Below are 184,949 nucleotides of genomic sequence, written 5' to 3' on the forward strand. Positions count from 1 at the left end.
GTCCGTGGTGCGCAGCAGCCGCGCGAATGCCGACCCCTTGACCGGCTCTCGGACCGGCCAGGGCCGGGTCACGACCGGCTTGGGTGCGACGGTGGTCACGAATGGCCTCCGGTTCTCGGTTGTCCCGCTCGGCACGCGCTTCCAGCTGCGAGCCGTCATCCGCAAGGAGGATAGTCCCCGGGAGGTGGCACCGCCGACGGGGGTGGTCGGGCAGGCTGGGCGGGGGCTCGTGTCCCGTCAGAGCGGGCCCACCAGGAGTCGGTAGTGCTCCCGGAAGATCCGCCCGCCGCGCCCGCGCAGCAGCGGATCGCGCAGCGCCGGCGGCACGTCCCGGGTCCGGTTGCGGTCCCGGGTCCGGTCCCGCACCCATCGGGTGCGCGGCCGCCGGCGACTCTCGTACGCGACCAGCGCCGCCTCCACGCTGCCGGCCGCGCGCAGCGACTCGGCGAGCACCACGGCGTCCTCCACGGCCATCGCGGCGCCCTGGGACAGCGTCGGCGCGGTGGCGTGGGCCGCGTCCCCGACCAGCAGCACCCGGCCGTGGTGCCAGCGCCCCAGCTCCACCTCCTCGGTGAGGCCGACCTGCACGTCGCCGAGCGCCTCCAGCACCGCCGGCACCGGCCCGCCGTACCCGCCGAAGAGCTCCCGCAGCCGGGCCACCGGGTCGGCCGGGGCGACCGTGCCGGCCTCGTCGGCGTAGCAGTACAGCCGGCCGGCGCCGGTCGGCACCACCAGGAAGCCGGCGCGCTGCCCGAGCAGCGCCGTCCAGTCGGTGACCTCCGGCCCGTCCCGGACCACCCCGCGGTAGGTCACCTGACCGGCGGGGCGGGGCGGACCGCCGAGCGCGCCGAGCGCCCGTACCGCGGATCGCGGCCCGTCCGCGCCGACCACCAGGTCGTACTCGCCCCCGGTGCCGTCGGCGAAGGTGACGCCGACACGGCCCGGCAGCAGCTCCAGCGCGCAGACCTCGGCGCCGTGCCGGACGGCGCCGCCGGCGGCGCTGAGCAGCACCTGGTGCAGGTCACGGCGGGGCAGCGCCCGGCACTCGCCGACCCCGGCCCAGAGCGCGTCGAGGTCGACCTCGCAGAGCGGCTCGCCGGCGGCGTCCAGGAAGCGTTGCCGGTGCACTACCTGCCCGAGCCGGCGGACCGGGTCGGCCAGGTCCAGCCGGCGCAGCGCGCGGTCGGCGTTGCCCGGAAGGTACAGGCCGGTGTCGGCGAGCTGGTTCGGCGGGAGCTTCTCGGTGACGTCCGGCCGGAACCCCGCCATCCGCAGCGCCCGCGCCACCGCCAGGCCGGCGATGCCCGCGCCGACGACGAGGACGCGCAGGGGGATGCCACCCATGGTGGTGTACGCCTCCGGAGGGGTTCGGCACGCGTTGGAGGCAAGACACTACTCGCCGCAGCGGCCCCCTCGACAGGGCCGACAGGCCCGTACGCCGGACCGCGGGGCCGCCCAACGCCCCCGCCAACGGGCTCGTTTCCGCTGGTCGGAGGAGGACCCCTCGGCCGTGTCGCCGGGCCGTCGATGGCCGCCCGGTCGGCCGTCGTACGCGAGCCGGCGAAGATTCACTTAACCGGTTCTGTTGCATTGTCGTTGCAGGCATGTAAATGTGTCGACAGAACCTGGGAGCGCTCCCGAACGTACCACCACCCGTCCGGCGCCCCCCACGCCGAAGTTCAAGGAGCATGATGAAGCGTTCACTCCGCGCCATCGCCGCGGCCGGCCTGCTGGCCGCCGGGTCGCTGGTTGCCGTAGCCCTCGGCGGCACCGCCTCCGCCGACACCCAGATCTGCGACCAGTTCGGCTCGACCGTCGTCGGCGGCAGGTACGTGGTGCAGAACAACCGCTGGGGCACCACCGCCACCCAGTGCATCAACGCCACCGACACCGGGTTCAGCATCACCACCCAGCAGGGCTCGTCACCCACCAACGGCGCTCCGGTGTCGTACCCGTCGATCTTCGCGGGCTGCCACTACACCAACTGCTCCCCCGGCACCAACCTGCCGCTGCAGGTGAAGTCGATCAGCAGCGCGCCGGGCAGCATCAACTACACGTACGTCAGCGGCGCGACCTACGACGCCGCGTACGACATCTGGCTGGACCCGACTCCGAAGAAGGACGGGGTCAACCAGATGGAGATCATGATCTGGCTCAACCGGCAGGGCCCGATCCAGCCGATCGGCGCCCCGGTGGGCAACACCACCCTCGCCGGGCGCAGCTGGGAGGTCTGGCGCGGCAGCAACGGCCAGAACAACGTGATCTCGTACGTGGCGCCGTCGCCGATCGCCAGCCTGAGCTTCGACGCGATGGAGTTCATCAACGACACCAAGAACCGGGGCGCGATCACCGCGGACTGGTACCTGACCAGCATCCAGGCCGGCTTCGAGCCGTGGCAGGGCGGCGCCGGCCTCGCGGTCAGCGGCTTCTCGCAGAGCGTCAACACCGGCGGCGGCACCACCCCGCCGCCGCCCAGCCCGACCCCGACGCCGACCGGCAGCACGCCCCCGCCGCCGGCGGGCGGCAGCTGCACGGTGAAGTACACCCCGACCAGCACCTGGAACAACGGCTTCACCGCCGAGCTGGTGATCACCAACACCGGCTCCAGCGCGGTCAACGGCTGGACGCTGGCCTACAACCTGCCGACCGGGCAGCAGATCACCAACTCGTGGAACGCCACGGTGAGCCAGAGCGGCAGCGCGGTCACCGCGAAGAACGTCAGCTACAACGGCTCGATCGCGCCGGGTGGCACCGCCAACTTCGGCTACCAGGCGTCGATGAGCGGCTCGTTCACCGCGCCGAGCAGCTTCACCCTCAACGGCCAGACCTGCGCCAAGGTCTGATCCACGACGCGGGGGCGGGCGCGGTCGCGACGACCACGCCCGCCCCTCGCCGTCGCGGTCAGCCGCCCAGCGCGTCGATGTCGCGCATCTCCTCGGCGGTCAGCGAGAAGCGGAAGACGTCGAAGTTGGCCCGGATCCGGTCCGGGGTCACCGACTTGGGGATCACCACGATCTCGTGGTCGATGTGCCAGCGCAGCACCACCTGCGCGGGCGACACGCCGTGCGCCGCGGCGATCCGGCTCAGCACCGGGTCGGCCAGGTCGCTGGTCTTGAACGGGCTGTACCCCTCCAGCACCACGCCGCGGTCCCGGTGCTCGGCGTGCCGCTGCCGGTCGTACAGCGACGGGCTCCACCGGATCTGGTTGACCGCCGGGTTCTCCTCGGTGGCCTGGATCAGCTCGTCGATCTGCGCGGTGCTGTAGTTGCTCACCCCGACCGCCCGGGTCAGCCCCGCCTCGCGCGCCGCGAGCAGCTCCCGCCACATCGGGATGCTGTCGGCCGGCGACGACGGCGGCCAGTGGATCAGCCACAGGTCGACGTGGTCGGTGCCCAGGGCGGCCAGGCTCGCCTCCAGCGTCTCCCGCTCCCGGCCCACCCGGTCCGGCGGCAGCTTGGTGGTGACGAAGACGTCCTCCCGGCGCAGCCCGCTCTCGGCGATCGCCCGACCCACCTCGTCCTCGTTGCGGTACATGGTGGCGGTGTCCAGGTGCCGGTAGCCGGCGTCCAACGCGGCCAGCACGGCGTCGTAGCCGGCCTGGCCGGTGGCCTGCCAGGTGCCGAAGCCGAGCAGTGGCATCCGCACGTCGCCGGCGAGCAGCACGGTGGGCTGATCATTGTCCATGCCGACCGTTCTACCCGTGATCGCCCGGGACATGCCGGGGCATCCGGCGAACCGCAGCGGTCTGCCGGAGAATACGGTGTGGCGGACCGGTTGGAGGAGTACCGACGCAGGCGGGACGCGGCACGCACCCCGGAGCAGGTCCCCGGGCCGGGCCAGCCGGCGCTGGCTGAGCATCGACGCGGCCTGACGGCGAGGAGCATCGTGTACCTGACCCACCTGGAGTGCCCGCGCTGCGGGCGGGAGCACGACGCCGGCAGGCCGGCCAACCTCTGCGGCTGCGGCTCCCCGCTGCTGGCCCGCTACGACCTCGCCGCGGTGGCGAAGGCGGTCGCGCCGGAGCGGTTCGGGCTGCGCCCGGCCGACCTGTGGCGCTACCGGGAGCTGCTGCCGGTGGCCGACGAGCGGCACGTCACCACGTTGGGCGAGGGCTGGACGCCGCTGTGGCGCGCGCCGGCGTACGGCCACGAGATCGGCCTCCCGGACCTGCTGGTCAAGGACGAGGGGCTCACCCCGACCGGCTCGTTCAAGGCGCGCGGCGCGGCGGTCGGCGTGTCCCGGGCCCGCGAGCTGGGCATCGAGCGGATCGCCATGCCCACCAACGGCAACGCGGGGGCGGCCTGGGCGACGTACGCGGCCCGGGCCGGGATGGGCGCGACGATCGCCATGCCGCTGTCCGCGCCGACCATCTGCCGCCGCGAGTGCGTGGCAGCCGGGGCCGACCTGCGGCTGGTCGACGGGCTGATCTCGGACGCCGGCCGGTGGGTGGCGGAGCTGGTCGCCGGCTCGGACGGCGCGGTCTTCGACGCCGGCACGCTGCGCGAGCCCTACCGGCTGGAGGGCAAGAAGACGATGGGGTACGAGCTCGTCGAGCAGCTCGGCTGGCAGGTGCCCGACGTGATCATCTATCCGACCGGGGGCGGGGTCGGGTTGATCGGCATCCACAAGGCGATGCACGAGCTGATCGAGCTGGGCTGGGCGGAGCACCGGCTGCCCCGGCTGGTGGCCGTGCAGTCCACCGGCTGCGCCCCGATCGTCCGGGCGTTCGCCGCCGGGCAGGACCGCGCCGAGCCGTGGGCGGACGCGCACACCGTCGCGTTCGGGATCACCGTCCCCGCGCCGCTGGGCGACGAGCTGATCCTGGCCGCGCTGCGCGAGTCCAGCGGCACCGCGATCGCGGTGGACGACGCGGAGATCCTGGCCGACCTGCGGGACTTCGCCGCCCGGGAGGGGCTGCTGCTCTGCCCGGAGGGTGCGGCCTGCCTGACCGCCGCCCGGCACCTGCGGGCCGGTGGCTGGATCCGCCCGGGCGAGCGGGTGGTGGTGCTGAACACCGGCGCCGGGCTGAAGTATCCGGAGACGGTGGACGTCACCGGCGTACCGGTGCTCTGAGGCGCCCTCGCTCCGCGCCCGGCGCGGAACAGCTCAAGCCGTGCCCGGGTCGGTCATTCGCCAGGCGGCGTTGATCAGGCCGATGTGGGACAGCGCCTGCGGCGTGTTGCCCAACTGCGCGCCGGTGGCCAGGTCGATCTGTTCGGCGAAGAGGCCGACGTCGTTGGCGTGCCCGAGCACCTTGTCGAACAGCCGGCGGGCCCGCTCCGGCTCGCCGGCCAGCACCAGGCACTCCACCAGCCAGAACGAGCAGAGCACGAAGCCGGCCGGGTCGGTGCCCCAGCGCCGGACCAGCCCCTGGTCGGTGCCGAGCTCGCGCTCCACCACGTCGATGGTGGAGCGCATCCGCGGGTCGGTGGCCGGCAGGAAGCCCACCACCGGCAGGAACAGCGCCGAGGCGTCCAGCTCCGCGGAGCCGAACGCCCCGGTGTACGCCCCGATCCGCTCGTTCCAGCCCTCCCGCAGCACGGTCGCCCGGATCTCGTCCCGGATCGCCGCCCAGCGCCGCGGGTCGGCCCGCTCCCCCAGCCGGGGCGCCAGCGCCACCGCCCGGTCCAGCGCCGTCCAGCAGAGCACCTTGGACGACAGGTAGTGCCGCTCGGCGTCCCGGGTCTCCCACATCCCCCGGTCGGGCTGTCGCCAGGTCGCCGCCACCTGCTCGGCCAGCCCGACGACCATCTCCCGCAGCTCCACGTCGAACGTCTCGCCCAGGTAGTCGTGCAGCCGCCAGACCGCCGAGATCACCTCACCGGGGACGTCCAGCTGGCGCTGCCGCCAGGCGTCGTTGCCGATCCGCACCGGCCGGCTGTCGGCGTACCCCCGCAGGTGGCCGCACTCGTGCTCGGAGAGGTCACGCTCGCCCTCCAGCCCGAACAGCACCGGCACCGGCTGGCCGCCCAGCCGGCCGATCGAGCGGGCCGCCCAGTTGAACAGCCGGTCGGCCTCGTCCGGGCAGGCCGCCACCCAGAGCGCCCGCATGGTCATCGAGAAGTCGCGCAGCCAGGAGTAGCGGTAGTCGTAGTTGCGGTCGCCGCCGATCCGCTCCGGCAACGAGGTGGTGAGCGCCGCGGCGACCGCGCCGCTGCGGGCGTACGTCAGTCCGGTGAGCACGGTCGCGCTGTGCCGGACCTGGGTGGGGTACTCGCCGTCGTACCGGTGGCTCTCCCGGTACGCCTCCCAGGCCCGGGTGGTGTCGACGACGGCGACCAGCGGGTCGAGCCGGGCCGGCGGGGCGCCATAGGCCGGGGCGTACGCCAGGTCGAAGCCGACCCGCTGCCCGGCGGCCACCTCGAACTCGTGCCGCACCCGGTCCCGGTCGGCCCGCAGGGTCTGCCCGGTGCCGCGCAGGGTCAGCGTGGCCGGACCGGCCGCGGCCAGCACCCCGCCGTCCGGCTGGTCGTGCAGGTACGGGGTGAGCAGCCCGTACTCCGGGCGGGGCGCGAGGTCCAGGCCCATCCGGACCCGGCCGCTGAGTCCCTCCACCACCCGCAGCAGCACGGCCGGCGAGTTCATCCCGAGCTGGTGGCCGCGCGCGCCCGGCTCGGCGGCGAGCGCGTCGGTGACCGCGACGCTGCCCTCGGGTGTGTGGTGCACGGTGCGCAGCACCAGCGTGTCCGGGTGGTACGCCCGTTCCACCCGGCTCGGGGCCAGCGGCGCGAGCCGCCAGTACCCGGCGTCCGGGTCGAGCAGCCGACCGAACACCGAGGGCGCGTCGAAGCGCTCGGGACACCACCAGTCGATCGCGCCGTCCCGGCCGACCAGCGCGCCGGAGCGGCAGTCGGACAGGAACGCGTAGTCGGAGATGGGCGGCTGCTGCACCCGGGCCGGGTACCCGCGCCGGGCCGGATCAGGCGGCCGGCGGCTCGTCCTCGCCGGCGGCCTCCGCGGCGTCGGCCTCCTCCTTGGTGTGGTGCACCACCTGGTCGGCGTGCTCGGGCGGCCCGTAGACGGTGTAGAGGACCAGCGGGTTCGGCCCGGTGTTGACGAAGTTGTGCTTCGTTCCCGCCGGCACGACCACCAGGTCGCCCTGGGCGACCGCCTTCGTCTCGCCGCCGACCCGGGCCTCGCCGGTGCCGCTGACGAAGGTGAGGATCTGGTCGATCCCGTCGTGCACCTCCTCGCCGATCTCGCCGCCGGACGGAATCGTCATGATCACCAGCTGGGTGCGCCGGCCGGTCCACAGCACCCGGCGGAAATCGGGGCTCTGCTGGGCGACGGTCGCGATCGTGAAATGTTCCATGCGCGGGCCTTACCCGGTGCGGGGCCGGATCACGCCGGGACTCGCAGATGGTGGAATTCCGGGGCCGGGGGAGGTTTGTTCACCGGCACAGCGGGCATCGAGCACCGGACCGGCGCGCAGACGGCGCCGGTTGAGCCAGGTCCCCGCCGGCGTACCGCCGGATGGCTGCGGTGGTGGGAGACGGCCGGAGCGCGGCGACGTGACGACCATGGTCGTGCGGCGCCGTGCGCCCGTCTCCGGGTCCGCCCGCCTGCGCTTCGCCCCGGCGGGTCGGCCCCGAGCCGGCGAACGTCAGTCGCGGCGTTGCGGCGTCGGCGGCGAGCCGGCGCAGCGCAGCTTCAGCTCCGCCTCGCCGCCCGGGCCCAGGAAGCGCACCTCGACGTGGTCGTCCGGGCCGCGTTCCACCTCGGCGGCCCGCCATCCCGGCGCCGGCGCCCAGGACACCAACCGCACCCCACCCGGTACGCACTCGGCGACCGCGCTGCCGCCGCCGGTGGCGAACGCCCGGCGGGAGCTGGCGGCGGTGCCGACGGCAGCCGGGCTCGTCGTGCCACCCACCGGCGAGCCGGTCACCGCCCCGGCCGACGCGGTGGGCGCGGGAGCGGGCGTGGCCGGGGCCGGCTCGGCGAGCGCCCGGGCCACCTCCCGCTGGCTGCGCACCCCGCCCGGGGTGCCGGTGATGCTCTCCCCCACCAGGCGGATCGCGCCGAGACCGGCGAGCAGGGCGGCGAGCGCCGTGACCAGCCAGCCGGCGGCGGCGAGGATCGGTCGACCGGACATTCCCCGAGTCTGCCCCAGCCCGGGTTGTGCCGCGCCCAGCGGAGGGTTAAGGGAAGGTTGTGCCGGACGACCGTACCGTCCAGCGCCGACTAGCCTGCGGCAATGGCCCGGCTGCTGCTCATCGAGGACGACCTGACCATCCGCACCCCGCTGATCCGGGCGTTGCGCGAGCGCGGGCACGCGGTGGCGGCCGCCTCGACCGCGATGACCGGGCTGCGGGACGTCCTGGAGGACCGGCCCGACCTGGTCGTGCTCGACCTCGGTCTGCCCGATCTGGACGGTGCCGAGCTGCTGCGGATGCTGCGCGCGGTGAGCAGGGTGCCGGTCATCGTGGCGACCGCCCGGGACGACGACACGGAGATCGTCCGGATCCTCGACGCGGGCGCCGACGACTACCTGGTCAAGCCGTTCACCGCCGCCCAACTCGACGCCCGGGCCCGGGCGGTGCTGCGGCGCGGCCCGGCCGGTGGGCCGCCGGCCGATCCCGCCCTGGTGGTGGGCGGGCTGTGGATCGACCCGCGGTCCCGCCAGGTCAGCCTGGACGGCGAGTCGGTGGAGCTCACCCCGCGCGAGTTCGACCTGCTGCGCCACCTCGCCGAGCGGCCCGGTCAGGTGGTGACCAAGCGGGAGCTGCTCACCGAGGTGTGGCGGATCCCGTACGGCGGGGCGGACAAGACCGTCGACGTGCACCTGTCCTGGCTGCGGCGCAAGCTCGGCGAGAGCGCCCAGCACCCGCGCTACCTGCACACCGTACGAGGGGTCGGGGTGCGACTGGAGGCGCCCCGGTGAGGCGGCGCCTGACGCTGCTCGCCGCGGCGGTCAGCGTGCTCACCCTGGTCGCCTTCCTGGTGCCGCTGGCCCTGCTGGTGCGGACCGTCGCGGCGGACCGGGCGACCGTCCGGGCGACCGCCGACGCGCAGAGCCTGGTGCCGGTGGTCGGCACCGCGGACACCACCACCATCCGGCTCACCGTGGAGCAGCTCGTCGCCGAGTCGGGGCGTCCGGTCAGCGTCTTCCTGCCCGACGGCGCAGTGCTCGGGGCGGCCGCGCCACGCACCCCGGCGGTGCGGCTGGCGGCACGCGGGCAGAGCCTCACCGCGGCGGACGCCGGTGGGCGGGAGGTGGTGATCGCGGTCCAGGGCCGGCCGGACGGCACCGGGGTGATCCGTACCGTGGTCGGCCGGGCCGAGCTGGAGAACGGCGTGGCCCGCGCCTGGGCGGTGCTCGCGCTGCTCGGCGGGCTGCTGGTGCTGGTCGGGCTGGCCGTCGCGGACCGGTTGGCCCGCAGCTTGGTCCGGCCGATCGGCGAGCTGTCGGCGGTCTCCCACCGGCTGGCCAACGCCGAGCTGGATGCCCGGGCCACCCCGGCCGGCCCGCCGGAGCTGCGCGAGGTGGCGGGCGCGCTCAACCACCTGGCGGGCCGGATCCAGGTGCTGCTGCGGGAGGAGCGCGAGCAGGTGGCGGACCTGTCGCACCGGCTGCGTACCCCGCTGACCGCGCTGCGGCTGGAGGCGGAGGCGCTGCGCGACCCACAGGACGCGGCCCGGCTGGCCGCCGCGGTCGACGGGCTGGAACGCGCCGTCACCGGGGTGATCCAGCGGGCCCGCCGGCGCAGCGACCCGGCCGCCGCGCCGGCCGGCTGCGACGCCGTCGCGGTGGTCGCCGACCGGTTGGCCTTCTGGTCGGTGCTGGCCGAGGACACCGGCCGGACGGTGGCCGTGCGGCTGGCCCCCGGCCCGCTGCCGGTTGGGCTGCCCGCCGACGAGCTGGCGGCGGCCACGGACGCCCTGCTGGGCAACGTGTTCGCGCACACGCCCGACGGCACGCCGTTCGCCGTGCGGCTGGCCCCCGAAGCGGACGCGGTCACCCTCACCGTCGCCGACGAGGGCCCCGGCCTGCCCGCCGACGCGGCCCGCCGGGGCGCCAGCGGCGCCGGGTCGACCGGGCTGGGTCTGGACATCGCCCGGCGGGCCGCCGACGCCACCGGGGGTCGGCTGGAGCTGGCCGGCGGGCCCGGGGAGGGCGCGGTGATCCGGCTGCGGCTGGGCCGACCGCCGGGATAACCGCGGCTTAGCCCTCGGGCAGCGCGCCGCTATCCGCCGTGGACCGATCCTCGATCACAACGACGAGGAAGGGTGGGACACCATGCGACGTACCTCTCTGATCATGGGCGCGGCGGGGGGCCTGGCCGCGCTGGCGCTGACCGGCGCGGCACTCGGGGCCGCGGCGGCCGACCGGAGCGCGGACGCCGACCGGGGCGCGCCGCGGGCGGTGGCCGACACCTCGCCGGCCGCAGGGCGGGCCGGTGGCCTCGGCGCGGGTGCGCCGAGCACCGGGCCGATGGTGGGCGAGCGGGTCGGCCGGGACCGGGCCGCGGCGATCGCCCGGACCGCGGTCGCCGGTGACCGGGTGAAGGGCGTAGAGGCCGAGCGGGAGGCCGGCCGTCCGGTGTGGCGAGTCACGGTGCTGGCCGGTACGACTGTCTGGGACGTCCGGGTCGACCTGGCCACCGGCGTGGTGACCCGCACCGACCGCCGACCGACCGCCGACCGGCCCGCGGGTCGGCCACCCGCGCCGGCCGCCTCGCCCACCGACGACCGGCACGGGCGCGGCACGGACGACCCGGCCGACGACCACCACGATGACTGACCGAGATGATGTGTGTGAGCCCGCCGCCACCAGCGGCGGGCTCAACAAGATCGTCTACGGCTGAGCGACTCGACACGCCGATGTCACGCACGCTGAGGCGTATTCGATCATGAGAGACGTCGACTGCGGGGCGCCGCCGCCTGCCGATGACGGCGGCGCCCCGGGTCCGGGGCGGGCGCGCGACCGGACCGCTCACGACGAGCGGCCGCCCGCGCCCACCCCGGGCGCGCCGGTTCAGCGCGTGGTGCAGGCCAGCGCCGACGGGGACCCGGCGGCGCCGGTCGCGACCAGGCCCCAGCTGGTGCTGGCACCCGGGGCCAGCGCGCCGTTCCACGCGGCGTTGCCGGCGGTGACCTGGGTGCCGGACTGGCTGACCGTCGCGTTCCAGCCGGAGGAGACCTGCTGGCCGCCGGCGAAGGTGAGGGCGGTGCTCCAGCCGGTGCTGGCGACCGTGCCGGTGTTGCGCACGGTCACCTCGGCCTGGAATCCGCCCGACCAGGTCCCGGTGACCCGGTAGCTGGCCGCGCACCCGGCCGGCGCCGGCGTCGTCGGGCTCGGGCTGGTCGTCGGGCTCGGTGAGGTGGTCGGGCTCGGCGAGGTGGTGGGGCTCGGCGAGGCCGTCGGGTCGGTGCCACCCGCGGTGGTGTAGTCCACCCGGGTGTATGCCGCGGAGCACGTCCCGCCGCAGGAGGCCGGCAGCGCGAACTTGTAGACCCGGCCGCCGTTGATCAGCGCGCCGGTGACGTCCCGGACCCGGATCTGGAAGTCGGTCCCGCCGCTGGTGGTGGCGCCCAGCAGGTACGACTGACCCATGTCGCTGTTCATGGTGGCCGCCTTCCACACCCCGTCGGCCAGGTACTCCACGCCGTGGATGCCGTTGGCCAGGTGCGAGACGGCGATGGCCGGCCAGTACCGCTGGGCGCCCTGCATGAAGCCGATCCGGATGTCACCGGAGTAGTTCGGGGCCGGCACGAACGACCAGGACACGTGCCGGTTGCCCCAGTGGTTCGGGTACATGTCGCCGACCGGGGCGCCGCCCTTGGCGAAGCGGTTCAGCGAGGCGGTGGCGAGGTCCAGGTGGTACGGGTCGTCCCGGCACCAGGCGTTGCCGTCGCCGCAGCTGTCGGCCACCAGCATGGTCAGGGTCGCCCCGTTGTACGCGTCGGCCGTCCACGCGCCGCCGCGGCAGAACGGCTGGCCGGGCGCGCCGTCGTTGATCCCGGTGCAGTAGTCGCCGATGCTCACCTGCACGTACCGGCCGCAGTTCAGGCCGTTGTTCCACAGCCCGATCTTCGCCGCCTGGTCCGGCGGGATCGGCCGGACCGGGTACGACGTGTAGTCGCCGGGCAGGTCGTAGACGTTCAGCGCGACGTAGTTGGGCGAGTCCAGCTCGGACTCGGGCAACCCGCACCCCCCGTACGGCGAGCCGAGCCCGTCGAAGTGGGTGGCGTTGCCGGTGACCGGGCTGGTGGGCGGGGGGACGGTCAGCGCCTGGGCCGGCAGCTGGGCGGCGAGGAGCAGCGCGGCGGCAGCGGCCAGCGCCGCGAGCAGACCGGCGCGGGGACGCGAGGATCTCATGGAGGAATTGCCTTCCGGGCAGGATGAAGCGACGACGTGGTCCTGGGTGCCCTGTCCACGCCCGGCGTGCCCGCCCGACCATGCCATCATCCGCGTCGACCCGTGTCAATTCCTCCGGTACGCCCTCCGGGTCGCCGCGGGCTGGCTCACTCCTTCTCGGTGAACCCGAACTGCACCACACCCTCGTCATCGACGACCGCGTCCACGGAGGTGTCGTTGAGCAGCTCGGCGGCGTCGGCGTCGAGGAAGATCCGGGCACCCTCGGTGTCGACCACCTGGTCGCCCTGCTCGGGCTGCGGCACCAGCTCGATGGTGAGCGAGCCCGCCTCGGTGTCGGCCGCGATGCGCAGCCCGCCGTCCTGGGCGACATCCTGCTGGCTGGCCAGGTCACGGATCACGAGCACGGCGTTGTCGGTCATGGTGAGCATGCGGAACTCCTCGTGGATGTCTGGGGATGGCGAGGCGCGCGGCAGTCGGACGCGCGAGCGGGCGGCGAGACATCGCCCGGCGGAGAAGGGCGTCTCGTGCGCCCTCGTCTCCCACCGTGCCCGCCGCCGGGGCGGGCGTCAAATAGAGCGGGGTCTGTCGGCGACGCGCCGAACCACTTTCGCGTTTTCCCATCTCGCGGCCGTGATCGCTCCATACGCTGGGCGCATGGACAACGCCAGACGGTACGCCGCCGAGTTCGGTGGCACCCTGTTGCTGGTCTTCTTCGGCGTGGGTGCCGCGGTCTTCGCCCGCGTCCAGGGTGGGGTGATCGTGGTGGCCCTCGCCTTCGGTCTCACGCTGCTCGCGCTGGTCTACGCCATCGGGCCGCTCTCCGGCAGCCACGTCAACCCGGCGGTGACGCTCGGGGTGCTGCTGTCCAAGAAGATCTCCCTGGTCGGGGCGGTGGCCTACTGGATCGCGCAGCTGGCCGGCGCCACCGTGGCCGCCTTCTTCATCTGGGCGCTGGTGCGCTGGGGCGACGTGGTGGACCAGACCGGTGCGTTGGGCGCCAACGGGTACGGCGCGCACATCAACCGTGGCGGCGCGGCGGTGCTGGAGACCGCGTTGACCTTCCTGCTGGTGCTGGTGGTGCTGGTGGTGACCAGCCGGACCGAGCACGCCGGGATCGCCGGGGTGCCGATCGGTCTGGCACTGGCCGCGACCCAGTTGGTCGGCATCACCCTCACCGGAGCGTCGGTCAACCCGGCCCGGTCCTTCGGCCCGGCGCTGTTCGAGGGCGGGACCGCGCTGCGCCAGCTCTGGGTGTTCATCGTCTTCCCGCTGCTGGGCGGCGCGCTGGCGGCGCTGGTGGCGCCACTGATCGTCAACTGGAACTCGCTCTACCGCGGCTCGCCGGAGCAGCCCCACGCGGCGCAGCCCGGGCCGCACCGGCACGCCCCGGACACCCCACACCCGCCGACCCCGCCGTCGGCTCCGCCGCACGCGCCGCCGGCCTGACGGCCGACCCTCGGCGAGAACCTTTCGCGCCCAGGTATTGCCCGGCGGAAATATGCGTGACAGCGTCAGCGCATGCATGGTCGTCTCTTCCGCCGGGCGGTGACGCTGGTGGCGCTGGCCGCTACGGCGGCCACCGCCGCCGCGCTGCCCGCCACCGCAGAGTCGCCGACCCCCGCCGAGACCCGGCTGCACGCCACCATCGACGCGATCCTCGCCGACGCCCGCCTCGACGGCGCGCAGGCCGGCGTCGTCGTCCGGGACACCGCCAGCGGCGCCCTGCTCTACGACCGCAACGGCGACCGGCGGCTGGTCCCCGCCTCGAACACCAAGCTGCTCACCTCGACCGCCGCGCTGGAGCTGCTCGGGCCCGGCCACCGGTTCACCACCGACGTGCGGGCCGCCGGCACCCGCCGCAACGGCTGGCTCTCCGGCGACCTCTACCTGCGCGGCGGCGGAGACCCCACGATGCTGGCCGCCGACTACGACGCGCTCGCCGCGCAGGTCGCCGCCAGCGGCGTACGGGTGGTGACCGGCAAATTGGTCGCCGACGACAGCCGGTACGACCGGGCCCGGCTCGGCCCCGACTGGACCTGGGACGACGAGTCGTACTACTACGCGCCGCAGGTGTCCGCGCTGACCGTCGCACCGGACACCGACTACGACGCCGGCAACGTGATCGTGCACGCCGCCCCGGCCGCCGCGGGCGCACCGCCGGTGGTCACGATGACCCCACCCAACGGGTACCTGCGGATCGACAACCGGGCCGAGACGGTGGCCACCGGCCAGACCAGCATCTCCTTCGAGCGGCGGCACGGCACCAACACCATCGTGGTCACCGGCCGGATCGCGGTGGGCGCCGAGCCGACGAGCGACTGGATGACCGTCTGGGAGCCGGCGGGTTACGCCGCCGACGTCTTCCGCCGCGCCCTGCAGCGGCACGGGGTCCGGGTGGCCGGCCGGCCTACGGTGCTGGGCGGGGTCACTCCCGCCACCGCGCCCGTGGTCGCCCGGCACGACTCGATGACCCTGGCCCAGCTGATGGTGCCGTTCCTGAAGCTGTCCAACAACGGGCACGCCGAGGTGCTCACCAAGGAGCTGGGCCGGGTACGCGCGGGCCAGGGCAGCTGGACCGCCGGGCTCGCCGAGATCGGCCGGTACGTCGCGAGCACCGGCGTGGACACCGGCACACTGCGCCAGCGGGACGGCTCCGGGCTGTCCCGGCTGAACCAGATCCCGCCCGGCCAGTTCACCACGCTGCTCAGCGCGGTCCGTGCCGAGCCCTGGTTCGCCACCTGGTACGCGGCGCTCCCGATCGCCGGCAACGCCGACCGCTTCGTCGGCGGGACGCTGCGCAGCCGGATGCGGGGCACCCCGGCGGCGAACAACGTGCACGCCAAGACCGGCAGCCTGACCGGGGCGTCCGGGCTCTCCGGCTACGTCACCGACGCCGACGGCCGGGTGCTGGCCTTCTCGATCGTGCTGAACAACTACCTGGCCTCGTCGGTGAAGGGACTGGAGGACCAGATCGCGATCGCGCTGGCGTCGTACTCCGGCAGGAGCGGCACGACGGCGCGGGTGGCGCCCCCGGTGGCACCGGAGGCGCCGACCGCGCCGGCGGGTCTGGAGTGCTCCTGGGTGAAGCCGAACGCCTGCTGAGCGCTGGTGCGACGATCAGCCGGCGGCCGCCGCCTCGCGTAGCCGGGCGGCGGTCCGGCCGGCGTCGTAGTCCGGGCCGACGCCCGGCACGATGATCGCGGACCCTTCGATGTTCCGGGTGCGCAGCGGCAGGATCTCCTGGTACGCGGGGGACGCGTACCAGGCGCGGGCCCGGTCGACGTCCGGGAACTCGATGATCACCACGGTCCCCGGCCACTCGCCCTCGAGCACCTCGACCTCCGCCCCGTGCACCCGGAACCGGCCCTGGTACGGGTCGAGGGTGGACTGGATCCGGTCGAGGTACTCCAGGACGTCCTCGTTGAGCTGTGGTGTGCGCAGGTGCGCCAGCGCGAAGGCGGGCATCGTCCCTCCCCGTGGTCGTGGGGCCCGCCGGCGCGGGCCCTCAGGGGATCATTCTGGCCGAGCCGCGCACCGGCGTCGATGCCGTTCCGCCTCAGACCCGCTCCAGCACCACCACCGGGATCTCCCGGTCGGTCTTGGTCTGGTACTCGTCGTACGCCGGCCAGGTGGCGGTCATGGTGCGCCACATCCGCGGCTTCTCCTCGGCGGTGGCGGTGCGGGCCCGGGCGGTGAACCGGTCGGCGCCGACCTGCACCTCAACCTCGGGGTCGGCGAGCAGGTTCAGATACCACGCGGGGTGCCGCGGGTCGCCGCCCTGCGAGGCGACCACCAGGTAGTCGTCGCCGTCGCGGCCGTAGATGAGCGCGGTGCGGCGCAGCTTGCCGCTCTTGCGCCCGCGGGTGGTCAGCAGCAGCGTGAAGACGCCGGGACGCCACTCGTGCCCGTCGGCGCCGGCGGTCTCCACGTACCGCTGGATGTGCTCGGCGACCCAGCCCTCGGGGCTGTCCACCACCTGCTCGTTCGTCGCCATCGGCCGCCTCCTGTGGAGTGTGGACATCCAGCCCAAGCTACTCCGGCGGTCGGGCCCGCGCAGGCCGAACGCCGCACCGCGGGCCGAACGCCTCACCGCAGGGCGACCGCCTGCAGGTCAACGTTGCCGCACCCGTTGAAGGTCTGCTCGGTGGTCCAGTCCAGCAGCAGCCGCTCTCCCGGCGCGACCCGGAACCGCACCACGAAGTCGGCGGTGTGGGTGGTGTGCGGGTCCTCGATCCGCAGGGTGCGGGTCGGGCCGCCGGTGGAGAGCCGGGCGTCCAGCCGGCCCCGGGCCATCCACAGGCCGGCGAAGAGGTGGACCGTGCGGTCCTGCCCGCTGCCGGCGACGGTCAGCGCGAAGCCGTTGCCCACCCCGCAGGCGTACACGCCGGTGGGGGTGGCCGGCTCGGCCGCGACGGGGTCGCCGTCGCGCCAGCCGAAGAACTCGGGGTTGGTGTCGTAGCCGCCCCGGGCGCCCCGGCCGCCGGCGTCCCGGATCTCGCCGGAGCCGCCGCGCTTGCGGACCACCGAGCTCGGACCGCGCAGTCCCCAGTGCACCCAGTCCCGGGCGCCCAGGCTGGTCAGGTCCACGGTGGCCGGCACGTCGGCCTGGGTCACCTCCAGCAGCGGGCCGCCCGGCCGACCGGTGGCCGGGCCGCTCGGCGGGGCGGCGGTCGGCGAGGGTGGCCGCTCGCGGGGCCGCAACCCCGGGGAGGCCGGGGCCGCCTCGCCGGACGCGCCGAGGCCGACCGCGGCCGCCGGGGGCGCGGCCACGGTGGGCGCGCCGGCCGGCAGCACCCCGTCCGGCGCGGGCGGCGCATCGCCCGGTCCGGAGCCGAGGTACGCCACCAGCGCGGCGACGCAGGCCACGGCGGCCAACGACTCCGCCACCAGCCAGCGGCGGCGTCGCCGGCCGCGGGCCGTCCGGCGGTCGGCACTGCGCGTGCGCGTGGGTAGCGGCCCGGGCCGGGCCGTCACTTCGTCCGTCACGTGTCCACTCCCCCGCCCGACGCCGGCGCCCGCGTGGGGAGTCGCGGTGCGGCGTGAGCCGTCTCACGTTTTCATCACGCGGCGGAGTGCGCCATATCCGGACGGGTGGGCGTTTCCAGTTCGTTACCAAGCGGTAGTAACGGCAGGTTTCCTGCCAGTACCGCGCGACGGATCAGGTGCGCAGCACGTTGGCGAAGATCAGCCAGGCCAGCGCGGACTTCGCCGCCAGGCTGAGCAGGATGTAGCCCACCTCGCCGAAGCGGTAGTCGCGCCAGCGACCCACCTCGGCGTACTGCAGGGCCATGTTGATCGCGAAGCCGGCGAAGAGGATGAACTGCACGACGGTGATCGCGTACACGAAGGTGGGCACCTCGGGCGGGTGCGCGATGTAGACCACGATCGCCACCCACGGCGCCACCCCGATCACCGAGCCGAACCAGAAGGCGCTCCAGTCGGCCCGGCCGGGTCGCTGCTGGCGCTCCATCAGCAGCCCGAACAGGATCATCGCGCTGTTCGCCGCGAAGATGCCGATCACCGCGGCCAGGTCCCGGATGCCGACGAAGAGACCGATCAGCACGATCATCAGCGAGGCGCTGACCGAGTACTCGATCCACCGGGCGTAGTTGGCCCGGCGGTCGAGCCGCCGCTCGTACCAGCGGTGCACCCGGGGCGCGGCCACCGTGAAGTGGTCCACGGCGGCGAGCAGCAGGAAGATCGCCACGGCCGGGCCGATCGGCACCCGCCAGACGGTCTCCGGCAGGGTGCCGTCGCGCAGGGTCACCGGGTCGGCGGTCAGGTAGGAGGCGGTGATCGGCAGCTTCAGGTCGTTGCTGGCCGCCCACATCAGCCCACCCTCGGCCGCCAGCAGCACGCCGACCAGCACGTTGAACCAGCGCAGCCGCCCGTACCGGCGCTCGGAGGCATGGGTCATGTCCGCACGATACGGGCATATCGCGCAGGCCGGTGGCAGCTCGCGACCGACCCGCCGGGGTCAGCGGATCTCGAAGCCGAGGGTCTGGGCCAGCACCATCGCCTGCTGCACGTCGATCAGCGCGCCGGCCCGCTGCACCACCGTCGGATCGAGCGCGGTGAGGTCGCTGCCGCGCAGGTCGGCCCGGGTCAGCCGGGCTGCGTGCAGCTGCGCCCCGGACAGGTCCACCCGGGTCACCGTGGCGCCGGTCAGATCGGCCCCGGTCAGGTCGGCCTCCCGCATCCGTACGTCGGTCAGGGTGACCCCGCGCAGGTCGGCCCCGGCCAGCGCGACGAACGACCAGTCACCCCCGTCGACCCGCAGCGGGCGCAGGTCGCACTCGTCGAAGCCGCTGCCGACCAGCTTGCAGCCGGTGAACTCGGCCTCGAACAGGTTGCACCGCCGGAACACGCAGCGGGTGAACGCCGAGTCGACGTGCCGGGAGGCGTTGAACCGCACCGCCCCGAACGTGCACTCGGTGAACGACGCACCCCGGCTGGTCGCCTCGGTCAGGTCGACGTCGTGGAACGCGCACCGGACGAAGTGCCGGTCGACGAGCTCCTCGGCGTACCAGTCGTCGTGGCGGAACGTGGTGTCCTCGATGGTCTCCGGCACCGGCCCACCCTATGCCGGCCCACCGGCGCCGCCGGCCGACCCTTCCGCGGTGGCGTACCGGCGAGTAGGTTCGGCGGGATGAGCGTGGCGCGCGACACCGACCCGGATCTGCTCGGCTTCGACCCCGACCGGCTGGCGCGGATCGACGCGCACTTCGGCCGGTACGTCGACGACGGCAGGCTGGCCGGCTGGCAGGTGGTGGTGACCCGGCGCGGCGAGGTCGCGCACTCCTCGACGTACGGGATGCGCGACGTCGAGGCGGGCGCGCCGGTGGAGCGGGACACCCTCTGGCGGATCTACTCGATGACCAAGCCGGTCACCTCGGTCGCCGCGATGATGCTCTGGGAGGAGGGCCGGTTCGAGCTCACCGACCCGATCAGCCGCTGGCTGCCCGAGTTCGCCGACGTACGGGTCTTCGACAAGGGCTCGGCCGTCAAGCCGTACACGGTGCCGGCGGTCGAGCCGATCCGCGTCTGGCACCTGCTCACCCACACCTCCGGGCTGACCTACGGCTTCGCCCAGACCTCCGTGGTCGACTCGCTCTACCGGGCCGCCGGTTACGACCTCGGCGTGCCGCCGGGGCTGGACCTGGCCGGCGCCACGGCCGGGCTGGCCAGGCTGCCGCTGCTGTTCCAGCCGGGCACCGGGTGGAACTACGGCGTCTCCACCGACGTGCTGGGACGGCTGGTCGAGGTGGTCTCCGGGCAGTCCCTCGACGCGTTCTTCGCCGAGCGGATCTTCGCCCCGCTGGGCATGACCGACACCCGGTGGTGGGTCGACGAGCCGGACGCCAAGCGGCTCGCCGCCCTCTACACCCCGCACCCGGCGACCGGCCAGGCGGTCCGCGCCGACCGGATCGGCGCCGCCGCGCTGGCCCGGCCCGGCTGGTTCTCCGGCGGCGGCGGGCTGGTCTCCACCGCCGCCGACTACCACCGGTTCACCCAGCTGCTGCTGCGCGGCGGGGAGCTGGACGGCGTACGCCTGCTGTCGCCCCGCACGGTGCGCTTCATGACCCGTAACCACCTGCCCGGCGGCGGTGACCTGGCGTCCTTCGCGCCGACCGGGTTCGCCGAGACCGTGCTCGACGGCATCGGCTTCGGCCTGGGCTTCGCCGTGGTCCAGGATCCGGTGCCCGCGCGGGTGCCCAGCAGCGTCGGCGAGTACTACTGGGGCGGCCTGGCCAGCACCGCGTTCTGGGTGGACCCGGTGGAGGAGGTCACCGCGCTGCTGTTCACCCAGCTGATGCCGTCGAGCACCTACCCACTGCGCTCCCAGCTGCGGCAGCTGGTCTACTCCGCGCTGATCGACTGACCGGTTCCACCGACGGCCACCCGGGCGGGTCCATAGCCTGGAGGGCATGAGCAATCTCGTGGTGTACGGGGCGGGCGGCACCGCGGGCTCGCGGATCGTGGTCGAGGCGGCCGATCGGGGGCACCGGGTCACCGCGGCGGTCCGCCGCCCGGAGGCGGTCACCTGGCTGCCCGTCGGGGTGAATGTGGTGACCGGCGACGCGACCTCGGCGCAGAGCGTACGACAGCTCGCGCCGGAGGCGGACGTGATCGTGGTGGCGATCGGCGGCGGCGACCGGGCGCTCTGGCGGGACGCCGCGGAGAACCTGGTCACCGTGCTGCGGGACATGCCGAACCCGCCCCGGGTGCTGCACGTCGGGGGCGGCGCCACCCTGCTGACCCCGAACGGCACCCCGTTCCTCGACGAGCCGGACTTCCCCGAGGAGTACCGCGACGCGGCGCTGGGCCAGGCCGACGCGCTGGCCCTCTACCGTTCCTCGGCCGACGGGGTCACCTGGACGTACGCGTCGCCGCCGCCGGTGGAGTTCCACCCGGGCGAGCGCACCGGGCGCTACCGCACCGGCACCGAGCAGCCCGTCGTCGACGGGTCGGGCCGCTCGGTGCTGACCTACGAGGACCTGGCGGTGGCGGTGGTGGACGAGATCGAGGAGCCCCGGTTCGAGAACATGCGCTTCACCGCCGCGTACTGAGGATCAGTCGGCGAGCCGGGCCGGGAACCCGCCGGTGGCGATCGGCCCCCAGCTGTCCACGGTCACCCGGATCAGGGACTTGCCCTGGGCCGCCATGGCCCGCCGGTACTCGTCCCAGTCGGGGTGCTCGCCGGAGATGCTTCGGAAGTACTCCACCAGCGGCTCCAGCGCGTCCGGCAGGTCGAGCACCTCGGCGACGCCGTCGACCTGCACCCAGGGGCCGTTCCAGTCGTCGGAGAGCACGCAGGCGGAGACCCGCGGGTCGCGCCGGATGTTGGCGACCTTCGCCCGCTCGGGGTACGTGGAGATGACCAGCCGGCCCGCGGCGTCCACCCCGCAGGAGACCGGCGAGGACTGCGGGCGCCCGTCGGCGCGGGTGGTCATCAGCAGCACCTTGTGCCGCGGTCGGATGAACTCGGTCAGGGCGTCCCGGTCGACCCGGGTGTTGCTCGCGATGCTGCGTGCCATCCCCCGGTTCTACCAGCCGCGGCCTCCGCCGGCGCGGCCAGCGGGGTCGGTCGAGATCAGCGGGGCCGGCCGGCGACGCCGCCGCGGTCCGGCTGGGCCGGCACCCGGGGGCGCGCGCCGGGCCGCCAGGCCCGGCCGTTGGCGTAGATCACCCGGAAACCGAGGTACGCCGCCAGCGGCGCCCAGTGCGCCGACCCCATCCGCAGCTCGGCGGCGTTGTGCCGCTGCCCGTTGGCCAGCACGTCGAGCAGCACCGTCTCGAAGGCGGCCGACTCGACCCAGTCGACCTCGCGGGTGAAGCCGCAGATCAGCGCCGCCCCGGTCACCTGGAGGAAGTCGCGCAGCGCGGCGTCCGAGGCGCGCAGCACCGAGCAGCTGCCGAAGTAGAGCCGGCGGCCGACGCAGCGGCCGGCCATCCGGTCGGCCACGTCGGCCAGCTCGACCGAGTCCCAGTCGGTGAGGCAGAGCCGGCTGGGCTCGCCGTGCATGGCGAAGAACCCGACCCGGTAGTCCGCGTACTGCTTGAGCAGCCAGCGGTCGAGGAAGTAGAACAGCTCGTCGCGGGTGGCGGCGTCCTTGTGGATGAACCGGATCCGGCCCAGCCGTTCGAGCAGTTCCAGGGTGGGCAGCACGGAGCCGCGCTCGTTCAAATCGCGGTGCCACTGCCCCTCGATGCAGAAGACGCCACCGCGCGCCACGTCCACCTCCCCCGTCCCAGCCGACCGGGCTCGACGTTACCGGTCGCGGGTGCGGGCGCGACATCCCCCGGAACGGGCCCGGCGTGCCCCTTCGCGCCGATCAGCGGGTTTGTCGAAAGTCGTTCCGGCAGGGCCCGGGTGGCACGGAATGGGGCTTTCGCAATTGGGGGCAATTCACAGGGAATGCCCAGCCACGGGCAATCCTGAGGACAATTCTCATTAATCACCACCAACCCGCTTCGAAAGTGTCAGGGTGGAAGCCGAGGGACGTCCCGGTCGATGTCCCGATCGCCACCCCAATCACTCTCCTATCGGGAGGACTTCTGTGCGCGTACACACCTTGAAACGGGCCGTCGTCGCGCTTGCCCTGGCGCTGCCAGGAGCCGCGATCGCCACGGTGGTCGCCGCGCCGGCGGCGCACGCCGACGGCTGCTACACCTGGAAGCGCGAGCTCTCCCAGGGGAAGACCGGGGACGACGTCCGGCAGCTGCAGATCCGGGTCGCCGGCTGGTCCGGCAGCGGGGGGATCGTCCGGATCGACGGGATCTACGGGCCGGAGACGGCCGCCGCGGTCCGCCGGTTCCAGGCCGCGTACGGGCTCAGCGGGGACGGCGTGGCCGGCCCGCAGACGTTCAACAAGCTCTACCAGTTGCAGGACAACGACTGCACGCCGGCGCACTTCAGCTACAGCGAGCTGGACGGCGGCTGCGGCCAGGGCGGCTGGAGCGGGGGCCCGCTGCCGGCCAACCAGACAAAGTCCAACGCGTTGCGCACCATGTGGAAGCTGGAGGCGCTGCGCCGCGGCCTCGGCGACAAGCCGCTCACCGTGAACAGCGGCTTCCGCAGCACCAGCTGCAACCGGCGGGTCGGTGGCGCGTCGGACAGCCAGCACCTCTACGGCGACGCCGCCGACATCACCTCACGCTCGACCTCGCTCTGCCAGATCGCCCGGGCCGCCCGCAGCCACGGCTTCAGCGGCATCTACGGCCCCGGGTACCCGGGGCACAGCACCCACGTGCACGTCGACTCGCGGCGGGAGAACACCAGCGACCGGTCGTCGAACACGACCAGCTGGTCCGCCCCGAACTGCGGCGTGAGCAGCCGCTGACGGATCGACGCCGGCCCGGCCGCGGGGAGGGGAACCCCGCCGGTCGGGCCGGCGTCGTGGCGCCCGGTCGAGCGTGGCGGTCGTACCCCCGCTCAGCTCGCCCGGGGCCAGCGCGGCGCGGTGGCGGGGGGTGCCACCACGCCGCGCTGGCCGGGGCCGCCGGGCCGGACGACCGGCCGGGCCGGCGGCGCGGGAACCCGACCGGCCTGGCTGCGGGTCGGGTACGCGGTGGGTCGAGCCGCGGTGGGCGACGGATAGGTGAACGGGAACGGCACGTGCACGAAGGGGTTGCCGTGTCGGATCAGGGCGTCGATCTGCCGCTCGTTGAGGCCGTGCGTCTCCAGCACCCGGCGGCCCCACCGGTGCAGCCGGCACGGGTACGTCGCGCCGTCGTTGCGGCACAGCGGCCCGTTCGGCCACTCCTCGGCCGCGTGCACCACCACCGCCCGGACCGCGAGCCGGACGTCCTCGGGTGTCAGCGGCGACGGCAGCGGCACCTCGCCCAGAATCTGATCGATGGGATCCCTCGACTGCTCACCAACGCTCACGGCAGGCCTCCCGCAGCTCGGCAGCGTGGCGGCTGAATCGCCGCCGCGCATCCTCGGCCAGTGGTACGGACGGTGACCGGCGACGGTTCAATGCCGCCAGGCGGTGAGCAGGTCCTCCGGCGACAGCACCCGCACGCCGTCCACCGTCCCGCCCGAGCGGGACACCGCGACGAGCGCGGTGCCCTCGTCGGCGCCGGGCAGCCCCTCGCTCAGACCAGGCCGGCGTCGTGCACCAGCAGCGCCACCTGCACCCGGTTGTTCAGCCCCAGCTTGGTCAGCAGCCGCGACACGTACGCCTTGACGGTGGCCACGCTCATGAACAGCTGCGCCGAGATCTCCGCGTTGGTGTGCCCCTGCCCGAGCGCGACCGCCACCTCCCGCTCCCGCTCCGTGAGGTCGGTCAGCTGCCGCAGCGCCCGCTCCCGGCGCGGGTCGACCCCCAGGGTGACCGAGCCGCTGGTGACGTGGCTGATCAGGGTCCGGGTGACCGTGGGTGACAGGGTGGCCTCCCCCGCCGCCACCCGGCGCACCGCCTGGACGATCTCCGCGGGCGGGGTGTCCTTGAGCAGGAAACCACCCGCCCCGACGCGCAGCGCCCGCAGCACCTGCTCGTCGGCGTCGAAGGTGGTCAGCACCAGCACCTCGGGCGGGTCGGGCAGCGACCGCAGCGCCTCGGTGGCGGCCAGCCCGTCGACCCGGGGCATCCGGATGTCCATCAGCACCACGTCCGGGGCGTACGCGGCGACGGCGGCGGGCACCTCGGCGCCGTCCGCGGCCTCGCCGACCACGGTCAGGTCCGGCACTCCGCCGAGGATCATCGACAGCCCGGCCCGGACCAGCGCGTCGTCGTCGACGATCAGCACCCGGGTGGGTGCCACCTCGCCGGTCACGCCGACCACGGCAGCCACGCGGCCAGCCGGAAGTGCCCGGCGGCGTCCCGGCCGTGCTCCAGCCGCCCGCCGGCCAGACTGACCCGCTCGGCGATGCCGATCAGGCCGGTGCCGGCCCCGGGCAGCCGCGCCCCGGTCTCCGCGCCGACCGGCCATGGGTTGCGGATCTCCACGGTCAGCCCGTCACCGGGGCGCCCGGCCAGCCGGACGTCGACCACCGCGCCGGGGGCGTGCTTGCGGGCGTTGGTCAGCCCCTCCTGCACGATCCGGTACGCGCTGCGGCCGACCCCCGCCGGCAGCTCGGCGGCCGCGTCCACCTGATCGTCCAGCCCGACCCGGACGCCGGCCGCGCGGGACTCCCCGACCAGCGCCGGCACGTCGGCCAGGGTGGGCTGCGGACGCTCCGGCGCGTCGGTCCCGTCCGTCCCCGGGTCGGCGCGCAGCACCCCGATCACCTCGCGCAGGTCCTGCAGCGCGGTGTGCGCGCTGGCCCGGATCACCCCCGCCGCCTTGGCGATCTCGACCGGCGGCGCGTCCGGGCGGAACTCCAGCGCCCCGGCGTGCAGGCTGAGCAGCGAGATCCGGTGGGCCAGCACGTCGTGCATCTCCCGGGCGATCCGGGTGCGTTCCAGCTGCCGGGCGCGGTCGACCCGCAGCTGCTGCTCGGCCTCGGCCCGGTCGGCCCGCTCGCGCAGCGACACCACCAGCTGCCGGCGAGCCCGGACGAACATCCCCCAGGCCAGCACCCCGCCGACGAACACGGCAACCCAGATCAGGTTGAGCCAGAGCGGCATGGCCGGTTCCGGACGCAGCCGGACGTAGACCGGCACGGTCAGCAGGTTCAGCCCGATCACCGTCGCCGCGACCGGCAGCGGTCGGTGCACGGTCACCGTGAACTGGATGATCAGCAGGGCCACCGCCGCGCTGACCGAGAAGAACGCCAGCGGCAGGCTGGCCACGGCGAGGCCGACCGGCCAGCGCCGGCGGAACCACAGCGCCGCGCAGAGCACCAGGCCGAGCGCGAAATCGACCTCGTTCAGCCAGGCCGGGCCGGTGTTCAGGGCGAACTCCGGCTCCAGCTGCACCGAGTCGCCCCAGGCGAGCACCGCCCAGCCCGCGGCCAACAGGAAGCAGAGGCTGTCGACGAACCAGTCCCGCGGCGTCCGCCGGGCCACGGCCGCGGTGCGGGTCAGGGCGCCCGGCAACAGCCAGGGATGGTCGGGTACGGCGGCACTGGTCACCCACCCATGGTAGGAACCCGCCGGCCCGGCTCCACAGCTACCAAAGTCGACGCGGGGGGCGTACCAAGGTCGACCAGGCTCTCGACCGCCGGCCGCTGCGGGTGGCCGGCTGGCGCGGGCAGGCTGGTTCCCATGATCGCAGTCGACAACCTGACCAAGCGGTACGGCCCGCATGCCGTCGTCGAGGACGTGTCCTTCCGGTGCGAGCCCGGCACCGTCACCGGCTTCCTCGGCCCGAACGGCGCCGGCAAGTCCACCACCATGCGCATGATCACCGGCCTGACCCCGCCCACCTCGGGCACCGCCACGGTCGCCGGCCGGCCCTTCCGCCAGCTGCCCAACCCGGGCCGGGAGATCGGCGTGCTGCTGGACGCCTCGGCGCAGCACGCCGGCCGGACCGGGCGGGAGACGCTGACCCTGGCCGCCCGCACCCAGGGCGTCGACTCCGACCGGGTGGCCACGGTGCTCGACCTGGTCGGGCTGAACGCGGTGGCCGCGAAGCGGCGGGTCGGGAAGTACTCGTTGGGCATGCGGCAGCGGCTCGGCCTGGCGCTGGCGCTGCTGGGCGACCCCCGGGTGCTGATCCTGGACGAGCCGGCCAACGGCCTGGACCCGGAGGGCATCTACTGGATGCGCGGCCTGCTGCGCGACTTCGCCGACCGGGGCGGCACGGTGCTGCTCTCCTCGCACCTGCTGCGCGAGGTCGAGGCGGTCGCCGACCGGCTGGTGGTGATCGGCGGTGGCCGGATCGTCGCCCAGGGCGGCAAGGACGAGCTGCTCGCCGGCACCGGCACCATGGTCCGGGCGCGGGACCCGCACGCGCTGCGGCTGACCCTGGACCGGGCCGGCCTGGACGCCACCGCCGGCACCGACGGCGGCTTCGTGGTCCGCGCCGAGGCCGGCGAGGTCGGCCAGGCCGCCGCGGACGCCGGCCTGGTCCTCACCGAGCTGCGACCCGCCGGCAGCGGCGGCCTCGAGCAGCTCTTCCTCACCCTCACCGCCGGCGCGTCGACCAAGGAGGCCGTCCGATGACCACCGCCACCGCCACCCCTGCCGACACCACCCCACCCACCGACGCCCGCCACCGGGTGGCGGTGCCGTCCCTGGCCCGGCTGACCGGGGTGGAGCTGCGCAAGCTCGTGGACACCCGGGCCGGCCGCTGGCTGCTGATCACCATCGGCCTGATCGCGGTGGCCATCGCCGTGGTGCAGCTGTTCGTGCTGGACGACGACCAGCAGACGTTCCAGAGCTTCTTCGACCCCTCACTGCTGCCGATCTCGCTGCTGCTGCCGGTGCTCGGCATCCTGTCGATCACCGCGGAGTGGTCGCAGCGCACCGCGTTGACCACCTTCACGCTGACCCCCCGGCGGGGACGGGTGATCCTGGCCAAGCTCGGCGCGGTGCTGCTGGCCGCGCTGGCCTCGGTGCTGGTCAGCCTGGCGGTGGCTGCCGTCTTCACGCTCCTCGCCCGCGCCACCGGTGGGGCTGGCGGCTGGGACCTCGAATGGGCGAGCGTGCTGCACGCGGCGGTGTTCCAGATCGCCAGCGTGCTGATGGGCGCCGGGTTCGGCCTGCTGCTGCTCAACACGCCGCTGGCGATCGTGACCTACCTGCTGCTGCCGACGGTGTGGACCATCCTGGGCGGCCTGATCAAGGCACTGCGCGAGCCGGCGCGCTGGCTGGACACCTCGTCCACCATGCAGCCGCTGATGACCAGCGAGGTGACCGCCGAGCAGTGGGGTCGACTGGCGGTGTCACTGCTGGTCTGGGTGGCCGTGCCGCTGGCCGCTGGCCTGTGGCGCACGCTGCGGCGTGAGGTCTCCTGACATGCACGGCGGGCAACCCGGCGTCGCCGCCACCACGGTGGGCGGCGGCGCCGGGGAGCTGGCCGTCATGTGGGCCGGCTTCCCGGTGCTCGGCGCCGGGGCGGGCTGGGCGCTGGTGGCCGCCGCGGACTGGATCAACGGGTTGCGCTGGGTGCCCTGGCGGGGCCTGTTCGAGCTGATCGCCCGGCAGCCGGAGCGCGAAGCCACCGCCGTCGCGCTGGCGCTCGGCGTGCTGGCCGGGCTGGCCCTCGCGTACGTGGGCACCCGGGAGCGGTTGATCGTCACGGTGGACCGGGTCGGGCTGCGGCTGCGCCGCGAGGGCACCGACCGGAGCCTGACCCGCCGGGAGGTGACGGCGGTCTTCGTCGACCAGCGACACCTGACCGTGCTCGGCGCCGACGGCCGGGAGCTGATCCGGGAGAAGTCCGACCTCAGGCGGAAGGAGCTGGCGGCCGCCTTCACCGGGCAGGGCTGGCCGTGGACGGCGGACGACCCGCACCGGGACGCGTACCGGCTCTGGGTCGAGGGGCTGCCGGGGCTGCCCGCCGGCGCGGACGCGTTGTTGCGGGCCCGGCAGCGCGCGGTCGAGCGGGACCGGCACGGCGACGCCCGGGAGCTGCGCGGCGAGCTGGCCCGGCTGGGCGTGCTGGTCCGCGACGACGGGCGTCGGCAGTACTGGCGGATCGTCCCGCTTCGACGCGAGGAATCCGCCGGCGGGCGGTAGCGTGAGGGTCCGAGGTAGACCGGACCGCCGGGAGCGCGCCGATGACCGAGCAGCAGCCGTACCGCGTGGTGGCCCGCCACCCCGGGTTCGAGCTGCGCCGATACCCGGCCTATCTGGTCGCCGAGCTGCGGATGACCGGTGACCTGGTCGGCGCCGGCAACGAGGCGTTCCGCCCGCTCGCGTCGTACATCTCCGGGGCGAACCGGTCCCGCCGGCGGGTGGCGATGACCGCGCCGGTGGTCCAGGAGCCGGCCGGGCCGGAGACCATCGCGATGACCGCCCCGGTGGTGCAGGAGGAGGGCGACCGGCCCGGCAGCTGGCTGGTCCGCTTCGTGCTGCCGGCGGCGCTCACCGCGGCCACCGCGCCGGAGCCCACCGACCCGCGGATCACCGTGCGGGAGTGCCCGGGGGAGCTGGCCGCCGCGATGCGGTTCTCCGGCCGGTGGTCGGAGAAGGCGTTCGGCGAGCGGGCCACCGCGCTGGGCCGGGCGGTCACCGACGCCGGGCTGCAACCCGCGGGCGCGATCCGGTACGCCCGCTTCGACCCGCCCTGGAAGCCGTGGTTCCTGCGACGCAACGAGGTCGTGCTGCCGGTCGTCGAGTGAGCCACACCGCATCGGAAGGGGAGCGCCGATGACCCAGCAGGGAATCTTCCGCCGCAAGCCGGTCGAGCAGATCGCCGACGAGACCGAGGAGGGGCTGTCCCGCTCGTTGGGGCTGTGGCAGCTCACCGCGATCGGGGTGGGCGGCATCATCGGCGCCGGCATCTTCGCCCTGGCCGGGGCGGTGGCCAGCGAGACGGCCGGCCCGGCCGTACTGGTGTCGTTCCTGATCGCCGGCCTGGCCAGCGCGGCGGCCGCGCTGTCGTACGCGGAGTTCGCCGGCATGATCCCGAAGGCCGGCTCGGCCTACACCTACGGGTACGCGGTGCTGGGCGAGGCGGTCGGCTGGTTCATCGGCTGGGACCTGCTGCTGGAGTACACCGCGATCGTCGCCGTGGTGGCGATCGGCATCTCCGGCTACTTCGGCTTCCTGGTCAACGAGCTGGGCGCGGACGTCCCGGCCTGGATGCTCGGCGCGCCCGGCACCGGTGACGGCCACGTGGTGGACCTCTTCGCGGTGGTGCTCTGCCTGCTCATCGCGTTCCTGCTGACCCTGGGGATCAAGACCGCGGCCCGGTTCGAGACGTTCGTGGTCGGCCTGAAGGTGGCCGTGGTGCTGCTGGTCATCGTGGTCGGTTTCTTCCACGTGAAGACGGCGAACTACTCGCCGTTCTTCCCGTTCGGGATCGGCGGGGCGTTCACCGGCGCGGCCACCGTCTTCTTCGCCGTCTTCGGGTACGACGCGATGAGCACCGCCGCGGAGGAGTCGAAGGACGCCCGCAAGCACATGCCGAAGGCGATCATCTGGTCGCTGGTCATCTCGATGGTGCTGTACGTGCTGGCCACCCTGGTGCTGACCGGCATGCAGAACTACCGGGACATCGACCCGGAGAGCGGCTTCTCCTCGGCGTTCGCCTCGGTGGGGCTCTCCGGGCTGGCCAGCGTGATCGCGGTCGGCGCGATCATCGGGATCCTGACGGTGATGTTCACCTTCATGCTCGGGGTGACCCGGGTGTGGTTCTCGATGAGCCGGGACGGCCTGCTACCGGCCTGGTTCGCCAAGGTCCACCCGGTGCGCCGGGTGCCGACCCGGGTCACCTGGATCGTCGGGGCGGGCTCGGCGCTGATCGCCGGCTTCCTGCCGATCAAGGAGGCGGCGGAGCTGACCAACATCGGCATCCTGCTGGCCTTCGTGGTGGTCTGCGTGTCCGTCATCGTGCTGCGCTACCGCCGCCCCGACGCGCCGCGCACGTTCCGGCTGCCGGGGATGCCGGTGGTGCCGGCGCTCGGCGCGGTCTTCTCGGTCTGGCTGATCACCTTCCTGAACCACGTGACCTGGCTGCGGTTCGCGGTCTGGTTCGTGATCGGCGCGGTCGTCTACAGCCTGTACGGCTACCGGCGCTCGGCGCTGGCCGGGCGCGGCGCGTCCACCGGCGAGCCGCCGACCGGTCCCGGTGCCGGTTCCGGTGGGCCGCCGACCGGTCGCTGACCGAGCGGGCCCGGGCGGGCCAGCAGCAGCGCCGTGCCCAGGCCGGCGACCAGACCGGTGAGGGACCACAGGACGTCCTCGTCGGCGACGTTGATGGGGCTGTTGCCGGCCAGTTCGGTGAGCGGCGCACCGACCTTGAGCAGCATGCTGACCACGTTCGTGACCAGCAGCAGCGCGGTGGGCACGACCAGCGCGACCACCGCGGCCAGGGCGTGTCGCCGCCAGGCCGGCCGACCGCCGGGCCACTCCCAGGCCAGCAGCGTGACCCCGGTCAGCAGCACGGCACCGAGCAGCGCCAGGGGGAAGAGCCGGTGGCCCGGCGCCACCGCCCGTACCGCGACGAGACCTGCCACCCCGAGGACGGTGAGCCCGGCCGCCAGCCGACGCCGGGCGGCCGTGCGCTCGGGCGCGGCGGCCAGCGCGCAGCCGACGGTGAGCGCGAGGAACAGCAGGCCGGTGCCGACGGCCGCCGGGTCGAGTTCCGCCTCCCGGTCCGACGGTGACTCGATGAGGCCGGCCACCAGCAGCAGCACCGCGGCGACGCAGGCCGCCGCGCAGAGCACCCGCCGATCGCGGCCGTCACCGGCGGACGACCTCCGATCGCGGCCGTCACTGGCGGACACCCGCCGCCGGCTCGGTCCGCCGACCGACGGCGCGCGCAGACCCGGCAGGGCCGCGGCGGCGACGGCCAGGCAGCCGGCGAGGGCGAGCACCACCGTGGCCGGGACGCCGGTCAGGTCGGCCCGGTCCAGCGCCACGTCGGCCACCACCCAGGCCCCGCCGAGCAGCACCGCCCCCAGCAGACCGCCGCGCCGGCCACCGGCGGCCAGCACCAGCCCGATCACCGCCGCGAGGATGGCCAGAAAGCGCAGGTCGCGCGCCCAGTAGGTGTTGTTGCCGGCTAGGCGCTCCGACCACGGGCCGAGCGGCTCGGTCAGCGGTTGCAGCACCGTCATGCCGACCGCCCAGAGCAGCGCGGCGAGACCGGCGAGGGTGAGACCCGCGAGGCGCATCCATCTCATCCCCAAACGGTAGTCGCCTTTGCACTCCACCGCCTCGGTCCACCGCAGGGCGAGGCCGGGCCCGGCCCCGGTGTGGAGCGGCCGCGGTGATCCCCGGATCGGTAGGTGCCGTCCCGACCCGGCAGGCCTAGGCTGGGCGGTGCCGGACGTCGACGGGCGAGGGAGGCCATCGTGGCCGACGTGCAGATCCCGACCGCGCGGGGGACGCTGCCCGCGTACCTCGTGGCACCGGACGGTGACCGGCCGCGGCCCGGCGTGGTGGTGGTGCACGACGTGTTCGGGTTGACGCCGGACGCCCGGCGGCGGGCCGACTGGCTGGCCGAGGCCGGATTCCTGACCGTGGTGCCGGACCTGTTCGCCTGGGACCGGCGGGGGCGGTGCGTGCGAGCCACGTTCCGGGCGCTGCTGAGCGGTCAGGGCCGCGCGTTCGAGGAGCTGGACGCCGCCCGGGCCTGGCTGGCCGAGCGGGCCGACTGCACCGGGCGGGTCGGGGTGATCGGGTTCTGCCTGGGCGGCGGCTTCGCCTTGCAGCTCGCCCCGGGGCACGGGTTCGCCGCGTCCAGCGTCAACTACGGCCAGGTGCCGAGGGACGCCGAGCGGCTGCTGGCCGGCGCCTGCCCGGTGATCGGCAGCTACGGCGACCGGGACCGGGGGTTGAAGGGCGCGCCGGCGAAGCTGGAGTCGGCGCTGGCCGCCAACGACGTGCCGCACGAGGTCACCGTCTATCCGGGAGCGGCGCACGGCTTCCTCAACGACCACCGACCGGGCGAGCTGACCCGGCTGCAGCAGGTGATCGCCCGGGTGGCCGGCGGGCCGCACGAGCCGTCGGCGACCGAGGCCCGGCGGCGGATCGTCGCCTTCTTCGACCGGCACCTGGCCGGGGAGGCGGCGTGAGCCGGTACGTGGCGCTGCTGCGCGGGATCAACGTCGGCGCCACCAACCGGATCGCCATGCCCGACCTGCGCCGGCTGGTCGAGGGGCTCGGGCACGGGGACGTGACGACCTACCTGCAGTCCGGGAACGTGGTCTTCACCAGCGTGAAGCGGGACGCGGCGAAGCTGGCCGCCGGCATCGAGCGGGCGATCGCCGACGAGCTGGGACTCACCGTCCCGGTGCTGGTCCGCGACGGGGCCGAGCTGTCCGCGCCGGGCAACGAGAACGTGGAGTTCACCGTGGCCGGCCGGGAGGTGCACCTGCACTTCCCCGACGGCGGGTACGGCCGGACGAGGTTCACCAACGCGTACCTGGAGAAGCGGTTGGGCGTGGTGGCGACCACCCGCAACTGGAAGTCGGTGCGCGCGCTGCGCGACCTGGCCGCCGGCTGACCGCACGTCCGCGCAGGTCGGACCGTTTTCGATCTTGCCGGGTGCCGGCGCGTACCGATACGCTCCCGCGGCTGTGTCCACTGAGAAAGGATCGTCGTGACCGCTCCCGTCACCGCCCAGAAGTCCTGGGTCGTCACCCTGCTGCTCTGCATCTTCCTCGGCACGCTCGGCGTGCACCGGTTCTACACCGGGAAGGTCGGCACCGGCATCCTGCAGCTGATCACCCTCGGCGGCCTGGGCGTCTGGACGCTGGTCGACTTCATCCTGATCCTGGTCGGCTCCTTCAAGGACAAGCAGGGTCAGCCGCTCGTCAAGTGACGGCGTGACGGCGGGGCCCGGTATTCCGGCCCCGCCGTCGTCCGGTCCGCCGCGAGGCGACGCCACCGCGGGGACCGGTGTCGGACGACGGAAGTTCACTCGGCCGGTCTCGCCCCGCCGCCGACCCCGCCGTAGCATCGGCGACCATGAATAACTGGAGCATCCGTCGGTCGCGACCCGGCCGACTGGGCACGGCGTTCGCGGTCGCCGTCACGCTGATCGCCTCGGTGGCGGTCGCCGCGACCTCCGCGTCGGCGGCCACCACGCTGACCGTTGCGCAGGCCCTCGCCACCCAGGACGGCCGGGCCGCCACGGTCACCGGGTACGTGATCGGTCAGCCGACCGCCACCAGCACCGTGATCACGTCGGGCTTCACCGCCGACACCGCGATCGCCATCGCCGACACCGCCACCGAGACCAGCACCGGCCGGATGCTCTACGTCCAGGTCACCACCGCGTACCGGAGCACCTTCGGGCTGCTCACCAACCCGTCGCTGCGCGGCCGGCAGATCACCGCCACCGGGTCGCTGACCGCGTACTTCAGCCACGGCGGGCTGAAGAACCCGACCGCGATGAGCCTCGGCGGCAGCACTCCGACGCCCTCGCCGACCCCCACCCCGACGCCCTCGCCGACCGGCACCGCGGGAACCGGCCCGTACGACTCGACGTACTACGCCGGCGCGGTCGGCAAGACCGGCACCGCCCTGCGCGCCTCGCTGCACGCGATCATCCGGAACCAGACGAAGCTCAGCTACGACCAGGTCTGGGAGGCGCTCAAGGACACCGATCAGGACCCGGCCAACGCCAACAACGTGGTGCTGGTCTACTCCGGACGCTCGCAGAGCAAGGCCAGCAACGGCGGCGGCGTGGACGACTGGAACCGCGAGCACGTCTGGGCCAAGTCGCACGGTGATTTCGGCACCGCCACCGGCCCCGGCACCGACGTGCACCACCTGCGGCCCGAGGACGTGACCGTCAACTCGACCCGCGGCAACAAGGACTTCGACGCCGGCGGCAGCGCGGTCGCCGAGGCGCCCGGCAGCTACACCGACGCCGACTCGTTCGAGCCGCGCAACGCGGTCAAGGGCGACGTCGCCCGCATGATCATGTACATGGCGGTCCGGTACGAGGGTGACGACGGCTGGCCGGACCTGGAGGTGGACGACACCGTCAACAACGGCACCGCGCCGTACCTCGGTCGACTGTCGGTGCTGCTGGCCTGGAACCGGCTCGACCCGCCGGACGCCTTCGAACAGCGCCGCAACCAGCGCATCTACGAGCGCTGGCAGGGCAACCGCAACCCCTTCGTCGACCACCCCGAGTGGGCCACCGCCATCTGGAACTGACCCCCTCCCCCCACCCCTGCCCCGCCGATCTAGGGCCAAGCGCTGTGAGTTGATCTCCAATCACGACACTTCGCCCTAGATCGGCGCGGTGTGGGGGCGCGGGGTCAGCGTTGGGCGGGGGCTACGGCGGGGGCCTGGTCGAGGATCGAGGCGGGGAGCTGGGGGCCGGCCGGGAGGGCCAGCGGGGCCTTGGCCCGGGTGACCAGCTCGACCACGGTACGGCTGAGCCGCTCCGACGACTCCGACATGGACCGGTTGGCGGTGACGATCGCGCCGACCACCTCGGCCCGGGCCTGCTGGCCGTAGCGGACCGCGTCCTCGATGCCCCGGGCCTGCGCGTCGATCGACTCGGCGACCTCCAGGATGGTCTCCGGCCGGACGGTCGGGGTCTGGATCACCCGGGCGATCTGCGGCACCGCCGTCTTCGACGCCGACGCGTACGCCGACAGCACGTCGTTGGCGCCGTCGGCGACCGCCTTCTGCATGTCGGCGGCCTGGTTGGCCTGCAACAGCAGCGCCCACTGGGCGATGGTCAGCTTCATCGTCGGGATGGTCAGGTTGATCAGCAGGGCCAGCCGCTGGCCGAGCCCGTAGTTCAGGGTGCGGATGTTGCGCACCTGCGGCGAGGTGGACCAGGCGACGAAGAGCCGCTGCTGGAACTCGTTGATCCGCACCTCGAGCGCCTGGATGAACTCGGTGACCACGGACAGCCGCTCCCGGCGGTCCCGCTCGTCCGGCGCGCCCGGGGTGATCTCGATGGACTTCGCCTCGGCCAGCGCCTCGTCGCGGACCAGCTCCATCACCGCGATCGCCCCGACCAGCTGGCCGATGGCCGCCTCGTTGGCCTTGTAGAGCTCGTCGCAGAGCACCACGTTGCGGCGCAGCTCGCGCTGCTTGTCGCTGAGCTGCCCGGCGACCCGGTCGAGCTGCTGCTCGACGCTGCGCGCCTCCTCGAAGAGCATCTCCAGCAGGTCCCGCCCCTTGCGGAACAGGCCGCGGACGGCGTCGGAGAACTTGGTGAAGGTCTCCCGCACCTTGGGGTCGCTCGGGTCGTACTTACGGCGGAACCCGCGCATCCGGTCGTTGATCTCGTGCATGATGCTGGTCAGCTCCGGGATGTCGACCCGGCCGACCTCCCGGAAGATCCGGCTGACCTGGGCGTTGACCTGGTCCAGCGCCTGGTTGCCGAAGCTCGCCAGCGCCTCGGTGTTGGTCAGCATCGTCGGGTAGAGCTGCCGGGCGGCCTGCCGCGCCTGCTCCAGCTGCGCCGGGGTGAGCAGGTCCCGGCAGGCGAAGGTGGCCGGCTCGGCGCCGGTGGCCAGCGCGGTGGTGATGGCGGAGTCGGCCGCGCCGGCGGGCGGGTCGGCCTGCCCGCCGACGATGGTGCCGAAGTCGATCTGCAGTCCCTCACTCATGGTCGGTCCCCTTCATCGGCAGGTGTTGGCGTCTTTCATGCAGCTGAGCAGGGCTAGTGTCACGTCGGCGGCGGGCGCCGGGGCGGCCCGGATCTGGTCGGCCAGGCCGATGCCGGGGAAGTCGCCGACGTCGTTGGCGCCGACCTGCACGGCGGACCGGAAGCCGTACTTCTTCCAGGCGATCTGCTGGATCTTCGGGTCCTTCAGCGCGTCGGCGAACCGGCCGGCGTCCGGGTCGAGCGCCAGCACCGGGTGGTCGCTGTAGATGGTCGGGTCGGGGTAGAGCACCCGCACGTTCTTCAGCAGGCCGGCGCTGGCGTCGCCGCTCTGCACCACCTGCTGGATGATCTGGTTCTCGTAGCCGGCGTAGAGCGGCGCCTTGAACTCGCCACCCTGGGTGAGCCACTCCCGGAAGCCGGAGTCGGAGCTGCGCGACTGCAGCCCCTGGGCGTCGTGCAGGGCGCGCATGGTGGGCAGCGCCTTGCGGGCCTGGGCCAGGCTCGGCGCGGAGAAGCCGTCGTCGGTGGCGATGATGCCCAGCTGGAGCTGGGACATGGTGAAGCCGCTGTTGGACTTGGCCGGGTCGGTGCTGGAGACGGTGATCGGGCCGCGCAGGTCGGCCGCGCCGAGCGCCTCCCAGGTGCCCCGCTTGACCACCTGGTTGAGCAGCAGCCCCTTCATGTCCACCACGAAGTAGCGGTCGCCGCGGCGCTGCACGATGCCCTTCTTCAGCAGCGCGTCGGTGCCGCGCGGGCCGGCGTAGATCACCTCCGGCGACTGCAGCACGTTCTCCGCCCGGTAGCCGGCGAACGCCCCGGCGTGCTGGGCCTCGAAGACGCCCTGGGCGCTGGCGCTGGACGGCCACAGGCAGTCCAGCTTGCGCGCCTTGATCTCGTCGGTGCTCAACTGCACCTGGTCGTACGAGCCCAGCGGGGTGAAGGCGACCTCGACCCGGTAGTCGTCGCGGAGGATGCGCTTGACCTCCGGGTCGGCCATCAGCTCCGACTTCTCCGAGCCGCCGACGCAGGTGACGGTGGTGGGTGGGGCGGCCGTCGCGGGCGCGTCGGCCGACCGCTTCCACAGCACCGCCGCGACGACGCAGACGGCGATCACCGTGACCAGTCCGATCAGGAACCGGGTGCTCGGCAATCTCAACGTGACTCCTTCATCGGCCCAGGTCGGGCAGGCTCGGTGGGGCGACGGTGTCCAGGTTGGCGGTGTACTGCGCGATCTCGCCCTGGTTGACCAGCCGGACGCTCTCCAGGGCGAAGTCGGCGAACCGGCGGAACGCCTGCTCGCCGTCGCGCTGCAGCCGCTCCGGGTCGTGGTAGAGCACCGGCTGGCGCTGGATGTCCAGGTACTGCCGGACCACCCCGTCGAGGCTGCGCAGGTGCCCGCCGACCTGGGCTGCGGTGGAGTAGAGGCTGTCCGGCGAGCGGTCCTTCACCCGGTCGAACAGCTCCGGGACGTACCGGCAGGCGTCGGTGAGCGCGGTGCGCGCCTCGGGGCTGCGGACGTCCCGGGCGAGCCGTTCGATGCCCCGCACCACCCGCAGCGCCTCCTCGACCCGGCCGCGGGCGTCGTCGGCGTAGCTGTCGCTGTCCACCCGGGCCGGACTGCGGTCGTCGACCATCAGGTAGAGCCCGACGGCGGCGGCGAGGGCGAGCAGCGGCGCCCAGATCAGGCTGTCGGTGACCAGGAAGACCACCGCGAAGACGGCCACCGCGGCGACCAGCGCCACGGGGGCGGCGAGCCGGTGCCTCACTTGTACCCCGCCGCCTGCCGCAGGGCGGCCACCAGGTCGTCCTGCCGGACGAAGGTGCCGTTGGTGGCCTGCGCGACCTCCTCCAGCTGGCGCGGGTCGGCGTCCCGCCCGAAGGCGATCGCGACCACCGGCACGCCGGCGGACTTCAGCGCGGCGAGCGCGTCGTCCCGCTGTTTCGAGCTGGACTGCCCGTCGGTCATCAGCACCACCAGCCGCTTGCGGTCACCGTTCTGCGGGCCGGTCAGCTCCTGGGTGGCGCGCAGCAGGCAGGCGTACATGTTGGTGCCGCCCTCGGGTTCGTAGTCGGCCACCTTGCGGGCCAGGTCGCGCAGGGCGTTGCCGTCGTTGCCGCGGACCTGCCAGGGGCTGCCGCCGGTGACCCCGCCGTTGAAGATGGCGACGGTGGTGGCGTCCTGCGGGTGGGTCTGCAGGAAGTTCTGCGCGGCCTGGTCCGGGTCGAAGACCTGCCCGGCGGCGGCCTTGATGCCGGTCCACCCGTCGTTCTCCCCCATCGAGCCGCTGCCGTCGAGGCAGTAGTACGCGGCGACCGGGCGCCGGTAGCGGGTCTGGTAACGGTCCAGCGCGGCCTGGATGACCGCCGCCGACGGGTACTGGATGCCCTGCTCGTTGATGGTGCCCTGGATGCCCCACGCCGGGTTGAACACCGTCGGGTCGGGCTTGTCCAGGGTGAGCCCGACGCTGGCGGCCGGCCGGCGGCCCAGCTTGAGCAGCGCGGCCTGCGCGTCGGCGTCCTTGAGCAGGTGGTCCTGCAGCTCGGTGAAGATCCGCCGGGCGTCGTCGTTGCCGGGTTGGGGAAGGAAGCCCAGCGGCGCGTCGCTGACCGCCAGCGACCCCCGGGGGTACGCGACCAGCAGCGGCTCCCGGCCCGCCTTGACCAGCTCGGCGTTCTTCTCGATGACCAGGTCCTCGTAGGTGAACATGGCCCGGCACTGGTCGGCGTGCGCGACGCACTCGGTCATCAGCGTGCCGGTCGACGGCGGGGTCTGGTCCATCGCCTTGATGAACCGGGTGACGCCCTGCTCGACGGCGGGCGAGTCGAGCTGCTGCTGGGTCAGCGGGGTGCCGGGGCCGTTGCCGGCGAAGTGGTTCATGAAGCCGAACAGCACGGTGGCGCCGGAGTTCGACTGGGTGGGGTTGGTGATCCAGACCTTGGTCTTGCCGGACTCGACGGCGGTCAGGATGTCGGCGATCGGCACGTCGGTGCGGCCGGCGAAGCCGAGCTTGGTCATCTCGGAGCGCCAGGCGGCGAAGACCACTGGGGTGAGGAACATCGGCTTGACGTCCTGCAGCGCGCTGGACCGGTCGCCGAGCTGGAGGAAGACGCTGGAGGCGAACCAGTACGCGTCGTAGGCGCGGCTGCCGCCGGAGAGGATCCGGGCCTGGTCGACCGAGCCCTTGAGGGTCACCTCGCAGGTGTACTTCTTGCTGGCGCACCAGGGCTTGACGATGGTGTCGACCACGCTCTGCTGCTCGCTGCCGGCGACGATCCGCAGCGTGCCGGCCTTCGGCGTGTCGTGGTGCGCCGGCTCGCCCTTGTCGTTCGTGCAGCCGGTGACCAGCACCAGCACCATGGCGGCAAGCGCCGTGAACCTCGTGGCCCGCACGTGCACCCCGTCTCCCGTTCGGTCGAACACCACATTCGGGTGGATCGAGGTCGTTGGTAGCACCGGTGAACCAACGGGACGACCAACAATGGGTGAACAGCGGGTGTCACGGGTCGTTGTCGCAGATCACTCGCCGTCCGCCGTGACGACCGGGCGCGACGGGGTACGACAAAGGGGTGACAGGAGCTCGCGCCGGCCGTGGAGACGATGCCGGCCCAGGGGCGCGGGCCCCGCAGACGATGGGAGAGACGGCCGCATGGCGAACACGATTCCCGACATCAGCCTGAACGACGGCAACACCATCCCGCAGCTGGGCTTCGGGGTGTTCCAGATCGAGCCGAAGGACACCGCCGAGGCGGTCCGCCGGGCGCTGGAGATCGGCTACCGGCACATCGACACCGCCGAGATGTACGGCAACGAGGCCGAGGTCGGCGAGGGCATCCGCACCTCCGGCATCGACCGCGACCAGGTGTTCGTGACCAGCAAGCTCAACAACGGCTTCCACAAGCCGGACGACGCCCGCAAGGCGTTCGACTCGACGCTGGCCGCGCTGAAGATGGACCAGATCGACCTGTTCCTGATCCACTGGCCGCTGCCGACGCTCTACGACGGTGACTTCGTCTCCACCTGGAAGGTGCTGGAGGAGTTCCAGAAGGACGGCCGGGCCAGGTCGATCGGCGTGTCGAACTTCCAGGTCGCGCATCTGGAGCGGCTGGCCGCCGAGGCGGACGTGGTGCCCGCGGTGAACCAGATCGAGGTGCACCCGTACTTCGGCAACGAGGAGGTGCGCGCCTACGGGCGGGCGCACAACATCCCGACCGAGGCGTGGTCCCCGATCGCTCAGGGCAAGGTGCTCGACGACCCGACGATCGTGGACATCGCCCAGCAGGTGGGCCGCACCCCGGCGCAGGTGACGCTGCGCTGGCACGTGCAGCGCGGCGACATCGTCTTCCCGAAGTCGACCACGCCGAAGCGGATCGAGGAGAACTTCCACATCTTCGACTTCAGCCTGGGCGACGCCCAGATGGAGCGGATCACCGGCCTGAACAAGGGCGAGGCCGGCCGCCAGGGCCCGAACCCCGACGCGTTCGACTACGTCCCCAGCTGATCGACGCCGACGCCCGCCTCGCCGACCCGACGGAACGCCTCGTGGGTCGGCGAGCCGGGCGTCGCCACGTAGACGACCAGCCGCTGGTCGGTCTCCGGCACCAGCAGCACCCGGCACTCGAACTCCAGCGGGCCCAGGCCCGGGTGGGCCACCCGCTTGACCACCGGCCGTCGCTCGGCGACGTCCTGCTCGGCCCAGAGCGCGGCGAACCGGGGTGAGACGCCGAGCAGCTCGGTGACCAGCTCGGCCAGCCCCCGGTCGCCGGGATACCGGCCGTACGCGGCGCGCAGGTCGGCGACCGAGTCGCGGGCGAAGCGCAGCGTCTCCGGGTCCGACCAGTGCGGGTGTGAGACGCGCCGGCGTGGAACATCCAGCGGATCATGTTGCGGTCGGACTCCGGCACGCCGGACAGGTCGCCGACGAAGTACCCGGCCAACCGGTTCCAGGCCAGGATGTCGTACTTGGCGTCCACCAGGTAGGCGGGGTTGCCGGTCATCCCGTCGATCAGCAGGCGCAGCCCGGGGGCGACCTCGCGACTGGGCCCGGCCACCGGCTCCGGGACCTCCCCCGCGATCCGGAACAGGTACGCCCGCTCGTCCCGAGTGAGCAGCAACGCCCGGGCCAGCGCGGCGAGCACCTGCCGGGACGGATGCGGGCCACGACCCTGTTCGAGCCGGACGTAGTAGTCGACGGACACCCCGGCGAGCTGGGCGACCTCCTGGCGACGCAGGCCCGGCGTGCGGCGGCGTACCCCGTCGGGGAGGCCGACCTCGGCGGGGCGCAGGCGGGCGCGGCGGCTGCGCAGGAAGGCGGCCAGCTCGTCGCGGCGCAACCCGGTCATGCGTACAGCCTGCCCCAGCCGGCGTCGCGGTGGGTGGTACCGCCGGTCCCAGCCAAGGCCGGTCTCTCCCGCCGCCGCCGTCGCGGCGGCACGCTCGCGGCATGACCACGACGCAGATCGCCCTGATCACCGGGGGCAACAAGGGAATTGGGTACGCGACCGCGCGGCAGCTCGCCGCGCGCGGCATGACGGTGCTGGTGGGCGCGCGGGACGCCGACCGGGGTGCGGAGGCGGTACGCACGCTGCGCGACGGCGGCGCGGACGCCCACCCGGTGCCGCTGGAGGTGACCGACCCGGCGTCGGTGGCCGCCGCGGCCGAGCTGGTGGAGCGGGAGCACGGCCGGCTCGACGTGCTGGTGAACAATGCCGGGATCGTCCGGGCCGACGGCACGGCGCTGCCCAGCGAGACCACCCTCGCCACCATCCGGGAGGTGTACGAGACGAACGTGTTCGCCGTGGTGACGGTGACCAACGCGTTCCTGCCGCTGCTGCGCCGCTCCCCGGCCGGGCGGATCGTCAACGTCTCCAGCGAGGTCGGCTCGATCGCCGCGATGACCGACCCGACCAGCTTCCTGTGGCCGCTGACCTCGGCTCCGTACCCGTCGTCGAAGACCGCGCTGAACATGGTCACCGCGATGTACGCCAAGGAGCTGCGGGACACCCCGATCAAGGTGAACGCGGCGAACCCCGGCTACTGCGCCACCGACTTCAACCAGCATTCCGGGTACCGCAGCGCCGAGCAGGGCGCCGAGGTGAGCGTGCAGCTGGCCACCCTGCCGGCGGACGGGCCGTCCGGCCAGCTCTGGGGTCACCGGGCCGCCGACGACTCGTACGGGCCGCTGCCCTGGTGAGCGCGGGTCAGGCGGTGAGGTCGAGGCGCCAGTCGTTGGAGCGCATCAGCTCACCCGGCGGGTACTCGAAGTCGGTCTCGCCGATCAGCGTGAAGCCGGCCTTGCGGCAGACGGCGTTGGAGGCCGGGTTGTCCACCGACGGAAAGGCGTGCGCCCAGCGCAGGTGACGTTGGGCGCGCGCCTGCGCGACCACCTCCCGCACGGCCGCGGTTGCCAGGCCCCGCCGCTGGTGCTCGGGCAGGATCGCCCAGCCCATCTCGTAGACCGGCCGGTCGTGCCAGACCCGCTCCCAGTAGCCGACGCTGCCGACCTTCGCCTCGTCGGGCAGCAGCACCGAGAACATGGTGCCCGAACCGGGGCCTGGGCCGCGCAGGTAGCGCTCGTGCCGTTCGCGCACCTGCGCCGCGCTCTCCGGGCCACCGGTGTGCCGGCGCACCTCCGGGGCGTTGAGCCGTTGCAGCAGCGCCAGGTCTTCCTCGTCCCACGGCGCGATCCGCACCTCTGTCACGTCTCCCCCGTCCGGTCGGCGGCGCACAGTCGTCCAACGCCCACCGGCACCGAGCCGATACTCGACCGCCCGCGCAATGATCGTCCAGGCAGGGAGCGGCACACCTCACGGCGGGTCGAACCGGTGAGGCGCCGACGATCGAGGGGCCGGCGTGGCGGGTGGCCGGCTGCTCGCGTCCGGATCCGGGGTGCTGGGGTGCTGGGGTGCTGGGCGGACGCTATGGACCTGATGACGTAGACGAATCACCCCGCCAGGTCGGCTGAGCCCACCAGTCTCGTGCGCCCGACCGAGCCGCGCCGGCCGAGCCAGCCGGGCCGAGCCGAGCGGCGCCGAGCCGAGCGGGGCCGGCCTGGCCACGGCGGCCGGCCCAGCCACAGAGGCCGGGTCCGACTGTCGCCTGCCGGTTCCCCGAGGTGATTCGTTTACGTCATCAGGTCCATAGCGTGTGAGGAAGGCACCCCCGCCGCACGGCGCGGCGCTCGCCCCGCGCAGCAGGCGGGCACAGTTCAGGCGCGGCGCTCGGCGCGGCGGCGGACGTCCCGCAGTAGGCGCCGCACGAGGACGGCGTGCGCGCCGGACCCGATCACCATCAACCGGTACGCCGCACCCAGCGGCCCGGGAAAGGCCGCATCGGTGCGGGCGCTCAGCGTGGTTCCGCCCGCTGCCGGCGTCAGGCTCAGCGTCAGGGCGTACCGGGAGAACCGGTGCCGGCCGGCGAGCCGCAGCCGGCGGCCCGGGTCGGCCTCCGCGACGGCGAAGCCGGGCAGGGTCGCGCCCTCGGTGAGGACGTCCCCGGCGGCCCGGGACGGCACGGCGCCCACCAGGCGGGCGAAGTTCTCGGCGGCGGCGAACCGCGGCACCTGCACGGCCAACGCCCGCCAGACCACGTCGGCGGGGGCGGCCACCAGGGTGCGGTGCTCGTCCACGAAGGGCAGGGACGGCTCGGACATCGCCTCAGGCCCGCGGTTGCGGCAGGCGGGGGTGGAAGCGGGGCCCCAGCGCCGCCACGAGGGCCGCCGCGTCCGCCTCGGGGTCGCTGCTCTCCCGCCAGCGCACGATGCACCGGGCCAGCCAGCTGGCGATGTCGGCGGCGGTGGCCGGCGGCCCGGCATCGTCGAGCAGTTGGCCGACCCGGCCGTGCAGCACCGAGGCGGCACGGCTGCCGGTGAGGTGCTCGCGCAGCCGGTCGCGCAGGCTCGCCGCACGCTCGACGTGGACGACCGTGTCGCCGGCCGACACCAGCAGCACCCCGGGCGCGCGGGGCGCGTCCGCGACGACATCCATCGTGTACGGGCGGGACACCGTGAACCCCGCCAGCAGGTCAGCCTGCGTCGTGTCGGCCATCCCCGGACGTTACCGGGGCGGGGGTGGGCACGTCATTCCCCTGATCGTCCGCCGCGCCGGCTTCAGGACTCGAAGGCGCGCGCGTCGATCGCCGCACCCCGGACCGCGCGCGACCCCGACCGCACCGGGTGGACGTACTGCCCGGTGGGGGTGAGCCCGGCCGGGGGCGTACGGCCGGCGTCGACGCAGGCCGAGCCGGGGCGCAGGTGGTAGTCGTACCCGGAGCGGTTGACGAACGTCGGGTCGGCGCAGGTGGCGACGAGCGTCGCGCCGGCCTGGGTGACCAGGGTGGGGCTGCCGCAGACGTCACCGTCGTACGTGCCGTTGCCCCTGGCGTCGATCTGGACGGTGTCGCCTGCCGACGCGGCGGCGATCGCCGCGCACGGCGTGCGGTACGGGTGCCCGGGACCGACCAGCCGCACGGTGCCGCCGGCGTTGCGCGGCACGGCGGCGGTGCGCGGGGCGGCCGACCGGCTCGGGCTCCTGCTGCCCAGGCCCACCGTGGCGGCGGGCGCGGCGGACGCGCCGGCGGCCGCGCGGGGCGTCGGCGGGGCGGTGGTGGCGGCGGGGATGTCGGTCGCCACCGGCACCGGGTCGCCGGCGGGCGTGGCGGCACCGCCGCAGGCGCCGAGCAGGGCAAGCAGGGGCGCGGCGGAGAGGGCGGCCAGGGCGCGGCGGGTCGACGAGGTCACCGCTGCACGGTAGGCGATCCGCGGGCCCGGCACGGCGTCGAACCGACAGCCCTAAAGAACACTTAAGCCCGCGCCGGGCCGGCCGGTCAGCTGCCGCCCAGGTGGGCGAGCATCGTCTGGTGGGCCACCCAGCCGTCCGGGAACTTCACCGGCACGTCCAGGTGCACCGGGTCGGTGGAGGGGTGGGCGTCGAGCAGCTCGCCGATGCCCGCCCGGGCCACCACGACGCAGGCGTGCCGGTGCCGGGAGGCGAGCACGCACAGCCGCCCCGACTCCAGGTGGAACGCGGTGGCGTCCCGCCGGCCCGACAGCGGGTGCAGCACGATCGTCACGTCGTACTCGCGGCCCTGGAGGCGGTTGGCGGTGTCGACGGTGACGCCCGCGCCGGCCGGGCCGAGGTGGGCGCGGATGGCGGCGACCTGGTCGCGGTGCGCGGCCCCGACGGCGATCCGGTCGGCGGTGACCGGCGCGCCGGCCGGCGCGTGCTCGGAGACGGCGACCGCTTTCCGCTCGAGCACCCGCCGGGCCAGCGCCGCGCACGCCGCGGCGGCCTCCGCATCGGTACGCGGGGTGTGCCGGGCGGGCAGCTCGTGCAGCGCCCAGCCGGTGCCGGCGGCCCGCTCGACGGCGGCGTCCAGCGCGTCACCCGGGCCCGGCGCGGTGAGCGACAGCACCCGGTCGGTGGGGCCGGTGCCGGCGCGGAAGCCGGTGAACGGGTAGAACGCGGCGGCCACCACCGGCGCGGCGGAGGCGGGCAGCCGCCAGGACACCGGCAACCGGTGCACCGGCAGGTCGGGGTTGTGCCGCAGCAGCACGGCCACCGCGGCCTGGGTCGGATCCCAGGTGAGGCCCGTCCAGCGCAGGGTCTCGACGGTGGAGAACGGGTCGAGCTGCCCCGGGTCGCCGACGAACAGCGCCCGCGCGAACCGGCCGGCCACGCGCAGCAGGGCGTCCGAGCGCATCTGGTACGCCTCGTCGACGATCGCCCACGGCCAGCTGCCCTCGGTGACGGTGGCCCACTTCGCGGCCGTACCGATGGTGACGGCGGGACCGCCGAGGTCGGCGACCTTGGCGGCGACCCGCACCGACCCGTGGCCCTCGACCCGGGGCGAGGGCCGGTAGTCGGCGGCGGAGAGCCGGCCGATGCGCAGCTCGGGGGCCTTCCGGGCGAGCCGGTCGATCAGGTCGTCGACCTGCTCGTTGGTCTGCGCGACGATCATCAGCGGCTCACCGGCGGCGGCCAGCTCGACGGCGGCCCGGACGACGAGGGTGGACTTGCCGGCGCCGGGCGGCGAGTCGACGACCACGCCGCGGTGGTCACCGGAGCGCAGGTCGGCCAGGACGGCGTCGACCACCCGCTCGGCCTCGACCGCCGGGGGCAGTTGCAGCCCGAGCATCGACCTCACCTCCCTCGTGCCGGGCACCCTACCGGCCGGGTACGACGCCGCCGCCCGCCGCGTGCGCGGCATGGCCGGCGGCGGAGCGGGTACCCGCGCCGGGCGGCAACCGGCCGCGGTGCGTACGCCCGCCGCAGCGGCGCGGCGGGTCCGCTGCCGGCCGTGCGGAGAGGTGGTGGCGAGGTGGCCAAGTTTCTGATCAGGGCGAGCTACACGGCGGAGGGGCTCAAGGGGCTGCAGGCCCAGGGCGGGGTGCAGCGCGCCGAGGTGGCCCGGGCGATGGTCGAGAACTCCGGCGGCCAGATGGTCGCGGTGTACTTCGCGTTCGACCAGCCCGACGCGTATCTCTTCGTCGACCTGCCGGACTTCATGACGGTGGCGAGCATCGCGGTGGCGATCCGCGCGGCGGGCGGCACCACGGACGTCCGGATCACCCCCGTGCTGACCGCGGAGGAGGTCGACCAGCTGGCCCGGCTGCCGGTCGTCTACCAACCCCCGGGCCACTGACCCGGGGCGTTCAGCGGTGTCCCTCCGGGGTGGTCGTGGCGGCCAGCCACACCCCGGCGGCGGCCGTGCCGGCGGCCAGCAGGAGCCCGATGATCCGGACCGGTTCGGCGGTGAGGGCCTCCCGGAAGACGACGACACCGAGAACGGTCGCCACGACGGGTTCGGCCAGGGTGAGCGCGGTCAGCGGCGCGGCCAGCCGCCCGTGCTGGAAGGCCGCCTGGTTGAGCAGCAACCCGACGCCGCCGACGATCACCAGCGCCGGGACCGGCCAGCTGATCAGGGTCTGCCACGGATCACCGTGGTAGCCGCCGGTCACCTCCTTCACCAGGGCCGCGGCGAAGCCGTAGCAGACCCCGCCCGCCCCGCCGAGGAGCGCGCCGCGGACGGCCCCGACCCGGCGGTGCGCGGCCAGCACGCAGACCAGGACGATCAGCGTCCCGACGGCGGCCGGGCCGGTCCAGGCGGCCGGGGCGGGGCGGGACACCCCGGCCCGCACGTCGGCGAGGACGATGAACCCGGTCAGCCCGCCCACCCCCGTCGAGACGGCGAGCAGGTCCCGACGTACCGGCCGGCGCCGTCGGGCCGCGGCCTCCAGCAGGACCGCCATGAACAGCCCGCTGGTCATGGCGGGTTGGACGACGGCCAGCGGCCCGAGGCGCAGGGCGACGACCTGCAGCACCACCGCCGCGGTGTCGGGCAGCCAGCCGGACAGCCACAGTCGGCTGCGCAGCAGCCCGAGCAGCAGCCGGGGATCCAGCGCGCGGCCCGGTGGCTGCCGTTTGGCCGCCCGTTGGTGCAGCGTGGCGGAGAGCGCGAAGCAGAGCGCCGAGGCGAGCGCGGCGAGGATCACGGCGCGGTGCTCATCGCCCGCCGGGGTGGACGCCCCGCCGGACGGCCTCGGTGACCACGAGGGCCATGTCGGTCGCGGTGGCCACGGGGGTGCGGGTGTCACCTGCGGTGGCCAGTACGCCGAGCGTCGGCTTCAGGTGCGCCGGGGCGGTGACGTAGGTGGTCAGCCCCTCCTCCGCCAGCAGCTCGGCGTTCGCCCGGCCGTGCCCGGGGATCGGCCGGTACGTGACGGTGGGCAGCCCGAGCGCCAGCGACTGCTGACAGGTCAGCCCGCCGGCGTTCTCGATCACCACGTCGACCGCCCGCATCAGGGTGGGCATGTCGTCCACCCAGCCCAGCACGTGCCCGCCGAAGCCACGCAGCTCGCGGCGCAGCTCCTCGTTGCGCCCGCAGACGACGACCGGCGTGGCACAGCCGGTGGCGAGCACCTCCGCGGCGGTGCGGGCGACGTCGCCGGTGCCCCAGGAGCCGGCGACGATCAGCGCCAACCGGTCCGCCTCGGGCAGGCCGAACCGGGCCCGGGCGGCGGGCCTGCCGTCGGCGCAGGCGGGGGTGAAGCGGGTCGACACCAGCGGGCCGACCACCCGCACGTCGGGCGCCCCGCGCCCGGCGGCCTGCCGCCGGGCGGCCTCGTGGATGACGCAGTACGTGTCGACGCCCGGCGACAGCCAGGTCGGGTGGACCACGAAGTCGGTGACGTACGCGATGACCGGCACGTCGAGCCGACCGGCGCGGCGCAGCGGGCCGAGGAGTTGGTTGGCGAACGGGAAGGTGGTGACGACCGCGTGGGTGCCCGGCGGCAGCCGGGACAGCATCCGCCGGGCGGCCGGTCGCAGGGCGGCCCGCAGGGCCGTGACGATCAGCGGCGAGCGGTCGGAGAGGGTGAACAGGACGTGGTAGCTCCACGGCAACCAGCGCAGCATCCCCCGGTAGATCTCCCGGACGACGCGGTGCAGGGGGCGCGGCAGCGCGGCGAAGAAGTTGAGGTGGTCCACCTGGATGCCGTCGGCGCTCAGCCGGTCGGCCAGCTCGGCGGCGGCCGCGTCGTGCCCCGCCCCGATGTCGGCGGACACGACGAGGATCCGGGCGGCGTCCGGCCGGGCACGGGTCACCCCGGTCACGGCCGCCCCGGCAGCGTGGGCCCGCCCTCACCCCGTCGCTTCACCGGCGGCGCTTACCCGCCGACCGCACCACCATGCCCGGCCGCCGGGTCGGCCGGCCCGCGGCGGCGGCCTGGTGGGCACCGAGCGTGCCGATGCTCAGGCCCCGCCCGGCGGCCCAGTCGACCAGGCGGGGCAGCACCGCCAGGGCGCCCCGCCAGGCGCCGGGGGTGGACGCTCGGTCGGAGTCGTGCAGCAGCACGGTGCCGCCGCCGTCGAGGTCCCGGGCGAGGGTCCGCCAGATCGACTCCGGCGTCCGGTCGGCCTCCCAGTCGCGCCCCCACACCGTCCACAGCCGCGGCGTCAGGCCCAGCCGCCGGCAGGCCAGCAGCGCGGCGGTGGTGAGCACGCCGTACGGCGGCCGGTACCAGACCGGCGCGGCGCCGGACGCCGCGGTGATCCGGTCCCGGGCCCGGGCGATGTCGGCGTACGTGGCGGCGGGGGAACGGCCCAGCAGGTTGCGGTGCTCCCACCCGTGCACCGCGACCTCGTGCCCGGCGGCGGCCAGCTCCCGGGCCAGCCCCGGGTCCGCGTCGACCAGGTCGCCGAGCAGGAAGAAGGTGGCCCGCACCCGGGCCCGCTCCAGCTCGCGCAGGAAGAGCGGGGTGGAGGCGCGGTCCGGCCCGTCGTCGAAGGTCAGTGCGATCCGGTCCGCGGGGCCGAGACCCGACAGCGCGGGCCAGAGCCGGCGTCGTACCGCCGGATGGGCGGTCACCGCGGGAAGTGACTGCGCGACCGCGCCCACGGCGGTGGCCGTGGCGACTGTCGTCAGCGCTGCCCGCAGGACCGGCTCCTTCCTGCCGTCGAGGAGCCGTCGAGTACCCGCCCGGGCCCGGTTCAGGCGCCTGACCCCGGCCGCAAAGGGCGGCGGCTCGGCCCCTTGGCGACGGCTCCGCCCCTTGGCGACGGAGAGCCGGATCTCCCCGCTCGCGACCCCGCCCCCGACTACGTTCGGTAGCGGCGGCCGGGCTGAACACCGGATGGAGCGGTATGACTCAGAGGCATAATTATGCCTCTGAGTCATACCGCTCCTTGGCGAACAGCTTTCCCCGGGTGGTCACCTTTCGGCTCCGCCTGACTGTCGGGGCGGCATCGACATCACGGCCGGGCCACCGGCGACACCCGACCGCTGACCCGAGGCGACCCGAGGCCGCCGACCACGCCCGGCCGCCAACGAGCCGAGGCCACCGACCAAGCGGGGCCACCGACGACACGGCGGCACCGGGCCACGTTCAGTGCACGAGGACGGGCGACGCCTGCTGCTTCCCCGGCCCACCGGGCTGGTCGTCGATCAACGACCGGTAACGGAACTCATCGGCCCGGCTGCGGTGAGTTTCTCCTCGCTCGCCGGTCCGACCGGCGTGACGACCTTCGCGGTGAGCGGGACGGTGACCCGGGCCGACATCCCGGCCCTCTGCGCCGGCCTGACCGAGCTGTTGCGGGGCCACCCCCCGGCCCTGGTGGTCTGCGACGCGTCCGGCGTGACCCGGCCGGACGTGGTGACCGTCGAGGCGCTGGCCCGACTGCGGCTGACCGCACGGCAGCTCGGCTGGCGGCTGGTGGTCGCCGGGGCGGGCGCCGAGCTATGCCGGCTGGTCGACCTGCTCGGCCTCACCGACGGGCTGATCCAGCCGCAGCGGCAGGCCGAAGAGCGGGAACAGGCGCGCGGTGTCGAGGAAGTTGTCGATCGCCACGATCCGCCCGGCTGACACCTCGATCACGATCAGCGCCCACGCCTCGTGCCCCGACCCGTCGGCGAGCGGACGGTACTGCCCGAACGCCGGCCGGCCGTTCGCCGTCACCGGCACCAGGCGGGAGCCGCGGCAGCCGTGACCGGTGCCGAGCATCCAGGCGGTGATGTGGTCGGGACCGCGCAGCCACAGCGGGAACGGCGGCATCGACAGGGTCGCGTCCTCGTGCAGCAGCGCGGTGAGCGCGGTCAGGTCGTACGCCTCGAAGGCCTGGACGTAGCGGGCGAGCAGCGCCCGCTGCTCGTCGTCGAGCGGCTGCTCGCCGGCGGCCGCGGTGTCGGTGGCGGCGAGCGTGGCCCGGGCCCGTTGCAGGGCGCTGTTGACGCTCGGCACCGAGGTGTCGAGCAGGTCGGCGACCTCCTGGGCGGACCAGGCCAGCACCTCGCGCAGGATCAGCACGGAGCGCTGCTTCGGCGGCAGGTGCTGGAGCGCGGCGACGAACGCCAGCCGGATCGACTCGCGGGCGGCGACCACCTCGGCCGGGTCGGCGCGCTCGGGCAGGACCCGGTCGTCGGGCGCCGGGCCGACCCAGATCTCCTCGGGGCGCGGCTCGCCGGGGTGGCTGGCCTCGCCGGAGCCGGCGGGCCCGAGATCCATCGGCCGAATCCGCCGCTGGGCGCTGCCGAGCATGGTCAGGCAGACGTTGGTGGCGATCCGGTAGAGCCAGGTGCGCAAGCTGGAGCGCCCCTCGAACTTCTCGACGCTGCGCCAGGCCCGGACGAAGGTGTCCTGCACGGCGTCCTCGGCGTCGAAGGCCGAGCCGAGCATGCGGTAGCAGTAGCCGGTCAGCTCCGACCGGAACGGCTCGAGCTGCGCCTCGATGGGGGTGCTGGTCGCCACGTCGCTCACATCGACCAACCTAGCCCGCACCCCCGACAATCCGAACGCCAGCGGAAATCGTGTCGCCGGCGCCGATGAGTGCCCGACGCCCGGCTGGTCTTCAGGGCACAACCACCTGATGCGAGGGAGCACCCGATGACCGACACGCAGCTCAGCACCGACGCCACCACCGCCGAGACCGCCACCGGGCAGTACGCCGAGGTCAACGGCATCAAGCTCTACCACGAGACGCACGGCGAGGGCCGGCCGATGATCCTGCTGCACGGCGGGCTCGGCTCCGGCGAGATGTTCGGGGCGATCCTGCCCGCGCTGACCGAGCGGCACCGGGTGACCCTGGTCGACCTGCAGGGCCACGGCCGCACCGCCGACATCGACCGCCCGCTGGACGTGACGCTGATGGCCGACGACGTCGCCGCCCTGATCGACCACCTCGGGCTGGACAAGCCGGACGTGGTCGGCTTCTCCCTCGGCGGCGGCGTCGCGCTGCACACCGGCATCCGCCACCCGGAGAAGGTCGGCCGGGTGGTCAGCGCGTCCGCGCACATCCGCAGCGACGCGGTCTACCCGGAGATGCGGGCCCAGCAGACCCAGATGGGCGCGGCCGCCGCCGAGTTCCTCAAGGACACCCCGATGTACGAGCTCTACCAGCGGGTCGCGCCGCACCCGGAGGCCTTCCCCCAGCTGCTCGACAAGATCGGCGAGGCGCTGAAGACGGAGTTCGACTACACGGAGCAGGTGAAGGGGCTGCGGGTGCCGACGCTGGTGGTCGCCGGCGACGCCGACATGGCGCCGCCGAGCCACTTTGTGGAGGTGTTCAAGCTGCTCGACGGCGGGCTGCGCGACGGCGGCTGGACCGACGAGGGCCGGCCCGCGGGCGGGCACGCGCTGGCCATCCTTCCCGGGCTGACCCACTACAACCTGGTCGACTCGCCGCTGTTCGCCGCGGTCACCCTCGACTTCCTCGGCAAGGGTCGCTGATCGCGATCCCCCGCCGCCTCGCCGGTCACGAGGTTCGCTCGGTCTCACCCTCCACGACCTCTGCCGCCCGTGGAGGGGGGACCCGGCGTGACAGAAGGCGCACACGACGAGACCGGGCCATCTCCACCAGACGATTCGCCCATGCGGCGAGCAGCAGGATCAGCATCGCCGCCCCCACGGCCCAGGCCAGCCAGCCGAGCGCGCCTCGGACGGCGTACAGACTGATGCCGAGGGCAAGCGCCGACACACCAGGGAAGATGAGACCCATCGCCATGGCCTGGGTCAGATGCCCGTTGTGCTTGCGCGCCCAGTAGAACGCTTCCCATCCGAACAGACTCTTGTCTCCGGTGTACCGGGCGACCGCAGGTCGCAGCACCTGCTCGAGGTAGTCACCCGCGATGCGGATGTCTCGATACTGGGACGCGACGTTCAGCCCCAGCGCAGCGCTGACGAGCGGCACAAGGAGGAGCAGGCGCAGGTCGGCCTTGTCGGAGAGAACGAAGCCGGCGACCGCGGCAACGATCGTGAGGTGCACACCGATGACGTTCTGGTTGTGGTTCGCCTTGCGCTCGATGGTGCTGCGGATCGCCGCAGCGTCGGCCAGGGTCGCCGACAACGCTCGGTTCTCCATCTCCCCCACCCGTGACGTCCCTTCCGGCACTCGTCCGACACCGCCCACAGGTTCAGTTAATCTGATCTATGCAAGTCGCGGTCCGCGGCCGTCCCCGCCGCAGGGTCCGTCGTGGTCGGCGCGCCGCCGGCAGCGGCCGGCGCCGACCACCGGGGCGTCACACCAGATCCGGGTACGCACACACTGCCGGTCCTCCTCGCTGACGGTGGTCTCGCCGAAGTCGACGGCGGTGTCCGGGCCCAGCGACTCGCGCAACGCCACGGCCAGCGCGGCCACCTCGTCGAGGGTGGTCAGGGTGGTGGGCAGGTGGATGATCCAGCGGCTCATCCCGCCTCCCGCCCGGCGTGGTGGCAGCGGGCGTGCTCGGACTGCCACTGCCGCAGCGCCCGCCGGATCCGCACGCCCTCCGCGTCGGCCACGTCCAGTGCGCGGTGCAGCCGGTCCAGCTCGTCGGCGACCCGGCTCAGGTAGGCGTACACCTGGGTTGGGTCGAGGCCGCGCCACCGGCGGCCGAAGGTGGCCGCGCGGACCTGGCGGGGGTGCAGCCGGCGGCCGGTCAGGTGGATCACGGCGCCGGCGGGCCGGCGGCGCGCAGCACCCCGGCCAGGTAGTCGACCGCCCGCCGGTGCTGCGCCTCCGACCAGCCCAACCGCGGCGGCTCGCCGGCGCCGGCGGCGACCGACCGCGCGACGTGCGCCTTCAACCGGTCCCAGTCCACACCGATCAGGTACGCGGACAGCTCCGCGTCCGCCGCGACCAGGCTCAGCCAGCGGGCCACCGCCTCGCGTACCTCCGGCTCGGTCATCGGCCCCGCCCCTCGGCCTCGACCTGCGCGACGGCCGCCAGCTGCTCCGCGTTCAGGCCGGCCGCGTGGATGGTGGCGTGGCCCCAGCGGGCCAGCCGGCACGGGTACGGGACGCGTTCGCTGCGGCACAGCGGGCCCTGCGGCCAGCTCTCCGGCGCGTGCACCCGGACGGCCCGGGCGGCGATGGTCAGGTCCTCGTCGGTGACCGGGGTGAGGACGGGGAAGTCTTCGGTGCGGGTCGGCATGGGCGTCCCTGGGGTTCGGGGTCTGGTGGGTCGGGTCTGGTTGAGCGGCACCGGGGCGGGCGGGGTCGGCCGTCACGCCGTTCGGGTCGACGCGGGGCCGGAGCCCGGCACCCGCCCCGGGCCATGCGTCGACTCTGGCCGCTGAGCAGGGGCGGGTTGATGCCCTGGTGATCATCGGAGTGATGCGCGCTGCGTATACGACCGACTACGCAGATGTGCCGGCGGTTCGTGGGCGACACTGCTGGCATGACTGATCGACAGGTGCTGCATCTGGTCGCGTGCGCCGCCCCGCCCGTGCAGCGGCTCGGCGAGCTCGTCGAGCTGCTGATGGCGGACGGCTGGACGGTGTGCGTGATCGTCACCCCGATCGCGGCGACCTGGCTGGACCGGGCGGCGCTCCAGGACCAGACCGGCTACCCGGTACGCGCCGAGTGGCGGATGCCGGGCGACCCGGAGCCGCACCCGCCGGCCGACGCGGTGCTGGCCGTGCCGGTCACCTTCAACACGGTGAACAAGTGGGCGACCGGGGTGAGCGACACGTTGGCGCTGGGCGTCCTCAATGAGGCGCTCGGCGCGGGGCTGCCGGTGCACGCCTTCCCGCGGGTGAAGCCGGCGCTCGCCGCCCATCCCGCGTACGGGCCGAGCGTGCGGATGCTGGAGCAGGCGGGGGTGGTGTTCCACGGCGGCGACTTCCTGCGGGCCGGCGAGGAGATGGCGGCGGACCGGTGGGCGGTGGTGGTCGACGCGCTGCGCCGCGCCCGACCGGTCTCAGGCTGAGGCCGGCTGTCGGCTGAGCCGGTGCCCGTGCCAGCGCCGGGCGGCGGCGAGCAGCGGCGTGTGGTGCGGGGCGGACGACGAGCGCTGCATCCGTTCCCAGAGCCGGACCAGCGCGCCGGCGAACGCGGCGACGGCGTCGTCGGGCGCCCGGGCGAAGGCCGGCACCAGGGCGGCCCACCGCTCGGCCTCGGACGGCTGGTGGCCGGCGCGGATCAGGCGCGGGACGAGCAGCGCGGTGTCGATCCAGGCGGCTCCCCGGGCGGGCGCGGACCAGTCGACCAGGCGCGACCGCTCGCCGAGCAGGAAGTTCCGCGGGGTCATGTCGGTGTGCAGCAGGGTGTCCCCGTCGACCAGCTCCGGGGCGATCAGGCCGTGCCAGCGGGTGGCGAAGGGCCGCACGGCGACCGGTGGGCCGGGCGTCAGCTCCCCGCCGAGTCGGGTGAGCAGCGCGGCGAGCGGGGCCAGGTCGGGTGAGCCGGGCACCAGGTCGGGGTGACGGCCGGCGACATGCTCGAAGCCGAGCAGCAGCCAGCCGGATTCCTCGACCGTCCAGCGCAGCCGGGGTGCGGCCACCGGCAGCCACGGGTTGACCCGGGCCTCGTTGCGGTAGAGCCAGGCCGTGGGCGCGTCGACCGGGCCGCCCTTGCAAAACACCGGGCCGGTCGCGGTGTCGAGGGTGAGCGCCAGGTCGCTGGAGGCACCCGCCGCGATCGGGTACGCGGACCGGATCAGGCCGGTGTGGGCGGCGACCGCCTGCCGTACCCGTTGGGGAAGCTCGTCCGAGCGGCGGCGGTGCGGCATGACGCGGCCCTCCCGGCGGTGCGGTCCCGGGCAGTCTATGCCCGGGACCGCGAGCCGAGGGGCTGGTCAGCGGGTCGGCGAGTTGTGGCAGCCGGCGTGGCACTGGCTGCACTTCTTGTCGCAGTCTGCGGCGCTACCCGCCCAGAGCGGGTGGTCGAGGGCGAAGCCGCCGGCGGTGATCGCGGCGACCGTCCGGGCGATCGGCGCACCGATCGGCTCAGGAGCGGCCGGGCGCGGCTCGTCGGAGTCCGGCTCAGGCTCGTGGTGGATGAACCGCCCGGCGACCCGCTGGCAGAAGTCGGCGTACTCGCGGGTGTGCAGGAGGAACGCGTGCCAGCCCAGGTCGACCAGCTCGGTCGGGCCGATCCGTTCGGTGGTGGTGGCGCAGGCGCCGAGGAAGGCGAGCGCCTGGTCCACGATCCTGGCCGGCACGTCCGCGGCCAGCTCCGGATGCTCGCGGGCGATCCGACGGGTCAGCCGGTCGAACAGCTCGTCGGAGACGAGCGACCGGCCGGTGCGCTTCTCGACGGTCAGCAGCATGGTGCTCCCTTCCTGATGTGCCAACGGATGCACCCAGGCTGGCCGCCGCCTCGGGCCGGAGCCATGACGGCGTGAGCATCCTCGATATGCGCGCTACGTATACCGACCCTCGACAGAACGGATTCAATGGATAGGCTCGACTTCGGACACAGCCACCCGCGAATGGCGAGGTTGCCGGTGACACACGCGAACTGCCCACGCTGCGGCGGGCGGCTGGCCCGCGACAACGACAGCGGACGCTGCGCGCCGTGCCAGGCCGCCGAGCGCGACCGGCTGAGCGCGCCACCGGCGGTGCCGGCGTCGTTCTGGGAGCACGAACCGGTACGACAGGCGCTCGCGTCCCGGCACCTCGGGCGGGTGATCCGGGCGTACCGAAGCCATCCGTACCACGGGCGGGTCGGGCTGCCGCAGGTTGTGGTGGCGGGGTGGCTGGGGATCACCCAGGCGCAGCTGAGCCGGGTGGAGAACGGACCACCGGTCGTGCACCTCGACCGACTCATCCACTGGGCTCAGGTCCTCGCTGTCCCAGGTGAACACCTTTGGTTCGCCCTTCCAGGTGCCGGAAAGCGCACGTCGACCGCTCGTATCCGAGCGAAGCGGTCAGCTCAACACTCCAACGCAGCGAAAAACGCCGGTGGAACGGCGACAGACGGGAGCCCCAGCGTGACCGCAGAAGCCGAGCCGGCGGCCCTCGTCCTGGCCCGGTTGGAAGTGCTCAGACAAGGTCTAACCGAGTCGGTGTCCGGAGGTGGCTCGACGGCGAGCGCCTACCTGGATGACTGGGAGCAAGTCGTCCTGGACCATGGCCGGGCAACTCGACATCGACCGGCACAGGAGCACTTCCGAGAGCTGGCCACCGACTTCACCGACATCCAACGGCTGTTCAGCGAGCGCCTGCCCTCGAACTCATTACGTCGGCTCACCCGGGCAACGGCTCAGATGGCTGGGCTGATGTTCCTGACGCTGATCAAGATGGGCGAGCCTGGCTATGCCGGGCACTGGATCCGCACCGCACGGATCGCCGCCGACGAGGCGGCGGATCCCGCTACCCAATGCTGGGTACGGGGCCAGGAAGCCTACGTCCACTACTACCGCGGCCAGTTGACGACCGCCCTTGTCGTGGCTGAGGAAGCGCAGGCCGTCGGTCGATTCGTCTCGTGTGCCGGCGAGCCGTTGGCGGCAGCGTTGCAGGCTCGCGCCGAGGCGCGCATGGGCCACACCGAGGCGGCACGCTCAGCGCTTGGTCGCGCCGAGGTGGCTCTGAGCGCGTTGGACGCGGACCATACAGTCGCCTCGGCATTCGGGTACGACGAGGCGCAGCTCCGCTTTCACGAGGGCAACGCCTACACCCACCTTGGGCACTGGTCAGCCGCGCGATCAGCGCAGGAAAGAGCGCTGGCGCTGTATCCGGCGCGCGACTTTCTCGACCGCGCGCTGATCCGCCTCGACCAGGCCATGAGCCTGGCACGTGAGGGTGACGTCAACACCGCCGCCGTGACCAGCTGCGACACGCTCCTCAGCCTCAGCCCAACCCAGCGCACCGGCCTGCTCAGGACTCGGGCCTGGGAGGTGTACCAGTCGTTCCCGGCACCGGGGCGCGGCCTCGGCGCCGCCCGGGAGATGTATGAGATCCTCGCCGACACATCCGCCGGAGCAAGGGGCTGACTTCTGTGCCTTCCGTAGCACCCGCCGAACCCGCCGACGCAGCCGGCCTCGCCATCCTCCTCGAGGAGATGGACCGGTTTTACGGAGCGACAGAGTTCGCTGCCATCGAGGATCGGGTGGCCGAGATCAAGGCGAACGTCTTCGACAGCGACGCCGGCATCTGCGTCCTCCTAGCGAGGGACGACGACGGCGAGCTCGTCGGTTTCGCCTCCTACTCCTACCTGTGGCCGGCGGTCGGGCTAACGCGCTCGCTCTTTCTCAAGGAGCTGTACGTCAGCGCGTCGCACCGGGGCAAGGGGATCGGTCGACAGCTCGTGGACGCCCTGAGGATGGTCGCAGTGGAGAGCGGATGCAGTCGGGTCGAGTGGACGACGGACCGGGGGAACATCAACGCTCAGCGCTTCTACGCACGCCTTGGCGTTCAGCAACTTCCCGCGAAGGTCTTCTATCGAATGGCAGTTGGCCCCTACCAGTGATGAGCACTCAGGCGAGGAGCGACCCGACGATGCAGGATCTGCGGCTGCGCCACTACTCTGCCGACCAGGCTGCACCGCTGGTTGATGGGCTTGTCGCTCTCTATCTTCGCGTGTACGCCGACGGCGGCGAGTTCCACAGCGAGGACCGCTACCGCCGCCAGCTCGCCGCACACATGGCACGGGACAGCTGGACCTTGGTCACCACAACAGCCGGCGAGGATCTGGTCGGCTACATTTACGGCTTCCCCCTGCCTGCCGGCACAAGCTGGTGGACGGGTATCCAGAAGCCCATCTCGGCCGGGTTCACTGACGAGGACGGAAAGCGCACCTTCGCCATCAGCGAGCTCATGGTGGCTGATGGTTGGCGGCGCCGTGGCATCGCCAGGATGTTGCACGATGAGCTGCTCAGCGCCCGGGTCGAATCTCGGGCGACCCTGCTGGCCGACCCGGACAACTCTCCCGCCCAAGCTGCCTACCGCTCTTGGGGCTGGAAGACGGTCACCAAGCTCCGGCCGAACTGGGAGGATGCCCCGACCTTCGACGTCCTGATCAGACCCACCCAGCTTCCCTGACACGGCAGCCCGAGGGCACTCAACCATCGAGCCACGCCACGGATCAGTGCGTTCAGCATCTAACCGAGATCAACCATGGTCGGCCGGAAGTCGACCTGAGTAGCGAGGTTGCCGGTGACACACGCGAACTGCCCACGCTGCGGCGGGCGGCTGGCCCGCGACAACGACAGCGGACGCTGCGCGCCGTGCCAGGCCGCCGAGCGCGACCGGCTGAGCGCACCACCGGCGGTGCCGGCGTCGTTCTGGGACCACGAACCGGTACGACAGGCGCTCGCGTCCCGCCACCTCGGGCGGGTGATCCGGGCGTACCGAAGCCATCCCTACCACGGGCGAGCGGCGCTGCCGCAGGTCGTGGTGGCGGGGTGGCTGGGGATCACCCAGGCACAGCTGAGCCGGGTGGAGAACGGGCCCCCGCTGAAGCACCTGGACCGCTTGGCGCACTGGGCGCAACTGCTCGGCATCCCCGGTAGGCACCTTTGGTTCGCCACGCCGGGCGGGGGGCCCATGGTGGTCGGCAGCCCGTCCAGGGAGCCGGACCGTAGCCGACCGGACGAGGGCCGGCGTGCACTGCTGGCCGGAATCGCCGCCGTCGCGGCCGGTGCCGGGCTGCTCAACACCTCCGAGACCGTGCAGCCGCGCCGCATCGGCGTTTCGGACGTCACCCGGCTGAACGCCGTGCTTGAGCTGTACCGCTCGGTGGACTACGAATGCGGCGGCGGTGTGCTGTACCGGGAGGTGGCCCGCTTCGCTGAATCGGTGTACCGGATGCTCGACTGGTCGCATCCGATCGGCCTGACGCCACGCCTGGTAGCGGCGGTGGCGGCCGCCCGGCAACTGGCCGGCTGGACGGCACTCGACGCGGGACGGCACGCCGACGCCCAACGGCACTTCGTCGCGGGCGAACGAGCCGCGCTCACCGCCGGAGATGTGCCGCTGGCCGCGATGATTCGCTACTCGCAGGCCAAGCAGCTCCAACACCAGCGACACAACCGGGACGCCCTGGCAACCCTGCAACTCGCCCACGCTCAACTCGGCTCGCAGGCCACGCCGGCGGTCAAGGCCCTGCTCTGGGGTGCCGAAGCCGCCTCGACCGCCGCACTCGGCGACCACAAGACCGCGATCACCACCCTAGGCAGGGCAAGCGACCAGTTCGAGCAGATCGTGCCCGATCGCGAGCCGGACTGGATGGGCTTCTACGACAGAGGCGAACTCCTCGCTCAGTACGGCCGCGTGTACCGCGACCACGCCCGACACGACGGCAAACACGCGTCCGAGGCGGTCCAATCCGTGGAGGACGCGATAGTCGCATTCGGCCCGGCGAACGTGCGCAGCATGGTGCTGAACGAGATCGGCCTGTGCAGCGCGCTGTTCCTCGCGGACGAGCCCGAGCAGGCTCTCAAGGTGGGTGCCCGGGTGGTGGCGCAGGCCAGAGCGTTGAGTTCGAAACGGGTGCTCGATCGGGTGGTGAATCTGCGTCGCGACCTCGCCCGACACCGGCACCTGCCGGAGGTGGCCGAGTTCGAACGCGCCCTCCCGGCTCGGGCTGCGGCCGCGTTATGAGCGGAAGGTTCTCCGAAGAGGCGATGACCGCGGCGATGCGGGAGGTCGTCGCCATCCTGGGTCTCTCACCCGAGAATGCTCAGCTGCTACGCCTGACCAACAACGCCGTCTTCGCCCTTCCCGATGCGGGCGTCGTCATCCGGATCGCCCGCACGCATCGACTGCGCGGGCGTGTGACGAAAGTGGTTCAACTCGGTAGCTGGTTCGCCGAGACCGACGCTCCGACGATCCGCCTGGCGCCGGTCTCGCGACAGCCGGTCGAAGTTGGCGACCTGGCCGCCTCGGTCTGGACGTACCTTCCTCCCCGAGAGCCGGCCCCAACAGTCGACGACCTCGGCCTGGTGCTGCAAGAGTTTCACGCGCTCGGAACTCCCCCGTTCCGGCTGCCCGCCTGGGATCCCATCGACGACGCGCGCCGCCGCCTGGCCGACGCGGACGGGCTGGACAGGACCGACCATGACTTCCTGGCGGCCTGGTGCGACCGTCTGGAGCCGCAGATCCAGGCTCTCAACCAGCGTGCGGAGCCGACGCTCATCCATGGCGACGCCCACGTCGGCAACCTGCTCCACGATCCGTCGGGCCGGGTTGTGATGTGCGACTTCGACGCCACCTGCGTCGGCCCCTGGCAGGTCGATCTGGTGGCGGTCGCCGTCGGCGAGGCGCGGTTCGGGGGTACGGGTCTGCACCGCGGCTTGGCGCGGGCCTACGGGGCCGAGGTCACCTCCGACCCGGCGTGGCCACTCCTTCGTGAGGCCCGCGAGCTGAAGATGATCGTCGCCGCCGTGCCGCTCCTGGCGAATTCGGAGAAGGTCGCCGCCGAGTTCGCCACCCGTCTCCGATCTGCCCGGGAGCACGACCGCGACGCGCGTTGGACGCCATTCGCCGATCTCGCTACGTAACGGCAAAGCGCTCGCATCGCACAGCGCGACACGGCCGCTGTCAGCTGAGCAGCCTCGACATGGGCCTAAGCACTGCGACGGCTGGCCTTCCTCGCTACCGCAAGGAAGGCCAGCGCGTAGGCAATCGATTGGGATAGCGAACGCGATGGCGTCGAACCTGGCGAGAAACGGTACCGTCACGCCGTTCTTGTCTCCCAGCTCTTCGACCTGCGGCGCGTCCGGCCCGGCGCAGACTAGAAGCCAGAGAATCCCGCATCCTCCGCGAGAGCGAGAATCTCGGTACCAGCTACCATGAGACTCGGTGTTGGCTCACCCCCGCGCCGCTGCATGTCCCGTACACGGACAGCCACCTTGCGCTGAGCAGCGTCCAGATTTCTCGACCGCGAACCCCACTGAAGCAGAGCGTCCCAACCGGCCGCGTTGACAGACATCACCTTGATAGCGGCTGCTTTCGCCTCAGGTGTCCATTTTTCCTCAAAGTCCAGCTTGGACCCCTGCCTCTTGCTGGCTATAAGGCCTTCGCTTGACTCCCAGGAAATCGATTGAACAGCCTGCCAGGCCGCCTCCTTCTTAGCCCATTCAGCAATGTTTGCCGACCCGGCCGTCACCACAAGCGTGCGGTGAACATCTCGCGAGACATACTGTACAGCGGCTTCCAATTCTTCAGACAGCGCCTGCTGCCTCCAAATTCTTCCTAGATCCAACTGCTGACTGGTTTTACGCGAAAGGAGAGCCAGTGTGTAGGTCACTGTCTGCGAACGGTAACCGCCAAGGCCGAGCCCACCGATGATCTTCTCAGCAGATCGAAACAAGATGGCCTTCGCGACCAGCTGTTCGAAGTAGCTCGAGTCGGGTTTGAATTCCGGCTTGTCACCAAGCTTTAAGGTAAACTCACGGAAGCATCGTTCGGCGCCGAGTGCCACCAAGTAAGGGCGCTGACTCCAAGTCATCTCGTACTTGGCAAGGTCCGTCTTCGTGAACTTCTGATCCACCGGATGCAGTTCCTTGAACGCCCTCTGACGCGCAGGGGTCCGTTCGACGGAAAGAGCATCAGCGTACTGGCCACGCGCCCGCTCATAGAACCAGCGCGTCGACCTCTGCGAGCCGTCTTTAGCCGGAGCCCAGATGGTTCTCGACAACTTCTCCAGTTCTACATGAAATGGGTCGTTTGCGCTAAAGTCAGCAGTCTTGACAGTGTTCTGACTGTTTGCAAACTCGGAAATGCGTGGTACCAGATCCTTCAACCTGCCTTCGGGAACGACGGACAGCTTTGCTTGAACAAAGATGCCGTCCAAGGGGTTCGCATCACGGCGGGCGCGGGCTTTTGCGTGATACAGGGAAGCTGTAGTCTGCCCACCATTTACAATCTGGAGATCATGGATGCGGCAAATGCCGGTCTCGCCCGTGGGCAGCGGCTTGAGATCGACTGACGCCGCCGTCATTGAAATACCATTGTTGTAGGCAAGGAAGCGGTGCGGCTCATCCTTGATCGTCTGCTGGATGCCTCGATTTACTTTGCCCCTGGCCTGCAAGAAGGACCTGACGTTCAGCTCAAGTAGCCGAGCGCCGTATTCCTCGTAGATATCCGCCAAAACAGAGCCCGGAATCAATAGGAGAAACGCTTTATAGTCATCGACGACACCTCTGGGTCCCAAAGCAGGAAGAGGTTCTCCCGCGATTCGATCAAGGTCGACCACGATTGGTTCGCGTTCTCGCCCAGAAGTCTCAAGGCGGTACAAGCGGTCCACATCCCAGACATGGAAGGTAAGATCCGGCCAGTCGGATTGCGAGGGCGCCGGCGCTCCGGATTTGACGCGAGCGTTGGTGAGAAGCGTGAGACGAACTTTCTCAGCACTGGGAAGTGCCCGACCGAGCCTTGAGGCCATGTCCCATGCCGGCATTGACTCCTCAAGCCCGCTGGCCAACCCTTCTTGGCAATTCACAGCGAAACGCTTCAGCTTCCGAAACAGCGACGCGACATCCGTCTTTCCAAGACTTCTGATAGACGGAGAAGGCTGGTAGTCCGTAACAAATATGTCTACAGATACCCTGTCATCGGAGATACAGAAGCCTGACGCGAGCATAGCGTCCCGGCCGTCCTTCGAGTAGAGCGCCGTCTCGCCATCTTCGATCTCGCCCGCGCCGGCCAGGACGCCGCGCATGTAGTCAGTAAAGGCGGCAGGCAACGGCAGCTCCTCGCGCTCAGCGTCAAGAAGGACACGCTGCTGCAATTCCTGCGCAAAATCTTGGGTCGCTACATCACTCATGCGGCATCACCTGCAACGGCAGCCCAGAAGTCTAGTGGATTCATGCGATACTGCTCGCAGGCAGACAAGGCTAGGCCATAAGAGACGGACCCCACCCCTTCAGGCAGCAGATCCTCAGTGATGCGAGGAAAGCCGTTCCGAACCTCAAAGATATCCATGTCCCTGACCATAAAGAGTCTTGCATTGTATCGTGAAGCATGGGAGTCGACGTAGCCGTACGCGAGCAGCGCATCGTCGAACGAAAGACCAAGATCCAAGGTTCGTCCCGCCAATTCGCGCACGGACTCGACGAGTCGAGGTAGCGAATCCCCTGCACCGTTGGCCTTCGCATCGATTGCCAGATGGACCAGATACAGCCGACCCAGGTACTTGGTATCAAGCTGCCGCTCGGAAGATACCCGAATCGTGGTTGGCTTGGCCTGCCGCGAAGCCTTCACCTCAACCGAAAAGCGGTCGAACTGAAAGTCTTGAGGTGCCCCCATGGGGCCGGTCCATGCGGCAACGGCATCTCGAACCGGCACTCCCTCCTCCACCAGACGCAGGATGACCTTAAGCTCGGCGAACAAACCGACCTGACTCTCCTCGCTAAGCCCATCGGGTCCCGCCTTGAGAAAGTTCTGCCAACGCAGAATCCTGCCCGCCACGAAATCGGGCGGAGCGGGGCGCTCAACCGCGGGGATCTTCACCACTCTGCGGAGGCCAGAGACGAGATCAATCACGAGGGCGTCAAAGACAGACTTGTAGCGGGCGTCACGTTCGGTCAGCTTGAACACGGTTGACCCGACCGACCATGACACCTCAACCTCAAGGCCCCGAGACGATCGGATCTGCTGCGCGAATGGCCCTGCCGCTTCGGCAAATACAGCGATGAAGCTGCGGAGCCTGCTTGGACGCTCCTGTTCGAGGAATAGATCAAATGGAAGATCGGGCTCAATTCGCCGTCTGACCACCCCAGACGGAGTGGATTGCTTGTCGATGTCATGCCATGTGGCGTCAAACGTCATAACGCGCTCCACTCATCATCCTCGAAGTCCTCTTCCTCGACCTCGTGCGGCTGATGGAGTTTAAGCCATGCATCTTTCGTAACCTGATATTCCATCGGCTTTGCCTTAGTGCTGCCAGGAAAGGACACCGCGAACCCTACGAACGGATCGCCTTTTTCCAAAGCGTACGGGGCTCCCTGGAGATTCAACGGATAAAGGATCAGGAGCCCTCGCGAAGGTGGCCTCACTCTACGGCATGCAATACCAGCTGGCTGAGAGGGCTCCTTGTCCCGCAAGTTCTTCCTGGGGCTGCTCGCCCACATTTCTCTCGTGTTCTGGAGTGCTTCGTCATACTGAGGAGTACCTGGAACGATGTCTACACGCTCATGGGAGGGACTCACCAAGCGGCGAATCGGGAAACGACCGGGCGCAGGGGACGATTCGATCTGGCCGGAATGCCAACCTCGCTTCGTCAAACCCACCCTCAGGGTCCCTACTTTCTCCTGGCCAGCAGTGGACGACGAGCTGTTGGCCAAAAGGATCCACCAATCGGTGAGTTCAGGTGGATCGTCCTGCGTCCTGCTCAGAATGTAATCTCTTATCGCCCGTGGCTGCACCTTGTAGGCATCCTCATGCGTCGTGTAGCTCGCAAAGAACTCGGCAACTAGGCCGGCAGGAACGTTTCGCCACACGTAATTCCCGCCTGACCCTTCCTCTTCCGTGACCTCAAGTGACCTGTCGGGCGAGGGTAGCTTCTCTACAAGGGTTCTGAGCGCTGTCCAATTTCGCTTTCGAGATGCTCCGCTTGTTTGAAACAACACGGTTTCACTCAGATTGCCAGCGAAGCTCATCGTGATCAGACGCGCTGTCCTCATCCGATTCGGTGAGGTAACCATCAAGCCGTCAGGATGCTGCTGCACACGAAGCCCGAACTCGCGCGGAGTGCTGCCCAACGCCACCATGTAGTCAAACTCGTGGTACAGCTCTTCGCTTGCTTCGGTGATGAGCGCATACCAATGCGCTAGCTCATCAGTAGTGTAGAGCCGGCAGAGATCCAGGTATCCGGACCGGTAGCCGAACCAACGACCCATCTGCATCAGAGTGTCGTACATACGGGAGCCGCGCAGGTAGTAGCTGATACTCAGTCCTTCAAGAGTCAGCCCCCTAGACAACTTCGCGCCGCCAACTGCGATCACATGGATGCCGTCCGGATGGTCAACGTAATCTAGCGCGTCTGCGGCGCTGCCGTTGATCAGCTTGACAGCGATGGAGCTGGCGGCCAGTGGTAGGTGCGGCTGCAGGTCTGACCAAGAGGGTGTTTTTCCTGTCTGGTCGCTGAGGTCATCGAAGGCACCGAAGGAATCAGTGGTCCGGACGAAGTCGCGCCCGTAAAGCTCGCCGGCCTCATGCCACACTAGGTCGCTGCTGATTTCGCCGAGCCGAAGGTGATTCTGCAGCCGCTCGAGCTCTTCGCTTACCTGGTCGCGAACGTGCCGCTGCACGTCCACGAACCGTGTAACGTGGACGAGCATGGAGTTGTGCTTGCCTGACTGTCCGCGCCACCGTCGGACGGCGCACGTCAAAACGAACGCTAATATCGCCTCACGAAGAGACCTCGGCATCGGCCCCGGAACATGGTCCCGACGGTGGCCGTCGGGCATCCAGGCCTCAAAGTCAGCGACCCTACGCACCATCGGCAGCGGGGCAACGAACTCGATGTTCCTGCTGATGTCCTCCTTCAGGCCGAAGACGCGGGAGGGCCCAATGTAGTTTGACGGTGCGGGGAGGCTCAGGATAAAACTCCGCGGGAAGAGGCTCTGACCAGCCTCTTCGTTCGACACATCAGGATCGATGAAAATGTTGGCGAATGGGGTAGCGGTGTAGCCAACGTATGAGCTCTGCTCGAAGCGGTCCAATAGCTGCCGCACCAAGCCGTTGATCACACTGGGGGCGTACTCAGTATCTTGAACGCCCCTTCTTGGACCATTCGTGTCGACCGAAGCTTGATCCGCCTCATCGTCGATAACCAGCATCGGGACCCCTCGCACGACCTGTTTGCCCGTGGTCGGATCTGCAACAGCACTGATGCTGGTGGCCCAAGTTAAAAGGTTGGTCAGGACGCTTTTGTTTTTCTTGACCACCAGAACCACAGGGTCCGAACCGCCGACATTTACCCCCACCTGCTCTGCGACTCTAAGATTGAAATCACCATTCTGTTTTCTTGAAGTAAAGGAGTTGACATGTAGATATTGTCCTGCAAGGAGCCCTACCCCTACTCGGCGCCCCGTCACCGCGTCGTAGCGAAGAGCCTTCTCCGTACTGAAGCCGAGGACTCCCTCGTCGACCCGAGCCTGCGTCTGGGCACGGAGGCTGTTGTGAATCCCGGCCAGAACGATCACAAGTTTGTAACCGGCGTCGATTGCTTTGCACGTCAATCCGATGTAGTTCCCCGTCTTGCCGCTCTGTACCTGACCAGCGACGAGTCCGCGCCGATCCCATGGTCCCTTCCGGCTTGGACGTTCAAGCCTACCGAGAACCATGTCCGTGATCTCGTCAAGCCGATCAACGGCCGAGGGGGGCATTTTGCCCACAGTGCTCACATAGCGGCGATACCGATCCCAGAACCGCCACTCGATGCTTGACTTTGATTCATCTAGCCAAGGATCGTGATCTTCGTCACCTTCCATGACATTGGCGCTGGGTATGAACACATTGCATGAGGATTCTACGTCACGCACGAGTGCGACCCGGTCGACGGCATGAACGAATTCCGCCCCTTTCATCGGCCAGTACATATCAAGGATGTGACTGACGCGCGCTTCGATGAACTGCGGTGTAAGCAGTCGTCCATTAGCCTGCTCGGCGCTGATGAGCGTCATGACGAGGCCTCGAACCTCGTCGTAAGGCGTGAGACTCATGACAACTGCTCCTTAAAGGCCTCAATCAACTGGGGGTGGCTGGCAAAGGGCTCGACAGCTGAGAGCTGCCGTATGCTTTCCTCGGTCGTCTGCCCTGCTTTCACCAAGGTCTCCACCGAGTAGCGCAAGAGGGCGAGCAACTCCGTCTGGTGGTGCTTGAATGGCAAACTCTGCTGGTCGAGCGACTCTGACACGCGCATACCAATCAGCGTCGTCGGAATCGTCTCTTCAGCAAACCTGAGAACGCGTTCCACCGCTCTGCGCTGCTGGGGCGGCCCATCCAGCGCGTGCTGCAGGACGGGGTGCTGACGGTTAAGGCGTAGCTTCAGTGCGCCGGCCCTGTCCTTGAACTCCTGCCAAGCAAAGACGAGATCTTTGCCGCTGCTTCTGACAGTCATGGATCCCCGATGGCGGTACACGGATTCCGCATGCCGCCTCGTGGCCGCCGCGATTCGTTTCAGATCCTGTATGATCGGTCCGGGAGGACGAGCAGTTGACTTCTTGACGTCGATTTGCCAGAGGAGGTCGAGCGTTGAGTCGAAGTCGACCAGAATCCGAGCAAGCTTTGTATGTTCGTCTTTCGACACCCCCAATCCGAGCCAGTCACCTGAAACCACTAGCCGATCATTGCGGTAGACGTAGAATCCTTGGTGCGCGTTCCACCCCTTCGTCCCGCCCCCGTACGCCTGCTGGGCGTCATTTAATTTGCTTCTGTGCGGTAAGACAAACGAACTAATGGTCACAGCAGAGCCGGCGAGAGGAAGACGTTCGGGCGGCGACACTTGATGCGTCGCGCTGTGCTTCAGTATGGGGTCCCAAGGGATAACGGCATTACCGTTGATTGTGATCACAATCGGGCTGCGACGATCAAGGAATCGGTGGAAGATCATTCCAAGATGCTTCGAAACCGATTCCGCCGATCGAAGGAAGCGGTCGTGAGATCTGTCGAGGTCGCCCAAGGAATCGCCGATCAGCCTGTCGCATTTCGTCCAGATGATTGCGGTGCCGCCCTGCTTCTCGATCAGCTCTACGTACTGGGCAGCGTGCACAGCCGCCGTACGGAGGAGCCGCCACTCGCCCGTGCTTCCCACAACGTCCAGGTCCCAGCGTCGGACCGACACGACGCCTGCGCCGGGCTTTGTTATCACCGTCAACTCGCGCGCCTGTGAGAATGATGCGGTCTTGAGGCCCAAGCCGAATCTCCCGAGGTCGCTTGGGCGCCGCAGTTCGAGGGGGCTCACGGTTCCGGGTCGCATCGCATCGACCAACCCGTCCGCACTCATGCCCCTGCCGTCGTCAATGATGGCGACGTGAGAGTCGGCCCCTCGCCAGACGAAACGAACATCGATCCGCCTCGCATCTGCGCTGATGCTGTTGTCCACAAGGTCCGCCAGCGCAGTTTCCGGCGAGTACCCAAATGATCGGAGACTCTCAATTAGTGCCTTGGGGCGTGGAGCGGCGTCGTCCCACTCCTCGTCGACCGCCACATCCACTTGCTTCTCATCCATTCGAATAGGGGTCGCCATGAACGGGGATGAGCCGAGCGATCGCCAGCGCCGCCTGTTCGACCGCGCAGGCGGCCGGTCTCAGCTGACCCTGACTCGCCTTGCGAGTCAGCCACCACGCACTGGTGTCCGCATGAGGCACAGATGTGCCAGCACGGGACAGTCCGCTTCGGCCGACGGGCGGCATCTCCAGCCAACCAAGGAGCCAAGTCACCTCCCCACAAGGTGTCCCCGGACACTACAGGCAGGAGTCCTGCCAGCGGGACCCCGAAGTCCTCATCTGAAAGGCCGCGGCTCGCCGCCGATACTCGGCCGTCAATCGGACCAGCTGCTGATCTTGCCGATGCAGCAGGCAGAGTGTCGGGTGTCTGACACCCGGGCTGAGAGGGCCGGAGATGGTAGGGATGACATCGTGGTGCACCCTCAAACTGACGCTGTCGCGGCTGACGGAGGCGTCGAAACCTACGACACCGGCGGTTCTGCCATGGGCCACCGGCCACCGCCCCTTAACGACGCCGTCTCTAGGCAGATGAAGGGGATGCGTCGCTCGTCGACCAAGCCGGAACTTCTCATCCGCAGGGAGCTGCATCGGCGGGGGCTCCGCTTCAGGGTCAACCACCCGGCTCTCCCCGGTAGACCGGACGTCGCCTTCACCCGCGTCCGTCTGGCCGTCTTCGTCGATGGCTGCTTCTGGCACCGGTGCCCCCTACATGGGGTTATGCCCAAGAACAACCGGGCATGGTGGGAGGCCAAGTTGCAGCGCAACGTGGAGCGGGACCACGAGAAGGACATCGCCCTCGCGGCCCTGGGTTGGCATGTCCAGCACTTCTGGGAGCACCAGAAACCTGCAACAGTTGCCGACGAGATCGAGGCGACTTGGCGGAACCTACGTGGGCAGGGCTAGGCGTCCCAAGATCCTCGCGTAGGTTGTGACATCCTGGTCCTCTCGATCGACGAGTTGGAGGTAGGCGGATGCCTGGCAAGGGGTGGTTCGAGGTCGCTCCCTCAGCTGCACGGCTGACGGGTTCACTTCGCGACATCGGTTACGACTTTCCGACGGCTGTCGCAGACATCGTCGACAACAGCGTTGCGGCAGGTGCTACCCGTATCAACGTAATGATCGAGTTCGCCGGCTCCAAGTCCCGCGTCTACATCGCAGACGACGGCAGGGGGATGTCCCCCGGGGCACTGCTGGAGGGACTCCGTCTGGGCAGTCGCCGCACCTACTCCCGGGGAGAGCTGGGCCGCTACGGGCTCGGCCTCAAGACCGCCTCGCTGTCGCAGTGCCGCTCTGTCGCAGTGATTTCCCGAAGTACGCCGGACGTGGTTCGCACGTCCGCACGCCTTCTGGATCTGAACGTCGTCGAGGAGTGGGACCAGTGGATCGTGATGGATCCCGGTGCTGACCCTGACGTGAGCAGAGCCAAGCAATGGCTCGCGGAAGGCACCGGAACCGTGGTCCTGTGGCGCGAACTTGACCGGGTTCTGCCGGAGACACGCCCTGAAGGTGGTTGGGCGCGGCGGCGTCTGGACGCACTCGCAGGCAAGACGGCCGACCACCTCGGCATTGTCTTCCACAGATTCCTTGAAGGCATCGGTAGCCGTCCGCCGCTCGTCATCACCGTCAACGGTCAGAAGGTCAAGGCTTGGAACCCTTTCGCAGTGGAGGAAGCTGGCCTGTCCGAGTTGCCCGCTCAACGCTTTGAAATTGCGGTCAGCCGAGTGTCTGGACACGTTGATCTCCGCCGCTTCATTCTGCCATCCCGGGACCGCTTTTCTAGTCCGGCTGAATTCGAGAGACTATCCGGCCCCCTGAACTGGAATCGACAGCAGGGCTTATATGTCTACCGGGCTGACCGCTTGGTTCAGTGGGGCGGCTGGAGTGGGATTCGCGGTATCGACGAGCACACAAAGATGGCACGCGCGTCCCTCGACTTCACCACTGATCTCGACTCAGCTTTCAACATCAACGTTGCCAAGATGAAGGTTTCCCTCCCAGCGCAGCTGCGTCAGATGCTTGAAACACCCATCAATGAGCTCTGCCTATACGCCAACGACGCCTACCGGAAGAGTGCCCGGACGAAGGCGAAGCCGGTTCCTGTTGACCTCAACGCATCGGCCGAGACGCGCGCGAGTACACATGCGGATACAACCACCGGATTGGCTCTGCGGGCAGCCGCCATGCAAGCCGGCGAGTGGGATGCGTGGCAGCGGATCGCACAATCTCTCCGCATGCAGGCGCCAGAGATTGCCCAATCTCTGGGACTTGAACGCTGAGGGATTGGGAAGCGTTCAGAAGAGGCGCAAGGGATCGGCCTGCGAGTCATCACAGAGCTTCTGCAAAGGACAGGCGTTGCACTCGGGATCAGCCGGTCGGCACAGGCTGTTTGCGAGCTCGACTAGGCCGAGATGCGCCCGTCTAGCGTCATTGTCCCCGCCGATCATCCGGGCAACCTCAAGTCGACCGTCCGTTAGACGGTTACGACGGTCGACCGGATCGCCACTGAATCGTGCAGCCACCCGGAGCACGCCCTTGGTGACTAGGACGGGCTCCTCCGAGTCCTCGTCACCTCGAGCCGGAACGACAAGGATGGCAAGGTCCGCCACTGACTCGGTAAGGCCCGCCACTTGACGTAGCCCATCGTCCTCATTGAGGAGCTCAGGCTGTTCGGCGAGGCGGCCGGCCAGCTCTAATATCGCACCCGCACGCTGCGGTCGCGACGCCCACTTGCTGAGTTCGATGAGCTCTGCCTCCGCCAAAATCGTGTCCTGGGGCTCCCGCCAACGTTCGAGCAGCGGCCAAATGAAGCGGACGACATCGGCAGGAGCTCGATCCAAGAGCATTTCACCCTGGATCACCTGCCAACGCGTCTCGGCTCGCAGCCATGGAAGACCACGAACCGAGGCGCTGTCGAACCAGCTCGAAAGCAGGGCAGCGATGTCCCGCGTCGTAGTGGACACGGGGCTAGGTTCCTCAAGTGCGAGGCGTACGGCGCGGGCCAAATGTTCGCCGAGCAGTGGCGGCACGGCGTTGCCGATCTGGCGGAAGGCTGCCGAGGGCGGGCCGGCGAATCGAAACCAGTCGGGGAAGGTCTGGAGGCGAGCTGCTTCCCTCACCGTGATCGTGCGGTTCTGGCGAGGGTGAATGTACCAGTACCCATCCTTGGCGATGTGGGCCGTGATTGTCCGCGACAGGTTATTCTCATCGAGTCGTTTGTACTTGTCGTCGAAGATGTCTTCTCGATACCGCTTGAACTCCTCGGGCAGATCGCGGTACCGGGTGGTTGCATCCATGGCCTCGAAGGCTCTCGCGTCGTCCTCCCGGACGGGCCGGGTGATGTGATCGAAAACCTTGTGGTCATCCCCCGTCGGAACCGACTCCCGCATTCGTCGTTGAAACTCACTCTGCGGGCCTTCGTAGTCGCTCCACCCATCAGCGCCACCTTCAGGACGCCAGCCGCCCTCGACCGCCGGCAAGTCACTGATGGCGTTCCACACGGTCACCTTCTCCCGCTGTTCCGCAGGCCAGGTAAAAGTGACGCCGTCCCGAAGAGCAACCAGAATAAGGCGCTGACGGAATTGGGGTACGCCGTACCGGAACGTCTCCACCAAACTCTCCTCGACCGAGTAACCAATCGACTCAAGCTCATGGACCATTGTCCGGAGAATAAACATCTCCTTATCCAAGGCCATGTCGGGGACGTTCTCCATCAAGACGGCCGCTGGACGGGCCGTCTTCGCGATTTCAAGGAACGATTGCCACAGGTCCTTGCGCTCGTCGTACGGGTCGCGCAAACCGTTACGAACTCGATGGCGGATCTTCGAACGTCCGGCCTTGGAGAACGGTTGGCAAGGCGGCCCTCCGGCGAGTAGATCAATCTGCGCCGCCTTGATGAGCTCGGCAACCTGCCTCACCCGGCCCGGGTCTCCAAGGTCCCAGTTCACGCTGAGGCCGGGGTGGTGGTGGCGATGCGTCTCGATGGCCTCTTCGTCGTGATCGACGGCGAGCACGACCTGATACCCAGCAGCCTGAAGCCCCAGGCTTAAGCCTCCGGCCCCGCTGAAAAGGTCAGCGGCCAAGCGGCCTCCACCACTGCGGAGCTTCGATGCCAGAGATACGAGCTCCTCAGGCTCTGAGCAGGCCTCAGCGTGCGGCGCCAGCCGAACAAAGGGCCCTCGGACCAACTTGACACCGTAGCCACGACGACGGACGGGAGCGGCAGGCTGGTCTTCATGGGTCACGGTCACGAAGATTACCGCCCGGTGCGTCCGACGACCGAACCCCGCACGGCGCCGAATGGTCTTTCCTCATCTGCCCGTGGACCGGGAACGCGCCGCAGATCCGGAGCGCGGTGACCGCGCTGATCCACCGGCCGGTGGGCGTGATCTGGCTGCTCGGCTCCCTCCCGGCCTACTGCTCGTGGTCAACACCGTCCGTCGACGCTCCGCCCCGCGGCCCGTCGAGCACCCGTACAGGGCAAGCTGACGGGCGCTGGAGGAGATCGTAGGGCCGCTGCTCCTGGCCGCGTTCGAAGCCGAGACGCGTCGCCTCGTACACCTCCACGGCGCCCGGCTCGGCCATGCGGCGATCACGCAGGTCGGCCCAGTCGATCGGGCCACTCATGAGTTCACCCAAGGTGTCGTCACCGCTTCCTCTTGTTACCCAGCTGAGCTGGGTCACGCCCCTGGCACGCCCACCGGCTCGGGCTCCGGCTCGGCGGGCCTCCCCCGCACCGGGCGCTCGTCGCCGTGCCCCGGCCACCACGCCTTGTGCCCGATCAGCGCGGTCAGCGCCGGCACGAAGAACATCGACATGACGAACGCGGAGAGCACGATCCCGATCGCCACCGCGAAGCCCATCTGCTGCAGGAACGAGATCGGCGCGAGCATCAGCACCCCGAAGGTGCCGGCAAGGATCAGGCCGGCGGCGGCGACGGTCGGGCCGGCGTGTTCCACGCCGATGGCGGCGGCCTGGCGGGGTTCGTTGCCCTCGCGGGCCTCCTCGCGCAGTCGGGCGATCATCAGGATGTTGTAGTCGGTGCCAATCGCCACCACGAACAGGTACAGGATGATCGGCAGTTGGAAGGTCACCCCGGGCTTGTCCTGCAAGCCCTGGAACAGGTAGACCGTCGCCCCGAGGGTGGCGGCGAAGTTGAGCAGCACCGCGACCACCAGGTAGATCGGCGCGACCAGGCTGCGCAGCAGCAGCGCGAGGATCAGCGCGATCAGGCCGGCGGCGACCGGCAGGATCACCGACAGGTCCCGGTTGTTGGCCGAGTTGATGTCGGCGAAGATCGCGGTCGAGCCACCGACGACCGCCTTGGTGCCGGATGGGGCGGCGGCGTGCAGGGCGTCGCGCAAGTCGCCGCGGACGAGGGTGATCGCCTCGTTGGAGACCGGGTTCTCGTTGAGCAGCAGGTTGACCCGCGCCACGCTCGGGTCGGTGCCGCGCTCGGCGGGCTGTGCCCGACCCACTCCGGGTGCCCGTGCGGCAGCGGCGGCGAAGTCATTGACCTGCTGCTCGGTCAGCGAGGTGCCGTTGCCGGTGGTCAGGTACGCCTCGGTGGGGGCGAGCGCCCCGGCGGCGAACCCGCGCTGGAGGTCCTTCGCCGCCCGGGCCGACTCGGTGTCCTGCGGGAATCCGGCGCTGAAGTCGTAGTCGGCCTGGTAGGCGAGCGTACCGGCGGCGAGGGCGACCAGGACGGCGCCGGACGCCGCCGCGGTGAGGGCGGGGCGGCGGCCGACGGCGCTGCCGAGCCGGTGCGCCAGGGTGGCCTTGGGCACCCGCTGCCACGCCTTGGACGGCCAGAAGACGTACCGGCCGAGCAGGGAGACCACCGCGGGGATCAGGGTGAGCGAGGTGACCAGCATGACCGCGACGGCGATGGCGAGCGCCGGGCCGAGCGAGCCGAAGAAGCCGAGCGAGGCCAGCAGCAGCACCAGGAACGCGACGATCACCGCCCCGGCGGCGGAGGTGATCACCTCGCCGACCCGCTGCACGGTGACGATCATGGCGGTGCGCTTGTCGTCGCCGGCGCGCAGCCGCTCGCGGTAGCGGAACAGCAGGAACAGAATGTAGTCGGTGCCGATGCCGAACAGCACGATCAGCAGGATGGTCTGCAGGTCCTGGCTGACGTTCAGGTCGAACGCCTTGCCGGCGGCGGCGACCAGCCCGCTGGTGACGGTGATGACCACGCCGATCACCACGACCGGCAGCAGCGCGGCGATAGGGCTGCGGAAGATGATCAGGATCAGTCCGATGATGAGGACGATCGTGGCGATCCCGACGACGGCGAAGGCCGAGTTGAAGGTGTTCTCGTTGTCGACGTAGCTGGCCACGTCGCCGGCCACCCCGGCGGTCAGCCCGCTGCCGGCGAGCGCCGGCCCGATGCCGGCCCGCAGGTCGCGTACGGCGTCCAGCAGCGCCGGGTCGTCGGGGGTCGGCGCGGCCAGGCCGACGGCGACCACCTGCACCGACTTGTCCGGCGCGACGGCCGGCGGGCCGGTCAGGTAGCCGGAGGTGTGGGCGATGTTCCTGCCCTTGAGGGCCTGGGCGAACTGGGCCACCCGCGCCTGGTCGGCGTCACTCAACGGCTGCCGGTCCGATCGGGTGACCACGATGGTCGCCGTCGCGGTGGCCTGCCGCGGGAACGCCTTCTTGGCAAGCTCCGTGGCCTGCACCGACTCGTACGATCCGGGCAGGAAGCTCTCCTGGTCGGACGAGGTGATGTCGCTCAGCGAGGGTGCGGTGACGATGATCGCGATCGCGGCGAGCAGCCAGCCGCCGATCACCCACCACGCCCTGCGTACGACGAATCTGCCCAGCCGTTCGAACATCGTTGCCCCCGTGTGCGGTCGTGCCGTCCCATGATCACTGGATCGGGCAGCGGTCGCTACCCGGAGTGATCGTACCGCCGGAGCGCAATCCTTTTCGGACGGCGCGGCGGGCGGCATCGGCCTGAACCGCGTCGCAAGGACGGTTCGTCGTACCCCGCGACTAGCGTGACGGCGTCCACACTTCCCCAGGGAGGCCCGTCGTGCTCGATCACCTCGGCATCCAGGTCCGTGACCCCGCCGTCAGCGCCGCGTTCTACGACGCGGTCCTCGCCCCGCTCGGCGGCAAGCGCATGCAGCAGTACGGCGACGTGATCGGCTACGGCGTCGACCACCCCGACTTCTGGATCAGCCCGATCGACTCCACGGGTAACGCCCGCGAGGCGCACATCGCGTTCGTGGCGCCGAGCCGGGCCGCCGTGCAGGCGTTCCACGACGCCGCGTTGAAACTCGGCGCCGAGGTGCTGCACCTGCCGAAGCTCTGGCCGGAGTACCACCCCACCTACTTCGGCGTCTTCATCCGCGACCCGGACGGCCACAACGTCGAGGCGGTCTGCCACGCCCCGGAGTAGTGCGCGATCAGGGCGGCGGGGCGACGCGCTCCCGCCAGTGCGGGTGATCCGGCCGGGACGACGACCGCGGTCAGAGTGGTGACAACGCCGTCTCCCGTCGCGCCCGCGCCAGGCAGTCCGGCACGTCCGCGGCGTGGTAGGGCCGCTCGCTCGGCTCGATGCCGGCGACGAATCCCGCGTACACCGCGGCCAACCGCCACCACGCGACCGGCCGCAGCAGCGCCACAGCCCGCTCCGGGTCGCAGCCCGGCGCGTCCGCCCGCCACCGCGCGCACCACGCGGCCAGCAGCGCCGGCCTGGTCGCCGCGTCCTGGCCCCGCGTCAGCCCCAGGATGTCGAACGCCGGGTTGCCGACGAACGAGTCGCCCCAGTCGATGATGGTGCGCCGCCGTCCGTCGCCGCGCACGTTGCCGGGGTGCAGGTCGCCGTGCACGAGGGTGTCCGGCAGGCCGCAGTCGCGGACCGCGTCCAGCCGCGCCTCCAGGTCGTCCGGCAACCTGGTGTGCGGGGCGAGCGTGTCGCGCAGCCACCGGGCCAACGCCGGGCCGCGCCGGTCCGGCACTCCGGCCGCCACCAGGGCGTCCGCGTCCCGCAGCGCGCGTACCTGCACGACGTGCTGGTCCGCGGCGATCGCCGCGCGCTCGGCGGCGTCCGCGTCGTAACGGTCCTCGCCCGGCACGTGCGCGAGCAGCATCCGCCCGTCACCGTCGTCGGCCAGCAGCGTCGGCCCCATCCCGGGTACGCCCCGACCCAGCCACCGCAGCACCGCCGCCTCGTGCCGGAAGAAGCCCGGCACCTGCTTGAGCCACGCCGTCCCGTGCGGCCCGTCGAGCCGCCAGATCGTCGACAGGTTCCAGGTGCGCTGCTGCGCCGCCGCAGTGGCCGGCCGGCCCAGTCGTTCCAAGGTCTCCCGCGCCCACGCCACGCTCGCCGCCGGCCCACCCGGCTCGGCGTACGGCGCGCGCAGCGGGTGCGGCGTCAGGTCCACGTCCACCGGGGACAGCCCGCTCGGCGGCGGTCCGGTCAGCTCGGCCAGGTAGGTCACCGCCCCGCCCGGCGGCGTGGCGCGCTCCCCGGCCAGCAACCGCAGCACGGTCACCTCGACGCCGTGCCGCTGGCGGGCGGTCGCCACCACCGACGCGGACTCCTGCCACCAGGGCGTCGGCACCTCGAACGGCGGCAACGCCCCCAGCGGCCGCCCGGCCGGATCGACCAGGGCGAGCGTCACGGTACGGGTCACGCCGGCACGCTAGCGCCGCCGTGCCCGGCCCAGCCACCACTTTTGCGACTACCGGCCCCGCGTCGTCGCGAGCTTCCGGTTGGCCGCCAACGACCTCCGGACCTGGCGCTCCTCGCAGCGCAGACGTACGGCGAACAGCAGCTCACCGAATGCCACGCACACCCCGATCAGGGCAGCCACACCGCTGAGCACGGCGAGCAACGTCTCGTGCCGGGTAAGGAGGTAGCCGGTGGCGGCCACCAGCAACGCGGCCAGCAGGATCGGCGATCCGGCGGCTATGCCGTTGCGCTGCCGCATCCGCCGCCGGGCGTTCCCGATCTGGGCCAGGATCTGCTCGCCCTCCTCGACCGCGAGCGGCGCGAGACCGGGGTCGGCGACCGGCTCACCGGCCCGCAGAGCGCGTCGCGTCACCCGCCGCGTCGCCTCGGTCACCCGCCCGTCATCCGGCTGCGCCATCTCGACTCTCCCCTCGCCGATATACGCGGGGCGCTAGTTGCCGTCGCCCTGGCGGCGGGGTCGATAGAGCGACCCGGCCGCCAACAGGATCAGGATGATCCCGCCGACGATCCGCAGCGTGCGCTCCACACTTGTCAGCTCGTCGGCATCGAAGATCAGCGGACCCAGCACCACGAAGGACAGCAGCAGGAAGACCACCGCCGAGCGAATCCGCAGCTGCCGAGCCGTCCTGCTTCTCACTTGCCTCACCCCAGGTCAAGTCGAAGCACGCCTGAACACATCAATTCACTCGGATCGCGCCGCCCCGGTGAGACGCCCATCCACGTCTCGCGAGGCGTCCACTGTGGGCCACGCTACATGGCGGAGCACCGATCCAATCTTTGCGCCTTTCAGCAGCAGTGCCACCGCCAGGAAGCGATGTCCGGAACCCGACATTTGCCGGGAACCAAGTACCGCAATTCGGGGCACTCGACACCGGACTGCGGAGGAACCACCGGGACTCGACCTGTCTGTTTCGTCATCCGCTGGCTATGGTGTCGACTCCGCATCCCTCCTGACAAATAGGACTGACGTGGGGATCCTCAAGGAAATGCAGCGTGCGCACGCGAGGCAGGTGCGCGCACAGAAGCAGGCTCAGGCCGCGGCGTACCGCCACCACCAGCAGCTGCGACGCGAGGCGGACCGCGCCATGAAGGCCGCACAGCGGGCCGACGCCGCGAACGAGCGAGAGCAAAAGCGGCTGTACGCCGAGGCAAGACTCGCCGAGGTGGCCGCCGACAACTCCGATCTTCAGTCGCGTCTTGAAGAGCTGGAGAATCTCCTGGCCGCCACACTCGATGCTGACGATCACATCGACCTGGGCCAACTACGGAAGACCGTGACTCACCCGCCGTTCGATCCTGGCAAGCTGAGCGCGCCCCTGCCACCGCCGGACTGGCGACGCTTCGAACCTCCGCCCCCCAGCGGCTTGGGCAAGATGTTCGGTGGTCAGACGAAATATCAGCAGCAACTCGCTGCCGCACAACATTCCTTCGCCCAGGCGCAAGCCCAACACGCGGCGGCCGAGGCCCAGCGACAGCACCAGTTGTCGGCCGCTTACCAGGGCTACCAACGACACTGCGGCAAGGTTGAGGCTGAGATCAACGCCCACAACGCCGCGATCGATCGATTCACGGCTGCTCTGGCCTCCGCCGAGCCTTCCGCCGTGGTCGAGTACTTCGGCATGGTGTTGGGTAACTCGATCTATCCGGACGACTTCCCGCAGCACTACCGCCTCGCATACGTCCCGGAGTCCCGCCAGCTCGTGGTCGAATACCACCTACCAACTCTCGACGTGATTCCGGCGGTTCGGGAGTACCGCTACGTCAAGGCCCGCGACGAGGTCACCACCTCCGCCCGTCCGATGAAAGAGATCAGGGAGCGGTACACGGAGCTCGTTGCCCAGGTGACCCTGCGGACAGTGCACGAGTTGTTCGAGGCGGATCGGTCCGGACTGGTGGAGACGATCGTCTTCAACGGGATAGTCGACACGGTCGACCCGAGGACCGGCTCCTCCGTCCAACCCTGCCTCGTGACGCTGCGCACCACCCGGGACGTCTTCGTCGCGCTGAACCTCAGCCTTGTCGAACCGCTTGCTTGCCTTCAGCACCTCAACGCTTCGGTGTCGAAGCGCCCGGCGGAACTGGCACCGGTGCGTCCCGTACTGGAGTTCGACATGGTCGACAAGCGGTTCGTCGATGAAGTCGACGTTCTGGCCGACCTTGATCAACGACCCAACCTGCTCAAGCTCACCCCCACGGAGTTCGAGAGCCTGATTCAGAACCTCTTCGCCAAGATGGGCCTGGACACAAAGCAGACGCGGCCGTCCCGGGACGGCGGTGTCGACTGCGTCGCCTTCGACCCTCGCCCGATCTTCGGTGGGAAGGTCGTTATCCAGGCCAAGCGTTACCGCAACACCGTCGACGTGTCGTCCGTCCGCGACCTCTTCGGCACTCTCCAGAACGAGGGCGCCTCCAAGGGAATTCTGGTGACGACCAGCGGCTACGGACCTGCTTCGTACGAGTTCGCCTCCGGCAAGCCACTCGAACTCATTGACGGCTCGAACTTGCTCTATCTGCTCGCCGAGCATGCGGAGGTGCAGGCGCGGATCGACCCTGGTGAACTGGACTGACTGTGGTGGAGTCGGCCGCGGCGAAAGCGCCAAAGCAACCCCTGATCATGCACTTCACCCATATCGACAACATGCCGGCGATCCTTGAGGCCGGACGCCTGATGGCCGACAGTGCGGTCGGCGTCAACCTCGTCACCGACGTTGGGGCGGCCGCGATCAAGGCGAACCGACGCCAACGTCGCGTTCCCTGCCCGCCGGGTGGTGTGGTGGCCGACTACGTGCCGTTCTACTTCGCCGAACGCTCACCGATGATGTACCGGATCGCCTGCGAGCATCGCGACGGGAAGGCGGGCTGCTACCCCGGCGGCGATGATCCGCTGGTCTACCTGGTCGGCTCTGCGGAACGGGTGCACGATGCCGGCCTCGACTGGGTGGCCAGCGACGGCAACTGCGCCGCCAGCCTGACCCGTTTCTCCCCCGACCTGCGCGATCTCCCGGAACTCGTCGACTGGGCGCTGATGCGGGAGACGATCTGGAAGAACCTGCCGGAGGATGGGGACCGTGTCCGCCGCCGGATGGCGGAGTTCCTGGTGCATCGGGAGTTCCCGGTCAATCTGGTGCTCGGCTATGTCGTCCGGACGCCGGCTCGGGCGACACAGTTGAGGCAGGTCCTGCGCGCTGCTGGCATCATCGACGCGTACGTTGATGTCAGACAGCACTGGTACTACGGATACCAGCGGGGGGAGGTGCGCGGATGATCGTCATCAGTCATGGCAACCTGCTGACCGCGGACGCCGATGCCCTGGTCAACACGGTCAACACGGTGGGGGTCATGGGCAAGGGCATCGCGCTGCAGTTCAAGCGCGCCTACCCGGCCAACTTCGCCGCCTACCGCAAGGCGTGTGCCGCCAAGAAGGTCAATCTGGGCGAGATGTTCGTTTACGATTCGGCCCGCCTGGGCCCGCGCCGCTTCGTGATCAACTTTCCCACCAAGGGGCATTGGCGGGCGAACTCACGACTGGCTGACATCCGGTCCGGCCTCACCGACCTGGTTCGCGTTGTCCGCGAGCACCAGATCAGGTCGGTGGCGCTGCCCGCCCTCGGGTGCGGCAATGGTGGCCTCGACTGGGACGAGGTCCGCCCCATGATCGAGCAGGCCTTCGCGGAGCTCCCGGATGTTCAGGTTCTCCTGTTCCCACCCGAGGGAGCACCCGATCCGTCGGACATGCCCGTGGCCACGGAGAAGCCTGATCTGACGCCCGGTCGGGCCACCCTGCTTCGGGCCATCGAACGTTACCTGGAGCAGGCCCAGGGGCTGGAGCCCCGGGACGGCGTCACCGTGCTGGAAATCCAGAAGATCGCCTACTTCCTCCAGGTGCTCGGCCAACCGCTACGGCTCCAGTTCGGCCGCGGTCGGTACGGCCCGTACGCGGAGAACCTCAACCATGTCCTCGACCGGCTCGAAGGCCACTACCTGACCGGCTTCGGTGACCGGTCTTCCCGGGTCGAGGAGCTCCAGCCGGTCCGGCTGATGGACGGCGCGGCCGGCGAGGTCGCCGCCTGGTTCGCGGCCCACGGCGCACCGGACCGACTGCTGGAACGCCTGGCCGAGCTGGTTCACGGCTTCGAGGCCCCCTACAGCCTCGAGCTGCTGGCGACGGTTCACTTCGCCGCTGAGTCACACCCCCCGACCGCCGACCTCGATGAGCTGATCGAACGCGTCCGCGGTTGGAGCGGTCGGAAAGCCCGGCTGTTCACCTCCGCCCACGTGCGGACCGCTCACGAACGACTGCTGGCGTCCGGGCTGATCGCAAGCCTGACGAGCGCCTGACGCCCCGCGAGCCGCAGCCGCGCAGCACACGGTGACGGTACGGTCCGGGGATGGAGCAGCGGATCAGCCTGATCACCCTGGGCGTCGCCGACCTGGCGCGCGCCCGCACCTTCTACCAGCGCCTCGGCTGGCGCGGTCAGGAGGTCGACGAGACCGTCTTCTTCCAGGCCGGCGGCCTGGCCCTGGTGCTGTGGAGCCGGCAGAAGCTGGCCGCCGACGCGGGCGTGCCGGACACCGGCCCCGGCGCGGCGACGCTGGCGCAGAACGTCCGCTCCCGGGCCGAGGTGGATCAGGTGCTCACGGTGGCCGTCCAGGCCGGCGCCCGCATCACCCGGCCCGCCGCGGAGACCTTCTACGGCGGGTACGCCGGTTGTTTCACCGACCCGGACGGCCACGTCTGGGAGATCGCCCACAACCCGGGCTTCCCGCTCGCCGAGGACGGCTCACTGACCGTCCCCGACTTCAGCGCCAGCTGACCGCGAGGACGCGAGCTGACCGCCAGGACGCGAGCCGACCGCCAGGACGCGGGCTGACCGTCAGGAGTGGACGATCCGGCGTACCCCCCGGTGGCCGGCGCAGGCGTCCGGCCGGCCGCCGGTGAGGCTGACCTGCCCGTCGACGCACTGCACCAGGTAGCCGCGGCCGGCCCAGAAGTCCGCCGCGCAGTCGAACCAGTCGCAGACCCGGTGGTCCGGTCGGCGTACCCGCAGGCCGGCGCCGCAGTAGTCGTACCCGATCGGGTTGGTGGGGGCGCCGCAGAGCGGGCCGCGCGCCGCGGCCGGTGCGGGCGACGGGCGTCGCGGGGTCGGCGCCGGCCTGGGCTTCGCGGGCAGCCTGCCCAGCGGCGCGCCGACCGGTGCGGCGGGGGTGGCGGCGGCGGCCACCTCGGGGCCGGGGGTGACCGGCGGGTCGGATTCCAGCAGCACCGCCGGGACGATCAGGGTGAGCGCGGCGGCGACCGCGACGGTCCGCCGGCCGCCGGGCACCCGGGCGGTGAACCGGGCCTGCGCCGGGGTGGCGATCGCCGCGCGGAACGGCCGGGTCTGGTCGTGCTCGGCGATCAGCTCGTCGAGCTGGGCGACGACTGCGGCGCGCTGCTCGATCGCGTCGGCGAAGGCCAGCGTGAGCACGAACCGGAACTCCGCCGCCGCGTGAGCGGGCAGCAGCACCCCGGCGGTGCGCCGCCGGTCCAGCGCCTGGATCAGGGTGACCGGCGCCGCCGGGTCGTGGGACAGGCCGGTCATCTTCCCGTACGCCCAGTCGCGCCGGCCGCGCCCGCCGAGCAGGACCAGCCGGCGGCTGGTGACCACCGCGATGCCGGCGTCGGTGGCCCGCACCCCGTCCGGAAGCCGGTGGTGCAGCGGCGCGGAGTCCACGTCCACGGTCAGGTCGGGGGCGGGCAGCACGGTGGTGTGCCGCACCTCGACCAGCTGCGCGGCGGGCATCGTCCGGAGCACCGTCTCGCCGGGGGCCAGCTCCAGGGGCAGGCCGGCGCCCGCCGCCGCCGAGCCCCGAAGATCGACCGCGAGGGTACGCCGGCGGCGCAGCTCGTCGTCGCGTCGCCGCCAGGCCTGCTCGGCGTCCCGGTGGGACCGCTGCCGGCGCTCGTTCTGCCGCTGCGCCCACCGGTAACGCCAGGTGGAACCCGTCGAATCAGTATTCGCCACGCCGACTCCTTAAGTCGCGCGAGCCACCAACCGGGGTGTTCACACCGCCTAACAGTCGGGACGGCCGGGACGTCACCGGTGATCGGCGGCAAAGTGCCCGAACGGGCGGCCGGCCGGCACCTTAGGGGGAGGCGTTGCGTCGATTCCAGCCGTTGGTCCGGATCGGTCCGTGCCGCGTTTCACGCCACCGTGCGAGGGACCGCCACCGTGGGTAACGTCAGGCGCAGCCGGTCGGCGAGGGGGCCTCCGGCGCGTACCCGGGGAGGTGTGCCGGTGGGCGACTCCGTCGTGCTCGGCGTCGACATCGGCACCACCAGCACCAAGGTCGTCGCGTACGACACCGGCGGGCACCAGCTGGCCAGCCACTCCGCCGGCTACCCGCTGGACGAGCCGCACCCCGGCTGGGCCGAGCAGGACCCGCAGGCCATCCTCGACGCGGTCATCGAGTGCCTGCGTACGGTCGCCGCCGAGCTGCCCGAGCGGGTCGCCGGCCTGTCGTTCAGCACCGCGATGCACAGCCTGATCGGGCTCGACGCCGACGGCAACCCGCTCACCCCGTCGGTGACCTGGGCCGACTCCCGGGCCAGCGCGCAGGCCGAGCGGCTGCGCGCCGCGCCGTGGGGGCTGGCCCTGCACCGGCGCACTGGCACCCCGGTGCACCCGATGGCGCCGCTGCCGAAGCTGGTCTGGTACGCCGAGCAGGAGCCCAAGCTGCACGAGCGGGTCGCGCACTGGGTCGGCATCAAGGACTTCGTGCTGCTGCGGCTCTGCGACGCGCTGGTCACCGACCACTCGGTGGCCTCCGCCACCGGGCTGATGAACATCCACCAGCTGGACTGGGACGGCCAGGCGCTGCGCATCGCCGGGATCACCGAGGAGCAGCTGCCGCAGCTGGTGCCCACCACCACCGTGCTGCCCGGCCTCACCGCCGAGGCCGCCGCGGCCACCGGGCTGCCCGCCGACACCCCGGTGGTGGTCGGCGCCGGCGACGGACCGCTGGCCAACCTTGGCCTCGGCGCCGTCCGGCCCGGCGTGGTGGCCTGCTCGATCGGCACCTCCGGGGCGATGCGGGTGGCCGTGGAGCGGCCCGCCGTCGACCCGCTCGGCGGGGTGTTCTGCTACGCGCTGACCGAGGACCGGTGGGTGGTCGGCGGCGCCATCAACAACGGCGGCATCGTGCTGCAGTGGGCCGGCGACGCGCTCGCCCCCGAGCTCGGCGAGCACGCCGAGGAGGAGCTGCTCGCGCTCGCCGCCCGGGCGCCGGTCGGCTCCGGTGGGCTGATCATGCTGCCGTACCTGCTCAGCGAGCGGGCGCCGCACTGGAGCGCGCTGCCGCGCGGCGCGTACGTCGGGTTGACCCACGGCCACCGCCGCGAGCACCTGGTAAGGGCCGCGTTGGAGGGGGTGTGCCAGCAGCTGGCGCTGGTGCTCGCCTCGGTGCGGGCCGCCGGCAACGAGGTCCGCGAGGTCCGCGCCTCCGGCGGCTTCGCCCGCAGCCCGCTGTGGCGGCAGATCCTCGCCGACGCGCTCGGCCTGCCGGTGCGCTTCCCCGCCGGGCACGAGGGGTCCAGCTTCGGCGCCGCGCTGCTGGGCATGCAGGCGCTCGGGCTGATCTCGTCCATCGACGTCGCCGCCGACCTGGTGGAGATCGACGAGACGGTACGCCCCGAGCCCGCCTCGGCCGCCGTCTACGCCGCCCTGCTCCCGCTCTTCTCCGAGCTGTACGACGCGCTGGTGCCCACCTTCGCGTCGCTGCGACGGCTGGCGCCCAGCCTGCCGCCGGAACCACCGCCCGCGCCCGCACCCATGTGATCGCCCGGCCCGCCCGGGCCGGACGTCGTTCGAAGGTCGTGATGTCCCGTGACCACACTCCTCGCCGCGCCCGCTGAGCCGCTCAGCGACGCCGGCAACACCCAACTGATCATCGCGGCCCTGCTGGGCATCGCCGCGGTGGTGCTCCTGATCGCCTGGGGCAAGGTCCACCCGTTCCTGTCGCTGATCCTCGGCGCCGCCGTGCTGGGCGTGGTGGCCGGCGTGGCCCCCGACAAGATCGTCACCTCGTTCAGCGGTGGGGTCGGCTCCACCGTCGGCGGCGTCGGCCTGCTGATCGCGCTGGGCGCGATGATCGGCGGCATGCTCGCCGAGTCCGGCGGCGCGGACAGCATCGTGGAGCGGGTGGTGGGCCGGGTCTCCGGCGGCGCCCTGCCCTGGGCGATGGCCGGGGTGGCGGCGCTGATCGGCCTGCCGCTCTTCTTCGAGGTCGGCGTGGTGCTGCTGGTGCCGATCGTGCTGCTGGTCTCGATGCGGGTGAACGTGCCGCTGATGAAGATCGGCATCCCGGCGCTGGCCGGCCTCTCCGTGCTGCACGGCCTGGTGCCGCCGCACCCCGGGCCGCTGGTCGCGATCGACGCGCTCGGCGCCAACCTGGGCCAGACCCTGGCGTTCGGCCTGCTGGTCGCCATCCCCACGGTGATCATCGCCGGCCCGGTCTTCGGCAACTTCATCTCCCGCTACGTGACGGCGACCGCCCCGGAGGCGCTGCTGCCCACCCGCCGGCCGCTGGTCGTCGCGGGCGCCCGGGACACCGCCGGGGAGCGCGGCACGGCCGGCGGACGGGACGTGGTCGACACCACCCGCGGCCGGATCGACGACGACGGGGACCTGGTCGATCAGGACGACCTGGCCAACCCGGGCACCGGCCGGCCAGGCGAGCCGGTCGACCAGGCCGGCACCGACGCGGTACGCGCCCGCCGCGCGCCGGCCCTGTGGGCCGCCGTGATCACCGTGCTGCTGCCGGTGGCGCTGATGCTGCTGCGCGCCATCGGCGAGCTGACCCTCGACGAGGGCACCGGCGGCCGCAAGGCGCTGGACATCGTCGGCACCCCGATCGTCGCCCTGCTGGCCGGCGTCATCTTCGCGATGATCTTCCTCGGCTACCGGACCGGGTTCAGCCGGACCCAGGTCTCCGGTTTCCTCGGCGGCGCGCTGCCGGCGATCGCCGGCATCCTGCTGATCGTGGCGGCCGGCGGCGGCTTCAAGCAGGTGCTGGTCGACGCGGGCGTGGGCAACCTGGTGGCGGACGCTGCCAAGGGCGCCAACCTCTCCCCGCTGCTGCTGGGCTGGCTGGTCGCGGTCGGCATCCGGGTGGCGACCGGCTCGGCCACCGTCGCCACCATCACCGCCGCGGGCATCGTCGCACCGCTGGCGTCCACCCTGCAGGGGCCGGAGGTGGCGCTGCTGGCGCTCGCCGTCGGCTGCGGGTCGCTGTTCTTCTCGCACGTCAACGACGCCGGCTTCTGGCTGGTCAAGGAGTACTTCGGGCTGACCGTCGGGCAGACGCTCAAGAGCTGGTCGGTGATGGAGACGATCATCTCGGTGGTCGGCTTCCTCGGCGTGCTGCTGCTCGACCTGATCGTCTGACCACCGCCGCACCGACGCCGGCCACCCACGACGGGTGTGCCGGCGTCGGCGCGTTCCGGGTCAGACGCCGGGGATGTTCTTCGGTGGGTTCTCGCCGATGGTGTCGGCCGCCGGCTTGTCCGCCGCCACCGGCAGGCCGAAGTCCGCGTACGTCAGGTCGAGCGCGGAGACCTTGCTCTGCTCGCTGGCCAGCTCGATCCGGTAGCGGACCAGCCGGCCCTGCTCGTCCACCGACGCGGTGAACGGCACCGCGCCCGCCCGGTCCCCGAGCACCCCGCCCACGCCCTCACCGAGAACGTCCGCGCTCTCGCGCAGGTCCAGGGTGCCGGCGTACGCCCGGTCGCCGGTGCGGCGCACCCCGGACGAGCTGCCCAGGGTGCCGGCCAGCCGGGTGTTGTCCAGCCCGGTGCGGTTGGCCGCGACCTTCTCGGCCGGGCCGATGTGCCACCAGGTCTTGCCGTCCCACGAGGGCACCCGCCGGTCCGGGGCGGTGATCCGCACGTACACCTCGGGGCCGGTGGTCAGGCGCTCGATCTTCACCGTGCCCTTCGCCACCGCCAGCGAGGTGGTCTCCAGGCCACGGCGCTGGGCCGGGTCCCAGACCAGGGTGGTGCCGTCGCCCTTCTCGCCGCCGCCGGAGCCGACGGTCAGCCGGTAGGACTGCTTGTCGACCTTCGCCGCCGCGTCGGCCAGCACGGTCGCCGGGTCGGCGTCGGCCGCCACGGTGGTCGTCGCGCTCGCTGACGGCCCGGCGGCCTTGTCGTCCGACGTGCAGCCGGCGGCGCCGAGGGCGACGGCCAGGACCAGGCCGGTGGTGGCCAGCTTGCGGTGCGGCACGGACGTCTCCTCGCGGGCGGCGCGCCCGCCGGCGAAGCCGATCGACGCTGATGACGGTACGGTCCGGCCAGCCTAGCCGGACCGCCCGACGCGCCCCGGAGCACCTCGGCCGGCGGCACCGGCGGGCCACTCTGCCACGCACGGTGACAGGCGGCGGGCAGGATTCCTCAGAGAGCGATATGACGCGGAGTCATAATCATGCCGCTGAGTCATATCGCTCTTTCACGAATCGTCCTCCGACGGCAGCGACGGGCACGCACCGACCGCCGGGCGCGCGACAACCAGCCGGCACACCACGACCGACCACGAAGCCCAGCTCCAGCCGGCGGCGCGCCGGAGCGAGACGGTCAGGGGGCCTCGACGGCGGAGATGAGGTAGCGGTGCACCTCCGCGCCCCGGATGGCAGCCGTCTGCTCCTGCGACGGCCCGTCCTTGCGGAAGGCGAGCAGTCGCTCCTCGTCCTCCCAGCGCTCGTACACGTTGATCCGGCCCGGCTCGACCAGGTCCGCGCCGATGGCGAAGTCGACGCAGCCCGGCGCCTCGCGGGCCAGCCGGACCACCTCCACGCAGGAGGCCAGGTAGGCGTCCCGTCCGGCCGGGTCGACGTAGATGCTGCCGGCGATGATGAACACTGCGAACCTCCGGTGAGAGTGCTGCCCCCGATACTGACCGGTCGGGGGCGGCAGACTCATCGGTACGGCTCAGGCGCGGCTGATCGCGTTGGCGTGGATCGCCTCGGCCAGGTACGCCGCCATTCCCGGGTGGATCGCCTCGTAGGTGGCGGTGAACCGCTCGTCGGCCAGGTACATGTCGGCCAGCCCGGTGTGCATCTCGTACGGCAGGTCGTAGAACCAGCGGCAGATGAACTGCCGGTGCTCCTCGGCCAGCGCCATCGCCTCGGCCGAGTCGGCCGGCGCACCCGAATCCATCGCCAAGACGAACCGCCGCTGCCAGTCCTCGTTCTCGGCCCTGTGCCGCAGCCAGTCCTCCTTCGTGTAGCGGGCCACCCGCCGGCTCGACTCCCGGTACGCGTCGGTCTCGCCCCAGCGCTGCTGCGCCTCCTCGGCGTGCTCGTCCGGGTCGAAGTCCCCGAACACCTCGAACCGCTCCTGCGGGGTCAGTTGAATTCCCATCCGCTTCGCCTCCATCGCGATCTCGATCGCGGCGACCATCTCCCGCAGCTTCCCGATCCGCCCGGTGAGCAGCTCGTGCTGCCGGCGCAGGTGCGCCCCCGGGTCGACGGTCGGGTCGGCGAGGATCACCCCGATCTCGTCCAGCGGGAACCCCAGCTCCCGGTAGAAGCGGATCTGCTGCAACCGCTCCAGGTCGGCGTCGTCGTAGCGGCGGTAGCCCGCCGCGGTGCGCCCGCTGGGTGACAGCAGCCCGATCTGGTCGTAGTGGTGCAGCGTCCGGACCGTCACTCGGGCCGCCCGCGCCACCTGACCCACCGTGTACGCCATGGGTTCCCTCCCTTCCACGACCAAGGCTCCCGCCTGCCGTTACGTGAGGGTCAACCCGATTGTGCCCACGCGACCGCCCCCGGTCTCCCGAGTGGGGCGGGAACCGGGGGCGGGCGGGTCGGCAGGCGGTCAGGCGGTGACCGGTTCCTTCACCGGGGCGGCCGGGGCGGCGAACGCCTCGGTCGGCGGGGTGCGGAAGGCGTGCACCAGGCCGGCGGCCGACAGCAGCAGGAGCAGCGCCGCGCCGAGGTACACCACCAGGGCCGCCTGCCCGGCCTTGCGGCCGAACTCGCTGAAGCCGTACGAGGTGAGCAGCAGGCCGCGCAGCGTCTCGCCCTTGAACACGGTGTCCCGCTGGGCGCTGACGTCGGCCAACTGCTTCTGCAGGTCGGCCAGGGCCGGGTCGTTGGTCTTGGTGGCCTGGTCGACCTTCGCCTTGAGGGCGTTCTGCGGCTCACCGAGGTCGGCGTACGTCTTGCCGCCGCCGATCGACTTCAGGTGCAGGCCGATGAACTGGTTGGCGTAGCACTCGGCCTGCTTGCCGGTGGTCATCGCCTGCCCGGCGTTCTGGACCAGGCAGTCGGCCTTCTTCTCCTCGTCGGTGAGCGTGTCGGCCGTCTTGAAGGTGATGTGCTGGGCGGCGAGCTGGTCGTGCACGTAGCTGTTCGCGAAGCGGGCGTTGCTGGTGAGGACGATGCCGGCGACCAGGAGCAGGACGGCGAGGCCCAGCCCTCCGATGCTGAACAGCAGGTCCAGGGTCCGTCGCTTCATTGTCTGCTCCCGGCGGGATGGTGGGCGGTCGTCGATGCTCATTCATCGTCGACCGTCGACCCCCCTCCCGGTCAGGGCCGAACCCCCCGACCGGCCGGGACCTTCGCCTCCCACCGGCCCGGGCCGCCCGACCCGCGCCGCGCCGCGCCAATCACCGCACACGGTGGCGGCCGGCGGGTCGTCCGCCGGCCGCCACCCGTGCCCGCTACTGGACGGTCACGTTGTCGACGTAGACCGCCGAGCCGCCGCTCGCCCCGCTGCCCGGGACGAACTGCACGCCGATCTCGCGGACGTCACCGAGGTTGGCCACCCCGGAGAGGTTGAGCGACAGGTTGGCGCCGGCCGAGGTGACCGCGACCGAACCGCCGTCGAACCACTGCCATCCGGCGCCGGTCTTGACGTACAGCTTGGCCTGGCTGCCGGTGCCGTAGGTGCCCCAGGGCGCGACCCGGGCGGTGGCCCGCAGGGTGGTCTTGCCGCTGAGGTTGGTGGTGGCGCTCTTCTGCAGGTACGCCGCGCCGGCGCCCAGGTTGACGTCGGACTTCAGCGAGTACGAGCCCTGCGCGGCCCACTCGTTGACCTGCCACGGCCCGCCGGTGACTCCTGCGCCGGTCCATCCCTCGGTGCCCGACTCGAAGCCGTTGACCAGGGTGCGGCCGGACGGCGGCGGGGTGGTGGTGCCGCCGCCTCCGGGCTCTACGACGGTGCCCAGGTCGACCTCGCCGCGGTTGGCGATCCAGGAGTTGTTGAACAGCGTGCTGGCGCCCTGGTTGCGCGCCGGGCTCCAGCTGTCGTTCCAGGCCAGGAAGTACGACGTCTTCGGGTAGCTCTGCTGGAACGCGGTGACCCACTTGCCGTAGTCGAACGAGCCGGCGGTGTCCGGCCCGATCTCGGCGAACGCGAACGGCTTGCCCAGCCCGACCAGCTCGCTGTACGCCGACTGGATGCCGGAGACCTGCGGGTTGTCGTCGTACGCGTCCATGCCGACGATGTCCACGTAGGACGCGCCCGGGTAGTAGGTGGTGCGGTTGCCCCGGCTGAAGTCGGCCGAGTACACCCAGATCAGGTTGTCCAGCCCCTTCGTCTGCGTGAAGTACGTGTACATCTGCTGCCACACCTGCTTGAACGTGTTCGGGTCGCGGTTGCCCCACCAGAACCAGTCGCCGTTCACCTCGTGGAACGGCCGGAACAGCACCGGCACCCCGGCGTTCTCCAGGTCCTGGAGGCCGGCGGCCATCTTGTCCTCGAGCTGCCGCCAGCGGGCGCCGGCCGCGGTCGACGGGTTGAGCAGGTCGGCGAAGTTGCCCATGGCGGTGTTCAGCCCGCCGCCGTTGGCGTTGGCCGGGCTGGGCGAGTGGACGCTGACGGTGACCAGGCCACCGGCGGCCGACCAGGACTTCAGCGACGGGTTGCACGAGTAGTCGACCAGCGCGGTGATGTCGTTGTTGGTCGCCCAGCCGGAGCCGTAGTCGCAGCTGAGGATGGCCGGGTACTGCCCGGTGGCGCTCTTCAGCTCCTCGGTCTGGCTCAGCGAGAAGCCGCTGTTGCTGTAGCCGCCGAAGAAGCCGGAGGCGATCCGGTTGCTGCTCCGGTTGGGCAGGTGGGCCAGCCAGTTCAGCGTGCTCTTCGTGGCGGTGGAGGCGTTGGCGTTCGCGGGGGTGACGGTGTGCGCGTCGGCCGGGCCGGTCACGGTCAGCATGGCGGTCGCGGCCAGGACGGAGGCGGCGACGGCGCTGAGCGCGAGGCGGAGAGGACTGCTTCGCATCGGGTCAACCTTTACGGGGGTAGGGGTGGTGGTGCGTCCCCCCACTGAACTACTGAACCGCTTCAGTTTCAAGCATGTAAATGTATTGTTACGGTTGCGCTGGGTGAGCCTCGGGCGGGCCGCCGTGCGTCCACGGGGTCTCCTCCGGCGCCGGAAACGCGCCGGCCGGCAGGAACGCGTCCGACAGGGTGGTCAGGCAGAGCCGCTCCCCCACCTCCGGCACCGTCCCGGGCGGCGCGGTCAGGCCGCGCCCCATCCCGCCGGAGAGCTCCAGCACCACCTCGGTCTTCCCGTCCGCCGCCGGGGTCAGGAAGACCACCCGCGCCTTCTGCGCCGGCCGGGCCGGCGAGTACAGCGTCGCGCCGACCGGCACCGACACCGGCTCGGTGGTCACCACCTGGATCCGGGGCCGCAGCACCGGCCGCTTCCCGGTGTCGTCCACCCGCCTCGGGTCGGCCAGGGTCACATCCCCGACGAACGCCTCCCCGGTCAGCCGGTGCTCCGCCATCACCAGTGGGTCGTCGTAGGCGCGCTGCACCGCGTACGAGGTCGCCGCCCGCTCCAGCCGGTGCAGCCGGACCGCGGCGGCCACCGCGCCGTCCCGCCGGGGCTGCGGGCCGCCCCCGGCGTCCAGGTGCTCGGCGTACCCGGTGAAGGCGTCCCGGTCGCCGTCCCAGCGGCCGGCCACCCGCGCCCCGGGCGGCAGCGCCCGGAGCAACCCCAGGCCGCGCCACATCAGCTCCCAGGTCGGCGCCAGCTGGTCGCGCAGCACCCGCTCCAGCTCCGCGTACGCCCCGAAGCGCGCGACCGGGTCGTCGGCCGACTCGGCGTACGCGGTCATCAGCGGGGCGAGCACCCGGTTGTCGAACTCCGGGTCGGTGGCCGGGCCGGCGGGCGGGCAGCCGGCCGGGTCCTCGGCCCGGGCGGCGGCCGCCGGCCCGGACAGCCCGGCGGGCGGGTCGATCCAGCCGAGCAGGGCGGGCAGGTGCAGGTCCTCCACCGCGCTCTGCCCGGTGGCCCAGTGCAGGGTCAACGCCTCGGTCAGCGCCAGCAGCGCCGACGAGCCGGGCTGCTCGGCCCGCTCGGCGAAGTAGGTCAGCCAGCGGCCGAGCAGCGGCACGTCCGGGTGCACCGGGTGCTCGCCGTCCGGGCGGCGGAACCGGGTGGCCCGGCCGAGCAGCCGCAGGAAGGTGATCCCGGCCGGGTTCGGCACCACCAGCTGCGGCGCGTCGACGTACCGGTAGCGCACGTCCCGGCCCCGGTCCACCGGCACCGCCTCGCTGACCCCGCGGAACGAGCCCAGCCAGGGCAGCACGATCGCGGCCAGCTCGGTGACGAACCGCAGCCGCTGGTCCCGGTTGCGCGGCTGCGGCACGATCAGCAGCCGCGGATCGCCCGGGTCGACGCCGGCCAGCGCGGCGAGCGGGGCGTTCGCCTCACCGGCCAGCACCAGCGGCACCAGCACCAGCGGCCGGGCCGACAGGTGCAGGTGCCGGACGGTGGCCACCGGCTGGGCCACCCCGGCCGCGAGGGCCTGCGCCTTCGCCAGCGCGCGCAGCGTACTCATCCGACCGGCCGGTGACGGGCCGGGGCGGGCGCGCGGAGCGTACTCACGCGGGGGTGCCGGCGAGGGCGTCGGCGCGCAACCGGGCGGCGGCCCGCAGCAGCGCGGCGGCCTCCTCCCGGGTCGGGTCGGCCGGGCGCTCACCGGCGGCCAGGGCCAGCGCCTCCTCGACCGTGTCGACGCCGCCGAGCGCCTCCCGGACCGGCCGGCCCAGCGCGGCGGTGTGCCCACCCGCCTCGCTGCGGCAGAAGTACGCCAGCTCGCAGCTGGCCAGGCACTCGGGCGCGTACCGGGCCTCCACCGTGGACAACGCGGCCACCAGCGCGGCCGGGTCGGCGGTGGGATCGGCGGTGAAGCCGGCCGGCACGGCGGCGAGCAGGGTGTCCAGCCGGGCCATCCGGTCCAGCTGGCGACGCAGCGCCAGCAGCTGCTTGCGTACGTCGATCAGGCTGGCCACCGGCTGGTTGGTGAAGTCGCGCGGGCAGACCAGCACCACGTCGTGCGAGACCAGCTCCGGGTCGTGGCCCTCGGTGGCCAGCAGGTCCCGCAGCGCCAGCACGTAGACGGCCGACTGGACGGCCGCGGCGGCCACCTTCGCCGGGTCGGCCTGCCCGTCGACCACCGGGAACGACTTGACCTCCACCACGTGGAACCGGCCGCCGAGCCGGGCGGCGACCAGGTCGGGTTCCAGGCTGACCCGCTGGCCGGCCACCGCCAGGGTGAGCAGCGGGTGGTCGAACAGCGCGGCGCCCGACCCGGCGGCGGTCAACGCCGTCCTGGTCCGCTCGTGCCGCGCCTGGTCACCGCCCAGGTCCGTCCAGTCGGCCCGGTCCGGCACCGGCACGCCCAGCCGCTCGGCGACCAGTCGCAGCAGCTCCACCCCACCGTCGGCCTTGACCTGCGCCTCGAACGCGTTGCCCCGGGTGATGGCGAACCGGGACTGCCCGAAGCCGGCCGGAAAGCCGATCCGCTCGGCCAGCCGCGGCTTGTCCACGCCGGCGCCGTCCAGCACGGCCCGCCGGTCGCAGCCCGGGTTCCCGGTGAGCGCGGCGATCGTCCGGGCGTTGTGCCGCTTCGGCGGCGTGCCGCCCCGGATCTCGGCGAGGCGCTGCGCGGTGCTCGTCATGATCCGCCAGAGTAGCCGCCGCCCGCCCGGTCGGCCCGGGTGACGTGGGGGCGGCGGGGGCCCGGACGGTCGGTCGGCCCCCGGCCGGCGCCGGTCAGGGCACGACGAGGCTGGTCCGCAGCCCTGCATTGCCGGTCTTGTCGAACGTCCAGATCGCGATGGCGACCGGCTGGCCGGTCGGCGCCGCGAACCGGACCGGACTGGTGGTGCCGTAGCGGGCCAGGTTGCCCACGTCGGGCGCGCCCGGCGCGACGTCACCCGAATACCACCGGACGATCGTCCGGGCGAAGTCCGTCGACGGCGGGTTGGTCCAGCTCAGGTTGACGTAGCCGCCGTCGCGCACCGCGCTGACCTCGCTGACCCGGAAGGGGCCCTTCAGGTCCGTCCGGGCGTGGTGCCGGATCCGCCCGCGGACGGTGTGCCCCCTGGCCTCCCGGCAGTACGTCGAGAAGGTCGCGTCGAGCAGGCTGAGCCGGTCGTCCACCCCCTGGTACGCCAGTTTGGCGATGTCCAGGGTCGCCCGGGTGATCTCGCACGCGTTGTTGCCCTGGGCGAGGCTGACCAGTGGGCCGAGGCCGTCGGGCTTGTACTCGTAGTGGCCGCCCTGGGCGAACTTCTCCCCTCTCGGCGGGTAGTACTGGGTGTTCCACAGGGAGCCGTCGGCATCCCAGCCCTGCGACGCGAGCTCGTACGGGTTGCCCCAACTGAGCGAGTGCGGCACGTCGATGTGCAGGTCGGGGTAGGTGGGCTCGTCGTGGTCGACGTCGACGGACCAGTCGCTGACGCCCAGGTTGCCCGCCCCGTCCAGGGTGGTGGTGAGGGTGCCGGCCGAGGTCTTCACCTCCAGTCGGGCGTAGCGGGGGCCGCCGGCCGGCGGGACGAAGCCCACCACCACCGTGCAGCCGGACGGGCCGACCACGCCCGTGCACCCGTTGCGCCGGATCGGGAACGAGCTGGGGGTGGGCCCGGTGACCGCCACCGAGCTGACCGTGACCGGCGTCGAGCCGGTCGGGAACACGGTCACCGGCACGTCGTACGACGACTGGCCCGGGTCGGGGCCGGGCGGCCACCGCACTGCCCGGGGGGTGACGTCGACCGACGCGGGCTTCGGGTAACCGAGCCGGATCTCGCCGAACGTCGGGCGCTGGTCGACGGAGAGGGCGTTGTTGCAGTACCGCTGGAAGGTGATCCAGATGCGGGTGATCGTCGGGCCGCTCCGCTGGATGTCGCGGACCTCGAAGTTGCCCCGCTGGTCGCTGCAGAAGCCGATCGGGCCCATCGACATGCCGGGCCGCCCGGGATCGGTGAAGGGACCGATCTGCGTGTCGCCGTAGTAGCCGACCGTCAGCTTCTCGTGGGAGCTGTCCCGGGAGGCGAACTCGAAGGCCAGGTCCCACGGGCCGTCCTTCTCGACCACGGAGATCCGGATGCTCTCCCGGGTGACCTCGTCGGACTGTAGGACCGCGACGGTCGAGTTGGCCGGGGTGTAGACGGCGCTGCCGTCCTGGCCGCCGTACGAGATGGAGTGATTTTCCTCGATCACCGCGGCGTCGGCGTGCCGGGCGGGGATGACGTCGGTGACGACCATGGTGGCGAGCAGCGCCACCGCGACGACGCCGAACGCGCGGCGGCGCGAGGCGTGCCGACCGGGGCCGACGCCCGTCGCACGCCGGGTGGGCACGGGCGACGCGCTCATGACTGCCTCACAGGGCTGGAAGCTGGACGGAGCCGAACCACCCCGGGCCACCGGTCACGGCCGCCCGGGATCTTGCCCGCTCCGCCCCTACCGGCGTCCACGGCATCGAGGAATTTACCTCAGTGCGCCGTCCTTCGTGGCCCGCCGGCTCAGCGGCCGGCGGAGCGGTTCCAGGGCGAGCGGGGCGACTGCGCGCCGGCCAGCGGGCGGCTGCGCCGACGGTGCCGGCGCCGGCCCGGCGTGCACGGCGGCCGGGACACCGTGTGCACCGGCGCGGCGGCCGGTGCGGCGGGCTGCCGGCCGATCAACCAGCAGAGGAAACGGGCCATGGATCAGCCGACCGGGAGGCGCCGGGCCTCGTCCCTGGCGACCGCGTACTCGGCGCCGCAGAACGAGCACTGCTGCACGTAGCGGGTCCGGATCGGGATCAACGGGATGAAGAAGAGGCTGAACTTCGTGGCCCGCCGGGTGATCACCTGGGCCGCCTGGTTGCCGCAGTGGCGACAGACCTGCGTGACGACACCGGACCGGGTGACCTTGGTCCGGAGGCCGAAGATGAAGAACATCGCCCGCCATTACCCAGCCGGCCCTCGAAAATCACCTCCTGTTTTTCCGGCGCAGGGGCGGCTAGGCTCGGGGCGTGATCACCGGACCGGCATCTCGCCACGCACGGATCGGCGACCCGGTGGACGGCTGATCCGCCACCGGACGCCCGCCCGGCGTCCCCGTCGTTCGGCCCGCGGCCCGCCACAGTGACCCGCACACCACGAGTCCCTGTTGTTGCCGGCACGTGAGCGAGGTCGACCGAATGCCCGTCAGTTTCAACCACACCATCATCGCCTCGAAGGACCGCGAGGAGTCCGCCCGGTTCTTCCGCGAGCTGCTGGAGCTTCCGGCGGCGCCGTCCTGGGGCTTCTTCACCAACATCCAGCTCGACGACGGCACCCTGCTGCAGTTCGCCGAGCCGCCGGTGGAGATCCAGATGCAGCACTACGCCTTCCTGGTCGACGACGAGCTGTTCGACCGGGCGTACCGGCGGTTATCCGCCGGCGGCGTCACGCACTGGGCCGATCCGCACATGCGGCGGCCCGGTGAGATCAACCACGAGCACGGCGGCCGGGGCGTGTACTTCAAGGACCCGGCCGGCCACGCCATCGAGCTGATCACCCGGCCGTACCTCTGAACCGCGCGGTCCCTGCCGTCGCGCGGACTCAGGCGGCAGGGACCGGGTGGTCGGGTCAGGCCGGGGTCGGCATCTCGACCGACAGCCAGATCGGCTGCCAGTTCGCCATCTCGTGGAAGCGGCGCAGCTCGGCGAGCCCGGCCACCGTCCCGCGCCGGTGCGGCGCGGCTCTCGTCGACGGGCGGTGTGCGGTCAGGCCGTCCAGTCCGGGCGCAGCGGGTAGCCGCTGACGCCGTCCGGGCCGTTGTGGGTGGCCAGCACCTGGTGCAGCTGGATGCCGTTGCGCTCGAACGCCATCCGCGAGCCGGCCATGTAGAGGCCCCACACCCGGGCGGTGCCCGAACCCACCTCGCGGACGCAGAAGTCCCAGTGCTCGACCAGGTTGCGGCACCAGGCGGCCAGCGTCAGCGCGTAGTGCCGGCGCAGGTTCTCCTCGTGGTGCACCTCCAGCCCGGCGTCGTGCACCTCACCGATCAACCGACCCGGCCCGGCCAGCTCGCCGTCCGGGAAGACGTACCGGTCGATGAACGCGCCGGAGCGGTGCGGCGCCCGGTTGTCCGCCCGGGTGATGCAGTGGTTGAGCAACCGGCCGCCCTGGCGCAGCCGGCCGCGCAGCGCCCCGAAGTACGCCGGGTAGTTACGCACGCCGATGTGCTCGGTCAGCCCGATCGAGGAGATCGCGTCGAACTGCTCGCGCGGGGCGTCCCGGTAGTCCAGGTGCCGCACCTCCGCCAGGTCGGCGAGCCCCTCCCGCTCGATCGCCGCCTGCGCCCACTGCGCCTGCGCCTTCGACAGGGTCACGCCGAGCGCCTTCACGCCGTACTCCCGGGCCGCGTGCCGGACCATGCCGCCCCAGCCGCAGCCCACGTCCAGCAGCCGCATCCCCGGCTTCAGCGCCAACTTGTTCGCCACCAGGTCGTACTTCGCCCGCTGCGCCTGCTCCAGCGTGTCGTCCTCGCTGCGGAACAGCGCGCAGGTGTACGTCATGGACGGGCCGAGCACCTTCTCGTAGAAGGCGTTCGAGACGTCGTAGTGGTGCGAGATCGCGGTGCTGTCGCGCACCCGGGAGTGCCGCAGCCCGTTCATCACCCGCCGCCAGCGCGGCTGGGCCTCCTGCGGCGGGGCCGGCGGGGGCAGCAGCCGCTCCCAGCCCAGCCCGCGCACCAGCGCCAGCCCCTCGGCCACCGAGGGCGCGCGCAGCCGCAGGTCGTCCTTGAGCACCCGCAACGCCTCGTACGGGTCGCCCGGGTGCACCCCGTCCAACCCCAGGTCACCGCTGACGTACGCCCGGGCCATGCCCAGGTCGCCCGGCGCGGTGAGCAGGTACGACAGGCCCCGCTCGGAGCGGATCGACAGGGTGATGCCGGCGTCGGACGGGCCGACAGCGCTGCCGTCGTACCCGGTGATGCGGATCGGGAGATCCCCGGTGGTGACCGCGCGGACCACGTCCGCCACGGTCGGGCCGGTACGCCGGACGCCCGCCGGCGGCTCGGCGGAAGCGCTGGACGCTCCCTGTTCACGGTCGGTCAGGCTCATCTGCGTGCAACCGCCTTCTCGTAGAGTCCGGTGAGCCGATGGTCCGGGTCGTAGCGGTCCTTGACGGCGCGCCAGGTCTCCCCGCCGTAGAGCCGGTCGAAGGCCGCCCGGTCGTAGTACGCGTCCGAGTAGAGGGACTTGTGCCCACCCGCCTCGGACACCGCCCGCTCGATCGAGCGGTTCATGTCGCCGTCCGCCGCGCCCTCGGCGAGCGGCACGCTGCCCCAGAAGCCGATGTTGACGTAGCTCTGCCCCGGCCGGAGCGGATACAGCGGCCAGGCCCGCGCCGACCCCGGGCCGGCCGGCTCGCGCAACCGCAACGGGCACAACCACACCGGGTTCATGCCGACGTTCCCGGCGAACCAGCGAAGAAACTCCGCCGTCCCCTCCAGCGGGATCTCCACGTCCTGCACCACCCGCTCCCGGGCCGGCCGGCCGCGCCAACGGTCCACCCGGGCGGCCACCTGGTGCTGGTGCTCCAACCGGACCAGCCGGTGGTAGACGTCGCTGCGGCGCAGCCGGGCCGGCCAGAGCCGGCGCACCACCGGGTGCTGCACGCCGAACGCCGCCGAGCACCAGAACCAGTCGGTGTCCCAGCGCCAGAGGTAGTCGTACGTGCTCAGCGCGTCGCGGACGCGCCGGCGCAGCGAGCGGTAGTAGATCTCCTGGCCGGTGTAGTCGCTCAGCTGCGGCGCGTCGTCGGTGAAGGTGGCGAACGTCAGGTACGCCTCGCCGGGGCTGAACATCACCCCGTCCATCCCGTCCACCGGCCGGCCCTCGAACTCGCCCTTGGCGATCACCTCGGCGATCGTCTCGGTGAGCTCCTCCAGCCGGCTGAACCGGACGTTGCGCAGGGCCACCGCCCGGCGTACCGGTTGCAGCTCGATCCGCAGCCGGGTGGCGTAGCCGAGGCTGCCCAGCGAGTTGGGGAAGGCGGCGAACAGGTCGGCGTGCGGGCCGTCCGGGCCGGCGGTGAGGTGCTCGCCGGCCCCGGTCAGCAGGTCCATCTCCAACACCGACTCGTGCGGCAGGCCGTTGCGGAACGACGTCGACTCGATGCCCAGCCCGGTCACCGCGCCGCCCAGGGTGATGGTGCGCAGCTGCGGCACGACCAGCGGCATCAGCCCGTGCGGGAGGGTCGCGTCGACCAGGTCCTCGTAGGTGCACATGCCCTGCACGTCGGCGGTGCGGGCGGCCGGGTCCACGGCGAGCACCCCGTCCAGCCCGCTGACGTCCAGGCCGGGTGCGCCGGTGGCCTGGCGGGGGCGGAACAGGTTGGAGGTGCGCTTGGCGAGGCGTACGGGTTGTCCGGGCGGCACGGCGGCGTACGACCGTCGCAGCGTGTCCACCGCCTGCTCATGATCACGCAGGGCGCGCATGAGATGACCTTACGCGCGAACGGCCGCTCAGGTGGGACGTCCACGGCTGCGGTTTCCCGTCCGGCCTCTGACGGGCTTCCGTACGCCCCACCGGACGAGTGGCCGGGACGGGCCGACGGGCATAGCGTGGGAGCATGCCGAAAGCCGTCTGGAACGACCTGATCGTCGCGGAGAGCGACGACACCGTCATGGTCGAGGGCAACCACTACTTCCCCCGCTCCGCGCTCCGCGACGACCTGATCACCGAGTCGTCCACCCACACGGTCTGCCCCTGGAAGGGCACCGCCTCCTACTACACGCTCAGCCACGACGGGCGGACCAGCGCCGATGCGGTCTGGTACTACCCCGAGCCGAAGCCGGACGCCGAGATGGTCCGGGACCGGGTGGCGTTCTGGAAGGACGTCGCGGTCATCGAGTGACCGGTGTCGACGCGCGGCGGATTGGCCGTCGGGCGGGTCGGTGGGTGAGGATGCCCCCATGTCCGTCTCCGACGAACAACCGCCCGGCACCGTCTACGGCGCCCGCCGCGGTCGGCGATCCGCCCTGCCGCGGGACCCGCTGATCCGGGTCGCGCTGGGCACCGGCCTGGCCGGCGTACTGCTGGGGGTCTTCTTCGCCACCGGCGTGCTCGGCGGCGGTGACCGGCCGGTGGTGCCGGCCGCGGCGGCGCCGTTGCCGCCGACCGCCGCGCCCACCGGCGAGCCGGCCACCACCCCGGCCGCGCCCTCGCCGACGCCCGCCCCGACCACGCCGGCGGCCACCACCGCACCCCCCACGCCGCCCGCGCCCGCGCCGCTGACCGGGCCCAAGGTGATCCGGTCGGTGCCCTCCGGGCTCTGCGTGGGCCTGAACGGCACCGGCGAGTCCTCCATCGCCGTGCTGGCCCCCTGCACCGGCGGCCCGGAACAGCAGTGGGTCGCCAACCCGCTGGCCCCGGACGTGGTCACCCTCACCAACGCCGCGTACGGGCAGTGCCTGGACGTCGAGGGCGGCGGCGTCGACGACGGCGCCCGGCTGCAGCAGTTCGGTTGCCACGGGCAGCCCAACCAGCAGTGGCGGGTCACCCCGATCGGCACCGGGGCGGTGCTGCTGGTCAGCGTGCAGTCCACCCGGTGCGCGCAGGTCCGGGACGCCCGCACCGACCCGGGCGCGGACCTGATCCAGACCGGTTGCACGGCCGCCGCCGAGCAGCAGTTCCTGCTGGGCTGAGCCGGCTCGGGCCCGAACCGGGCTGGGCCGGCTCGGGCGCGACCTGGGCCGGGCCGGGTCGGGCGGGCAGCCGCCGGGCGGTCAGCCGCGGTAGCTCCAGGCCCGGGCGACCGGCGCCGGGATCGGCACCGGCACCGCCGTCGGCTGGCGGCGACGCAGCAGTAACGACAGCCCGGCGGCGCCGATCGACAGCGCCCCGGCGACGTACCAGGCCAGGGCGTAGTCACCGAGCCGGTCGCGGACCAGGCCGGCGCCGGTGGCGGCCACGGCAGCGCCGACCTGGTGGGCGGCGAACACCCAGCCGAAGACCACCGCGCCGGCGGCGCCGAAGTACTCCCGGCACAGCGCGACGGTCGGCGGCACGGTGGCCACCCAGTCCAGGCCGTAGAAGATGATGAAGACCAGCATGCTCGGCCGGGCGGTGCCCGCGAAGAGGGCGGGCAGCACCAGCAGGGACCCGCCCCGCAGCGCGTAGTAGGCGCCGAGCAGCAGCCGGCTGTCCACCCGGTCGGTGAGCCAGCCGGAGGCGATGGTGCCGACGATGTCGAAGAGCCCGACCAGGGCGAGTAGGCCCGCCGCGGTGGTCTCCGGCATGCCGTGGTCGTGCGCGGCCGGCACGAAGTGGGTGCCGACCAGCCCGTTGGTGGTCGCGCCGCAGATCGCGAAGCCGCCGGCCAGCAGCCAGAACGGTCGGGTCCGCGCGGCCGTGGCCAGCGCGCCGACCGCCCGGGCCGCGGCCCCGCCGGCCGGCGCCGGCCGCGGGGTCACCTCGGTCGCGCCGTAGGCCGGCAGCCCCAGATCCGCCGGGTACTCCCGCAACAGCCACACCACCAGCGGTACGACCGCCAGCGCGGCACCGGACACCACGAGCGCCGCCGTGCGCCAGCCGTGGTCGCGGACCAGGATCGCCAGCAGCGGCAGGAAGACCAGCTGGCCGGCGGCCCCGCCCGCGGTCAGCACCCCGGTGACCAGGCCGCGCCGCCGGACGAACCAGCGCCCGGTGACCGTGGCGACGAAGGCCAGCGCCATCGAGCCGGTGCCCAGCCCCACCAGCACGCCCCAGCAGAGCACCAGCTGCCAGCTGGCCGTCATCAGCACGGTCAGCCCGCTGCCGGCCGCCACCAGCACCAGCGCGCTGGCGACCACCCGGCGGATGCCGAACCGGTCCATCAGCGCGGCGGCGAACGGCGCGGTCAGCCCGTAGAGCAGCAGGTTCACCGAGACGGCGGCGGAGATGGTGGCCAGCGGCCAGCGGAACTCGGCGTGCAGCGGGTGCAGCAGCACCGACGGGGTGGCGCGGAAGCCCGCGGCGCCGACCAGCGCGACGAAGGCCACGGCGGCCACGGGCCAGGCGGGGTGCAGGCGGCGGTTGCGGGTCACGGTACGAGTCTCGGCCTGCTGCCCACCGCCGGGCGAGTGGCCGGAAAGCCACGATGCGCAATAATCGGGCCATGACCGTCGCTCCGCACCGGGTCGCGGTGCTCACCGTCGACCAGGGGGTCGGCCTCGACCTCGGCACCCCCGCCCAGGTCTTCGGCGCCGCGCGCACCGGCGACGGCACCCCGCTCTACACCGTCGGCACGTGCACCGGCGGCGGGCGACCGGTCCGCAGCTCCGGCGGCTACCAGGTGCTCCCCGACCACGACCTCGGCCTGGTCGCGGCCGCCGACACCGTGGTCGTACCGGGCGTCGACGGCGGGCCGCCGCTGACCGACGGCACGGTCGACCCGGAGGTGACCGCCGCGCTGCGGGCCGCCCGGGAACGCGGCGCGCGGATCATGTCGATCTGCACCGGCGCGTTCGTGCTCGCCGCCGCCGGCCTGCTCGACGGCCGGCCGGCCACCACCCACTGGGCGTACGCCGAGCGGTTCCGCCGGCTGTACCCGGCCGTCGACCTCGACCCGGAGGTGCTGTTCATCGACGACGGTGACGTGCTCACCTCGGCCGGGGTGGCCGCCGGCATCGACCTGTGCCTGCACGTCGTACGCACCGACCACGGCAGCGAGGTGGCCAACCGCGCGGCCCGGCGCTGCGTGGTGCCGCCCTGGCGGGACGGCGGGCAGGCCCAGTTCATCGAGCGCCCGGTCCCGCGCGGGCCGGAATCCGGCACCGCCGCCACCCGGGAGTGGGCCCGGCAGCGGTTGCACGAGCCGGTGGCCCTGCGGGACCTCGCCGCGCACGCCCGGATGAGCGTGCGCACCTTCACCCGGCACTTTCGCTCGGAGACCGGGCTGAGCCCGGCCCAGTGGCTGCTGCGGCAGCGCACCGAGCACGCCCGGCTGCTGCTGGAGACCACCGACCTGAGCGTCGACCAGGTGGCCCGGCGGGCCGGCTTCGGCACCACCGCCGCCCTGCGCCAGCACCTGCACGACCGGATCGGCGTCTCCCCGACCGCGTACCGCCGCAGCTTCCGCCGCACCTGACCCCGGCCTGCCGTCCGTTCGCCAGGTCGGCGTGTGGCCCGGTCGGCGGGGTCAGGGCGGTGGGGTTCCCAGCCGGTGCAGCGCCAGCTGGGCGTCGCGCAGATGGACGTCGGCGTGCCGGGAGGCGGCCGGCGCGCCGGTAGTTGTGACGCCCGGGCCGGCGGGCGCGATGGTGGCGCCCGGGGCGGTGGGCGGGGTGGGGTGCATGGCCGGCACCGGGTGGGCGGCCAGCGCCATCAGCCCGTCGGCGAGCGCCGTCAGTCGCCGCGGCAGGGATTCGTGGCCGGTGTCCGGTGCCGCGGGCCGCGCCCGGGTCCCGTCGGCCGAGGCCCCGCCGCCGATGTGCGCGGACCGATCCGCCAGCTCGGACCGATTCGCCAGCTCGGACCGGGCGTCCACGCAGAGCAGCAGGACGGCGGCGACCAGCACGTCCATGTCGTCCAGCGGTTGGTCCGCCTGCCGCAGCCGGGCCGCGCGGCGGCGTCCCCGTACCGTCCGGAAGGTCTCCTTGTGGGCCGCCGCCCGGGCCGCGGAGAGCTCTCCCAGGCGGGCGTGCGCCTCCCGGGCGTCCGCGCAGGCGGCCCGCGCCCCGGCGGCGGAGCCCCGGGCCAGCGCGTCGGCCGCGGTCCGCAGGGCGTCGGCGGCGTCCGCCAGGATCTCCCGGGCCGGCGCCTCGACCAGCCGCACCGGGTCCGGGGTGAACAGCACCTGGCTGCCGAGCAGGCCGATCACGCCGCCCGTCGCGGCGTCCAGCAGGTAGTCGGTCGGGGAGCTGGAGGCGCCCACCACCACCACGATCAGCACCGCCCCGCCCGCCTGGATGTACGTCAGCGGCCGCGGGTCGACCAGCGCGACCGTCGCCATCGCCACCGCGATCGCCAGCGCAATCAGCCAGAAGTCGTTGCCGGCGTGCAGGGCGCGTACCCCCTCGCCGACCAGCACCCCGGTGCCCACCCCGACCAGCAGGTCGACGGCCTGCCGCCCCCGGCCGCCCAGGCCCGCGGTCAGGCAGACCAACGCGGCGGTGGCCGCGAAGATCGGCCGCTGGTGGCCGAAGAGGGTCTGCGAGATCCACCAGGCCAGACCGGCCAGCACCGCGCACTGCGCGATGAGCGGGGCGGCCATCCGCAGCCGGTGCCGGAACACGCCCGGGCCGGCGATGTCCAGCGACGAGCGGCGGAGCGTCGCCCAGCGTCGCGGCCGGGCGGTCACGACCGGGGCGGGTGGCCGTCGCGCAGCATCCGCAGCTGTGCCAGGTGCTTCGGCAGGTGCACCCGGGCGTGCAGGTCGAGCACCCGCCCCCAGGGCAGCGGCTCGTCCACCACCAGGTCGAAGCCCTCCCGCAGGTGGGTGTCGACCGGTGTGTCCGCCGCCGGGCCCAGCCGGTCGGCCAGGGCGCAGAGCTTCTGGCTGGTGGCCCGCAGCAGGGTGGCCAGCCCGTCCAGGCCGCCGCACCGGCCGACCAGGGCGTCCAGCTCCGGCCGGTGCACGCCGGCCAGGTCGTAGTAGGCGAACGGGGCCCCGGCGAGCACCGCCTCGCCGGCCTCGGTCATCAGCTCGTCGTTCGTGGCCAGGTGCGCCACGAGCTGCTCCGCGCCCAGCCGTCCCGGCGGCGGCACCCCGAACCCGCCCGCCTCCACCTCGGCGAGCACCTCCCCGTACGCCCGCCGCAACTCCGCCGTCTCCACGCCCCCATCAAACCCCGCCCGGCCCGGTCGATCATGGAGTTATGGCGCCCGGATCACCCGGAAAGTGCGCTTCGTCCACAACCACAACTCCATGATCGACGGCGTAGCAGGGTGGGTGGGGGTCAGCGGCGGCCCTGGCGGGTGCGGAGGTAGTCGGAGACGACGTACTCGCCGAGGTCGGCCAGGTCGGGGGTGAACATCCGGCCGTGCGAGCGGCGAGCCACCGCGTCGACGAAGCGGCGCAGGCCCGGGTCGTCGCCGAGCATGAAGACGTTCAGCGTGGCGCCGAACCGGGTCAGCCGATCCACCTCCCGGATGGTCGCCTCGACCGTCTCGTGCAGCGGCGGCCAGTGGAACAGCGCCTCCCCGTCCTCCGGGTCGAGGTGGGCGGTCGGCTCACCGTCGGTGACCACCAGCACCACCGGCTCGGCGCCCGGGTGCCGGCGCAGGTGCCGGGCGGCCAGCCGCAGCGCGTGCTGCAGGTTGGTGCCCTGCTCCAGGTCCGGCTCCACCGCCGCCAACTCCAGCTGGGTCAGCGGCATCGCCTGCCGGCCGAAGCCGATGATCTGCAGGGCGTCCTGCGGGAACCGGGTGGCCATCAGGTGCGACAGGGCCAGCGCCGTCTGCTTCATCGGCCCCCAGCGCCCCTGCGAGATCATCGAGTACGACAGATCGACGCAGAGCGCCACCGCCGCGCTGGCCCGGCGCTCGGTCTCCACCACCTCGAAGTCCTCGACCGCGAGCTGGACCGGCACGGTCGGCCCGGCCCGGCGTACCGCCCGGGTGAGCGTGCGCACCACGTCCAGCGGCTGCTCGTCGCCGTACTCCCACTGCCGGGAGCCGCCGCTGACCTCGCCGGCGGCGCCCGCCGAGCGCAGGTCGTGCTGCCCGCGCGGCCCGGCGGTCAGGTCGGCGAAGACCCGCCGCAGGGCGGTGCCGGCCAGCCGGCGCAACGCCTTCGGGCTCAACGTCAGGCCGTCCGCGTCCCGCTCGACCCAGCCCTGCCGGCGCAGCTCCCGCTCCAACTCCCGCAGCCGGCGTACCTCGTCTGCGGCGTCCCGGCCCATCGTCCGGGCGACCGCCTCGACGTCCACGTCGTCCAGGGTGCCGCCGGGCTGGTCCTGGTCGAGCGCGTCGAGCAGGTCGTCCAGCTCGGCGATCTCGTCCAGCGCGCCGGCCGCCTCGCCGTAGCCGAGCGGCTGGTCACCGCGGACCCGCTCGCCGCGTTGCCAGTTCAGGTCCGGCCGCAGCGACCGCAGCTGCTCGTCGAGCCGGGACAGCTCGCCGGCCAACTGGTCGCCCAGCGACTGGCGCATCAGCCCGGCCAGCTCCTCGCGCTGCCGGTCGGTCAGCGAGCGCATCAGCCGCTCCCCCGCCGCCGCCCGCCGGGCCAGCACGTCGACCAGCTCGTCGACGTCGCCCGGCTGCTCGGGGAAGAACTCGCCGTGCCGGCGCATGAACTCGGCGAACGCGTCGGTGGTGTCCTCCGACCGGGCGTGCCGGGCCAGCAGGTCGTTGAGATCCCGCATCATCTCGGCGATGCGGGCCTGGGCGGCCGGGTCGCCGGCCGCCCGGGCCGCGTCGCGCAACCCGGCGAAGCGCTGCTCCAGCACGTCGCCGCGCAGGCCGTCGAGGATCTTCTGGTACGTCTGCCGCGCCTCGTCGCTCGCCCAGCGGTACTCGGACAGCTCCTGCACCGCCCTGGCCGTCGAGCGGGGCAGATTGTCCAGCACCGCCTCGGCGAACCGCGCGTCGTCGTCCGAGCGGTTGCGCAGTTCGTCGCGTTCGGCGGCGAGCGCTTGGTCGAGCAGCGCCCGGGAACGGGTCACCGCACCGTCCAGGTCGCCCCGGCGCAGCGCCTCCCGGCGCAACCGGCGGGCCCGGGCGGCCAGGTCGTCCAGGCCGCCCCGACCCTGCGGGCCGCGGCGCAGCAGGTCGCGCAGCGCCTCTCGGAGGCTGCCGCCGGCCAGCACCTCCGCGCCGACCGAGTCCACCGCGGCGCGTACGTCGTACGGCGGGGCGAGCGGGTCGGGCCCGCCACGCCACTGGCCGTACCGGAACCGGTTGCCGGCCATGGTCAGCCCCGGCCGCCGTAGACGGTGCGCCCGGTCTCGGTCACGTCCTTGCCGAGCCGGCGGGTCAGGTGCAGCCCCTCCAGCACGAACTCGACGCCGGCGGCGGCCTGCTCCGGGGTGGGCGCGTCGCCCAGCCCCAGCCGGTCCAGCGCCTTGGCCAGCCCGGGGACGGTGCCGACCTGGCGCAGCAGCTCCGCCGAGGAGACCAGCTCGCCGGTCTCGATCACGCCGTCCTCGGCGACCAGCGCGGTGAAGCCGGAGAGGTCCAGCCCGGCCAGCCGGGCCCGGAACGTCTCCGCGGTGGCGGTGCGCAGCAGGTGGGCCAGGATCTCGATCTCCCGCCCCTCCTCGCCGGATTCGAATTCCACTTTGCCGCGCAGGGTGCTCGTCACCGAGACCGCATCGCCGACCCGCGCGACCGGCGCCTCACCCCGTACCCCCTCGGGGGTGCCGGCGGCGAGCAGGCCGGCGCGGCGCAGCGCGGCCGCGGCGACGGTCTCCGCGGCGGCGATGGCGAACCGGGCGGAGACGCCGGAGCGCGGGTCGACCGACGGCGACTCGCGGACGTCCCGGGCGAACCGGGCCAGCACCTCCAGCACGTGCTCCGGCACCTCGGCGACCAGGTCGGCCTCCTGCCGGATCAGCGCCAGCTCCAGCTCCAGGTCGACCGGGTAGTGGGTGCGCACCTCCGCGCCGAAGCGGTCCTTCAGCGGGGTGATGATCCGGCCCCGATTGGTGTAGTCCTCCGGGTTGGCGCTGGCCACCAGGAACAGGTCCAGCGGCAGCCGCAGCTGGTAGCCGCGGACCTGGATGTCGCGCTCCTCCAGCACGTTGAGCAGCGCCACCTGGATCCGCTCGGCCAGGTCGGGCAGCTCGTTGACCGCGAAGATGCCCCGGTTGGTGCGCGGCACCAGGCCGAAGTGGATGGTCTCCGGGTCGCCGAGGCTGCGGCCCTGGGCCAGCCGGATCGGGTCGACGTCGCCGATCAGGTCGCCGACGCTGGTGTCCGGGGTGGCGAGCTTCTCGCCGTACCGCATCGAGCGGTGCAGCCAGCCGATCGTCAGGTCGTCGCCGGCCTCGGCGACCAGGGCCCGCGACGCCGGGGTGAGCGGGTGCATCGGGTGCTCGTTGAGGGCCGAGCCGGACAGCACCGGCGTCCACTCGTCGAGCAGCGCCACCAGGGAGCGGATCAGCCGGGTCTTGCCCTGGCCGCGCTCGCCGAGCAGCACCATGTCGTGGCCGGCGAGCAGCGCCCGCTCGACCTCGGGCAGGACGGTGTCGTCGTAGCCGACGATGCCGGGGAAACGGTCCTCGCCGGAGCGCATCCGGGCGAGCAGGTTGTCGCGGAGTTCGGACTTGACGGTGCGGTACCGGTGCCCGGTCGCGCGCAGCTCGCCGAGGGTGCTCGGCAGGTCGGCGGGTGGGACGGGGAGCACCTGGTTGGGCTCGGTCACCCGACCACGCTAGCGCGGTCGGGTGACCGGCGGCCCCCTTCGCGGAGGTCATCCCGCCCGCACCGGGCACAGGCGCCCCGGCGGCGCAGCCGGTACGCGTACGTCGCCACGGCCAGCGCCACTCCCCAGACGGGCCAGAGCAGCATTGGCAGGGTGGTCAGGCTGAGCCCGCCGGTCAACTCCCAGAACCTCGGCGCGGTGACCAGTCCGAGCGAGCCCGCGGTGACCGCCAGCGCGACCACGGTGGCCGGAACCACGGCCAGCATGGTCGGCACCCGTCGACCGGCCAGGCCGACCATCCACCTCGGGAACCGCTCGCCCCAGGGCCGGACCAGCCCGAGGGTGAGGATCGCGCCGGCCACCGCGAACGCGCCCAGCCCGGCGCCGGCCCAGACCAGCCCGGTGTCCTGCATCTCGTGCAGGAAGTCGCGGGAGATGCCGAGCGGGATGCCGGCCGCCCAGGCGAGCCGGCGGCGGTGCCGATCATGGCGAGAGCGGCGACGGCGGCGGTGAGCAGCAGGGCCGCGAACAGCGGCGGGCCGACCGACACCGGCACCAGCCGGAGCAGGTTGGCCTCCCGGTCGCGGTCGTGGTCGCCGAACGGGTAGCCGGCGCCGGTCAGGGTGCCGACCAGGGCGAGGACGCCCCAGAGCGCGAGCCAGCCGGCGGCGAGCGGCGCGATCCGGGACCGGTGGTGCGTGGGTACGAGCAACGCGGTGGTCATGCTCCCCAGGCTCGGCCGATCGGGGTGGGAAACCCTCCCGTGCCGGGGTGAACCTCCTCCCCCCTCCGAGGGACGTCAATGTAGCGTTGACACATGTCGACGGAGTTGGATGAGCTGGCCCGACTGCGGTCCGTCCGGCGCGATCTGGACGAGCGTGAGCTGGACCTGATCGACCGGGCCCGGCACGCCGGCGCCACCTGGGCGCAGCTCGCACGGACGCTGGGACTGAGCAGCCGGCAGGCCGCCGAGCAGCGCCGGCAACGACTGGCCGCGGCCCGGCGGAACCGGCGGGACCAGGCCGACGTCGACCTGCCGCCGCAGGTGGCCGCGATCCGGGCCGCCGTGGCTGAGCTGGGCCGGTGGCTCGACACCGACCGTCGGTGGGATGGCCGCTTTCGCCGAGCGGCTCTCGTCCGCGAAACCGTCGAGGCGGCTGTCGACGCCGAGCCGGGAGCGCTTCACGCGCTGGCCACGCACCTGCTGGCCGACCTCGACGGCGTCGGATCCGAGCGGCTTCCTCCTCCCGTCCGCGCCGCGCGGACGTCACTGCGCGCCGGATTGTCAACAGCACATTGACAGTCTTCAGCGCTATTGCTTCGCCATGGCTCAAGAACCAGGCTGAGTCCTCTCGACTCAACTCCTGGAGGCCCCATGCGTCGCAACGCCGTGCTGTTCGTGGCGATCTCCCTGGTGTCCGGCTTCGGGGGCGGGGCGATGACCCTGGTGGCCGGCATCTGGATCCTCGACCTCACCGGTTCCACCGGCTCCGCGGCGTTGGCCGGGCTGTGCGTGTACGCCCCGGTGCTGGCCGGCCCGTGGCTGGGCGGCGCGCTCGACCGGGTGCCCCGCCGCGCGGCGATGATCGTGGTGAACGCGGCGCTGGCCGGCGTGTTGCTGAGCCTGTTCGCCGTCCGAGGTCCCGGCCAGACCTGGCTCGTCTACGCCGCCGCCTGTGCGTACGGGTTCAGCTACGTGTTGATCGACGCTGGCGAGACGGCCCTGCTGCCGTCGGCACTTCCGCCCGAGCGGCTCGGTGACGTGAACGGCTGGCGCTCAAGCGCCCAGGAGGGCATGAAGCTGGTCGCGCCACTCGCCGGGGCCGGCCTCTACGCCTGGCGTGGCGGCCACTCCGTCGCCCTACTCAGCGCGGTGATGCCGGCCCTCACCGTCGCTCTCTACGCGGCGCTACGGCTCACCGAGCCACCGGTCACCTCCGCTCCGGCCGAGCGCCGCGCCGGGTCCGCCGCCGGACTGACCGTCCTGCTCGAACGGCCGTCGACCCGGCTCACCGTCGTGCTCGCCGCCGTGTCGATCGCCATGTCCGGGTTCACCACCGCCGCCGTCTACGAGGTGGTGGTCGACGGCCTACGACTGCCGACGACGTTCCTCGGGGTGATGGCGAGCGCTCAGGGCGCCGGTTCCGTGGTGGGCGGGTTGATCATCGGCCGGATGCTCGCCCGGTGGGGTCCCGTCCCCGTTGCCGTCGCCGGGACCGCCCTGTTCGCGCTCGGCTGCCTCACCCGTTGCCTGCCCTGGTGGCCCGCCGCCATCGCGGCCTCGGTGGTCGCCGGAATCGGGTTGCCCTGGGCACTGATCGCCGCCGTGACCGCCGTGCAGACCCACACGCCGCCAGCACTGTTGGGCCGGGTCGCCGCGACGGCCAACACGGTGATGTTCGGGCCGATCGTGGCGGCGATCCCGCTCGGGACGGTGGCCGTACGGACGGGTGGTCGACCACCGTTGGCGGCCGCAGCCGCCCTGTGCCTCGGCGCGGCTCTCGTCGCCATGAGGCTGGACCGCCAACGACGCCCGGCGCGGCACCCGCGGGCCGAGGCCCCGCGACAGGCCGTAGGAGCTGATGGGCGCGGTGAGGGGCTCAGCCGGACGGGGTGACGAAGCCCGACTCGTACGCGGCGATCACCGCCTGGGTACGGTCCCGTACGCCCAGCTTGGCCAGCAGATTCCCGACGTGCGTCTTCACCGTCTCCGCGCCGACCACCAGCCGGGCGGCGATCTCGGTGTTGGACAGCCCGGTGGTCATCAGCCGCAGCACCTCCGCCTCCCGGTCGGTCAGCCGGGCGGCCCGCAGCCCGTCCCCGCCCCGCCCCCCGTACGCCCCGGCGAGCTGCCGGATCGCGGCGGGGAACAGCAGCGACTCACCGTGCGCCACCACCCGGACGGCCTCCACCACCTCGGCGGGGCGGGCCCGCTTCAGCAGGAACCCGCTCGCCCCGGCGCGCAGCGCGGCGTAGACGTACTCGTCGTTGGCGAACGTGGTGATCACCAGGACGCGCGGCGGGTCGGCCGAGGTGGCGAGCAGCTGCCGGGTGGCCTGGATGCCGTCGATCGCGGGCATCCGGACGTCCATCAGCACCACGTGCGGGCGCAGCTTCGCCACCAGCGGCGGCACCTCGGCGCCGTCGGTTGCCTCACCCACCACCCGCAGGTCCGGCTGGGCGTCGATGATCGCCCGCAGCCCGACCCGGATCAGCTCGTCGTCGTCCACGATCAGCACGTCGACGGTCACCGCGCCTCTCCCCTCGGCACCGGCAGCCGGACGTCGACCCGCCACCGGCCGTCGTCCGGCCCGGCGGTGATCCGGCCGCCGAGCAGCAGCACCCGTTCCCGCATGCCGGCCAGCCCGCGCCCGCCGCGCCCCGACCCGGCGTCCCCGGCCAGATCGTTCTCCACCTCGATCACCAACCACCCCCCGTCTGCCGGATCGGCCCCGGCCCGCGAGCCCGCGGTCGGATCGGCGTCGGCCGGCGGGGCCGCGGGCGGATCGGCGTCGGCCGGCGGGGCCGCAAGCGGATCGGCGTCGGCCGGCGGGGCCGCGGGCGGATCGGCGGCGCGCGGGGACCCGGGTCGACCGGTGGCGGTGCGCGGGCCCGCGGGCGGCTCGCCGGGCCGCGAGCCGGCGGGCGGATCGGCGGCGGCGCCGGGGCGCGGGGAAGCGGGCACGCCGACCCGCAGCCGTACCGGGCCGCGGCCGTGCCGGGCGGCGTTGGTCAGCCCCTCCTGCACGATCCGGTACCCCTCGCGGGACACCGCCGCCGGCAGCTCCCCGAGCCCACCGGTGATCGCCGCGCGCACCGGCAGCCCGGCGCCCCGGGTGTCCGCGACCAGGCGGTCGAGGTCGGCGAGAGTGCGCTGTGGGGCGGTGTCCGTCGGCGGGCGACCGCCCGGGCCGGCATCCCGGAGCAGGCCGAGCACGTGGTCGAGGTCGTCCATGGCGTGCCGGCCGGTCTCCTCGATGGCGGCCAGCGCCCGGCGGGCGAACTCCGGGTCGGCGTCCAGCACCTCGCGGGCGGCGGCGGCCTGGAGGGTGGCCACGGTGAGCGCGTGCCCGACCGAGTCGTGCAGCTCCCGGGCCAGCCGGTTGCGTTCGGCCAGCCGGACGGCGGCCCCCTCCAGCGCGGCGATCCGCTCGGCCTGGGACGGGCCGAGCAGCACCGGCGCCATCGACGCGGCCAGCGAGCCGAGCCCGGCGACCGCGTAGCCGAGCCCGACCAGCAGCAGCACCCCGGTGAGCATCATGCACCGGCGGTCCTGCCCGGCCAGCGGCCCGAACCCGGCCTCGTCGACCGGCCCGGTGTCCACGCCGAACTGCTGCACGATGAAGACCAACGCCATCGGCAGGGCGCTGAACAGCGCGGCCAGCACCAGCGCGCCGGTGACGAGATGGGTGCCGATCCAGAGCGCGGCGCGCAGCCGGGCCTCCCGGTCGGGCCGGTGGTCGGCGGCGGGCTCCGGCAGCTCCACACCGAGCAGGGCGCGGACGGCGGCGATCTCCAGCGCCCGGCTGCCGGCCAGGAAGACCGGCACCACGCCGACGGCGGCGGCCACCACGAGCAGGCCGAGCACCACCGGCCGGGACACCTCCGAGCGGGTCAGCATGCTGGCGAAGGTCGCGGCGAGCAGCACGTACGGCAGCGCCAGCACCCCGCCGAGCAGCAGGAACACGCCGCGCCGCCAGGTGCTGCCGCGCACCAGCGGCCGGAGCGCCCCGAGGACCGTCACCCCGGTCATTCTGCCGCCAGCCGCCACCCCGCCGACTCCCCCACGACGGGGAGATCGCGAAACGCAACGGGTGCATCTGTTGTCGCTCCGACGACCACAGATGCACCCGTTGATTCCGGACCTGCCGCGCCCCCGACCGAGCTGGGGCCGGCGTGGCGCGGTGGGAGATCGCCACGACAGCCCCGGGCCCGCCGTTCACCCGAGGAGCGGGCCGCGGGGGGAGCCAGCCGGGGGATCGCCGTACGCTTGATCGTCGACGAAGGAGGCGGCGGGGTGGTGGAGCGGACGATCCGGGTGGGCCCGGAGCCGTGGGAGTCGGCCGACGGCGAGCGGCTGCGGGAGGCGCAGCGCGCCGAGCTGGACGCGCGCTACGGCAACGACAACCACGAGCCGGGCGCCCCGCCGAGCGGCGCGAGCGTTCCGGTGTTCCTGCTCGCCCGGGACGACGCCGGCACGGCGCTGGGCTGCGGCGGCCTGCGGTTCATCGACCCGGGCTCGGCGGAGATCAAGCGGATGTACGTGGTGCCGGCCGCCCGGGGCACCGGCGTGGCGACCGCGATCCTGCGCGGCCTGGAGGACGCCGCCCGCTCGGCCGGCGTCACCCGGCTGCTGCTGGAGACCGGCACCGCCCAGCCCGACGCGATGCGCTTCTACGAGCGCGAGGGCTACCACCGGATCGACAACTTCGGCCCGTACGCGGGCGCGGAGCTGTCCGTCTGCTACGCCCGCGACCTGCCCTGACATCCGCGCCGGGTGCGTCCGTCGTCGTCGGGACGACGACGAACGCACCCGATGGCAGACGGCGTGCGTCAGCGGTGCTCCTCCACGTACTCCTTCGGGTCCTTGTCGGCGAAGCGCAGGTCGCGCCCGTTCTTGTGCTCGCCGTAGAAGGTCAGCCAGCGGGCGCCCAGCTCGGCGCGCAGCTCGACCGAGGCGTGCTTGCGGAAGTCCGGCAGCGCCTCGTCCTCCTCCTCGGCCAGGTGCTCGCTGTTCTCCTTGCGGGCCTGGCCGACCGCCGCCCACCACTGGTCGGAGCCGACCGGGTGCAGCTTCGACTCGGCGACCGCGTCACGGATCTTGTTGTGGTCGCCGATCGCGTCCTCGGTCTCGTCCTCGCCGTCGTCGCCGTGCTTGACCAGGTGCGGATAGAGGATCGCCTCCTCTGCCTCGGCGTGGATGTCCAGGTGCAGGGCCAGCGCCTCCCAGACCGCCAGCAGCTCGGCGTCGTCGCGGGCGTCGTCGAGTCGGGCGAAGCCACGCCGGAAGGCGGCGTGGTCGTCGAGGATCAGCGCGGTGATGTCGTCCATGTGCTCACCTTCCCACGCGGGCGCGGATCAGCTTCGGCAGCGCCGCCAGGCCGGTGACCGGACGGAACTGCCGGGCGGCGGTGACCAGCGCGGCGTACTCGTCGTCGGTCAGGTCGATGTCGGCGGCGGCCGCGTTGCGCTCCATCTGCTCCACGCTGGACGCGCCGGGGATGGCCACCACGTTCGGGGAGCGCAGCACGTACGCCAGGGCGATCTGGCTGGGCGTGGCGTCGTGCGCCGCGGCCACCTCGCGCAGCGTGTCGATCAGCGCGGTGCCGCGTTCCAGGTTCTCCGGCAGGAAGTACGGGTTGGCCCGGCGCACCGCCCCGCTCGGCGGGTTCTTCGCGTCGTACCGGCCGGAGAGGAAGCCCTGTGCCAGCGGGCTGTACGCGATGACGATCCGGCCGGTGCGCTCCGCGTACGGGATCAGGTCCTCCTCCGGGCCGCGGTCGATCATGCTGTAGCGGACCTGGTTGCTCAGCACCCGACGGCCCAGCGCGGCCTCGGCGAACTGCCAGCGGCGCAGGTTGTAGTTGCTGACCCCGACCTCGCCGACCAGCCCGACGTCCTGCAGCGCGCGCATGCCGCGCATGGTGGTGGTGTCGGCGACCACCGGGTTGGGCTGGTGCACCTGGTAGAGGTCGAGGCTGGTGACGCCGAGCCGGGCCGCCGAGGCGACCGCGCGCTGCTGCACCACCGCGGCGACCGGCAGCACCGGGAAGATCTTGGTGGCCACGGTGACCTTGGCCCGCTCGTCGCCGAGCGCCTCGCCGAGGATCCGCTCGCTGCGGCCGAAGCCGTACAGCTCGGCGGTGTCGAAGAAGGTCACGCCGAGGTCGAGCGCCCGGCGGACGATGTCGGCGGCCCGGCGCTCGTACTCGGGGCCGTAGCCCCACTCCTTCGAGCCGAACTGCCAGGTGCCGAGGCCGATCTTGGAGACGGGTTTCGGGATGTCGAGCTGGACGAAACGCATGTGACCGAAGCTACCCGGCGCGGCCGTCGGCCACTCCCGTTCCGACCCGCCCGGCGTAGGCTCACCATCCGTGACATACCTCGCCGCGGACGACCGCTACGACCAGATGACCTACCGCCGCAGCGGGCGCAGCGGGCTCCGGCTGCCCGCCGTCTCGCTCGGGCTGTGGCACAACTTCGGGCCGGACCGCCCGTACGAGCGGCAGCGGGACATCGTCCGGCGCGCCTTCGACCTCGGGGTCACCCACTTCGACCTGGCCAACAACTACGGCCCGCCGCCCGGCGCGGCCGAGGAGGCGTTCGGTCGGATGCTCGCCACCGACCTGAAGCCGTACCGGGACGAGCTGGTGATCTCCAGCAAGGCCGGCTACCTGATGTGGCCCGGCCCGTACGGCGAGTGGGGTTCCCGCAAGTACCTGATCTCGTCGCTGGACCAGTCGCTGAGCCGGATGGGCCTGGAGTACGTCGACGTCTTCTACTCGCACCGGTTCGACCCGGACACCCCGCTGGAGGAGACGATGGGCGCGCTGGACGCCGTCGTCCGCTCCGGCAAGGCGCTCTACGTGGGCATCTCCAACTACACCTCGGAGCAGACCGCCCGCGCCGCGGCGATCCTGCGCGACCTGGGCACCCCGCTGCTGATCAACCAGCCGTCGTACTCGATGTTCAACCGGTGGACCGAGGACGACGGCCTGCTCGCCACGCTGGACGAGGTCGGCGCGGGCTGCATCGCGTACAGCCCGCTCGCCCAGGGCCTGCTCACCGACCGTTACCTGGGCGGCATCCCCGAGGACTCGCGGGTGCGCACCAGCGTCTTCCTCGACGAGAGCGCGCTGACCGAGGAGAAGCTGGCCGCCATCCGCGGCCTCAACGAGGTGGCCGCCGGCCGGGGGCAGACGCTGGCCCAGCTGGCGCTGGCCTGGGCGCTGCGCGACCCGCGGATGACCAGCCTGATCATCGGCGCGAGCAGCGTCGAGCAGCTGGAGGGCAACGTCGCGGCGGTGCGCAACCTGGACCTGTCGGCCGAGGAGCTGGCGCAGATCGACCGGCTGCTCGGCTGAGCGACCGCCGGGCCGCCGCCGGTCACCAGATCCGGCGGCGGCCCGCGCGGTGGTTGCGCACCCCGCAGGGACGACCCACGGGCACGGTGCCGGCCCGGCGCAGCCGCATCGCCACCATCGCGGCGAGCAGCACGGTGACCGCGGCCGCCCCGACCACCACCAACCGGAGGCCGCCGCCCCCGACGTGGGTCACCGACGCCACGGGTACGCCGGCCCCCTCGACCGCCGGCGCGGTGAGCACGGAGACGGCGGTCGAGGGCGACGACCGGGCCGGCGCCGGCCGGGCGCTCGCCGTCCCACCGGCCGCGGGGGCCTCGCCCGGCGCCCGGAACACCACGTCCGAGCAGGAGTAGTAGGTGTCCGGCGTGCTCGAGTTCTGCCACACCGTGTAGATCAGGTGCCGCCCGGTCAGCCCCGTCGGCAGCCGCCCCGGCATCTGGTACGCCCCGTCGCGCATCGGCGGGTCGGTGACCGTGAGGAACGGCCGGTCGGCCAGGTCCGCCCAGTTCAGCCGGTTACCGGGCTGGTAGCCGGGGCGGGTGGCGTAGAATCGGAACGTGCCGGAGTGCGGGATGGTGCCGCGGTAGCGGAAGATGAACCGGGCCCCCGGCACGACCTCGGTCGCCGGCCAGTCCGCCCGCGGCAGGTCCAGCCCCCGGTACGCGGACATGCCACCGCTGCACAGCTCCCCGTCGGGAATCCGTTCCCGGTCCCGCCCGTTCACGCCGTACACCCGGATGTTGTCCCACTCCCGGACGGCGGCGCCGGCCGAGACGGCGGCCTGGCAGGCGGGCCCGGAGCGGTACGCGCCCTCCGGTCCGCAGGCCGCCGAGCGGCTCAGCGGGCTGGTCGGCGCCCCGTGCGCCGTGGCGGGAGACGCGATCGGCAGGACGCTCACGGTCGCCGCCGCGGCGGCGGCGAGCATTCGACGTACGGTCATCAGGTCGACCTCCCGCGCACTGGTACGGATCTGCGCGAGGAAACGTTCGATCGTTCGGGCCGTTCGGGGCGGCGTGGGACGCGGGTGCGGACCTAGAGTGACGGCAGTCCTTTTCGATCTAGGAGTGCGCCGTGCCCGAGTCGCCAGCGGCCCCCGACTCCCCGACCCCGGCCCCGGCCGGCGGGTCGGCGGAGCGACCCGCCGATCCGCCGCAGCTGCTCGTGATGCCGGCGAGCACGGACGCACTCCCCGGCGTGCCGTGGCCGGGGCCGGACGACCGGCCCGCGTGGGCGATCCCGGTGTCGGTCCCACCCGGCACCCGCGGTTACGCGCTGTTCATCCCGCTGGTGCCGGTCGACGAGGACGGCCGCCCGGCGCCGGGCGCCGTCCCGACCGTCCCGGCACCGTCCGTCGGGCCGCCCCCGGTCGCCGCGCCACCCGCGCCGGCTCCACCCGTGCCGGCTCCAGCCGACGCGGCCCGGTCCGTCGCGGCCCCGGCCGACGCGGCTCGGTCCGCCACGGTCCCGGCCGACGCGGCTCGGTCCGCCACGGTCCCGGCCGACGCGGCTCGGTCCGCCACGGTCCCGGCCGACGCGACTCCGGTCGACGCCTCCGGCTCCGGGCCGGCTCCCGCCGGTCAGGCGCTGACCGACACCACGCAGGCCGAGGCGACCCCGCCCGCGAGCCGCGAGGCGGGGGCCGCGGTGCCGCCGAGCCCCGCCCCCCAGCAGCGGCAGGGCTCGCAGCCGGGGCCGCCGGCCGCCCCGTCAGGTCCGACGGCCGCTCAGCCGGGGCCGCCGGCCGCCCCGTCAGGTCCGACGGCCGCTGCGCCCGGCGCCCCGGCCTCGCAGCCGGCCGCCGCGCAGCCCGGCGCCCCGACCCCGCAGCTCGCCCTGGCGCAGCCCGGCACCCCGGCGCCCCCACAGCCTGGCGCGCAGTGGCCGCACCCGGGCCCGTACCCGCAGCAGCCGGGTCGGCCCTGGACGGGGGCGCCGGCCCACCCGGGCGCGTGGGCGCCGATCCCCCGGCAGCCCCGCACATCGTTCCTGGGCGCGCGCTGGCCCGGGCCGAAGCCGGCCACCGGTCGCGCGGTTCCCGCCGCCGTCCTCGCCGGGGCGCTCGGCATCGCCGCGTTCGTGCCGCTGACCCGTACCGGAATCGGCTGGTTCCTCGGCTGGCTGGTGCTGACCGGGGCCGTGCTGGTCGGCGTACGCCGGCACACCGCCGGCCTGGCCCGCGGCGAGCGACTGGTCCGCGGCGGGTGGGCGGTCGCGGCGCTGGCGCTGCTCGCCGTGCTCGGCTTCCGCAACGCCTGGTGGCTGGTGACCTTCTGCGTGCTCGGCGCGCTGGGCTGCGCGACGCTGGCCATCGTCGGCGGCCGGCTGGTGCGGTCCATCCTGTTCAGCCTGGTCGCGGCGCCCTTCGCCGCGCTGCGCGGCCTGCCCTGGGTCCGCCGGCACCTGCGGGCGCCGGCCGACGCCGACACCGGTACGGCCCGACGGGTCGCGTTGTCGGTCGTCGCCACCGTGCTGGTGCTGCTGGTCTTCGGCAGCCTGCTGTCGTCCGCGGACGCGGCGTTCTCCGAGCTAATTGGCGCGCTGGTGCCGGAGGTCAGCGTGGGCGCCACGTTCCGCCGGCTCTTCCTGGCCGTGGTCGGCGCGCTGATCGCGGTCGCCGCGGTCTACACGCTGGCCGCGCCACCGGAGCTGTCCACGGTGGACCGGCCTGCCCGGCGCAGCCTCGGGCTGGTCGAGTGGGCGCCGGCCATCGGCGCGCTGACGCTGCTCTTCGCCGGCTTCGTGGCGGTGCAGTTCACCGTCCTGTTCGGCGGCGACCGGCACGTGCTGGCCACCGCCGGGCTCAGCTACGCCGAGTACGCCCGCAGCGGGTTCTGGCAGCTGCTCTTCGTCACCCTGCTGACCGTGGCCGTGCTGGGGCTGGTGAGCCGGTGGGCGCGGCGGGAGTCGGCCGCCGAGCGGATGCTGCTGCGCGCCCTGCTGGGCCTGCTCAGCGCGCTCGGCGTGGTGATCGTGGTGTCGGCGCTGTCCCGGATGTACGCGTACCAGAAGGTCTACAGCTTCACCGGTGAGCGGATCTTCGTGATGGCCTTCGAGCTGCTGCTCGGGGTGGTCTTCCTGATGATCCTCGCCGCCGGGGCGCGGTGGCGGGGCCGGTGGATCCCCTCGCTGACCGTGGCGCTGGCGGTGGCGATGCTGCTCGGCCTGGCCGTGCTCAACCCGGAGGACTACGCCGCCCGGCGCAACGTCGCCCGGTACGAGCAGACCGGCAAGATCGACGCGTGGTACCTGCGGGCGCTCTCCGCCGACGCCACCCCGGCCCTGACCACCCTCCCCGACCCGGTCCGTCGCTGCACGCTGAGCTGGATCGCCGACGACCTCGCCGAGGACGACCCCTGGTACGCCTGGAACCTGGGCCGGCACCGGGCCCGGCAGGCGCTCGACAAGCTCGGAAAGGGCGCCGTGGGCGGCCCGGGTGACTGCCGCGAGGCCGACCAGTACGACCTGCCCAAGACCCCGCCCCGCTGACCGGCCGGTCGCGTCGTGCGGTCGGTCGGCTGCCCGACGCGACGCGCTCGCCTCCGCTGGGAATGCCGTTCAGGACGCCACGGCCGACCGGATTCCCGCCCGCCCCGCGCCACCCGGGCGGGCCTCGCGTCGTCCCGATGGACCGGCCTCGTCAGCCGATGCCGGCCGCCGCCTTCGGCTCGTGCACATGCGGGTGCTCGTCGTGCCGGTCCGGATCGTCCGCGTGGTCGGCGTGGAACAGGGCCTCGGCGAGCAGCGCCCGCACGTGGCTGTCGGCCGCGGAATAGTGCACGAACGTGCCGTCCCGCCGCCCCTTCACGAGACCGGCGAGGCGCAGCTTGGCGAGGTGCTGGCTGACCGCGGTGGGGCTCGCTCCGACGAGCTCCGCGAGGCAGGCGACCGACGACTCACCCTGCAGCAGCGCCCAGAGGATCTTGATCCTGGTGGGGTCGGCGAGCAGCCGGAAGCCCTCGGCGGCCAGGTGGACCTGCTCCTCGTTGGGCATCTGGAAGTCGGGCAGCGAGGTGTGCACGAGCCCACGATAGCCGCGCCTGAGCGGGCGTCCGCGCACCTTCCTGCATACCTTCATTCCTACGCAGGTATTGTGGCCTCTCGTGACCAGCTCGACGCTCTCCTCGCCGCCCGCCGTCGCCGTCCAGCCCGGCCGGCCCGGCCTCGTCACCCGCTTCTGGGCGCTGGCCGAGGTGCGGTGGGCCGCGATCGCCACCGGGCTGTTCGGCCTCGGCGGTGCGGCCCAGCTGCTCGACGCGCCGCCCGTGCTGTGGTGGACCCTCTACCTGGCCTGTTACGCGGCCGGGGGCTGGGAGCCCGCGCTCGCCGGCCTGCGGGCGCTGCGGGAGCGGACCCTGGACGTCGACCTGCTGATGATCGTGGCCGCGATCGGCGCGGCGAGCATCGGTCAGGTGTTCGACGGCGCGTTGCTGATCGTCATCTTCGCCACCTCCGGCGCGTTGGAGGCCGTGGCGACCGCCCGGACCGCCGACTCCGTACGCGCCCTGCTCGACCTTGCGCCGGAGCGGGCCACCCGACTGCTCCCGGACGGCCGGGAGGAGGTCGTGGACACCGCCACCCTCGGCGTGGGCGACACCATCCGGATCCGTCCCGGCGAGCGGATCGGCGCGGACGCCGTCGTGCTGGACGGGTCCACCGACATCGACCAGGCCACCATCACCGGGGAGCCCATGCCGGTGGCCAGGACCGTGGGGGACGAGGTGTTCGCCGGCACCCTGAACGGGACCGGCTCGCTCGTGGCCCGGGTGCACCGGCCCGCGGGCGAGTCGGTGATCGCCCGCATCGTCGCGCTGGTCGAGGAGGCATCGGCCACCAAGGCGAAGACGCAGCTGTTCATCGAGAAGGTCGAGCAGCACTACTCGGTCGCCGTGGTCGTGGCGACCCTGGCCCTGTTCGGCATCCCGCTCGCCTTCGGTGCGGAGCTGCGGTCCACCCTGCTGCGGGCCATGACCTTCATGATCGTCGCGTCACCCTGCGCTGTCGTGCTGGCGACCATGCCACCCCTGCTGTCCGCCATCGCCCTCGCCGGCCGCCAGGGGGTGCTGGTCAAGTCCGCCGTGGTGATGGAACGACTCGCCGACACGACCCTGGTGGCGTTCGACAAGACCGGAACGCTCACCACCGGAGCCCCGCGCCTCGCCACCGTCCACCCGGTGGCCGGGATCGATGCCGCCGAGCTGCTGCGGCTCGCCGCCGGGGCCGAGCAGCCGAGTGAGCATCCGCTGGCGGTGGCGGTCGTGGCCGCCGCCCGGGAACGTGGGCTGCCCATCCCGTCCGCCAGCGACTTCGAGTCCACCCCGGGCCGAGGGGTCCTGGCCCGTACCGACGGCAGGTGGGTGGCGGTCGGCCGGCCCGGCCTGCTCGACGACCTGCCCGACCACGACAGCGCCGACGTCCGACGGGCGGTCGCCGACGTCCAGGGCGCCGGCCACACCGCCGTCGTGGTGGCGGTCGACGGGCGGCCGCAGGGCGTGCTCGCCCTCGCCGACCACATCCGCCCGGACGCCGCGACCACCGTCGAGACCCTCACCGGCCTCACCGGCGCCACACCCGTCCTGCTCACCGGCGACAACCCCGGCGCCGCCCGCCAGCTGGCGGCCCAGGCCGGCATCGGCGACACCTACGCCGGCCTGCTGCCGGCCGACAAGGCCGACCGGGTACGCGACCTGCAGGCCCGCGGGCAGCGGGTCCTGCTCGTCGGCGACGGCGTCAACGACGCCCCCGCCCTGGCGACCGCCGACCTCGGCGTGGCCATGGGTCGCCGAGGATCCGACCTCGCCCTACAGACGGCCGACGCCGTACTCGTCCGTGACGACCTGAGCGCCCTGCCGGCCGTGATCGCCCTGTCCCGGCGGGCCCGCCGAGTGGTCAAGGCCAACCTCCTGATCGCCGCCACCTTCATCGTGGTGCTGGTGACCTGGGACCTCATCGGCAACCTGCCCCTGCCCCTGGGGGTCGCCGGCCACGAAGGTTCCACCGTCATCGTCGGCCTCAACGGCCTCCGACTTCTGCGCCGGTCCGCCTGGTCGGGCACGGCGTAGCAGCCGCTACGAATCCGCCGAGCGCCGGCTGCGGACGCCGTCCACCGGGCGGGACGGCGGGGCGGGACGTACCGTCGGCGCATGGATCTGCCTGACACCCTGATCGACCTGCTCCGCAGGCCCGCCATCTGCTTCGTGACCACCCTGATGCCCGACGGCTCCCCGCAGATCACCGAGACCTGGGTGGACACCGACAGCCAGCACATCGTCGTCAACACCGTCCAGGGCTTCCAGAAGGTGCGCAACGTCGAACGTGACCCGCGGGTGGCGGTCGCCGTCGCCGACCCCGAGACGCCGAGTCGCTACGTCGCGGTGCGCGGCCGGGTCGTCGAGCTGACCGAGGACGGCGCGACCGAGCACATCGACCAGCTGTCCCAGAAGTACCTGGGCCGCCCCTACCCCTGGTTCGGTGGCCGCGAGCAGCGAAGGGTGATCATGAAAATCGCGGCTGAGAAGATCAGTTCTCCGGGCTGACGGGGCCCGCCCCGGAGTGCCACGCACAAGGTCGCCTCACCATGCGACCTGTCGGCCCGCGGGTGCCGCCCGGCCGGTGGGTAGCGCTGGGTCTACCCCGGGAGTGGACCCAGCCGGCTGTCGGAGGCCTGGGGCCACCCCTAGCCTGATCGCATGACAGACACCCTGCTCAGGGCGGTGACCGGACGACGGTTCCTGGTGTCCGCGTGGCCCTGGCGTGGGGTCGCCTACTCCGCCACGACGGCGGTCGCCGCCGGGCTGCTGTGGCTCCTGCTGGCGGTACCGCTGACGCCGGTCCTCATGGCCGTCCTGGTGCTCTTCGCCGGGCGTACGAGTAGTCATCTGATCGTGGCGGCCGGCCTCGGTCTGGTCGGGGTGAGCCTGCTCGCGCTGCTCGGCCCGCGGCTGGCGCTCGCGACGGCCCGAGCCGAACGGTGGCGGCTGCGGCTGGTCGGCGACGCCCCGCGCTCACCCGGGCGCGGCGGTCGCCTCTACAGCGACCCGGCCACCTGGCGGGCGGTGGCCTACATGGTTCTGCTCGGCGTCGTCGGCCCGATCTGGCTCGGAGTGCTCGGAGTCATCGGGCTGATCGTCGTCTCGACGCCGCTCTCGGTGGGTCACCGGCTCTCGGTCATGGACTCCCCGACCGGCATCGTCGGGCGGATCGGTGGCGGGCTGCTCCTGATCCCGGTCCTGCTCTACCTGGCCGCCATCTTCGGCGGGGCGCACGCCGCGCTGGCCCGGACGCTGCTGCACCCCGAGCCGTCCGAGGAGCTGGTCGAGGTGGCCCGCTCCCGCACCAGGCTGACGCACGCGTTCGACGCCGAGCGGCTGCGTATCGAGCGGGACCTGCACGACATCGCCCAGCAGCGCCTGGTCGCGCTGACCATGCAGATCGGGATGGCCCGACTCGACCTGCCGCCCTCGTCGCCGGCCGCAGCCGCGATGGCCTCGGCACACGACCAGGCCAAGATGCTGATGGCGGAGCTACGTGACCTCATTCGCGGCATCAGCCCCCGCACGCAGCGGGAACTGGGCCTACGGGCCGCGGTCGAGGAGTTGGCCGCGGCGAGCCCCCTTGAGGTACGTGTCGACGTCCCCTCGTCGCGTTTTCCGGCGGCGGTGGAGTCAGTCGCGTACGCGGCGATCTCCGAAGGCCTTGCCAATGCCGCGAAGCATGCCCCAGCCGCCGAGGTCACCGTCACCGTTCGCCGCCAGGCCGACCGGCTGTTGATCGAGGTCCGCGACGAGGGCGGCGGCGGTGCCGACCCGGTCCGAGGATCCGGGTTGACCGGCCTCGCCGACCGCGCCGCCGCGGCCGGAGGACGGTTGCTGATGTCGAGCCCGCCCGGCGGGCCGACCGTCCTGCGCGTGGAGCTGCCGTGCGCGTCGTGATCGCCGAAGACTCGGTGCTCCTCCGGGAGGGGCTGAGCGCCATGCTGCCCCGGTTCGGGATCGAGGTCGTCGCCGCGGTCGGGGATGCGCCCGCGCTGCTGGCTGCCGTCCGCGAGCGCCGCCCCGACCTCGTGATCACCGATGTCCGGATGCCGCCGGACCACACCGACGAGGGGCTACGGGCGGCCATCACGCTCCGCACCGAGGATCCTGGCCTCGCGGTGGTCGCCCTCAGTCAGTACGTGCAGCACAGCTACGCCGGGGAACTGCTCGCCTCGGGTTCTGGCCGGTCCATCGGCTACCTGCTCAAGGACCGCATCGGCGACGTGGCCGAGTTCGCCGCGCAGCTCCGCCGGGTGGCTGAGGGCGGCACGGTGGTCGACCCCGAGGTCGTACGGCAGCTGATGCAACGCCACCGCGACCCGCTCAGACAACTCTCCCGCCGCGAACGCGAGGTTCTCGCGCTGGTCGCGCAGGGACACTCGAACGCGGCCGCCGCCGAGCTTCTCTCCCTGACCGAAGCCGGTGTCGCCAAGCACATCGGCAGCGTCCTCACCAAGCTGAACCTGCCTGTCAGCAACGACACCAACAGGCGGGTGCTCGCCGTCCTCGCGTACCTGCGCAGCCGATCCGACTAGGAGTCCCCCTTGTTCACCACCACCGCCCGGCGGCACGCCGCCGGGCTCCTCATCATGGCCGTTCTGCTGACCGCCGCGTTCTTCGTCGCCCCACCGCTGCTGGTCGGCGCCGACCGGCTCGACGACTTTCCGCGCGCCTTCGTCGGCTACTGGTCCTCGGGCGGCACAGACCTCCCGCCCGACCTCCAGCACCACGTCGACCACCAGTTCCGCCTTCATCTGGTCCGGGTGCTGATCGCCGTGCCGCTGCTCGCGGTGCTGGTGACGCTGGCCGTGCTGCTCCGGCGGTTCCGGCTGCCGATCGGGGCTCTCGCGGTCGCCGCGGCGGTGCTGCTGATCGCCAACGTCCAGGGGGCCGTGTCTCCCTTCGGCACGCTACTGCCGAATCTGGCGTCCGCACCCGCCGACGCCGACCTGACCGCCGCGCTGGCCCAGGTTCGCGACCAGGCCTCCAACGGCCCGACATCGCCGGCCCTGACCGTGATGCTCGACGAGTACGTGCGCTGGCACGTCGTGAAGGGCCTGCTGGTCGGTTTCCTGGCAGCCTTCTTCATAAGCCTGTCGGTGGTGACGTGGCGCCGGCGCCGGCGGTGGCTCAGCGGGCTCGCGGCGGTGTCGACCGTGGCCGCACTCCTGGTCGTGGCGGCCAACGTCAACGTCGTGGTGAATCCCGTCCCGGGTTTCCTGCTCCTGCTGCGCTACGGCGGTTGGTGAGGCCCAGGCGGGGGATGACGGGAGGAACCGCGAAATACCGGGTCGGAAAACGATTCAGCGACCTGGTCGATGATCATCGACCAGGTCGCTGAATCTGCAACCTCAAGGGTGGAGCCGAGGGGACTCGAACCCCTGACCCCCACACTGCCAGTGTGGTGCGCTACCAGCTGCGCCACGGCCCCTTGCCAGCGTCCCGGTCACCCGGGCACGCAGAGAACTATACACACGCCGTTCGGCATGGTCATCTCGCGGGGGTCCCCCCACGAACGCTCAGTTCAGGGCCACGTCGGAGGGGAAGTGCGCCACCGCCGCCATCATCCCGCCCTGCCGGCGCAGCACCATCGGCCACAGGTCGTCGGGCCGGTCGACGAAGGCGTCCCCGGGCAGCGCGTCGAACACGAACCAGGAGCCTTCCGCGATCTCCTGCTCCAACTGCCCGGAGCCCCAGCCGGAGTAGCCGGCGAAGACCCGGATCCCGCCGATGCCGTCGCGCAGCTTCTCCGGGTCGACCGACAGGTCGACCGTGCCCACCGCGCCGGAGACCTGCTGGAAGCCCTTCAACCGGCGGATCGGGTGCCGCAGCCGGGCGAGGCAGATCGCCGAGTCGGGCTGCACCGGGCCGCCCTCGAAGAGCACCGCCGGATGCCGGGCCAGGTCGCTCCAGTCGCCGAGCACGTCGGCGACCGGCACCTCGGTGGCGCGGTTGAGCACCACCCCGAGCGCGCCGCCGGCCTCGTGGGCGACCAGCAGCACCACCGTACGGTCGAAGTTCGGGTCCTTCAGGGCCGGAGTCGCGACCAGCAGCCGTCCGGTCATCGACTCCATGGCCCGACCCCCGATCGCCCGCCCCTCCTGCATCTCGGACACCCTCAGCCGCGCACCGGGTCGGGGAACCGGGCATCGCCGGCCATCCGTGCTGTCACCGCCATGCCTGGCACCATAGCCTGCACCCGGGGCGCTGGCTAAGGTCTGTCCGGCGGGTGAACGAGCGGGATCGAGGGAGGCGCCATGGGTCCGACGGCGGACATCGCGGTGATCGGCGGGTCGGGGCTCTACGCGCTGCTCGACGGCGCCACCGAGCACGAGGTCAGCACTCCGTACGGCGCGCCCTCCGACCCGGTGACGATCGCGCAGGTCGGCGGCCGTTCGGTGGCCTTCCTGCCCCGCCACGGGCGGGACCACCGCTTCCCCCCGCACCTGATCCCGTACCGGGCGAACCTGTGGGCGCTGCGCTCGCTGGGGGTACGCCAGGTGCTGGCCCCGTGCGCCGTCGGCGGGCTGCGCCCGGAGCTGGGGCCGGGCACGTTCGTGGTGCCCGACCAGCTGATCGACCGGACGAGCGGGCGGGCGCAGACCTACTACGACCGGGGTGCGGTGCACGTGCCGTTCGCCGACCCGTACTGCCCGGTGGGCCGGCGTACGCTGCTGGCCGCCGCCGCGGGCCGGGACGTGCCGGCGGTGGACGGCGGCACCGTGGTGGTGGTCGAGGGCCCGCGCTTCTCCACCCGGGCGGAATCCCGCTGGTACGCCTCGATGGGCGGCACGGTGGTGAACATGACCGGCCACCCGGAAGCGGTGCTCGCCCGGGAGCTGGCCCTCTGCTACACCTCGATCGCGCTCGTCACCGACCTGGACGCCGGGGTGGAGGCGGGCGAGTCGGTCACCCAGGAGGAGGTGTTCCGGGTCTTCGCCCAGAACACCGGCCGGCTGCGCGGGCTGCTGCTGGACGCGGTGGGCGCCCTGCCCGAGCAGCGGGACTGCCCGTGCGGGCACGCCCTGGACGGCATCAAGACCCCGTTCCCGCTGCCCTGAACGGGCCGGGACCTGGCAAAGCGCCCGGTCCGCTCCCTCGCGCTCGCTAGATTCGACTGGTGGGGGGCTGATCCGTCGCGCCCGCCTGCGGCCAGCGGCACGTGCCGGGACACGGAGGGGCGATGGCGACCGTCCGGGACACCACCTACGACCTGCTCCGATCCCTCGGCCTGACCACGATCTTCGGCAACCCCGGGTCGACCGAGGAGCCGTTCCTCCAGGACTTCCCGGCCGACTTCCACTACGTGCACGCGCTGCAGGAGGCGTCCGCGGTGGCGATGGCCGACGGGTACGCCCAGGCCACCGGCCGGCCGGCGCACGTCAACCTGCACACCGCGCCCGGCACCGGCAACGGGATGGGCAACCTGGTCACCGCCTGGCACAACCGCACCCCGCTGATCGTCACCGCCGGCCAGCAGAGCCGGGAGATGCTGCTGATGGAGCCGCGGCTGGCCAACCGGCAGGCGGCCGAGCTGCCCCAGCCGTACGTGAAGTGGAGCCACGAGCCGGTGCGCGCGCAGGACGTGCCGGCGGCGTTCATGCGGGCGTACGCCACCGCGGTCCAGCCACCGACCGGGCCGGTCTTCCTCTCCCTGCCGCTGGACGACTGGCACCAGCCGGCCGACCCGCCGCCGCAGGTGCGCACGGTGGCCACCCGCTTCGCGCCCGACCCGCGCCGGCTGCGGGAGTTCGCCGCGGTGCTGGCGGCCAGCCGTAACCCGGTGCTGGTGGTCGGCGCGGCGGTGGACCGGGCCGGCGGGTGGCCGGCGGCGGTGGCCGTGGCGGAGCGGCTGGCCGCGCCGGTCTGGTCCGCGCCGGCGCCGGAGCGGGCGGCGTTCCCGGAGCACCACCCGCACTACCGCGGGGTGCTGCCGTACGCGATCGCCCCGCTGGCGGAGCAGCTGCGCGGCCACGACACCGTGCTGGTGGTGGGCGCGCCGGTGTTCCGGTACTACCCGCACGTGCCGGGTGACCACCTGCCGGAGGGGGCGCGGCTGCTGCACGTCACCGACGACAGTGAGGAGTCGGCCCGGGCGCCGGTCGGCGACAGCCTGCTCGGCGACGCCGGGCTGACCCTGGCCGCGCTGCTGGATCTGCTGCCGGCGGCCGACCGCCCGTCCCCGGAGCCCCGCCCGACCCCGGCGGCGCCGTCGCCGAGCGACCCACCGAGCGCGGACGCGCTGTTCGCGGCGCTGGCCGACTGCTGGCCGACGGGCGGGGTGCTGGTGCAGGAGTCACCGTCGAACCTGGCGGCGCTGCGCCGTCGCGTCCAGGTGACCCGGCCGGCGTCGTACTTCACCATGGCCAGCGGCGGGCTGGGGTACGGCCTGCCGGCGGCGGTCGGCATCGCGCTCGCCGAGCGGGGCACCGGCCGGGGTCGGCCGGTGGTGGCGGTGATCGGCGACGGCTCGTTCCACTACTCGGTGCAGGCGCTCTGGACGGCCGCCCGGCTGCGGCTGCCGGTGGTGGTGCTGGTCCCGGTGAACCAGCAGTACGCCATCCTCAAGGCGTTCGCCGACCTGAAGGCCACGCCGGGCGTGCCCGGCCTGGACCTGCCCGGTCTGGACATCACCGCGATCGCCCGCGGCTACGGCTGCGCCGCCCGGGTGGTGGAGTCACCCGACGCGCTCGCCGACGCGATGGCCGAGGCGCTGCGCGCCGACCGGCCGACCGTGCTGCCGGCGCCGATCAGCACCGACGTGCCCGCCATTCTCTAGCGGCCGCTCTCCCCACCCAGATCCGTCTGGTACGCCTGCCAGAGCAGGTCCGCGCCGCGCTGCCGGTGCCGGGCCAGCGCCCGCAGCAGCTCGTCGACCCGCCGGCTCAGCTCCGCGGGGCCCACCGAGGGCCGGTCGGCGGCCCGCTGAAGCTCCGCCAGCGCGGCGACTATGGCGGCGTGTTCCCGGGTGAGCAGCCGTACGCCGTGGTGCAGCCGGGGCGCTTGGGCCAGCACCTCGGCGTAGAACCCGGTGGGGCCCTCAGTACGCCGGACGTGCTCGACGAAGGTCCGTCGGATCGGGGTGAGGTGGTACAGGACGCTCTCCCGCCAGCGGGGCTCACCGGCCAGGGCGAGACCGGCGGCGAGGACGTGATCGGGGAGGCCGGCGACGGCCGGCGGCTGGATCGGACGGGTGACCATGGGCACCTCCCGCGCTGCTGCGCTACCGCGTACAGCGATGGTGAACCCGCAGCTCGGCGCTGTCCAGAGGGCGGCCGGACGAAAAACGACTGTGCGCCCCGGTCCAGGTGGACCGGGGCGCACATCGAGGTGGTGGAGGTGCCGGGAATCGAACCCGGGTCCTTCGCCGGTTTGTCAGGGCTTCTCCGAGCGCAGCTCGCTATGCCTCTACTCGGCCCCACCGCTCACGCGAGCGAGTTGGTGTGACGGGCCCAGTCGCTGATTGATCTCGCCGCACGGACCCCGCGACCGGGTCCGGTTGGCCAGCCTCCTAACTGATGCCGGCATACTGGGACGGAGGCGCTCCCAGGCCGACAGACTCACTACTCGCCTCAGGCGGCGAGAGCGAAGTCAGCGCGATTGTTCTTGGCGCTTATTGGTTTCCGACGAACGATTCTCGAGACGACGTCGGCTTCCTCGGCTCGCTTCCCCTGTCGCTGCGTACGAAGTCGAAACCAGTCACCCCCTCGACAGGCCACCGTCGTGGTGGCACTGACAAGCGTAACGCCTGCCGCAACAAGATTCATCCCGAGCCCGGGGTCGGCGCGCCGACCGTGACGAACGGGACGAATCAGTCGTCCATCCCCTTGCCGCGCCGGCCGGCCACCCGCTGGATCTCCCGGTCGGCGTCCCGCTTGGCGAGGTCCTGCCGCTTGTCGTACGTCTTCTTGCCCTTGGCCAGGGCGATCTCCACCTTCGCCCAGCCGTCGGAGAAGTAGACCTGCAGCGGGACCATGGTCAGGCCGCCCTCGCGGGTCTTGCCGATCAGCCGGTCGATCTCCAGCCGCTTGAGCAGCAGCTTCCGGGTCCGCCGGGGCTCGTGGTTGGTCCAGGTGCCCTGGGTGTACTCCGGGATGTGCATGCCGTGCAGGTAGAGCTCGCCGTCGCGCTCCTGGGCGAACGCGTCCACCAGCGAGGCGCGGCCGGCCCGCAGCGACTTCACCTCGGTGCCGGTCAACGCCATGCCCGCCTCGTACGTGTCGAGGATGGCGTAGTCGTGGCGCGCCTTCTTGTTGGAGGCGACCACCTTGCGGCCCTTTTCCCGTGGCATCCGGCGCCACCCCCTTTCCGGTACGGCCCGCGGCCGGGCGGGCCGGTCGGCGGGCGAAGGGATCATCGTACTCGAACGACAAGGGCCCTCCCGCACCGATTATTCCGGCGCGGGAGGGCCCTCGGGAGAGCGGGCGGGGGGACTAGACCCGCAGGTAGAACCGGAGCGTGACCCAGGCGGTGACCGCGCTGATCAGGCCGCCGACGCCGGCCATCAGCGGGAACATCAGGAAGATGTCCGACCACTGGATCGGCGAGAGCAGGCCCTCCAGCGCCTTGAGCGAGCCGCTGAACAGGAACTGCTTGGCGCCGATCAGCGCGACCAGGCCGATCAGCGAGCCGATCAGGCCGGCGACCACCGCCTCCAGCACGAACGGCGCCTGGATGAACCAGTTCGACGCGCCGACCAGCTTCATGACCGCGACCTCACGCCGCTTGCTGTACGCGGCCACCTGGATGGTGTTGGCGACCAGCAGCAGCGCGGCGATCGCCATCACCACCGCCGCGGCCAGCGCGATGTTCTGGATCGCGGTGAGGATGTTGAAGATCTGGTCCAGCAGCTTGCTCTGGTCCACGATCTCGTCGACACCCTCGGTGTCCTTGTACTGGTCGTAGATGTTCTTGTACTGCTCGGGATTGTTGAGCTTGATCCGGAACGAGGGCGGTAGGCTGTCCGCCTTGACCGCGCTGATCAGGTCGGGAGCGTCCTGGAACATCTCCTGGAAGCGCTTGAAGGCCTCGTCCTTGTTGACGTAGATGACCTCCTTGACCAGGGGGTCAGCCTTCAGCTTGGCGTCCAGGGCCTCCCGCTGCTGGTCGTTGACGTCGGTCTTCAGGAAGATCGAGACCTGGACGTTCTCGTAGTAGAGGTCCTTCATGTCGCCGACCTGCTGGTACATCAGGCCACTGGCGCCGAGCATGGTCAGCGACACCGCCATCGTGATGATCATCGCGATGGTCATCGTGACGTTGCGCCACAGTCCGACCAGTACCTCGGACAGGACGTATTTCATCCGCATCGGGTGTTCCTCCGGCTCTCCGGCGTGAGGTGTTCGTCGTCAGGGTGTACGGCGGGGGTGGAGCTGCGGCTCACCCGTAGACGCCGCGGGCCTGGTCACGCACGATGCGACCACTCTCGATCTCCACGACGCGGCGACGCATCTGGTTCACGATGTTGGAGTCGTGGGTGACCATCACGACGGTCGTGCCGGTGCGGTTGATCCGGTCCAGCAGGCGCATGATCTCGATCGAGGTGTCCGGGTCCAGGTTTCCGGTCGGCTCGTCCGCCAGCAGGATCAGCGGACGGTTCACGAACGCCCGGGCGACGGCGACCCGCTGCTGCTCACCACCGGAGAGCTCGTGCGGGTAGCGGTGCTCCTTGCCACCGAGCCCGACCAGCTCCAGCACCTCCGGCACGACCCGGCGGGCGACCGCCTTGGTCTTGCCGATCACCTCGAGGGCGAACGCCACGTTCTCGTAGGCGGTGCGGTTGGGCAGCAGCCGGAAGTCCTGGAAGACGCAGCCGATCGAACGCCGGAAGTGGGGTCGCTTCCAGGGGCGCATCGAGGTGACGTCCTTGCCGTTCACCACGACCCGCCCCTTGTTGGGGGCGACCTCGTGGAGCAGCATCTTGATGATCGTGGACTTGCCGGAGCCGGATGGACCGATGAAGAAGACGAACTCGCCCTTCTCGATCGAGACGGACACGTTGTCGAGCGAAGGCCGGGACGCCTTCGGGTACGTCTTCGTCACTTGCTCAAGCTGAATCACGGGTCGTGAGTCTACGCGGTGTAACCGCAGAGCCAAGTCCCGAGGGCCGCCGGAGCGGCGCGCGTCATCGATTCACCCGGTCAACCGGAGATCGACGACGCGCTCCGCCCACGGGTGATCACGCAGCGTCGCTGGCGAGCTGCTGCTGCTTACGCCACCGGATGCCGGCCTCGATGAAGTCATCCAGCTCGCCGTCGAAGACCGAGGACGGATTGCCGGTCTCCTGCTCGGTTCGGAGATCCTTCACCATCTGATACGGGTGCAGGACGTAGGAGCGCATCTGGTCACCCCAGGAGCTGGTGCTGCCGCTCTTGAGGCCGGCCATCTTCTCCTCCTCCTCGCGCCGCTTCTGCTCCAGCAGCCGGGCCTGCAGCACCCGCATGGCGGAGGCCTTGTTCTGCAGCTGGGACTTCTCGTTCTGGCAGGTCACCACGATCCCGGTGGGGATGTGGGTGAGCCGGACGGCGGAGTCGGTGGTGTTGACGCTCTGCCCGCCCGGGCCGGAGGAGCGGTAGACGTCCACCCGGATGTCGTTCTCCGGGATGTCGATGTGGTCGGTCTGCTCGGTGACCGGCAGCACCTCGACCCCGGCGAAGCTGGTCTGCCGGCGACCCTGGTTGTCGAACGGGCTGATCCGGACCAGCCGGTGGGTGCCGGACTCGACGCTGAGCGTGCCGTAGGCGTACGGGACCTTGACCGTGAAGGTGGCGGACTTCAGGCCGGCCTCCTCCGCGTACGAGGTCTCGTAGACCTCGGTCGGGTAGCCGTGCCGCTCGGCCCAGCGCAGGTACATCCGCAGCAGCATCTCGGCGAAGTCCGCCGCGTCCACCCCGCCGGCGCCGGCCCGGATGGCGACCAGCGCCTCCCGGGAGTCGTACTCGCCGGAGAGCAGGGTGCGGACCTCCATCTCCTGGATGGCCTTGGTCAGCCCGGCGATCTCGCCCTCGACCTCGGTCAGCACGCCGGAGTCGCTCTCGTCCTCGGCCAGCTCCAGCAGCACCCGGGCGTCGTCGAGGCGGGAGCGTAGGCTGCCCAGCTTGTTGATCTCGCCGTTGACGTACGACAGCTGCGAGGTCACCTGCTGGGCCTTGGCCTGGTCATCCCAGAGATCCGGCGCGGACGCCTGCTCCTCCAGCCGGGCCTTGTCCTCGTGCAGGCGGTCGAGGTTGAGCACCGCCTCGATGTTGCGCAGGGTGGCGTCGAGGTCCTTGAGCTGTTCGGCGTAATCGGCAGCGGTCACGACAGTCAAGCGTACTAGCTCACCGGGGCGGTCTTGAGCCAGGACAGGGCGGCCTTGTGGTAGGCGACGGCGAACTCCAGCGCGCTGGCGTCGTACGGGTCGCCTTCCTTCTTGGCGGTCTTGACCTGCTCGCGCACGTACGCCAGGGCCTCGGTGTGGTACTCGTTGGCCGAGGCGTACAGGTTCTTCAGCTGGCTGGCCGAGTGCAGGTTGCCGAAGGCGATCCGCAGCGCGATCGGGTTGCGGATGGTGTCCCGCCCCGGGTTCTCCGCCAGCCAGCGGGAGAACGTCCGCTTGCCAGACGCGGTGATCGCGTACGGCTGGCTCATCCGCGGCCCGGGCTTGCCCAGCCGCACGAAGCCCCGCTCGGCCAGCACCGGCAACTCGCGGTAGACCTGACTGCGGGTCATCGACCAGTACGGCGCCAGTCGCCGTTCAGCGGCGGCCATCAGCTGACCGCCGGTCATGGGGCCCTCGTGCAGCAGGCCCAGCAGGGCCGCCGCGGTGGGGTTGACTCCGGATTCCGCCATGCCCTCTAAGCTGCCACTTTGGCGGCACCACGTCCAGGATTTCCGTATTTGCCACCCCGGAGATTTCCTATGTGCACTGTCGTCGGCCGACAGTGCCGGCAGGACTGTCGATGCCTGCCACCCGGACGGCCGGCCGCGCCCCTCGGACGGCCGATCCCGGCTGCGGCCCGAGGGCCGGCCGGGCCGCCGGGAACGCGCGTCGCGCCCCCGGCGGCCGTCGCCGGTCTCAGCCCATGTGCGGGTACGAGTGGTCGGTCGGCGGGACGAAGGTCTCCTTGATCGTCCGCGGCGACATCCAGCGGACCAGGTTGTGCCAGGAGCCCGCCTTGTCGTTGGTGCCGCTGGCCCGGGCGCCGCCGAACGGCTGCTGCCCGACCACCGCGCCGGTCGGCTTGTCGTTGATGTAGAAGTTGCCGGCCGCGTACCGCATCTTCTCGGCCACCGCGTCCACCACCCGGCGGTCGGTCGCGAAGATCGACCCGGTCAGCGCGTACGGGGCGATCGACTCGGCCTGGGTCACCACGTCCTCGAAGCGCGCGTCGTCGAAGACGTGCACGCCCAGGATCGGCCCGAAGTACTCGGTGGTGAAGGTCTCGTGCGCGGCGTCGGTGCACTCGAAGAGCGTCGGCCGGACGAAGTAACCGACCGAGTCGTCGGCGGTGCCGCCGGCCAGCACCCGGCAGGTGTCGTCGCCGTTGATCAGCTCCAGCGCGGCGGTGTGCCGGGAGAACGCCTTGTCGTCGATGACCGCGCCGCCGAAGTTGCGGAAGTCGGTCACGTCGCCGTAGGTCAGCGAGTCCGCGGTGGCGGCCAACCGGTCGCGCAGCCCACCCTCCCAGATCGACCGCGGCACGTACGCCCGGGACGCGGCCGAGCACTTCTGGCCCTGGTACTCGTAGGCGCCCCGGATCAACGCGGTGTGCAGCGCGTCCACGTCGGCGCTGGAGTGCGCCACCACGAAGTCCTTGCCGCCGGTCTCGCCGACCAGCCGCGGGTAGCCCCGGTAGCCGGCGATGTTCTCGCCGACGGTGCGCCACAGCGACTGGAACACCTTGGTCGAGCCGGTGAAGTGGATGCCGGCCAGGTCGGGGTCGGCGAGCACCACGTCGGAGACCTCCTCGCCGCGCCCGGTGACCATGTTGATCACGCCGGGCGGCAGGCCGGCCGCCTCGAACAGCCGCATGGTGAAGTGCGCGGCGAACTGCTGGGTCGGGCCCGGCTTCCAGACCACGGTGTTGCCGACCAGGGCCGGCGCCGACGGCAGGTTGCCGGCGATCGCGGTGAAGTTGAACGGGGTGACCGCGTAGACGAAGCCCTCCAGCGGGCGGTGGTCGAACCGGTTCCACACACCGGGCGACGACTTCGGCTGCGCCTCCAGCAGCTGCCGGGCGAAGTGCACGTTGAACCGGAGGAAGTCGATGAACTCGCAGGCCGCGTCGATCTCGGCCTGGACGGCGGTCTTCGACTGGCCGAGCATGGTGGCCGCGTTGAGGGTGTCCCGCCAGGGACCGGCCAGCAGCTCGGCGGCGCGCAGGAAGATCGCCGCGCGCTCGGAGAACGGCAACGCCCGCCACATCGGGGCGGCGTCCTTGGCGGCCTTGACGGCGGCCCGGGCGTCCTCGTGGTTCGCGTGCCCGGTGACGCCCAGCACGTGCGCGTGCCTGTGCGGCTGCACCACGTCGATCGGCGCGCCGCCGGCCATCCGCTGCTCGCCGGCGATGGTCATCGGCAGGTCGATCCGCTCGGCGGCCAGCTCGCTCAGCCGCCGCTGGAGCCGCTCGGCGTCGGCGCTGCCCGGCTCGTAGGTGCGTACCGGCTCGTTGTGCGGCTCGGGTACGGAGAACACGGCGTCCATTCCACAGGCTCCTGTGCGATCTCGACGGCGATGGCGAAACCGGACCCGCGGGCGCCGACCGGACGGCCGGACGCCGGACGCCGCGGTGGTGGGACCGGTCGCGGCGGCGGGACCTCGGCCGATTCTCCCACGGCCACCGGCTCCACCACCCCGACGGCCCCCGGTCACCCCGACCGGGACCCGGCTGCGGTCGGAAGATCTGGGCCGGTCGCCGCCTTGCATCCTTCCGCGCGGAGGCCGCCCGGGAAGGGAATCGACGGCGCCGCGCGGCTCGGGGCGGGCCGGGACGCCCGCGTACGCTGGGGTGCCGGTGATTGTGCCCGCCCGGCGGGTGAGGCGTCGAAGGGGAGACGATGAGCAACCAGCCCGGCCGCTCGACCGCCGCGGAGCCGGAACAGCCGCCGCGGGGCGACACCCCCGGTGCGGCGTCGACGCGGGCCACCGAGAGTCGTCCGTTGCGCGCCCCGGGTACGCCCGTGCTGGCGCTGCTCGCGGTCGCCTGGCTGGCGGCGATGCTCTGGTCGACCCGGGAGGCGATCACCTCGACGGCGGCCGGCCTCACCGCGATCAGCCTCTCCGCGTTCGCCCTGCCCGGCGTGATCTCCGCCGCCCTCGTCGCCGGCGCCGCGGTCGCGCTGGCGGTGACCGAACTGCTCGCCCGCCGGGGCGACCGGGCCACCTGGCGGTTCGTCGCCGCGGTCGGCACCGGCGTGCTGGTCGGTCTCGGCACCGCGGTGGCGGTCAACCTCACGTATCCGGACAACGCGACCACCAACACCATCGCCGGCACCAGCGCCGCCGCCGCGGTCATCGGCGGGGCGCTGGCCGGCGCGCGCAGCGCGGCTCCGGTTGGCGCGGTGGTCACCGCCGCGCTGGGCACCCTGTTGTTCGTGGTGGCGTTCAGCCAGGCCCGGGACCCACTGTTCGACGTGTTCGGCTCCGACGGCTCGCAGGCCTCGCTGGTGTCCGCCGCGAAGTGGGTGTCGCGGACCGAGTCGCTGCTCGGCGGCCTGATCGCCGGGCTGCTCGCCTTCGGCTATCTGACCTGGGCCCGCCGGCGGGCCGCCCGTCGCGACCCGGCCATGGTGCCGCCGCGCTGGCCCGCGTATCTGCTGGCCGGGGCCGGGCCGGGGCTGCTCCTGCTGCTCACCGAGGTGATCATCCGGATCGGCGGGCGGACCCTGCTCGACCTGGCCGGCGCGCTCAGCGAGGCCGACGCGGTGGCGCAGACCAGCCTGGGCACCTCGCGGGTGGACAACGGCATCTGGGTGCTCTTCGTCGGGGCGCTGACCGCGCTGATCGCCTTCGGCCGCACCCTCGGCCCGACGCCACGCGACGACGAGCCGCACGACGATGAGGCGCCCGCCGCGGCCTGACCGGCCGGGGTCAGCCGGCGACAGCCTGGTGGCCGGGGCGGCCAGCGACAGCCTGGTGGCCGGGGTCGGCCGGCGGCCGCGCGGCGGCGGCCTGGTCAGCCGGCGGAGTGCAGCAGCAGCTGGAGCTCGGAGGGGTCGTACCACTCCAGCTCGTGATCCTCGGCGCCGTCCACCACGAACTGGGCGTCCGGGTCGCCCGCGGTCGCCTCGACGATCACCTCGACCGCCGCCGACACGTCCTTCACCGCGTCCGCGCCGTCGACGTGCAGGGCGGCCACCGCCGACCCGGGCACCGGCCGGTCAAGGCTGACCGCGCTGGACCCGAGGTCGATGTCCGCCCGGCCCACCGCCGACCGGGGCAGGTCCGCCGAGACGACCACCCGACGCCGGGGCGCGGCCGGGTCGTCGCGCAACAGCTGCAACGCGTCCTGAGCCGCCCGGGTGAACGCGACGTACTCCAGCTCCTCGTCGTCGCCCTCGGCGTACCACTCGCGCAGCGCGGGGGTCACCGCGTGCGCCGACGACGCCGGCAGCCCCTGCTCCTCCAGCCGGGCCAGCATCGGCACGGTCGCCGGGACGTACACCCGGACCAGCTCGTCGCCCACCGTCGTCTCCCACCCGTCGTCCTGGCCGCCGGCCGGCGGCCGGTCCCGGCCGCCGATCATGCCGTACGCCGAGACCTGCATACACCTCGCACCGGCCCGGCGGAAGTTCCCGCACCGTACGCCGCGCCGGGGGCGGCTGGGCGCGCGGCGCTGTCGATGGCAAACTGAGGCAAACGACGCCAACACCGGGGGTTTCCGTGGAGCCGAGGTTTCTCCTGCTCTCCGACGTGGCCGCCGAGCTGAACGTGTCGGACTCGCAGGTGTACCACATGGTGCGCAGCGGCGAGCTGCCGGCGATCAAGATCGGCGGACGCGGGCAGTGGCGGGTCGAGCGGGCCCGGCTGGAGGAGTACATCACCCGCAAGTACGCCGAGACGGCCGACTGGGTGCGCGGCAACCCGCTGCTCGACCGCGACGGCGAGTAGCCGGCCGACCTCTCCCCGCCATTGACGCTCGGCGTTGCCATGCCTGAGAATCGACGTTGTCGAAGGCAAACGAAGGCAAACGCAGGATGAGGGGTCGAGATGACCGACTTCCGCCGCCCGGGGCCCAGCCGCCCGCCGATCCGGCTGCGCCCCGCGCCGATCAGCGACCCGCCCTACGTCGACGAGTCGACCGACCTCTGGCCCCGGCCGCCCGGCCAGCTCGCCCTCGACCTGTTCGGCCCGAGCCGTCCGGCCGGCGGCCCGGGGGGTGGCGCCGCCCGTCCCGGTCCGGCACGGCCGGTACGACCCTCGGCCGGCCCGCCGCCCGGTTCGCTGGCCACCGCCACTCCCGAGGCGACCCGGGCCGCTCACCGGTTCGTCGGCACCTGCCTGGAGATCCTCAACGGCTACCGCCCACCCGGCCAGATCCGCTCCCTGGTCGAACCGGGCAGCTCGACCGAGGTCTCCGAGCAGCTGGCCCGGGCGGCCGCCCGCAGCGGGCCGGTGCGTCGACGGTCCACCCGGGCGGCGGTGCACCTGCGCCGGCTGCGCGCCTGCGAGCCGCGGGCGGCGGCGGTCGAGGTGGCCGCCGTGGTGTCCGGCGGCGGGCGCACCTGGGCGATGGCGTTGCGGCTGGAGCAGCGCCGCGGCGCCTGGCTCTGCACCCACCTCGAGGTCATCTGACCGCCACCACGCCGGGGGCGGGTTGCCGTGGTCGTTCGAGGTTCTCCCGCACTCTTGCCGGCGTGTCGAGTGGCTCAGGCACAAACGATCAGGGCGCTCCCCGGGGAGCGAGCCGGAGCAGGGCGGAAGCGGCCGAGCCGCGCTCCCCCCGGAGGGAAGCGCGGCTCGGCCGGTCGTCGCCGCGGCTCGGGAGCCGCGGGCAGGGTGGGGTCCTCGGTGTCGCGTACGGACGGAGCGCCCCCGCGGTGCGGGTCAGGCGCCGCCGTTGGGGGCACCGTGGCAGCGCTTGTACTTGCGGCCCGAGCCGCACGGGCACGGGGCGTTGCGGGACGGGCCGTTGCCGGCCTCCACGCCGTCCACCGGCGCCGGGCCGCGCCGAGCGGTGCTGGCCGCGGCGGCCTGCCCGCTGGCCCCGGTGGCGGCGGGCCGGCGCGGCGTGCCGGACGGGCCGGGTGCCGCCGGACGCTCCGGCGCACCGCCCACCCCGAGGGCCGGGGCGTTCTGCTCGGGCCGCTCGACCGCGACGCCACCGGCGCCGGCCTCGCCGTCGATGGTCGGGGCGGAGTACTGCAGGCCCTGCTGCTGCGGCGCCCGGTTGAGGCCCTTGGCCCGGATCTCGACCGGCTTCTCCAGCAGCTTGACCTCTTCGGCCTCCGGCTCCGGCTCCTGGACCTGGACCTCCAGGTTGTAGAGGAAGCCGACCGTCTCCTCCTTGATGCCGTCCATCATGGTGGCGAACATGTCGAAGCCCTCGCGCTGGTACTCGATGACCGGGTCGCGCTGGGCGTACGCCCGCAGGCTGATGCCCTCCTGGAGGTAGTCCATCTCGTAGAGGTGCTCGCGCCACTTGCGGTCGATGACCTGCAGCAGCACCATCCGCTCGAGCTGGCGGACGCCCTCCTCGCCGAGCTCCTCCTCGCGCCGGTCGTACGCGGTGTGCGCGTCCTCCTTGAGGCGGGAGAGCAGGAAGTCCTGGTCCAGGCCGGCCCGGGAGCCGACCTCGTCCTCGAGCTCCTCGATGGTGACGCCCACCGGGTAGAGCTGCTTCAGGCTGGCCCAGAGCTGCTCGAGATCCCAGTCCTCGGCGTAGCCGTCGCTGGTGGCCCCCACCACGTACGCGCCGATGGTGTCGTCGATCATGTTGCGGACCTGGTCGGACAGGTCCTCGCCGTTGAGCACCCGGAGGCGCTCGGCGTAGATCACCTGGCGCTGCTTGTTCAGCACCTCGTCGTACTTGAGGACGTTCTTGCGGATCTCGGCGTTCTGGCCCTCGATCTGCGCCTGCGCGCTCTTGATCTGCCGGGTGACCATCTTCGACTCGATCGGCACGTCCTCCGGGATGTTGAAGCGGTCCATCACCGCCTCGACCGCGCCGGCCCGGAAGCGCTTCATCAGCTCGTCCTGGAGGGAGAGGTAGAAGCGGGACTCGCCCGGGTCGCCCTGCCGGCCGGCGCGACCGCGCAGCTGGTTGTCGATCCGGCGGGACTCGTGCCGCTCGGTGCCGAGCACGTAGAGGCCACCGGCGGCGGCGACCTCCTCGGCCTCCACGTCGCAGGCCTGCTTCCAGGTGGGCAGGACCTCCTCCATGGCCTTGGCGTACTCCTCGTCGTTCTCCACCGGGTCGAGGCCGCGCTGGCGCAGCTCGTTGGCGGCGAGGAACTCGGCGTTGCCGCCGAGCAGGATGTCCGTGCCACGGCCGGCCATGTTGGTGGCGACGGTGACCGCGCCCTTGCGCCCGGCCTGGGCGACGATCTCGGCCTCCTTGGCGTGGAACTTCGCGTTCAACACCGAGTGCGGGATGCCGCGGCGGCGCAGCAGCGTGGAGAGGATCTCGGAATTCTCCACCGAGACGGTGCCGACCAGCACCGGCTGGCCCGCGTGGTGCCGCTCGGCGATGTCCTCGATGACCGCGTTGAACTTGGCCTTCTCGGTCTTGTAGATGACGTCGGCCCGGTCGAGGCGGACCATCGGCCGGTGCGTCGGGATGGTAACGACGCCGACCTTGTAGACCTTGTTGAACTCGCCCGCCTCGGTCTGGGCGGTACCGGTCATGCCGGAGAGCTTCTCGTAGAGGCGGAAGTAGTTCTGCAGGGTGATGGTGGCCAGGGTCTGGTTCTCCTGCTTGATCTCCACCCCCTCCTTGGCCTCGATCGCCTGGTGCATGCCCTCGTTGTAGCGGCGGCCGTGCAGGATGCGCCCGGTGAACTCGTCGACGATCAGGACCTCACCGTCGCTGACGATGTAGTCCTTGTCGCGCTTGTAGAGCTCCTTGGCCTTGATCGCGTTGTTGAGGTAGCCGACCAGCGGGGTGTTCACCGACTCGTACAGGTTGTCGATGCCCAGCCGGTCCTCGACCTTGGCCACGCCGCGCTCGGTCACCGCGATGGTGCGCTTGGCGTAGTCGACCTCGTAGTCGCCCTCGCCGTCGGTGCCCGGCTGCATCCGGCCGACCACGCCGGCGAACTCCTGGTACCACCGGGCGGAGTGCTCGGCCGGGCCCGAGATGATCAGCGGGGTCCGCGCCTCGTCGATCAGGATCGAGTCGACCTCGTCGACCACCGCGAAGTTGTGGCCGCGCTGGACCAGCTCGTCCCGCGACCAGGCCATGTTGTCGCGCAGGTAGTCGAAGCCGAACTCGTTGTTCGTGCCGTAGGTGATGTCGCACTCGTACGCGGCGCGGTGGTCGGCGGCCGGCCGGTTGGGCAGCACCACACCGACGGTGAGGCCGAGGAACTCGTGCACCCGGCCCATCCAGGCGGCGTCGCGCTGGGCCAGGTAGTCGTTGACCGTGACCACGTGCACGCCCTTGCCGGACAGGGCGTTGAGGTAGACCGCCATGACCGAGGTCAGGGTCTTACCCTCACCGGTCTTCATCTCGGCGATGTTGCCGAAGTGCAGCGCCGCGCCGCCCATCACCTGGACGTCGTACGGCCGCTGGCCGAGCACCCGGGCGGCCGCCTCGCGCACCGTGGCGAACGCCTCGGGCAGCAGGTCGTCGAGGGTCTCGCCGTCGGCCAGCCGCTCACGGTACTGCTCGGTCAGGCCGCGCAGCTCCTCGTCGGTGAGGTTGACGTAGTCGTCCTCGATCGAGTTGACGGCGGCGGCGATCGCCTTGAGCCGGCGCACCATGCGGCCCTCGCCGGCGCGGAGGACCTTTTCCAGAATCGACACGGATCAACGCTCCCCTAGACAGTCTCGAACCATCGTAGGCGCTCCCTTGCGGCGATGGTCACTGGTGGCGGCGGACCGGCCCGGCGAAAACGACATAACACGCGGGCCGCGCCACCCCCGGCGGAATTCCGGTTACGCCCAGCGCGAACGATCCGGCACCATGCTCCGATGGATCCAGTGGAGATCACCGAGGACGGGCTGCTGCTGCGTCCCTGGCGAGCCGCGGACGCGGACGACGTGCACCGGGCCTGCCAGGACCCGGACATTCAGCGCTGGACCACCGTACCGCGCCCGTACCTGCCCGAACACGCCCACGGGTTCGTGACCGGGAGGAGCGACCGGGCCTGGGCCGACGGCAGCGGCGCGCCCTTCGCGGTCTGCGACGCGGCCAGCGGTGAGCTGCTCGGCTCCTGCGGCCTGGTCTCGATCGACCGGGACCTCACCTCCGGCGAGCTCGGCTACTGGACGGCGCCGTGGGCGCGCGGTCGCGGGGTGGCCGTGCGGGCCTCCCGCGCGGTGGCCCGCTGGGCCTTCGACGCGCTGCGGCTACGCCGGCTGGTCTGGCAGGCCGAGGTGGGCAACCACGCCTCCCGGTTGGTGGCACTGCGTGCCGGGTTCCGGATCTCCGGCGAGCTGCGGCTGGCCCGGCCCACCCCGGGCGGTCGCGCCGAGGCCTGGGTCGGCTCGCTACTGCCCGGCGAGGTGCCCGCCGCCGGCGAGCCCGGCCCGGCCGGCCCGAAGACCCTGGACGCCCGGCGGGCGGCCGTGCTCGGCCGCCCGCAACCCGTGCTCTTCGCCGCCGCGGGCGGCACCGAGCTGCGCCTGCGCCCGATGGAGGAGCGCGACCTGGACGGGATCGTGACCGCCTGCCAGGACCAGGACACCGCGCGCTGGACCAGCGTGCCGCACCCGTACCGGCGCGGCGACGCCGAGGGGTACCTCGGCTACGCGGAGCTGAGCTGGGGCCGGGGCAGCGCGGCCACCTTCGTGATCGCCGGCCCCGACGACGCGTACGCCGGCACCGTCGACCTGCGGCTGACGCCGGGCAAGCCGCTGCTGGCCGACGTCGGCTTCATGACCGCGCCGCACGCCCGGGGGCGGGGCTGGATGCCGGCCGCGCTCGGCGCGCTGACCACCTGGGGCTTCGTCACCCTCGGCCTGACCCGGATCGAGTGGTGGGCCAACGTCGGCAACACCGCCTCCCGGCGGGCCGCCGAGAAGGCCGGCTTCCGCGTCGAGGGCACCGCCCGGGGCGGCCTGTCGCACCGCGGCGAGCAGGTGGACGTCTGGGTGGGCGCGCTGCTCGCCGACGACGCCCTGCCCGCCGCAGCGTCGCTCGGATCGGGGCGGTCATGACGCCGGAGGCGATCGAGACCGACCTGGTGCGGCTGCGGGCGTTCCGGCTCGACGACGTGGCGGACACCGCCGCCGCCTGCGCGGACCCGCTCACCCGGCGGTTCATCCCCGACATGCCCGACCCGTACACCGAGCAGAGCGCGCGGTGGTGGATCACCGAGGGCGCGCCGGCGGCCTGGGCCGCCGGTGGGTCCGCGTACGCGCTCGCCGACCCGGCCTCCGACCGGCTGCTCGGCGGGGCCGGGGTGAGCCGGGTGATGCCGGACCGCGGGCAGGCCGAGATCGGCTACTGGGTGGCGCCCTGGGCGCGCGGCCGCGGAGTCGCCACCGCCGCCACCCGGGCGCTCGCCGGGCACGCCTTCGCCGCCGGCGTGGCCCGGCTGGAGCTGCTCACCGACCTGCAGAACGCCGCCAGCCAACGGGTCGCGCTCGCCGCCGGCTTCCGATACGAGGGCACCCGCCGGGCGGCCAACCCGGACCGCGGCGGCGGCCGGCCGGACCTGCTGGCCTGGGTACGCCTCGCCGAGGACCCGGACGGTCCCGCCCCCCGCGCGCTGCCCGACCTGCCCGACGGCCGGCTCACCGACGGCGTGGTGACCCTGCGCCCGACCGGGCCGGACGACGCGGACCTGATGTACCGGCTGCACACCCGGCCGGAGGTGGTGGCGAACCAGGCCCCGCCGGTGCCGCCGACCCGGGAGGCGATCGAGTGGCGCTGCCGGACCGCCACGAGCAGATGGCTGACCGGCGCCCTCGCCTCGATGCTGATCCTGGACGCGGCCAGCGGGGAGCCGGTCGGCAGCTGCGGCCTGTCGTACTCGGACGCGGGCGCCGGCGAGGGCTCGGCGGGGTACGCGATGCTGCCCGAGTGGCGCGGTCGCGGGTACGCCACCCGAGCGCTGCGGCTGCTCTGCGGCTGGGCGTTCGGGCCGGTCGGGATGGCCCGGCTGACCGCCGGAACCGTGCCGGACAACGTCGCCTCGCACCGGGTGCTGGAGAAGGTCGGCTTCGCCCGGGAGGGCCTGCTGCGCGGGCGGCTGCCCGGGCTGGCCGGCACCCGGCTCGACGACCTGGTCTTCGGGCTGCTCCCGGACGCGCTGCGCTGAGCGCCGGCGCTCGCGCCGGCCGGGCCGCGGTCAGGGCCGGCGCCGGCGACCGGCCAGGGTCAGGGCCGGCGGCCGGGCGGGGGTCAGGGCCGGCCGCGGGAGCCGGGACGGGTGCGCCGCCCCGGCCCGCGGCCGGTCTTCAAGGGGTGGTCAGGGGCGTCAGACGTCGAGCGCGATGATGCCGTAGTCGTAGGCGTGCCGGCGGTAGACCACGCTCGGCCGGCCCGACTCCTTGTCGTGGAAAAGGTAGAAGTCGTGCCCGACCAGTTCCATCTGGAACAGGGCATCGTCCACGGTCATCGGCTCGGCGGGGTGCACCTTGGCCCGGGCGATGTGCCAGGGCTGATCGTCGTACTGGTCGGCGGGGTCCTCGTCACGCTCGGCGACCGCGGTGGCGGTGCCGGCGGAGCGGACGACCGCTCCGTCGAGGTCGGCCACCGGCAGGTCGGCGGTGGCGGCGGCGACGGAGAGCGGCGCGTGCCGGCCCCGGTGCACGCGACGGCGATCGGCCGCGCGGCGCAGTCGGGTGTCCAGCTTGGCGATGGCGGCGTCGAGAGCGCTGTAGAAGTCGCTCGTGCAGGCCTCGGCCCGGATGACCGGCCCACGGGAGACCACGGTGATCTCCACGCGCTGGCAGGTGTCGGACTGGCGGGGATTGCGCTCGTGGAACAACTCCACGTCGACGCGGATGAGTTTGTGGTCGTAGCGCTCGATCTTTGCGAGTTTTTCAGCTACGTGCACCCGGTAATGGTCCGGCACTTCGACGTTTCGGCCCTTGACCACGATGTCCACGTGACCTCCCTTTTTCGGATGGCCGTCTGATTTCTGGAATTCGGTCGACCGACCCGGGGAGTTTCCGCGCGGCGTCGACCGGTCGAGTACGGCTACGCCTCCTTTCACGGTCGAGAGGTGGGGTGACGAACCTCCTACCCTCGACACGAAAACGCTAACTCCTGTTCGGTCGCCAGTCACCCCCAGTTGCCCACAACTCCCAGACTCTTCACAGCTGCTTACACCATGGGGTGAAAGGGAAACACGAAGCGTCACCGATGCCGCCGCTTTTGCGTTGCACCGAGCACCGCCGCGCACTTTGGCGTCATTCCCACGAGGTGCAAAGTCCGGCTCACCGCCGCCAACGTCGCACCGGTGGTGAGGATGTCGTCCAGCACCACCACCGCCCGGTCGTCCGGGCCGGCGCCCGCGCCGGGCCGGAGCCGGAAGGCGTCCCGGGCGGCGGCGACCCGTCCGGCGCTGTCCAGCGTCACCGAGTCGGGCCGGGGCAGCGCCCGCAGCGGCCGGGCCAGCCGGACGTCCCAACCGGCCGCGCGCAGCCGGGCCGCGGCGGCCCGGGCCAGCCGGGTCAGGTGGTCGCCGTAGCGGGCCCGGGCGGCCGCCGCGGTGTCCGGCACCGGGACCAGCAGCACCGGCCGGGCCGGCCCCACCCCGACGGCCACCACCTCGGCCAGCAACGCGCCCAGCGGCCGGGCCAGCCCGTGCCGGCCCCGCTCCTTGTACGTCAGCAGCGCCTCCCGCAGCGGGCCGGCGTACGGGCCGAGCGCGTGGCAGGGCGGCAGGCCGGGCGGGGCGGGGGTGGGGCGTACCGGGCCGGGTCGCAGCGCACCCAGTGCGGCGGCGCAGGCCGGGCAGAAACCGCGCCGGGTCGGCCCGCGCTCCCGGCAGCCCGCACAGCCGACGGGTAGCACCAGATCGGTCAGGTCGGCCCAGAGCTCGCCCCCGCCGCCCGCCATGCCGCGCTCAGTACAGGAAGAAGGGCGCGGTGGCGCTGCCCGGCCGGCCGCCCGTCGGCGTGGACGGCACATCCTGCACCTGGTCGACGCGGATCTTCTCGGTCGACGGGAACCGGTAGGACACCCCGTTCGCCTCGTACATGAACTGCAGGCCGGGCCGGGGATTGACCGGGTTGGTGGGGTACGCGGCCAGGTGGGTGACCCGGGCGCCGACCTCGCCGACCAGCTCGGTCTGCACCGTCCCGTCGACGCTCACCTCGTACACCGAGGAGCGGCCGGACGTGCCGGCCAGGACCAGGTCGTTCTCCGCGGCCCAGTCCACCGCCGACAGCTCGGTCAGGGTCGTCGGCACGGCCCGGGGAGGGCCCAGCGAGACCACGCCGCCGTCCAGGTTCAACGCCGCCACCCAGAGCGCGCCGCCGACGATGAGGGCGATCCGGTGCCCGTCCAGCGAGGTGGCCGCCGCGCTCACCGCGCCGGTGACCCCGACCGGCACCCGGATCATCCGGGCCGACCCGTCGAACCGGTAGAGCTGACCGTCGGCAACCACCAGCCCGTACGGCTCCTCCGCCGCCGTGTCGCGCAGCCAGAGCGGGCGCCCGATCGTGCGGAAGGTCTGCGGGGCGAGCTGGACCGGCGGCACCGGATTGGAGCCGGTGCCGACGGCCAGCCGCTGCCGCCCCCCGGGCACGTCGGTCACCAGGGCGGCGAGCATCCGCTCCTCGGTCTGCCGGAACGCGGCCGACACGACGGCGTGGTTGTCGGCCGGCGCCAGCGGCACCGGACCACTCGGCTCGCCGGGAATGACCAGCGGGTGGACCGCGCCGTCGTAGACGGTGAACCGTTCCAGGCTCTGCGGGAGCTGGTAGGGCGGGTGCGCCTGGCGGTGCCGCTCCAGGTCGTCGATGCGTACCCGGGACTGGTTGCGGGTGGTCAGCTGGAGCTGCCCGTCCAGGTCCGGCAGCGACCAGGCCAGCTGGGTGGCCAGCTTCTCCAGCTTCCCCCGGTCGTCACCGGGCAGGTCGACGGCGACCTCCCACCGGTCGTCGGTCTCCACCGCGTTGTTGATCAGGGCGGTCCGGTCCGGCAGCCGGCTCACCCCGGGGCCGAGCCACTCCGACGGGCCGCCGATCAGCCACTTGACCACCTCGCTGACCAGCCGCTCCCGCGGCACGGCCAGCGGCTGGTAGCGCTGGTCGGCGACCAGCCGGGTCTGGTCGGAGTTCCAGAAGTAGATCGTGTGCGCCTGGTAGTAGCTGCGCAGCGCGTCGGTGCTCAGCAGCAGCACGTTCGGCGGGTTGGTGACGTACAGGCCGGTGCCCTCGCCACCCTCCTCCCGAGCGGTGCGCAGCGAGAACGTGTACTCCGCCTCGGTGGCCACCGCGGGGCCGAGCACCCCGTTCGCCCGCAGCTGGCCGACCTGCTGCACGGGCAGCCGGACGTCGAACTCGCCGTTGGCGTTCTCGGTGATCACCGGCCGCTCGGTCACCCGGACCACGTTGATCGAGACCTCGTTGCCCGGCCGGACCTGCAGCCGGGCCCGGTTCTCCGGCGCGATGAACAACCCCACCCGCTGGTACGCCCCCTCCGGCTCGCCCGCCGCGGCGGCCAGGAAGTTGTCCACGAAGGTGGGCCGGTCGTTGGTGACCGACCGGGTGGGCGGCTCGTCCCGGCGGAAGCTGGACGAGCCGGCCTGCACGGCCGGGCCCTCGCCGTCCACCCGCACGTCGGTGCGGGACGGGATGCCGCAGCCGGCCGCGCCGAGGGCGAGCAGCACGGCGCCGGCGGCGGCCACCAGCCTCGGCCGGCTCCCGCCGCGCCGGCTCCCGCCGTCCCTCAGCCTCACGGTCGTGCCTCCGCCCGGTCGCCGGCCGTCGCGGGGCCCGGCCCGATCGCCAGCGCTCCCCCACCGCCCGGCCCGATGGCCAGCATCTCGCCGGTCCGGGGCCCACCGAACGGCAGCGTGGCGTCGGCCGGCACCAGCCGCAGCGGCGAGGTGGTGAGCCGGTCACCGGCCCGGGCCGGCAGGGTGAGCCGGAACTGGGCGCCCTGACCGGGCGCGCCCCACGCCTCCAGCCACCCACCGTGCAGCCGCGCGTCCTCCAGGCTGATCGACAGGCCCAGCCCGGTCCCGCCGGTCTGCCGGGCGCGGGACGGGTCGGCTCGCCAGAACCGGTTGAAGACCAGCTTCTCCTCGCCCGGCTTCAGCCCCACCCCGTGGTCGCGGACGGTGATCGCGACGGCGTTCTGGTCCACCCCCAGGGTGATCAGCACAGGCTTCGCCTCGCCGTGCTCGACCGCGTTGCCGACCAGGTTACGCAGCACCCGCTCGACCCGGCGCGGGTCGACCTCGGCGATCACCGGGTTGTCCGGCACGTCCAGCTCGACGGCCACCCCGACCCGCTCGGCCAGCCCGGCCAGTCGCTCGGCGACCCGGTGCACCACCGGCACCAGGTCGGTCGGCTCCGAGTCGAGCATCGCGAACCCGGCGTCGAACCGGCTGATCTCCAGCAGGTCGGTGAGCAGCTCCTCGAAGCGGTCCAGCTCGGCCTGGAGCAGCTCGGCGCTGCGCGCCACCGCCGGGTCGAACTCGTCCCGCTCGGCGAAGATCAGGTCGGCGGCCATCCGGACGGTGGTCAGCGGCGTCCGCAGCTCATGCGACACGTCGGAGGTGAACCGCCGCTGCAGCCGGGACATCTCCTCCAGCCGGAGGATCTGCCGCTGCAGGTTGGTGGCCATCTGGTTGAACGAGGCGGCCAGCAGGGCCAGGTCGTCCTCGCCGTTGACCACCATCCGCTGGTCGAGCAGCCCGGCGGAGAGCCGCTGCGCCGTCCGGGCGGCCACCCGGACCGGGGTGACCACCAGCCGGGTGACCAGCGCGGCGAGCAGGCCGAGCAGCAGCACCAGCGCGACGCCGGTGGCCAGCACGGTGGACCGGGCGTCCCCGGCGACGCCGTCCTGCCGGTCCAGCGGTACGAGGTAGTAGAGCTCCACCTGGCCGAACCGGGTCGGCACCGGTGAGCCGTACACCAGGTACTTGGTGCGGCGGTCGCCGGTGAGCCGGCCGGTCTGGATCTGGTGGGCGATCTTGCCGTTGGCGACCGAGGCGCGCAGCTCGCGGCTGATCAGCGGCCCGATGTCCAGCGCCGGGGACGTCCGGGTCTTGATCACGTCGGCGTGCCGGTCGGCGGTGATCGCCACCACCACCCCGCTGGTCTGCTGCGGATCGCCGCCGGCCAGGTAGTTGACCGTGCCCTCGATGGTGTCCTGCACCTGGGCGTCCTGCGGCTGGCTGTAGAGGGTGAGCTGCTTCGACGAGTACTCGCTGCCGCTGCGCAGCCGCAGCCGCACGTCGGTCTGGGCGTTCTCCAGCAGGATATTGGTGATCTTGTCGGCGATCACGTACGCGAAGCCGCCGACCAGCAGGCTGGAGGCCACCAGCGTGATGGTGACCACGCGCACCTGCAGGGACCGCCGCCAGGTCTGGTGCAGCCCCCCGGTGAGCCGCAGCACCCGGCCGACCAGCGCACGCCACAGCGCCGCTGCGGCGGGACGCCAGCCGGCGGGGGTGTCGGGGCGGGTCGGAGTGCTGGTCACGGTGCGACCCAGGTTATCCGGTGCCCGCCTTGTAGCCCACGCCCCGCACGGTCAGGATGATTTCCGGTCGCTCCGGATCCGGCTCGATCTTGGCCCGCAGCCGCTGCACGTGCACGTTCACCAGCCGGGTGTCGGCCGCGTGCCGGTAGCCCCAGACCTGCTCCAGCAGCACCTCGCGGGTGAACACCTGACGCGGCTTGCGGGCCAGCGCCACCAGCAGGTCGAACTCCAGCGGCGTCAGCTTCACCTCCTCGCCGTCCCGGCTCACCGTGTGCGCCGGCACGTCGATGGTGATCTGGTTGCCGGGCGGCCCGATGGTCAGCATCTCCGGTGCGACGTCCTCGCCACGGCGCAGCCGGGCCCGCATCCGGGCCACCAGCTCCTTGGGCTTGAACGGCTTGACCACGTAGTCGTCGGCGCCGGACTCCAGCCCGAGCACCACGTCGACCGTGTCGCTCTTGGCGGTCAGCATCACGATCGGCACGCCCGACTCGGTGCGGATCGCCCGCGCCACGTCGATCCCGCTCATTCCGGGCAGCATCAGGTCGAGCAGTACGATGTCGGGCCGGTTGTCCCGGAACGCGGCCAGTGCCCGTTCCCCGTCGGCGACGAACGAGGGCAGGAAGCCCTCGCTGCGCAGGACGATGCCGAGCATCTCGGCGAGCGCGGGGTCGTCGTCGACCACCAGTACCCGGGCTCTCATGGGGTTTATGTTTCCATCCCCGTTCAATTCGGTGGGAGCGGAGTTTCACCCGGCACGGTACCGGACGTACCGCCATGATCCCCCGAACGCGGCGCCACCCGCCACCGTGCGCGGGCTCCGGGTCAGCCGAAGAGGGCGCGCCCCCAGTGGTCGGCGCCGTCGCGGACGCCGGGCGGGCAGGCGAAGACCGCGCTGGAGACGTGCCGCAGGTACTCGTTCATCGCGTCGTGCCGGGCCAGCCGGGTCTGGATCGGCACGAACTGCTTGCGCGGGTCCCGCTGGTACGCCATGAAGAACAGCCCGGCGTCGAGCCGGCCCAGCCCGTCCGAGCCGTCCACGAAGTTGTAGCCGCGGCGCAGCAGTCGGGCGTCGTTGTTGGTGCTCGGGTGGGCGAGCCGGACGTGCGAGTCGACCGGGATCGTCGGCTGCCCGTCGTCGGCCTTCGCGGCGAAGTCCGGCTCGTCGAACTCGTCCCGGCGGCCGAGCGGCGCGCCGCTGCCCTTGGTCCGCCCGACGATCTGCTCCTGCTCGGCCAGCGAGCTGCGGTCCCAGGTCTCGATCTGCATCCGGATCTTGCGGGTGACCAGGTACGACCCGCCGGTCATCCAGTCCGGCCCGTCGCCCGGCTGGGCCCAGAGCTGCTCGCGCAGCAGCCCGGTGTCCTCGGCCTTGAGGTTGGCGGTGCCGTCCTTGAAGCCGAACAGGTTGCGCGGGGTGGCCTGGTCCCGCGAGGTCGACGAGGTACGCCCGAAACCCAGCTGGGACCAGCGGACGCTGACCACGCCCATCCCGATCCGGGCCAGGTTGCGGATCGCGTGCACGGCCACCTGCGGGTCGTTGGCGCAGGCCTGCACGCAGAGGTCGCCGCCGGACAGCTCGGGGCGCAGCGCGTCCCCGGCGAAGTGCGGCAGGTCGGCCAGGGCGGCGGGACGCCGGGCGGCGATGCCGAAGCGGTCGCGTCCCTGGGCGTCCCGGAACAGCGTCGGGCCGAAGCCGACGGTGAGGGTGAGCTGGGACGGGGGCAGCCCGAGCGCCTCACCGGTGTCGTCCGGCGGGGCCTCCGGCACGCCACCGACGGCGCCGATCACCCCGGCGTCCCGGCCGGCGGTCATCCGGGCGGCGGCGGCCGTCCACTCCTGGAGCATGGCGACCAGCCGGGCCCGGTCCTTGGTGATCACGTCGAACGCGACGAAGTGCAGCCGGTCCTGGGCGGGCGTGGTGATGCCCGCCTGGTGCTCGCCGTGGAACGGCACCGCGTCGGCGGCCGGCTGGTTCGACGAGGCGTGGTCGACGCTCCGGACCAGGGCCGTCGCGCCGGCGGCGACCCCGGCCACGCCGGCCACACCGGCGCCGGCCAGGGTGATGGCCCGGCGGCGGGACATCGCCGTGCCGCGCCGGTCGGCCGGCCCGGCGGCGTCGGGCGTGCGCTGCTGCTCGCTCATCGACTCTCCTGACGGACCGGTGGTCAGCGGGCGACGGCCGCGGCGACCCTGCTGATCGGCTCGGCGAGGGCGTTGATGCTGTCCGACAGCTCCTTGAGCTCGGCCTTGCTCAGCTGGGTGTGCAGCTTCCAGCCGGCACCGGCCCGGTGCTTGCTCAGGGCGGCCTCGACGTTCGTGAACTCGACGTCGAGCTGCTTGACCAGCTCGGGCGAGCGCTGCTCCAGCGCCGGGCGGAGCGCGTCCATCGCGGCCTTCGAGCCGGCCAGGTTGGCGTCGAAGTCCCAGAGGTCGGTGTGCGAGTACCGCTCCTCCTCACCGGTGATCTTGCCGCTGGCAACCTCGTCGAGCAACGCCTTGGCGCCGTTGGCCAGCTGCAGTGGGGTGAGCTTCTCGGCGTTCGCCTTGGCCACGATGGCCTTGACGTCGGTGAGCAGCTGGTCGGCCACCGGACCGTCCTTGCTGATGTCGCCGGTGGTCCAGAGGTCCTTCTCGATCCGGTGGAAGCCGGTGAACTCCATGCCCTCCTCGACGACCTCCTCGCGGCCGTCGATCTTCGGGTCCAGGTCACCGAAGCTCTCCGCCACCGGCTCGATCCGCTCCCAGGGGGTGCGGGCGACCGGGTAGAGCGCCTTGGCCTTCGCCACGTCGCCGGCCTTGACCGCGGCCACGAACTGCTCGGTCTTCGTCAGCAGCTCGGCGGTCTGGCTGGTGACGTACCGCTGGTACTCGGCGGTGGCACCGGCCAGCGCGGCGTCCGGGGCGGCGGTCGCGCCGCCGCCGCTGACCTTCAACGCCCCGCGGATGCCGCGGCCGTCCATCCCGGGCTTGCAGGCCGTCTCGTACGTCCCGGCGGGCAGCTCGACGCGCAGCTCCCGGCTCAGCCCGGGGGCGATGTTCTCCACCTCGCCCATCACCCGGTCGCCGGCCCCGTAGACGTAGAACTCGTTGACCTTGCCGCCGGAGTTGGTCACCGTGAAGATGACCTGACCGGCGGGCAGGTCGGTGCGGTCGACCTCGCAGGCGGTGTCGGTCGCCTTGACCGTCACGGCGTTCCCGGCCTTCGCGGCCTCCTTGCCGTCGGCGGAGCCGCAGGCGGTGACGCCGGTGATCACCAGCACGCCGGCGGCGGCGGGCACCAGGAAGCGGGCGGTACGCATCGTTGCTTGTCTCCTCGGAGTACGGGTGAGTCAGGCGCGCTGCGGGGCGGAGGCCGGGGCGGCGGGCTCGTCCGGCCCCCGCTCGGCGCCCGGCGCGACGGTCGGGGCCGGCTCGGCGGCGGTCGGCGCGGGGGCGGTCGGCGCGGGGGCGGTCGGCACGGGGGCGGTCGGCTGCGCCGGCTTCGCGGGGGTCGCCGGCTTGCGCAGGAAGAGCAGCATCACCGGCACCGCGTACGCGACCCAGGCGATCATCTCCAGCACGGTGGGCGCCGGGGTGATGTTGAACATCCCGGCGAGCAGGCTGGCGTACCAGGTGCTCGGGTCGAGCGTCGAGGTGATGTCGAAGGCCCGGTCGTTCAGGCCGGGCAGCACGCCGGCCTCCTGGAAGTCGTGCACCCCGTACTTGAGGATGCCGGCGGCGACCAGGATCAGCAGGGCGCCGGTCCAGGTGAAGAACCTGGACAGGTTGATCCGCAGTGCGCTGCGGTAGAGCAGGAAGCCGATCGCCACGGAGGTGGCGATGCCACCGATCAGCGCGAGCAGCGGGCCCTGCCCGGCGCCGCCGGCCGCGCTCTGTGCCGCCGAGTAGAAGATCAGCGCGGTCTCCAGGCCCTCCCGGATCACCGCGAGGAAGGACATGCCGGCCACCGCGATCGAGCCGACGGCGAGCGCGTCGGTCAGCTTGCCGCGCAGCTCCCCGGCGATCGTCCGGGCGGCCCGCCGCATCCAGAAGATCATCCAGGTCACGAAGACCACGGCGGCGACCGACGTCACCGCCTCGAACAGCTCGCGGTCCTCGGAGCGGGCCAGCAGCGAGGTCGAGGTGTACTCGATCAGCCAGCCGAACAGCACCGAGAGCGCCACGGCCAGGCCGACACCGGCCCAGACCTGGGGCAACCGGTCGCGCCGCTGCGACTTCACCAGGAACGCGACCAGGATGCTGACCACCAGGGTCGCTTCCAGGCCCTCCCGCAGGCCGATCAGGTACGTGGCGAACATCGGATCTCCGTGTCTCGGTGAGGCTTGCCTCTACTAACTTAGGGCAGCCATACCTTCCTACCGCCGCGGGGGTGCCGTCAAGTCGCTCCGGGGAATTCACTCCCGCTCCGCGCGCCGATCCGGTCGCGGGGCGAGCGAGGTCACCCCCGACACCCCGCACCCCGGCACGGGCGGCCGCCGCCGTGCGAGGATCGCCGCGAACCTGCGAGGAGGGATGCCCCGTGGCCGACCCGCGCGACGCGCCCACTGTCCGCCCGCCGGCCGCCATGCCACCAGGGCCCTCCGATCCTGGTACGGGCGTACCCGCGCCGACCGGCCGACGCCGGTGAGGGGCCTCGGGCCCTGGCTGGCCGTACTCCTGCTGGTGATCGTGCTGAGCGCGCTGCGGCTGCGCCCGCTGGCGGTCGCGGTCTCGCTGGCCTGGCTGGCCTGGTGCGTCTGGACCTGGATCCGCCCCGCCCGCCCCCGCTCCCGCTGACCCCCACCCACCCCGACCCCGGGATTGCGCCGAGGGGCCCCCGCCCGGACCCACCACCACCGCCACCCCGCAGCGGTGCCGTGCTGTGCGGACGCTACGAACTTGATGACGTCAGCGAATCGCCATGCACCTTCAGCTCCCGCTGTGGGCAAGCTCAGCGAAGGCGGAAGCGAGCGCGTGGCGGCCCGGCGCGACAGACCGATTCGTCGGCGTCATCAAGTTCGTAGCGTCCGACGAGGCCACCCCGTCCGCCGGCACACACCTGGCCGGACGGGCCGCGAGGCGTACGCGAAAAGGACCGGGCCGGCCGCGCGGCGGCCGACCCGGTCCTCGAACGATCAGAACTCAGTAGCGGTAGTGCTCCGGCTTGAACGGGCCCTCCGGGGAGACCCCCAGGTACGCGGCCTGCTCCTTGGTCAGCGTGCTCAGCTTGGCGCCGAGCGCGGCCAGGTGCAGCCGGGCGACCTTCTCGTCCAGGTGCTTCGGCAGCACGTAGACGCCGATCGGGTACTCCTGCGTCTTGGTGAACAGCTCGATCTGGGCAATCGTCTGGTTGGCGAACGAGTTCGACATCACGAAGCTCGGGTGGCCGGTGGCGTTGCCCAGGTTCAGCAGGCGACCCTCCGACAGCACGATGATCGCGTGCCCGTCGGCGAACTTCCAGAGGTCGACCTGCGGCTTGATGTTGAGCCGCTCGACGTCCGAGCGCTTGGCCAGGCCGGCCATGTCGATCTCGTTGTCGAAGTGGCCGATGTTGCCCACGATGGCCTGGTGCTTCATCCGGGCCATGTGCTCGTTGGTGATGACGTCGAAGCAGCCGGTGGCGGTGATGAAGATGTCCGCCTGCTCGACCACGTCGTCCAGGGTGGCGACCTGGTAGCCGTCCATCGCCGCCTGCAACGCGCAGATCGGGTCGACCTCGGTCACCACGACCCGGGCGCCCTGGCCGCGCAGCGACTCGGCGCAGCCCTTGCCCACGTCGCCGTAGCCGAGCACGACGGCCATCTTGCCGCCGATCAGCACGTCGGTGGCGCGGTTGATGCCGTCGATCAGCGAGTGCCGGCAGCCGTACTTGTTGTCGAACTTGCTCTTGGTCACCGAGTCGTTGACGTTGATGGCCGGGAAGAGCAGGGTGCCGGCGCGGTGCATCTCGTAGAGCCGGTGCACACCGGTGGTGGTCTCCTCGGTGACGCCCTTGATGCCGGCGGCGATCCGGGTCCAGCGCTGGCCGTCCTCGGCCAGGCTGCGCTGCAGCACCTGGAGGATGACCGCGTACTCCTCGGAGTCGGCGGACTCGACCGGCGGGACGACCCCGGCCTTCTCGAACTCGACACCCTTGTGGACCAGCAGGGTGGCGTCGCCGCCGTCGTCGAGGATCATGTTCGGACCCTGCCCGTCGGGCCAGGCGAGCACCTGCTCGGTGCACCACCAGTACTCCTCGAGCGACTCGCCCTTCCAGGCGTAGACCGGGACGCCGGCGGGCGAGTCGGGGGTGCCGGTCGGGCCGACGACGATCGCCGCGGCCGCGTGGTCCTGGGTGGAGAAGATGTTGCAGGACGCCCAGCGGACCTGCGCGCCGAGCGCGACCAGGGTCTCGATCAGGACGGCGGTCTGGATGGTCATGTGCAGCGAGCCGGTGATCCGCGCGCCGGCCAGCGGCTGGGCGTCGGCGAACTCACGACGGATCGCCATCAGGCCGGGCATCTCGTGCTCGGCGAGCTGGATCTCCTTGCGCCCGAACTCGGCGAGCGACAGATCCGCCACCTTGTAGTCGCCCTCGGCGAGGGTGCTCGGCCGCGCGTCGCTGGAGGACGCCGGGAGGGTGCTGGTCATGGAAGCTCCTGTCGAACGGTGTACTGCCCGAGGTTCACCTTACGCGCGGAACCGGCTGCGACGCGGATCGGCATCGACGACATGCGCACGGGGCGGTCGGTGCGGGACGGAAATCCGCCCACGCCGGCCACCCCGTGCATCCCCCCGGTTTGGTTCCCCCGCGCGCGCCGCCGGACCTTCGTCGCGACAACGCTACGTACGGATAGAGTCACATTCCGCGAGGAGCGCGTCAAGCAAATCGGGAAAGTCGGACTTGTGTCGCGGGTTCAGCGCCGTCGTGGTCGGCTCAGCGCAGACCCGCGGTCGCCACGTACGCCTCGCCGGTGCCGGCGACCACCAGCGGCCCGGCCGCCGCCGCGCCGATCGCCGCCCGCCCCGGCGTGAGGGTCACCGGGCCGGAGCCGTCGTCCACCGTCACCTCGCCGGTGGCGCAGAGCACCACCCGCGGCCCCGGCAGCGGCAATGTCACCGACGGCGTCGCACCGTCCACCGTCACCCGGCGCAGGGCGAAATCCTCGATCGGCACCGGCCAGCGGACCACCCCGGGTGCCGCCGGCTCGGCGGTCACCACGGGCTCGTCCAGCACCTCGAAGCGGAGCACCCGCAGCAGCTCGTCCACGTCCACCTGCTTGGGGGTCAACCCGCCGCGCAGCACGTTGTCGCTGGCCGCCATGATCTCCACCCCGGTGCCGCGCAGGTAGGCGTGCAGGTTGCCGGCCGGCATCCAGATCGCCTCCCCCGGCGCCAGCCGCACGTGGTGCAGCAGCAGCGCCACCAGCACTCCGGTGTCGCCCGGGTACGCCTGCGCCAACTCCCGCACCAGCTCCGCGTCCGGGCCGTCGGCCGACGCCGCCACCGCGTCCGCCACCAGCCCGGCCCGCCGCTCGGCGGGCCAGGTCAACAGCAGCCGGACCGCCTCGCGCAGGCCCGCCGGCCCGGCGCCCAGCGCGTCCAACACCGGCTTGAGCGCGGGTACGCCGAAACCGGCGAGCGCCGCCGCCGAGACCGCCGGGTCGCGGAACCCGCACAGCGCCGCCATCGGCGAGAGCGCGACCAGCAGCTCCGGCTTGTGGTACGGGTCGACGTAGTTGCGCCGCCCGTCGGTGCGCGCCTCGTCCGCCGCGTACCCGGCCCGGGCCTGCTCGGGATCGGGGTGGGCCTGCAGGCTCAGCGGTGCGTCCGCGGCGAGCACCTTCAGCAGGAACGGCAGCCGTACGCCGAACCGGTCGACCACCCGCTCGCCGAGCCAGTGCCCCGGCTCGGCGGTCAGCAGGTCGAGCAGGCTCACCCGGTCGCCGGCCCGCTCCACGGTGGCCGGGGCGCCCGGGTGGGCGCCCAGCCACAGCTCGGCCTCCGGGCCGGCGCTGGGCACCGGGCGCCCCTGCAGCTGGGCGATCGCGGTGCGCGACCCCCAGGCGTAGTCGCGGATCGGTCCGGTCAGCGGCTCCACGTCAGCTCCCGGTCCGCCCGGCCGACTCCCCCGGACCGGCCGTCGCGTCCACCGCGGGCCCCGGCTCGGTGGCCGTGCCCGGCGACCCGGCGGCCGTGGACTCGGGATCCGGTACGGCGGTGGGCGCCGCGGCGCCGGTGCCGGCCCGATCGGCGGCCAGGCTGTAGATGTCCGGCTCCAGGTAGATCACCCGGGCGATCGGCACGGCCTTGCGGATGCGCAGCTCGACGGCGTTGATGCCGCGCGCCACGTCCTGCGCGTTCTCGCAGGGCGAGACGCCGATCTTCGCCGCCACCATCAGCTCCTCGGGGCCGAGGTAGAGCGTCTTCATGTGGATGATCCGGTCGACCTCGGACCCGCCGGTGATGGCCCGCTCGATGGCCGCGAGATCCTTCGGGTCGGCGCCCTCGCCGAGCAGCAGGCTCTTGGTCTCGATGGCCAGCACGATCGCGATGACCACCAGCAGCACGCCGATCATCGCGGTGCCGGCGGCGTCCCAGATGCCGTTGCCGGTGATCAGCGTCAGGCCGACGCCGAAGAGCGCGAAGACCAGACCGATCAGCGCGCCGAAGTCCTCCAGCAGCACCACCGGCAGCTCGGGCGCCTTGGCCCGGCGGATGAACTTCACCCAGGACTGGCTGCCGCGGGTGTGGTTGGACTCCTTGATCGCGGTCCGGAAGGAGAAGCCCTCCATCCCGATCGCCGCCACCAGCACCGCGATCGGCACCCACTGCCAGTTCTCGATCGGGTGCGGGTCGGCCGCCTTGTGGTACGCCTCGTAGAGCGCGAACAGGCCACCCAGGCTGAACAGCACGATCGACACGATGAACGCGTAGATGTAGCGCTCCCGGCCGTACCCGAAGGGGTGTTCCGGGGTGGCCTCACGCTTGGCCCGCTTGCCACCGAGCAGCAGCAGACCCTGGTTGCCCGAGTCGGCCACCGAGTGGATCGACTCGGCCAGCATCGACGACGAGCCGGTCAGCAGGAACGCCACGAACTTGGTGACGGCGATGCCGACATTGGCCAGCAGCGCGGCGATGATCGCCTTCGTACCGCCGTTGGCGCTCACCGCTTCATCCCCGCGCGCCCGACGGCAACCTTGCGATCGTTCACTGGTTCGACAGCTCCTTCATCTCGGTGATGGCCGGCACGGCCATCGGGTCCAGACCGTGCGCCACGGCCAGGTAGATCGACGCGAAGTCCGGCACCGCGATCAGCGAGGCGAGCCGCTCCAGCGCGGAGCCACCCTCGGCGGTGACCACGTCGCAGCGCACCCCGCGCCGCTCGGCGAGGGTCTGCACCGCGTCGGCGCGGCGCTCCTCGACGGCGAGCGGCTCGTCGGTGTCGTCGTCGGCGTTCAGGCCGCCGTCGCGCAGCAGCACCAGCCGCAGCCGGGTCGGGTCGGCCTCGGCCTCGTCGTCGTCGGCGAAGATGTCCCGCGCCGACTCCACCAGGCCCCCGAAGGCGCCGTCCAGCAGACCGACCCGGCCCCGGCCGGCCTCGCCGAGCGCGCCGGTCACCACCGGGTAGCGGGCGTTCGCCGACAGCGTGTCGCCGAACCGGCGGGCGGCCACGGTGGCCAGCGGGGACGAGCCCCAGACGATCGGGATCGAGCCGGCCAGCCCGAGGGCCAGCGACTTCGCCGGGTTGACGAAGGACTCGGCGGTGGGCCGGCACCGGTCGGCGTCGGCGTCCAGCCGGGCCGCGGTCTCCGCCAGATCCGCCTCGTTGACCTTCACGAGGCCGAGCGTACGGGCGGCGAGCAGAACCGGCACGGTGAGCGCCCAGAGGCTGGCCCGGGCGGGTGCCCGCCGGGGCACCGGGATGAACGGCGCGCGGGCCCGCTCGGCCACGGACTGCAGCTGCGAGTCGGGGGCACCGACCGCGACCAGCCGGGCGCCGCGACGGTGCGCGGCCTCGGCCGCGCCGAGCGCCTCGGGGCTACGGCCCGACGCGCTGACCGCGATCACCACGTCCGCCGCGCCGACCCAGCCGGGCACACCCGAGCTGCGGTGCGGGATGACCGGCACCGGGCAGCGCGGCCCGGCGACGGTGGCCAGCACGTCACCCGTACGACCGGCGGTGCCGATGCCGGCGATGACCACCGCCCGGGGGCGGCCGTCGTCCTCCAGCAGGGACAGGTTGGCCTCGGCGGCCAGCGCCGCGGACTCCCGCACCTGGGCCCCGGCCGAGGCGGTGAAGCGCAGCATGCCGCCCGGGTCGTGCTCGGCGAAGGCGTCCGGGTCGTCGAGGACCGACTCGTCGGCCACCCGGCGACCGCTGACGCCACCGGTCGGCTGGATCACGGCCGCGCCTCCGGGCCGCCCCGGGCCTCGTCGAGCAGCAGCACCGGCACGTCGTCGCGTACCTCGAAGATCCGGCCGCACTCGGTGCAGGTCAGGGTCTGCGCCTGCGCGTCGTAGTCGAGCGGGGCGTGGTGTGTGTCCGGGCAGGCGAGGATCTCGAGCAACTGCGGGTCCAGGGCCACGGTGCGGCTCCTTCCACGTGTGCGGTCTCGTCGGCCGACGGTGCCGACCGGCGCAGGGATCTTATCGGCGAACCCGCTCCAGCACCTCGTCGCGCAGCGAGATCATCCGCTGCTCGGTCGGGCCCTCCACGTTGAGCCGCAGCAACGGCTCGGTGTTCGACGCGCGCAGGTTGAACCAGGCGCCGTCGGGGAAGCTCAGGGTGAGCCCGTCCAGCTCGTCGACTTTCGCGTCCGGGTACGCCGCGCGCACCTCGGCGACCCGGGCCGCCTGGTCGGCCACCGTGGAGTTGATCTCGCCGGAGGCGACGTACCGCTCGTATACGCTGGCCAGCAGCGACAGCGGCTGGGACTGCTCGCCCAGCGCGGCCAGGGTGTGCATGGCGGCGAGCATCCCGGTGTCGGCGAACCAGAAGTCCCGGAAGTAGTAGTGCGCGGAGTGCTCGCCGCCGAAGATCGCGTTGGTGCGGGCCATCTCGGCCTTGATGAAGGAGTGGCCGACCCGGGCCACCACCGGCACGCCGCCGTGCTCGCGGATGATCTCGGCCACCGCGCGCGAGGTGATCGGGTTGTGGATCACCGTGGAGCCGGGGTGCTTGGCCAGCTCGCGGACGGCGACCAGGGCGGTGATCGCGGACGGGGAGACCGGCTCGCCGCGCTCGTCGATCACGAAGCAGCGGTCGGCGTCGCCGTCGAAGGCCAGCCCGATGTCGGCCGAGTGCTCGACCACGGCGCGCCGCAGGTCGACCAGGTTCTTCGGGTCCAGCGGGTTGGCCTCGTGGTTGGGGAAGGTGCCGTCCAGCTCGAAGTAGAGCGGGACGATCTCCAGCGGCAGCGCGGGCAGGACGGCGTCGCCGAGCACGCTGGGCACGGTGTAGCCGCCCATCCCGTTGCCGGCGTCGACCACCACCTTCAGCGGCCGGATCGCCGACAGGTCGACCAGCCCGCGCAGGTACGCGGCGTAGTCGGCGAGCAGGTCGCGGCGCTGGGCCGAGGCGGCCGGCGCACCGGCCGGGCGGTCACCGGCGTCGAGCAGGGCCTGGGCCCGGTCCCGGATGTCGGCCAGGCCGCTGTCCTGCCCGATCGGGCGGGCGCCGGAGCGGCACATCTTGATGCCGTTGTACCGGGCCGGGTTGTGGCTGGCGGTGAACATCGCCCCGGGCAGGTCGAGCGCGCCGGAGGCGTAGTAGAGCAGGTCGGTGGAGCCCAGGCCCAGCTCGATCACCGAACGCCCCTGGGCGCGCACCCCGGCGGCGAAGGCGGCGGCCAGCGCCGGCCCGCTGGCCCGCATGTCGTGCGCGATGAGCACCGAGTCGCCGGGCTCGCCGGTGGCGTCGAGCACCTGCGTGAAGGCCGCCCCGAGGGCCTCGGCGGTGCGCTCGTCCCACTGGTCGGGCACCGTCCCCCGGACGTCGTACGCCTTCACGATCTGGGACAGGTCAGACACCGGTTTCGCTCCTCGCCAGCGGGCCGTCAACGACCCTGAGCGTATCGGAGCGGTCCGCTCAGACCCCTGCTAGCCGGGCAGGCGGGGCATGATCGTCGTCGCGTCACCGCCACCGGCCCCGCCCGGTGCCGCAGCCGGCGGCCCGGAGACCGGACGCCCCTGCGCCGGCGGTGCCGAGGTCGGCCGGCCCTGCGCGGGCGGCGCGGAGGTCGGGAACGCCTGCGCGGGCGGCGCGGAGGTCGGCCGGGCGCCGTAGACGCCACCGGTGGAACGCGGGCCGGGCGTGACGGTCGGGTAGCTGCCCGCGCCCCCGTACAGGCCACCGGGGCGGGCGGGCGCCTGCTGCTGCCCGTACGTCGAGGGGGCCGGCGCGGGGGTCGCGCCCGGCACCCCGCCGCCGGAGCGGTAGGTGGTCGGGCCGGAGCTGCGCGGCAGCGGCACGGCCGGCTGACCGGCGGCGGCGAACTTCTCCCCGCGGTCCTTGCGGTTGTTGCGGATCAGCAGGGCGATCAGCCCGGCGCCGACGGCGACCAGGGCGATGCCGAAGAACATGATCATGGATCCTCCGGAGGACTGGTCGGCGTCGGCGGTGGCCTGGCCGGTCGGGCCGGCGAGGACGGCCTGGGTGGGCACGTCCGTGGTGGCCGCCGGGGTCTCGGTCGGCACCGCGCTGGGGGTCGGGGTCGGGCTGGGCTTCCGGGACGGGGTGGGGGTCGGGGTCGAGGACGGGGCGGCGACGGCGCCGCCCACCCGGGACGTGTCGGCGGCCCGGCCGAGCAGGCGGCCGTTGGCCGTGGTGGCCTCACCGGCCACGGTGAGCCGGCCGCCGGGCGAGCCCGCGAGGAACGCCACCCGGTACTTCACGGTGATGCTCTTTCCCTTGCACAACGTGGGATTCGCCGGCGAGGTACGGGAGGTGACGAGCTCGCCCCCGCCGCCGGAGACCGGCACCGGGAACCAGCGACCGCCCACGTTCACCTCTACCCGCACCTGCTCGGCGGTAACCCCGTCGAGGCGGAGCCCGAGCGCGGTGCGCAGCAGCACGCAGCCGTCGGTGCGCTTGCGTACCTCGATCGCGGCGCCGCCCGGGGAGCCGCCGGCGGAGAAGCTGCCCGAGGCGCGGACGCCGACCCGGTCGTCGGCCGCGTACGCCGGCGCCGACGAGGCGACCAGCAGGCCGCCCAGCAGCGTGCCGGCCGCCGCCAGCCGCACCAGGTGCCGACGCACGGACATGTTCACCTCACCGTCTCTCCCCGTTCGGGTCCGCCGGTCAGGTTACTACCGGGCCGGGACGTTCCCTGGTCATAGAGCGCTCGGTATGTGTGCCGCATTACCCCCGGACGGGGCTGGTCAACGGGCGCGAGTGGCGGTGGCCAGCGCGTCGCGGCAGAGCCGGTCCGCCGTCCGGGTGGTCTCCGGCAGCCGGTGGCGCGGGGTCAGCGCCAGCACCTGGGCGGTCGCGTTGTCGAGACTCATCCGGTGCCCGACGCTGACGAAGACCGGCTTCACCCCGTCCCGGGTTCGCAGCACCCGCCCGACCACCTCACCCCGGTGCACCAGCGGGCTACCGTCCCCCCGGCGCGAACCCGGCGCCGTCCACTCGCCGACCAGCGGGGTCTTGCCGACCCCGATCGTCGGCAGCCCGGTGACCACCCCGAGGTGGCAGGCCAACCCGAACCGGCGCGGGTGGGCCAACCCGTGCCCGTCGCAGACCAGCAGCTCCGGCGGGGTGGTCAGTCGGCGCAGCGCGGCGACCAGCGCCGGCAGCTCCCGGAACGCGAACAGCCCGGGCACGTAGTCGAAGGCCGGCCGGCCCACCTCGACGGCCCGGTCGACCACGGCCAGCGTCGCGCCGTCGAGCACGGTGACGGCCGCCGCGAGCAGGTCACCGCCCGCGGCGTACGCGACGTCGAGGCCGGCCACCGTCGCCGGCCGGCGCGGTCCCGGCCCGACCAGGTCGACCAGCGGCCGCAACCGGTCCTGTACGGCCACCGCCTCGGCGACCGTCGCCGGCGACCCGATCTCGACCGACCCGATCTCGACCGACCCGATCCCACCTGGCCCGGTCACGACGGGTCGTCGGCGCCGTCGCGCTCGGCCCGGTCGCGGGTGGCGCCGAAGGCCACCGCGAACGCCGTCCCGATCGCGATGCCGAACGCGGTGCCGGAGACGTTCCGAAAGGCGGCGAGGCCGATCATCAGGCCCAGCGTCAGGCCGACGATCCAGGCGGAGGAGCGGGACATCGGGGTACGGGAGCCGGCCATCGCCCGATGCTAGCCCGGCCCGTCACCGGCCCACCCGGCGTCGGCGGGTCAACGGGCGAGGGCCTGCCGCGCCTCGTCGACCCAGCCAAGAACGCCCACCGCATCGCTCGCTTCGGCGGTTTCCGTAGCCTCCTGGAGCAACGTGTGGGCCTCCTCCCGCCGGTCACCCTCGATCGCGAGGAACGCCAGCGCCACCAGGTTCGCGGCGACGCCCGGCTGGAAGCCGATCTCCCGGCGCAGGCGGGTGGACTCCTCCATCAACTGCCGTGCGGTGTCGAGGTGCCCCGCGGCGAGATCGGTGAAGGCCAGATGCCGCAGCACGTAGGAGAGCGTCAGGCGATCACCGACGCGGGCAGCCAACTCCCGGGCCCTCGCGTACGCCGGAGCGGCGGCCTCCTCGTCCTGACGGATCACCTGGTGGACACAGCCGACCCAGAACAGCGCCTCGCCCTCGCCACGGGCGTCGCCGAGTTCCCGGTAGAGCGCGACGGCCCGCTCGAAGAGCGGCAGCTCACGTGGGTCCTCGCTCTGGTCGTCGAGGAACCGGGCGTGCAGGAGCCGCCCGCGGGCCAGCGCGAGATCGGCCTCCACACCGTTCAGTTCCCGCTCGGCCTCGCCGAGCACGGCGGCGTCACCGCCGAAGACCGCCCGCTGGTACGCCTCGTTCGCGCGGTCGAGCCGGCCCGTCACTGGCCCACCCGGCCGTCGATGCGCTCGCGGAGCAGGTCGGCGTGCCCGCAGTGCCGGGCGTACTCCTCGATCATGTGCACCAGGACCTCGCGCAGGGTGATCTCCCCGCCGTCGTGGGTGCCCTTGACGTCCAGGTCGGCGGCGTCGGCGACGAAGCGCTCCGCGTACCCGATCTCGGCCCGCCAGGCGGCCCAGGCCTGCTCGACCGCCGCCGGGTCGGCTACCGCGCCGTTGAAGTCGCCGTCCCGATCCGTCTCGGTGCGGTAGATCCGGGGGGTGTCCTCCCCCGCCATGACCTGCCGGAACCAGTGCCGTTCCACGTCCGTCAGGTGCCGCACCAGCCCGAGCAGCGACATGTTCGACGGCGGCACGCTGCGCCGGGCGAGCCCCTCGGCGTCCAGGTCGGCACACTTCATCTCGAGGGTGAGCCGGTAGTCGCGCAGGTACTCGACCAGCAGGCGGCGCTCGTCGGTGAAGCCGCCCGGCGACCGGGGATCGTCCTTCGAATCGACGAACATGTTGCCCGAGCCGAAGGTGCGGGCGGGCAGGTCGGCCTCGCCGTGCGGGTCAGTCATGTGCCGACCCTCGCCCAGCCACCGCCGACGCGCAAGAGAAATTCGCGCCGCTCCGCGTCGGCTCAGCGCACCCACCCCAGGAACCGCCGGTGCAGCGCGCCGGCCGGCAGCCAGGCCAGGTCCGCCGCCGCCGAGACCAGGTGGGATCCCATGTAGAGGGCCAGCGAGACCGGCGCCCGATCGAACTCGGCGCGCAACTCCCGCCGCCGGGTCTCGCACGGCCAGGGCAGGCCGCAGCCGCCACAGCTCCACGTCGGCGGCACCGGCCCGTGGGTGGTCACCGCACGCCACCGAGGAACCGCGCGGTCCGCGACCGCGCCTGCCGGCTGGTCGCCCAGTCCACCTGCCAACAGGGGTACGGCGACAGCCTCCCCCACCACGCCCAGCACCCGACGCACATGCCGTCGGGCCCGCTCAGGTGCACCGCGAGGACGAGCCACATCACCTGGTCGGCGATGGGCGCTCCTGCTCGGGCCCCGGCTCCGGCCAGTGCCCCCGGTTGATGGGGATGCGGTGGCGGGCCCGGCAGGGCAACTCCGCGCCGCACCGGCACACCCGCCGCCATCGGCGCCAGCACCAGACCGGCCGGTGCCGGCGGGCCAGCGTCATCGCCACCGCCACGAGGTACTCCTCGTAGCTGACCCGACGGGGTCTCATGCCGCTCGTTCCGTGGTACCCGCATCCCGCTCCCGAAGGTCGGTCCCCTGCCGGCGGAGACCGCGCCGCTGATCGCCCACCAGCCCTCCCCGCCACGTCGCCCGGACGGTGCCGCGGGTGCCCGTGCCGGCCGGGGGACCAGGCCGAACACCCACGGCGGGGCACCCAGCCGCCAAGCTCAGCAACCCCACGAGCAACTTAAGATACAATGTACTTAGCGTCAAGCGCCGTGGCACATTGTGTTGTAAGTGCCCTGTGCGGTGTGGTCTGCTTGTCCCAGCCGCCAAGCTGGGAGCACCACCGATGTCCGAACCTGCGTACGTACGGGTAGTCCGCGATATCCGCGGCCAGATCACCTCGGGTGAACTCAAGCCGGGTGACAAGCTGCCGTCGTTCAGCGCGCTGTGCGAGCACTACAACGTGAGTGGAACGGTCATCCGCACCGCGATGCTTCTGTTGAAGGCGGAAGGTCTTCTCGACGGCCAGCAGGGCAAGGGCGTCTACGTGACGGATCAAGCCCCGAAGACGTAGCCGATCGCATCACTGGGACCGGCAGCCCCCGCCCGCCCGGCTGTCCGCAGCTGTGAGGTTGGCCGGCCGGTCAGCTGCGGACAGAACCGGTGCGCGAGGGTCAGAACGACAGCACCCGTTGCGCGTCGCGGATGACCCGCTCGGACGCCAACGGCTCCCACGAGGCGAACAGCCGCCGGAAGTAGTCGCCGTGGGTGTCGGCCACCGACGGGTCCTGCTCCAGCAGGTCCAGCTCGTTGACGATGCTGAGGTCCACCAACGACCGGAGCTGGGCCGCACTCGGCGTCGTGGCCTCTTGCGTGAAGCGGTCGTACACCGTTCCGGTCGTCGGCAGCGCCGGCCAGGTGCGGTCACGGTCGGAGGCGCCGTACAGATAGACCAACTCCTCGGCCTCGGCGCCGACCAGATCGCGCAGCACGACCCGGTCGGTCCAGTCGAGCAGGGCGACCCGGAAGCCGTCCGTCCCGTAGGCCGCGTGGGTCAGGCCGGCCGCCTGCACCTCGGCGCCGCACCCGAGCGCGGCGAGCCGCTCGCTGACTCGGCAGAGATGGACGTAGAGGTTGCCCCCGGGATGCGCGATCCGCTCGGCTCCCCGCTCACGCAGCCAGGCCCGTACGCGCTCGTCGGTGCTCATGACCCGACTCTAGGCACCGACCGCCCGACGCGCCGGTCGGCCACAATTGAGCCTGCGTGACCTATCGATCTCCCCGACTTGCGAAGATCATCTCTACTGATGCAGGATCAGGAAGATCGATACCGCCACCAATGCGTGCCGCGACCAGCTCCGCTTGACTGCGCTCCACCTGCTGGTAGCGGTCAAAGTTCTGGTGGTCGTCCAGGAATCGGATCACCAAGTCAGGGTTGTAGACCCACGCGCCTTTGCGATGGTCCCAAAGGATGGCGTCGCCGGTTGCCGGGCCGACGATGAACAAGCCGGCCGGATGGGCCTTGTCATCCGCGCGGTACAGAACGTAGTAGCTCAACACTCGCCTGCTCCATTTTGTCCAGCAAGTCGGGGGATATGGGGAAGTCCTTCGCCGTCAACCCGTAACGACGTGTCAGCTCGGCAAAGCCGCGCCCCTCAGCAGCGAGATCGTTCAGAAATTCCTGCCACACACCCTTGTTGCCGTGGATCCACTTGCCAAAGCTAGCATCCTTGGCCGGAAAGCGATCGGCAAGATCCGCGAGCACCTCCTCCGGCATGCCCATCCTTCGGTTCATGGACAGCATCTCGAGAAAGGCGTGAACTCTGCTCGCGGGGGATCGAGAGGAACGCCGCAGAACCTCGTACGCATCATGCGTGGCCTGCCAGGCGGACCTCGAGGCCTCCGTGTGGATCTGGAGCTCGAACAACTGCCCCTCCGGAGACCGGATCGTGCAGTTGAAGCCATAGAAGCGGTTACCGGAACGCCAGAAATTCTTGCACGAGCGGTCGGCCACCTCGAAGCCGCTACTTCGCAGATCGTCCAGTATCAGGGCGACCGCCAAGCCATACTCCTGACCAGAGGGAACGACCATACAGAACCGCAGCACGTCATTGACGTCGCGCGCGAAGTCCTCCACTGACAAGCCAACCGCAGCAGCTTCATCAAGGAACTTTCGGACAAGCGAATCCAGGCTTTTCAGCCGGAACTCCTTGTCCCGCAGCTCCAACGGGCCTCCAACCGCTTCCGACACCCGCTCACCGGTCGAGGCGAGGGCGCTCTCGACGCGGTCGGCGAGGACCGTGGCGTTTGCGTGAAGACTCTCCAACGCCTGTCGTTCATCCGGTGAGGTCTGCGCCCACAGGACCGACTTATCCGCCGAGTTCGTTGTGCCATCCGGACTTTCCGCAGCACCATCCGACTGCCCGCCTGCCGGGCCCTCAAGGAGGTGCATTCGGTTCAGGTACGGGTCGCCGTGGCCGTGATGGTCGTCCGGGGCGGGCGGGTAGTTGGGCAGATCGGGAAGGACGCTCCAGCGTCCACGAGCCAGTCCGCCCAGCGGCATCGGCAGCCCATCGCCGCCGAGGATCAATACGTCCACGGCTACGACATTGCCGTCCTCCGGTGTGCCGTCGTGGCCGTAGAGCGGACGGTCCGCCAGCGTCCCGTTCTGGGGATCGAGGAAGAGCACGGTCCCGTTCTGATTGAGCGCCACCCAGGCATGCGATCCGCCGCCCTTCCACTCGGTGACCAGGAAGGCATAGCTGCCATGACCGCCGATCTTCAGCTGGTCGCGAAGGTTGCGGTAGCCGCGATCCACGGCTCGGGCCATCTCGGCGGGCGGCGGCAACGGGCCCTCGACCGGTGGCGCCGTCAGACGTTGGAACCGCCCGCCGGTCACCTCCTCGACCCGTCGAGGGCCGTCGTGCTCGCCCATGATCGGTCGGTCGACATCTCCGTGCAGATAACCATCGAAGGTACGCGGCGCGGAGACTCGCGGCCGGCCGTGCACCCACGTGTCGTATAGGGAGAGCGTGCAGTCGAGGCAGTTGATGCCCCGGGTCGCGTCGGCCCTCGGCCCACCGTCGTTCGCCAGCTCGAACCAACCCCCGAGGCGAGGGTCCGCGGTCCGCACGACGGTTCCGTCGGGACTTCGCGGCATCTCTCGTTCGAGGTCGGTCTGGTGCAGCGCCAATGGCGGCCGCAACCCGCCGACCTGCCCGTAACGGCGTGAACGGTCGATCGGCGGCGGATCGTCGTCCCCGGTCAGCGCGGAGACGTCGGTGGTCTCCACTGCGCCGAGCGCGAATTCCGCGACGTCCTCGTTGAGGCGATCGAAGTCTGCTGGATCCGACACCGCGACCGTCTCCGGCACGATTGCCCCGGCGAGCGTGTCCGCGGCAAGGTCCCGCTGGTATTTGGCCTCTTGCAGCTCATCGACGGCGAGCTTCCGGAACCAGCTGGCCATCTCGATGCGATCATCACGCTGCATCTCGATTGCTTGCTGCGTAGCGCGTCGAGCATTTGCCTCGTGCCAGGCGGCAAAGCTCTCCCGGTGAGCCGCCTCGTCTGAACGACGCTTGTCCTCGAACCAGCGTCGTTGCGCTTCGAAGTTTCCCTGGTAGCGGCGTCGGTCGAAGGCTTCCCGCTCTGCCGCCCTGGCCGCGTCCCACTCCGGGTGCCGCCGCCGTGGTGGCGCGTCGTGCGGCCTCGGCGGGGGCGGAGAGAGCGGGGGAACATCGCCGCCCGATGACGTCGTCGGCGTCGGAGCAAGCGCCTCCAGCAGTGGAAACCTCGGATGGCGCGGTGCCGGCCCGCGATCACCATCGCCAACCGCCCCGGGCTGCTGGTGGACCGGCGGCACGGTCTGCGTCAGGGCCGACATCCGGTGTGGCGAGGCAGCCGCCGCCCCCTCCCGCGCCCAGGCCGGCGAGGCCGACTGCCCACCCGCTCCGCCGCCGCCGACCGGAGCTGGCGACGACGCGGGCGGCGCCGTGTTGAGCACCGGATGTGGGCTGCTCGGGTTCGCACCACCGTTGACGCCATGAACGGTCCCGTTCGGTACCGCAGCCGACTGCGGCCCGGGCCCCGGGGCCACCTCGCTCGACGGACCGACCACCCCGGCAGCGCTGCTGACCGCTGTCGAGGTGAGCGTGAGGCCCCCGGACGTCCGCGCCGAATCTGCGGTCGCGGAACTTGCCGAGGCGGTCTCCAGCCCGACGGAGGGGGCCATCGGGCCGGATTGGTGAGCCGGCACGGGACTCTCCGAAAGCATCGGACCGCCCTGCTGATCTGGCACGTGATGGCCCGCGTTCCCAGCCGCCGCCACAGATCCATCGGCCAACGGACCCGGTCCGAGGTCCGCCTTCGCCGGCAACCCTCCGTCGAGCGCAACCGCCGCCCCCACGACCGGGGACGAGTTGTGGTCGACGGGGCTCATGGCGTGCTCGGGGACGGCAATCGAGGGACCCATGTCCGCGCGGGATCCGGTCGGCCGCGGGTGGTCGCCGCCCGCTCCGGCGTGGTCTGGCCCGACCGCCGTCGAGCTTCCGCCTGATCCGAGAGTCGCGGGCGGAGGCGGCGGCACGGGCAGGTCGGTGGTGATCGGCACGGCGAGCGAGTGCAGCCGGTCCTCGAGACGGTGATGCAGTGCCTCGTCCACCTGGCCGGTCGCGGAGCCGCTGACCCCGGAGACCGCCGCGCGGGCGGTGTCCTCCAGCGACCCGAGCCCCTGGCCCGTGGCGAACCCCGCAGCCGTTTCGGCCAGCGTCTCCCCGGTCATTTCCCGACCGAGGTGTTCGCCCGCCTTACCCCACCGGCCGGTGGCATGCCGACCCAGGCCGGCCAGCGGAGCGACCGTACCGCCGGCGAACCCGCCGAGCGCGGAGGCTCCGACGTCCGCCAGGTCCAGGCCGTGGCCCCGACCGGTGCCGTTCTGGTACGCCTGCGTGGCGAGGCTGACCCCGGCTTCCTCACCGGCCTCGAACAGCCCGGCCCTGACCGCCCGCCGGGCGAGCCCCCGCGCCCCGTCCTTGGCCAACTCCTTGGCAGCTCGCTCGCCGGCCTCCTTCAGCCCCTGCTTCAGCGCCTTCTTGGCGAGCTGGGCCATCAGCCGCTTGAAGATCTGCTGGACGACGAACCGGGTGGCGGTGATCGCCGCGCCGGCCGCGGGTGAGGCGGCGCCGGCGGTCAGCACGGCCGCCACGGCCAACGACACCAGTTCGACGACGAGGATGCCCAGCTCGATCCAGACCTCGAGCTTGGCCCCCTCGATGTCGCAGCCGCACTCCTCCACCAGGCGACCGAGGTCGGCGGCGACGGCGATCAACACCGGCAACGGCGCCTCGTCACCCTCGGCGACCCGGCGCCAGGCCGTGTCGAACGCCTCGGCGACCGCCCCGATGCCGCCGTACCCGCTGCGCACGTCACCGGCGGCGGCGTGCGCGTCGTCCCGCGGCCCGACCAGGGCGTCGGGAACGCCGTACCACTGGTCGGCGACATCCCATACGGCACGCTCGTCGCCCTCGGGCCACTCCACGCCGATGACCCAGTCGAGCGCCTCGTAGACCCAACCCGGCAGGTCCCACGGGCAGAAGTCGAGCGGATGCGGAATGGGACTCGGTAACACCGTCACGGCTGCCCCCGTCGATCAGCGCTGGTGACCGTGCCGGCCGGAAACCCCGTCGAGGCGCTGCCCGCTCGCGAGATCCGTCTCGACATTGCCGTTCACGGAGACGACGGCATCGCCGCCCAGGCCGGTGACGGCCCGTCCGACCTGCTCCCAGGCGCGCAACAGCATCTCCTCGTAGCCGCGATACTGCTTCTCGAACGCGGCACCGATGTCGTCCCGACCCCAGGGCCGCTGCGCGCTCGCCGCGGCGATCGCGCCACCGACCGAGCTGCGACGAGCGCCGATCGCTTCGCCCGCGAGCCGAAGATCCTCGCCGCCGCGCCGGGCGCGCTCCGGATCGAGCCAGAGCTGCCCCTCAGCCATGCCGCTCGCCCTCGCCCCGGAACACCGCGTCGGCCCGGCCCAGCAGGGCACCGAAGTCCCCCGTACGCAGGAACTCCACCGAGCCCGAGCCGGCCGGCAGGTAGCCCGCGACCAGCTCCTGGGTGGCGGCGGTCGCGGCAGTGGTGGCCCGCAGGACCGTGGTGGTGATCTTCCGCCCGAGCGCGTGATGATCCCGATCCTGGTAGATGGCAGGGTCGAGCTCCACCGACACCAGCTCACCCCGGGCTCCCACGGTGGCGGTCACCCGGCCATCGTCGGAGCGCTCGGTCACCCGAAGCTCGGCGAGCCGGACCTGTAATTCGTCCAACCCGGACCGCAGCTGCTGATACTGACCGTGCACCTCGTCGAAGCGCGCGCGGAGCGCACGGTTCGCGTCCCGGTCTGCCCTCTCGGCCAACGTCGCCCTCCCCGGTCACCGTCAGTCAGGCGAACCATACCGGGCGCCACGGATCCGTGGGGTCCGGTAGTTTCGAGCCGTGATCGATCGCCAACAGGCCGAGCAGCTCGCGACCGTCTGGGCCCGTCGGGATTCGCAACGCCTCGGCTACGAGTGCCGACCGACCATTGACGAGTTCGACCTCGGGTACGTGATCCGGTCCACTGTGTCCACCGATGCGGCGACCGTTCCCGGCGACCTGCCGACCACCGTGGTCGACAAGGAGACCGGCGAGGTCACCACCTGGCCACGCGTACCGACCCCGGTGGTCGAGCAGATGTACCGCCGCAGCCGGCCCACCGGCGCTCCCGCCCCGCGCACCGTCGATCCGGCCAGCCAACTGCTGCGCGAGATCCGCCGGCTGCCCACCCCGACAACCGTCGCGCACCTCACCGTCGAGGGCCGGACGTTCATCGCCCAGGGCGCCAAGGGCGACATCGAGCTGAACCACCACCCGCTGGTCCGCGCCTACCTCGACGAGCTCCCCCCGGGCCATCTGGTCCGCGGTGGGGGCCGCCACGCCGAGCTGATAGTCGTGTCCGACGTCCTCCACGAGTACGACCACCGCCGCGCCGCCGCCGGCCAACCGCCGCTGACAATGCGCGAGGCAGAACCCCTGCTGTTCGCTGCTCCCCTACAAGTCTTTCGGGTGCGGGAGAGAAACGACCCGGCCGCAGGCGTAGCCGAACGCCCATGCGATTCGTGCGTCAACATGCTGGTCCACTTCGGGGTTGTCGGGTGGTCCGACAGCGCCTTTACCGTAGAGCGGAAGTCGCAGCCCCACGACTCACCTGAACCCGATCGCTTCCCGCCAGAGGTTGCAAACTCCCTGGTAGAGGCTGGATGGCGGCCCAGTCGCGGGGATGAAGGCCTTGCGCTGATGGCAATTCGCGAGGCGCTTGAGGTGACGAGCGAGCAGCATGAACACCCGAGTCTTACGGCGGCCCAGGCCACCCTGAGCAAGTTCCCGGGGCTCGTCAGCGGTCGCCGCGGTCCTGGGCAGCAGGTGTGGATCTCGTGGTTCTCCATCGATCCACTGCATGCCGCACACACCGCCGACACCCTCGCCGACTTCGGGGCCGTCCTCGGCGTACGCCTCTTCCCGATCGGTTCGGAGCGGCAGGACAGCATCCTCGCCGTCGACGAGCGCGGCCGGATCTTCGCCCTCGACCAGGCAGGTGAGTGGTTCCTCGGGGAGGACATCGACGACGCCCTCACCACGCTCCTGCTCGGCCGGGCCCCCGCCCGGGTGCGCGACGACGGCACCTGGTGACGGTCAGGCCCAGGCCGCCGAGAACTCCTCGAACATCAGCTCGCAATCGTCCGGGTCCAGGCCGTAGACCGCTGACGGGGGCGCGCAATATGACGCAGAGGCATATTCATGCCTCTGCGTCATACCGCTCAAGAGCAGATCCATCACCGACCACGACGCGCCGAGACGAACCGCGAACAGCACCGAGCCAGGAGGGCAACGAGGACAGCCGCCTACAGGCGCACCCCGGTCAGCACCAGCACCCGCTCCTCCGTGTAGTCCGCCATCGCCGAGCGCACGCCCTCCCGCCCGACGCCGCTGCCCTTCACCCCGCCGTACGGCATCTGGTCGGCGCGGAACGACGGCACGTCCCCGACGATCACCCCGCCCACCTCCAGGGTCCGCGCGGCGGCGAACGCGACGTCCAGCCTGCGCGTGAACACCCCGGCCTGCAGCCCGTACGCCGAGTCGTTCACCGCGGCGAACGCCGCGTCGTCGTCCGGGACCCGCGCCACCACGAGCACCGGCCCGAAGACCTCCTCGGCGCACACCTTGGCGTCGGCCGGCACCCCGGACAGCACGGTGGGCGGATAGCTGGCGCCGTCGCGCCGGCCGCCCACCTCGAGGGTGCCGCCGGCCGCGACCGCCTCGTCGACCCAGGCTTCGACCCGCTCGGCGGCGGCGACGGACACCAGCGGCCCCACGTCGGTCAGGTCCGACGCGGGGTCACCGGTGCGCAGCTCCTGCACGGCCGCGACCAGCCGCGGCAGGAAGCCGTCGTAGAGCCACTCGTGGACGAAGACCCGCTGCACCGCGATGCAGGACTGCCCGGCCTGGTAGTTGGCGAAGGTGGCGATTCGGTGCGCGGCGAAGGTCAGGTCCTCGTCGGCCGCCCAGTCGGCGCAGATCACCGCCGCCGCGTTGCCGCCCAGCTCCAGCGTCACGTGCTTCTCCGGCACCTGCCGGCGGATCGCCGCGCCGACCGGGCCGGAGCCGGTGAACGACACCACCGGCAGTCGCGGGTCGGCGACCAGGTCGGCGGCCCGCTCGTTGGGCAGCGGCAGCACCGAGAACATCCCCGCCGGCAGCGCCGTCTCGGCCAGGATCTCGCCCAGCAGCAGCGCCGTCAGCGGCGTGGCCGGGGCCGGCTTCACGATGATCGGCGCGCCGACCGCGATGGCCGGGGCCACCTTGTGCGCCACCAGGTTCAGCGGGAAGTTGAACGGGGCGATGCCCAGCACCGGCCCGCGCGGCGCCCGCCGTACCAGCGCGATCCGCCCGGTCGCCGCCGGGTCGGTGTCCAGCCGTTGCAGCTCACCGGAGAAGCGGCGCGCCTCCTCCGCCGCCCAGCGGAACGTCGACACCGCCCGCCCCACCTCGGCCCGGGCCCACTTGATCGGCTTGCCGTTCTCGGCCGTGATCAGGGCGGCGACCTCGTCGGCCCGTTCCGCGAGCCGTCTCGACACGTGGTCCAGCGCCGCCGCCCGGACGTGCGCGGGCAGGGCCGCGGCCTCCGCCGCCACGTCGGCCGCCGCCGCGACCGCGGCCTCGACCTGGTCGGCGGTGGCGAGGGTGGTACGCCCCACCGCCCGGCCGTCGTACGGATGGGTGACGGTCAGCTCGCCCGAACCGTGCGCGGGGCGGCCGGCGACGAAGAAGGCTGTCGGCTCCACGCCGGCAGCGTAGACGAGAACCACCCGCACGGAAACAGTCGCCACAGGCCTTGTGGGCCGCGAATTCGGTAGCCAAGATGGCACCTAGATTCCGAATACCTCCGCCCGACCGCCCCCGGACATCCCTCGAACACCCCCGACCCGCCTCGGCCACCCCACGGAGACATCCCCATGAGCGATCAGCAGCAGCTGCGCAACTTCGTCAACGGCGAGTACGTCGACACGGTGGACGGCGGGTACGCCGACCTGGTCGATCCCTGCTCCGGGAAGGTCTTCGCCCAGGCGCCGGTCTCCGGGGCCGGGGACGTGGACAGCGCCATGCGGGCCGCGTCCCGGGCCTTCGAGAGCTGGCGGGACACCACCCCCGGCGAGCGGCAGAAGGCGATGCTCAAGCTCGCCGACGCCGTCGAGGCGCGCGCCGCGGAGCTGGTCGACGCCGAGGTGCGCAACACCGGCAAGCCCCGCCAGCTCACCGCCGACGAGGAGCTGCCTCCGGCGGTCGACCAGTTCCGGTTCTTCGCCGGCGCCGCCCGGCTGCTGGAGGGCCGTTCCGCCGGGGAGTACCTGGCCGGCCACACCTCCTACGTGCGGCGCGAGCCAATCGGCGTGTGCGCCCAGGTCACCCCGTGGAACTACCCGCTGATGATGGCGGTCTGGAAGATCGCCCCGGCGCTCGCGGCCGGCAACACGGTGGTGTTGAAGCCGTCGGACACCACGCCGGTGTCGACGCTGCTGCTGGCCGAGATCGCGGCCGAGTTCTTCCCGCCGGGCGTGTTCAACGTGGTCTGCGGCGACCGGGACACCGGTCGTACCCTGGTGTCGCACCCGACCCCGCAGCTGGTGTCGATCACCGGCTCGACCCGGGCGGGCATGGAGGTCGCCAGCGCGGCCGCCCCCGACCTGAAGCGGACCCACCTGGAGCTCGGCGGCAAGGCCCCGGTGGTGATCTTCGACGACGCGGACGTCGAGGCGGCGGCCGAGGCGATCGCGGTCGGCGGCTACTTCAACGCCGGCCAGGACTGCACGGCCGCCACCCGGGTGCTCGCCGGCCCCGGCATCCACGACGACTTCCTGGCCGCCCTCGCCGAGCAGGCCCGCGGCACGAAGACCGGCGCGCCGGACGACGAGGACGTGCTCTACGGCCCGCTGAACAACGCCAACCAGCTCACCCGGGTGCGCGGCTTCGTCGACCGGCTGCCGGACCACGCGAACGTCGAGACCGGCGGCGCGCAGGTCGGCGAGCGCGGCTACTTCTACGCCCCGACCGTGGTCTCCGGCGTGCGGCAGACCGACGAGATCATCCGGGACGAGGTGTTCGGCCCGGTGATCACCGTGCAGCGCTTCTCGGACGAGGACGAGGCGGTGCGCTGGGCCAACGGCGTCGACTACGGCCTGTCCGCCTCGGTCTGGACGAAGGACCACGGTCGGGCCATGCGGATGACGCGCCGGCTCGACTTCGGCTGCGTCTGGGTGAACACCCACATCCCGTTCGTCTCCGAGATGCCGCACGGCGGCTTCAAGCACTCCGGGCACGGCAAGGACCTCTCGGTCTACAGCCTGGAGGACTACACCCGGATCAAGCACGTCATGCACAACATCGAGGGCTGACCCATGGCATCCAGCGAGGAGTTGCACAAGCGTCGGGGCGCGGCGGTCGCCCGGGGCGTCGGCTCGACCATCTCGTCGTACGTGGAGCGGGCGGATGGCGGCACGATCACCGACGTCGAGGGGCGGGAGTGGATCGACTTCGCCGCCGGCATCGCGGTGACCAGCGTCGGCAACTCCGCGCCGCGGGTGGTCGAGGCGGTCCGCGAGCAGGTCGAGCGCTTCACCCACACCTGCTTCATGGTCGCGCCGTACGAGTCGTACGTGGCGGTCTGCGAGCGGCTCAACGCGCTCACCCCCGGCGGCTTCGAGAAGCGGTCGGCGCTGTTCAACTCCGGCGCCGAGGCGGTGGAGAACGCGGTGAAGATCGCCCGGCGCGCCACCGGTCGGCCGGCGGTGGTGGTCTTCGACCACGCGTACCACGGGCGGACCAACCTGACCATGGCGTTGACCGCGAAGAACATGCCGTACAAGCACCGGTTCGGGCCGTTCGCCGGCGAGGTCTACCGGGTGCCGATGTCGTACCCGCTGCGCGACGGCGGGCTCGACGGGGCGACCGCCGCGGCCCGGGCGATCGAGACGATCGAGAAGCAGGTGGGCGCGGAGAACGTCGCCGCGCTGCTGATCGAGCCGATCCAGGGCGAGGGCGGCTTCGTCGTACCCGCCGAGGGGTTCCTGCCGGCGCTGCGCGAGTGGGCGACGCGCGCCGGGGTGGTCTTCGTGGCCGACGAGATCCAGACTGGGTTCTGCCGTACCGGCGACTGGTTCGCCTGCCAGCACGAGGGCGTCGAGCCGGACCTGGTCACCCTGGCCAAGGGCATCGCCGGCGGCCTGCCGCTGGCCGCGGTGACCGGGCGGGCGGAGCTGATGGACGCGGTGCACGTCGGCGGCCTCGGCGGCACGTACGGCGGCAACCCGCTCGCCTGCGCCGCCGCCCTGGCCACCATCGAGACCATGCACGAGCTGGACCTGTCCGTCGCCGCCCGCCGGATCGGGCAGGTGCTAAGCGACCGCCTGCGGGCGATAGCCGAGCGCGATCCCCGGATCGCCGAGGTACGCGGGCGCGGCGCGATGCTCGCCGTGGAGCTGGTCCGGCCCGGCACGCTGACCCCCGATCCCGCTGCCGCGGCCGCGATATCGGCGGCCTGCCACGCCGCCGGCCTGCTCACCCTGACCTGCGGCACGTACGGCAACGTGCTGCGCTTCCTGCCCCCGCTGGTGATCGCCGACGACGAGCTGGCCCGGGGGCTGGACATCCTGGACGCCGCCTTCGGCTGACCGCCCGCTCCCGCCCGAGATTCGGCGCCGGGGCCCTGGGCCCGGGCCCAGCTCCGGCTTGTCCGCGTTCTCGCTGAGCCGCGACTACGACAGCGATGTCCGCTGGCCGTCATGCGTTCTTCACTCACCAAGAGATTGACGTATGTCAAACTTTGCCAGGCGGCGCGGTGCGTGCCGTCCGGCATCGAGTGTGGAGGCTCCATGCGCAGACGTCAGAAAGTCCTGGTCCCAGCCGCGGCGGTGGCGGTCACCCTGTTCGTGGGACTGCTACCCGCAATGGCCCGGCCGGCACTGGATCTCACACCCGTCGACGCGGCGGACGCGGGGCCGTGCACCCGCGAGTTCGATGGGGTGGAGTGGTTCTTCGATCCGTGCGTCGCCGCCGACGAACCGCTGCCACCCGACGTGTTGACCGGGATCGAGGAAGATCGCCAGGGCTGGTGTGCCCCCACCACCGTCACTCCGGCCACCTACGCGTACGACCGCACCAGGGCGGCGTCGGTATCGACCTTTCCCACCGCACCAACCACCGTGACCACCACGCCGACCAGCGACCCGAGCCCCACCGACTCCCCCACCCCGACCGAGCCCATCCCCACCGACTCCCCCAGCCCGACCGAGCCCACCCCCACCGACTCGCCGACGGCGAGCCCGTGCCCGGTGACGCCGACCCCCGGCCCGACCGGTTCTCCCGGCCTGACGGCGACACCGACGTACAGTGCGCCGCCGACCGCGACGCCCACGGTCACCGGTTCACCCACCGTCACACCCACAGCCACCGCGACGCCCACGGCCACGTCGACGCCCACCGCCACCGGCACGCCCACCGCCACCGGCACGCCCACGGGAAGCCCGGCGCCGCCTCCCGACGCGTGCCCGAAACGCGACGGCGAGCCGAGTGACAGCCGGCTGCCCGAAGCGGACAAGGACCGGATCTGTCGGCCGGAACGGAGCCCGGCGAAACCGGCCGTGCTGGTCGCGACCGGTGACTCGGTCACCTCCGCGCACATTCAGGTCAAGCATCATCACGAGCCGAAGAAGTGCGCCGTCAACCAGAACACCCAGGCCGACCACCGGGGCCTGCCCGGAAACGACATGAAGTCGAGCTACGCCGGTAAGTACGTCAGCGACATCAACACCAATGTGGTGGAGTACTACAACTTCGCCCGTACCGGCATGACCACCGCCGACATCCTCGGCGCACCGGCGGCATACCAGGACGCCTGCGAGAACCCCTGGGCGCGAAATGCTCCCCCCATCTCGCTGGCCGAGGCGGCCGTGGCCAAGGCCAAGCAGGATGGACGCCAGGCGTACTTCGTAACCACCGGCGGGATCAACAACACCAACTGGACCCAGTTGGCCGAGGGCGTCGCGAAGTGCGGCATGGCCGATCTGATGCGCACCGAGATGGTGAAGTACTTCATCAAGAAGAACCTGCCGTTCAACGCGGTGATTCGCTGGTACGACCCGACCGGCAAGGAAGTCGGCAAGGACGGCGTGATCAAGGGCGGGTCCTGCCAGGTGGTCCTGCTGGAGAACGTCAACGCCGGCAAGGAGAAGCAGGTAGCCGTCGACCGGCTCAGGTTCGAGATTCCGGTCTTCGACGGCCCGGCCCAGTACGCGAAGATCACCCAGGACACCGCCCGGATCACCGCCAGAATGGTCGGTGCCGGCGCGGACAAGGTGGTCTGGATGGGCTACTACGACATCTCGCCGGCGAAGGTCGCCCTGGGTACCTTCGCGCAGACGTACGTGCAGAAGACCAACCTGCCCGACGTGGTCAAGGGGGCGCTGCCCAACATTCCGAACGTCGAGGCGGAACTCGTACCCGACAAGGCGTGGAAGACGCAGGTGCAGGCGTGGACGGCTGACATCAACAACGCCATCAAGGCCAGCATCCTCCCCGCCGACCCGATCGTGCGCTTCCAGAAGGCACCGGCCCTCACCGCCGGCCAGATTCAGAACACCATGATCGGCGGATGCCCCCACCCCAACCTGACCGGGCACGACGAGCTGGCAAAGTCGCTGGACGCGGCGATCAAGAGGTAGGCCACGGCCGCCGGTCCGATCGCACGTCCTGCACGCCAGCCACACCTGGGCCGCACCGGTCGCGGAACGCGCGCCGCCGGTGCGGCCCAGCCGCGGCATCGACACCGGCATCTTCGTCGCCCTGGCGGTGGCCTGCTCTGGTTGGCCGTCCGCCGCCTCCGTCGCATCGCCTGAGTCGCGATCCTCAGCTGATCCGGTGAAACACCAGGGCTGTCAATCGCATGCCGGCACAACCGCTATTGGCGATCACGGGTGAGCTGCGTCACGATGGGCGCGAGGAGGTCGCCGATGGCTGACCCGTGGCTCGCCCTGGAGTTCGGCGCCGATCCGGCGGAGCGGATCGCGCAGGTCGGCGCCGCCCACGAGGCCTTCCTCACCGGTGCCGACCCGCAGCGGGTGCGCGAGGTGGTGCGCCGCTCCTGGGAACGCTCCGCGCTGGTCGACCCGGAGGCCACCGCCCCGGTCGACCTCACCGACGACGCGCTGGAGAGCTACCGGGCGGCCCACCCGCTGGCCCGGGTGCTGCCGATCTTCCGGGACCTGCTCGGCGGGATCGCCCAGGACGGCGCCCAGTTGATGGCGGTCTGCGACGCGTACGGGCGGCTGCTCTGGGTGGAGGGGCATCCGGGGGTGCTGCGGCACGCCGAGCGGATGAACTTCGTGCCCGGCGCCCGCTGGGACGAGGCGCACGCCGGCACCAACGCCCCGGGCACCGCCCTCGCGGTCGACCACAGTGTGCAGATCTTCGCCACCGAGCACTTCGTCCGGCCGGTGCAGCGGTGGACCTGTGCCGCCGCCCCGATCCACGATCCGGCCACCGGGCGGCTGCTCGGCGCGGTGGACATCACCGGCGGTGACCACCTGGCCAGCCCGCAGAGCCTCGCCCTGGTCCGGGCCACCGCCCGGGCCGCCGAGGCGTTCCTCGCCCAGCCGGTCGACCCGGGCGTGGTCGCGGTCAACGCGCTGGGCCGGGACGAGGCGGAGCTGCGGGTCGGCGGGCGGCGGATCCGGCTCGGCCGGCGGCACAGCGAACTGCTGGTGCTGCTGCTCGGCCATCCCGAGGGGCGCACCGGCGAACAGCTCGGCCTGGACCTCTACGGCGACGACCGGCTGCACCCGGTCACCCTGCGCGCCGAGCTGTCCCGGTTGCGCCGGGCGCTCGGTGAGGAGCTGCTCGACTCCCGCCCGTACCGGCTGCGGCCGACCGTGCGCGCGGACTTCCGTACCGTCACCGAGCTGCTGGAACGCGGCCAGGTGGCGGGGGCGCTCGACGCGTACCCGGGAAGTCTGCTGCCCGGCTCGGACGCGCCGGGAGTGGCGCGACTGCGCCGGCTGATCGACGGGCAGCTGCGCGCGGCGGTGCTGGCCGCGGCGGATCCGTCGCTGCTCGCGGCCTGGACCGCGACGCCCGCCGGGGCCGACGACCTGACCGCGTGGCAGGCCCTGGCGCGGGCGTTGCCGCCGGGCGCGGCCCGCCGGCCGCTCGCCGTGGCGCGCATCCGCCAGCTCTCCCGGGAGTACGACCTCCAGCGCGCAACGTTCCTGCAACGTTCTGGAAACTAGCGTCACCGCCGTCCACCCCTCGACGGACGGCGGAGGTACCCGATGACGCGCTACGACGCCCCCACCCACTGGCAGTCCCGCTACGACCACTTCATCGGCGGCGAGTACGTGAAGCCCGCCGGCGGCCAGTACTTCGAGAACCCCACCCCGGTCACCGGGCAGACCTTCTGCGAGGTGGCCCGCGGCACCGCCGACGACGTCGAGCGGGCGCTGGACGCCGCGCACGGCGCCGCGGACGCCTGGGGCCGCACCTCGGTGGCCGACCGGGCCCGCATCCTCAACAAGATCGCGGACCGGATGGAGGAGAACCTGGAGTCGCTGGCGATCGCCGAGACCTGGGAGAACGGCAAGCCGGTACGCGAGACCCTGGCCGCCGACATCCCGCTGGCGATCGACCACTTTCGCTACTTTGCCGGGGCGATCCGGGCGCAGGAAGGTTCGCTCGGCGAGATCGACGACGACACGGTGGCGTACCACTTCCACGAGCCGCTGGGCGTGGTCGGGCAGATCATCCCGTGGAACTTCCCGATCCTGATGGCCACCTGGAAGCTCGCCCCGGCGCTGGCCGCCGGCAACGCGGTGGTGCTCAAGCCGGCCGAGCAGACCCCGGCATCCATCCACTACTGGCTGTCGCTGGTGGCCGACCTGTTGCCGCCGGGCGTGCTGAACATCGTCAACGGCTTCGGCGTCGAGGCGGGCAAGCCGCTGGCGTCCTCGCCCCGGGTGGCGAAGGTGGCGTTCACCGGCGAGACCACCACCGGGCGGCTGATCATGCAGTACGCCAGCGAGAACATCAAGCCGGTCACCCTGGAGCTGGGCGGCAAGAGCCCGAACATCTTCTTCGACGACGTCAGTGCCGCCGCCGACGACTTCCTGGACAAGGCGTTGGAGGGCTTCACCATGTTCGCGCTCAACCAGGGCGAGGTGTGCACCTGCCCGTCCCGGGCGCTGATCCAGCAGGGGCACTACTCCGACTTCCTCGCGGCGGCGGTCTCCCGGACGGAAGCGATCGTGCCGGGGCACCCGCTGGACACCGACACGATGATCGGCGCGCAGGCCTCCAACGACCAGCTCGAGAAGATCCTGTCCTACCTGGACATCGGCCGCCAGGAGGGCGCTCGCGTCCTGACCGGCGGCGCGCGGGCCGACCTGGGCGGGGAGCTGTCCGGCGGGTACTACGTGCAGCCGACGATCTTCGAGGGCGACAACTCGATGCGGATCTTCCAGGAGGAGATCTTCGGCCCGGTGGTCTCGGTGACCTCCTTCGCCGACCTGGACGACGCCGTGAAGATCGCCAACGACACCCTGTACGGGTTGGGCGCGGGCGTGTGGAGCCGGGACATGAACACCGCGTACCGGGCCGGTCGGTCGATCCAGGCCGGGCGGGTCTGGACGAACTGCTACCACGCGTACCCGGCGCACGCCGCGTTCGGCGGGTACAAGCAGTCCGGCATCGGCCGGGAGAACCACAAGATGATGCTGGAGCACTACCAGCAGACCAAGAACCTGCTGGTCAGCTACTCCACGAAGAAGCTCGGCTTCTTCTGATGGGTGACGTCGTGACCGTGACTCCCGCGGCGGCCGAGCTGATCCGGTCGCTGCGGGGGCGGCACGGGCCGCTGATGTTCCACCAGTCCGGCGGCTGCTGCGACGGCAGCGCCCCGATGTGCTACCCCGCCGGCGAGTTCCGCACCGGCGGCTCCGACGTCCTGCTCGCGTCGCTGGCGGTCGACGGCGTCCCCGAGCCGGTCGACTTCTGGATGTCCAAGTCCCAGTGGGAGCTGTGGAAACACACCACGCTCACGGTCGACGTGGTCCCCGGCCGAGGCAGCGGCTTCTCCCTGGAAGCCCCCGACGGCCTGAGATTCCTCATCCGCTCCCACCTGGCCCCCTAACAGTGAGGATGTGCGAGAGAGTCCTCCCGGTCCGGTCTGACCCGCCCCCTAACTGACTTCGGGTCTTGAACGGGATCTGTCGACCGTGGCCGGGAGGACTACTCGTGCACTCACC

General features: G+C 72.3%; 181 protein-coding genes, 1 tRNA gene, 1 other RNA gene and 2 pseudogenes (1 of these 185 only partly in view). 69 read left to right on the forward strand and 116 right to left on the reverse strand.

The features are described from left to right. On the reverse strand, positions 1-99 hold the 5' end (the start) of the coding sequence (gene ctaD / locus ACFY3U_RS02435; protein ID WP_387193542.1) for a cytochrome c oxidase subunit I. Its footprint begins 1,662 nt before the window's first position; only the first 99 of its 1,761 coding nucleotides appear in the window; it begins with the start codon at positions 97-99; the stop codon falls past the left edge of the window. Between the two features lie 138 nt (positions 100-237). Next, a complete protein-coding gene (locus ACFY3U_RS02440; protein WP_387193545.1) occupies positions 238-1,344 on the reverse strand; it encodes an FAD-dependent monooxygenase in 1,107 nt (368 codons plus the stop codon). A gap of 347 nt (positions 1,345-1,691) precedes the next feature. Here ACFY3U_RS02440 and ACFY3U_RS02445 point away from each other — a divergent pair, with 347 nt between their 5' ends. Next, positions 1,692-2,843, forward strand: coding sequence for a cellulose binding domain-containing protein (locus ACFY3U_RS02445; protein WP_387193548.1), 1,152 nt, complete (start codon positions 1,692-1,694; stop codon positions 2,841-2,843). 58 nt (positions 2,844-2,901) lie between these two features. Here the strand turns inward: ACFY3U_RS02445 and ACFY3U_RS02450 are convergent, their stop codons facing one another. Then, a complete protein-coding gene (locus ACFY3U_RS02450; RefSeq protein WP_387193551.1) occupies positions 2,902-3,684 on the reverse strand; it encodes an aldo/keto reductase in 783 nt (260 codons plus the stop codon). A 78-nt stretch (positions 3,685-3,762) separates the two neighbouring features. Here ACFY3U_RS02450 and ACFY3U_RS02455 point away from each other — a divergent pair, with 78 nt between their 5' ends. After that, positions 3,763-5,073, forward strand: coding sequence for a threonine synthase (locus ACFY3U_RS02455; protein WP_387193554.1), 1,311 nt, complete (start codon positions 3,763-3,765; stop codon positions 5,071-5,073). Positions 5,074-5,106: 33 nt separating this feature from the next. Here the strand turns inward: ACFY3U_RS02455 and ACFY3U_RS02460 are convergent, their stop codons facing one another. The 3 genes from ACFY3U_RS02460 to ACFY3U_RS02470 form a co-directional block, all read right to left on the reverse strand. Beyond that, a complete protein-coding gene (locus ACFY3U_RS02460; RefSeq protein WP_387193557.1) occupies positions 5,107-6,891 on the reverse strand; it encodes a glycoside hydrolase family 15 protein in 1,785 nt (594 codons plus the stop codon). A gap of 28 nt (positions 6,892-6,919) precedes the next feature. Further along, the gene (locus ACFY3U_RS02465; protein WP_387193560.1) at positions 6,920-7,312 is read right to left on the reverse strand and encodes a cupin domain-containing protein; all 393 of its coding nucleotides are present in this window, start codon (positions 7,310-7,312) and stop codon (positions 6,920-6,922) included. A gap of 291 nt (positions 7,313-7,603) precedes the next feature. After that, complete coding sequence (locus ACFY3U_RS02470; RefSeq protein ID WP_387193563.1) at positions 7,604-8,092, reverse strand: septum formation initiator; 489 nt, start codon at positions 8,090-8,092, stop codon at positions 7,604-7,606. 102 nt (positions 8,093-8,194) lie between these two features. Between ACFY3U_RS02470 and ACFY3U_RS02475 the strand changes: the two genes are divergently transcribed. The 3 genes from ACFY3U_RS02475 (at position 8,195) to ACFY3U_RS02485 (ending at position 10,741) form a co-directional block, all read left to right on the forward strand. Beyond that, positions 8,195-8,881, forward strand: coding sequence for a response regulator transcription factor (locus tag ACFY3U_RS02475; protein WP_387193566.1), 687 nt, complete (start codon positions 8,195-8,197; stop codon positions 8,879-8,881). Further along, positions 8,878-10,155, forward strand: a complete 1,278-nt coding sequence (locus tag ACFY3U_RS02480; RefSeq protein WP_387193569.1) for a sensor histidine kinase — start codon at positions 8,878-8,880, stop codon at positions 10,153-10,155. The genes ACFY3U_RS02475 and ACFY3U_RS02480 overlap by 4 nt, the downstream gene beginning before the upstream one ends. Before the next feature lie 82 nt (positions 10,156-10,237). Next, positions 10,238-10,741, forward strand: a complete 504-nt coding sequence (locus ACFY3U_RS02485; RefSeq protein WP_387193572.1) for a PepSY domain-containing protein — start codon at positions 10,238-10,240, stop codon at positions 10,739-10,741. Between the two features lie 234 nt (positions 10,742-10,975). Here the strand turns inward: ACFY3U_RS02485 and ACFY3U_RS02490 are convergent, their stop codons facing one another. Further along, positions 10,976-12,319: a cellulose binding domain-containing protein gene (locus tag ACFY3U_RS02490; protein WP_387193575.1), complete on the reverse strand. Its 1,344-nt coding sequence runs from the start codon at positions 12,317-12,319 to the stop codon at positions 10,976-10,978. 146 nt (positions 12,320-12,465) lie between these two features. Further along, positions 12,466-12,747 (reverse strand): HesB/IscA family protein, encoded by a 282-nt coding sequence (locus ACFY3U_RS02495; protein WP_387193578.1) that lies wholly within the window; start codon positions 12,745-12,747, stop codon positions 12,466-12,468. A 226-nt stretch (positions 12,748-12,973) separates the two neighbouring features. Here ACFY3U_RS02495 and ACFY3U_RS02500 point away from each other — a divergent pair, with 226 nt between their 5' ends. Further along, positions 12,974-13,765, forward strand: coding sequence for an MIP/aquaporin family protein (locus ACFY3U_RS02500; RefSeq protein ID WP_387193581.1), 792 nt, complete (start codon positions 12,974-12,976; stop codon positions 13,763-13,765). Between the two features lie 72 nt (positions 13,766-13,837). After that, positions 13,838-15,421 (forward strand): D-alanyl-D-alanine carboxypeptidase/D-alanyl-D-alanine-endopeptidase, encoded by a 1,584-nt coding sequence (gene dacB, locus ACFY3U_RS02505; RefSeq protein ID WP_387193584.1) that lies wholly within the window; start codon positions 13,838-13,840, stop codon positions 15,419-15,421. Between the two features lie 15 nt (positions 15,422-15,436). Here the strand turns inward: dacB and ACFY3U_RS02510 are convergent, their stop codons facing one another. The 5 genes from ACFY3U_RS02510 to ACFY3U_RS02530 all read right to left on the reverse strand — a co-directional run bounded on the left by ACFY3U_RS02510 (position 15,437) and on the right by ACFY3U_RS02530 (position 18,890). Further along, positions 15,437-15,784 (reverse strand): DUF1330 domain-containing protein, encoded by a 348-nt coding sequence (locus tag ACFY3U_RS02510; protein WP_387193587.1) that lies wholly within the window; start codon positions 15,782-15,784, stop codon positions 15,437-15,439. A gap of 91 nt (positions 15,785-15,875) precedes the next feature. Next, positions 15,876-16,313, reverse strand: coding sequence for a nitroreductase family deazaflavin-dependent oxidoreductase (locus ACFY3U_RS02515; protein ID WP_387193590.1), 438 nt, complete (start codon positions 16,311-16,313; stop codon positions 15,876-15,878). A 92-nt stretch (positions 16,314-16,405) separates the two neighbouring features. Continuing rightward, positions 16,406-17,305, reverse strand: coding sequence for a hypothetical protein (locus ACFY3U_RS02520; protein ID WP_387193593.1), 900 nt, complete (start codon positions 17,303-17,305; stop codon positions 16,406-16,408). Between the two features lie 172 nt (positions 17,306-17,477). Continuing rightward, positions 17,478-18,236: a heliorhodopsin HeR gene (gene heR / locus ACFY3U_RS02525; protein ID WP_387193596.1), complete on the reverse strand. Its 759-nt coding sequence runs from the start codon at positions 18,234-18,236 to the stop codon at positions 17,478-17,480. Positions 18,237-18,296: 60 nt separating this feature from the next. Then, positions 18,297-18,890 (reverse strand): pentapeptide repeat-containing protein, encoded by a 594-nt coding sequence (locus tag ACFY3U_RS02530; protein ID WP_387193599.1) that lies wholly within the window; start codon positions 18,888-18,890, stop codon positions 18,297-18,299. 78 nt (positions 18,891-18,968) lie between these two features. On the opposite strand from ACFY3U_RS02530, the gene ACFY3U_RS02535 reads away from it, so the two are divergent. Further along, positions 18,969-20,201, forward strand: a complete 1,233-nt coding sequence (locus ACFY3U_RS02535) for a serine hydrolase domain-containing protein (RefSeq protein ID WP_387193602.1) — start codon at positions 18,969-18,971, stop codon at positions 20,199-20,201. A gap of 46 nt (positions 20,202-20,247) precedes the next feature. After that, the gene (locus ACFY3U_RS02540) at positions 20,248-20,889 is read left to right on the forward strand and encodes an NAD(P)-dependent oxidoreductase (RefSeq protein WP_387193605.1); all 642 of its coding nucleotides are present in this window, start codon (positions 20,248-20,250) and stop codon (positions 20,887-20,889) included. A 3-nt stretch (positions 20,890-20,892) separates the two neighbouring features. Here the strand turns inward: ACFY3U_RS02540 and ACFY3U_RS02545 are convergent, their stop codons facing one another. Together ACFY3U_RS02545 and ACFY3U_RS02550 are read right to left on the reverse strand one after the other, a co-directional pair. After that, positions 20,893-21,357 carry a PPOX class F420-dependent oxidoreductase gene (locus tag ACFY3U_RS02545; protein ID WP_387193608.1) on the reverse strand — a complete coding sequence of 155 codons (465 nt, stop codon included), beginning with the start codon at positions 21,355-21,357 and terminating at the stop codon, positions 20,893-20,895. A gap of 56 nt (positions 21,358-21,413) precedes the next feature. Next, a complete protein-coding gene (locus ACFY3U_RS02550; protein ID WP_387193611.1) occupies positions 21,414-22,055 on the reverse strand; it encodes a DUF6642 family protein in 642 nt (213 codons plus the stop codon). 325 nt (positions 22,056-22,380) lie between these two features. On the opposite strand from ACFY3U_RS02550, the gene ACFY3U_RS02555 reads away from it, so the two are divergent. Then, entirely contained in the window at positions 22,381-23,163 is a 783-nt protein-coding gene (locus tag ACFY3U_RS02555) for a D-Ala-D-Ala carboxypeptidase family metallohydrolase (RefSeq protein ID WP_387193614.1), read from the forward strand. Positions 23,164-23,255: 92 nt separating this feature from the next. Here ACFY3U_RS02555 and ACFY3U_RS02560 read toward each other — a convergent pair whose 3' ends face one another. The 3 genes from ACFY3U_RS02560 to ACFY3U_RS02570 form a co-directional block, all read right to left on the reverse strand. Continuing rightward, positions 23,256-23,711, reverse strand: coding sequence for a hypothetical protein (locus ACFY3U_RS02560; protein ID WP_387193617.1), 456 nt, complete (start codon positions 23,709-23,711; stop codon positions 23,256-23,258). Between the two features lie 209 nt (positions 23,712-23,920). After that, positions 23,921-24,529: a response regulator gene (locus ACFY3U_RS02565; protein ID WP_387194131.1), complete on the reverse strand. Its 609-nt coding sequence runs from the start codon at positions 24,527-24,529 to the stop codon at positions 23,921-23,923. Between the two features lie 68 nt (positions 24,530-24,597). Next, complete coding sequence (locus tag ACFY3U_RS02570; RefSeq protein WP_387193621.1) at positions 24,598-25,842, reverse strand: sensor histidine kinase; 1,245 nt, start codon at positions 25,840-25,842, stop codon at positions 24,598-24,600. A 132-nt stretch (positions 25,843-25,974) separates the two neighbouring features. On the opposite strand from ACFY3U_RS02570, the gene ACFY3U_RS02575 reads away from it, so the two are divergent. Genes ACFY3U_RS02575 through ACFY3U_RS02595 form a run of 5 tightly spaced genes read left to right on the forward strand, consistent with a single transcriptional unit; the run spans position 25,975 to position 30,483 of the window. Beyond that, positions 25,975-26,874 (forward strand): ABC transporter ATP-binding protein, encoded by a 900-nt coding sequence (locus ACFY3U_RS02575; protein WP_387193624.1) that lies wholly within the window; start codon positions 25,975-25,977, stop codon positions 26,872-26,874. Next, on the forward strand, positions 26,871-27,668 hold the full coding sequence (locus ACFY3U_RS02580) for an ABC transporter permease (RefSeq protein WP_387193627.1): 798 nt from the start codon (positions 26,871-26,873) through the stop codon (positions 27,666-27,668). Before ACFY3U_RS02575 ends, ACFY3U_RS02580 begins: the two co-directional genes overlap by 4 nt. Position 27,669: 1 nt before the next feature. After that, the gene (locus ACFY3U_RS02585; protein ID WP_387193630.1) at positions 27,670-28,392 is read left to right on the forward strand and encodes a hypothetical protein; all 723 of its coding nucleotides are present in this window, start codon (positions 27,670-27,672) and stop codon (positions 28,390-28,392) included. Positions 28,393-28,433: 41 nt separating this feature from the next. Further along, entirely contained in the window at positions 28,434-28,997 is a 564-nt protein-coding gene (locus tag ACFY3U_RS02590) for an SOUL family heme-binding protein (RefSeq protein WP_387193633.1), read from the forward strand. A gap of 28 nt (positions 28,998-29,025) precedes the next feature. Then, entirely contained in the window at positions 29,026-30,483 is a 1,458-nt protein-coding gene (locus ACFY3U_RS02595) for an amino acid permease (protein ID WP_387193636.1), read from the forward strand. Here ACFY3U_RS02595 and ACFY3U_RS02600 read toward each other — a convergent pair. Continuing rightward, on the reverse strand, positions 30,387-31,505 hold the full coding sequence (locus ACFY3U_RS02600) for a hypothetical protein (RefSeq protein ID WP_387193639.1): 1,119 nt from the start codon (positions 31,503-31,505) through the stop codon (positions 30,387-30,389). The two genes, ACFY3U_RS02595 and ACFY3U_RS02600, sit on opposite strands and share 97 nt — an antisense overlap. Before the next feature lie 171 nt (positions 31,506-31,676). On the opposite strand from ACFY3U_RS02600, the gene ACFY3U_RS02605 reads away from it, so the two are divergent. The 4 genes from ACFY3U_RS02605 (at position 31,677) to ACFY3U_RS02620 (ending at position 34,494) form a co-directional block, all read left to right on the forward strand. Next, a complete protein-coding gene (locus ACFY3U_RS02605; RefSeq protein WP_387193642.1) occupies positions 31,677-32,399 on the forward strand; it encodes a dienelactone hydrolase family protein in 723 nt (240 codons plus the stop codon). Further along, positions 32,396-32,830 (forward strand): DUF1697 domain-containing protein, encoded by a 435-nt coding sequence (locus tag ACFY3U_RS02610; protein ID WP_387193645.1) that lies wholly within the window; start codon positions 32,396-32,398, stop codon positions 32,828-32,830. Before ACFY3U_RS02605 ends, ACFY3U_RS02610 begins: the two co-directional genes overlap by 4 nt. Before the next feature lie 96 nt (positions 32,831-32,926). After that, on the forward strand, positions 32,927-33,148 hold the full coding sequence (locus ACFY3U_RS02615) for a TM2 domain-containing protein (RefSeq protein ID WP_387193648.1): 222 nt from the start codon (positions 32,927-32,929) through the stop codon (positions 33,146-33,148). 146 nt (positions 33,149-33,294) lie between these two features. Further along, positions 33,295-34,494 (forward strand): endonuclease, encoded by a 1,200-nt coding sequence (locus tag ACFY3U_RS02620; RefSeq protein ID WP_387193651.1) that lies wholly within the window; start codon positions 33,295-33,297, stop codon positions 34,492-34,494. 104 nt (positions 34,495-34,598) lie between these two features. Here the strand turns inward: ACFY3U_RS02620 and ACFY3U_RS02625 are convergent, their stop codons facing one another. Genes ACFY3U_RS02625 through ACFY3U_RS02640 form a run of 4 tightly spaced genes read right to left on the reverse strand, consistent with a single transcriptional unit; the run spans position 34,599 to position 39,299 of the window. Then, a complete protein-coding gene (locus ACFY3U_RS02625; protein WP_387193654.1) occupies positions 34,599-35,909 on the reverse strand; it encodes a toxic anion resistance protein in 1,311 nt (436 codons plus the stop codon). A 12-nt stretch (positions 35,910-35,921) separates the two neighbouring features. Further along, positions 35,922-37,064: a hypothetical protein gene (locus ACFY3U_RS02630; protein WP_387193657.1), complete on the reverse strand. Its 1,143-nt coding sequence runs from the start codon at positions 37,062-37,064 to the stop codon at positions 35,922-35,924. A gap of 10 nt (positions 37,065-37,074) precedes the next feature. Further along, positions 37,075-37,674 carry a 5-bromo-4-chloroindolyl phosphate hydrolysis family protein gene (locus ACFY3U_RS02635; RefSeq protein WP_387193660.1) on the reverse strand — a complete coding sequence of 200 codons (600 nt, stop codon included), beginning with the start codon at positions 37,672-37,674 and terminating at the stop codon, positions 37,075-37,077. Next, on the reverse strand, positions 37,671-39,299 hold the full coding sequence (locus ACFY3U_RS02640) for a vWA domain-containing protein (RefSeq protein ID WP_387193663.1): 1,629 nt from the start codon (positions 39,297-39,299) through the stop codon (positions 37,671-37,673). Before ACFY3U_RS02640 ends, ACFY3U_RS02635 begins: the two co-directional genes overlap by 4 nt. Positions 39,300-39,555: 256 nt before the next feature. Between ACFY3U_RS02640 and ACFY3U_RS02645 the strand changes: the two genes are divergently transcribed. Continuing rightward, positions 39,556-40,407: an aldo/keto reductase gene (locus tag ACFY3U_RS02645; RefSeq protein ID WP_387193666.1), complete on the forward strand. Its 852-nt coding sequence runs from the start codon at positions 39,556-39,558 to the stop codon at positions 40,405-40,407. Here ACFY3U_RS02645 and ACFY3U_RS02650 read toward each other — a convergent pair. Continuing rightward, the gene (locus ACFY3U_RS02650; protein ID WP_387194134.1) at positions 40,392-40,853 is read right to left on the reverse strand and encodes a hypothetical protein; all 462 of its coding nucleotides are present in this window, start codon (positions 40,851-40,853) and stop codon (positions 40,392-40,394) included. The genes ACFY3U_RS02645 and ACFY3U_RS02650 overlap by 16 nt on opposite strands. Further along, positions 40,805-41,248: pseudogene (locus ACFY3U_RS02655) on the reverse strand (helix-turn-helix domain-containing protein); the annotation flags it as partial. The pseudogene ACFY3U_RS02655 and the gene ACFY3U_RS02650, both read right to left, overlap by 49 nt. 101 nt (positions 41,249-41,349) lie before the next feature. On the opposite strand from ACFY3U_RS02655, the gene ACFY3U_RS02660 reads away from it, so the two are divergent. Then, entirely contained in the window at positions 41,350-42,099 is a 750-nt protein-coding gene (locus ACFY3U_RS02660; RefSeq protein WP_387193669.1) for an SDR family oxidoreductase, read from the forward strand. 7 nt (positions 42,100-42,106) lie between these two features. Here ACFY3U_RS02660 and ACFY3U_RS02665 read toward each other — a convergent pair whose 3' ends face one another. From ACFY3U_RS02665 to ACFY3U_RS02685, 5 genes are all read right to left on the reverse strand, one after another. Then, on the reverse strand, positions 42,107-42,607 hold the full coding sequence (locus tag ACFY3U_RS02665; protein WP_387193672.1) for a GNAT family N-acetyltransferase: 501 nt from the start codon (positions 42,605-42,607) through the stop codon (positions 42,107-42,109). A 506-nt stretch (positions 42,608-43,113) separates the two neighbouring features. Then, entirely contained in the window at positions 43,114-43,557 is a 444-nt protein-coding gene (locus ACFY3U_RS02670) for an SRPBCC family protein (RefSeq protein WP_387193675.1), read from the reverse strand. A gap of 4 nt (positions 43,558-43,561) precedes the next feature. Beyond that, positions 43,562-43,951 carry a hypothetical protein gene (locus ACFY3U_RS02675; protein ID WP_387193677.1) on the reverse strand — a complete coding sequence of 130 codons (390 nt, stop codon included), beginning with the start codon at positions 43,949-43,951 and terminating at the stop codon, positions 43,562-43,564. Between the two features lie 62 nt (positions 43,952-44,013). Further along, entirely contained in the window at positions 44,014-44,643 is a 630-nt protein-coding gene (locus tag ACFY3U_RS02680; protein ID WP_387193680.1) for a hypothetical protein, read from the reverse strand. An 86-nt stretch (positions 44,644-44,729) separates the two neighbouring features. Beyond that, positions 44,730-46,040 carry an AAA family ATPase gene (locus ACFY3U_RS02685; protein WP_387193683.1) on the reverse strand — a complete coding sequence of 437 codons (1,311 nt, stop codon included), beginning with the start codon at positions 46,038-46,040 and terminating at the stop codon, positions 44,730-44,732. Positions 46,041-46,223: 183 nt separating this feature from the next. Between ACFY3U_RS02685 and ACFY3U_RS02690 the strand changes: the two genes are divergently transcribed. Further along, positions 46,224-46,547 carry a GYD domain-containing protein gene (locus tag ACFY3U_RS02690; RefSeq protein WP_387193686.1) on the forward strand — a complete coding sequence of 108 codons (324 nt, stop codon included), beginning with the start codon at positions 46,224-46,226 and terminating at the stop codon, positions 46,545-46,547. 10 nt (positions 46,548-46,557) lie between these two features. Here the strand turns inward: ACFY3U_RS02690 and ACFY3U_RS02695 are convergent, their stop codons facing one another. Genes ACFY3U_RS02695 through ACFY3U_RS02705 form a run of 3 tightly spaced genes read right to left on the reverse strand, consistent with a single transcriptional unit; the run spans position 46,558 to position 49,340 of the window. Continuing rightward, complete coding sequence (locus ACFY3U_RS02695) at positions 46,558-47,397, reverse strand: DMT family transporter (protein WP_387193688.1); 840 nt, start codon at positions 47,395-47,397, stop codon at positions 46,558-46,560. A gap of 10 nt (positions 47,398-47,407) precedes the next feature. Beyond that, positions 47,408-48,517, reverse strand: coding sequence for a glycosyltransferase (locus tag ACFY3U_RS02700; protein ID WP_387193691.1), 1,110 nt, complete (start codon positions 48,515-48,517; stop codon positions 47,408-47,410). A gap of 40 nt (positions 48,518-48,557) precedes the next feature. Then, entirely contained in the window at positions 48,558-49,340 is a 783-nt protein-coding gene (locus tag ACFY3U_RS02705; RefSeq protein WP_387194137.1) for a polysaccharide deacetylase family protein, read from the reverse strand. A gap of 604 nt (positions 49,341-49,944) precedes the next feature. Here ACFY3U_RS02705 and ACFY3U_RS02710 point away from each other — a divergent pair. After that, a pseudogene (locus ACFY3U_RS02710) lies at positions 49,945-50,118 on the forward strand (STAS domain-containing protein); the annotation flags it as partial. A gap of 21 nt (positions 50,119-50,139) precedes the next feature. Here ACFY3U_RS02710 and ACFY3U_RS02715 read toward each other — a convergent pair. After that, the gene (locus ACFY3U_RS02715) at positions 50,140-51,156 is read right to left on the reverse strand and encodes a sigma-70 family RNA polymerase sigma factor (protein WP_387193695.1); all 1,017 of its coding nucleotides are present in this window, start codon (positions 51,154-51,156) and stop codon (positions 50,140-50,142) included. Between the two features lie 126 nt (positions 51,157-51,282). Between ACFY3U_RS02715 and ACFY3U_RS02720 the strand changes: the two genes are divergently transcribed. After that, entirely contained in the window at positions 51,283-52,125 is an 843-nt protein-coding gene (locus ACFY3U_RS02720; protein WP_387193698.1) for an alpha/beta fold hydrolase, read from the forward strand. A gap of 25 nt (positions 52,126-52,150) precedes the next feature. On the opposite strand, the gene ACFY3U_RS02725 is transcribed toward ACFY3U_RS02720, so the two are convergent. The 5 genes from ACFY3U_RS02725 to ACFY3U_RS02745 are packed head-to-tail and all read right to left on the reverse strand — an operon-like array spanning position 52,151 to position 53,806. Further along, the gene (locus ACFY3U_RS02725; RefSeq protein WP_387193701.1) at positions 52,151-52,765 is read right to left on the reverse strand and encodes a hypothetical protein; all 615 of its coding nucleotides are present in this window, start codon (positions 52,763-52,765) and stop codon (positions 52,151-52,153) included. 57 nt (positions 52,766-52,822) lie between these two features. Continuing rightward, positions 52,823-53,083 carry a hypothetical protein gene (locus ACFY3U_RS02730; RefSeq protein ID WP_387193704.1) on the reverse strand — a complete coding sequence of 87 codons (261 nt, stop codon included), beginning with the start codon at positions 53,081-53,083 and terminating at the stop codon, positions 52,823-52,825. After that, positions 53,080-53,325: a DivIVA domain-containing protein gene (locus ACFY3U_RS02735; RefSeq protein WP_387193707.1), complete on the reverse strand. Its 246-nt coding sequence runs from the start codon at positions 53,323-53,325 to the stop codon at positions 53,080-53,082. Before ACFY3U_RS02735 ends, ACFY3U_RS02730 begins: the two co-directional genes overlap by 4 nt. Beyond that, positions 53,322-53,561 carry a hypothetical protein gene (locus tag ACFY3U_RS02740; RefSeq protein ID WP_387193710.1) on the reverse strand — a complete coding sequence of 80 codons (240 nt, stop codon included), beginning with the start codon at positions 53,559-53,561 and terminating at the stop codon, positions 53,322-53,324. The genes ACFY3U_RS02735 and ACFY3U_RS02740 overlap by 4 nt, the downstream gene beginning before the upstream one ends. Further along, positions 53,558-53,806, reverse strand: a complete 249-nt coding sequence (locus ACFY3U_RS02745) for a hypothetical protein (protein ID WP_387193713.1) — start codon at positions 53,804-53,806, stop codon at positions 53,558-53,560. The genes ACFY3U_RS02740 and ACFY3U_RS02745 overlap by 4 nt, the downstream gene beginning before the upstream one ends. Positions 53,807-54,052: 246 nt before the next feature. Between ACFY3U_RS02745 and ACFY3U_RS02750 the strand changes: the two genes are divergently transcribed. Further along, positions 54,053-54,583 (forward strand): flavoprotein, encoded by a 531-nt coding sequence (locus ACFY3U_RS02750; protein WP_387193716.1) that lies wholly within the window; start codon positions 54,053-54,055, stop codon positions 54,581-54,583. On the opposite strand, the gene ACFY3U_RS02755 is transcribed toward ACFY3U_RS02750, so the two are convergent. Then, positions 54,575-55,384 (reverse strand): hypothetical protein, encoded by an 810-nt coding sequence (locus ACFY3U_RS02755; protein ID WP_387193719.1) that lies wholly within the window; start codon positions 55,382-55,384, stop codon positions 54,575-54,577. The two genes, ACFY3U_RS02750 and ACFY3U_RS02755, sit on opposite strands and share 9 nt — an antisense overlap. A gap of 66 nt (positions 55,385-55,450) precedes the next feature. Further along, positions 55,451-55,924 (reverse strand): glycine-rich domain-containing protein, encoded by a 474-nt coding sequence (locus tag ACFY3U_RS02760; RefSeq protein ID WP_387193723.1) that lies wholly within the window; start codon positions 55,922-55,924, stop codon positions 55,451-55,453. A gap of 177 nt (positions 55,925-56,101) precedes the next feature. Between ACFY3U_RS02760 and ACFY3U_RS02765 the strand changes: the two genes are divergently transcribed. From ACFY3U_RS02765 to ACFY3U_RS02785, 5 genes are all read left to right on the forward strand, one after another. Continuing rightward, entirely contained in the window at positions 56,102-57,589 is a 1,488-nt protein-coding gene (locus ACFY3U_RS02765; protein WP_387193726.1) for a helix-turn-helix domain-containing protein, read from the forward strand. Positions 57,590-57,594: 5 nt separating this feature from the next. Beyond that, entirely contained in the window at positions 57,595-58,065 is a 471-nt protein-coding gene (locus tag ACFY3U_RS02770) for a GNAT family N-acetyltransferase (protein ID WP_387193729.1), read from the forward strand. Positions 58,066-58,094: 29 nt separating this feature from the next. Then, entirely contained in the window at positions 58,095-58,637 is a 543-nt protein-coding gene (locus ACFY3U_RS02775; protein WP_387193732.1) for a GNAT family N-acetyltransferase, read from the forward strand. A 114-nt stretch (positions 58,638-58,751) separates the two neighbouring features. Continuing rightward, positions 58,752-60,197, forward strand: coding sequence for an XRE family transcriptional regulator (locus ACFY3U_RS02780; protein WP_387193735.1), 1,446 nt, complete (start codon positions 58,752-58,754; stop codon positions 60,195-60,197). After that, complete coding sequence (locus ACFY3U_RS02785; protein ID WP_387193737.1) at positions 60,194-61,096, forward strand: aminoglycoside phosphotransferase family protein; 903 nt, start codon at positions 60,194-60,196, stop codon at positions 61,094-61,096. The genes ACFY3U_RS02780 and ACFY3U_RS02785 overlap by 4 nt, the downstream gene beginning before the upstream one ends. Positions 61,097-61,329: 233 nt before the next feature. Here the strand turns inward: ACFY3U_RS02785 and ACFY3U_RS02790 are convergent, their stop codons facing one another. The 4 genes from ACFY3U_RS02790 to ACFY3U_RS02805 are packed head-to-tail and all read right to left on the reverse strand — an operon-like array spanning position 61,330 to position 68,772. Further along, positions 61,330-63,363, reverse strand: coding sequence for an AIPR family protein (locus ACFY3U_RS02790; protein ID WP_387193740.1), 2,034 nt, complete (start codon positions 63,361-63,363; stop codon positions 61,330-61,332). Further along, the gene (locus ACFY3U_RS02795; protein WP_387193743.1) at positions 63,360-64,367 is read right to left on the reverse strand and encodes a PD-(D/E)XK motif protein; all 1,008 of its coding nucleotides are present in this window, start codon (positions 64,365-64,367) and stop codon (positions 63,360-63,362) included. The genes ACFY3U_RS02790 and ACFY3U_RS02795 overlap by 4 nt, the downstream gene beginning before the upstream one ends. Beyond that, entirely contained in the window at positions 64,364-67,264 is a 2,901-nt protein-coding gene (locus tag ACFY3U_RS02800; protein ID WP_387193746.1) for a Z1 domain-containing protein, read from the reverse strand. Before ACFY3U_RS02800 ends, ACFY3U_RS02795 begins: the two co-directional genes overlap by 4 nt. Further along, positions 67,261-68,772, reverse strand: a complete 1,512-nt coding sequence (locus ACFY3U_RS02805; RefSeq protein ID WP_387193749.1) for an ATP-binding protein — start codon at positions 68,770-68,772, stop codon at positions 67,261-67,263. Before ACFY3U_RS02805 ends, ACFY3U_RS02800 begins: the two co-directional genes overlap by 4 nt. A gap of 340 nt (positions 68,773-69,112) precedes the next feature. On the opposite strand from ACFY3U_RS02805, the gene ACFY3U_RS02810 reads away from it, so the two are divergent. Both ACFY3U_RS02810 and ACFY3U_RS02815 read left to right on the forward strand, forming a co-directional pair. Continuing rightward, on the forward strand, positions 69,113-69,673 hold the full coding sequence (locus tag ACFY3U_RS02810; protein WP_387193751.1) for a very short patch repair endonuclease: 561 nt from the start codon (positions 69,113-69,115) through the stop codon (positions 69,671-69,673). Between the two features lie 68 nt (positions 69,674-69,741). Next, positions 69,742-71,046, forward strand: a complete 1,305-nt coding sequence (locus ACFY3U_RS02815) for an ATP-binding protein (RefSeq protein WP_387193754.1) — start codon at positions 69,742-69,744, stop codon at positions 71,044-71,046. A 15-nt stretch (positions 71,047-71,061) separates the two neighbouring features. Here ACFY3U_RS02815 and ACFY3U_RS02820 read toward each other — a convergent pair whose 3' ends face one another. The 3 genes from ACFY3U_RS02820 to ACFY3U_RS02830 form a co-directional block, all read right to left on the reverse strand. Next, positions 71,062-72,849 carry a DNA cytosine methyltransferase gene (locus ACFY3U_RS02820; protein WP_387193756.1) on the reverse strand — a complete coding sequence of 596 codons (1,788 nt, stop codon included), beginning with the start codon at positions 72,847-72,849 and terminating at the stop codon, positions 71,062-71,064. Between the two features lie 331 nt (positions 72,850-73,180). Next, positions 73,181-73,450 carry a hypothetical protein gene (locus ACFY3U_RS02825; RefSeq protein WP_387193758.1) on the reverse strand — a complete coding sequence of 90 codons (270 nt, stop codon included), beginning with the start codon at positions 73,448-73,450 and terminating at the stop codon, positions 73,181-73,183. Beyond that, complete coding sequence (locus ACFY3U_RS02830; RefSeq protein ID WP_387193761.1) at positions 73,447-75,606, reverse strand: MMPL family transporter; 2,160 nt, start codon at positions 75,604-75,606, stop codon at positions 73,447-73,449. The genes ACFY3U_RS02825 and ACFY3U_RS02830 overlap by 4 nt, the downstream gene beginning before the upstream one ends. Positions 75,607-75,806: 200 nt before the next feature. On the opposite strand from ACFY3U_RS02830, the gene ACFY3U_RS02835 reads away from it, so the two are divergent. Beyond that, complete coding sequence (locus ACFY3U_RS02835; protein ID WP_387193764.1) at positions 75,807-76,175, forward strand: VOC family protein; 369 nt, start codon at positions 75,807-75,809, stop codon at positions 76,173-76,175. 70 nt (positions 76,176-76,245) lie between these two features. Here the strand turns inward: ACFY3U_RS02835 and ACFY3U_RS02840 are convergent, their stop codons facing one another. The 3 genes from ACFY3U_RS02840 to ACFY3U_RS02850 are packed head-to-tail and all read right to left on the reverse strand — an operon-like array spanning position 76,246 to position 78,111. Further along, positions 76,246-77,415, reverse strand: coding sequence for a phosphotransferase family protein (locus ACFY3U_RS02840; RefSeq protein ID WP_387193767.1), 1,170 nt, complete (start codon positions 77,413-77,415; stop codon positions 76,246-76,248). Positions 77,416-77,463: 48 nt separating this feature from the next. Next, entirely contained in the window at positions 77,464-77,871 is a 408-nt protein-coding gene (locus tag ACFY3U_RS02845; RefSeq protein ID WP_387193770.1) for a hypothetical protein, read from the reverse strand. 33 nt (positions 77,872-77,904) lie between these two features. Beyond that, a complete protein-coding gene (locus tag ACFY3U_RS02850; RefSeq protein WP_387193773.1) occupies positions 77,905-78,111 on the reverse strand; it encodes a hypothetical protein in 207 nt (68 codons plus the stop codon). A gap of 331 nt (positions 78,112-78,442) precedes the next feature. On the opposite strand from ACFY3U_RS02850, the gene ACFY3U_RS02855 reads away from it, so the two are divergent. The 4 genes from ACFY3U_RS02855 to ACFY3U_RS02870 are packed head-to-tail and all read left to right on the forward strand — an operon-like array spanning position 78,443 to position 82,288. Then, positions 78,443-80,041, forward strand: a complete 1,599-nt coding sequence (locus tag ACFY3U_RS02855) for a restriction endonuclease (protein ID WP_387193776.1) — start codon at positions 78,443-78,445, stop codon at positions 80,039-80,041. Positions 80,042-80,046: 5 nt separating this feature from the next. Further along, positions 80,047-80,739: a DUF4433 domain-containing protein gene (locus tag ACFY3U_RS02860; RefSeq protein ID WP_387193779.1), complete on the forward strand. Its 693-nt coding sequence runs from the start codon at positions 80,047-80,049 to the stop codon at positions 80,737-80,739. After that, positions 80,736-81,812: a macro domain-containing protein gene (locus ACFY3U_RS02865; RefSeq protein ID WP_387193782.1), complete on the forward strand. Its 1,077-nt coding sequence runs from the start codon at positions 80,736-80,738 to the stop codon at positions 81,810-81,812. The genes ACFY3U_RS02860 and ACFY3U_RS02865 overlap by 4 nt, the downstream gene beginning before the upstream one ends. Positions 81,813-81,862: 50 nt before the next feature. Next, a complete protein-coding gene (locus ACFY3U_RS02870; protein ID WP_387193785.1) occupies positions 81,863-82,288 on the forward strand; it encodes a VOC family protein in 426 nt (141 codons plus the stop codon). A 60-nt stretch (positions 82,289-82,348) separates the two neighbouring features. On the opposite strand, the gene ACFY3U_RS02875 is transcribed toward ACFY3U_RS02870, so the two are convergent. After that, positions 82,349-83,479 (reverse strand): hypothetical protein, encoded by a 1,131-nt coding sequence (locus tag ACFY3U_RS02875; RefSeq protein ID WP_387193788.1) that lies wholly within the window; start codon positions 83,477-83,479, stop codon positions 82,349-82,351. A 273-nt stretch (positions 83,480-83,752) separates the two neighbouring features. Here ACFY3U_RS02875 and ACFY3U_RS02880 point away from each other — a divergent pair, with 273 nt between their 5' ends. Together ACFY3U_RS02880 and ACFY3U_RS02885 are read left to right on the forward strand one after the other, a co-directional pair. Beyond that, on the forward strand, positions 83,753-85,291 hold the full coding sequence (locus ACFY3U_RS02880) for a gluconokinase (RefSeq protein WP_387193791.1): 1,539 nt from the start codon (positions 83,753-83,755) through the stop codon (positions 85,289-85,291). Between the two features lie 48 nt (positions 85,292-85,339). Then, positions 85,340-86,899 (forward strand): GntP family permease, encoded by a 1,560-nt coding sequence (locus tag ACFY3U_RS02885; protein ID WP_387193794.1) that lies wholly within the window; start codon positions 85,340-85,342, stop codon positions 86,897-86,899. Positions 86,900-86,959: 60 nt separating this feature from the next. Here the strand turns inward: ACFY3U_RS02885 and ACFY3U_RS02890 are convergent, their stop codons facing one another. From ACFY3U_RS02890 to ACFY3U_RS02930, 9 genes are all read right to left on the reverse strand, one after another. After that, positions 86,960-87,736 carry a hypothetical protein gene (locus tag ACFY3U_RS02890; protein ID WP_387193797.1) on the reverse strand — a complete coding sequence of 259 codons (777 nt, stop codon included), beginning with the start codon at positions 87,734-87,736 and terminating at the stop codon, positions 86,960-86,962. Positions 87,737-88,083: 347 nt separating this feature from the next. Beyond that, positions 88,084-88,368: a putative quinol monooxygenase gene (locus ACFY3U_RS02895; protein WP_387193800.1), complete on the reverse strand. Its 285-nt coding sequence runs from the start codon at positions 88,366-88,368 to the stop codon at positions 88,084-88,086. 69 nt (positions 88,369-88,437) lie between these two features. Further along, positions 88,438-89,196: a MerR family transcriptional regulator gene (locus ACFY3U_RS02900; RefSeq protein ID WP_387193803.1), complete on the reverse strand. Its 759-nt coding sequence runs from the start codon at positions 89,194-89,196 to the stop codon at positions 88,438-88,440. A 129-nt stretch (positions 89,197-89,325) separates the two neighbouring features. Continuing rightward, the gene (locus tag ACFY3U_RS02905) at positions 89,326-89,967 is read right to left on the reverse strand and encodes a hypothetical protein (RefSeq protein WP_387193805.1); all 642 of its coding nucleotides are present in this window, start codon (positions 89,965-89,967) and stop codon (positions 89,326-89,328) included. A 205-nt stretch (positions 89,968-90,172) separates the two neighbouring features. Beyond that, positions 90,173-91,732 carry a glycosyl hydrolase gene (locus ACFY3U_RS02910; protein ID WP_387193808.1) on the reverse strand — a complete coding sequence of 520 codons (1,560 nt, stop codon included), beginning with the start codon at positions 91,730-91,732 and terminating at the stop codon, positions 90,173-90,175. An 88-nt stretch (positions 91,733-91,820) separates the two neighbouring features. Beyond that, positions 91,821-93,299, reverse strand: a complete 1,479-nt coding sequence (locus ACFY3U_RS02915) for a hypothetical protein (RefSeq protein ID WP_387193811.1) — start codon at positions 93,297-93,299, stop codon at positions 91,821-91,823. 43 nt (positions 93,300-93,342) lie between these two features. Next, a complete protein-coding gene (locus ACFY3U_RS02920; protein WP_387193814.1) occupies positions 93,343-94,422 on the reverse strand; it encodes a hypothetical protein in 1,080 nt (359 codons plus the stop codon). Between the two features lie 94 nt (positions 94,423-94,516). Next, positions 94,517-96,118 carry a hypothetical protein gene (locus ACFY3U_RS02925; RefSeq protein WP_387193818.1) on the reverse strand — a complete coding sequence of 534 codons (1,602 nt, stop codon included), beginning with the start codon at positions 96,116-96,118 and terminating at the stop codon, positions 94,517-94,519. A 332-nt stretch (positions 96,119-96,450) separates the two neighbouring features. After that, complete coding sequence (locus ACFY3U_RS02930; protein ID WP_387193821.1) at positions 96,451-96,684, reverse strand: zinc-ribbon domain-containing protein; 234 nt, start codon at positions 96,682-96,684, stop codon at positions 96,451-96,453. A gap of 242 nt (positions 96,685-96,926) precedes the next feature. Between ACFY3U_RS02930 and ACFY3U_RS02935 the strand changes: the two genes are divergently transcribed. Next, the gene (locus ACFY3U_RS02935) at positions 96,927-97,301 is read left to right on the forward strand and encodes a VOC family protein (RefSeq protein WP_387193824.1); all 375 of its coding nucleotides are present in this window, start codon (positions 96,927-96,929) and stop codon (positions 97,299-97,301) included. A 192-nt stretch (positions 97,302-97,493) separates the two neighbouring features. Here the strand turns inward: ACFY3U_RS02935 and ACFY3U_RS02940 are convergent, their stop codons facing one another. Continuing rightward, the gene (locus ACFY3U_RS02940) at positions 97,494-98,837 is read right to left on the reverse strand and encodes a class I SAM-dependent methyltransferase (RefSeq protein WP_387193827.1); all 1,344 of its coding nucleotides are present in this window, start codon (positions 98,835-98,837) and stop codon (positions 97,494-97,496) included. Continuing rightward, positions 98,834-100,216: an FAD-binding oxidoreductase gene (locus tag ACFY3U_RS02945; protein ID WP_387193830.1), complete on the reverse strand. Its 1,383-nt coding sequence runs from the start codon at positions 100,214-100,216 to the stop codon at positions 98,834-98,836. The genes ACFY3U_RS02940 and ACFY3U_RS02945 overlap by 4 nt, the downstream gene beginning before the upstream one ends. Positions 100,217-100,350: 134 nt before the next feature. Between ACFY3U_RS02945 and ACFY3U_RS02950 the strand changes: the two genes are divergently transcribed. Continuing rightward, on the forward strand, positions 100,351-100,635 hold the full coding sequence (locus ACFY3U_RS02950; protein ID WP_387193833.1) for a DUF427 domain-containing protein: 285 nt from the start codon (positions 100,351-100,353) through the stop codon (positions 100,633-100,635). A 58-nt stretch (positions 100,636-100,693) separates the two neighbouring features. Next, positions 100,694-101,425, forward strand: a complete 732-nt coding sequence (locus tag ACFY3U_RS02955) for an RICIN domain-containing protein (protein WP_387193836.1) — start codon at positions 100,694-100,696, stop codon at positions 101,423-101,425. Positions 101,426-101,506: 81 nt separating this feature from the next. Here the strand turns inward: ACFY3U_RS02955 and ACFY3U_RS02960 are convergent, their stop codons facing one another. Next, a complete protein-coding gene (locus ACFY3U_RS02960) occupies positions 101,507-102,805 on the reverse strand; it encodes an MFS transporter (RefSeq protein ID WP_387193839.1) in 1,299 nt (432 codons plus the stop codon). 71 nt (positions 102,806-102,876) lie between these two features. Between ACFY3U_RS02960 and ACFY3U_RS02965 the strand changes: the two genes are divergently transcribed. Continuing rightward, entirely contained in the window at positions 102,877-103,848 is a 972-nt protein-coding gene (locus ACFY3U_RS02965) for a GlxA family transcriptional regulator (protein WP_387193842.1), read from the forward strand. A 51-nt stretch (positions 103,849-103,899) separates the two neighbouring features. Here ACFY3U_RS02965 and ACFY3U_RS02970 read toward each other — a convergent pair whose 3' ends face one another. The 5 genes from ACFY3U_RS02970 to ACFY3U_RS02990 all read right to left on the reverse strand — a co-directional run bounded on the left by ACFY3U_RS02970 (position 103,900) and on the right by ACFY3U_RS02990 (position 109,478). Continuing rightward, positions 103,900-105,060 (reverse strand): aromatic acid exporter family protein, encoded by a 1,161-nt coding sequence (locus ACFY3U_RS02970; RefSeq protein WP_387193845.1) that lies wholly within the window; start codon positions 105,058-105,060, stop codon positions 103,900-103,902. Next, positions 105,057-105,536, reverse strand: coding sequence for a hypothetical protein (locus ACFY3U_RS02975; protein WP_387193848.1), 480 nt, complete (start codon positions 105,534-105,536; stop codon positions 105,057-105,059). The genes ACFY3U_RS02970 and ACFY3U_RS02975 overlap by 4 nt, the downstream gene beginning before the upstream one ends. Before the next feature lie 122 nt (positions 105,537-105,658). After that, positions 105,659-107,611 (reverse strand): VWA domain-containing protein, encoded by a 1,953-nt coding sequence (locus ACFY3U_RS02980; RefSeq protein ID WP_387193851.1) that lies wholly within the window; start codon positions 107,609-107,611, stop codon positions 105,659-105,661. Positions 107,612-107,613: 2 nt separating this feature from the next. Beyond that, the gene (locus ACFY3U_RS02985; protein WP_387193853.1) at positions 107,614-109,065 is read right to left on the reverse strand and encodes a magnesium chelatase; all 1,452 of its coding nucleotides are present in this window, start codon (positions 109,063-109,065) and stop codon (positions 107,614-107,616) included. Continuing rightward, positions 109,062-109,478, reverse strand: a complete 417-nt coding sequence (locus ACFY3U_RS02990) for a hypothetical protein (RefSeq protein ID WP_387193856.1) — start codon at positions 109,476-109,478, stop codon at positions 109,062-109,064. The genes ACFY3U_RS02985 and ACFY3U_RS02990 overlap by 4 nt, the downstream gene beginning before the upstream one ends. 404 nt (positions 109,479-109,882) lie before the next feature. Here ACFY3U_RS02990 and ACFY3U_RS02995 point away from each other — a divergent pair, with 404 nt between their 5' ends. Continuing rightward, positions 109,883-110,365 carry a hypothetical protein gene (locus ACFY3U_RS02995; RefSeq protein ID WP_387193859.1) on the forward strand — a complete coding sequence of 161 codons (483 nt, stop codon included), beginning with the start codon at positions 109,883-109,885 and terminating at the stop codon, positions 110,363-110,365. A gap of 75 nt (positions 110,366-110,440) precedes the next feature. Beyond that, complete coding sequence (locus ACFY3U_RS03000; protein WP_387193861.1) at positions 110,441-111,682, forward strand: MFS transporter; 1,242 nt, start codon at positions 110,441-110,443, stop codon at positions 111,680-111,682. Here ACFY3U_RS03000 and ACFY3U_RS03005 read toward each other — a convergent pair. Beyond that, complete coding sequence (locus ACFY3U_RS03005) at positions 111,666-112,316, reverse strand: response regulator transcription factor (protein WP_387193864.1); 651 nt, start codon at positions 112,314-112,316, stop codon at positions 111,666-111,668. The two genes, ACFY3U_RS03000 and ACFY3U_RS03005, sit on opposite strands and share 17 nt — an antisense overlap. Further along, positions 112,313-113,809, reverse strand: a complete 1,497-nt coding sequence (locus tag ACFY3U_RS03010; protein WP_387193867.1) for a sensor histidine kinase — start codon at positions 113,807-113,809, stop codon at positions 112,313-112,315. The genes ACFY3U_RS03005 and ACFY3U_RS03010 overlap by 4 nt, the downstream gene beginning before the upstream one ends. A 276-nt stretch (positions 113,810-114,085) precedes the next feature. On the opposite strand from ACFY3U_RS03010, the gene ACFY3U_RS03015 reads away from it, so the two are divergent. Further along, the gene (locus tag ACFY3U_RS03015; RefSeq protein WP_387194139.1) at positions 114,086-114,550 is read left to right on the forward strand and encodes a GNAT family N-acetyltransferase; all 465 of its coding nucleotides are present in this window, start codon (positions 114,086-114,088) and stop codon (positions 114,548-114,550) included. A 68-nt stretch (positions 114,551-114,618) separates the two neighbouring features. Here ACFY3U_RS03015 and ACFY3U_RS03020 read toward each other — a convergent pair whose 3' ends face one another. Next, positions 114,619-115,116: a hemerythrin domain-containing protein gene (locus tag ACFY3U_RS03020; protein ID WP_387193870.1), complete on the reverse strand. Its 498-nt coding sequence runs from the start codon at positions 115,114-115,116 to the stop codon at positions 114,619-114,621. 4 nt (positions 115,117-115,120) lie between these two features. After that, positions 115,121-116,089 (reverse strand): aldo/keto reductase, encoded by a 969-nt coding sequence (locus ACFY3U_RS03025; RefSeq protein WP_387193873.1) that lies wholly within the window; start codon positions 116,087-116,089, stop codon positions 115,121-115,123. Positions 116,090-116,159: 70 nt separating this feature from the next. Here ACFY3U_RS03025 and mgrA point away from each other — a divergent pair, with 70 nt between their 5' ends. Then, the gene (mgrA, locus tag ACFY3U_RS03030) at positions 116,160-117,149 is read left to right on the forward strand and encodes an L-glyceraldehyde 3-phosphate reductase (RefSeq protein WP_387193876.1); all 990 of its coding nucleotides are present in this window, start codon (positions 116,160-116,162) and stop codon (positions 117,147-117,149) included. Between the two features lie 22 nt (positions 117,150-117,171). Here the strand turns inward: mgrA and ACFY3U_RS03035 are convergent, their stop codons facing one another. Beyond that, on the reverse strand, positions 117,172-118,089 hold the full coding sequence (locus ACFY3U_RS03035; protein ID WP_387193879.1) for a lytic polysaccharide monooxygenase: 918 nt from the start codon (positions 118,087-118,089) through the stop codon (positions 117,172-117,174). A gap of 131 nt (positions 118,090-118,220) precedes the next feature. Between ACFY3U_RS03035 and ACFY3U_RS03040 the strand changes: the two genes are divergently transcribed. Then, positions 118,221-120,635 carry a DUF4153 domain-containing protein gene (locus tag ACFY3U_RS03040; RefSeq protein WP_387193881.1) on the forward strand — a complete coding sequence of 805 codons (2,415 nt, stop codon included), beginning with the start codon at positions 118,221-118,223 and terminating at the stop codon, positions 120,633-120,635. Positions 120,636-120,786: 151 nt separating this feature from the next. Here ACFY3U_RS03040 and ACFY3U_RS03045 read toward each other — a convergent pair whose 3' ends face one another. Beyond that, positions 120,787-121,224 carry an ArsR/SmtB family transcription factor gene (locus ACFY3U_RS03045; RefSeq protein ID WP_387193884.1) on the reverse strand — a complete coding sequence of 146 codons (438 nt, stop codon included), beginning with the start codon at positions 121,222-121,224 and terminating at the stop codon, positions 120,787-120,789. A 25-nt stretch (positions 121,225-121,249) separates the two neighbouring features. Here ACFY3U_RS03045 and ACFY3U_RS03050 point away from each other — a divergent pair, with 25 nt between their 5' ends. From ACFY3U_RS03050 to ACFY3U_RS03070, 5 genes are all read left to right on the forward strand, one after another. Then, positions 121,250-123,208: a heavy metal translocating P-type ATPase gene (locus ACFY3U_RS03050; protein WP_387193887.1), complete on the forward strand. Its 1,959-nt coding sequence runs from the start codon at positions 121,250-121,252 to the stop codon at positions 123,206-123,208. 81 nt (positions 123,209-123,289) lie between these two features. Next, complete coding sequence (locus ACFY3U_RS03055; protein WP_387193890.1) at positions 123,290-123,682, forward strand: PPOX class F420-dependent oxidoreductase; 393 nt, start codon at positions 123,290-123,292, stop codon at positions 123,680-123,682. A 153-nt stretch (positions 123,683-123,835) separates the two neighbouring features. Continuing rightward, positions 123,836-125,077 (forward strand): histidine kinase, encoded by a 1,242-nt coding sequence (locus ACFY3U_RS03060; RefSeq protein WP_387193893.1) that lies wholly within the window; start codon positions 123,836-123,838, stop codon positions 125,075-125,077. Between the two features lie 41 nt (positions 125,078-125,118). Continuing rightward, positions 125,119-125,715: a LuxR C-terminal-related transcriptional regulator gene (locus ACFY3U_RS03065; protein WP_387194142.1), complete on the forward strand. Its 597-nt coding sequence runs from the start codon at positions 125,119-125,121 to the stop codon at positions 125,713-125,715. 9 nt (positions 125,716-125,724) lie between these two features. Beyond that, positions 125,725-126,429: a hypothetical protein gene (locus ACFY3U_RS03070; RefSeq protein ID WP_387193896.1), complete on the forward strand. Its 705-nt coding sequence runs from the start codon at positions 125,725-125,727 to the stop codon at positions 126,427-126,429. 109 nt (positions 126,430-126,538) lie between these two features. Here the strand turns inward: ACFY3U_RS03070 and ACFY3U_RS03075 are convergent. Then, a tRNA-Ala gene (locus ACFY3U_RS03075) sits at positions 126,539-126,611 on the reverse strand. Positions 126,612-126,699: 88 nt separating this feature from the next. Continuing rightward, positions 126,700-127,287: a YqgE/AlgH family protein gene (locus ACFY3U_RS03080; protein ID WP_387193899.1), complete on the reverse strand. Its 588-nt coding sequence runs from the start codon at positions 127,285-127,287 to the stop codon at positions 126,700-126,702. Between the two features lie 150 nt (positions 127,288-127,437). Between ACFY3U_RS03080 and ACFY3U_RS03085 the strand changes: the two genes are divergently transcribed. Both ACFY3U_RS03085 and mdlC read left to right on the forward strand, forming a co-directional pair. Beyond that, complete coding sequence (locus ACFY3U_RS03085; protein WP_387193902.1) at positions 127,438-128,241, forward strand: S-methyl-5'-thioadenosine phosphorylase; 804 nt, start codon at positions 127,438-127,440, stop codon at positions 128,239-128,241. A gap of 122 nt (positions 128,242-128,363) precedes the next feature. Then, a complete protein-coding gene (gene mdlC / locus ACFY3U_RS03090; protein WP_387193905.1) occupies positions 128,364-129,959 on the forward strand; it encodes a benzoylformate decarboxylase in 1,596 nt (531 codons plus the stop codon). On the opposite strand, the gene ACFY3U_RS03095 is transcribed toward mdlC, so the two are convergent. The 8 genes from ACFY3U_RS03095 to pruA all read right to left on the reverse strand — a co-directional run bounded on the left by ACFY3U_RS03095 (position 129,956) and on the right by pruA (position 136,865). Then, complete coding sequence (locus tag ACFY3U_RS03095; protein ID WP_387193908.1) at positions 129,956-130,381, reverse strand: hemerythrin domain-containing protein; 426 nt, start codon at positions 130,379-130,381, stop codon at positions 129,956-129,958. The two genes, mdlC and ACFY3U_RS03095, sit on opposite strands and share 4 nt — an antisense overlap. Before the next feature lie 130 nt (positions 130,382-130,511). Then, positions 130,512-130,887, reverse strand: a transfer-messenger RNA (tmRNA) gene (gene ssrA, locus ACFY3U_RS03100). Between the two features lie 104 nt (positions 130,888-130,991). Beyond that, on the reverse strand, positions 130,992-131,471 hold the full coding sequence (gene smpB / locus ACFY3U_RS03105) for an SsrA-binding protein SmpB (RefSeq protein WP_387193912.1): 480 nt from the start codon (positions 131,469-131,471) through the stop codon (positions 130,992-130,994). Between the two features lie 142 nt (positions 131,472-131,613). Continuing rightward, positions 131,614-132,489 carry a permease-like cell division protein FtsX gene (gene ftsX, locus ACFY3U_RS03110; protein WP_387193915.1) on the reverse strand — a complete coding sequence of 292 codons (876 nt, stop codon included), beginning with the start codon at positions 132,487-132,489 and terminating at the stop codon, positions 131,614-131,616. 70 nt (positions 132,490-132,559) lie between these two features. Beyond that, positions 132,560-133,240, reverse strand: coding sequence for a cell division ATP-binding protein FtsE (ftsE, locus tag ACFY3U_RS03115; protein ID WP_387193918.1), 681 nt, complete (start codon positions 133,238-133,240; stop codon positions 132,560-132,562). A gap of 118 nt (positions 133,241-133,358) precedes the next feature. Continuing rightward, positions 133,359-134,480 (reverse strand): peptide chain release factor 2, encoded by a 1,122-nt coding sequence (gene prfB / locus ACFY3U_RS03120; RefSeq protein ID WP_387193921.1) that lies wholly within the window; start codon positions 134,478-134,480, stop codon positions 133,359-133,361. Between the two features lie 14 nt (positions 134,481-134,494). Continuing rightward, complete coding sequence (locus ACFY3U_RS03125) at positions 134,495-135,010, reverse strand: PadR family transcriptional regulator (protein WP_387193924.1); 516 nt, start codon at positions 135,008-135,010, stop codon at positions 134,495-134,497. A 226-nt stretch (positions 135,011-135,236) separates the two neighbouring features. After that, positions 135,237-136,865, reverse strand: a complete 1,629-nt coding sequence (pruA, locus tag ACFY3U_RS03130; RefSeq protein WP_387193927.1) for an L-glutamate gamma-semialdehyde dehydrogenase — start codon at positions 136,863-136,865, stop codon at positions 135,237-135,239. Positions 136,866-137,218: 353 nt separating this feature from the next. Between pruA and ACFY3U_RS03135 the strand changes: the two genes are divergently transcribed. Beyond that, a complete protein-coding gene (locus ACFY3U_RS03135; RefSeq protein WP_387193930.1) occupies positions 137,219-138,241 on the forward strand; it encodes a hypothetical protein in 1,023 nt (340 codons plus the stop codon). A gap of 95 nt (positions 138,242-138,336) precedes the next feature. On the opposite strand, the gene ACFY3U_RS03140 is transcribed toward ACFY3U_RS03135, so the two are convergent. Further along, positions 138,337-138,846 carry a DUF6912 family protein gene (locus ACFY3U_RS03140; protein ID WP_387194145.1) on the reverse strand — a complete coding sequence of 170 codons (510 nt, stop codon included), beginning with the start codon at positions 138,844-138,846 and terminating at the stop codon, positions 138,337-138,339. Positions 138,847-139,043: 197 nt separating this feature from the next. On the opposite strand from ACFY3U_RS03140, the gene ACFY3U_RS03145 reads away from it, so the two are divergent. Both ACFY3U_RS03145 and ACFY3U_RS03150 read left to right on the forward strand, forming a co-directional pair. Then, the gene (locus ACFY3U_RS03145) at positions 139,044-139,271 is read left to right on the forward strand and encodes a helix-turn-helix domain-containing protein (protein ID WP_387193933.1); all 228 of its coding nucleotides are present in this window, start codon (positions 139,044-139,046) and stop codon (positions 139,269-139,271) included. Positions 139,272-139,370: 99 nt separating this feature from the next. Then, on the forward strand, positions 139,371-139,955 hold the full coding sequence (locus ACFY3U_RS03150; RefSeq protein ID WP_387193936.1) for an Rv3235 family protein: 585 nt from the start codon (positions 139,371-139,373) through the stop codon (positions 139,953-139,955). A 252-nt stretch (positions 139,956-140,207) separates the two neighbouring features. Here ACFY3U_RS03150 and secA read toward each other — a convergent pair whose 3' ends face one another. Further along, positions 140,208-143,126 carry a preprotein translocase subunit SecA gene (gene secA / locus ACFY3U_RS03155; protein WP_387193939.1) on the reverse strand — a complete coding sequence of 973 codons (2,919 nt, stop codon included), beginning with the start codon at positions 143,124-143,126 and terminating at the stop codon, positions 140,208-140,210. Positions 143,127-143,294: 168 nt separating this feature from the next. Between secA and ACFY3U_RS03160 the strand changes: the two genes are divergently transcribed. After that, entirely contained in the window at positions 143,295-144,482 is a 1,188-nt protein-coding gene (locus ACFY3U_RS03160; protein ID WP_387193942.1) for a GNAT family N-acetyltransferase, read from the forward strand. Beyond that, complete coding sequence (locus ACFY3U_RS03165; RefSeq protein WP_387193945.1) at positions 144,479-145,588, forward strand: GNAT family N-acetyltransferase; 1,110 nt, start codon at positions 144,479-144,481, stop codon at positions 145,586-145,588. Before ACFY3U_RS03160 ends, ACFY3U_RS03165 begins: the two co-directional genes overlap by 4 nt. 159 nt (positions 145,589-145,747) lie before the next feature. Here ACFY3U_RS03165 and hpf read toward each other — a convergent pair whose 3' ends face one another. From hpf to efeU, 8 genes are all read right to left on the reverse strand, one after another. Further along, entirely contained in the window at positions 145,748-146,380 is a 633-nt protein-coding gene (gene hpf, locus ACFY3U_RS03170; protein ID WP_387193948.1) for a ribosome hibernation-promoting factor, HPF/YfiA family, read from the reverse strand. 251 nt (positions 146,381-146,631) lie between these two features. Further along, entirely contained in the window at positions 146,632-147,336 is a 705-nt protein-coding gene (locus tag ACFY3U_RS03175; protein ID WP_387193951.1) for a ComF family protein, read from the reverse strand. 7 nt (positions 147,337-147,343) lie between these two features. Next, the gene (locus tag ACFY3U_RS03180) at positions 147,344-149,182 is read right to left on the reverse strand and encodes an LpqB family beta-propeller domain-containing protein (RefSeq protein WP_387193954.1); all 1,839 of its coding nucleotides are present in this window, start codon (positions 149,180-149,182) and stop codon (positions 147,344-147,346) included. Next, the gene (gene mtrB / locus ACFY3U_RS03185; protein WP_387194148.1) at positions 149,179-150,873 is read right to left on the reverse strand and encodes an MtrAB system histidine kinase MtrB; all 1,695 of its coding nucleotides are present in this window, start codon (positions 150,871-150,873) and stop codon (positions 149,179-149,181) included. Before mtrB ends, ACFY3U_RS03180 begins: the two co-directional genes overlap by 4 nt. 73 nt (positions 150,874-150,946) lie before the next feature. After that, on the reverse strand, positions 150,947-151,636 hold the full coding sequence (mtrA, locus tag ACFY3U_RS03190) for an MtrAB system response regulator MtrA (protein ID WP_154939275.1): 690 nt from the start codon (positions 151,634-151,636) through the stop codon (positions 150,947-150,949). 122 nt (positions 151,637-151,758) lie between these two features. After that, a complete protein-coding gene (gene efeB / locus ACFY3U_RS03195) occupies positions 151,759-153,078 on the reverse strand; it encodes an iron uptake transporter deferrochelatase/peroxidase subunit (RefSeq protein WP_387193958.1) in 1,320 nt (439 codons plus the stop codon). A 23-nt stretch (positions 153,079-153,101) separates the two neighbouring features. Further along, on the reverse strand, positions 153,102-154,235 hold the full coding sequence (gene efeO, locus ACFY3U_RS03200; RefSeq protein WP_387193961.1) for an iron uptake system protein EfeO: 1,134 nt from the start codon (positions 154,233-154,235) through the stop codon (positions 153,102-153,104). Positions 154,236-154,265: 30 nt separating this feature from the next. Continuing rightward, a complete protein-coding gene (gene efeU / locus ACFY3U_RS03205; protein ID WP_387193964.1) occupies positions 154,266-155,234 on the reverse strand; it encodes an iron uptake transporter permease EfeU in 969 nt (322 codons plus the stop codon). 325 nt (positions 155,235-155,559) lie between these two features. Between efeU and ACFY3U_RS03210 the strand changes: the two genes are divergently transcribed. Then, positions 155,560-155,712, forward strand: coding sequence for a hypothetical protein (locus tag ACFY3U_RS03210; protein ID WP_387193967.1), 153 nt, complete (start codon positions 155,560-155,562; stop codon positions 155,710-155,712). Positions 155,713-156,057: 345 nt separating this feature from the next. Here the strand turns inward: ACFY3U_RS03210 and ahcY are convergent, their stop codons facing one another. The 13 genes from ahcY to ACFY3U_RS03275 form a co-directional block, all read right to left on the reverse strand. Then, complete coding sequence (ahcY, locus tag ACFY3U_RS03215; RefSeq protein ID WP_387193970.1) at positions 156,058-157,545, reverse strand: adenosylhomocysteinase; 1,488 nt, start codon at positions 157,543-157,545, stop codon at positions 156,058-156,060. 286 nt (positions 157,546-157,831) lie between these two features. Continuing rightward, positions 157,832-158,995 carry a mannose-6-phosphate isomerase, class I gene (gene manA / locus ACFY3U_RS03220; protein ID WP_387193973.1) on the reverse strand — a complete coding sequence of 388 codons (1,164 nt, stop codon included), beginning with the start codon at positions 158,993-158,995 and terminating at the stop codon, positions 157,832-157,834. A gap of 1 nt (position 158,996) precedes the next feature. Beyond that, the gene (locus tag ACFY3U_RS03225; RefSeq protein ID WP_387193976.1) at positions 158,997-160,064 is read right to left on the reverse strand and encodes a cation diffusion facilitator family transporter; all 1,068 of its coding nucleotides are present in this window, start codon (positions 160,062-160,064) and stop codon (positions 158,997-158,999) included. 40 nt (positions 160,065-160,104) lie between these two features. Next, complete coding sequence (locus tag ACFY3U_RS03230) at positions 160,105-161,301, reverse strand: SIS domain-containing protein (RefSeq protein ID WP_387193980.1); 1,197 nt, start codon at positions 161,299-161,301, stop codon at positions 160,105-160,107. Next, complete coding sequence (locus tag ACFY3U_RS03235; RefSeq protein ID WP_387193983.1) at positions 161,298-161,483, reverse strand: Trm112 family protein; 186 nt, start codon at positions 161,481-161,483, stop codon at positions 161,298-161,300. Before ACFY3U_RS03235 ends, ACFY3U_RS03230 begins: the two co-directional genes overlap by 4 nt. A gap of 61 nt (positions 161,484-161,544) precedes the next feature. Next, positions 161,545-162,927 (reverse strand): phosphomannomutase/phosphoglucomutase, encoded by a 1,383-nt coding sequence (locus ACFY3U_RS03240; RefSeq protein ID WP_387193986.1) that lies wholly within the window; start codon positions 162,925-162,927, stop codon positions 161,545-161,547. Positions 162,928-162,996: 69 nt separating this feature from the next. Continuing rightward, positions 162,997-164,160, reverse strand: a complete 1,164-nt coding sequence (locus ACFY3U_RS03245; protein ID WP_387193989.1) for a hypothetical protein — start codon at positions 164,158-164,160, stop codon at positions 162,997-162,999. 117 nt (positions 164,161-164,277) lie between these two features. Then, entirely contained in the window at positions 164,278-164,997 is a 720-nt protein-coding gene (locus tag ACFY3U_RS03250; protein WP_387193992.1) for an endonuclease V, read from the reverse strand. Next, positions 164,994-165,191, reverse strand: coding sequence for a hypothetical protein (locus tag ACFY3U_RS03255; RefSeq protein WP_387193994.1), 198 nt, complete (start codon positions 165,189-165,191; stop codon positions 164,994-164,996). Before ACFY3U_RS03255 ends, ACFY3U_RS03250 begins: the two co-directional genes overlap by 4 nt. Before the next feature lie 48 nt (positions 165,192-165,239). Next, entirely contained in the window at positions 165,240-165,881 is a 642-nt protein-coding gene (locus ACFY3U_RS03260; protein WP_387193997.1) for a tetratricopeptide repeat protein, read from the reverse strand. Next, entirely contained in the window at positions 165,878-166,456 is a 579-nt protein-coding gene (locus ACFY3U_RS03265) for a DinB family protein (protein WP_387194000.1), read from the reverse strand. The genes ACFY3U_RS03260 and ACFY3U_RS03265 overlap by 4 nt, the downstream gene beginning before the upstream one ends. Positions 166,457-166,518: 62 nt before the next feature. After that, positions 166,519-166,737: a hypothetical protein gene (locus tag ACFY3U_RS03270; protein ID WP_387194003.1), complete on the reverse strand. Its 219-nt coding sequence runs from the start codon at positions 166,735-166,737 to the stop codon at positions 166,519-166,521. A 160-nt stretch (positions 166,738-166,897) separates the two neighbouring features. After that, positions 166,898-167,113, reverse strand: a complete 216-nt coding sequence (locus ACFY3U_RS03275; RefSeq protein WP_387194006.1) for a hypothetical protein — start codon at positions 167,111-167,113, stop codon at positions 166,898-166,900. A 303-nt stretch (positions 167,114-167,416) separates the two neighbouring features. On the opposite strand from ACFY3U_RS03275, the gene ACFY3U_RS03280 reads away from it, so the two are divergent. Then, positions 167,417-167,644 (forward strand): winged helix-turn-helix domain-containing protein, encoded by a 228-nt coding sequence (locus tag ACFY3U_RS03280; protein ID WP_387194009.1) that lies wholly within the window; start codon positions 167,417-167,419, stop codon positions 167,642-167,644. 100 nt (positions 167,645-167,744) lie between these two features. Here the strand turns inward: ACFY3U_RS03280 and ACFY3U_RS03285 are convergent, their stop codons facing one another. The 5 genes from ACFY3U_RS03285 to ACFY3U_RS03305 form a co-directional block, all read right to left on the reverse strand. Continuing rightward, positions 167,745-168,278 (reverse strand): DUF6817 domain-containing protein, encoded by a 534-nt coding sequence (locus ACFY3U_RS03285; protein WP_387194012.1) that lies wholly within the window; start codon positions 168,276-168,278, stop codon positions 167,745-167,747. 61 nt (positions 168,279-168,339) lie between these two features. Next, positions 168,340-168,630, reverse strand: coding sequence for a hypothetical protein (locus ACFY3U_RS03290; protein ID WP_387194015.1), 291 nt, complete (start codon positions 168,628-168,630; stop codon positions 168,340-168,342). Next, positions 168,596-172,702, reverse strand: a complete 4,107-nt coding sequence (locus tag ACFY3U_RS03295) for a toxin glutamine deamidase domain-containing protein (RefSeq protein ID WP_387194018.1) — start codon at positions 172,700-172,702, stop codon at positions 168,596-168,598. Before ACFY3U_RS03295 ends, ACFY3U_RS03290 begins: the two co-directional genes overlap by 35 nt. A gap of 15 nt (positions 172,703-172,717) precedes the next feature. Beyond that, positions 172,718-173,062: a hypothetical protein gene (locus ACFY3U_RS03300; protein WP_387194021.1), complete on the reverse strand. Its 345-nt coding sequence runs from the start codon at positions 173,060-173,062 to the stop codon at positions 172,718-172,720. After that, on the reverse strand, positions 173,055-173,480 hold the full coding sequence (locus ACFY3U_RS03305; RefSeq protein ID WP_387194024.1) for a YbaB/EbfC family nucleoid-associated protein: 426 nt from the start codon (positions 173,478-173,480) through the stop codon (positions 173,055-173,057). The genes ACFY3U_RS03300 and ACFY3U_RS03305 overlap by 8 nt, the downstream gene beginning before the upstream one ends. Positions 173,481-173,559: 79 nt before the next feature. Here ACFY3U_RS03305 and ACFY3U_RS03310 point away from each other — a divergent pair, with 79 nt between their 5' ends. Next, positions 173,560-174,792, forward strand: a complete 1,233-nt coding sequence (locus tag ACFY3U_RS03310) for an SUKH-3 domain-containing protein (protein ID WP_387194027.1) — start codon at positions 173,560-173,562, stop codon at positions 174,790-174,792. A 3-nt stretch (positions 174,793-174,795) separates the two neighbouring features. Here ACFY3U_RS03310 and ACFY3U_RS03315 read toward each other — a convergent pair whose 3' ends face one another. Then, on the reverse strand, positions 174,796-174,975 hold the full coding sequence (locus tag ACFY3U_RS03315) for a hypothetical protein (RefSeq protein ID WP_387194030.1): 180 nt from the start codon (positions 174,973-174,975) through the stop codon (positions 174,796-174,798). A gap of 29 nt (positions 174,976-175,004) precedes the next feature. Continuing rightward, positions 175,005-176,444, reverse strand: a complete 1,440-nt coding sequence (locus tag ACFY3U_RS03320; protein ID WP_387194033.1) for an aldehyde dehydrogenase family protein — start codon at positions 176,442-176,444, stop codon at positions 175,005-175,007. A 171-nt stretch (positions 176,445-176,615) separates the two neighbouring features. Between ACFY3U_RS03320 and ACFY3U_RS03325 the strand changes: the two genes are divergently transcribed. After that, the gene (locus ACFY3U_RS03325) at positions 176,616-178,052 is read left to right on the forward strand and encodes a gamma-aminobutyraldehyde dehydrogenase (protein WP_387194035.1); all 1,437 of its coding nucleotides are present in this window, start codon (positions 176,616-176,618) and stop codon (positions 178,050-178,052) included. A 3-nt stretch (positions 178,053-178,055) separates the two neighbouring features. Beyond that, a complete protein-coding gene (gene gabT / locus ACFY3U_RS03330; protein WP_387194038.1) occupies positions 178,056-179,327 on the forward strand; it encodes a 4-aminobutyrate--2-oxoglutarate transaminase in 1,272 nt (423 codons plus the stop codon). Between the two features lie 470 nt (positions 179,328-179,797). Here gabT and ACFY3U_RS03335 read toward each other — a convergent pair whose 3' ends face one another. Beyond that, on the reverse strand, positions 179,798-180,172 hold the full coding sequence (locus ACFY3U_RS03335; RefSeq protein WP_387194040.1) for a hypothetical protein: 375 nt from the start codon (positions 180,170-180,172) through the stop codon (positions 179,798-179,800). Between the two features lie 124 nt (positions 180,173-180,296). On the opposite strand from ACFY3U_RS03335, the gene ACFY3U_RS03340 reads away from it, so the two are divergent. From ACFY3U_RS03340 to ACFY3U_RS03355, 4 genes are all read left to right on the forward strand, one after another. Continuing rightward, positions 180,297-181,376, forward strand: coding sequence for a hypothetical protein (locus ACFY3U_RS03340; protein ID WP_387194043.1), 1,080 nt, complete (start codon positions 180,297-180,299; stop codon positions 181,374-181,376). A gap of 288 nt (positions 181,377-181,664) precedes the next feature. Next, on the forward strand, positions 181,665-182,939 hold the full coding sequence (locus tag ACFY3U_RS03345; protein ID WP_387194046.1) for a GAF domain-containing protein: 1,275 nt from the start codon (positions 181,665-181,667) through the stop codon (positions 182,937-182,939). 42 nt (positions 182,940-182,981) lie between these two features. Beyond that, a complete protein-coding gene (gene adh, locus ACFY3U_RS03350) occupies positions 182,982-184,487 on the forward strand; it encodes an aldehyde dehydrogenase (protein WP_387194049.1) in 1,506 nt (501 codons plus the stop codon). Then, positions 184,487-184,834 carry a DUF779 domain-containing protein gene (locus ACFY3U_RS03355; RefSeq protein ID WP_387194052.1) on the forward strand — a complete coding sequence of 116 codons (348 nt, stop codon included), beginning with the start codon at positions 184,487-184,489 and terminating at the stop codon, positions 184,832-184,834. The genes adh and ACFY3U_RS03355 overlap by 1 nt, the downstream gene beginning before the upstream one ends. Positions 184,835-184,949: the final 115 nt, after the last annotated feature.

It is taken from the genome of Micromonospora sp. NPDC000089, from assembly GCF_042899365.1.
GTDB lineage: Bacteria > Actinomycetota > Actinomycetes > Mycobacteriales > Micromonosporaceae > Micromonospora.

Excerpts from the sequence above, each read along its gene's own strand:
- ACFY3U_RS02440 (WP_387193545.1), bottom strand. The coding sequence starts at position 1,344 with ATGGGTGGCATCCCCCTGCGCGTCCTCGTCGTCGGCGCGGGCATCGCC.
- ACFY3U_RS02445 (WP_387193548.1), top strand. The coding sequence starts at position 1,692 with ATGAAGCGTTCACTCCGCGCCATCGCCGCGGCCGGCCTGCTGGCCGCC.
- ACFY3U_RS02450 (WP_387193551.1), bottom strand. The coding sequence starts at position 3,684 with ATGGACAATGATCAGCCCACCGTGCTGCTCGCCGGCGACGTGCGGATG.
- ACFY3U_RS02465 (WP_387193560.1), bottom strand. The coding sequence starts at position 7,312 with ATGGAACATTTCACGATCGCGACCGTCGCCCAGCAGAGCCCCGATTTC.
- ACFY3U_RS02470 (WP_387193563.1), bottom strand. The coding sequence starts at position 8,092 with ATGTCCGGTCGACCGATCCTCGCCGCCGCCGGCTGGCTGGTCACGGCG.
- ACFY3U_RS02475 (WP_387193566.1), top strand. The coding sequence starts at position 8,195 with ATGGCCCGGCTGCTGCTCATCGAGGACGACCTGACCATCCGCACCCCG.
- ACFY3U_RS02485 (WP_387193572.1), top strand. The coding sequence starts at position 10,238 with ATGCGACGTACCTCTCTGATCATGGGCGCGGCGGGGGGCCTGGCCGCG.
- ACFY3U_RS02490 (WP_387193575.1), bottom strand. The coding sequence starts at position 12,319 with ATGAGATCCTCGCGTCCCCGCGCCGGTCTGCTCGCGGCGCTGGCCGCT.
- ACFY3U_RS02495 (WP_387193578.1), bottom strand. The coding sequence starts at position 12,747 with ATGCTCACCATGACCGACAACGCCGTGCTCGTGATCCGTGACCTGGCC.
- ACFY3U_RS02500 (WP_387193581.1), top strand. The coding sequence starts at position 12,974 with ATGGACAACGCCAGACGGTACGCCGCCGAGTTCGGTGGCACCCTGTTG.
- dacB (WP_387193584.1), top strand. The coding sequence starts at position 13,838 with ATGCATGGTCGTCTCTTCCGCCGGGCGGTGACGCTGGTGGCGCTGGCC.
- ACFY3U_RS02510 (WP_387193587.1), bottom strand. The coding sequence starts at position 15,784 with ATGCCCGCCTTCGCGCTGGCGCACCTGCGCACACCACAGCTCAACGAG.
- ACFY3U_RS02515 (WP_387193590.1), bottom strand. The coding sequence starts at position 16,313 with ATGGCGACGAACGAGCAGGTGGTGGACAGCCCCGAGGGCTGGGTCGCC.
- heR (WP_387193596.1), bottom strand. The coding sequence starts at position 18,236 with ATGACCCATGCCTCCGAGCGCCGGTACGGGCGGCTGCGCTGGTTCAAC.
- ACFY3U_RS02535 (WP_387193602.1), top strand. The coding sequence starts at position 18,969 with ATGAGCGTGGCGCGCGACACCGACCCGGATCTGCTCGGCTTCGACCCC.
- ACFY3U_RS02540 (WP_387193605.1), top strand. The coding sequence starts at position 20,248 with ATGAGCAATCTCGTGGTGTACGGGGCGGGCGGCACCGCGGGCTCGCGG.
- ACFY3U_RS02545 (WP_387193608.1), bottom strand. The coding sequence starts at position 21,357 with ATGGCACGCAGCATCGCGAGCAACACCCGGGTCGACCGGGACGCCCTG.
- ACFY3U_RS02565 (WP_387194131.1), bottom strand. The coding sequence starts at position 24,529 with ATGATCCTCGGCGGAGTGCCGGACCTGACCGTGGTCGGCGAGGCCGCG.
- ACFY3U_RS02575 (WP_387193624.1), top strand. The coding sequence starts at position 25,975 with ATGATCGCAGTCGACAACCTGACCAAGCGGTACGGCCCGCATGCCGTC.
- ACFY3U_RS02580 (WP_387193627.1), top strand. The coding sequence starts at position 26,871 with ATGACCACCGCCACCGCCACCCCTGCCGACACCACCCCACCCACCGAC.
- ACFY3U_RS02585 (WP_387193630.1), top strand. The coding sequence starts at position 27,670 with ATGCACGGCGGGCAACCCGGCGTCGCCGCCACCACGGTGGGCGGCGGC.
- ACFY3U_RS02590 (WP_387193633.1), top strand. The coding sequence starts at position 28,434 with ATGACCGAGCAGCAGCCGTACCGCGTGGTGGCCCGCCACCCCGGGTTC.
- ACFY3U_RS02595 (WP_387193636.1), top strand. The coding sequence starts at position 29,026 with ATGACCCAGCAGGGAATCTTCCGCCGCAAGCCGGTCGAGCAGATCGCC.
- ACFY3U_RS02600 (WP_387193639.1), bottom strand. The coding sequence starts at position 31,505 with ATGAGATGGATGCGCCTCGCGGGTCTCACCCTCGCCGGTCTCGCCGCG.
- ACFY3U_RS02620 (WP_387193651.1), top strand. The coding sequence starts at position 33,295 with ATGAATAACTGGAGCATCCGTCGGTCGCGACCCGGCCGACTGGGCACG.
- ACFY3U_RS02625 (WP_387193654.1), bottom strand. The coding sequence starts at position 35,909 with ATGAGTGAGGGACTGCAGATCGACTTCGGCACCATCGTCGGCGGGCAG.
- ACFY3U_RS02645 (WP_387193666.1), top strand. The coding sequence starts at position 39,556 with ATGGCGAACACGATTCCCGACATCAGCCTGAACGACGGCAACACCATC.
- ACFY3U_RS02660 (WP_387193669.1), top strand. The coding sequence starts at position 41,350 with ATGACCACGACGCAGATCGCCCTGATCACCGGGGGCAACAAGGGAATT.
- ACFY3U_RS02670 (WP_387193675.1), bottom strand. The coding sequence starts at position 43,557 with ATGTCCGAGCCGTCCCTGCCCTTCGTGGACGAGCACCGCACCCTGGTG.
- ACFY3U_RS02675 (WP_387193677.1), bottom strand. The coding sequence starts at position 43,951 with ATGGCCGACACGACGCAGGCTGACCTGCTGGCGGGGTTCACGGTGTCC.
- ACFY3U_RS02685 (WP_387193683.1), bottom strand. The coding sequence starts at position 46,040 with ATGCTCGGGCTGCAACTGCCCCCGGCGGTCGAGGCCGAGCGGGTGGTC.
- ACFY3U_RS02720 (WP_387193698.1), top strand. The coding sequence starts at position 51,283 with ATGACCGACACGCAGCTCAGCACCGACGCCACCACCGCCGAGACCGCC.
- ACFY3U_RS02730 (WP_387193704.1), bottom strand. The coding sequence starts at position 53,083 with ATGAGCCGCTGGATCATCCACCTGCCCACCACCCTGACCACCCTCGAC.
- ACFY3U_RS02740 (WP_387193710.1), bottom strand. The coding sequence starts at position 53,561 with ATGACCGAGCCGGAGGTACGCGAGGCGGTGGCCCGCTGGCTGAGCCTG.
- ACFY3U_RS02745 (WP_387193713.1), bottom strand. The coding sequence starts at position 53,806 with ATGCCGACCCGCACCGAAGACTTCCCCGTCCTCACCCCGGTCACCGAC.
- ACFY3U_RS02750 (WP_387193716.1), top strand. The coding sequence starts at position 54,053 with ATGACTGATCGACAGGTGCTGCATCTGGTCGCGTGCGCCGCCCCGCCC.
- ACFY3U_RS02755 (WP_387193719.1), bottom strand. The coding sequence starts at position 55,384 with ATGCCGCACCGCCGCCGCTCGGACGAGCTTCCCCAACGGGTACGGCAG.
- ACFY3U_RS02760 (WP_387193723.1), bottom strand. The coding sequence starts at position 55,924 with ATGCTGCTGACCGTCGAGAAGCGCACCGGCCGGTCGCTCGTCTCCGAC.
- ACFY3U_RS02775 (WP_387193732.1), top strand. The coding sequence starts at position 58,095 with ATGCAGGATCTGCGGCTGCGCCACTACTCTGCCGACCAGGCTGCACCG.
- ACFY3U_RS02785 (WP_387193737.1), top strand. The coding sequence starts at position 60,194 with ATGAGCGGAAGGTTCTCCGAAGAGGCGATGACCGCGGCGATGCGGGAG.
- ACFY3U_RS02790 (WP_387193740.1), bottom strand. The coding sequence starts at position 63,363 with ATGAGTGATGTAGCGACCCAAGATTTTGCGCAGGAATTGCAGCAGCGT.
- ACFY3U_RS02795 (WP_387193743.1), bottom strand. The coding sequence starts at position 64,367 with ATGACGTTTGACGCCACATGGCATGACATCGACAAGCAATCCACTCCG.
- ACFY3U_RS02800 (WP_387193746.1), bottom strand. The coding sequence starts at position 67,264 with ATGAGTCTCACGCCTTACGACGAGGTTCGAGGCCTCGTCATGACGCTC.
- ACFY3U_RS02805 (WP_387193749.1), bottom strand. The coding sequence starts at position 68,772 with ATGGATGAGAAGCAAGTGGATGTGGCGGTCGACGAGGAGTGGGACGAC.
- ACFY3U_RS02810 (WP_387193751.1), top strand. The coding sequence starts at position 69,113 with ATGCAGCAGGCAGAGTGTCGGGTGTCTGACACCCGGGCTGAGAGGGCC.
- ACFY3U_RS02815 (WP_387193754.1), top strand. The coding sequence starts at position 69,742 with ATGCCTGGCAAGGGGTGGTTCGAGGTCGCTCCCTCAGCTGCACGGCTG.
- ACFY3U_RS02830 (WP_387193761.1), bottom strand. The coding sequence starts at position 75,606 with ATGTTCGAACGGCTGGGCAGATTCGTCGTACGCAGGGCGTGGTGGGTG.
- ACFY3U_RS02845 (WP_387193770.1), bottom strand. The coding sequence starts at position 77,871 with ATGGCGCAGCCGGATGACGGGCGGGTGACCGAGGCGACGCGGCGGGTG.
- ACFY3U_RS02865 (WP_387193782.1), top strand. The coding sequence starts at position 80,736 with ATGATCGTCATCAGTCATGGCAACCTGCTGACCGCGGACGCCGATGCC.
- ACFY3U_RS02870 (WP_387193785.1), top strand. The coding sequence starts at position 81,863 with ATGGAGCAGCGGATCAGCCTGATCACCCTGGGCGTCGCCGACCTGGCG.
- ACFY3U_RS02900 (WP_387193803.1), bottom strand. The coding sequence starts at position 89,196 with ATGGCGTACACGGTGGGTCAGGTGGCGCGGGCGGCCCGAGTGACGGTC.
- ACFY3U_RS02905 (WP_387193805.1), bottom strand. The coding sequence starts at position 89,967 with ATGAAGCGACGGACCCTGGACCTGCTGTTCAGCATCGGAGGGCTGGGC.
- ACFY3U_RS02910 (WP_387193808.1), bottom strand. The coding sequence starts at position 91,732 with ATGCGAAGCAGTCCTCTCCGCCTCGCGCTCAGCGCCGTCGCCGCCTCC.
- ACFY3U_RS02915 (WP_387193811.1), bottom strand. The coding sequence starts at position 93,299 with ATGAGTACGCTGCGCGCGCTGGCGAAGGCGCAGGCCCTCGCGGCCGGG.
- ACFY3U_RS02920 (WP_387193814.1), bottom strand. The coding sequence starts at position 94,422 with ATGACGAGCACCGCGCAGCGCCTCGCCGAGATCCGGGGCGGCACGCCG.
- ACFY3U_RS02925 (WP_387193818.1), bottom strand. The coding sequence starts at position 96,118 with ATGAGCGCGTCGCCCGTGCCCACCCGGCGTGCGACGGGCGTCGGCCCC.
- ACFY3U_RS02930 (WP_387193821.1), bottom strand. The coding sequence starts at position 96,684 with ATGTTCTTCATCTTCGGCCTCCGGACCAAGGTCACCCGGTCCGGTGTC.
- ACFY3U_RS02935 (WP_387193824.1), top strand. The coding sequence starts at position 96,927 with ATGCCCGTCAGTTTCAACCACACCATCATCGCCTCGAAGGACCGCGAG.
- ACFY3U_RS02940 (WP_387193827.1), bottom strand. The coding sequence starts at position 98,837 with ATGAGCCTGACCGACCGTGAACAGGGAGCGTCCAGCGCTTCCGCCGAG.
- ACFY3U_RS02945 (WP_387193830.1), bottom strand. The coding sequence starts at position 100,216 with ATGCGCGCCCTGCGTGATCATGAGCAGGCGGTGGACACGCTGCGACGG.
- ACFY3U_RS02950 (WP_387193833.1), top strand. The coding sequence starts at position 100,351 with ATGCCGAAAGCCGTCTGGAACGACCTGATCGTCGCGGAGAGCGACGAC.
- ACFY3U_RS02955 (WP_387193836.1), top strand. The coding sequence starts at position 100,694 with ATGTCCGTCTCCGACGAACAACCGCCCGGCACCGTCTACGGCGCCCGC.
- ACFY3U_RS02965 (WP_387193842.1), top strand. The coding sequence starts at position 102,877 with ATGACCGTCGCTCCGCACCGGGTCGCGGTGCTCACCGTCGACCAGGGG.
- ACFY3U_RS02980 (WP_387193851.1), bottom strand. The coding sequence starts at position 107,611 with ATGGCCGGCAACCGGTTCCGGTACGGCCAGTGGCGTGGCGGGCCCGAC.
- ACFY3U_RS02990 (WP_387193856.1), bottom strand. The coding sequence starts at position 109,478 with ATGCAGGACACCGGGCTGGTCTGGGCCGGCGCCGGGCTGGGCGCGTTC.
- ACFY3U_RS02995 (WP_387193859.1), top strand. The coding sequence starts at position 109,883 with ATGTCGACGGAGTTGGATGAGCTGGCCCGACTGCGGTCCGTCCGGCGC.
- ACFY3U_RS03000 (WP_387193861.1), top strand. The coding sequence starts at position 110,441 with ATGCGTCGCAACGCCGTGCTGTTCGTGGCGATCTCCCTGGTGTCCGGC.
- ACFY3U_RS03020 (WP_387193870.1), bottom strand. The coding sequence starts at position 115,116 with ATGGACGACATCACCGCGCTGATCCTCGACGACCACGCCGCCTTCCGG.
- ACFY3U_RS03025 (WP_387193873.1), bottom strand. The coding sequence starts at position 116,089 with ATGCGTTTCGTCCAGCTCGACATCCCGAAACCCGTCTCCAAGATCGGC.
- ACFY3U_RS03035 (WP_387193879.1), bottom strand. The coding sequence starts at position 118,089 with ATGACCGTACGTCGAATGCTCGCCGCCGCCGCGGCGGCGACCGTGAGC.
- ACFY3U_RS03045 (WP_387193884.1), bottom strand. The coding sequence starts at position 121,224 with ATGAAGGTATGCAGGAAGGTGCGCGGACGCCCGCTCAGGCGCGGCTAT.
- ACFY3U_RS03055 (WP_387193890.1), top strand. The coding sequence starts at position 123,290 with ATGGATCTGCCTGACACCCTGATCGACCTGCTCCGCAGGCCCGCCATC.
- ACFY3U_RS03060 (WP_387193893.1), top strand. The coding sequence starts at position 123,836 with ATGACAGACACCCTGCTCAGGGCGGTGACCGGACGACGGTTCCTGGTG.
- ACFY3U_RS03065 (WP_387194142.1), top strand. The coding sequence starts at position 125,119 with ATGCTGCCCCGGTTCGGGATCGAGGTCGTCGCCGCGGTCGGGGATGCG.
- ACFY3U_RS03080 (WP_387193899.1), bottom strand. The coding sequence starts at position 127,287 with ATGCAGGAGGGGCGGGCGATCGGGGGTCGGGCCATGGAGTCGATGACC.
- ACFY3U_RS03085 (WP_387193902.1), top strand. The coding sequence starts at position 127,438 with ATGGGTCCGACGGCGGACATCGCGGTGATCGGCGGGTCGGGGCTCTAC.
- mdlC (WP_387193905.1), top strand. The coding sequence starts at position 128,364 with ATGGCGACCGTCCGGGACACCACCTACGACCTGCTCCGATCCCTCGGC.
- ACFY3U_RS03095 (WP_387193908.1), bottom strand. The coding sequence starts at position 130,381 with ATGGTCACCCGTCCGATCCAGCCGCCGGCCGTCGCCGGCCTCCCCGAT.
- smpB (WP_387193912.1), bottom strand. The coding sequence starts at position 131,471 with ATGCCACGGGAAAAGGGCCGCAAGGTGGTCGCCTCCAACAAGAAGGCG.
- ftsX (WP_387193915.1), bottom strand. The coding sequence starts at position 132,489 with ATGCGGATGAAATACGTCCTGTCCGAGGTACTGGTCGGACTGTGGCGC.
- ACFY3U_RS03125 (WP_387193924.1), bottom strand. The coding sequence starts at position 135,010 with ATGGCGGAATCCGGAGTCAACCCCACCGCGGCGGCCCTGCTGGGCCTG.
- pruA (WP_387193927.1), bottom strand. The coding sequence starts at position 136,865 with ATGGACGCCGTGTTCTCCGTACCCGAGCCGCACAACGAGCCGGTACGC.
- ACFY3U_RS03135 (WP_387193930.1), top strand. The coding sequence starts at position 137,219 with ATGAGCAACCAGCCCGGCCGCTCGACCGCCGCGGAGCCGGAACAGCCG.
- ACFY3U_RS03150 (WP_387193936.1), top strand. The coding sequence starts at position 139,371 with ATGACCGACTTCCGCCGCCCGGGGCCCAGCCGCCCGCCGATCCGGCTG.
- ACFY3U_RS03160 (WP_387193942.1), top strand. The coding sequence starts at position 143,295 with ATGGATCCAGTGGAGATCACCGAGGACGGGCTGCTGCTGCGTCCCTGG.
- ACFY3U_RS03165 (WP_387193945.1), top strand. The coding sequence starts at position 144,479 with ATGACGCCGGAGGCGATCGAGACCGACCTGGTGCGGCTGCGGGCGTTC.
- ACFY3U_RS03175 (WP_387193951.1), bottom strand. The coding sequence starts at position 147,336 with ATGGCGGGCGGCGGGGGCGAGCTCTGGGCCGACCTGACCGATCTGGTG.
- mtrA (WP_154939275.1), bottom strand. The coding sequence starts at position 151,636 with ATGAGAGCCCGGGTACTGGTGGTCGACGACGACCCCGCGCTCGCCGAG.
- efeB (WP_387193958.1), bottom strand. The coding sequence starts at position 153,078 with ATGAGCGAGCAGCAGCGCACGCCCGACGCCGCCGGGCCGGCCGACCGG.
- efeO (WP_387193961.1), bottom strand. The coding sequence starts at position 154,235 with ATGCGTACCGCCCGCTTCCTGGTGCCCGCCGCCGCCGGCGTGCTGGTG.
- efeU (WP_387193964.1), bottom strand. The coding sequence starts at position 155,234 with ATGTTCGCCACGTACCTGATCGGCCTGCGGGAGGGCCTGGAAGCGACC.
- ahcY (WP_387193970.1), bottom strand. The coding sequence starts at position 157,545 with ATGACCAGCACCCTCCCGGCGTCCTCCAGCGACGCGCGGCCGAGCACC.
- ACFY3U_RS03245 (WP_387193989.1), bottom strand. The coding sequence starts at position 164,160 with ATGTCCGTGCGTCGGCACCTGGTGCGGCTGGCGGCGGCCGGCACGCTG.
- ACFY3U_RS03255 (WP_387193994.1), bottom strand. The coding sequence starts at position 165,191 with ATGGCCGGCTCCCGTACCCCGATGTCCCGCTCCTCCGCCTGGATCGTC.
- ACFY3U_RS03265 (WP_387194000.1), bottom strand. The coding sequence starts at position 166,456 with ATGACTGACCCGCACGGCGAGGCCGACCTGCCCGCCCGCACCTTCGGC.
- ACFY3U_RS03275 (WP_387194006.1), bottom strand. The coding sequence starts at position 167,113 with ATGAGACCCCGTCGGGTCAGCTACGAGGAGTACCTCGTGGCGGTGGCG.
- ACFY3U_RS03280 (WP_387194009.1), top strand. The coding sequence starts at position 167,417 with ATGTCCGAACCTGCGTACGTACGGGTAGTCCGCGATATCCGCGGCCAG.
- ACFY3U_RS03285 (WP_387194012.1), bottom strand. The coding sequence starts at position 168,278 with ATGAGCACCGACGAGCGCGTACGGGCCTGGCTGCGTGAGCGGGGAGCC.
- ACFY3U_RS03300 (WP_387194021.1), bottom strand. The coding sequence starts at position 173,062 with ATGGCTGAGGGGCAGCTCTGGCTCGATCCGGAGCGCGCCCGGCGCGGC.
- ACFY3U_RS03325 (WP_387194035.1), top strand. The coding sequence starts at position 176,616 with ATGAGCGATCAGCAGCAGCTGCGCAACTTCGTCAACGGCGAGTACGTC.
- gabT (WP_387194038.1), top strand. The coding sequence starts at position 178,056 with ATGGCATCCAGCGAGGAGTTGCACAAGCGTCGGGGCGCGGCGGTCGCC.
- ACFY3U_RS03345 (WP_387194046.1), top strand. The coding sequence starts at position 181,665 with ATGGCTGACCCGTGGCTCGCCCTGGAGTTCGGCGCCGATCCGGCGGAG.
- adh (WP_387194049.1), top strand. The coding sequence starts at position 182,982 with ATGACGCGCTACGACGCCCCCACCCACTGGCAGTCCCGCTACGACCAC.
- ACFY3U_RS03355 (WP_387194052.1), top strand. The coding sequence starts at position 184,487 with ATGGGTGACGTCGTGACCGTGACTCCCGCGGCGGCCGAGCTGATCCGG.